Origin of the sequence: Brevibacterium sp. BRM-1 (genome assembly GCF_026802075.1) — a bacterium.
Taxonomy (GTDB): Bacteria; Actinomycetota; Actinomycetes; order Actinomycetales; family Brevibacteriaceae; genus Brevibacterium; species Brevibacterium rongguiense.
In genome coordinates this window covers 627196-857881 of sequence record NZ_CP113788.1, presented here as the reverse complement: position 1 = coordinate 857881, position 230686 = coordinate 627196, and the positions used below count along the sequence as shown (strand labels likewise).

The 230686-nt window shown below is 72.1% G+C and carries 207 protein-coding genes, 6 tRNA genes and 1 pseudogene (2 of these 214 running past the window's edge); 145 read left to right on the top strand and 69 right to left on the bottom strand.

Annotated elements, in window-relative coordinates; genetic code table 11:
- On the top strand, positions 1-968 hold the 3' end of the coding sequence (gene leuS, locus BRM1_RS03810; RefSeq protein WP_160953931.1) for a leucine--tRNA ligase. It extends 1915 nt beyond the left edge of the window; the window shows 968 of its 2883 coding nt (coding positions 1916-2883); its start codon lies beyond the left edge, outside the window; it ends in the stop codon at positions 966-968.
- A gap of 81 nt (positions 969-1049) precedes the next feature.
- Positions 1050-1877 (top strand): ammonia-dependent NAD(+) synthetase, encoded by an 828-nt coding sequence (gene nadE / locus BRM1_RS03805; protein ID WP_160953932.1) that lies wholly within the window; start codon positions 1050-1052, stop codon positions 1875-1877.
- Between the two features lie 40 nt (positions 1878-1917).
- On the opposite strand, the gene BRM1_RS03800 is transcribed toward nadE, so the two are convergent.
- Positions 1918-2604: a hypothetical protein gene (locus BRM1_RS03800; protein WP_160953933.1), complete on the bottom strand. Its 687-nt coding sequence runs from the start codon at positions 2602-2604 to the stop codon at positions 1918-1920.
- A gap of 110 nt (positions 2605-2714) precedes the next feature.
- Here BRM1_RS03800 and BRM1_RS03795 point away from each other — a divergent pair, with 110 nt between their 5' ends.
- The 6 genes from BRM1_RS03795 to BRM1_RS03770 all read left to right on the top strand — a co-directional run bounded on the left by BRM1_RS03795 (position 2715) and on the right by BRM1_RS03770 (position 7592).
- On the top strand, positions 2715-4025 hold the full coding sequence (locus BRM1_RS03795; protein WP_268528394.1) for a UDP-glucose dehydrogenase family protein: 1311 nt from the start codon (positions 2715-2717) through the stop codon (positions 4023-4025).
- Positions 4022-4927, top strand: a complete 906-nt coding sequence (locus BRM1_RS03790) for a DegV family protein (RefSeq protein WP_268528392.1) — start codon at positions 4022-4024, stop codon at positions 4925-4927. The genes BRM1_RS03795 and BRM1_RS03790 overlap by 4 nt, the downstream gene beginning before the upstream one ends.
- Before the next feature lie 118 nt (positions 4928-5045).
- Positions 5046-5849, top strand: coding sequence for a helix-hairpin-helix domain-containing protein (locus tag BRM1_RS03785; RefSeq protein ID WP_160953936.1), 804 nt, complete (start codon positions 5046-5048; stop codon positions 5847-5849).
- A 538-nt stretch (positions 5850-6387) separates the two neighbouring features.
- Positions 6388-6897: a hypothetical protein gene (locus BRM1_RS03780; protein ID WP_268528388.1), complete on the top strand. Its 510-nt coding sequence runs from the start codon at positions 6388-6390 to the stop codon at positions 6895-6897.
- Between the two features lie 131 nt (positions 6898-7028).
- Positions 7029-7196 carry a hypothetical protein gene (locus BRM1_RS03775; RefSeq protein ID WP_268528385.1) on the top strand — a complete coding sequence of 56 codons (168 nt, stop codon included), beginning with the start codon at positions 7029-7031 and terminating at the stop codon, positions 7194-7196.
- A 72-nt stretch (positions 7197-7268) separates the two neighbouring features.
- Positions 7269-7592 carry a hypothetical protein gene (locus BRM1_RS03770; RefSeq protein WP_268528383.1) on the top strand — a complete coding sequence of 108 codons (324 nt, stop codon included), beginning with the start codon at positions 7269-7271 and terminating at the stop codon, positions 7590-7592.
- Between the two features lie 56 nt (positions 7593-7648).
- Here BRM1_RS03770 and BRM1_RS03765 read toward each other — a convergent pair whose 3' ends face one another.
- From BRM1_RS03765 to BRM1_RS03740, 6 genes are all read right to left on the bottom strand, one after another.
- Positions 7649-8158, bottom strand: a complete 510-nt coding sequence (locus tag BRM1_RS03765) for a hypothetical protein (RefSeq protein ID WP_268528380.1) — start codon at positions 8156-8158, stop codon at positions 7649-7651.
- Between the two features lie 4 nt (positions 8159-8162).
- Positions 8163-9092 (bottom strand): hypothetical protein, encoded by a 930-nt coding sequence (locus tag BRM1_RS03760; protein WP_268528377.1) that lies wholly within the window; start codon positions 9090-9092, stop codon positions 8163-8165.
- Positions 9093-9186: 94 nt separating this feature from the next.
- Complete coding sequence (locus tag BRM1_RS03755; protein ID WP_268528374.1) at positions 9187-12333, bottom strand: type I restriction endonuclease subunit R; 3147 nt, start codon at positions 12331-12333, stop codon at positions 9187-9189.
- Positions 12330-13064, bottom strand: a complete 735-nt coding sequence (locus BRM1_RS03750; RefSeq protein ID WP_268528372.1) for an abortive infection family protein — start codon at positions 13062-13064, stop codon at positions 12330-12332. Before BRM1_RS03750 ends, BRM1_RS03755 begins: the two co-directional genes overlap by 4 nt.
- Before the next feature lie 68 nt (positions 13065-13132).
- Complete coding sequence (locus BRM1_RS03745; RefSeq protein ID WP_268528370.1) at positions 13133-14188, bottom strand: restriction endonuclease subunit S; 1056 nt, start codon at positions 14186-14188, stop codon at positions 13133-13135.
- Between the two features lie 56 nt (positions 14189-14244).
- Positions 14245-15813 (bottom strand): class I SAM-dependent DNA methyltransferase, encoded by a 1569-nt coding sequence (locus BRM1_RS03740; protein ID WP_268528362.1) that lies wholly within the window; start codon positions 15811-15813, stop codon positions 14245-14247.
- A 226-nt stretch (positions 15814-16039) separates the two neighbouring features.
- Here BRM1_RS03740 and BRM1_RS03735 point away from each other — a divergent pair, with 226 nt between their 5' ends.
- The 3 genes from BRM1_RS03735 to BRM1_RS03725 are packed head-to-tail and all read left to right on the top strand — an operon-like array spanning position 16040 to position 16995.
- Entirely contained in the window at positions 16040-16588 is a 549-nt protein-coding gene (locus tag BRM1_RS03735; RefSeq protein ID WP_268528359.1) for an antirestriction protein ArdA, read from the top strand.
- A gap of 18 nt (positions 16589-16606) precedes the next feature.
- Positions 16607-16798 (top strand): hypothetical protein, encoded by a 192-nt coding sequence (locus BRM1_RS03730; protein WP_268528357.1) that lies wholly within the window; start codon positions 16607-16609, stop codon positions 16796-16798.
- Complete coding sequence (locus BRM1_RS03725; RefSeq protein WP_268528354.1) at positions 16795-16995, top strand: hypothetical protein; 201 nt, start codon at positions 16795-16797, stop codon at positions 16993-16995. The genes BRM1_RS03730 and BRM1_RS03725 overlap by 4 nt, the downstream gene beginning before the upstream one ends.
- Here the strand turns inward: BRM1_RS03725 and BRM1_RS03720 are convergent.
- A complete protein-coding gene (locus BRM1_RS03720; protein ID WP_268528351.1) occupies positions 16979-17275 on the bottom strand; it encodes a helix-turn-helix domain-containing protein in 297 nt (98 codons plus the stop codon). The two genes, BRM1_RS03725 and BRM1_RS03720, sit on opposite strands and share 17 nt — an antisense overlap.
- Positions 17276-17385: 110 nt before the next feature.
- Here BRM1_RS03720 and BRM1_RS03715 point away from each other — a divergent pair, with 110 nt between their 5' ends.
- On the top strand, positions 17386-18138 hold the full coding sequence (locus BRM1_RS03715) for a hypothetical protein (RefSeq protein WP_268528348.1): 753 nt from the start codon (positions 17386-17388) through the stop codon (positions 18136-18138).
- A 126-nt stretch (positions 18139-18264) separates the two neighbouring features.
- On the opposite strand, the gene BRM1_RS03710 is transcribed toward BRM1_RS03715, so the two are convergent.
- A protein-coding gene (locus BRM1_RS03710; RefSeq protein ID WP_442864339.1) for an IS3 family transposase occupies positions 18265-19529 on the bottom strand; the annotation gives its coding sequence in 2 pieces (ribosomal slippage) (positions 18265-19187 and positions 19187-19529; 1266 coding nt in all).
- Between the two features lie 150 nt (positions 19530-19679).
- On the opposite strand from BRM1_RS03710, the gene BRM1_RS03705 reads away from it, so the two are divergent.
- Positions 19680-19880, top strand: coding sequence for a hypothetical protein (locus tag BRM1_RS03705; protein WP_029212094.1), 201 nt, complete (start codon positions 19680-19682; stop codon positions 19878-19880).
- A gap of 51 nt (positions 19881-19931) precedes the next feature.
- Here the strand turns inward: BRM1_RS03705 and BRM1_RS03700 are convergent, their stop codons facing one another.
- The 15 genes from BRM1_RS03700 to BRM1_RS03630 form a co-directional block, all read right to left on the bottom strand.
- Entirely contained in the window at positions 19932-20564 is a 633-nt protein-coding gene (locus BRM1_RS03700) for a vitamin K epoxide reductase family protein (protein WP_029212093.1), read from the bottom strand.
- Positions 20557-21234, bottom strand: coding sequence for a DsbA family protein (locus tag BRM1_RS03695; protein WP_029212092.1), 678 nt, complete (start codon positions 21232-21234; stop codon positions 20557-20559). Before BRM1_RS03695 ends, BRM1_RS03700 begins: the two co-directional genes overlap by 8 nt.
- Positions 21235-21330: 96 nt before the next feature.
- Positions 21331-21678, bottom strand: a complete 348-nt coding sequence (locus tag BRM1_RS03690) for a DUF3703 domain-containing protein (protein ID WP_240483987.1) — start codon at positions 21676-21678, stop codon at positions 21331-21333.
- Complete coding sequence (locus BRM1_RS03685; RefSeq protein ID WP_311966736.1) at positions 21675-22469, bottom strand: cation diffusion facilitator family transporter; 795 nt, start codon at positions 22467-22469, stop codon at positions 21675-21677. Before BRM1_RS03685 ends, BRM1_RS03690 begins: the two co-directional genes overlap by 4 nt.
- Positions 22466-23365, bottom strand: a complete 900-nt coding sequence (locus BRM1_RS03680; protein ID WP_029212089.1) for a cation diffusion facilitator family transporter — start codon at positions 23363-23365, stop codon at positions 22466-22468. The genes BRM1_RS03685 and BRM1_RS03680 overlap by 4 nt, the downstream gene beginning before the upstream one ends.
- Positions 23362-23760 carry an ArsR/SmtB family transcription factor gene (locus tag BRM1_RS03675; RefSeq protein ID WP_154594515.1) on the bottom strand — a complete coding sequence of 133 codons (399 nt, stop codon included), beginning with the start codon at positions 23758-23760 and terminating at the stop codon, positions 23362-23364. The genes BRM1_RS03680 and BRM1_RS03675 overlap by 4 nt, the downstream gene beginning before the upstream one ends.
- Positions 23761-23857: 97 nt before the next feature.
- Positions 23858-24673 carry an IS21-like element helper ATPase IstB gene (istB, locus tag BRM1_RS03670; protein ID WP_154594513.1) on the bottom strand — a complete coding sequence of 272 codons (816 nt, stop codon included), beginning with the start codon at positions 24671-24673 and terminating at the stop codon, positions 23858-23860.
- A complete protein-coding gene (istA, locus tag BRM1_RS03665) occupies positions 24673-26358 on the bottom strand; it encodes an IS21 family transposase (protein ID WP_268528330.1) in 1686 nt (561 codons plus the stop codon). The genes istB and istA overlap by 1 nt, the downstream gene beginning before the upstream one ends.
- Before the next feature lie 151 nt (positions 26359-26509).
- On the bottom strand, positions 26510-27106 hold the full coding sequence (locus BRM1_RS03660) for a hypothetical protein (protein ID WP_268528328.1): 597 nt from the start codon (positions 27104-27106) through the stop codon (positions 26510-26512).
- Positions 27048-28316: a relaxase/mobilization nuclease domain-containing protein gene (locus BRM1_RS03655; RefSeq protein ID WP_268528327.1), complete on the bottom strand. Its 1269-nt coding sequence runs from the start codon at positions 28314-28316 to the stop codon at positions 27048-27050. The genes BRM1_RS03660 and BRM1_RS03655 overlap by 59 nt, the downstream gene beginning before the upstream one ends.
- Positions 28313-28726, bottom strand: a complete 414-nt coding sequence (locus BRM1_RS03650) for a hypothetical protein (RefSeq protein ID WP_268528326.1) — start codon at positions 28724-28726, stop codon at positions 28313-28315. Before BRM1_RS03650 ends, BRM1_RS03655 begins: the two co-directional genes overlap by 4 nt.
- 169 nt (positions 28727-28895) lie before the next feature.
- Positions 28896-29240: a hypothetical protein gene (locus tag BRM1_RS03645; RefSeq protein WP_268528325.1), complete on the bottom strand. Its 345-nt coding sequence runs from the start codon at positions 29238-29240 to the stop codon at positions 28896-28898.
- Between the two features lie 72 nt (positions 29241-29312).
- Positions 29313-29897, bottom strand: a complete 585-nt coding sequence (locus BRM1_RS03640; protein WP_268528324.1) for a hypothetical protein — start codon at positions 29895-29897, stop codon at positions 29313-29315.
- 2 nt (positions 29898-29899) lie between these two features.
- Entirely contained in the window at positions 29900-30610 is a 711-nt protein-coding gene (locus BRM1_RS03635; RefSeq protein ID WP_268528323.1) for a hypothetical protein, read from the bottom strand.
- The gene (locus BRM1_RS03630) at positions 30603-30803 is read right to left on the bottom strand and encodes a hypothetical protein (protein ID WP_268528322.1); all 201 of its coding nucleotides are present in this window, start codon (positions 30801-30803) and stop codon (positions 30603-30605) included. Before BRM1_RS03630 ends, BRM1_RS03635 begins: the two co-directional genes overlap by 8 nt.
- Before the next feature lie 137 nt (positions 30804-30940).
- On the opposite strand from BRM1_RS03630, the gene BRM1_RS03625 reads away from it, so the two are divergent.
- Both BRM1_RS03625 and BRM1_RS03620 read left to right on the top strand, forming a co-directional pair.
- Complete coding sequence (locus tag BRM1_RS03625; RefSeq protein WP_268528321.1) at positions 30941-31201, top strand: hypothetical protein; 261 nt, start codon at positions 30941-30943, stop codon at positions 31199-31201.
- Positions 31202-31203: 2 nt separating this feature from the next.
- Complete coding sequence (locus BRM1_RS03620) at positions 31204-32565, top strand: type IV secretory system conjugative DNA transfer family protein (RefSeq protein WP_268528318.1); 1362 nt, start codon at positions 31204-31206, stop codon at positions 32563-32565.
- A 55-nt stretch (positions 32566-32620) separates the two neighbouring features.
- Here BRM1_RS03620 and BRM1_RS03615 read toward each other — a convergent pair whose 3' ends face one another.
- From BRM1_RS03615 to BRM1_RS03590, 6 genes are all read right to left on the bottom strand, one after another.
- Positions 32621-32965: a hypothetical protein gene (locus BRM1_RS03615; RefSeq protein ID WP_268528316.1), complete on the bottom strand. Its 345-nt coding sequence runs from the start codon at positions 32963-32965 to the stop codon at positions 32621-32623.
- Positions 32966-32986: 21 nt separating this feature from the next.
- Complete coding sequence (locus tag BRM1_RS03610; protein ID WP_268528313.1) at positions 32987-33148, bottom strand: hypothetical protein; 162 nt, start codon at positions 33146-33148, stop codon at positions 32987-32989.
- Entirely contained in the window at positions 33148-33735 is a 588-nt protein-coding gene (locus tag BRM1_RS03605) for a recombinase family protein (RefSeq protein ID WP_268528310.1), read from the bottom strand. The genes BRM1_RS03610 and BRM1_RS03605 overlap by 1 nt, the downstream gene beginning before the upstream one ends.
- Before the next feature lie 121 nt (positions 33736-33856).
- On the bottom strand, positions 33857-35809 hold the full coding sequence (locus BRM1_RS03600; RefSeq protein WP_268528305.1) for a hypothetical protein: 1953 nt from the start codon (positions 35807-35809) through the stop codon (positions 33857-33859).
- 53 nt (positions 35810-35862) lie between these two features.
- Positions 35863-36180 (bottom strand): hypothetical protein, encoded by a 318-nt coding sequence (locus BRM1_RS03595; RefSeq protein WP_268528302.1) that lies wholly within the window; start codon positions 36178-36180, stop codon positions 35863-35865.
- 215 nt (positions 36181-36395) lie between these two features.
- Positions 36396-37892 carry a recombinase family protein gene (locus BRM1_RS03590; protein ID WP_268528298.1) on the bottom strand — a complete coding sequence of 499 codons (1497 nt, stop codon included), beginning with the start codon at positions 37890-37892 and terminating at the stop codon, positions 36396-36398.
- A gap of 87 nt (positions 37893-37979) precedes the next feature.
- Here BRM1_RS03590 and BRM1_RS03585 point away from each other — a divergent pair, with 87 nt between their 5' ends.
- Both BRM1_RS03585 and holA read left to right on the top strand, forming a co-directional pair.
- Entirely contained in the window at positions 37980-39617 is a 1638-nt protein-coding gene (locus tag BRM1_RS03585; protein ID WP_268528292.1) for a ComEC/Rec2 family competence protein, read from the top strand.
- Positions 39618-39662: 45 nt separating this feature from the next.
- Positions 39663-40652: a DNA polymerase III subunit delta gene (holA, locus tag BRM1_RS03580; RefSeq protein WP_268528289.1), complete on the top strand. Its 990-nt coding sequence runs from the start codon at positions 39663-39665 to the stop codon at positions 40650-40652.
- Positions 40653-40894: 242 nt separating this feature from the next.
- Here holA and rpsT read toward each other — a convergent pair whose 3' ends face one another.
- On the bottom strand, positions 40895-41155 hold the full coding sequence (gene rpsT / locus BRM1_RS03575) for a 30S ribosomal protein S20 (protein WP_268528285.1): 261 nt from the start codon (positions 41153-41155) through the stop codon (positions 40895-40897).
- Between the two features lie 168 nt (positions 41156-41323).
- Positions 41324-42067 (bottom strand): hypothetical protein, encoded by a 744-nt coding sequence (locus tag BRM1_RS03570; protein ID WP_268528282.1) that lies wholly within the window; start codon positions 42065-42067, stop codon positions 41324-41326.
- Between the two features lie 157 nt (positions 42068-42224).
- On the opposite strand from BRM1_RS03570, the gene lepA reads away from it, so the two are divergent.
- Positions 42225-44093 carry a translation elongation factor 4 gene (lepA, locus tag BRM1_RS03565; protein WP_160953973.1) on the top strand — a complete coding sequence of 623 codons (1869 nt, stop codon included), beginning with the start codon at positions 42225-42227 and terminating at the stop codon, positions 44091-44093.
- Between the two features lie 5 nt (positions 44094-44098).
- Here the strand turns inward: lepA and BRM1_RS03560 are convergent, their stop codons facing one another.
- A complete protein-coding gene (locus tag BRM1_RS03560; protein WP_160953972.1) occupies positions 44099-44707 on the bottom strand; it encodes a hypothetical protein in 609 nt (202 codons plus the stop codon).
- 92 nt (positions 44708-44799) lie between these two features.
- On the opposite strand from BRM1_RS03560, the gene hemW reads away from it, so the two are divergent.
- The gene (gene hemW / locus BRM1_RS03555; protein WP_160953971.1) at positions 44800-46023 is read left to right on the top strand and encodes a radical SAM family heme chaperone HemW; all 1224 of its coding nucleotides are present in this window, start codon (positions 44800-44802) and stop codon (positions 46021-46023) included.
- A 6-nt stretch (positions 46024-46029) separates the two neighbouring features.
- Here hemW and BRM1_RS03550 read toward each other — a convergent pair whose 3' ends face one another.
- Both BRM1_RS03550 and BRM1_RS03545 read right to left on the bottom strand, forming a co-directional pair.
- Positions 46030-46950, bottom strand: coding sequence for a DUF4870 domain-containing protein (locus BRM1_RS03550; protein ID WP_268528265.1), 921 nt, complete (start codon positions 46948-46950; stop codon positions 46030-46032).
- 287 nt (positions 46951-47237) lie between these two features.
- The gene (locus tag BRM1_RS03545) at positions 47238-48119 is read right to left on the bottom strand and encodes a DUF3097 family protein (RefSeq protein WP_268528262.1); all 882 of its coding nucleotides are present in this window, start codon (positions 48117-48119) and stop codon (positions 47238-47240) included.
- Between the two features lie 323 nt (positions 48120-48442).
- On the opposite strand from BRM1_RS03545, the gene hrcA reads away from it, so the two are divergent.
- From hrcA to BRM1_RS03500, 9 genes are all read left to right on the top strand, one after another.
- On the top strand, positions 48443-49453 hold the full coding sequence (gene hrcA / locus BRM1_RS03540; protein WP_160953968.1) for a heat-inducible transcriptional repressor HrcA: 1011 nt from the start codon (positions 48443-48445) through the stop codon (positions 49451-49453).
- A gap of 104 nt (positions 49454-49557) precedes the next feature.
- Positions 49558-50688: a molecular chaperone DnaJ gene (gene dnaJ / locus BRM1_RS03535; RefSeq protein ID WP_268528258.1), complete on the top strand. Its 1131-nt coding sequence runs from the start codon at positions 49558-49560 to the stop codon at positions 50686-50688.
- Positions 50685-51518, top strand: a complete 834-nt coding sequence (locus BRM1_RS03530) for a 16S rRNA (uracil(1498)-N(3))-methyltransferase (RefSeq protein WP_268528255.1) — start codon at positions 50685-50687, stop codon at positions 51516-51518. The genes dnaJ and BRM1_RS03530 overlap by 4 nt, the downstream gene beginning before the upstream one ends.
- A gap of 176 nt (positions 51519-51694) precedes the next feature.
- A complete protein-coding gene (locus BRM1_RS03525; RefSeq protein WP_326957925.1) occupies positions 51695-52759 on the top strand; it encodes a PhoH family protein in 1065 nt (354 codons plus the stop codon).
- Positions 52756-53232, top strand: a complete 477-nt coding sequence (gene ybeY, locus BRM1_RS03520; RefSeq protein ID WP_160953964.1) for an rRNA maturation RNase YbeY — start codon at positions 52756-52758, stop codon at positions 53230-53232. Before BRM1_RS03525 ends, ybeY begins: the two co-directional genes overlap by 4 nt.
- 12 nt (positions 53233-53244) lie before the next feature.
- Positions 53245-54540 carry a hemolysin family protein gene (locus tag BRM1_RS03515; protein ID WP_268528248.1) on the top strand — a complete coding sequence of 432 codons (1296 nt, stop codon included), beginning with the start codon at positions 53245-53247 and terminating at the stop codon, positions 54538-54540.
- The gene (era, locus tag BRM1_RS03510; RefSeq protein WP_160953962.1) at positions 54537-55478 is read left to right on the top strand and encodes a GTPase Era; all 942 of its coding nucleotides are present in this window, start codon (positions 54537-54539) and stop codon (positions 55476-55478) included. The genes BRM1_RS03515 and era overlap by 4 nt, the downstream gene beginning before the upstream one ends.
- 101 nt (positions 55479-55579) lie before the next feature.
- Positions 55580-56587, top strand: coding sequence for a cell division protein ZapE (gene zapE, locus BRM1_RS03505; protein WP_268528241.1), 1008 nt, complete (start codon positions 55580-55582; stop codon positions 56585-56587).
- A 169-nt stretch (positions 56588-56756) separates the two neighbouring features.
- Positions 56757-57776, top strand: a complete 1020-nt coding sequence (locus tag BRM1_RS03500) for a 1-aminocyclopropane-1-carboxylate deaminase (RefSeq protein ID WP_160953960.1) — start codon at positions 56757-56759, stop codon at positions 57774-57776.
- Between the two features lie 384 nt (positions 57777-58160).
- On the opposite strand, the gene BRM1_RS03495 is transcribed toward BRM1_RS03500, so the two are convergent.
- Positions 58161-58562: a TIGR02611 family protein gene (locus BRM1_RS03495; RefSeq protein ID WP_268528235.1), complete on the bottom strand. Its 402-nt coding sequence runs from the start codon at positions 58560-58562 to the stop codon at positions 58161-58163.
- Between the two features lie 441 nt (positions 58563-59003).
- On the opposite strand from BRM1_RS03495, the gene BRM1_RS03490 reads away from it, so the two are divergent.
- From BRM1_RS03490 to BRM1_RS03405, 18 genes are all read left to right on the top strand, one after another.
- Positions 59004-59076, top strand: a tRNA-Gly gene (locus BRM1_RS03490).
- 24 nt (positions 59077-59100) lie between these two features.
- Positions 59101-59171 (top strand) — tRNA-Cys (locus BRM1_RS03485).
- Positions 59172-59193: 22 nt separating this feature from the next.
- Positions 59194-59265: transfer RNA gene (locus BRM1_RS03480), tRNA-Val, on the top strand.
- Positions 59266-59313: 48 nt separating this feature from the next.
- Positions 59314-59385 (top strand) — tRNA-Val (locus BRM1_RS03475).
- A gap of 196 nt (positions 59386-59581) precedes the next feature.
- Positions 59582-60958, top strand: a complete 1377-nt coding sequence (locus BRM1_RS03470; RefSeq protein WP_268528233.1) for a DUF4190 domain-containing protein — start codon at positions 59582-59584, stop codon at positions 60956-60958.
- Between the two features lie 324 nt (positions 60959-61282).
- Positions 61283-63238, top strand: coding sequence for a threonine--tRNA ligase (gene thrS / locus BRM1_RS03465; RefSeq protein WP_268529686.1), 1956 nt, complete (start codon positions 61283-61285; stop codon positions 63236-63238).
- A gap of 179 nt (positions 63239-63417) precedes the next feature.
- Entirely contained in the window at positions 63418-64074 is a 657-nt protein-coding gene (locus tag BRM1_RS03460; protein ID WP_268528232.1) for an HIT family protein, read from the top strand.
- The gene (locus tag BRM1_RS03455; RefSeq protein ID WP_268528229.1) at positions 64071-66053 is read left to right on the top strand and encodes an alpha/beta hydrolase family protein; all 1983 of its coding nucleotides are present in this window, start codon (positions 64071-64073) and stop codon (positions 66051-66053) included. The genes BRM1_RS03460 and BRM1_RS03455 overlap by 4 nt, the downstream gene beginning before the upstream one ends.
- A gap of 1 nt (position 66054) precedes the next feature.
- Positions 66055-66675 carry a phosphatidylinositol phosphate synthase gene (gene pgsA, locus BRM1_RS03450; protein WP_268528227.1) on the top strand — a complete coding sequence of 207 codons (621 nt, stop codon included), beginning with the start codon at positions 66055-66057 and terminating at the stop codon, positions 66673-66675.
- Entirely contained in the window at positions 66672-67151 is a 480-nt protein-coding gene (locus tag BRM1_RS03445) for an NUDIX hydrolase (protein WP_160953534.1), read from the top strand. The genes pgsA and BRM1_RS03445 overlap by 4 nt, the downstream gene beginning before the upstream one ends.
- Positions 67152-67280: 129 nt before the next feature.
- Complete coding sequence (locus BRM1_RS03440; RefSeq protein ID WP_160953535.1) at positions 67281-68039, top strand: YebC/PmpR family DNA-binding transcriptional regulator; 759 nt, start codon at positions 67281-67283, stop codon at positions 68037-68039.
- Between the two features lie 8 nt (positions 68040-68047).
- Positions 68048-68647, top strand: a complete 600-nt coding sequence (ruvC, locus tag BRM1_RS03435; RefSeq protein WP_160953536.1) for a crossover junction endodeoxyribonuclease RuvC — start codon at positions 68048-68050, stop codon at positions 68645-68647.
- 142 nt (positions 68648-68789) lie between these two features.
- Entirely contained in the window at positions 68790-69389 is a 600-nt protein-coding gene (ruvA, locus tag BRM1_RS03430) for a Holliday junction branch migration protein RuvA (RefSeq protein WP_160953537.1), read from the top strand.
- A gap of 62 nt (positions 69390-69451) precedes the next feature.
- The gene (gene ruvB, locus BRM1_RS03425) at positions 69452-70447 is read left to right on the top strand and encodes a Holliday junction branch migration DNA helicase RuvB (RefSeq protein WP_268529684.1); all 996 of its coding nucleotides are present in this window, start codon (positions 69452-69454) and stop codon (positions 70445-70447) included.
- A gap of 100 nt (positions 70448-70547) precedes the next feature.
- The gene (yajC, locus tag BRM1_RS03420) at positions 70548-71522 is read left to right on the top strand and encodes a preprotein translocase subunit YajC (protein WP_268528220.1); all 975 of its coding nucleotides are present in this window, start codon (positions 70548-70550) and stop codon (positions 71520-71522) included.
- Between the two features lie 43 nt (positions 71523-71565).
- Complete coding sequence (gene secD, locus BRM1_RS03415) at positions 71566-73665, top strand: protein translocase subunit SecD (RefSeq protein ID WP_268528218.1); 2100 nt, start codon at positions 71566-71568, stop codon at positions 73663-73665.
- A 1-nt stretch (position 73666) separates the two neighbouring features.
- On the top strand, positions 73667-74686 hold the full coding sequence (gene secF, locus BRM1_RS03410; RefSeq protein WP_268528215.1) for a protein translocase subunit SecF: 1020 nt from the start codon (positions 73667-73669) through the stop codon (positions 74684-74686).
- A 240-nt stretch (positions 74687-74926) separates the two neighbouring features.
- Positions 74927-77239 carry a RelA/SpoT family protein gene (locus tag BRM1_RS03405; protein WP_160953540.1) on the top strand — a complete coding sequence of 771 codons (2313 nt, stop codon included), beginning with the start codon at positions 74927-74929 and terminating at the stop codon, positions 77237-77239.
- Here BRM1_RS03405 and BRM1_RS03400 read toward each other — a convergent pair.
- Together BRM1_RS03400 and BRM1_RS03395 are read right to left on the bottom strand one after the other, a co-directional pair.
- Positions 77226-77885, bottom strand: coding sequence for a hypothetical protein (locus tag BRM1_RS03400; RefSeq protein ID WP_268528209.1), 660 nt, complete (start codon positions 77883-77885; stop codon positions 77226-77228). The two genes, BRM1_RS03405 and BRM1_RS03400, sit on opposite strands and share 14 nt — an antisense overlap.
- A gap of 95 nt (positions 77886-77980) precedes the next feature.
- Complete coding sequence (locus tag BRM1_RS03395; RefSeq protein ID WP_268528206.1) at positions 77981-80056, bottom strand: DUF349 domain-containing protein; 2076 nt, start codon at positions 80054-80056, stop codon at positions 77981-77983.
- A 243-nt stretch (positions 80057-80299) separates the two neighbouring features.
- On the opposite strand from BRM1_RS03395, the gene BRM1_RS03390 reads away from it, so the two are divergent.
- Both BRM1_RS03390 and hisS read left to right on the top strand, forming a co-directional pair.
- Positions 80300-80983, top strand: a complete 684-nt coding sequence (locus BRM1_RS03390) for an MBL fold metallo-hydrolase (protein ID WP_268528203.1) — start codon at positions 80300-80302, stop codon at positions 80981-80983.
- A gap of 89 nt (positions 80984-81072) precedes the next feature.
- Positions 81073-82422 carry a histidine--tRNA ligase gene (gene hisS, locus BRM1_RS03385; RefSeq protein WP_268528200.1) on the top strand — a complete coding sequence of 450 codons (1350 nt, stop codon included), beginning with the start codon at positions 81073-81075 and terminating at the stop codon, positions 82420-82422.
- A 137-nt stretch (positions 82423-82559) separates the two neighbouring features.
- On the opposite strand, the gene BRM1_RS03380 is transcribed toward hisS, so the two are convergent.
- On the bottom strand, positions 82560-84896 hold the full coding sequence (locus tag BRM1_RS03380) for a hypothetical protein (RefSeq protein WP_268528198.1): 2337 nt from the start codon (positions 84894-84896) through the stop codon (positions 82560-82562).
- A 449-nt stretch (positions 84897-85345) separates the two neighbouring features.
- Positions 85346-85714 carry an ArsR/SmtB family transcription factor gene (locus tag BRM1_RS03375; protein WP_160953546.1) on the bottom strand — a complete coding sequence of 123 codons (369 nt, stop codon included), beginning with the start codon at positions 85712-85714 and terminating at the stop codon, positions 85346-85348.
- Positions 85715-85855: 141 nt separating this feature from the next.
- Between BRM1_RS03375 and aspS the strand changes: the two genes are divergently transcribed.
- From aspS to BRM1_RS03360, 3 genes and pseudogenes are all read left to right on the top strand, one after another.
- The gene (gene aspS, locus BRM1_RS03370) at positions 85856-87637 is read left to right on the top strand and encodes an aspartate--tRNA ligase (RefSeq protein WP_268528195.1); all 1782 of its coding nucleotides are present in this window, start codon (positions 85856-85858) and stop codon (positions 87635-87637) included.
- A gap of 6 nt (positions 87638-87643) precedes the next feature.
- Positions 87644-89008: pseudogene (locus BRM1_RS03365) on the top strand (replication-associated recombination protein A); the annotation flags it as partial.
- Between the two features lie 562 nt (positions 89009-89570).
- A complete protein-coding gene (locus tag BRM1_RS03360) occupies positions 89571-91163 on the top strand; it encodes an FGGY family carbohydrate kinase (protein WP_268528192.1) in 1593 nt (530 codons plus the stop codon).
- Here the strand turns inward: BRM1_RS03360 and BRM1_RS03355 are convergent.
- The gene (locus tag BRM1_RS03355) at positions 91146-92900 is read right to left on the bottom strand and encodes a DUF2075 domain-containing protein (RefSeq protein WP_160953473.1); all 1755 of its coding nucleotides are present in this window, start codon (positions 92898-92900) and stop codon (positions 91146-91148) included. The two genes, BRM1_RS03360 and BRM1_RS03355, sit on opposite strands and share 18 nt — an antisense overlap.
- Positions 92887-93210 (bottom strand): nucleotide pyrophosphohydrolase, encoded by a 324-nt coding sequence (locus BRM1_RS03350; protein WP_160953474.1) that lies wholly within the window; start codon positions 93208-93210, stop codon positions 92887-92889. The genes BRM1_RS03355 and BRM1_RS03350 overlap by 14 nt, the downstream gene beginning before the upstream one ends.
- Positions 93211-93549: 339 nt before the next feature.
- Here BRM1_RS03350 and rpsD point away from each other — a divergent pair, with 339 nt between their 5' ends.
- From rpsD to rpe, 28 genes are all read left to right on the top strand, one after another.
- Positions 93550-94167 carry a 30S ribosomal protein S4 gene (gene rpsD / locus BRM1_RS03345; protein WP_160953475.1) on the top strand — a complete coding sequence of 206 codons (618 nt, stop codon included), beginning with the start codon at positions 93550-93552 and terminating at the stop codon, positions 94165-94167.
- A 288-nt stretch (positions 94168-94455) separates the two neighbouring features.
- Entirely contained in the window at positions 94456-97116 is a 2661-nt protein-coding gene (gene alaS, locus BRM1_RS03340) for an alanine--tRNA ligase (protein WP_268528187.1), read from the top strand.
- Positions 97113-97595: a Holliday junction resolvase RuvX gene (gene ruvX, locus BRM1_RS03335; RefSeq protein ID WP_160953477.1), complete on the top strand. Its 483-nt coding sequence runs from the start codon at positions 97113-97115 to the stop codon at positions 97593-97595. The genes alaS and ruvX overlap by 4 nt, the downstream gene beginning before the upstream one ends.
- Positions 97592-98758 carry an endolytic transglycosylase MltG gene (mltG, locus tag BRM1_RS03330; protein WP_268528183.1) on the top strand — a complete coding sequence of 389 codons (1167 nt, stop codon included), beginning with the start codon at positions 97592-97594 and terminating at the stop codon, positions 98756-98758. The genes ruvX and mltG overlap by 4 nt, the downstream gene beginning before the upstream one ends.
- Before the next feature lie 6 nt (positions 98759-98764).
- Positions 98765-99640 (top strand): shikimate dehydrogenase, encoded by an 876-nt coding sequence (locus BRM1_RS03325; protein WP_268528179.1) that lies wholly within the window; start codon positions 98765-98767, stop codon positions 99638-99640.
- Positions 99637-102228, top strand: a complete 2592-nt coding sequence (locus tag BRM1_RS03320; RefSeq protein WP_268528176.1) for an excinuclease ABC subunit A — start codon at positions 99637-99639, stop codon at positions 102226-102228. Before BRM1_RS03325 ends, BRM1_RS03320 begins: the two co-directional genes overlap by 4 nt.
- Positions 102229-102268: 40 nt before the next feature.
- Complete coding sequence (locus BRM1_RS03315) at positions 102269-103036, top strand: prepilin peptidase (protein WP_268528174.1); 768 nt, start codon at positions 102269-102271, stop codon at positions 103034-103036.
- Between the two features lie 10 nt (positions 103037-103046).
- A complete protein-coding gene (gene aroC / locus BRM1_RS03310) occupies positions 103047-104240 on the top strand; it encodes a chorismate synthase (RefSeq protein WP_160953480.1) in 1194 nt (397 codons plus the stop codon).
- On the top strand, positions 104237-104941 hold the full coding sequence (locus tag BRM1_RS03305; protein WP_160953481.1) for a shikimate kinase: 705 nt from the start codon (positions 104237-104239) through the stop codon (positions 104939-104941). Before aroC ends, BRM1_RS03305 begins: the two co-directional genes overlap by 4 nt.
- Positions 104935-106038, top strand: coding sequence for a 3-dehydroquinate synthase (aroB, locus tag BRM1_RS03300; protein ID WP_268528170.1), 1104 nt, complete (start codon positions 104935-104937; stop codon positions 106036-106038). Before BRM1_RS03305 ends, aroB begins: the two co-directional genes overlap by 7 nt.
- A gap of 176 nt (positions 106039-106214) precedes the next feature.
- Entirely contained in the window at positions 106215-106778 is a 564-nt protein-coding gene (gene efp, locus BRM1_RS03295) for an elongation factor P (protein ID WP_160953483.1), read from the top strand.
- Positions 106775-107182, top strand: a complete 408-nt coding sequence (gene nusB / locus BRM1_RS03290; protein ID WP_268528165.1) for a transcription antitermination factor NusB — start codon at positions 106775-106777, stop codon at positions 107180-107182. The genes efp and nusB overlap by 4 nt, the downstream gene beginning before the upstream one ends.
- Before the next feature lie 208 nt (positions 107183-107390).
- On the top strand, positions 107391-107963 hold the full coding sequence (pyrR, locus tag BRM1_RS03285) for a bifunctional pyr operon transcriptional regulator/uracil phosphoribosyltransferase PyrR (protein WP_160953485.1): 573 nt from the start codon (positions 107391-107393) through the stop codon (positions 107961-107963).
- Positions 107963-108949: an aspartate carbamoyltransferase catalytic subunit gene (locus BRM1_RS03280; protein WP_160953498.1), complete on the top strand. Its 987-nt coding sequence runs from the start codon at positions 107963-107965 to the stop codon at positions 108947-108949. Before pyrR ends, BRM1_RS03280 begins: the two co-directional genes overlap by 1 nt.
- Positions 108946-110253, top strand: a complete 1308-nt coding sequence (locus BRM1_RS03275; RefSeq protein WP_268528159.1) for a dihydroorotase — start codon at positions 108946-108948, stop codon at positions 110251-110253. Before BRM1_RS03280 ends, BRM1_RS03275 begins: the two co-directional genes overlap by 4 nt.
- Positions 110241-110732 (top strand): PH-like domain-containing protein, encoded by a 492-nt coding sequence (locus tag BRM1_RS03270; protein WP_268528156.1) that lies wholly within the window; start codon positions 110241-110243, stop codon positions 110730-110732. Before BRM1_RS03275 ends, BRM1_RS03270 begins: the two co-directional genes overlap by 13 nt.
- The gene (gene carA / locus BRM1_RS03265; protein WP_268528153.1) at positions 110732-111874 is read left to right on the top strand and encodes a glutamine-hydrolyzing carbamoyl-phosphate synthase small subunit; all 1143 of its coding nucleotides are present in this window, start codon (positions 110732-110734) and stop codon (positions 111872-111874) included. Before BRM1_RS03270 ends, carA begins: the two co-directional genes overlap by 1 nt.
- A gap of 9 nt (positions 111875-111883) precedes the next feature.
- On the top strand, positions 111884-115171 hold the full coding sequence (gene carB, locus BRM1_RS03260) for a carbamoyl-phosphate synthase large subunit (protein ID WP_268528149.1): 3288 nt from the start codon (positions 111884-111886) through the stop codon (positions 115169-115171).
- Entirely contained in the window at positions 115158-116024 is an 867-nt protein-coding gene (pyrF, locus tag BRM1_RS03255) for an orotidine-5'-phosphate decarboxylase (RefSeq protein WP_268528147.1), read from the top strand. The genes carB and pyrF overlap by 14 nt, the downstream gene beginning before the upstream one ends.
- 48 nt (positions 116025-116072) lie before the next feature.
- Positions 116073-116390, top strand: coding sequence for an integration host factor, actinobacterial type (gene mihF / locus BRM1_RS03250; RefSeq protein WP_160953491.1), 318 nt, complete (start codon positions 116073-116075; stop codon positions 116388-116390).
- Complete coding sequence (gene gmk / locus BRM1_RS03245) at positions 116387-116956, top strand: guanylate kinase (RefSeq protein WP_268528143.1); 570 nt, start codon at positions 116387-116389, stop codon at positions 116954-116956. The genes mihF and gmk overlap by 4 nt, the downstream gene beginning before the upstream one ends.
- Before the next feature lie 79 nt (positions 116957-117035).
- Positions 117036-117458 carry a DNA-directed RNA polymerase subunit omega gene (gene rpoZ, locus BRM1_RS03240; protein ID WP_160953493.1) on the top strand — a complete coding sequence of 141 codons (423 nt, stop codon included), beginning with the start codon at positions 117036-117038 and terminating at the stop codon, positions 117456-117458.
- Positions 117459-117465: 7 nt separating this feature from the next.
- A complete protein-coding gene (locus BRM1_RS03235) occupies positions 117466-118785 on the top strand; it encodes a bifunctional phosphopantothenoylcysteine decarboxylase/phosphopantothenate synthase (RefSeq protein WP_268528138.1) in 1320 nt (439 codons plus the stop codon).
- 9 nt (positions 118786-118794) lie between these two features.
- Positions 118795-119988 (top strand): methionine adenosyltransferase, encoded by a 1194-nt coding sequence (gene metK / locus BRM1_RS03230; protein WP_268528135.1) that lies wholly within the window; start codon positions 118795-118797, stop codon positions 119986-119988.
- Between the two features lie 96 nt (positions 119989-120084).
- A complete protein-coding gene (locus BRM1_RS03225; RefSeq protein ID WP_268528132.1) occupies positions 120085-122616 on the top strand; it encodes a primosomal protein N' in 2532 nt (843 codons plus the stop codon).
- Positions 122617-122676: 60 nt separating this feature from the next.
- A complete protein-coding gene (locus tag BRM1_RS03220; RefSeq protein WP_268528130.1) occupies positions 122677-123636 on the top strand; it encodes a methionyl-tRNA formyltransferase in 960 nt (319 codons plus the stop codon).
- Positions 123629-125278, top strand: coding sequence for an RsmB/NOP family class I SAM-dependent RNA methyltransferase (locus BRM1_RS03215; RefSeq protein ID WP_268528128.1), 1650 nt, complete (start codon positions 123629-123631; stop codon positions 125276-125278). Before BRM1_RS03220 ends, BRM1_RS03215 begins: the two co-directional genes overlap by 8 nt.
- On the top strand, positions 125275-125937 hold the full coding sequence (gene rpe, locus BRM1_RS03210; protein ID WP_268528125.1) for a ribulose-phosphate 3-epimerase: 663 nt from the start codon (positions 125275-125277) through the stop codon (positions 125935-125937). The genes BRM1_RS03215 and rpe overlap by 4 nt, the downstream gene beginning before the upstream one ends.
- Positions 125938-126092: 155 nt before the next feature.
- Here the strand turns inward: rpe and BRM1_RS03205 are convergent, their stop codons facing one another.
- Positions 126093-127274: a hypothetical protein gene (locus BRM1_RS03205; protein WP_268528121.1), complete on the bottom strand. Its 1182-nt coding sequence runs from the start codon at positions 127272-127274 to the stop codon at positions 126093-126095.
- A 1881-nt stretch (positions 127275-129155) separates the two neighbouring features.
- Between BRM1_RS03205 and BRM1_RS03200 the strand changes: the two genes are divergently transcribed.
- The 21 genes from BRM1_RS03200 (at position 129156) to BRM1_RS03100 (ending at position 151188) form a co-directional block, all read left to right on the top strand.
- Positions 129156-129830 carry a nicotinamide mononucleotide transporter family protein gene (locus BRM1_RS03200; RefSeq protein ID WP_268528118.1) on the top strand — a complete coding sequence of 225 codons (675 nt, stop codon included), beginning with the start codon at positions 129156-129158 and terminating at the stop codon, positions 129828-129830.
- A gap of 42 nt (positions 129831-129872) precedes the next feature.
- A complete protein-coding gene (locus BRM1_RS03195) occupies positions 129873-130136 on the top strand; it encodes a phosphoribosyl-ATP diphosphatase (RefSeq protein ID WP_268528115.1) in 264 nt (87 codons plus the stop codon).
- Between the two features lie 57 nt (positions 130137-130193).
- A complete protein-coding gene (hisG, locus tag BRM1_RS03190) occupies positions 130194-131051 on the top strand; it encodes an ATP phosphoribosyltransferase (protein ID WP_160953950.1) in 858 nt (285 codons plus the stop codon).
- Positions 131032-131502: a PH domain-containing protein gene (locus BRM1_RS03185; RefSeq protein WP_160953949.1), complete on the top strand. Its 471-nt coding sequence runs from the start codon at positions 131032-131034 to the stop codon at positions 131500-131502. The genes hisG and BRM1_RS03185 overlap by 20 nt, the downstream gene beginning before the upstream one ends.
- Positions 131492-132721: a CaiB/BaiF CoA transferase family protein gene (locus tag BRM1_RS03180; protein WP_160953948.1), complete on the top strand. Its 1230-nt coding sequence runs from the start codon at positions 131492-131494 to the stop codon at positions 132719-132721. The genes BRM1_RS03185 and BRM1_RS03180 overlap by 11 nt, the downstream gene beginning before the upstream one ends.
- Before the next feature lies 1 nt (position 132722).
- Entirely contained in the window at positions 132723-134228 is a 1506-nt protein-coding gene (locus tag BRM1_RS03175) for a carboxyl transferase domain-containing protein (protein WP_160953947.1), read from the top strand.
- A 13-nt stretch (positions 134229-134241) separates the two neighbouring features.
- Complete coding sequence (hisF, locus tag BRM1_RS03170) at positions 134242-135015, top strand: imidazole glycerol phosphate synthase subunit HisF (protein WP_160953946.1); 774 nt, start codon at positions 134242-134244, stop codon at positions 135013-135015.
- Positions 135012-135524, top strand: a complete 513-nt coding sequence (hisI, locus tag BRM1_RS03165) for a phosphoribosyl-AMP cyclohydrolase (RefSeq protein WP_442864338.1) — start codon at positions 135012-135014, stop codon at positions 135522-135524. The genes hisF and hisI overlap by 4 nt, the downstream gene beginning before the upstream one ends.
- Positions 135521-137077: a chorismate-binding protein gene (locus BRM1_RS03160; protein ID WP_268528107.1), complete on the top strand. Its 1557-nt coding sequence runs from the start codon at positions 135521-135523 to the stop codon at positions 137075-137077. Before hisI ends, BRM1_RS03160 begins: the two co-directional genes overlap by 4 nt.
- On the top strand, positions 137074-137601 hold the full coding sequence (locus tag BRM1_RS03155; RefSeq protein ID WP_268528104.1) for a Trp biosynthesis-associated membrane protein: 528 nt from the start codon (positions 137074-137076) through the stop codon (positions 137599-137601). The genes BRM1_RS03160 and BRM1_RS03155 overlap by 4 nt, the downstream gene beginning before the upstream one ends.
- 107 nt (positions 137602-137708) lie before the next feature.
- The gene (locus BRM1_RS03150) at positions 137709-137993 is read left to right on the top strand and encodes an HGxxPAAW family protein (RefSeq protein ID WP_160953943.1); all 285 of its coding nucleotides are present in this window, start codon (positions 137709-137711) and stop codon (positions 137991-137993) included.
- Positions 137990-138826, top strand: coding sequence for an indole-3-glycerol phosphate synthase TrpC (locus tag BRM1_RS03145; RefSeq protein WP_160953942.1), 837 nt, complete (start codon positions 137990-137992; stop codon positions 138824-138826). Before BRM1_RS03150 ends, BRM1_RS03145 begins: the two co-directional genes overlap by 4 nt.
- Positions 138783-140000, top strand: coding sequence for a tryptophan synthase subunit beta (gene trpB / locus BRM1_RS03140; protein WP_160953941.1), 1218 nt, complete (start codon positions 138783-138785; stop codon positions 139998-140000). The genes BRM1_RS03145 and trpB overlap by 44 nt, the downstream gene beginning before the upstream one ends.
- On the top strand, positions 139997-140782 hold the full coding sequence (gene trpA / locus BRM1_RS03135; protein WP_268528097.1) for a tryptophan synthase subunit alpha: 786 nt from the start codon (positions 139997-139999) through the stop codon (positions 140780-140782). Before trpB ends, trpA begins: the two co-directional genes overlap by 4 nt.
- Positions 140779-142041 carry a prolipoprotein diacylglyceryl transferase gene (lgt, locus tag BRM1_RS03130; RefSeq protein WP_326957869.1) on the top strand — a complete coding sequence of 421 codons (1263 nt, stop codon included), beginning with the start codon at positions 140779-140781 and terminating at the stop codon, positions 142039-142041. The genes trpA and lgt overlap by 4 nt, the downstream gene beginning before the upstream one ends.
- A gap of 114 nt (positions 142042-142155) precedes the next feature.
- On the top strand, positions 142156-146784 hold the full coding sequence (gene gltB / locus BRM1_RS03125) for a glutamate synthase large subunit (RefSeq protein WP_268528095.1): 4629 nt from the start codon (positions 142156-142158) through the stop codon (positions 146782-146784).
- Positions 146777-148243, top strand: a complete 1467-nt coding sequence (locus BRM1_RS03120; RefSeq protein ID WP_268528092.1) for a glutamate synthase subunit beta — start codon at positions 146777-146779, stop codon at positions 148241-148243. The genes gltB and BRM1_RS03120 overlap by 8 nt, the downstream gene beginning before the upstream one ends.
- 2 nt (positions 148244-148245) lie before the next feature.
- Positions 148246-149763 (top strand): pyruvate kinase, encoded by a 1518-nt coding sequence (gene pyk / locus BRM1_RS03115; RefSeq protein ID WP_268528089.1) that lies wholly within the window; start codon positions 148246-148248, stop codon positions 149761-149763.
- A gap of 27 nt (positions 149764-149790) precedes the next feature.
- A complete protein-coding gene (locus BRM1_RS03110) occupies positions 149791-150684 on the top strand; it encodes a hypothetical protein (protein WP_268528087.1) in 894 nt (297 codons plus the stop codon).
- Positions 150685-150714: 30 nt separating this feature from the next.
- Positions 150715-150981 carry a hypothetical protein gene (locus BRM1_RS03105; protein WP_268528085.1) on the top strand — a complete coding sequence of 89 codons (267 nt, stop codon included), beginning with the start codon at positions 150715-150717 and terminating at the stop codon, positions 150979-150981.
- A gap of 131 nt (positions 150982-151112) precedes the next feature.
- Positions 151113-151188, top strand: a tRNA-Gly gene (locus BRM1_RS03100).
- 79 nt (positions 151189-151267) lie between these two features.
- Here BRM1_RS03100 and BRM1_RS03095 read toward each other — a convergent pair.
- Positions 151268-151349: transfer RNA gene (locus BRM1_RS03095), tRNA-Leu, on the bottom strand.
- 331 nt (positions 151350-151680) lie between these two features.
- Here BRM1_RS03095 and BRM1_RS03090 point away from each other — a divergent pair.
- On the top strand, positions 151681-152292 hold the full coding sequence (locus BRM1_RS03090; protein WP_160952626.1) for an ANTAR domain-containing response regulator: 612 nt from the start codon (positions 151681-151683) through the stop codon (positions 152290-152292).
- Positions 152293-152304: 12 nt separating this feature from the next.
- On the opposite strand, the gene BRM1_RS03085 is transcribed toward BRM1_RS03090, so the two are convergent.
- On the bottom strand, positions 152305-152805 hold the full coding sequence (locus BRM1_RS03085) for a PaaI family thioesterase (RefSeq protein ID WP_235936275.1): 501 nt from the start codon (positions 152803-152805) through the stop codon (positions 152305-152307).
- A gap of 385 nt (positions 152806-153190) precedes the next feature.
- On the opposite strand from BRM1_RS03085, the gene polA reads away from it, so the two are divergent.
- On the top strand, positions 153191-155845 hold the full coding sequence (polA, locus tag BRM1_RS03080) for a DNA polymerase I (RefSeq protein ID WP_160952625.1): 2655 nt from the start codon (positions 153191-153193) through the stop codon (positions 155843-155845).
- Between the two features lie 90 nt (positions 155846-155935).
- Here the strand turns inward: polA and BRM1_RS03075 are convergent, their stop codons facing one another.
- Positions 155936-156772, bottom strand: a complete 837-nt coding sequence (locus tag BRM1_RS03075; RefSeq protein ID WP_268528079.1) for a class I SAM-dependent methyltransferase — start codon at positions 156770-156772, stop codon at positions 155936-155938.
- Positions 156773-157025: 253 nt separating this feature from the next.
- Here BRM1_RS03075 and rpsA point away from each other — a divergent pair, with 253 nt between their 5' ends.
- From rpsA to coaE, 3 genes are all read left to right on the top strand, one after another.
- The gene (gene rpsA / locus BRM1_RS03070; protein WP_268528076.1) at positions 157026-158534 is read left to right on the top strand and encodes a 30S ribosomal protein S1; all 1509 of its coding nucleotides are present in this window, start codon (positions 157026-157028) and stop codon (positions 158532-158534) included.
- Positions 158535-158627: 93 nt separating this feature from the next.
- A complete protein-coding gene (locus BRM1_RS03065; RefSeq protein WP_268528074.1) occupies positions 158628-160424 on the top strand; it encodes a hypothetical protein in 1797 nt (598 codons plus the stop codon).
- A gap of 28 nt (positions 160425-160452) precedes the next feature.
- A complete protein-coding gene (coaE, locus tag BRM1_RS03060; protein WP_268528071.1) occupies positions 160453-161535 on the top strand; it encodes a dephospho-CoA kinase in 1083 nt (360 codons plus the stop codon).
- Here the strand turns inward: coaE and BRM1_RS03055 are convergent.
- Positions 161510-161944 carry an OsmC family peroxiredoxin gene (locus BRM1_RS03055; protein ID WP_160952620.1) on the bottom strand — a complete coding sequence of 145 codons (435 nt, stop codon included), beginning with the start codon at positions 161942-161944 and terminating at the stop codon, positions 161510-161512. The two genes, coaE and BRM1_RS03055, sit on opposite strands and share 26 nt — an antisense overlap.
- A gap of 238 nt (positions 161945-162182) precedes the next feature.
- Between BRM1_RS03055 and BRM1_RS03050 the strand changes: the two genes are divergently transcribed.
- The 7 genes from BRM1_RS03050 (at position 162183) to BRM1_RS03020 (ending at position 170810) form a co-directional block, all read left to right on the top strand.
- Positions 162183-163385, top strand: a complete 1203-nt coding sequence (locus BRM1_RS03050) for a branched-chain amino acid ABC transporter substrate-binding protein (RefSeq protein ID WP_268528068.1) — start codon at positions 162183-162185, stop codon at positions 163383-163385.
- A gap of 84 nt (positions 163386-163469) precedes the next feature.
- Complete coding sequence (locus BRM1_RS03045) at positions 163470-164447, top strand: branched-chain amino acid ABC transporter permease (RefSeq protein WP_160952618.1); 978 nt, start codon at positions 163470-163472, stop codon at positions 164445-164447.
- 1 nt (position 164448) lies between these two features.
- Complete coding sequence (locus tag BRM1_RS03040; protein ID WP_160952617.1) at positions 164449-165684, top strand: branched-chain amino acid ABC transporter permease; 1236 nt, start codon at positions 164449-164451, stop codon at positions 165682-165684.
- A 1-nt stretch (position 165685) separates the two neighbouring features.
- On the top strand, positions 165686-166552 hold the full coding sequence (locus BRM1_RS03035) for an ABC transporter ATP-binding protein (RefSeq protein ID WP_160952616.1): 867 nt from the start codon (positions 165686-165688) through the stop codon (positions 166550-166552).
- Complete coding sequence (locus tag BRM1_RS03030; RefSeq protein WP_160952615.1) at positions 166539-167249, top strand: ABC transporter ATP-binding protein; 711 nt, start codon at positions 166539-166541, stop codon at positions 167247-167249. The genes BRM1_RS03035 and BRM1_RS03030 overlap by 14 nt, the downstream gene beginning before the upstream one ends.
- 132 nt (positions 167250-167381) lie before the next feature.
- The gene (uvrB, locus tag BRM1_RS03025; RefSeq protein WP_160952614.1) at positions 167382-169565 is read left to right on the top strand and encodes an excinuclease ABC subunit UvrB; all 2184 of its coding nucleotides are present in this window, start codon (positions 167382-167384) and stop codon (positions 169563-169565) included.
- Positions 169566-169781: 216 nt separating this feature from the next.
- Positions 169782-170810, top strand: coding sequence for a TerC family protein (locus tag BRM1_RS03020; protein ID WP_268528060.1), 1029 nt, complete (start codon positions 169782-169784; stop codon positions 170808-170810).
- Between the two features lie 554 nt (positions 170811-171364).
- Here BRM1_RS03020 and BRM1_RS03015 read toward each other — a convergent pair.
- Positions 171365-171658 (bottom strand): YciI family protein, encoded by a 294-nt coding sequence (locus BRM1_RS03015; RefSeq protein ID WP_160952612.1) that lies wholly within the window; start codon positions 171656-171658, stop codon positions 171365-171367.
- Between the two features lie 105 nt (positions 171659-171763).
- Between BRM1_RS03015 and BRM1_RS03010 the strand changes: the two genes are divergently transcribed.
- From BRM1_RS03010 to secG, 10 genes are all read left to right on the top strand, one after another.
- Positions 171764-174274 (top strand): DEAD/DEAH box helicase, encoded by a 2511-nt coding sequence (locus BRM1_RS03010; RefSeq protein ID WP_268528058.1) that lies wholly within the window; start codon positions 171764-171766, stop codon positions 174272-174274.
- A 109-nt stretch (positions 174275-174383) separates the two neighbouring features.
- On the top strand, positions 174384-177266 hold the full coding sequence (gene uvrA, locus BRM1_RS03005; RefSeq protein ID WP_268528055.1) for an excinuclease ABC subunit UvrA: 2883 nt from the start codon (positions 174384-174386) through the stop codon (positions 177264-177266).
- Positions 177253-179169, top strand: a complete 1917-nt coding sequence (uvrC, locus tag BRM1_RS03000; protein WP_268528053.1) for an excinuclease ABC subunit UvrC — start codon at positions 177253-177255, stop codon at positions 179167-179169. Before uvrA ends, uvrC begins: the two co-directional genes overlap by 14 nt.
- 1 nt (position 179170) lies before the next feature.
- Positions 179171-180061 carry an RNase adapter RapZ gene (gene rapZ, locus BRM1_RS02995; protein WP_160952609.1) on the top strand — a complete coding sequence of 297 codons (891 nt, stop codon included), beginning with the start codon at positions 179171-179173 and terminating at the stop codon, positions 180059-180061.
- A 2-nt stretch (positions 180062-180063) separates the two neighbouring features.
- Positions 180064-181098 (top strand): gluconeogenesis factor YvcK family protein, encoded by a 1035-nt coding sequence (locus tag BRM1_RS02990; RefSeq protein ID WP_442864337.1) that lies wholly within the window; start codon positions 180064-180066, stop codon positions 181096-181098.
- A 13-nt stretch (positions 181099-181111) separates the two neighbouring features.
- Entirely contained in the window at positions 181112-182095 is a 984-nt protein-coding gene (whiA, locus tag BRM1_RS02985; RefSeq protein ID WP_268528051.1) for a DNA-binding protein WhiA, read from the top strand.
- Between the two features lie 56 nt (positions 182096-182151).
- Complete coding sequence (gap, locus tag BRM1_RS02980; RefSeq protein ID WP_268528049.1) at positions 182152-183171, top strand: type I glyceraldehyde-3-phosphate dehydrogenase; 1020 nt, start codon at positions 182152-182154, stop codon at positions 183169-183171.
- The gene (locus BRM1_RS02975; RefSeq protein ID WP_268528046.1) at positions 183168-184394 is read left to right on the top strand and encodes a phosphoglycerate kinase; all 1227 of its coding nucleotides are present in this window, start codon (positions 183168-183170) and stop codon (positions 184392-184394) included. The genes gap and BRM1_RS02975 overlap by 4 nt, the downstream gene beginning before the upstream one ends.
- A complete protein-coding gene (gene tpiA / locus BRM1_RS02970) occupies positions 184394-185179 on the top strand; it encodes a triose-phosphate isomerase (protein WP_160952605.1) in 786 nt (261 codons plus the stop codon). The genes BRM1_RS02975 and tpiA overlap by 1 nt, the downstream gene beginning before the upstream one ends.
- Positions 185180-185191: 12 nt before the next feature.
- Entirely contained in the window at positions 185192-185437 is a 246-nt protein-coding gene (secG, locus tag BRM1_RS02965; RefSeq protein ID WP_160952604.1) for a preprotein translocase subunit SecG, read from the top strand.
- A gap of 103 nt (positions 185438-185540) precedes the next feature.
- Here secG and BRM1_RS02960 read toward each other — a convergent pair whose 3' ends face one another.
- Genes BRM1_RS02960 through tkt form a run of 3 tightly spaced genes read right to left on the bottom strand, consistent with a single transcriptional unit; the run spans position 185541 to position 190371 of the window.
- On the bottom strand, positions 185541-187172 hold the full coding sequence (locus BRM1_RS02960; protein ID WP_160952603.1) for a glucose-6-phosphate isomerase: 1632 nt from the start codon (positions 187170-187172) through the stop codon (positions 185541-185543).
- A complete protein-coding gene (gene tal / locus BRM1_RS02955; protein ID WP_268528042.1) occupies positions 187169-188287 on the bottom strand; it encodes a transaldolase in 1119 nt (372 codons plus the stop codon). The genes BRM1_RS02960 and tal overlap by 4 nt, the downstream gene beginning before the upstream one ends.
- Positions 188284-190371 (bottom strand): transketolase, encoded by a 2088-nt coding sequence (gene tkt, locus BRM1_RS02950; RefSeq protein ID WP_268528039.1) that lies wholly within the window; start codon positions 190369-190371, stop codon positions 188284-188286. The genes tal and tkt overlap by 4 nt, the downstream gene beginning before the upstream one ends.
- 185 nt (positions 190372-190556) lie before the next feature.
- On the opposite strand from tkt, the gene BRM1_RS02945 reads away from it, so the two are divergent.
- On the top strand, positions 190557-191510 hold the full coding sequence (locus BRM1_RS02945; RefSeq protein ID WP_160952633.1) for a heme o synthase: 954 nt from the start codon (positions 190557-190559) through the stop codon (positions 191508-191510).
- Positions 191511-191596: 86 nt separating this feature from the next.
- On the opposite strand, the gene BRM1_RS02940 is transcribed toward BRM1_RS02945, so the two are convergent.
- The 7 genes from BRM1_RS02940 to BRM1_RS02910 all read right to left on the bottom strand — a co-directional run bounded on the left by BRM1_RS02940 (position 191597) and on the right by BRM1_RS02910 (position 200315).
- A complete protein-coding gene (locus tag BRM1_RS02940; protein WP_160952600.1) occupies positions 191597-192421 on the bottom strand; it encodes a VOC family protein in 825 nt (274 codons plus the stop codon).
- Between the two features lie 183 nt (positions 192422-192604).
- Positions 192605-193324: a helix-turn-helix transcriptional regulator gene (locus tag BRM1_RS02935; RefSeq protein WP_268528033.1), complete on the bottom strand. Its 720-nt coding sequence runs from the start codon at positions 193322-193324 to the stop codon at positions 192605-192607.
- Positions 193325-193393: 69 nt separating this feature from the next.
- Positions 193394-195427, bottom strand: coding sequence for an ABC transporter ATP-binding protein (locus tag BRM1_RS02930; RefSeq protein WP_268528030.1), 2034 nt, complete (start codon positions 195425-195427; stop codon positions 193394-193396).
- Positions 195424-197295, bottom strand: coding sequence for an ABC transporter ATP-binding protein (locus BRM1_RS02925; protein WP_268528024.1), 1872 nt, complete (start codon positions 197293-197295; stop codon positions 195424-195426). Before BRM1_RS02925 ends, BRM1_RS02930 begins: the two co-directional genes overlap by 4 nt.
- A 6-nt stretch (positions 197296-197301) precedes the next feature.
- Entirely contained in the window at positions 197302-198546 is a 1245-nt protein-coding gene (locus tag BRM1_RS02920) for a COX15/CtaA family protein (protein ID WP_268528021.1), read from the bottom strand.
- 15 nt (positions 198547-198561) lie between these two features.
- Positions 198562-199362 carry an ABC transporter permease gene (locus BRM1_RS02915; protein ID WP_268528018.1) on the bottom strand — a complete coding sequence of 267 codons (801 nt, stop codon included), beginning with the start codon at positions 199360-199362 and terminating at the stop codon, positions 198562-198564.
- Positions 199359-200315, bottom strand: coding sequence for an ABC transporter ATP-binding protein (locus BRM1_RS02910; RefSeq protein ID WP_268528014.1), 957 nt, complete (start codon positions 200313-200315; stop codon positions 199359-199361). Before BRM1_RS02910 ends, BRM1_RS02915 begins: the two co-directional genes overlap by 4 nt.
- Before the next feature lie 177 nt (positions 200316-200492).
- On the opposite strand from BRM1_RS02910, the gene BRM1_RS02905 reads away from it, so the two are divergent.
- From BRM1_RS02905 to BRM1_RS02870, 8 genes are read left to right on the top strand one after another with little or no spacing between them, the layout of a single operon-like run.
- The gene (locus tag BRM1_RS02905; RefSeq protein WP_160952595.1) at positions 200493-201239 is read left to right on the top strand and encodes a helix-turn-helix transcriptional regulator; all 747 of its coding nucleotides are present in this window, start codon (positions 200493-200495) and stop codon (positions 201237-201239) included.
- Positions 201236-202666, top strand: a complete 1431-nt coding sequence (gene sufB / locus BRM1_RS02900) for a Fe-S cluster assembly protein SufB (RefSeq protein WP_160952594.1) — start codon at positions 201236-201238, stop codon at positions 202664-202666. Before BRM1_RS02905 ends, sufB begins: the two co-directional genes overlap by 4 nt.
- A gap of 54 nt (positions 202667-202720) precedes the next feature.
- A complete protein-coding gene (sufD, locus tag BRM1_RS02895; protein ID WP_268528010.1) occupies positions 202721-203875 on the top strand; it encodes a Fe-S cluster assembly protein SufD in 1155 nt (384 codons plus the stop codon).
- A 2-nt stretch (positions 203876-203877) separates the two neighbouring features.
- Positions 203878-204192, top strand: coding sequence for a non-heme iron oxygenase ferredoxin subunit (locus BRM1_RS02890; protein ID WP_160952630.1), 315 nt, complete (start codon positions 203878-203880; stop codon positions 204190-204192).
- Between the two features lie 9 nt (positions 204193-204201).
- Positions 204202-204960: a Fe-S cluster assembly ATPase SufC gene (gene sufC, locus BRM1_RS02885; RefSeq protein ID WP_160952592.1), complete on the top strand. Its 759-nt coding sequence runs from the start codon at positions 204202-204204 to the stop codon at positions 204958-204960.
- On the top strand, positions 204960-206234 hold the full coding sequence (locus BRM1_RS02880) for a SufS family cysteine desulfurase (RefSeq protein WP_268528006.1): 1275 nt from the start codon (positions 204960-204962) through the stop codon (positions 206232-206234). The genes sufC and BRM1_RS02880 overlap by 1 nt, the downstream gene beginning before the upstream one ends.
- The gene (sufU, locus tag BRM1_RS02875) at positions 206231-206695 is read left to right on the top strand and encodes a Fe-S cluster assembly sulfur transfer protein SufU (RefSeq protein ID WP_160952590.1); all 465 of its coding nucleotides are present in this window, start codon (positions 206231-206233) and stop codon (positions 206693-206695) included. The genes BRM1_RS02880 and sufU overlap by 4 nt, the downstream gene beginning before the upstream one ends.
- On the top strand, positions 206688-207023 hold the full coding sequence (locus BRM1_RS02870; protein WP_160952589.1) for a metal-sulfur cluster assembly factor: 336 nt from the start codon (positions 206688-206690) through the stop codon (positions 207021-207023). Before sufU ends, BRM1_RS02870 begins: the two co-directional genes overlap by 8 nt.
- A 62-nt stretch (positions 207024-207085) precedes the next feature.
- On the opposite strand, the gene BRM1_RS02865 is transcribed toward BRM1_RS02870, so the two are convergent.
- Together BRM1_RS02865 and ypfJ are read right to left on the bottom strand one after the other, a co-directional pair.
- The gene (locus tag BRM1_RS02865; protein ID WP_268527999.1) at positions 207086-208228 is read right to left on the bottom strand and encodes a HutD family protein; all 1143 of its coding nucleotides are present in this window, start codon (positions 208226-208228) and stop codon (positions 207086-207088) included.
- 91 nt (positions 208229-208319) lie between these two features.
- Positions 208320-209234 (bottom strand): KPN_02809 family neutral zinc metallopeptidase, encoded by a 915-nt coding sequence (gene ypfJ, locus BRM1_RS02860; RefSeq protein WP_268527996.1) that lies wholly within the window; start codon positions 209232-209234, stop codon positions 208320-208322.
- Positions 209235-209308: 74 nt separating this feature from the next.
- On the opposite strand from ypfJ, the gene BRM1_RS02855 reads away from it, so the two are divergent.
- Positions 209309-210139: a ribonuclease H family protein gene (locus tag BRM1_RS02855; RefSeq protein ID WP_268527992.1), complete on the top strand. Its 831-nt coding sequence runs from the start codon at positions 209309-209311 to the stop codon at positions 210137-210139.
- A gap of 133 nt (positions 210140-210272) precedes the next feature.
- Positions 210273-211871, top strand: coding sequence for an ABC-F family ATP-binding cassette domain-containing protein (locus BRM1_RS02850; RefSeq protein ID WP_160952411.1), 1599 nt, complete (start codon positions 210273-210275; stop codon positions 211869-211871).
- Between the two features lie 40 nt (positions 211872-211911).
- Here the strand turns inward: BRM1_RS02850 and BRM1_RS02845 are convergent, their stop codons facing one another.
- From BRM1_RS02845 to BRM1_RS02835, 3 genes are read right to left on the bottom strand one after another with little or no spacing between them, the layout of a single operon-like run.
- Entirely contained in the window at positions 211912-212862 is a 951-nt protein-coding gene (locus tag BRM1_RS02845) for an SURF1 family cytochrome oxidase biogenesis protein (RefSeq protein WP_268527989.1), read from the bottom strand.
- Positions 212862-213071, bottom strand: a complete 210-nt coding sequence (locus BRM1_RS02840) for a hypothetical protein (protein ID WP_160952409.1) — start codon at positions 213069-213071, stop codon at positions 212862-212864. Before BRM1_RS02840 ends, BRM1_RS02845 begins: the two co-directional genes overlap by 1 nt.
- A complete protein-coding gene (locus BRM1_RS02835; RefSeq protein WP_160952408.1) occupies positions 213064-213441 on the bottom strand; it encodes a DUF3099 domain-containing protein in 378 nt (125 codons plus the stop codon). Before BRM1_RS02835 ends, BRM1_RS02840 begins: the two co-directional genes overlap by 8 nt.
- 128 nt (positions 213442-213569) lie before the next feature.
- Here BRM1_RS02835 and fabG point away from each other — a divergent pair, with 128 nt between their 5' ends.
- The 3 genes from fabG to BRM1_RS02820 all read left to right on the top strand — a co-directional run bounded on the left by fabG (position 213570) and on the right by BRM1_RS02820 (position 215621).
- Positions 213570-214280, top strand: a complete 711-nt coding sequence (fabG, locus tag BRM1_RS02830) for a 3-oxoacyl-ACP reductase FabG (protein ID WP_268527984.1) — start codon at positions 213570-213572, stop codon at positions 214278-214280.
- A gap of 104 nt (positions 214281-214384) precedes the next feature.
- On the top strand, positions 214385-215143 hold the full coding sequence (gene fabI, locus BRM1_RS02825; RefSeq protein ID WP_268527981.1) for an enoyl-ACP reductase FabI: 759 nt from the start codon (positions 214385-214387) through the stop codon (positions 215141-215143).
- A 4-nt stretch (positions 215144-215147) separates the two neighbouring features.
- Positions 215148-215621: a SixA phosphatase family protein gene (locus BRM1_RS02820; protein ID WP_268527978.1), complete on the top strand. Its 474-nt coding sequence runs from the start codon at positions 215148-215150 to the stop codon at positions 215619-215621.
- Between the two features lie 158 nt (positions 215622-215779).
- On the opposite strand, the gene serB is transcribed toward BRM1_RS02820, so the two are convergent.
- Both serB and BRM1_RS02810 read right to left on the bottom strand, forming a co-directional pair.
- Positions 215780-216619 (bottom strand): phosphoserine phosphatase SerB, encoded by an 840-nt coding sequence (gene serB, locus BRM1_RS02815; RefSeq protein ID WP_268527975.1) that lies wholly within the window; start codon positions 216617-216619, stop codon positions 215780-215782.
- 167 nt (positions 216620-216786) lie between these two features.
- Positions 216787-217530: a hypothetical protein gene (locus BRM1_RS02810; protein ID WP_268527972.1), complete on the bottom strand. Its 744-nt coding sequence runs from the start codon at positions 217528-217530 to the stop codon at positions 216787-216789.
- Between the two features lie 36 nt (positions 217531-217566).
- On the opposite strand from BRM1_RS02810, the gene BRM1_RS02805 reads away from it, so the two are divergent.
- From BRM1_RS02805 to BRM1_RS02790, 4 genes are all read left to right on the top strand, one after another.
- Complete coding sequence (locus tag BRM1_RS02805; protein ID WP_268527969.1) at positions 217567-218352, top strand: ABC transporter ATP-binding protein; 786 nt, start codon at positions 217567-217569, stop codon at positions 218350-218352.
- Positions 218352-219164 (top strand): sulfite exporter TauE/SafE family protein, encoded by an 813-nt coding sequence (locus BRM1_RS02800; protein ID WP_268527967.1) that lies wholly within the window; start codon positions 218352-218354, stop codon positions 219162-219164. Before BRM1_RS02805 ends, BRM1_RS02800 begins: the two co-directional genes overlap by 1 nt.
- An 80-nt stretch (positions 219165-219244) precedes the next feature.
- On the top strand, positions 219245-220126 hold the full coding sequence (locus BRM1_RS02795; protein WP_442864350.1) for a TrmH family RNA methyltransferase: 882 nt from the start codon (positions 219245-219247) through the stop codon (positions 220124-220126).
- A gap of 22 nt (positions 220127-220148) precedes the next feature.
- Positions 220149-220925, top strand: a complete 777-nt coding sequence (locus tag BRM1_RS02790; protein ID WP_268527963.1) for a phosphatase — start codon at positions 220149-220151, stop codon at positions 220923-220925.
- Positions 220926-220946: 21 nt separating this feature from the next.
- Here the strand turns inward: BRM1_RS02790 and BRM1_RS02785 are convergent, their stop codons facing one another.
- Positions 220947-221510, bottom strand: a complete 564-nt coding sequence (locus tag BRM1_RS02785; RefSeq protein ID WP_268527960.1) for a YbaK/EbsC family protein — start codon at positions 221508-221510, stop codon at positions 220947-220949.
- Positions 221511-221705: 195 nt separating this feature from the next.
- On the opposite strand from BRM1_RS02785, the gene BRM1_RS02780 reads away from it, so the two are divergent.
- On the top strand, positions 221706-221963 hold the full coding sequence (locus tag BRM1_RS02780) for a type B 50S ribosomal protein L31 (protein ID WP_160952398.1): 258 nt from the start codon (positions 221706-221708) through the stop codon (positions 221961-221963).
- A gap of 227 nt (positions 221964-222190) precedes the next feature.
- Here BRM1_RS02780 and thiD read toward each other — a convergent pair whose 3' ends face one another.
- From thiD to BRM1_RS02765, 3 genes are all read right to left on the bottom strand, one after another.
- Positions 222191-223075: a bifunctional hydroxymethylpyrimidine kinase/phosphomethylpyrimidine kinase gene (gene thiD, locus BRM1_RS02775; RefSeq protein WP_268527957.1), complete on the bottom strand. Its 885-nt coding sequence runs from the start codon at positions 223073-223075 to the stop codon at positions 222191-222193.
- An 84-nt stretch (positions 223076-223159) separates the two neighbouring features.
- Positions 223160-223627, bottom strand: coding sequence for a tRNA (cytidine(34)-2'-O)-methyltransferase (locus tag BRM1_RS02770; protein ID WP_268527954.1), 468 nt, complete (start codon positions 223625-223627; stop codon positions 223160-223162).
- Positions 223628-223695: 68 nt separating this feature from the next.
- The gene (locus BRM1_RS02765; RefSeq protein WP_268527951.1) at positions 223696-224139 is read right to left on the bottom strand and encodes a hypothetical protein; all 444 of its coding nucleotides are present in this window, start codon (positions 224137-224139) and stop codon (positions 223696-223698) included.
- Between the two features lie 253 nt (positions 224140-224392).
- Here BRM1_RS02765 and BRM1_RS02760 point away from each other — a divergent pair, with 253 nt between their 5' ends.
- The 4 genes from BRM1_RS02760 to BRM1_RS02745 form a co-directional block, all read left to right on the top strand.
- On the top strand, positions 224393-225049 hold the full coding sequence (locus BRM1_RS02760) for a porin (protein ID WP_160952394.1): 657 nt from the start codon (positions 224393-224395) through the stop codon (positions 225047-225049).
- Positions 224985-226655 (top strand): Y-family DNA polymerase, encoded by a 1671-nt coding sequence (locus tag BRM1_RS02755; RefSeq protein WP_268527948.1) that lies wholly within the window; start codon positions 224985-224987, stop codon positions 226653-226655. Before BRM1_RS02760 ends, BRM1_RS02755 begins: the two co-directional genes overlap by 65 nt.
- On the top strand, positions 226628-230323 hold the full coding sequence (locus BRM1_RS02750; RefSeq protein ID WP_268527945.1) for an error-prone DNA polymerase: 3696 nt from the start codon (positions 226628-226630) through the stop codon (positions 230321-230323). The genes BRM1_RS02755 and BRM1_RS02750 overlap by 28 nt, the downstream gene beginning before the upstream one ends.
- An 81-nt stretch (positions 230324-230404) precedes the next feature.
- A protein-coding gene (locus BRM1_RS02745) for a GNAT family N-acetyltransferase (protein WP_160952393.1) crosses the window boundary here: on the top strand, positions 230405-230686 show its 5' portion. Its footprint extends 192 nt past the window's final position; 282 of the gene's 474 nt are visible here — the first part of the coding sequence; the start codon lies at positions 230405-230407; its stop codon lies beyond the right edge, outside the window.

The window sequence follows — 230686 nt, the reverse complement described above, 5'->3', positions numbered from 1 at the left end:
ATTCGGGCGGCGCTGACCTCTACGTGGGCGGCGTCGAGCACGCCGTGCTCCACCTCCTCTACGCCCGCTTCTGGCACAAGGTGCTCTTCGACCTGGGCCACATCAGCTCGTGGGAGCCCTTCCGCAAGCTCATCAACCAGGGCTACATCCAGGCCTACGCGTTCACCGACGCCCGCGGCGTCTACGTGCCCGCCGACGAGGTCGAGGAGCACACGGACGAGGCAGGAAACACGACCTACACGCACGGCGGCCAGCCCGTTGCCCGCGAGTACGGCAAGATGGGCAAGTCGCTGAAGAACATGGTGACCCCGGAGGACATGTACGCCGCGTTCGGCGCGGACACCTTCCGGGTCTACGAGATGTCGATGGGGCCCCTCGTCGACTCGCGCCCCTGGGAGACCCGCGCCGTCGTGGGCGCCCAGCGCTTCCTCCAGCGCGTGTGGCGCCTGGCCGTGGACGAGGAGACCGGCGAGACCGCCGTGTCCGACGAGCCCGCGGACGGCGAGACCCGCCGCGTGCTCCACCAGACGATCGCCGGCGTGCGCGAGGACATGGACCACTTCCGCTACAACACGGTCGTGGCCAAGCTCATCGTCCTCGTCAACCACCTGACGAAGGCCGGCAGCGCGCCGCGCGAGGCCATGGAGCCGCTGGCGATCATGCTCGCGCCCCTCGCCCCGCACCTCGCAGAGGAGATCTGGGAGCGCATGGGACACGACCACACGATCACGTACGCCCCGTACCCCGTCGCCGACGAGTCCCAGCTGCGCGCGGAGGCCGTCACGTGCGTCGTGCAGGTCAGGGGCAAGGTGCGCGACCGCCTCGAGGTGGACCCGGAGATCGATCCGGGCGAGCTCGAGGCGCTCGCCATCGCCTCCGACGGCGCGCAGAAGTTCCTCCAGGGCGCCGCGCCGCTCAAGGTCATCGTCCGCGCGCCCAAGCTCGTCAACATCGTCCCGGCGCAGTGACAGTCCCGGCGCAGTAGGCGGGGCCGGCCTCCGCCCGGGCGCCGTTACGCGCGCGAAACGGCGCCCGCATAGGGTTGGGACATGGCAACGATCTCCGATCCCATCCGCCGGGCGCTCCACACGAGCCCCCGGATCGAGCCCGCCGCGGAGGTCGCGCGCCGGGTCCAGTTCCTCGTCGACTACTGCCTGACGAGCGCCGCGCACGGCTTCGTGCTCGGCATCTCCGGTGGGCAGGACTCCTCGCTGGCCGGCCGGCTGTGCCAGCTCGCCGCCGAGGAGCTGCGCCGCCGCGGCGCGGACGCGCGCTTCACCGCCGTGCGCCTGCCCTACCGCGTGCAGGCCGATGAGGCGGACGCGCAGCTCGCGCTCGGCTTCATCGGGGCCGACGAGGTGCTCGACGTCGACATCGCCGCGGGCGCCGACGGCGTCGCGGCGGCCTACGAGGCCGCGGCTGGCGAGCCGCTCAGCGACTTCGTCAAGGGCAACGTCAAGGCGCGCGTGCGGATGACGGCGCAGTACGCGATCGCGGGCCAGCGCGGCCAGCTCGTCGTCGGCACCGACCACGCCGCCGAGGCCGTCACCGGGTTCTTCACGAAGTACGGCGACGGCGGGGCCGACGTCGTCCCGCTCACCGGCCTGAGCAAGCGCCAGGGCGCGGCACTCCTGTCCCACCTCGGCGCCCCCGCCCGGCTGTGGGAGAAGGCGCCGACCGCCGACCTGCTCGACGAGGCGCCCGGCCAGACCGACGAGTCCTCGCTCGGGCTGACCTACGCCCAGATCGACGACTACCTCGAGGGCCGCGAGGTCGCCGAGGACACGGCGCGCCGCATCGAGGAGCGCTACCGGGCCACCGAGCACAAGCGCCGGGTGCCCGTGGGCCCCGACGACGAGTGGTGGATCCGCTGCTGAGCCGGGCCTGATCGACCCGGCGGCGCGCAGGCCGCGGTGCTCAGCGCAGCGCGCCGGACTCCAGGGCCGCGCGCTGGAAGTCCGCGCGGGCGGCGACGAGCCGGCCAGCGGCCTCCTCGCCGGCCGCCTGGGCCTGGCCGAACTCGCGCCAGCCGCCGCGCCGGGCATCGCCCGAGCGCATCGCGCGCGCCCCGGCCTGCGCCTCGTCCGTCTCCGCGCGCACCCACGAGCTCAGCCGCTCCGCGCTGCGGTAGAGGTCCATGAAGGCCCGGTGGCAGGCGCGGTCGTCGAAGCTCTCGCGCTCGAACTCGCGCAGGAACGCGGCGAGGGCCTGGAGGTCGGCCGCCCGCAGCGAGCCGGGGCCGCCGGCCACGCGCAGATCGGCGACGAGCCCCTCACCCTGCGGCAGCAGCTCGCCGATGCGCGCCGCGCGCCGGGCATCGGCGCCGCCGTCGTCGGCCTCGACCGCGGTGAGGGCGACCGGCTCCACGTGGCCCCACGCGGCCGCGAGCTCCTCGTTCAGCCGGTCGATGCGCGCCTGCGCACGGGCCCACTGGCGGGCGAGCAGCACCGCGCACACGGCCGCGGCCAGCGAGCCGAGGAGGCCGATGAGCCACGCCGCTGGGTGCAGCGGCGGGATGAGGAAGAGGATGATCGAGGCGGCGATGACGACGACGAGCACCGAGGCCGCGATCGAGTTGACGAGGAAGTCTGCAAAACGCTTCACGCCCACAAGCCTAGTCAATCGCCGCACGGTCCCGAACATCTATGCTGGTCGTGCCGACCAGTTCGCACCGTGCGGCCGGCCGTCGACTCGTAGGGAGTGAGCGGAACGCCATGACAGTCATCTCCGTCATCGGGTGCGGCTACCTCGGGGCCGTCCACGCCGCGGCCATGGCGTCGATCGGCCACGACGTCATCGGGGTCGATGTCGACGCCGAGCGCATCGCCGCGCTCGCGCAGTACCGCCCGCCGTTCTTCGAGCCGGGCCTGCCGGAGCTGCTGAGCGCCGGCCAGGAGTCCGGTCGGCTGGCCTTCACCACGGACATCGGCGCCGCGCGCGCGGCCTCCGTCCACTTCGTGTGCGTGGGCACCCCGCAGGCGCGGAACGGGCTGGGGGCGGACATGGCGTTCGTCGATGCCGCGGTCGACTCGCTGCTCCCGCAGCTCGACACCGGCGATCTCGTGGTGGGCAAGTCCACCGTGCCCGTGGGCACGGCCGAACGGCTGGCGCCGGCCATCCGCGAGCGCGGGGCCGAACTCGCCTGGAACCCGGAGTTCCTGCGCGAGGGCCACGCGGTCGAGGACACCCTGCGGCCCTCGCGGTTCGTCTACGGCGTTCCCGCGGGCAAGGCGGGCCAGCGCGCGGCCGCCAAGCTCGACGAGGTCTACGCGGACGGCCTGGAGGCGGGCATCTCCCGGCTGACCGCCGACTACGCGACGGCCGAGCTCGTCAAGACCGCCGCGAACTCCTTCCTGGCCACGAAAATCTCCTTCATCAACGCGATGGCCGAGCTGTGCGAGGCCTCCGGTGCCGATGTCACGGTCCTCGCCGAGGCACTCGGGATGGACGAGCGGATCGGCCGCGCCTTCCTCAACGCCGGCCTGGGCTTCGGGGGCGGCTGCCTGCCCAAGGACATCCGCGCGTTCATGGCCCGTGCCGACGAGCTCGGCGCGGACCAGGCCGTGGGCTTCCTCCGCGAGGTCGACGCGATCAACCTGCGCCGGCGCGAGCGCACGGTCGACCTCGCCCGCCAGGAGCTCGACGGCAGCGTCGCCGGGCGCCGGATCGCGGTGCTCGGAGCCTCGTTCAAGCCCAACTCGGACGATGTGCGCGACTCCCCGGCGCTCGATGTCGCCCGGATGCTCGCGCGCGAGGGCGCCCAGGTCCGCGTCGCCGATCCGCAGGCGCTCGACAACGCCCGGCGCGTGGCCCCCGAGCTGGACTACGCGACGACCGCGGCCGAGGCGCTCACCGGAGCCGACCTCGTCCTGCTGCTCACCGAGTGGGCCGAGTACCGCGACCTCGATCCACAGGACGCCGGCGCCGCCGTCGCGCGGCGGGTCGTGGTGGACGGGCGCAACGCCCTCGACCCGCACCGCTGGCGCTCGGCCGGCTGGACCTATCGCGCGCTGGGGCGGCCATGAGGATCGGCCTCGTCACCGACTCCACCGCGCGGCTGGGCCCGGCGGAGGCGCAGCGGCTGCGCGACGAGCTCGCCGGGCACTTCGACATTGTCGAGCTCACGGTCTCCGTCGACGGTGCGGAGCGCCCCGATTCGCAGTGGTCGCCCGCCGATGTCTGCACCGCGATGGCGGCGGGGCTGCCCGTGACGACGTCGATGCCCGCTGCAGGCGACTTCGCGGACGCCTACCGGCGCCTCATCGCCGACGGCGCGGAGGCCCTCATCGTCCTCACGCTGTCCGCGGAGCTCTCCGGCACCTGGCAGGCGGCGCGCGCCGCGGCGGACGAGGTCATGGCCGAGGGCGATGCGACGATCGCCGTCATCGACTCGCGCACGATCTCCGCGGGCCTTGCCGGGGCCGTCGCGATCGCCGCGGCCGGCGCGCAGCTCGAGCCGGACCAGCTCGCGGCCGAGGTCGCCGACTGGTGCTCCGAGGAGACCCGCGCGTTCTTCGTCCCGGCCAGCCTCGAGTACCTGCGCCGCGGCGGGCGGATCGGCGCCGCCTCCTCGCTCATCGGCAGGGCGCTGTCGATCGTGCCCGTCCTCGGCCTGCGGGACGGGGCGGTGGTCCCGCTGGCCCGGGTGCGCACCCGGGCCCGGGCCGAGGAGCGGATGGCCGCGCTGCTGCTGGCCAGCGCGCAGGAGTTCGCCGACCGCTACCCCGGCCGCGGGATCGAGATCGTGCTCCTGCACGCCGAGGAGACCGCGGCCGCCGCCGGTGCCCCGTTCGCCCGCCTGCACGAGCAGGTCAGCGCGCTCCCGCTGCCGGAGGGCACCCGCGTGAGCAGCGCGGCGATCTCCACCGTCGTCACGGCCCACGTGGGGCCGGGCACGGTGGGCGCGTTCGTCCAGACCGCCCCCTAGCCGCGCGGGGTCACAGCCCCCGCCGCGCGTGCGCGCGGGGCCTGGGCGCCGCCGCTCGGCCGTCCCCAGGCCCGGCGCCCCGCCCCAGCCGGTTCCCCGGTTGCCTAGCGTGCGCTCCATGGCGCCCTCACCCGATGACCGCTTCGCAGGCCTCCTCGACCGCAGCGCCGCCCGCGGCTGGAGCCCCGCCGACGACGATGACGTCGACGACCTCGACGACCTCCTGCCGCGCACGCGGCCCGTGCCGCGGCGCACGATCATCGTGGTGGTCAGCGTGCTGGCGGTGGCGGCGGCCCTCGCGTTCTTCCTGCTCACCCGGCCGCGGGCCCCGGCCGCCGAGGACACGGCGGCGCCGCTGGTCAGCGATGCCGCCGGCGGGCAGGCGGGCGGATCCGGCGAGCTGAGCGGGGCGGGGAACGCAGGGACCGCCGCCGCGGAGGCGTCCGTGCACGTCGTGGGCGCGGTGCGCCGGCCCGGTGTCGTCCGGCTGCCCACCGGCTCCCGCGTGGCCGACGCGATCACGGCAGCGGGCGGCGCGCAGCCGGCCGCCGACGAGGCCCGCGTCAACCTCGCCCGCAGGGTCGTCGACGGGGAGCAGATCGTGGTGCCGAAGAAGGGGGAGGCGCTTGCCCAGTCCGCCCCCGCGGCCACGGCTCCCGGGGGCTCCGGTGAGGGCACAGGCGGGAACTCCGGCGGGGGCTCAGGCGGGTCCGGGGGAGGCTCCGCGGGCGCACCGGTGAACATCAACACCGCCGACGAAACCGGGCTCGACGCGCTGCCGGGCGTCGGCCCGGCGACCGCACAGGCGATCATCGGGTACAGGGAGGAGCACGGGGCGTTCGCCTCGGTCGACGCGCTCACGGACGTGCCGGGCATCGGCGATGCCACGCTCGAGAAGCTGCGCCCCCTCGTCACGGTCTGACCCGCCTCGGCGCCGGGGCCGGCGCCGAGGCGGTGGGCGGCGCGATGGCAGCGGGCCAGGCCACGGGCGGCCGGATCGCGGCAGGCCAGACCACAGCCGGACCGGTGGGCCACGGGGTGGGCGCGGCGGGCGGGTCGGCGTTCGAGGTGCGGCGCTGGGCGCGGCCCGGCGGGTGCTCCTCGAGCGCGCCGCGACCGTGCGCCTGGCCGCGGCCACAGCGGCGGCATGGGCGGCCGCCCTTGCACCGGTGCCTGCCGGGTGGGTCATCGCCGGCGCCGGAGCCGCCGCCCTCGCGGCGCTTGCGGTGCTGCTGCGGGCCCGCTCGGCGCCCGGCCGTCCCGCGGTTCCCACCGGTCGAACCGCGGGCCCGGCGGATCGTGCCGGCGGCCAACCTGGGCGAGCCGGCGGCCAACCTGTGCGAGCCGGTGACCAGCCGGCACGAGCGGCCGGCCCGGCGGGACTGACCCGCGGCGCGGGACGAGCCCATGGCCCGGTGGGACGAACCGGACGCCTGCCGGGGCGAGACTCGGCAGGCAGGGTGGCTGCCGCCGCGCTCCTGTTCGCGGCACTGGCCGCCGGAGGGGTGGGCGTCGTCACCGCGCGCGGGCAGGCGGCGGCGGGGGACTTCGACGGCGAGCTGCTCATCGTCTCCGATCCGCACACCGGCCCCAGCGGCCTCGTACGCGCGCAGGCGAGGGGCGGGGCCGGGACTGTGAGCCTGCTCAGCCGCACCGCGCTGCCGCCCGCCGGCAGCCGCGTCCGGGTGCGCGCGCAGCTGCGGCGCAGCGGCCCGGAGCTCGTTGCGTTCCTCAGCGGCGCTCCGGAGGTCCGCGTGCCCCCGGGGCCGGCGTGGCGGCTGCGGGCCGGGCTGCGCGCCTACCTGCGCCAGGCCGCTGGCACCGCGACGGAGGGCGCCGCCCTGCTGCCGGGCCTCGTCGTGGGCGATACGAGCGGCGTCGGCGAGGGCCTCGATGCGGACATGAAGACCGTCTCCCTGGCCCACATCACCGCCGTCTCCGGTGAGACTACTACAAAGAGAGGTGCGTAATCCTAGGCAGTGCCCCGGTGCTTGCGTAGCCTCGGATGAAGAGCCGATCGTGTGAGATGAGAACTGGTTCGTGCGCAACCGCGCGGGCCGAGACACTCCACAGGCGCGAGGTGTGAGAGGAGAGCGCAGGAGTGGATGAAACGTTCGGGCACGAGGACGAGGCGTACCGGACGTGCGCCGAGTGCGGTGGTGACTGCGAGCCGGAACCCGTGCCGACCGATGCAGGCATGCGCATCGCCTTCAGCTGTCCCACCCACGGTGTGCACACCGTCATCGACCCGTTCGAGGACTTGAGGTAGTTGCTGGTCGGTGGCCGCCTGCGGCGACCCGGGAGTCGAGCTGACAGCTCAGAACAACCTGGAGGTACCGCCATGACTTGGAAGACCATCAACGAGAGCGTGACCGTGCACTATCCGCACTTCACGATGACCGGCTCCATCGACCACGATCCTGCTCAGGCGGCACTCGCTCAGGTCGACGCCGAAACGGGCGAGGATGAGGTTCTCTCCGTCGATCTCTCTGGGTACGGCTATGTGCCAGGTCCCCATGAGGTCTTCGTGAAGGACTGGTCGGAGCACCGCGGATTCGCTGCTGCATTGCAGGTGGCAGGCGTCATCGAGATCGTCGGAGAGGTCCTCGTTGGACCCTTCATGTCGAGGGCGTACAGAGTGCGGATTACGCGCGGAGAACTCTAGAAACGGTGTGCGCCTGCCAGCGCAGGAGACGGCCACGCATGGCGGAGCGCGGTGCGTCAGTTTCGACGCATCGCGATGCGTTTGTATGCTCGGCGCAGCCGCTTGAGGCACATACCGATCACGAGGAGGAAGTGCACCGTCGCAGCGACGGCTATACCCGTCAGGACCGGCCCTATTTGGTCGTCCCCAATCCACTTCCCGGCACCACCGACGATGAGGAAGAGCGCCAGGGCGAGACCCCAAAGAATGGCCCACAGCGTGTTCGCCATGCACTCGTCCACGAGCACGTAGTCGTCCTCACCGAGCCTCTTGTCCGTGCCCAAAGTGACGCGCAGCTGGAACAGGAACACGGCCATGGCGAAGAGCAGCCCGGCCACGATCGAGATGCCCGACACGGCAGCACCGACCTCGGACATCTTCGCGCCGAGCTTCCAGACGGCCACGCCAGCGCCTAGAGGGAGGAATGCCTGCCAGGCGATCGCCCACCAGTCGGGACGGCCCGTGCGGTTGTCATAGAGCGTGCGGAAGTGATCGGCGGGCACGCTCCACAGAGACGCTTTGCCCATCTCGTCACGCTCCTTGCTGCGACGGGCTGCTCCATGCTGAGTTCCACTCACCGCCGGCCCGTGCTAGCAGGTCGCGTACCGTCTCGGTGCATCTCTCCACCAGCTTGTCGACGTCGAGGGCCTCCTCGTTGGAGTCGTTGAGCACCTCGCGGATCGCAGGTGCCCCCTCTGAGCCCAATTGGAACTTCTTGGTCCGCCCGTCCCTCACCATCGTCACGAAGACGTCGTGGTCCTCGGGTAACTCGTCGACTGCAACCACCTCGGCCACGACGCTTGCGTGGTGCAGTTCCCCGAGGAGCTTGCCCGGAAAGAACCCGCGCCTCTCTGGCCGCGCGACGTGCGACACCCGGCCTACCTTGACCGTCAAGCCGTCGGCGACGTCCGCGCTTTTGCCAGTAACGCGCACCTCGACCTCTGTGAGCTTGGCTGCCTCTCGCCACGCCTCGCCCTCGGTGACCGGGGCAGTGACCATGGTGATCTGATCGGTGTACTGGCTGAAGTGGGACTTGAACAGGCGGAGTATCCGGCCTCCCGCGGAGCCGCGCGACGACTCTTCGGAGAGGAAATAAGCTCTCTCTCCTTCGGCAGGAACGAACAGCATCGCCCGGTTCTGCCCCGTGGGTGCCTGGTGGTTCTCGATCTCTCCGACAGGGTCGCCGGTATCGGTGTCGACAACTTCCCCAGGCTCTCCATACGCACCAACCCGCAGATCGAGCAGAACCACCCGAGGCGCGTAACGCGTCACCTCCGCAACGCTGACCCAAGTCTGTCGTCTCTCATCGTGCGTGTCGGACGTACTCAAGCCCTTCGTCCAGGTCGCGAAGAGGTCCAGAAGGTCTTCACCACCGAGGTCGGCGGGCGCGAAGCTGGCCGCGTTGTGCTTCCGCTTCTGGTGGAACGTCAGCTCCGATACGGTCAGGACGCGACGGCCCATGGATTCCTCCTCGATGACGTGTGTAAAGGAAGAGCGCGAGGCACGCCCCGAGCGGCATTACGGGTTGAATAGCCCTGCATCGCGTTGATCGACATCAGCGCACCCCCCGCTCTGACACTCCGCCTGCGAACGCTTCTGCTTGTTCCAGCACAAGCTCGATCGCTTTGGCCTCTGCGTCAGGCGGATAGTCGTACTTCGCGAGGATGCGTCGCACCTTCGATCGCATCGCGGCCAGCACGGACTCCTTGAGGTTCCAGTCGATGGTTGCCGACTGACGGACCGACTTCACCAGCTCCTGCGCGATCTGCTTGAGCGTCTCGTCACCGAGCTCCAAGACCGCAGCGTCGTTCTGAACGACGGCGTCATAGAAAGCGACCTCGTCTTCGCGCAGCCCGAGCTCCTCGTGCCGCTTCTGAGCGTCGCGCATCTGCTTCGCGAGCTTCACCAGCTCGGCGATGATTTCAGCGGTCGTCAACGAACGGTTCGTATAGCGGTTCACGGCCTCATCGAGCATCTCCGAGTACTTGCGCCCCTGGACGACGTTCGTTCGCTGCACCGTACGGATCTGGTCGTTCAGGAGACGCCGCAGCAGCCCCATCTGAAGGTTTGGCTTGTCCTTCTCCGCAAGCGAATCGAGGAACTCATCGCTGAGGATCGAGATCTCAGGCGTCTCGATCCCGGCGAGCTTGTACACGTCCACGACCTGATCAGCAGTGACCGCCTCGTTGAGAAGTTGACCGAGCGCGGTGTCGATCTCGACCGCGCCCGAACCGCCTCGGCCGGAGTCGGGGTTCTGGATCTTCAGAATCGCTGCTCGGACGTCCGTGAACAGTCGGACATCGTTCCGGACCGCGGCTGCCTCGTCGCGCGCGCCCGCCAGCGCGAACGCCTTCGCCAGAGCCAGGACCTGGTCATTGAATCGCGAGGTCCGGTCTGGGTCCGCCATGACGAAGTCGAGGACCTTCGCGTACTCGTTCAACCGCTGCGAGGCTGTCAGCTCCGGGGAAGAGTCAAACTGGACGCCGTGAAGGAGCCCGCACACGATGTCGTGCTTCTCCAGCATCACCTGGACCATCTCGTCGATGGGCACGCCAGCCTGATCGCGGTCGGACGGCGAGTACTCGCTCAACGCGTTCTGGAGGTTCGCGAACACTCCGATGTAGTCGACGATCAGCCCGCCAGGCTTGTCGCGGAACGTCCTGTTGACCCGAGCGATGGCCTGCATGAGCCCTGCGCCCTGCATGGTCTTGTCGACGTACATCGTGTGCATCGACGGGGCATCGAAACCCGTCAACCACATATCGCGAACAATGACCAGTTCCAGCGGGTCGTCCGCGTTCTTCGCCCGCAGCTTGAGGTCCTTGCGCACGTCTTTCGAGTGGATGTGCGGTTGGAACTCAGCAGGATCAGACGCGGACCCGGTCATGACGACCTTGATCTTGCCCTGGGCAGGATCATCTGAGTGCCAATCCGGCCGCAGGGCCACGATCTTCTCGTAGAGCCGCACCGCGATGCGGCGGCTCATGGTGACGATCATGCCCTTGCCGAACAGCGACTCGCGCCGCTTCTCCCAGTGCTCCACGATGTCACGAGCTACGAGGTCAAGTCGTGCCTCCGCTCCGACGACCGCCTCCAGCCGCGACCAACGTGACTTCGCAGCTGTTGCTGTGTCTTCCTCGACGGACTCGGTGATCTCGTCGGCGAGGTCGTCGAGGGCTCCCAAGTCAGCTTCCGACAGCTCGATCTTTGCCAGCCTGGACTCGTAGAAGATCCGGACAGTCGCGCCATCCTCCACGGCTCTTGTGAGGTCGTACACATCGACGTAGTCGCCGAACACAGCCCGGGTGGACTTGTCGTTCGACTCGATCGGGGTGCCGGTGAAACCAAGGTAGGTTGCGCCGGGGAGCGCGTCGCGCATGTGCTTGGCCAGCCCGGACTTGAGACGTCCCTGCCTGTCAAGCGTCTCGCTGAAGCCGTACTGGCTCCTGTGCGCCTCGTCGGCGATCACGATGACGTTCCGACGGTCAGTGAGCACGGGGTTCGTGTCCCCGTCCTCGCCCGGCGCGAACTTCTGCAAGGTGGTGAACACGATCCCACCCGACGCGCGCTTCAGTTTCGCTCGCAGATCCGAGCGCGTTGCCGCCTGCACCGGCGTCTCAGGAAGAATGCGGGCCGGGGCGAATGTCTCGCCGAACAGTTGATCGTCGAGATCGTTGCGATCAGTGATGAACACCAGCGTCGGGTTCGCCATGCGCGGGTCGCGCATGATCTTCGCGGCGTAGAACACCATCTCGAAGCTCTTACCGGAGCCCTGGGTGTGCCACACCACGCCGCCGCGACGGTCGCCATCAGGGCTTGACGCTTGCACCGTGGACTCGACGGCAGCGTTGACCGCCCAGTACTGGTGGTACTTGGCCACACGCTTCACGAGCGCCCGCGTCGGCTGCCCCGTCGACTTGTCGGTGACTGTCTCGTCGCTGAACACCACGAAGTTCTTCAGCAGATCCAGGAACCGCTTCGGCTCGAAGACCCCCTTAATGAGCACTTCAAGCGCCGGAAGGCTGCTGACAACCTCGCGCCCCTCGATCGTCTTCCACGGCGCGTAGTGCTCGAATGCGCCCGAGTAACTGCTCATCGCCGCCGACGTGCCGTCAGAGATCACCGTGACTGCGTTGGGCACGAACACCGACGGGATGTCATGGCGGTAGGTCTGCACCTGGTTCCACGCCGACTTCAGCGTCGCGTGCTCAGCGGCCGGGTTCTTTAGCTCCAGCAGCGCGAGCGGGAGCCCGTTGACCATCACGAGCACGTCAGGGCGGCGGTTCTTGCCGTTCTCAACGATCGTGAACTGGTTGACAGCCACCCAGTCGTTGTTCTCCGGCTCGTCGAAGTCCACAAGCCACAAACGCGTCGTTCGCAGCAGACCATCATCCCCGCGATGCTCAACCGGTACGCCCTCCGTGATGAGCTTGTGCAGGCGAGCGTTCTCGTCAATAGGGCTCTGTGACTCGGCACGCTGCACTGTCTTCAAAGCCTCTGCGATCAGCGCGGCGTCCGTATCAGGGTTGATCTGCCGAAGCGCGTCCCGCACACGCCCCCACAGCACGACGTCCTCGTACGACTCCCGCTCAGCGCCAGGCTCTCCCGGCGCGATCTCAGGTCCGTGCACACGTCGGTAGCCCAGCTCGGCGAAGTACTCCAGAGCGGCCTGCTCGATGACGTTCTCGTTGAAGCTGCTCATGGCTCGCTCCTCGTTGCGGCAACCGACGTCGGTGCGCCGCGTTTTGCTAGGTATACCTCGACCAGGAAGCTCGCGACAGTCTTCGCCGAGTTCACCGCCACTCGGGCATGTCGATCCTGTGGCTGCACATGACGCGCATGCCCGTCACTCGCCATGTTCCGGATCGCTGCCAGACCGTTGACGATCTGGACCAGGCCGCGTGCGATCTGCTTGAACCCTTCGTCGACCTGGTCGTCCTTGTCGTCGATCCGAAGAATCTTCGCGACCGCCTTGTACTGTCGCTGGAGGTCACCGGCATAGTTCCCGCTCTGGCCTGTCAAACGAACCTCCAGCTGTTCCAGCACCGCCTCAACCAAGGTGCGCGACACGGTGATCGCCCCTTCGAGGTCTGCGGCTGCGAGACGACGCTCCGCCTTGCCGGACAGTTCTCGGACATACGCCAGCGTAAGAATGTTCGGTGCGACTGGCGCAGCACTCAGCGGAACGGCGACGCCTTCCAGTCGCGACACGATTCCGCGATACTTGTCGATCGAGGCACGTTGGTCGTCTCCGTCTTGCTCGCCTCTATACTCGAGAAGTGCATGGAGAACACGCGCACATTCCGCCGTTGACGCAGAACGGAGGAAAGCGCGTAAGCGCTTGGCTTTCGAGAGACCTGTCTCTTCCGGCTCGATCTCGACATCGAGGTCAGCAAAGAACTCCGCGAAAGTACGATTGCTGAAATCGAGCACGTAGCCACCCCCCATGTCGAGGACTTGTTCAACGATGCGGAGATCAGCCCCGCTAAGGCTCGATGGACTCATTTTGTCCCCACCGGAGCACGTAGACGGCCAGAGAGCAGTTCGGGCAAGAGTGCATCACGGAGAGCGGAAAGTCGGGCTGACTCTGCACGTAGGCTTTCCGAGCGCTTTAGCATTGCGAGCGCCGACTCTTTCAGCACTGTCGGTGCACTCGTAAAGTCGGGGACTTCGATCGCCAACACGTCGTCGGGCTTGACTCTCTGATGACTACCCGACGTGCCGGTCACGCGCTTAGGCATCTCACCGCGGAAGAAGGGATCACGAAGTGCTAGCCATACTGCGGCTAGCCGCAGTTCGTCCTCGGCGGTCAATACGAGGAACTCGGTAGACGCCAGCGCCGGGAGCTCCGAGAGGGCGGAGACCCACCACGTACGATTGAACCTTGGGTTGAGCCGCGAAAGAAGAATTGCCCGCTTCGGCACCTTGAGTTTATTGCTCATAATCGACGATGCTGCGACTCTCTCGGGCCTGGCGTCCCTGTCGAACGCAGGAAGGCTGAGATGGTCGACCTGGGTGTTGCCGAGATTCGAGGGGTTCAGCGACTCCTTGACTGGGGTCGCGATGTGGCCCAATGGGACCGTTGGAAGTGTTTCTCTGCGTTGCTCTGAGTATGAGTCGAGTAAATCGGAGATTAGTGCAGCCAACCGCAGGTTCGAGGCGATCTTGTTGTCAAGCGCTCCGAGCGTCGCAGCGATGGCCTGTTGAGTCCTCAGCGGAGGGGCCGGTACCTCTACGGCGGACAGGGAGGCCTGGCTCAGTTTGGGCTGTGCGGAGCCAGTGATATAGCCCGAAATGTCGGCTGCCTCGAGGGCGTAAGACAAGAACCTCGTGTCATTCTCGCTATTGCCCTGAAGCACATGAGCGTGATTATTTACCCAGAATCTGCCGTCGGCCAGGAAAGAGACAGGAGTCCTGCGGCTCCGGAGATTCTCGCCATCCTCCGCTACGAGTAGGTGAAGGCCCTCAAATAGGTATGAGTCGACGAAATCCACAACCCCACTCGCGCCGTAGTAGGGGTAGGGACCCCGCCGCCTGTCTGAAGCTTTGACGGGCACGCGTTTCCGATCGAGGTTGATTACTAATTGGCCTAACGGGCGGTAAGGAACCTCTATCACGACTTCAACGCCCCTACTCGCTGCCGAACCTCGTCTTCCAGTTCCCGCCCGCGCTCGAACTCCACGAACAGTTCCTTCGTGAGGCGATCGATCTTCTCGTCGATCAGTTCGTCACCGACCTCCGCCTCCGCAGCGCCGACGTAGCGACCTGGCGTGAGTACGAAGTCGTGCTTCGCGATCTCCTCGACTGAGACCGACTTTGCGAAACCGGGGACGTCCTCATAGTCGCCTTCGTGGTTACGCCACTCGTGGTAGGTGTCCGCGATCTGCGCAATGTCGTCGTCCGATAGCACGCGCAGTCGTCGCGACTGCATAGCTCCGAGCTTGCGGGCGTCGATAAACAGCACCTCCCCTTTGCGTGCACGGTGACCATTGCCGTCACGACCCTTGGACACGAACCACAGCGACACGGGGATGCCTGTGTTGAAGAACAGCTTGTCTGACATCGCTACGATGCAGTCGACCAGGCCCGCCTCGACGAGCCGCTGACGGATCTCGCCCTCGCCACTGCTCTTGGAAGACAGTGACCCGTTGGCGAGCACGAAGCCCGCTGTGCCGTTGGGCGCGAGGTGGTGGATGAAGTGCTGAACCCAGGCGAAGTTCGCGTTGCCCTTCGGCGGTGTCCCGTACTTCCACCGAGGGTCGTCGGCGAGCTTCGCATCCCACCAGTCAGAGACGTTGAACGGCGGGTTAGCGATCACGTAGTCAGCGCGGAGATCCTGATGCAAATCCTCGGTGAACGAGTCCGCCGAGTGCGAGCCCATGTCAGCTTCGATGCCCCGCAGCGCGAGGTTCATCTTTGCGAGCTTCCACGTTGTGTCGGTGAACTCCTGGCCATACACCGAGATGTCGGTGCGCTTGCCTCCATGGGCCTTCACGAACTCAGCCGACTGCGCGAACATACCGCCCGAGCCCGCGGCGGGGTCGTAGACGCGACCCTTGTAGGGCTCCAGCATCTCCACGAGCGTCCGGACGACGGAGCGTGGCGTGTAGAACGCTCCGGCGTCCTTGCCAGTCTCTTTGCCCGCGAACTGGCCCAGGAAGTACTCGTACACGCGGCCGAGCACATCGTCTGCGCCGTGATCGTCGGTCTCGGTGAAGCCGATCGACCCGATGAGATCTACCAGCTCACCGAGGCGGCGTTTGTCGAGCCCGTCCCGGCCGTAGTTGCGTGGGAGGACACCACGCAGGGAGGGGTTCTCCTTCTCGATGAGGTCCATCGCCTGGTCGATCTGCTGGCCGATCTCAGGCTGCTTGGCCACCGACTGCACGTAGCCCCACCGAGCGAGGGATGGCACCCAGAAGACGTTCTGACTCGCGTACTCGTCCCGATCCTCCAGGAACGACTCGATCCGCTCGGGCTTGATGCCCTCGGCGGCCAGCTCGTCCTTGAGCTGCTCGCGGCGCTCCTCGAACCGGTCGGAGACGTACTTGAGGAACACCAGGCCCAGCACGACGTGCTTGTACTCGCTGGGCTCCTGGTTGCCCCTGAGCTTGTCAGCGGCATCCCACAGTGTCTGTTCGAGCGTTTTCGCTGGCTTCGCCTTCGCGGCCCGTCTCGCCATAGTTCGTACTCCTTCGCGCGAGAAACGCGCCTTCGTTTGCAATTTTCAGCTCCATCTCAGGATACCGAGCACCACGGGCATCGGAGGGTCTCCAGGCAGCTGGCGCGCCGCGGAGCGGCGCCCGGGGGTCGGTGTGAGAGCGGTTGACGCGGCGTAAGCGCGTCATTTCATCAGAGCCTGACTGCCTGTCGCGTTCGCCGCTCTCCTCGACCTGAGGAGGAGATCCATGGCTACGAACACCTTGGACAGCACGCCCCGAGTGTGGGTCGGCTGCCTGCACTGCTACAACTCCGGACGCCTCGTCGGCGAGTGGTTCGACGCCGTCGAGGCGGCCGAGGTCACCCTGGCCGACGTGCACCGGGGCGCGGGCGGTACCCGCGGCGGTTGCGAGGAGTTGTGGTGCTTCGACCACGAGAATCTGCCCGTACGCGGCGAGATGAGCCCGTACGAAGCCGCCCAGTGGGGCAGCTCGCTGGCATCAGTCCCGGAGCACCAGCGCGAGGCGTTGTGCGCGTGGGTGAGGAGCGGTGACTACGTGGCTGAGGGCACGGGCGACCTGCCGAGCATCCCGGACTTCGAGGACCGCTACTGCGGCGAGTGGGAGTCGTTCCGCGAGTACGCGGAGGAGCTGGCCGACGGTACAGGCCTCCTGTCGGGAGTTCCCGAAGACGTTGCTCGGTACTTCGACTGGGCTGCGTGGACCCGTGACCTCGCGTTCGACTACACGGTCGAGGACGCGCCAGGAGGCGGCGTGTTCGTCTTCCGCAACCTGTGACTGGAAGGAGGTGCCCTGATGACTGATGACCAGTGGGAGCTGCGCGTGTGCGTGCAATGCGACATGCCGAGCATCGCCAAGCGGGTGCTCATCGTGGCAGAAGACATGAGCGTGAGCCGGGTCTACTACTGCCCGGAGCACGGACCGCTGTCGATCGCAGTGGTGGTGGACATGCATGCCATCCGAGACCGACGGAGGGGAGAAGCATGAGTGCCGAGTCAAGCGCGTGCAGTCATGCCCTGGCGTTCAACTGGTGGCGGGGCTGCTCTGAGCTTTCTGACGAGGAGGCGCGCCTGCACGACCTGCTGGCGTTGCACCGGGCGACGGTCGAGCTGATCCGTGATCAGCGGGATCTGCTCGGGTACTACGACAGCGACGAGGAGCTGGGGATCAGCTCTGGTCCGTGACGCCGTCCTCGTCCCAGGGGCCGCCTGTGAGGAACTCCAGCGGGTCGACCTCCAGCGTCCGGGCGATGTGGTCGATCGTCTGGAGCTGGAGGTTCATCTGCCCGGTCTCGATGCGCCTGAGGTAACGGACGTCGAAGCCGAGTAGCTCGGCTGCCGTCTCTTGCGTCATGCCCTTGTGCTTGCGGTAGGCGCGCAGGTTGCGTCCCACGTACTCCTGGAGGGGGCGGGCGAGGACGGGGAGGTCGACTCGCTCCGCATCGAGGCGTTCATCTTTAGGCACTCTTTCAACAGTCAGCCTGATTCCCGCCCTTTACCAGGGTATTCTGATACCCGGTAGACCCGTGCCTGTTCGAGGGGAACACCAGACCAGAGACGAGAAAGAGAGCCCGTATGCCACGCCGCAAGACCCTGCCCACCGCCCTCACCACAGCAGCGGCCGTCACGGCGCTGATGCTGGCCGGCTGCTCGTCCTCGCCCACGGGAGAGGGCGCGAACGGTTCCGGCTCGAACGAGGGCAAGCCCTCGCAGGCGCAGTCGGCCACGGTCTACGACTTCCCGCTCAACGGCATGGAGCCCGTGGGCAAGGGTGAGCAGCTCACCGTGGTCCTTCCTGACGACCTCAAGCAGGCGGCAGGCAAGGAAGCCAGCAGCGTCGTGGTCGAGAGCTTCACCGTCTCGTCCCACACGTTGCAAACGTCCGAATACTGCGCCGTGGACATCAGCGTCGAGTTCGTCTCCGACGACGCGAAGAAAGGGCTCCTGAACTCCTACAACAAGGTGGAGAACCTGAGCGACGGCACCGACGGGCAGAAGATCGCCCACGCCACGCTGTACCGGGGCGAGATCGCCACGCTCGACGAACTCGATGAGACGAACCCAGAGGAAGGGATCTACGCCGCCGACGACGGTTCGCAGATCGTTCAGGTCGCCGACTGCGCGTCCTCACCGCAGGACGACGACGCTGACATCACACTCGGCTTCAGCTACCCCGGGACCCGCAACTCCCTCGGCGACTCGTACGAGGTCTACAAGGACTTCGCGACGGCAAACCTCGCCGTCATGACCGACGGCAGTGTCTCGGTCGCCTCGACGGACACCGGCGACTGGACGCGTGACAGCTCTGGGAAATGGATCAAGGACTGATCCGACCACGCCCCAAGAGAGCAACAACCCCGCAGCCATTCGGCTGCGGGGTTGTTCTTTTCCTCCGAAGGCTGACTATGTCAACTCGAAGGGGGCCTACCCCCGGTTCGTGGACACGGGGGTTGTTTACGCTGCGAGCGCCAGCGTAGCGGTGTAGGCGCGCTCGTAGGCGTTCGGGGAGAGGTAGCGGCACCAGGAATGGCGGCGCTTGGTGTTGTAGCGGGTCAGCCATCGGAACATCTTGCGGCGGCAGGACAGCTCGTCGGTGAAGCACGCGGCGTCCCGGAGAACCTCGCGCTTCAGCGTCGCGTTGAATGACTCTGCCATCGCGTTGTCGGCGCTGGTGCCGACGGCTCCCATCGACTGGGTGACGCCGAGTTGCTGGCAGAGCTCGGCGTAGGCCTTGGAGGTGTAGACCGACCCGTGGTCGCTGTGGAAGATCGCTCCTGCCAGAGATCCACGGGTCGCGGCGGCGGCCTTGAGCGCGTCGGCGACGAGGTCGGTGCGCATGTGATCGGCGATGGCCCATCCCACCAGACGGCGGCTGTAGCAGTCGATCACGGTCGCCAGATATAGGTTCCCGCCGCCACTGGCCTCGGACAGCGGCAGGTAGGTGATGTCGCCGACGTAGCGCTGGTTCGGCGCCTCGGCGGTGAAATCCCGTTTCAGCAGGTCAGGAACGACCTGGTCGGCCGGTTCGGGCACCGTCGTGCGGTGCTTGCGCTTCTTGACGTACCCGCTGAGTCCGGCCTCCCGCATCACGCGGGCGACCCGCTTGTGGTTGACGCGGTCCTCGGGCGCGGCCCCGTCGTTGAGCTCGGCCGTGATCCGCGGGACGCCTTGGGCATCGTCCTCCGCGTGGATGATGCGGATCCGCTCGAGCAGCTCGCCATCGGAAGCGGCCCGCGCGGACCGAGCTGGGGTGCCTGTCTGCCAGGCGTAGTAGGAGGAGCGCTCGATCTCGACGAGCTCGCACAGTCGCTTCACCGGGTAGGTGGTGGAGTTCTCGGCGACGAACTGGAAGCGACTCACCAGCGCGTCTCCCCGGCGAAATACTTCGCGGCCTTCTGGAGGATCTCCCGCTCTGTGGTGAGCTTCGTCGTCTCGGCTCTCAGCTGGGCGTTCTCCGCCTCCAGCCGTGCCACGCGCTGCTCGAGCGGCTCATCAGGATCCGATGTGGAAGCCGTCGGCGCGGACCGCAACGGGCTGTCTGTCAGCGTGCCGTCAGCCGCCGTTTTCTTCCCGGTCCCGTGAGTCTCCAACCACTGCCGCAGCGTTCCCCGGACGATCCCGAGGTCCTCCGCGATACCGCGGAGCGTCGCTCCCGGAGTCGACTCATACAGGTCGACCGCCTGCCGGCGGAACTCCTCGGAGTAGTTCTTTCTGGCCATGGTTCATAATCTCGCTTCCCCAGCCAATGCTGGAATCAGCGTGTCCACGAACAAGGGTCAGGCCCCCAGTGGCCCCATGGTGACGGCTTGATCTGGCCCCGGCCGGTGGTGGTACGGGCGTGATGGCTTGTCACGCCCTCGGACTGGGGGGTGCCGTTCATCCTCGCGGCGGCCGGGATCGAACGCTTCGCACGCGTGTCGGGTTGGGTGCGCGACCGCCATCGCCTCGTCCAGTTCGTCGGGGGCGGGCTGCTCGTCGTCGTGGGCGTGCTGCTACCCACCGGTGTCTGGGAAGACCTCACCCGATGGCTCCAGGCCGAGCTCGTGTCGGGCTTCCAGGTGCCGATCTGAGGCATCTGGCGACCATGGCGGTCGGATCGCGACCAAGGCCGCGAGCAGCGTTCAGCTGCCGAGCGTCACCCAGTAGTCCCAGAACCGGACAGCGATGAGTGCGGCGATGACCACGAGCCATACCGTGATCACGCTGGGACTGTAGGACGCGACCTGCCGAAGGCGCGCCGGGAACGGAATCCGACCGGTTCTGACGTTCTGGGCGGTGGTCGTGACGAACGCGGTGATGGCCGCGACCCAGACGATCATGCAGTAGGGGCACAGGGCGCCGATGCGGTACAGGCTCTGGAGGATCAGCCAGTGCACGAACACGACCCCGAGGGTGGTGCCGGCCTGGATGCCCCACCAGAACCATCCCGGCAGTGCCGCCCGGGTGAGCAGGACCACGCCGATGGTCAGCAGGGCCGTGAACCCGGCGACGCCGAGGATGGGGTTGGGGAACCCGAACGCGGCGGCCTGGTCGGTGTTCATGACCGACCCGCAGGACAGCACCGGGTTGATGCTGCAGGAGGGCACGTAGGCCGGGTCCGTGAGCAGGGCGATCTTCTCGAGGAGCAGGACGAACGCGGCGACCAAGCCGACCACGCTGGCGAGCGTCAGGACCCAAGCCGTGCCCCGACCCACGATTCGGTCCTGCTGGGTCGTTGCTGGTGCGTCTGCTCGGCCTGGTGCCGGTTCAGCCATTGAGGGCGGCGTCGATCTGGTCGCGGAAGTCCTGGACCGAGGACGGCTGCAGCTTCTTGCCGTTGAGGAAGAACGTGGGGGTGCCTTCCACGCCGAGGTCGAGGCCGTCCTGCCGGTCCCGTTCCACCCGCTCCTGGGTGGCCTTGGCGGCGACGGCCTTGTCGTAGGCGGCCATGTCCAAACCGAGTTCTTGGGCGAACCCGCGGAACAGGGACGCCTTGGAGTCCTGCTGCTCACCCCACGTCTCCTGCGTGTCGTACATGCGCTTGTACATGTCCTCGAACTTGCCCTGCTGGGCAGCGGCCTCAACAGCCAGAGCGGAGTTGACTGCGTTGGCGTGGCTGGGGATCGGGAAGTAGCGCACGACGAAGTCGACCTTGCCGGCGTACGTGGTGCGCAGCTCCTCCACGACGGGGTAGGCCGCACGGCAGGACTCGCACTCGAAGTCGAGGAACTCGACCAGCGTCACCTTGCCCGTCCCTGCGGCTCCGAGCCGGTGGCTGTCGTCGCGCACCAGCTTGCCCGTCCCCGCCCCGGCTCCGGTGGCCGCACCGGCGGCGTCGGCGGGGTCGGCCTTCTTGGGTGACAGTGCCAGGGCTCCAGCGATGAAGGCCACGAGCAGGGCGACGACGGCGGCGGAGACGAGGGCGTTGCGTTTCACGGGTGTCACAGGGGTCAGCTCCAGGTAAGTCAGGAAGGGCAGGGGGCTCGTGGGGCGAACGGGTCGGGGGCCCGGTCAGGTTCCCCGGGGTGGGAGGAAGCCGCGTCAGCGGTGGGTGAGGAGTTCGGCGAGATCTTGCGGGACGGGCATCGGCTGGGTCAGCGGGACGGTGGCGCGGCCGGTGTTGCCCTCGGGGTAGCGCCCGAGCGCGGATCCGGGTGCGGCGACTAGCAGCCGCAGGACCTGCCCGGCGGCTTCGCGGCGGTCGTGCTCGCTCCACGCCAGAGCGAACATGACCGCGTGGGCGCGGGTGTGCGGCCAGGCCCAGGGTTGGGACAGGATGTGCGCCCGTTCCAGCGCCGCCCACCGTTGCCCGCTCGTGGTGGCCGTGCGGGCGTGGCGCAGCTCGGCGTCGAACGCCGCACGGATCTGGGCTGGCATGCGGCGGCTCACGAGTGGTCCTCGCGCCGGGCGAGGGTCACGGGGGTGGGTGCCGCCTGTCGGTCCGCTGCCTGGTCGACGCCGCTCGTCGAGGTGGTGCAGCAGTCATCCGCGGCGCATTGCGAGGCTGAGGTCGTGGTGTCGGTGTCAGCACCGGCCCCCATGGCAGAGAGCGCCGCCGGGGCGCAGCAGTCGTCACCCTGCCAGTTCTGCCAGCCCTCGCGGGCCGCGACGGCCGCGATGACCAGGGCAGCGAGCGGGTCGGCCCAGAACCAGCCGAGGGTGGCGTTGAGCACCAGGCCGACCAGCAGCACCGCGGACAGGTAGGTGCACAGCAGGGTCTGGGTGCCGTCGCCCTCGACAGCGGCCGAGCCAAGCTCGCGACCGGTGCGGCGCTGCCACACGCTGAGGAAGGGCATCACCGCCAGGGAGGCGAGGGCCAGGCCGATCCCGACGGGGCTGGAGTCAGGGCGGGCGCCGGTGATCAGGGCGTGCCCGGCCTCGACGGTGAGGTAGGCGGCCAGGGCGAAGAACGAGATGGCGATGAGGCGCTGCGCCGCGCGTTCCCGGCTCTCTGGCAGGCGGTGGCGGAACTGCCACAGGATCACCAGCCCGGAGGACACCTCGACCAGGGAGTCCAGGCCGAACCCGACCAGCGCGGAGGAGCCGGCGATATTCCCGGCGGTGATCGCGATGACGGCCTCGACGGTGTTGTAGGCAACGGAGGCAGCGGCGAGCAGCTGGGCGCGGCGCATCAGGGTCGCGCGCCGTTCGGGGGTGGTCAGGGCGGTCCATGTGGTCACCAGGTGACCTCCTTGCATCCGGTGTGGGTGTTGGGTTCGACCTGGAGGGTGGCGTGCTCGACGCCGAAGCTGGTGAGCATGACCGTTCGGGCGCTGTCCAGGACGGCGTGCGCGTCCGCGCCCTCACTGGTCATCAGGTGGGCGGTGGCCACGTTCATCCCCGAGGTGAGGGTCCACACGTGCAGGTCATGCACGTTGCTCACACCCGGGACGGCTGCCAAGGCGGCTTCGACGTCGTCCGGTGCCATGTCCGCGGGCGCGTGCTGCCCCAGGACCGTGAGGACCTCCCGGCCCAGGATGATCGCGCGGACGGCGACGAAGATGGCGATGGCCAAGGCGATGCCGGTGTCCCACCACGCGTTTCCGGTCGCGGCCACCATGACCCCGGCGACGATGACGCCAACAGAGCCGACGGTGTCGGCGACGACCTCGAGGTAGGCGCCCTTGACGTTCAGGCTGTCGCTGGCCCCGCCGCGCAACAGCAGCAGGGCGATGATGTTGACCACCAGGCCGATGCCGCCGACGATCAGCATCGGCCCCGAGGCGATCTCCGCCGTGGCGCCGATGCGCCCGATGGCCTCCACCGCGATGTAGACCGAGACCCCGAGCATCAACAGGACAGCCAGGCCGGAGGCGAACACCTCGGCACGGTAGGACCCGAACGTGCGACGACCGGTGCTGTCCGGGCGAGAGGCGATCCGGGTGGCCACCAACGCCGCACCGAGCGCGACCACGTCGGCGGCCATGTGCCCGGCATCGGAGAGCAGCGCCAATGACCCTGACAGCAGACCTGCCACCAGCTCGACGACGAAGTAGCCGGCGACGAGGATGAACGCCAACCGCAGCCGCCACCGATGCGCCCCGCCCGCGCTTCCGTGGCCGTGTCCGTCGCTCACCGGATCGCCTGGGCTGACGCGATGCCGGCTGCTTGGTCGTGGGCGATGTGCTCCCTGGTCAGGTCCAGCAGCATCCGCACGTGGGCGTCCGCGAGCCGGTAGAACACCAACCTGCCCTGCCGGCGACCGGTCACCACCGCGGAGGCGCGCAGCATCCGCAACGACTGCGACACCGTCACCTCCTGCACACCGGTCGCGGCGGCCAGGTCGCACACGCACAGCTCACCGGCCTCGAGAAGCGCGAACAGCAACCGCGCCCGGGTCGGGTCGCCGAGGAGCTTGAACATGCTCGCCGCCCGCGCCAGCTCATCTGCCGGGAGCGTGGCATCCAGCACGAGCTGGACCTTCTCCGGGTGAACGCAGTGGACCGAACAGCCATCCAACCCAACAACCATGTCATCTGAGCGCATGATCAGATAATAGGGAATGAGCCGCCTGGGTCAAGTCCGCGAGGAGAAGCATCGAGCGATGCCCGCCCATAGAGCCGCACGGTCATACGACAACGTTGGCCCGGGCGTGGGCGAGCCGGTAGGAGTGGGTGCCGGTTTCGATGATGGTGCCGTTGTAGGTGAGCCGGTCCACGATCGCGGCGCACAGGCGGGGGTCGGTGAAGGTGTCGGTCCACCCGGAGAACGACTGGTTCGAGGCGATCGCGATGGAGTTCTTCTCTTCGCGTTCGGTGAGGACCTGGAAGAGAAGTTCGGCGCCGCGGCGGTCGAGTTCCATGTAGCCGAGCTCGTCGATCATGAGCAGGTCGACCCGGCCATAGCGGGCGATGGTCTTGGCGAGCTGTTTGTCGTCGACGGCTTCGACGAGCTCGTTCACGAGCTTGGTGGCCAGTGTGTACCGAACCCGGTACCCCTGCTCGGCGGCCGCCGTCCCCAGGGCGATGAGCAAGTGGGACTTGCCGGTGCCGGAGTCCCCGATCAGGCACAGCGGGTCGCCTCGGCGGATCCAGTCGCCCTTGCCGAGTTCGTGCACGGTCGCGGGGTTGATCGCGGTGTTGGCGTCGAAGTCGAAGTCCCCGAGCCACTTGTCCCGCGGGAACCCGGCCGCCTTGACCCGGCGCACCGACGAGCGTCGGTCCCGGTCGTCGACCTCGGCCAGCAGCAGCTCGGCCAGGAAGCCTTGGTAGGTCAGCTGCTCCTTCTTCGCCACCGACAGGGCCTCGTCGACCAGGGCCCGGATCGTGGGTAACCGAAGTCGGCGGCAGGCCTGGTCGACCGCGGCGATCGCGGCCTCTTCGGTCATCCCACGCCGGCGGCGCAACGTTGGACTGACCGGGGTGGCCACCGGTGTCGGGCTCATCAGCTGGTGCTCGCTTTCACATCAGGGGTGGGAGGGGTGGTGGTGCGTCGTCGTGGGAGCAGTTCGTCGTAGGCGACCACGGACGGGATCGGCCGGGTATCGGGTGGGAGACCGGCGATCACTGCGGCAGGGTCGGTCAGGCGGCGTTGGGTCAGACTGACAACGCGTTGCTCGCGCGTATCGCCTCGAGCAACGTGATGACGGTCAGAGCTGGCCCCACCCGTCGCCGTGGTGGTGTCGGGGGTGTGTCGGCGGGCTTCGACCGCGACGACGTCCGCGGACACCGCGCCCACGGTCAGGGCGGCGGCGATCCCGGCGGTGACCTGCTCGGCTGTGAGGGAGCGGTGGAGCAGCAGGACGTCGACGAGCTCACGCGTGCCGTCAGCGTCGCCGTTGACCTTCCGGCTGGCCGCCCAGAACGCCTCATGCGCCGAGGTGAACACCCCTGCAGCGCGGGCTTGCGCCAGAGCAGTAGATCCGGGAAGGGCGCCGGGCTTGAACCGCAACACCTCTAGGTAGTGATCCAGGACGACCCGGCTGGTGCCCCGGGCCACGACCCGTGGGTGCATAGCCACCACGGTGCGGCCCTCGAACACGACCACCTCGGTCGCGCGCAGGCTGACGCGCACGCGGCGACCGATCAGGTGCGCCGGGACGGAGTACTTCACCATCCGCACACTGATCATCGAGGACCGGTCCACGCGAGGGTTCAGCACCAGTCCCGGTTCGAACACCTCCATCGGCAGCGGCCTGAGCAGGGGTTGTTCGGCGGTGAAGTCGTGCCCGATCGTGTTCAGGCGACCACTGATCCGCCGGTCCTCGTCGGCGGCCTCCCACGCCTTGATCTGCTCGTTCAGCTGGTCAAGCGAATCGACCTCAGGCATGGGGACCAGGTGGTTGCGGCGGAACCACCCGACCGCGCCCTCGACGCCGCCCTTCTCATGGGCGCCCTCGATGCCGGACTGGCAGTAGAACGCGTCAAAGCCGTAGTGCGACCGGAACAGCACCCACCGGTCGTTCTCGTTGCGGGCACGGCCCGGTCCGTGGATGACGGCCGTGACTGCGGAGGTGAGGTTGTCGTACTTGATGTGCTTCGTGGGGATCCCGCCGATCGCGTCGAACGCCTCAATATGCCCTTGGAGGAACGCTTCCTGCGCCTGGGTGGGGTACACACGGTGGATCGCCTTCCCGGAGTGGGAGAGCCACAGGACGAACATGTAGCACTTGGTCCTCACCCCGCCCAAGACGACCCAGACCTCACCGAAGTCGACCTCGGCCTCCTCACCCGGGCCGTGGTGTTGGGCGATGAACGCCTCAAGGCGGCGTCCGCCCTCGAGGTCGATCTGTGCCCGCCGGACCCGCACGTAGTCCCGCACGGTCGAGTACGACAGACCGGTCGCGGCCTGCTCGTCGACGAGGCGAGCGAGGATCCGGGTCGCGGTATGCCGTTGCTTCCTCGGCGCGTCCAGATCCGCGCGGAGCATGCCGTCGATGGCGTCCTTGAACGGGTCCAACCGCGGTGCCGACCGTGTCGGTGCCTTCCGTGGTGCCGGCTCCGCTGATGCCAGCGCGTGCCTTACGGTGCGCCGGTGCACCCCGTGACGGCGGGCCAGTTCGCGGATCGAGATCTCCTCGACCCGCGCGTCCCGACGTATCGCAGCGAACAACTCCACACGTGATCCCATCCCAACCCCGATCCCTCGAGTGCTCTGATGTGAGCAAGGCTGGGGTGGGGCCAGATCAAACCGTCACAACCACCCCGGCGAGTCGCCAGTGGGGCCAGATCAGGCCGTCACGATGGGGCCAGATCAACCTGTCACAGTCAGAAGGCTCAGATCACCACCCGCGATAGACCTCGGCCAGCTTCTTGCCGAGCCGGTAGACGACCCAGCACACGCCGAGCGCCCCGGAAACCGTGACGACAGCGATGATCAGCTTCAGCCACCACGCCTCCGCCGCTGCGAACGACGCCCAGGCCCAGCCGAAGAGCGGTCCGACGCCGAACAGCTGGCCACCGATGCCCAGGAGCATCGCTACGGCGAGCCCCACGAGTGCCACCGGCAGCAGCGCCACGGCGACCTTGCCGACCCCTGCCCACGTCAGAGCGCCCTTGAGCTGCGCTGCGGTCCTCTCGGCCGTCTCCAGGCCCTTGGTGGCCTCCTGGAGCGACTCCTTCACCTCGGTCACCTTCTTCTCGCCGAGCGCGTCGAGGCGGCGTTCGTGGGCGCTCAGGGCCTCTTCAACGCGCTGCGTGCTGTCGGTGATCTGTGGGCCGAGCTTGGACTCCAACAGGTTCGCGAGCCCCGCAACGAGCCTGTCGTAGTCGATTCGCGGCTGGGCCTTGGAAGCTACCTCGCTCATGAGCCTGGCGTGCTCAGAGCGAAGGTCCGCGATCTGCGCCGCGGTCTTCTCCATCAAGGCGAGGGCTTCCACGTCGGACTTCTTCAAGGAGCTTCCGTCGGCGAGCTGCACGGTCTCGCTGCTCGCCAGACTCGCGCCGAGCGCGGTCACGGCTTCCTCCAGGCTCGTGAGGCGCTTCTTCACCCCGCCCAGCTTCAGAGTCGCGTCGGGCCCGTTCGAGCTTGCGCCGGAGTTCATCGACGTCGAGAGCTCCTCCACCATCGACGTGAGGCTGTTCTGCGACTCGATCAGCTGAGCCAGTACGCGCCTGTCCTCCTGCCGCTCGTTGCGCAGCTGCTCGACCAATGCGGACATCTCCGAGAGCGACTGCTCCCTCTCCTGCTGCTCGATCCTGTCCATGGCGCTCATGGCGCACCGTCCTTTCCTGGTTGTACTTGAAGATCTCCTGTGCACCCTGGTGGGTGAACTCCTCGGAGAGCGACGAGGCCTTCCTGCGCCGCTTCCTCGGCTTCTCGCCGGTGGTGTCGAGTGCCCTGTAGGTCCACCCGACCGACTCGTGGTCCTGGGTCGAGCCGTCGGCGCTGGCCTTGACGACGTGGACCTTCTCGTCCAGCTCGATGCCCTTCTCCGCCAGCACTCGCCGGTAGCTGGCGAGGTCGACTGACCGACGGTCGGCGAGCGATTCCTCGATCTGATCGCCGAGCTGGCGGTCGAACTCCGATACGGCCTCGCCCTCGCGCCGGTGCTCCCACAGCGAACGCTGGTCCACGTTGCGTGAACCGCGCTCGGCCACGCGGAGCCCGTAGTCGCGCATCAGCTCGTCGTTCTGCTTCGCCACGTGCCAGTGCATGTTGTTGCCCTGGAGCGCACGGCCCGTGACGTTGTCGTGGTTGATGACCGTGATGTGGTTGTGCGGGTGGCCGCCCGCACCGTCGACGTGCGTGATCACCAGCACGTCACTGTTGGGGTGCAGCTTCTTCGCGAACTCGTAGCCCAGGTCGTTGACCGTCTGCACGGCCTCGGGGTCGTTCGGGTCGAACTCGCTGCTCTCGAAGCTCTGGATGATCGACCGCGCCTCGATCCGGCGGCCATGGGCCGTCGCGAGTGCCTCGGCGCGATCGACGAACTCCTCGGGGCTCTCGGCGTCCACGCGCAGTGCAGCCACGCGGTCGGTGCCCTCGGTCTTGTTGCGCCGGTACTTCTCGGAGCCCTTCGCCCCGTACAGCTCGTACTCGACCTTGGGCCGGGTCTTGGCGATGCGCTTGGAGTTGGTGACGCTCATGCCGCCCGCCTCGTCCCACCCAGCTCGTCCTCGACGCGGCGCAGCACGTCCGTCAGCTGAGCGAGCACCGCCAACGCCGTCGGACTGCCGAGCGTTGCGGCACCGTCGCTGTGCACCTTGCGCACCAGCTGGTTGAAGTTCACGCCGATGCGGTTCACTTCGACGCGCAGCTCTCGCAGAGCAGGAGAGTGCGCCGTGACCCCTTCGGGGTCCGCGATCGCTGCCGCGATCGCCGTCGGCACGACCCCGCCCTCGATGACATCGAGGACGGAGGCACGCACCAGTGCCGACGGAGCGACCCCCATCGCAAGGGCTCGCCGCCTCACGCGTGCGAGTTCTCCTTCGTCGAACCGCACGGTGAGTCGCTCACCCTTACTCGGCGGCCGCGTGTCTGGGTTGTTGCTTGCCATGTGATTCCCTCCTCCTTCGTCGTCGTGCTTCAAATGCCTGCCCTGCCTGATCACCCAGACACATGAGGTGCAAGCAACCTTTTCGTCAGACATCGCTGGCGCTCGTCTTCCTCAAAGGAGCTTGCGGGGGAGGGCTGCGCCCTCCCCTCGCCCCTCCTAACCACCGGCCTCACGCCCCGGCCGAGAACGCCGACTTCTCGGCAGCCACACCGCTCGGCGGCGTGGACTCGGACGAACGAGTCGCCCGCTTCGCACGCTCCCGACGGCGCTGCGCCTCATCGGCCAGCTGCTCCCGTGCCTTGGCCTGGAGGCGCTCGAAGACCTCCGAGTGCTCTTCCTCCAGGAGGTCGACGACGATCTCGCGGACCTTCGCGTCCTCCTTTCCCTGCCGCTGCCGCAGCCGAGCGATACGAGCAGCGGCGTCCTCCTGCTCGACCTCGATCTCCGCCTCGATGTGCGACAGGCCGCCTGCGACCTTCGCCTCGATCCGCTGCGCCTTCGTCTGCTTCGCCATGCTGGTCTCCTCTCTCCACCCGGCGGTGCCGGTCTCCCGTCGGTAGGTCGCCTTCGCGGCAACTGACCGGGGTTACTCCTGGTCCAGGTCGAAGGTCTTCGTGACGACCTCCTTCTCCTCGTCCTCGACGCTCTGCCCGCGCTTCTTGCCCTCGGTCGCCCTGCTCGCGAGGAACTTCGTTGCGTTTCCGATCAGCGAGGGGAAGATGATCAGCGAGGCGAGGAACGCTGCCGCTGCGCCCGCGATCCACACGTTGGTGAAGACCGTCAGCGCCCAGCTGATGCCCGAGCGGGCGAGCATGAACGCGAGCGTGTAGCCAGTCGCCAGGGCCGCAAGCCGCCAGATCGGTGACCGTGCCTGCCACTCGCGGAAGTCCGCAGCCATCGTGCGCAGCAGACCCTTCGTGCCCTTGAACGCCGAGTCATCCTGCTTCTCGGGGAGCCCGATGATGCCGTTCTTGAACAGCAGCGTGGTCAGCTGCACGAGGAACATCGTGAGCATGGTCGCGGCCAGCTCCAGCCAGCCGTTCTTGGCCAGCGCGTACGCCACCATGCCGATCGCACCGCACAGCAGCAGCGTCGCGATGATCTGGTAGATGCGGTTGTTCTGCTCGATGTTGACGACGACCTGGCCGCCCTTGCTCTTGCCCTTCGCCATGATCAGGCTCCTTCCTTGTGCTCGGGCTCGTGCCCGACCTCGGTCTCCACTTCGATGACGATCGGCGCAATGCCCACCGGCTCGTCGTCGCGCTCCTGGTGCGATGGGTTGTCGACCTCAACGGGCACGGCCGGTGCCTCGGTCTCGACGACGATCGGAGCGATGCGCTGCTTCGACTGCTTCTGCTTGCGTGCCACGGCCGCCCAGCCGTTCGCGCGGACCAGCCATGCCGCCCATGCGACGCCTCCGACCACCTGGAACGCGACGTATCGCGCCGCGAGGAGGGCACCGCCCTCCAATCCCGTCGTCGACAACACGAGCCACGCCACTGCGCCGAGCACGGCAGCGATGAGCAGGTACGGACCGGGCATCATGCGGCCCCACTTGCGGACCATCACCCACCAGGTGCCGTACGCAGCCCGGCTGATGATCAGCGCTGGTCCCGCGAGCACCGCGACGACCATGACGCCGATGAGGGCCAGCAACGCCCAGCCCGCCGTGTTCGCTGCGCCCTCCTCACGGAAGATCGCCCGGTAGAGGAGTGGCCTGGTCGTGACCTCGGCGAATCCGGCGTCACCGGCACCTGCCTCGTAGCGGTCGTTGCGCCGGGCAACGACGGCGAGCTTCTCGCCACGACGACGAGCGCCCGGGCGATGCCCAGCACGGGCGAGAACCCAGGCCGCTCGTTCCCGCTCCCAGCGGTGCTCACTCATCGGTCTGGCTGTCCTCGGGGACGTAGCGCACGCCGTCGACGATGCACACGCTCTTGTCCGTGGCCTGGCCGGTCTGAGGGTCCATCTGACAGACGCGTCCACCGTCGGAGCTGATGCCTGCCGTGTAGCCGAGGAAGAAGGTACCGCCAAGCAGCACCAGGACGGCGATCAGGCCAAGAACGTACTTACCCATGGGGTCCTCCTTCGATCGAAGCTGTGCCTAGCATGATAGCATGTGCTACAGAGCTAGGAAAGAAGCGAGGGGTCGTGGAAGTACGCTTGGGCATAGCACCCGATCTAGTGCTATTGAGCTACCAGGAGGTCCACGACATGACAGCGACGAGGCTCGCCATCTCCCTGACCGACGACCAAGTTCAGCGGCTGCGAGTCGCGGCTGCGGAGGCGAACATCCCGCACGGCGTGCTTGGCAGAGCACTGCTGGTCTACGGCCTAGGCAAGCTCGGCAACGAGGAGCTGGAGGCCGTCATCGAGCGGGAGGCCGCAAGCTTCCGCGAGAGCAGATCCAAGGGCGGCAAGACCGCGACAGCCAACCGGTGGCACAACAAGGACGAACCGCACCAGAAGGAGTAGCCGTGGCTCTGTTCAGCAGCACCGCGTACATCCCGCCGCCGACCCCGTTCGGCGGCTTCATCGACGGCAAGCCCGCCGAGACCGCGCCGCACCTGCTCGTGTCAGGACCTTCCGGTGTCGGCAAGTCGAGGCGCGTCCTCGGCCCGGGCATCCTCATGTGGCAGGGACCGGTCGTCGCCGTCTCCTCGAAGCCCGATCTCATCGACCTCTGCTTGGAGCAGCGGCACGAGTGGGCCGGTGGTCGACACACTTACGTCCTGGACCTCTCGGGTGAGGTGCCCGACGACGCCCTGCCGCCCGGTGTCGAGAAGGTCGTCGTCGACCCGACTGCGCTCATCCGCACGGATGACGACGCCATGGACCTCGCGAGCATCCTCATGCAGTCCGGTGCCGCCGGAGCCGGTGGCGGCAACAAGGGCGGCGGTGGTGGTGATCCGTTCTGGGAGAACGTCTCCCTCGCCCCGCTGGCGGCGTTGCTGCGCGCGACCGGTCAGCGCGGCATCACCTGGACCCGGGCCGCCGTCGGCCGCCTGAGCCCCGACGACGAGGACGACACCGAGCAGCCGAGCTGGATCAACGCCATCGGCATCCTGGAGGAGCTGTCGCCGATGCTCGAATCCGAGCTGAAGAGTGCGGCTCTGCTCGATACGAAGATGCGCGACTCGATCATGGTGACGATGAAGTCCGCCGTCGCCCCGTGGCTGCGCTCCACCGTGGCCGGCGACGGTACGCGGCGGGCCTTCACCCCGGAGATGCTGGCCCACCCGAAGGCCACGCTGTTCATGGTCGCCCCGGCGACCGGCGTCGCGGCCGGTGCCGCCGTCTCGGCGGTCGACTTCATCTCAAAGCGTTGGCGCGCCAACCAGACCGAGAAGACCAGGTTGCCGAGGTTGCTCATGGTCGTCGACGAGCTGTGCAACACGATGCCCTGGCCGAAGTTGCCGACCGTCGTCACCGAGTCCCGCGCGATGGGCATCCACCTGCTCTGCGCCGTGCAGGCCACTTCGCAGTTCGCCAAGCGCTACGGCAAGGAAGGCATGGACGAGCTGCGCGAGGTGTTCCCCGCAGTCCTGTGCCTCGTTGGCGCACCCGAGAAGGACATGCTCGAACGAGCGGCGTGGTGGTACGGGCAGAGCGAACGCCACAAGACCACGACCGACCACCTCGGCCGACAGTCCCAGCAGTCCGAGAAGGCCGACACCCTGCACGCCACCGACCTGCTTCCGAAGTCAATGGACGAGGGACGGCTCCTGCGCGGCAAGCGCCCCGGCACGGCCGCGGGCACCTTCTCCGACGCTGGTTTGCTGGTGAACCTCGTCGACATCTCCCAGCTCAGGTTCAAGGCTCGCCCCAAGGCCGCCTGAGCGCACACGAAGACCCCCGGAGCCGAGGCTTCCGGGGGTCTTCTCTTGCGCGGGATCAGCGACTCAGGGACGCATCGCGCTCGCGCTCCTGCTGCTTACGGGCCTCGATCACCCGCTCGCGCTCGGACTGCCGCTGCTGCTTGCTGCGGGCGTCCTTGTCGGCCTGAGCCTTTGCCTGCTGACCCTGAGCCGGACCGCGCTGCTGCTCCGCCGCCCGCTGGTGCTGCGCCCGGGCACGCGCCTGCGCCTGCCTGCGCTGACGCTGCGCCTCGGCGTACTCGGCGCTGCCCTTCACCTCGGGACCGTAGCGGCGCTCCACCGCCTTGTCCCCGCCCTTCGCCAGCTCCTGGCGCATGGACTTGACCAGCTCCTGGTCGGGCTTCTTCTGATCGTTGCTCATGATCGTTCCTCTCTTCGTCTACTAGCTGCCGACCCGGTCATACGACCGGATCGAGATCCCCTGGGCGATCAGGTTGTGGCTCATCTGCTCCTCGTGCTCGTCGCACACGAACGAGCTGAACCACTGCGTGATCAGCTCCCACGTCGCCCTGGAGCTGCACCACTCGCACTGCTGCACCCGCATCACCCCCTCTCCGCGTATCGACCCGTGCCGCCCAGCGCCGCGTACAGCGTCGACCGGCTCACGCCCAGATCCCGGGCGACGACCGACTTCGCGACCCCGCCCCGGATCCGCTCACGAGCGGAGGCGGTCTGCTCAGCCGACAACTTCGGCCCCCGCGCGTACACGCCCTTGCGCTTGGCGATCGCGATGCCCTCGGCCTGCCGCTCGCGGATAGTGGCCCGCTCCAGCTCGGCGACGGCCGCGAGGATCGTCAGCATGAACTCGCCTTGGGGCGTGTCCGTGTTCAGCGCCGGGTTGTCGACGAACTCGACGGCGACGCCCTTCGCGGCGAGGCCTCGGACGATCGAGAGCAGATCCGTCGTCGAGCGGGCGAGCCGGTCCGGCGACTTCACCCGTACCTTGTCGCCCTCACGCACGTACGCGAGCATCTCCTGGAGCCGCTCGCGGTCGGCGGTGTTCTTGCCCGAGACCTTCTCGGAGAACAGCCGGTCGACCTCACCGACTGCTTCGAGCTGCCGGGCCTCGTTCTGATCGGCGGCGCTCACGCGCACGTAGCCGACCACCTGACCAGTGGTGTTCGATGACATCCAGACCCTCCTACGAATGTGTTCGATGAGTTGCAGATGGACCTCGTTCGACGACGAAGGCGGCGCATTCCGAGTTGTCCGACGGGGTAGACCGTGATCGACGCGCATCCCACTGACTCGCTCAGTCGGTCGACTTGAACTCCGGACTGATCCTTGAAAGGGGCTGCGGAGGTTGGCCGTTGTAGGTTCCGGTACTGGCATCCCAGAGCGACATGTCTGGGTTGCCGTCGCTGTAGATCACCGGTGGGAGCCCCTCCCGCTCGGCAACCCAAGCTCGATTGATCAGCCCAGCCGCGAGAAAGCCAGCCGTTACACCATCCGCCTGTGCTCGGGCACGCGCGAGCGCATCAGCCCGTGACGCGGCACGCTCTTCCTCGGACACGAACTCGCCCAGCCCAGAAAACTCCTCGACCAGGGTGTCGGGGTCCTCGTACTCGGTCGACACGGACGAGACGATTCGCTCGTGCTGGGCCAGAATCGGCTGGACCTGCTTTGCCTCGATCGCGAGCTGCACCTCCACACGCCGGCCGGGGTCCTCGATTCCCTTCACGCGCCGAAGGACCTGGCGGATGTTCTGCCGAACACCCTGATAGCGGTAGTACTCGCGGTACTCGCTGGTGTTGTCCACGAAACCCTTGTTGACCATCAGGTCGAACTCGTCGTCCCGCACCGGGATGATCATCGGGAAGCGTCGGTAGCTCTGGCTCTTATTCTCGGCCGTGAACCGGGTCCCAGACCTGTCCGTGTACTCACCCGCGAGTCCGTCGAGGAACGTCTCGTAATCGTCCGGCCCGGTCATGATCGTGATGATGTTGACAGGCAGAACAGAGGAGTTCTTGATGTTGAGCTTCTGGCGGCCTGGAAATGGATTGAGGAAGGCAAACAGTTCCTTGCGGCCGAACGACTTGATCAGGCTGCCTGCCCTTGCCTCCTCGATAATCACGACAAGCTCGCCGTCATACCCCTCCCAGCCCACGTTGTCCCCGCCGAGGACGAAGAAGGGCTCCTTGGCCCCTGGTACCCAGTCTCCCGGCACCATCTGTCGGGCCATCGCCCGCGCCAGCGCATCTTTTCCCGTACCGCCCTCGCCGAACAGGTAGATGTTCATCCGATACGGAGGCTGCGGCTGTTTCGCGAGGTAAGTCGACCTAGCCCTGACGAGGCGTGTTTCGCCCCGGTTGTATGCCAGCGGGTCCAGGGCCTCGGCCTCCATCAGGGTGAGGCCGTCATTCTGCACCATCATCGCCAGGCGGTCGACGGCCGACAGCCGCGAGTTCTCCTGAGCTTCTCCGTGTCCTGCCCGCTGCGCGCGGTGACGGTCGAGCGCCCCGCGGAAGTCGAAGTTCGCGTGAACGGCCCCGTCGTCGTAGAGGTGCTTGCCGGACGCCTGCTGCTGCGTGTGCTCATGGGTGAGGTACTCGCAGCAATCGAGGAAGGCTCCGCGTCCCTTGGCGACCTCGACCTGCTCCGGAGGCAGTCCGTAGGCGCGGGCGACCGCGGCGACGGAGGTCGAGTTCCGGCGCTCCTCGACCACATGCACATGGGCGGGCTTGAGTTGACCGAGCACCGCGCGAGGATTCGCGGCGACGTCCTCCTGGGAGTAGGCGTCGCGGTCGTGGTCGATCCACGCCGTGCGCAGGTTGCCCTTACGGCGTACTGCCTGCTCAACGCGTTCCTTGGTGATCAGAGTCGCGCCGCTATCCGGGTGAACCCACGCGGATTGGATCTTGAAGATCCGGCCGCACTTCGTCTCCGCGTACGCCCAAGGCCCACCCGGCGCATACGGATCAGTTGAGGCCCGCGGCCCAGGCCCGCCGTCCGGCCCCGCGGCCGATTCCGTGGAAGGGAGGCCCAAATCCACAGTTTCCACAGTTGGGCTCGGGCGATTCTCAAGTCCTTCCCCGGGCGCATGATTGGCCTGGTCTACCAAGGTTCCGGAGGGCGAGCGATCTACCGAAACCACAGCTTCCACAGCATTGTGTGATTCCTGATCGGACCCGACCGCGGAGCCACCCTGGTCCTTGCCGCCGTGGGTGCCGCCCGGAGGCATCGATTCTGCACCGGCCGTGTCCACCGACTGAGGCTCTCCTGATGCGCTTGAGGCCGGGGAAACGAGAGGTGCCATTATCAAGCACCCCGCAGGATCGCAGCGATCAGCTCACGACGTTCGCGGCTGATGGGAGGAGCAAGCTTCGCAGCCCGCTTGGCCGCTGCCTTCAGCTCGGCGTAAGCCCGCTCGTCGGCCTTGGACTTCCGCCACACGTCGAGATCTGAGCGGCCAACGAGATACTTCCCGTCGATCATCCGATGGGGGAGTTCGCCGGACTTGACCTTCCGGCGAAGGGTGTCGATGGAGCCGTAGCGTCGACGACCCTCTGCGTCGCGAATCTCGGACGCCTCGGCGAGGGAGAGCAGATCGGTTCCGGTGGTAGACAAGATGGACATGGCGAAGCAACCTTCGTTAGAAGTGTTGCCTCGTGATCGTCCTTACGAAGCTGCTCCCATCTGAAGGAGCCAGCGGGTGTGTCTACGGACCCTGAGCCTGCACGATCGGCTAGTCGTCACTTCGGTGGTCACCGTCTCATCGAGACGTCCTTGCCCAGCTACGAGTTGCCTAGGCAAAACCGTAGCACGGGTGTCTGTCGTATCGAAAGGGCTACTCAGACGCGCCAACCGGGAAGTACTCGTTCAGGTTGTAGTCCGCGCGCGCCCGGCTTCTCCGCCCGTTTGATCCTTGGCTCCACCATCTGTCGCAGGATTCGTCGCTTGTCGGCAAGCTCCAAGCGCTCCCAAGCGGCGTGGACATCGCTCGACGAAGCCAACTCGACCACGATCGGATCAGCCGCGACTAACTGATTGAGCTTCCGTTGCGCTTCGGCGATCTTGGGCCTGATGAGGTCCTCTTGCGCGAACAAAATGTCTAGATCGTGCCGTGCGGCCGCCTGCTCGCGAACCCCTGCAAGGTATCTCTCGTGCTCGTCGATCTCGTCAACGAGTGCTTTGCGCTCTGCGTCCACCTTGCCATCCTTGCGGCCGTAGGTGCTCAGAAAATCAGGCTGGACCAGACGCGCGAGAACGTACTCCACGACGATCCTGTCGAGATACTCCTCCTTCATTGCCGTATGGAATCCAACCTTTCCCGGTACTCCACGGCAGAGGTAGGAGTAGTAGTGCTCGCGAGGTAGCGGCTCGCCATTCTCGTCGTACTGCTTCTTGCCCTGGTTCTGCTTTCCAACGATCACCCCGGCCCCACAGACATCGCACACGGCGATGCCTGTCAACAGGTGCTTAGCGGGCCAGTCGCTACTTCGTTTACGCGCAGGGTTGTTGAGGATGAGAGCTAGCTTGTCCCACTCCTCGGGTTCGATCAGAGGAGGCCACTGCGCGGTAGAGACAATTTTTCCATTGTGCTGACGTTTGCCCGCGTACGCAGGCATACTGAGCATTTGCTTAACGGCGTGAGGGGTCCATCCCAAGTTCTTGCGGCGTTCCGTGAACGCAGGGCGACGGGGAGGGATGCCACGGACGTTGAAGTCCTTCGCGATCTCGTAGAACGAGTCTCCAGCGAGGACCCGCTCGACTGCCTTCTTCACGACCGGGGCCTGTTCAGGGTGTTCCTCGATCCGGAGCAGTTGGCGCGTACGGGGGTCGTAGATCCGCTGGTAGCCGTAGAGGTTCTTCCCATGAACCCGACCGGCCTCCGCCGCGGCCCGCACGTTACGGCGGATCCGCTCGGAAGTCTTGGCTGACTCGTACTCGCTGTCGACCGCATCTTCAAGCAGCGACCGGCGGTCACGAGCGTTCTTCGGGTCATAGTCGCGACCGTGTGTCGTGACGAAAATGCGAATCGAGTTCTCTTCACACAGCTGAGTGAGAGTCACCCACTCTCCCGTGCGACGAGAGCCGCGCGAGGACTCCCAGACCACGAGGATCTCAGCGTCGAAGTCTCCAGTCGCGAGGTCGTTGATCAATCGACTGAAGCCTTCTCGGGCCCGCCTCGCATACCGCGACGCCGACCGGCCGTCGTCACGGTACGCCTGCGGATGGAGCTTCCATCCCCTCTCTGCGACAGCCCGCGCGTTCTCCTCGTGTTGCTGGCTGGTGCTCTTGCTTCTGCCGTCCCGGTCCTGGGAGACACGAAGGTACTCGCGGGCCACGGTCGTCTGGCCTCTGCTACGTCTCGTCGCCTGCATAGTCAGCACTCACCTCACAAATAAACTATCACTGGTGCCAATATCTCGCTTGTGAGCCTGGGCGCCCTGGCGCTCGTGCGGCTCGCCACCCCCAGGCGCGGGCCCGGGATCTGCGCGGCGCTGGCGGCCACCGGCGCCTATGTCTTCCTCGTGGGCCCCGATGCCTCCGTGCTGCGCGCTGCAGCGATGGGCACGGTGGGCGCGCTCGTGCTGGCCCGCGGCGTGGGCCGCTCCGGGGTGGCCGTGCTGTGCGCAGCGCTCGCCGCCCTGCTCGTCGCGCGCCCCGAGCTGGCGGCCTCGGCCGGCTTCGCGATGTCCGCCGCGGCAACGGCCGCTCTCCTCGTCCTCGGCGAGCCGCTCGTGCGCCTGCTGGCGCGGCTGCGCGTGCCCCGGCTGGCCGCGGCCGCGCTCGCGGTGCCGGTGTGCGCGCAGGCGGGCGTCCTGCCGCTCCTCGCGGCCATGGGCTCGGCGCCGAGTGCGTGGGCGGTCGTCCTCAACGTCCTGGCGGGCCCCGCGGTGGCGCCGGCGACCGTGCTCGGCCTGGCCGGGCTGTGCTGCGGCCTGGGCTCCGGGCTCGTGCTGGGGCTCACGGTGCCCGGCCACGGTGCGCTCGCACAGGTCTTCGTCCGGCCCGCCGCACTCGGCGCGGACTGGATCGCGGGGCTTGCGCACGCCGGGGCCGGCCTGCCGGGCGCCGCCCTGCCCTGGCCGCCCGGTGGGCTCGGCATCGCGCTCGCCGCGGCCGTCTCTCTGGCCACGGCCGTCATCGTCCTGGGCCGCGGTCGCTGGCGGCTGTGGGCCGCCGCGGGTGCGCTCCTGGCACTGGGCTGCGGCCTGGCGCTGCCGCGGCTGGGGGCGGGCGCGGCTCCGCCCGCCGACTGGCGGGTGCTGGCCTGCGATGTGGGCCAGGGCAGCGCGACGCTCGTGCGCCTCGACGCCTCACGCGTTCTGCTCGTCGACGCCGGCAAGGATCCCGCGGCGCTCGACCGCTGCCTCAGCGGGGTGCGGGCGCACCGGGTCTACGCGGTCATCTCCCACTTCGATGCCGACCACTGGGCGGGGATCTCCGGGGCGGTGCGCGGTGGGCGCACCGTTGAGCGGGTGTGGATCGGACCGCGCGCGGCCGCCGATCCGAAGGCTGCCCGCCTGCCGGGCCTCGTGGGCCGGGCGGGTGAGCCCATCGGCGCCGGCGCGCGCATGGCGGTGGGCGCCGTGGCATGGCGCGCACTGTGGCCGGAGGCCCGGCCGGCGTCCGCACCGGGCGCCGGTGCTTCAGGGGCGGCGCAGGGCGCGGCCGGGGGCGGGGAGCGGCCGGCTGCCGACAGCGCGGCGCGCAACGACGAGGCGCTCGTCATCCGCGTCGACGCCGGGCGGCTCAGCCTCCTGCTGCCCGCGGACATCGGCGCGCAGGAGCAGCGCAGGCTCGCCCGCGGCCTCGAGCCCGTCGACGTGCTCGTGGCCCCGCACCACGGCTCGGCCGACCTCAGCGCGGACTTCTTCCGCGCGGCTGGGGCACGCGCGGGAATCGTCTCCGTGGGCCAGAACTCCTATGGCCACCCCACGCTGCAGGCGCTGCGCGCCTTCGGGCCGGTGGCCGTGCTGCGCACCGATGAGTGCGGCAGCGTGTGGATCACGGACGCCGGCCGGCTGGACGGCCAGCGGGGCTGCGCCGCGCAGATCGACCCGTAGCGGCACCCCGCCGGCTGTGTCCGGGGCCCGGGGTAGTGTGTGGCCGTGGCTGCGAAGAAGACCTCCCTGACGAGCTGGCGCAAGGCGGCGCCGGCACCCGTCGTGCTCATCCAGGGCTCCGAGGCCGTGCTCGTGCGCCGGGCGCAGGACCGGATCATCGCCGCCGCCCGCCGGCGCGCGGACCCGGAGACGACGTTCCTCGATGCCGCGGCCTATGCGGCGGGCGAGCTCGACATGGCCTGCGCCCCCTCGCTGTTCTCCGCCCAGAAGCTCGTCGTCGTCGACTCGCTGGCCGGCATGTCCGATGACTTCCTCGCCGATGCGCTGGCCTATGTCGCGGATCCGAACCCCGATGCCATGCTCATCCTCAAGCACGGCGGTGGCAACCGCGGCCAGCGGCTGCTCAAGGCCATCGAGGCGGGCGGCCACCCCCGCATCGACGCGAAGCCGTTGACTTCGGATGCGGACAAGCAGGCCTATGCGCAGCAGGAGTTCGACGAGGCCCAGCGCCGCATCGAGCCGGAGGCGCTCGCGGCCCTGCTCGCGGCGCTCGGCCAGGACCTCTCCGAGCTCGCGGCCGGCGTCGAACAGCTCCTCGCGGACACCCAGGGACCGATCACCACCGCGGTCGTCGACCGCTACTACGGCGGCCGGGTGGAGGCCACCGGGTTCAAGGTCGCGGATGCCGCGGTCGCCGGCCGCGGGGCCGAGGCGCTTGGCCTGCTGCGCCACGCCCTGGCCACGGGCACGGACCCCGTTCCCATCGTCGCGGCGGTGGCGCTCAAGCTGCGCCAGCTCGCGAAGGTCCAGGGCGTCAGCGGCAGCGCCGGCAAGGCAGCCGCGGAGCTGAAGATGGCGCCGTGGCAGGTCGACCGCGCCCGCCGCGAGGCCCGCCAGTGGAACGAGGTGGCGCTGGGGGAGGCGCTCATGCACGCGGCGGCCGCCGACGAGGCGGTCAAGGGCGGCGGGCGCGATCCCGTCTACGCCGTCGAACGGCTCGTGGCCGGTGTCGCCCGGCGCGCGCGAGTGCGCTGAGAAGCCGGGCAAGCACGGTGCCGAGGTCACGGCACGGGGGCGCGCCCTCCTGCCGGCCCGTGCCCCGACGCTGGCCTCGCTTCCGCACACAGGGACGCTGCTTGCGCCCACACGGGCGTTCTCGCTCCCACTCCCGCCCGGCCCCGCCCAGACGCAGCGAAGGGACGGACCGGCGGGTCCGTCCCTTCGTGCGCGCGGCCTGGGCCGCGGAGGTCACGCGCTCACTGCCGTGAGCGTGCGGCTCAGAGGCCGTTGACCTGCTTCGCGAGCTTCGACTTGCGGTTCGCCGCGTTGTTCTTGTGCAGCACGCCCTTCGAGACGGCCTTGTCCAGCTTGCGCGAGGCAACCTGCAGCTTCGCCTGTGCCTCGGCGGCGTTGCCGGCCTGCACCTCTTCGCGCACCGCGCGCACGGCCGAGCGGACCTCGGAGCGCACGGACTTGTTGCGCAGGCGGGCCTTCTCATTCGTGGCGATCCGCTTGATCTGGGACTTGATGTTAGCCAACTTCAAACACTCTTATCTGTCGTCGTCATGATGGTCGTGAGGGCTTCCCGCACCCACCTGCCGGCGCCGCGGGGAAACACGGCGGGCCTGAAATCCGGGAGTATGCCCGCCCGACCTCGGCGAGACACGCGCCGCGGCGAACATACAAGCCTCAAGGATACACGCTTCTCAGCTCGTCCGCACGTTGGAGACGACCTGGGAGAAGAGGCCCATCGGCAGGATCGCGCCCTCGCGGCGCACTGCGCCGGCGGCGATCCGGATGACGCGGTCGAGGCGGATCTCCGAGGCCCGGCCCTGGGCATCCCAGTCCCCTGTGCCCACGTTCATCCACAGCGCGGAGTCGGCCTCGCGCATCTCGCCGATGCCACCGGGGATGTGGTCGCGGCTCGTGAGCATGAGCCCCAGGAGCCACGCCGAGTCGCGCCCGATGATGAGCACCGGCCGGTCCTTGCCGCGGGAGAAGTCCTCCTCGTAGGGCACCCACGCCCATACGACCTCGCCGGGGTCGGCATCGCCGTCCAGATCGGGGGTGTAGACGGGGCGGATGGACCCCGAGAAATCGCCCGGATAGCCGCCGGAGGGCCGGCGCGGCGCGCCCTGCTTGGGCCCGCTGCGCGTCCCCGGCCGCGCGGGCTGATAGTCGCCGCCCGCGCGCACCTGCGCCCCGGTCGCGCGGTCGCCCCGCGCGCGGGTCCCGGCACCCGGGCGCCGGGCGGTGCCGCCGCGTGCATCGAGGTCGCGGTCCCCGGCGCCGCCCCGCCCCGCTCCCGAGGTGCCCGAGCCGTTCGGGCCGCCCCGCGGGCGGCGGGTGCGCGCCTCGGGGCCGGAATCCGACAGCGAGCGGGCGAGGATGTCGGCGCCGCGGCGCAGGCCCACGCGCACGGCCCGGCGGGCCAGGGAGGAGAAGTCCATGGCGCCAGGCTAGCCGCTGCGCGCCGACGCGTCAGGCGCGCGCCCGGTGGGTCGGCGCGGCCGGAGTCGCCGCGGTCGGGCGAGGGCGCCCGGCAGCGGGCTCGCCGGCATGGGACAATGGACCGTCAGTCCACCGCCGCCGGAAGAGGGATGCCGAATGCCACAGGTCAGCGACGCCATGAAGGATTCGATCGCCGTTGCGGCGACCGCCCCGGAGCTGATCCGCAATTTCTGCATCATCGCCCACATCGACCACGGCAAGTCCACGCTGGCCGACCGGATGCTCCAGATCACCGGCGTCGTGGAGCCGCGGGCCATGCGCGCGCAGTACCTCGACCGGATGGACATCGAGCGCGAGCGCGGCATCACCATCAAGTCCCAGGCCGTGCGCATGCCGTGGGAGGTTGACGGCAGGGCCTACGCGCTCAACATGATCGACACCCCCGGTCACGTCGACTTCACCTACGAGGTCTCCCGCTCGCTGGCCGCCTGCGAGGGCACCCTGCTGCTCGTCGATGCCGCCCAGGGGATCGAGGCGCAGACGCTGGCCAACCTCTACCTGGCGCTCGAGAACGACCTCACGATCATCCCCGTGCTCAACAAGATCGACCTGCCCGCCGCCCAGCCGGAGAAGTACGCCGAGGAGCTGGCGGGCCTCATCGGGTGCGAGCCGGAGGACTGCCTGCGCGTGTCCGGCAAGACAGGCGAGGGAGTCGAGGCGGTGCTCGACCGGATCGTGGCGGAGACCCCGCACCCGGTGGGCGACGCGGACGCACCGGCGCGCGCGATGATCTTCGACTCCGTCTACGACACCTACCGCGGCGTCGTCACCTATGTCCGCGTCGTCGACGGCAAGCTGGCCCCGCGCGAGAAGATCGAGATGCTCTCCACCGGGGCCACCCACGAGCTGCTCGAGATCGGCGTCTCCTCGCCCGAGCCCACCCCCTCGAAGGGCCTGGGCGTGGGCGAGGTGGGCTACCTCATCACGGGCGTCAAGGACGTCCGCCAGTCCCGCGTGGGCGACACCGTGACGAATGCGAAGAAGCCGGCCACCCAGGCGCTGGGCGGCTATCGCGATCCCAAGCCGATGGTCTTCTCCGGGCTCTTCCCCATCGACGGCTCCGACTACCCCGCGCTGCGCGATGCGCTGGACAAGCTCAAGCTCAACGACGCCGCCCTCGTCTACGAGCCGGAGACCTCCGCGGCCCTGGGCTTCGGCTTCCGCTGCGGGTTCCTGGGCCTGCTCCACCTCGAGATCGTCCGCGAGCGCCTCGAGCGCGAGTTCGGCCTCGACCTCATCTCCACCGCGCCCTCGGTGGTCTACCAGGTGACGATGGAGGACCGCTCGGAGTTCGAGGTGACGAACCCCAGCGAGTACCCCGCGGGCAAGATCCGCGAGGTCCGCGAGCCCATCGTGCGCACCACGGTCCTCACCCCCAGCGAGTACGTGGGCGCCGTCATGGAGCTCTGCCAGTCCAAGCGCGGGCAGATGAAGGGCATGGACTACCTGTCCGAGGACCGCGTCGAGCTGCGCTACACGATGCCGCTGGCGGAGATCGTCTTCGACTTCTTCGACCAGCTGAAGTCGAAGACGAAGGGCTATGCGTCCCTGGACTACGAGAACGACGGCGAGCAGGCCGCGGACCTCGTCAAGGTCGACATCCTCCTCCACGGCGACCCGGTGGACGCGTTCTCCGCGATCGTCCACCGCGACAAGGCCTACGCATACGGCGTCATGATGGCCGGCAAGCTCAAGGACCTCATCCCGCGCCAGCAGTTCGAGGTGCCCATCCAGGCCGCGATCGGCTCGCGCATCATCGCCCGCGAGACGATCCGCGCGATGCGCAAGGACGTCCTGTCCAAGTGCTACGGCGGCGACATCAGCCGCAAGCGCAAGCTGCTGGAGAAGCAGAAGGAGGGCAAGAAGCGCATGAAGATGGTGGGCAGCGTGGAGGTGCCCCAGGAGGCCTTCATCGCGGCGCTGTCCTCCGACGATGCCAAGGCCGACAAGAAGGGCGACCGCTAGGCGGCTCAGTGCCCGATGAGGCCCTGCGCCTGCGCCACCTGCATGCGCAGCCCGGCAAGGGCCGCCTGGCTGCCCACTGGCACGCTCGTGGCGAAGTGCATGCCGGGTCCTCGCACGACGAGGTCCACCGACCCCGTGACCCGCTGCTCCTTGGCCAGCAGGAACAGCAGGCTGAAGATCGTGAGGACGAAGAACCCCACGATCGCCAGCACGATCGCCCAGGTGGGCGTCGCCCGGGTGATGGACACCCGCTCGCCGGCGCTCAGCGAGCACTGCGCGCGCGGCGCCGCGCCGGAGGGGGTGATGACCCAGTGCTGCGTGATCGTCACCCCGGGCAGGGAGACGAGGGCGGGCTCGGAACCGGGCGGCCCGGCCTGAGCGGGCTGCGGGGAAGCGTAGGTCTGCGGCCCGGGTACGCCGCCGGGCGTCGAGTAGCCGCCGGGTGCTGAGTAACCACCGGACTGCGGGTAACTACCGGGCGCTGAGTAACCGCCGGACTGCGGGACGCCGCCGGGCCCGGGGGAGGCCTGCTGACCCGGCTGCGGACCCGAGCCGTAGACTTGCGGGCCGGACCCGTACTGCGGTGCGGGCGGACGATCGTAGGGACTGGACATGGCGCCTCCTTGCGGGTGTGATTCGCATCCTATGCGAGGCCCTCGGCCCTCGCCGGTGCCGGAGCCGCCCGCGGCGGTGCGGAGGAGGCAAGATGCCGGCACAGCCGGAGGGCGAGGCGCCCCCGCGCGACGGTGCGCTGCCCGCCGGCGCCACCGCGGACGCCGCCGGCCGCCCGCTGAGCCTCTACGTCCACGTGCCCTACTGCCGCGTGCGCTGCGGCTACTGCGACTTCAACACGTACACCGCCGAGGAGCTCGGGCCGGGCGCCTCGCGTGCGGACTACCGGCCCACCCTCGCCCGCGAGGCGGACCTGGCACTGCGGGTGCTGGGGGCCCACGGTGCGCCTCCGCGGCCGGCCGCCACCGTGTTCTTCGGCGGCGGCACGCCCACGCTGCTGCCCGCCGAGGTGCTGGCCGGGGTGCTGGGGGACCTGCGGGCGCGCTTCGGGCTGGCCCCGGACGCGGAGGTCACGACGGAGGCGAACCCGGACACGCTGACCCCCGAGGGGCTGGAGGTCCTCGCCGCCGCCGGGTTCACCCGCATCTCGATGGGCATGCAGTCGGCCGTCCCGCACGTGCTCGCGACCCTGGACCGGACGCACGACCCCGCGCGCATCCCGCAGGTGGTCCGGTGGGTCAAGGAGGCTGGCATGCAGGTCAGCGTCGACCTCATCTACGGCACGCCCGGGGAGTCGCTCGAGGACTGGCGGCGCAGCCTCGAGGTGGCCTGCGCGGTCGCCCCGGACCACGTCTCCGCATACTCGCTCATCGTGGAGCCGGGCACGCGGCTGGGCGCCCAGGTGCGCCGCGGGCAGCTGCCCATGCCGGACGAGGACGACCTCGCGGACAAGTACGAACTCGCCGACGCGGCATTCCGCGCGGCGGGGCTGCACTGGTACGAGGTGAGCAACTGGGCGACCGGAGCGGACACGCGCTGCCGGCACAACCTCGCGTACTGGGCGGACGCCGACTGGTGGGGCTTCGGGCCCGGGGCGCACTCGCACATCGGCGGGGTGCGGTTCTGGAACGCCAAGCACCCGCTGGCCTGGACGCAGCGCCTGGCCGAGGGGCTCTCGCCGGCGGTGGGTCGCGAAGTGCTCGACCCGCAGACCAGGGAGATCGAGCGCATCATGCTCGCCGCCCGGGTGCGCCGCGGCCTGGCCCTCGACTCCCTGCCCCCAGGAGCCCAGGACCTCGTGGCCGGCTTCGGGGCCGCCGGGCTCCTCGAACCCGATGGCCCCTGGTTCGCGCCGACGCTGCGCGGCCGGCTGCTGGCGGACTACATGGTCCGCGAACTCACCGGGCTCATCGCCTGAGCGGCCTCACTTGACCATGTCGAAGGCCATGGGCGGCTTATAGCCCTGGCCGGCATTGGCCTTCATCGCGCCCATGATCGCGATGACGATCTCGAAGACCCACAGCAGCGGGGTGGTGAGCAGACCGATGAGGACGTAGATGAGCACCGCGCTGAGGGTCATGGCGATCACCATGACGATCGAGAAGTTCAGGCACTGCCGGGCCTGCTCGCGCACGTAGGGCGAATCGCCCTTCGTGAGGAACATGATGAGCGGCATCACCCACCCGATGAGCAGCGTGCCGAGCCACGTCCACATCGCCAGCTGGCGCTCGTCCTGCGAGGCGTTCCAGAAGCGCTCGGAGCCGTCGCCGTAGGCCTGCGGGGGATAGGGGCCCCGGGGCACCGGCCGGCCGCCGGGCCCGGGCGGCGGGCCCGGGTAGGTGTGCGGCTGGCCGGGATTGCCCGACGGCGGGCCATACCCCTGCGAACCGGGCGGCACCTGCTGCGCGCCGTAGCCCTGCGATGCGGAGGGCTGCGAGGCGCCCTGCGAACCATAGGGCTGCGCGCCGTAGCCCTGGGACCCGTAACCGTGAGACGCATAGCCCTGCGAACCGGGGGGCTGCGAGCCGTAGCCCTGCGGGCCGGAGGCCTGGGGGCCGGCGCCCGGCTGGGGGGCGGCGGAAGCGGGGTAGCCCGAACCGGGGTGTGGTGCGCTCGGGGGGCGGTTGTAGTCCGGGGGCATGGGCCGACCGCTGGGCGCGGTATCCGGTGCCCCCTGGGACGCAGGCTGACCGGGCGCGGGCTGGCTGGGCGCCGGCTGCTGGGCCTGGTTCTGCGCGTTGAGCTGGGAGTGGGGCCCGAACTGGGGCACCTGGGAGCCGGTGGTCGGCGGCGGCTGGGAGCCCTGGTACGGCTGGTCCGGCTGCTGATCGTCCTGCTGCGTCATGGTGCCTCATCTCCTCGAGTCCGAGTGGGGTCCTGCCGGGCACGACATTACCGAACGTGGCCGGGCGCGCCAGGGCGCCGCGGTGCAGATCCGCCACATCGGGATCGCGGGACGGCGCAGGCAGGCGGCGCAGGCGGGCGGCGCCACCGGGAGGCTTGGGCTCCCGCCCACTGCGGCAGTGGGCGCGCCGGCGGCAGCGGAGCGCACCCCGAGCCTCGGGGCAGCCCGCCGGTTCCCCCGGAGTCCCGTTGGGTCCCGCAGCGGCGCCGCCCCGGCAGTGCCCGGGCTCAGCCCTGCGGGCCGCCGTCGACCGTGACGAAGTCGATGAGCTCCTCGACCCGGCCGGCCAGCGCCGGCTCGACGTCGGCCATCCGCCTCACGCGGCCGAGGATCGTGGCCCAGGCCCGCGCGGCATCGCGGTGGTCCGCGTGGGGCCAGCCGATGCGCTTGAGCACCCCGAGCTTCCAGTCCTCGCCGCGCGGGACGTCCGGCCAGGCCGCGATGCCCACGACGGCGGGCCTCACGGCCTGCCAGATGTCGATGTAGGGGTGGCCGATGATGTGCACGACGCCGCGGTATTCGCGGCGGGCGAGGATGTCGCGGGCGATGCGCGTCTCCTTCGACCCGGCCACGATGTGATCGGCGAGCACCCCTACCCGGTGGGCCGGGTCCGGCCGGAACTCGGCGAGCTTCTCGCCCAGCAGGTCGAGGCCGCCCAGCGGCTCGACGACGACGCCCTCGATGCGCAGGTCATCGCCCCAGATCCGCTCGACGAGCTCCGCGTCGTGCTTGCCCTCCACCCAGATCCGCGAGCCGATCGCGGTGCGCGCGCGGGCCTCGGGCACCGCGATGGAGCCCGAGGCGGTGCGGCCGGGCGCGCGCGGCCCCGGTGTGGCCGCGCGTTCCGGGCGCGTGAGCTCGACGGGTCGGCCGTCGAGGAGGAAGCCGTGGCCGAGCGGGAACGGGCGCACCCGGCCCGCCCGGTCCTCGAGCCAGACGGAGAAGCCGGCCGAGGTCTTCTCCACCTTCGTCACGGCACCCACGTACCCGCCCTCCACGACCTCGACGACGAGGCCGGGGGCCGCGGGGCGCTTGGGCACGGGCGCGCGGCGCAGCGTGCGCGGTCCGGAGGAGAGGACATCGGAGCCATAGGGATCGCGGAAGACCATGGTCCCACCGTACGCACGGTGCGCCCCGGTGCCCGGCAGCGACGCGGGGTGCGGCAGGCACCGGTGCAGGGTTGCGGTCGGCAGCGACGCGGGGTGCGGCCCAGTCCGGGCAGCGGCGCGCACGGGCACCGGTCGTTGAGCCGGCCCGGGGTCAGGCGTAAGGTTGGCACTCGTTGCCGGTGAGTGCCAGCGAGGGCCGATCGACCCGGGGCCGCGTGAGCAGAACCCCTGAGCGGGGCCCGTCCCCGCGGGGCCGCCCTGCACCTCCGGCGCACATCCGCACATCAGAGACGCGAAGCGAGCACGGCGAGGAGGGCACTGCGATGAGCGACGAGCGCCGGACCCGCGTGCTGCGGGCCATCGTCGAGGACTACGTGGCCACGAACGAGCCGGTCGGCTCGAAGGCCCTCGTGGACAAGCACGAGCTGGGCGTGTCATCGGCGACGATCCGCAACGACATGGCCGCGCTCGAGGCGCAGGGCCTCATCGCCCAGCCGCACACCTCGGCGGGGCGGATCCCCACCCACATGGGCTACCGGGTGTTCGTCGACCGGCTCGACGAGATCAAGCCGCTGACCGCGGCCGAGCGCCGCGCGATCGCTCGGGTGCTGTCCGGTCCCCTCGACGTCGACGAGATGCTCGAGCGCACCGTGCGCCTGCTCTCCGGCCTCACCCACCAGGTGGCGCTCGTCCAGTACCCCACCGCGACGAAGGCCGCGCTGCGCCACATCGAACTCGTCGACCTGGCCCCCGGGCGGGTCCTCGCGGTCCTCATCACCGACTCCGGCCAGGTCGAGCAGCGCCTCGTCGACCTCGGCCAGACGGTGGGCGAGGACGACCTCGCGGGGCTGCGCGACGCCTTCAACCGCGAGCTGCGCGGGGTGCGGGTCACCGCGGTGGCCGCGGCGCTCGCCGCGGTCACGGCGGCCCCCGAGCTGGCCGCGGCCCGCGCGGCGATCGCCCAGGCGATCGCCGAGCTCGCCGCGCTCGTGCGCCAGGAGCGCCTCGTCATGGCGGGGGCGGCTAACCTCGCGCGCGCCGGCCGGGAGCTCGGCGAGCACATCGGCCCGCTGCTCGAGGCGTTCGAGGAGCAGGTCGTCATGCTGCGCCTGCTCGCATCGATGGCCGATGAGCCGGACCGGGTGAGCGTGAGCATCGGCTCCGAGAACGCCCTCGAGTCCTTCGCCACGACCTCCGTCGTCGCCAGCAGCTACGGCGTGGACGGAACAGAAGCCCGCCTCGCGGTGTTGGGCCCCACGAGGATGGACTACCCCACGACCATGTCCGCGGTGCGCGCCGTGGCCCGCTACATCTCCGTCATCCTGGCGGAATAGCCCACAGGCAACCGGCGCGCGGGCCGTCGGCCGGAGGGCCGTGCCCGCCGCCCGGGCCCCGCGGGGCCCGCCGAGCGAATGAGCGAACGAGCAGAAGGAATCACGTGAGCGATCACTATCAGACCCTGGGCGTGTCCAAGGACGCCTCGGCGGAGGAGATCAAGCGCGCCTACCGCAAGATGGCGCGGAAATACCATCCGGACGTCAACCCGGGCCACGGCGACGAGTTCAAGGCCGTGGCCGTGGCCTACGAGGTCCTCTCCGATCCCGCCAAGCGCCGCAACTACGACATGGGCGGCGGCCAGTACGGACAGGGCTTCGGCGGCGGGGCCGGCGCGGACTTCGGCTTCTCCGACCTGTTCGAGACGTTCTTCGGCGGCGGCGGAGGGGCAGGCGGCCGGCGCAGCGCCGGGCCCGCCTCGCGCAAGCGCCGCGGCAAGGACGCGCTCATCGGCATGACGATCGACCTCAAGACCTCCGTGTTCGGCGGCACCGAGGACCTCGACATCACCACCGCGGAGGTGTGCGAGACCTGCGGTGGCGAGGGCACCCGGCCCGGCACCCACCCGGAGACCTGCGGGCTGTGCCACGGCCAGGGCTCCGTCCAGCAGATGACGCGCACCCTGCTCGGGCAGATGGTGACGAACCAGACCTGCACGAACTGCGGCGGCTACGGCACCGTCATCAAAGACCCGTGCAACAGCTGCAGCGGCGAGGGCCGCGTGCGCGCCCGCCGCACCCTCAGCGTCAAGGTGCCCGCCGGTGTCAAGGACGGCACGCGCATCCTGCTCGCCGGCAAGGGCGAGGTGGGCCCCGGCGGCGGCCCGGCCGGCGACCTGCACCTCGAGGTCACCGTCAAGGAGGACCCCGTGTTCCGCCGCGACGGCGACGACCTGCGCGCCACGCTCACCCTGCCCATGACAGCCGCCGCGCTCGGCACCACGATGACGCTCGACACGTTCGACGGCCAGCAGAGCCTCGAGATCCCCGCCGGCACCCAGTCCGGCTCCGTCGAGCGGCTGCCCGGCCTGGGCGCGACCCGCCTGCGCCACGGTTCGCGCGGCGACCTCCTCGTCACGATCGCGGTCTCGACCCCCGCCAAGCTCGACGACCGCCAGCGCGAGCTGCTCGAGCAGCTCGCCGAGGCGCGCGGGGAGCAGTCGCCCGAGCCCGTGCTCGGCGAGCCCAGCGCCAAGAGCCGCTTCTCCCGCTTCAAGGAGAGGTTCGGGCGGTGAGCCTCCCCGTCTTCCGGGCCGCCCGCGAGGAGATCGCGGCGGCCCGGCCGGGCGGGAGCGCCGACTTCGGGCCCGAGGTCGCCGGCCACGCGGTGCGGGTGCGCCGGATGCGCGCCGGCGAGCGCCTCGAGCTCGTCGACGGTGCCGGCACACGGGTGCGCGGCGCCCTCGCCCGCGCCGAGCCCGAGGCGATCACGGTCGACGTCGAGGCGGTTGAGCACGAGCCCGCGCAGGAGCCGGCACTCGTGCTCGTCCAGGCGCTCGCGAAGGGCGACCGGGACCTCGCGGCGATCGAGGCCGCCACCGAGGTGGGCATCGACGCCGTCATCCCGTGGGCCGCGCAGCGCTCGATCGCGGACTGGCCGACCAAGAAGGCGCAGCGCATGGCCCGCCAGTGGGACAACCTGCTCACGGCGGCCTCCCTGCAGGCCCGGCGCAGCCGCTTCCCGCAGCTCCTGCCCCTTGTGCGCGGCACGGCCGCCGCCGGTGCCGTGCGGCCCGGCGATCGCGCCATCGTGCTCCACGAAGCCGCCGTGGAGCCCTTCGCCCACGCGCTCGCCCGCCCCGTCGCCGACGGGGACGGCGCAGCGCCCGGAGCCGCGGCGGCCTCGACCGCGCATCCTGGGCGCATCCTCGTGTTCGTGGGACCGGAGGGCGGGATCGCCGAGGCGGAGCTCGCCGCGCTGCAGGCGGCCGGGGCGCGGCCCGCCGTGCTCGGCCCCACGGTGCTGCGCGCCTCGACGGCAGGCCCCGTCGCCGCCGCACTCGCCCAGCAGCTGCTGGGCCGCTGGGACCTCGGGGCCGGCCCCGCGCCCGCCGGCGCCCGGTAGACTGGCGCCAGCCCGCCCGTGCGGCGGGCACCCACGTTCGCCCCGCCGCGCGGGGCAGGAGAGGACACGCCCTGCTCAACCCCGACAGCCAGGCCGACGCCCCGGGCACCGCCGCCCCGGTCCGCGAGGAAGCAGCCGCCGCCGGCGCGCCCGCGGACGGCGGGCAGGAGGCGCGCGTGCGCATCGCGCTCCCCGAGGACCTCGACCTCACGGGCCTCTACGGGCCCGCCGACGTCAACCTGCGCACCCTCGAGGAGCTTGCACCCGGCACGCGCATCCACGTGCGCCAGCGCGACATCGCCGTGAGCGGCCCGCGCGCCGAGGTGGACGCGCTCGTCGAGACGCTCGGCCAGCTGCGCGCGATGGCCGTGGGCGGGGCCCGGATCGACCCGGAGACCGTGCGCCGCATCCACCGGATGGACGCGCGCGGGGCCCGGCCGGCCGATGTGCTGGGGGCGAACATCCTCTCCCACCGCGGCACCTCGATCCGGCCCAAGACCTTCGGCCAGCACGAATACGTCCGCGCCATCCGCGAGCACACGATCACCTTCGGGCTGGGGCCCGCGGGCACGGGCAAGACCTACCTCGCGATGGCGATGGCGGTGAGCGCGCTGCAGCGCCGCGAGGTCTCGCGCATCATCCTCACCCGCCCCGCGGTGGAGGCAGGCGAGCGGCTGGGCTTCCTGCCCGGCACGCTGGGGGAGAAGATCGACCCCTACGTGCGGCCCCTCTACGACGCGCTCCACGACATGATCGAGCCGGAGAAGATCAAGCTGCTGCTGGACTCCGGGGTCATCGAGGTCGCGCCGCTGGCGTACATGCGCGGGCGCACGCTCAACGACGCGTTCATCATCCTCGACGAGGCGCAGAACACGACGGCCGAGCAGATGAAGATGTTCCTCACCCGGCTGGGCTTCGGCTCGCGCATGGTCGTGACCGGCGACACGAGTCAGGTGGACCTGCCCGGCGGCACACGCAGCGGGCTCATGGTCGTCCAGTCCATCCTCGCCGGCGTGGAGGAAATCGCGTTCGAGGAGCTCACGAGCAAGGACGTCGTGCGCCACAGCCTCGTCACGGCCATCGTCGACGCCTACGACCTCTACGGCGCCCGCGCGCAGCGGCCCGCCGGCGGTGCGGACCGCGGCCCCGAGGGCCACCGTGGCCACCGCGGCCAGGGCCGGCGCGGTGCGGCCCGCGGCGCGGACAGCCGCGGGGGCGACGGCCAGGGCGGGCGCGCGTGAGCATCGAGATCGGCAACGAGACCGCCGCCCCGCTCGACCTCGAGGAGGTCCGGGAGCTTGCGGCCCACGTGCTCGCCCAGATGCGCATCCACCCGCTGGCGGAGGTCGCGATCCGCTTCGTCGACGAGCCCACCATGAGCGAGCTGCACGTCCAGTGGATGGACCTCGAGGGCCCCACCGACGTCATGTCGTTTCCCATGGACGAGCTGCGCCCCGACGGCGAGGAGGGCATGCTCGGCGACATCGTCGTGTGCCCCGCGGTCGCCGCGGCCCAGGCCAAGGCCGCGGGCCACTCGACGATGGACGAGGTGCTGCTGCTCGTCGCGCACGGCCTGCTGCACCTCATGGGCTACGACCACGCCGAGCCCGAGGAGCGCGCGGAGATGTTCGACCTCCAGCGCCACCTCCTGCTGACCTGGTTCGCCGAGCGCGAGCCGGGCCGCACCTCGGTGCCCGAGCCCACCGAGGACTGAGCGGACAGCGCCATGGAGCTCTTCGGTTTCCTCATCGCCGCACTGGCCTGCCTCGTGCTCGCCGCCGTGCTCGCGGCCGCCGACGCCGCCGCCTTCGTCGTCTCCCACCACGAGGTCTCCGAGGCCGCCGAGGAGGGCCGGCGCGGCGCCGCCGCCGCGCAGGGAGTGCTCGCGGACCTGCCCACCCACATCAACGTCATCGCGTTCGTCCGGCAGCTCTTCGAGGCGCTGGCCACCGTATGCGTCGTCATCGGATTCTCCATCGTCTGGCCGCTGGGCTGGCAGCTCATCGTCGTGAGCGTGCTCGTCTCCGCGATCGCGGTGTTCACGATCGCGGGCATCTCGCCGCGCACGATCGGCCGTCGCCGCCCGCTGGCCGTCATGCTCCTGCTCGCGCCGCTCGTGGCGCTGCTGCGCCGAGCACTCGGCCCGGTCGCCCGCGTGCTCGTGTGGCTGGGCAACATGCTCACCCCGGCCCGGGTGTACCGCGATGGCCCGCTCGTGACCGAGGAGCAGCTGCGCGACCTCGTCGAGCGCGCCTCGGCGGGCAACATCATCGAGGACGAAGAGCGGGACATGATCGAGAGCGTCTTCAAGCTCTCGGACACCCGCGTCAACCGCGTCATGGTTCCCCGCACGGACCTCGTCGCCGTCCACGCCGGCACGAGCCTGCACAAGGCCGCGAACCTCTTCTTCCGCTCCGGGTTCTCCCGCGTGCCGCTCATCGACGGCGACCTCGACGAGGTGACCGGCGTGGTCTACCTCAAGGACGTCGCCCGCCGGCTCCACCAGCACCCGGAGGCCGCGGACGACCCCGTGGACGAGATCGCCCGGGGCGTGGTCTTCGTGCCGGACACGAAGCCCGTCGACGAGCTGCTGCGCCAGATGCAGCTGGAGAGCACGCACGTGGCCGTCGTCGTCGACGAGTACGGCGGCACGGCGGGCATCATCACGATCGAGGACATCGTCGAGGAGATCGTCGGCGAGATCGACGACGAATACGACACGGCCGAACCGGAGATCGCGGAGCTCGACGGCGGGGTCTACCGCGTCGACGCGCGCATGCAGATCGAGGACCTCGCCGACTTCTTCGACGTCCGCATCGAGGCCGACGACGTCTCGACGGTCGGCGGCCTGCTCACGACTCTCATCGGCCGCGTGCCGATCGCGGGCTCGCGGGCCGAGATCGAGGGCCTCGAACTCGTCGCGGAGCCCGGCCGCGGGCGCCGCCACAGGATCGAGCACGTCGATGTCGCCCGGCTCGAGGCGCCCACTGACCCGCCCGCAGAACAAGGAGACCCCACATGAGCCAGCCGCACTTTCCCGAGGTCCCCGGCGACTTCCGCGCGGGCTTCGCCTGCTTCGTCGGCCGGCCGAACACGGGCAAGTCCACGCTGACGAACGCGCTGGTGGGGCAGAAGATCGCCATCACCTCGGCGAAGCCGCAGACCACCCGACACACGATCCGCGGGATCGTCCACCGCCCGGACCACCAGCTCATCCTCGTCGACACCCCCGGGCTGCACCGGCCGCGCACGCTGCTGGGCGCCCGGCTCAACGACCTGGTGGCGGCCACCCTGGCGGAGGTCGACGTCATCGGCTTCTGCCTGCCGGCCAACGAGAGGATCGGGCCGGGCGACCGCTACATCGCCGAGCAGCTGGCCGACATCGCCGGGCGCACGCCGGTCATCGCGCTCGTGACGAAGGCCGACACCGTCGACCGCGAGCGCCTCGCCCAGGCGCTGCTCGCGGTGGGACAGCTGGGCGATTTCGCGGACATCGTGCCGGTCTCCGCGCCCGACGACTACAACGTGGCCACCGTCGACGAGGTGCTCGCCTCCCACCTGCCGCTCAGCTCGCCGCTCTACCCGGACGGCGACATCACCGATGAGCCCGAGGAGGTCCTCGTCGCCGAGCTCGTGCGCGAGGCCGCGCTCGAGGGCGTGCGCGACGAGCTGCCCCACTCCCTGGCCGTGCAGGTCGAGGAGATGGCCCCGCGCGAGGACCGGCCCGCCGAACGGCCACTGTGGGACGTCCACGTGAACCTCTACGTCGAGCGCGACAGCCAGAAGGCCATCATCATCGGCAAGAAGGGAGCGCGCCTCAAGGAGATCGGCTCGCAGGCCCGCCGCGGGATCGAGGCGATCCTCGGCACCCCTGTCTACCTCGATCTGCACGTCAAGGTGGCCAAGGACTGGCAGCGCGATCCCAAGCAGCTCGGCCGGCTCGGATTCGACTTCTCCTGACCCGCGCCTCGGCGGGCGCTGGCGCACGACGGCCGATCCGCGCCCCGGCGGGCGCGGGACGGCGCGCGCAGTGAGCCTGGCCTTGGGTAGAGTGGGCGCCCGTGAGCGAAACCGTGCATCTGACTGACCGCAATCCCCGCGTGAGCCCCGACGAGCTCGTCGACGACCTCGTCCCGCCGCCCCACTTCTCCACCGTCTCGTTCGACTCCTATCGCCCCGATCCCGCGCAGCCCACCCAGGCGCAGGCGTGCGATGCGCTGGCCGCGTTCGCCGAGCAGCCCGCCAAGCGCGGCTTCCTCTCCAAGCTCATGGGCAAGGAGGACCGGTCGAAGGGCATCTACCTGGACGGCGGCTACGGCGTGGGCAAGACCCACCTCCTGGCCTCCGCGTGGCACCGGGCGGAGAAGCCGGCGGCGTTCGGCACGTTCGTCGAGTACACGAACCTCATCGGCGCCCTCGGCTTCCCGCGGGCCCGCGACGTCCTCACCCAGATGAAGCTCGTGTGCATCGACGAGTTCGAGCTCGACGACCCGGGCGACACCGTCATGATGTCGCGCCTCATGCGCGAGCTCACCGACGCCGGCGTGCGGATCGTCGCGACCTCGAACACCCTGCCCGGCGCACTGGGGGAGGGGCGGTTCGCCGCGCAGGACTTCCTGCGCGAGATCCAGGCGCTGTCCGACCAGTTCGACGTCCTCCACATCGACGGCGACGACTACCGCCACCGCGACCTCGACACCCCGCCGGAGCCCGTGTCCCGCGAGGAACTCGACCGCCTGGAGTCCGAGGCGCAGGGCGTCGTGGCCCGGGACGACTTCGCCGGCCTGCTCGACCACCTCCAGAGCGTCCACCCGTCGAAGTACCGCCGGATGATGGACGATGTCTCCGAGGTGCTCTGGGACTACGTCGTGACGATCGACAACGAGGGCGTGGCACTGCGCTTCGTCGCGCTCGTCGACCGGCTCTACGACCGCGGCGCCGCCATGCACAACTCGGGGGTGCGCACGGACGCGATCTTCACCGACGAGATGCTCCACGGCGGCTACCGGAAGAAGTACATGCGCTGCCTCTCGCGGCTGACGGCGATGGCCAGCGGCGCGGAGCGCTGAGCGCCGCGGCGCCGAGCGCGGCGCGCTCAGCGCAGCGGGCCGGAGGCCGAGCACCGCACGATCGCCGCGGCGGTGCTGAGACGCGGTTGACACGGGGCCCTGCCGCGGCTGTGATGGAGGCCACCCTCCCGCACGCAGACGCCGCGGAGGCACACGAGAGGACACCGCCGTGTCGATCCGCGACTTCGAGCGCTACCCGCTGACCTTCGGACCCAGCCCCGTCCACGAGCTGCGCCGGCTGTCCGCGCACCTGGGCGGGCCGCGCATCTTCGCCAAGCGCGAGGATGTCAGCTCCGGCCTGGCCTACGGCGGCAACAAGACCCGCAAGCTCGAGTACATCGTCCCCGACATCCTGGCCTCCGGTGCGGACACGCTCGTGTCGATCGGCGGCTACCAGTCCAACCACACCCGCCAGGTCGCGGCGGTCGCGGCCCACCTGGGGCTGAGCGCCCGCCTCGTGCAGGAGCGGTGGGTGGACTGGGACGATCCGGTCAACGACAAGGTCGGCAACATCGAGCTCTCCCGCATCATGGGCGCCGACGTCCGGCTCGACGACCACGGCTTCGACATCGGCATCCGCTCGAGCTGGGAGGAGGCGCTGGCCGAGGTCGAGGAGGCCGGCGGCAAGCCCTATCCCATCCCCGCCGGTGCCTCCGAGCACCCCCTGGGCGGCCTCGGGTTCGCGAACTGGGCCTACGAGGTCGCCGAGCAGGAGGAGGCCACCGGTGCCTTCTTCGACACGATCGTCGTGTGCACCGTCACCGGCTCCACCCACGCGGGCATGATCGCGGGCTTCGCCGCCCTCGAGGACGCCGGCGGCCGGCCGCGCCGCATCATCGGCATCGATGCCTCCGCCACGCTGGACAAGACGATCGCGCAGGTCACGCGCATCGCCAACCACACGGCCGAGCTCATCGGACTCGGCCGCGCGCTGCGCGACGACGAGATCACCGTGCTGCCCGGCTGGGAGGGCCCCGCCTACGGGATCCCCGACGAGCGCACGGTCGCAGCGATCCGCGACTGCGCCCGCCTCGAGGGCGTCATCACCGACCCGGTCTACGAGGGCAAGTCGATGGCGGGGCTCATGGACCTCGTGACCCGCGGCGACATTCCCGCCGATGCCACCGTGCTCTACGCGCACCTGGGCGGCCAGCCCGCGCTCAACGCCTACGCAGGCATCTTCGACTGATTTCGGCGCCCGCGGTTCGTGCGGGCTGCGGAGCGAGGTGCTCGTGGGGTTCGGCGCGGCTGGGGGCGACGTGCCCCGCCGCACGGGCTGGATACGGGCCGGGCTTGCCGACTGCGCTCTCAGCCGATGGGCGGGGGAGGCGTGCGTGTCCCCTGGATCCGTGGGCGGATCCGTCGGCGCGGCGCCGAGGCACCGAGTCCGCGGGCCCACGGTCCGTGTGTGAGCGCCAGAAGCACGCGGGCGATGGGCAAGACCCCAGGGCTTGGCGCTGGGGTGAGGGTCGGGGCAGCAGGAGGGACTCGGTGCACTTGGAGGGGCAGCGCAGTTGGAGCGCCAGCGCAGTTGGAGGGGCAGGGCAGCAGGAGGGTCAGCGCAGCAGGAGGGTCAGGGCAGCAGGAGGAGCTGCCGTGCCCACCCGGGCGTCCAGCCGGGCACTCCCGTCAGGTGCAGGCTCAGCCACACCGCCCCGCACACGCACGCACACGTCGCAAGTCCCAGCAGCGCCCCGATCGACCAGTGCGAGCGGCGCACCCACCGGCTCCACGCCTCGAGCCTGAGGCGGCCCCAGTGCAGGAGCCGCGAGGCGAAGTGGAATTCGCTGGCGATGATCGCCACCCCGCAGAACACGATGAGCCAGCCGGGACCGGGCAGGGGCACGAGCACGAGGCCCAGCAGCACGACCGCAGTGCCGAGGCCGCCCACGAGCGTGCGGTAGATCGCCGAGGTGTGGGGGTTGCGGTGCACGAGGCGCCGCCAGCGCAGGAAGCCCAGCCGCGTGCGGCGCACGGAGCGCCTGCGGTGGGCGTGGGGACGCACCCGCCGCGCGGGCTCGGCAGAACGCTGCCCGGTGCCGGCCGCAGGGTGCTGCGCGCTGGACTCCGCGGACCGCCCCCTGGCAGGCTCCGCGGCGGTGTCCGCGTCCGACCCCGGGGCGGGCATGGGCGCCGGGCGCGCTGCGGCGGGGGAGGGTGCTGTGGCGGATGCGGGGGGCACCGGGCCAGCCGGGCGCGGTGCGGAGCCCTCGGCCCGGGCGCCGAGGCGCCGGGTCCGGTGCGAAGCGGGCGAGCGCGGCATGGCCCAAGTATAGGAAGCGCGCCTGCCCGCGGGCTGACCGCGGGCGTGCCGGCGGTACGCGCGGCTGTGAGCAGGGTCACCGCGGCTCCGATTTGGCGCAGCCGGGGTGAGCGTATAGAGTTAGTTCCCGTTGCACGGGGAACCGGGCAGCGTGCGGATGTGGCTCAGTTGGTAGAGCATCACCTTGCCAAGGTGAGGGTCGCGGGTTCGAGTCCCGTCATCCGCTCGGAGACAGGCAAGGCCGTCTTACGGTGGAGTGGCCGAGAGGCGAGGCAGCGGCCTGCAAAGCCGTATACGAGGGTTCGAATCCCTTCTCCACCTCGACCGGGTAGCACCGGATCGAGCGCGATTGGCGCAGCGGTAGCGCGCTTCCTTCACACGGAAGAGGTCACTGGTTCGATCCCAGTATCGCGCACGCAGCCTCCGGGCTCGCAGCACAACCGAATAGCTCGCATAGAAATATGCGCGATTGGCGCAGCGGTAGCGCGCTTCCCTGACACGGAAGAGGTCACTGGTTCGATCCCAGTATCGCGCACAGCAGGCGGCGGCGCCGGGTTCGATCCCGGCGCCGCCGCCTTTTGCGCGTGGCCGTCCTTCGCGGTCTGCCGCACGATCCGGTTGAACGAGTCGGTGCGCCGATTCGCGGTGTTTCTGCCGCCGTTTCGGGGCGTGGGGAGCCGGGAGCCTAGTACGGTTGCAGGACAGGTTTTCCCGCGACGATAGGCGAGAGCATGTCCACCCCCCACGATCCGAACGATCTGAACCGGCCCGACGGCTCCCAGGGAGCCTCCGACGGCCAGGCCAGCCCCGGCTCCCAGCCGAACTTCGATCCGCCGCGCGATCCGTACGCCCAGGGATCGTACGGCGGTTCCCAGGGCGCCTACGGCGGTGGCGCCTACGGCGCCTCCGGCGGCGAGCGCGGGGGACAGGGCATGGAGGGCCCCGGGTCCGCCGGGGGCACCTCGGGCTACCCCGGCGGTGAGGGCTACCCCGGCTCGCAGCCGGGTGCGCAGGCCGGGCAGGGCGCGGGCGAGTCGAACCGCTACGCCGCGGGCAACGATCCGCTGGGCTCGCAGGGCGGTGGGGCCCACGGGGACGACCCGTACGCTCCCGCCGCGGGCGGCGACCGGTCCGCCCAGGGCGATCCCTCCGCGCAGGACGGGCAGTACGCCCAGGGTGACAACCCCTACGCCCAGGGCGACCCGTACGCCCAGGAGGGCCAGTACGCGCAGCAGGGGCAGTACGCCCACGACGGCCAGTACGCGCAGTCCGATCTCTACGCGGGTGCCGCCGCCGATCAGGCCGATCCGTATGCGGCCGGCTACGCGGGCGGGCCGGGGGCCGGACCCAGCGGCACGGACAAGAACTGGATGGGCCTGACCGCGCTCATCACCGGCATCGCCGGGTTCTTCACGAGCGGGCTGGGCAGCATCGCCGCCATCATCTTCGGCTTCATGGGCCTGAGTGCGGCGAAGAAGGGCCAGGCGAACAACCGCGGCATGTCGCTCACGGGCGTCATCCTGGGCTTCGTCTTCATCGCCCTGTGGGTCATCGCGTGGATCCTCATCATCGTCCTCGTCATCGCCGCGGGCTCGCAGGCCGGTTCCTCGGCCATCCCCAACGACCAGCCGCAGTCGTCCTCGACGGCGGGTGCCAGCCCGGGCTCGGGCAGCACCGCCGGCGGCAGCGGCTCCGGTTCCTCCGACGGTGCCGCGGGCGGTTCGACGCTCACCCTCGCAGACGGCTTGACGATGACCTCGTCGGTGCGCACCGCGACCGTGTCGCAGACCGCCTCGCCGGCCAACGTGCAGGGCAAGTCGATGGCCGTCGTGACGATGCGGCTGAAGAACGCCTCGTCGTCGTCCATCACACCGGGCTCCCCGATCGCGAACGCCACCGTCAACGGGGCGAACGCCGCCCAGGTGTTCGACTCGAGCCTCGACGGGACGCTGGGCTTCGGCCGCGCCATCCCGGCGGGGTCGACGAAGACGATCAAGGTGGGGTTCGCGCCGGTCACGGCCGCGCAGCTCAACGACCTCAAGGTCAGCTTGAAGTTCGTGGGCAGCTCCGGCGGCGTCAAGGGCGACTTCACCCTCTCGGCGCACTGACCGGCATGCCCGCCCGGCCGCGGGCCGGCGCCAGGCGTGTGCGCCGTGCCGGCGCCGCTGCGGGGCAGGCCGCCGCACCCGCGAAACCGCGGGTGCGGCGGCTGCGCGTCCGGACCAGGCGATAGACTGCCACCCGCGGGCACCCAGGGCGCCCGCGCCGCACCGGCCGGGCCACGGCGCCCCGGCGGCCGGACTGCCCGATCCGCGCCGTGGACCGCTGCACACCGTCCCGTGGACCCGATCCACACCACGAGCCACCCCAAGGAGAACTCCGTGTCCGACCCCGTATACCTCGACGGCGCACCCATCCCGTTCGAGGAGGGCATGACGGGCACGACGCTGCTGGCCGAGCGCCCGGACGCCATCGCCATCGAGCTCAACGGCGCGCCGGCGGACCTGGCGCGCGAGCTGGCGCCCGGCGACCGCGTGGCGCCCATCACCCTGCAGGACCAGGCGGGCCTGGACATCCTGCGCCACTCCACCGGGCACGTCGTCGCCCAGGCCGTCCAGGACCTGTTCCCCGGCACGAAGCTCGGCATCGGCCCCTACATCGCGGACGGCTTCTACTTCGACTTCCAGACCGCGGAGCCCTTCACGCCCGAGGACCTCAAGAGCATCGAGAAGCGCGCGCAGCGCATCGTGAAGGAGGGCCAGACGTTCCACCGCGTCGTCGTGAGCGAGGACGAGGCGCGCACGCGGATGGCCGACGAGCCGTTCAAGCTCGAGCTGGTCGCGGACAAGGGCTCAGCCGGCGACTCCGATGCCGCGGTCGAGGTGGGCGGCGGTGAGCTGACCGTCTACGAGAACCGCAATCGCAAGGGCGAAGTCGTCTGGCAGGACCTGTGCCGCGGACCCCACCTGCCCTCGACGAAGGCGATCGGCAACGGCTTCGCCGTGACGAAGAACTCCGCGGCCTACTGGCGCGGCGACCAGGCGAACGCGAGCCTCCAGCGCATCTACGGCACCGCGTGGGCGAGCAAGGACGATCTCAAGGCCTACCAGGAGCGCCTCGCGGAGGCCGAACGGCGCGACCACCGCCGCCTGGGCGCGGAGCTCGACCTCTTCTCGTTCCCCGAGGAGCTGGGGTCCGGGCTGCCCGTCTTCCACCCCAAGGGCGGCATCATCAAGCGCGAGATGGAGGACTACGTCCGCCGCCGGCACATCGAGGAGGGCTTCGAGTACGTCGGCACGCCCCACATCTCGAAGGAGTCCCTCTTCTACACCTCGGGCCACCTGCCCTACTACGGCGAGGGCATGTTCCCCGCCCTGCAGGTCGACGAGGAGCGCGACGAGTCCGGGGCCGTCGTCAAGCAGGGCACCCCGTACCGGCTCAAGGCCATGAACTGCCCTATGCACAATCTCATCTACCGCTCCCGGGGCCGGTCGTACCGGGACCTGCCGCTGCGCCTGTTCGAGTTCGGCACCGTCTACCGCAACGAGCCCTCCGGCGTGGTCCACGGCCTCACCCGCGTGCGCGGCTTCGCGCAGGACGACTCCCACTCCTACGTCGCCGAGGAGGACGCGGGCGCGGAGATCCGCCACCTGCTCGACTTCGTGCTGGGGCTGCTGCGCGACTTCGGCCTCGACGACTTCTACCTCGAACTGTCCACGCGCGACGAGGACGGGAAGAAGAAGGACAAGTTCATCGGGTCCGACGAGGAGTGGGAGCAGGCGACGCGGACCCTCGAGGAGGTGGCGCGCGCGACCGGCCTCGAACTGGTGCCCGATCCGGGCGGCGCCGCGTTCTATGGGCCCAAGATCTCCGTCCAGGCCCGCGATGCGATCGGCCGCACGTGGCAGATGTCGACGGTTCAGCTGGACTTCAACCAGCCCGAGCGCTTCGACCTCGAATACCAGGCCGCCGACGGCACCCGCAAGCGGCCCGTCATGATCCACTCGGCGAAGTTCGGCTCGATCGAGCGCTTCCTGGGCGTCCTCACCGAGCACTACGCGGGCGCATTCCCCGTCTGGCTGGCGCCCGTCCAGGTGGTGTGCGTGCCGGTCGCGGATGCGTTTGCGCCCTACCTCGAGCGGGTCGCGGCCCAGCTACGCGCCGCCGGGGTCAGGGTCGAGGTCGACGACTCCGATGACCGGATGCCCAAGAAGATCCGCAACGCCACGAAGCAGAAGGTCCCCTACATCCTCATCGCCGGTGGTGAGGATGAGGAGGCCGGCGCGGTCTCGTTCCGCTTCCGCGACGGCAGCCAGGACAACGGGGTGCCGGTGGCCGAGGCGGTCGAGCGGATCGTGCGCGCCATCGCCGAGCGCGCCCAGGTCTGAGCCGCGCAGGCGCGGGTCCGCCGTCGTCCGAGCCCGTGCAAGCCCGGCCCGCGACTCGGCGGCCCGGCCCTCCCGGGAGCCCCATCGTCGGGGCCGAACCGCGGGGGCCGGCCGACCCGCCCGAGCACATCCCGCCCCCGTACCCTGGCATCCTGCCCGCCCAGCCGAAGGAGACGCCCATGGCAGACACCGACGCAGCCCCGAGTCCCGCCGCCTCGGGCACCACAGCCGACCCAGGCACCGCAGTCGACCCGGGCACCACAGCCGACCCAGGCGCCCCGGCAGGCATCCCCGAGCCCGAGGCCGCGGCCGGCTTCCCCGGCGAGCCCGACGGCCTGCAGCGCCTGTGGACCCCGCACCGCATGGTCTACATCGGTGGCGAGGACAAGCCCGCGGACGCGAGCACCGGGCAGTGCCCGTTCTGCGCGGCGCCGGCGCAGGGCGACGACGCCGCGGCCCTCATCGTGGCCCGCGGCACCAGCGTCTACGCGATTCTCAACCTCTACCCGTACAACCCGGGCCACCTGCTCGTGTGCCCCTACCGCCACGTTGCGGACTACACGGAGCTCACCGAGGAGGAGACGGTCGAGCTGGCCCACTTCACGCAGCGGGCCATGCGCGTCATCCGCAGCGTGTCCCATCCGCACGGGTTCAACCTGGGCATGAACCAGGGCGGGGTCGCCGGCGCCGGCATCGCCGCCCACCTCCACCAGCACGTCGTGCCGCGCTGGGGCGGGGACGCGAACTTCCTGCCGATCATCGCCCAGACCAAGGCGCTGCCCCAGGTGCACGCGGACGTCCAGCGCCTCTTCTCCGAAGCCTGGGACGCCGCATGAGGCCCGCGGACGTGCCGCTCATCGCCACCGCCTCTGACCCGGTGGACACGGCCGACGGCCCCCTCTTCGTGCTCCGCCGCCCCGACCTCGAGACCGATTCCTACGCCTCCCAGGTCTTCCGGGCCGGCCCGGAGCCCGTGCGCGTGAGCCACGGCTGGGCCGACTCCGGGCTGCAGCGCGCCGCGGATGTGCCGGTGTGGGGCCTGCTGCGGGCCGAGGCTCCCGGGCAGGCGCCCCAGCTGCACGTGGGCGAGCACCCCGGCGCGGTGCGCCGCGTCAGCGACTTCCACCTGGGCGTCTCCGCATTCGCCCTGAGTGCCGATGGCCGCACGGCGCTCGCGGTCGCCCGCATCCCGGAGGCCGGCCGGTACGGCACGGACCCGGACGTGGGCCCCGCCGCCGAGGCGCCCCGCCGGATCGTCCACTCCGACTACCTGGCCAACGGGCTGGGCTACCTGCGCGACCGCCCGGCCCAGGCGTTCCGCATCGACCTGTCCGAGCCGGGGGAGGAGCTCACCGGCCTGCTCGGCGGCACGGACACCGCCCCCGCCGTCGCGCTCGCGTGGCCGGGTGCGGACGTCGCCGATCCCCAGCTGCGCCCCGACGGCACCGCCAGTGCCATCGCTGCGGTGAACCACGGCGCGCAGACGCCGGACCTGCGCTCGACGGTGTGGCTGCTTAACGAGCAGACCGCCCGCCCGCTCGACCTGGGCGACCTCGCCGTGAGCGCGCACCGCTGGATCGACGACACCCGCCTCGCCTTCCTCGCGTCCGACCGCTCCGCGCGCCCCACGGACTTCGTCGCCCAGCTGGGCGGCCTCTTCCTCCACGACACGGCCACGGGCGCCACCGTGCGCCTGACGGACCCGGACGACATCGACCTGGGCGGGCCGCTGCGCATCCACGACGGCCGCGCGTGGGCGCTGCTCACCGAGGACGGTGGGGTGCGGGCCGTCGCGCTCGACCTGCCTGCGGCGCTCGACGGCGCGCCGTGCCTGGGCCGCGGGGACCTCGAGCCGCTCACCCCGGCCGACCAGGTGGTCACGGGCTTCGACCCCACGGGCGGGCGCCTCGTGTGGACCGCGGAGACCCCGGAGCACACCGCTGCGGTCTTCGCCGCAGCGGCCGCAGGCCCCGCGGGCGCAGGCCCCGCAGACACCACGCCCGCGGCCCGGCAGCTCTGGGCGGCCACGGCCCCAGCCGACATCGCGGTGCCCCGGCGGCTCGTGGCCCAGGGCGCGGGCGGGGACGTGCACGGATGGCTCGCGGTGCCCGCGGGCGAGGGGCCCTTCCCCGTCATCCTCAACATCCACGGCGGGCCCTTCGCCCAGTACACCCACGCGCTGTTCGACGAGACGCAGGTGCTCACGGGCGCCGGCTACGCCGTGGTCTACGCCAACCCCCGCGGCTCGGCCGGGCGCGGCCGCGCATGGGGCAAGGCCGTCCAGGGCGACTTCGCGGACCCCGCAGCCGCGGACGTGCTGGCGGTCCTCGACGCGGCGCTCGATGCCGACGAGCGGCTGGACGGCGCGCGCCTGGGCGTGCAGGGCGGTTCGTACGGCGGCTATCTCACCGCCATGATCATCGGCTCCGACCACCGCTTCCGCGCCGCGATCATCGAGCGCGGCTACCTAATGCCGCACTCGTTCACCGGCACCTCGGACATCGGCACGTACTTCAGCGAGGAGTACACGGGCGCGGAGCCCGCGCGCATCCGCGCGCAGTCGCCGCTGCGCGCGATCAAGGGCACGCGCACCCCCGCGCTCGTCATGCACTCGGAGCAGGATCTGCGCTGCCCGCTCGAACAGGGCCAGCAGATGTACCTCGCGCTGCAGCGGGCCGGCGTGGAGACGGAGATGCTCGTCTTCCCGGGTGAGAACCACGAGCTCTCCCGCTCGGGCCGCCCCCGCCACCGCGTCCAGCGGTTCGAGGCGATCCTCCAGTGGTGGCGGCGCTTCCTGCCGGCCGATCGCGGCTGAGATGCTCAACGGGCTGGCGCGCGCCGCGTTCACGCGGCTCTTCTCGCCCCTGGCCGCGCTGCTCCTGCGGCTGGGGCTGGGGCCCGATGCGGTCACGGTGATCGGCACCGTGGGCGTGTGCGCCGGCGCGCTCGTGTGCTATCCGCTCGGCCAGCTGTTCTGGGGCACCGTCGTCATCACGTTCTTCGTCTTCTGCGACATGCTCGACGGGATCATGGCCCGGCAGCTCGGCCGGACCACCGTGTGGGGCGCGTTCCTCGACTCCACGCTCGACCGCCTGGCCGATTCGGCGGTCTTCGTGGGCCTGGCGCTCTGGTACTTCCTGGGGGCGCGGGACCCGCTGACCGCGCTGCTCGCGCTGGGCTGCCTCGTCATGGGCTCGCTCGTGTCCTACGTCCGGGCCCGCGGCGAGGCGCTGGGAGTGCGCGCCTCCGGCGGCATCGCCGAGCGCGCCGACCGCCTGCTCGTCACCCTCGTCGTCACGGGCCTCGTGGGCCTGGGACTGCCTGCTATCGTACTGACAATCGCCCTGGCGGTCCTGGTCGTGCTGTGCGCGGTCACCGTCGCCCAGCGCATGGCGGCGGTCCATTCGCAACTGCACGCTCAGGAGGAATCCGCATGAAGTTCCGCGAGGCCGCGCGCGTCGTGCTGCTCAACGCCCGGAACGAGGTCTTCCTCCTCCAGTCCAAGGACCTCGACGATCCCGCGAGCCGCTTCTGGCAGCCGTGCGGGGGCGGGGCGGAGCTGGGGGAGAGCCCGCGCCAGACCGCGGCCCGTGAGCTGGCCGAGGAGGCCGGCGTCGAATGCGAGCCGGTCGAGCTGCTCGGGCCCCTGGCCACCCGGCACGCGGTGCTAGATTTCGCGCGCAAGCGCCACGAGCAGGACGAGGTGTTCTTCGGGATCCGCATCGACGAGGAGCTCGACTTGAGCGATGCCGTCTGGACGGAGATGGAGAAGCGGGTCATCGTCGATGCCCGCTGGTGGTCGCGCGAGGAGCTGCTCGCCACCGAGGAGACCGTCTACCCCAGCCGCCTGCCCGAGCTCATGGACCTCGTCGCCCAGGGGCGAACGCCCGCGCAGCCCCTCGAGATCGGCTGAGCAGCACCGCTGCGCAGCGTCGGGGCCGCGACGCCCCCGGCGGCCCAGGGGTGAGGCGCCGGGCCCGCCCCGCTAGACTGGTGTGCCTAAGACTCCCCGTCCCTCACCGCCAACGCTAAGGAGACATGCGTGTCCGGTCACTCCAAGTGGGCAACGACGAAGCACAAGAAGGCCGCGATCGACGCCAAGCGCGGCAAGCTCTTCGCCAAGCTCATCAAGAACATCGAGGTCGCCGCGCGCAACGGCGGCGCCGACCTGGCCGGCAACCCCACGCTCTTCGACGCGGTGCAGAAGGCGAAGAAGTCCTCCGTGCCCAACGACAACATCGAGCGCGCCGTCAAGCGCGGCGGCGGGCTCGACGGCGGGGCCGTGGACTACCAGACGATCATGTACGAGGGCTACGCCCAGGGCGGCGTCGCGCTGCTCATCGAGTGCCTGACGGACAACCGCAACCGCGCGGCCTCCGAGGTGCGCGTCGCGGTGACCCGCAACGGCGGTTCGATGGCCGACCCCGGCTCCGTGGCGTTCAACTTCAGCCGCCGCGGCGTCGTCGAGGTCCTCGCCTCCGAGGCCGATGAGGACGCGATCCTCGAGGCCACGCTCGACGCGGGAGCCGAGGAGGTGCGCCTGAGCGGCGAGACCTACGAGGTGCTCTCCGAGGCCACGGACCTCGTCGCGGTGCGCACCGCGCTGCAGGAGGCGGGCATCGACTACGAGTCCGCCGAGTCCTCGTTCGTGCCCAACCTCGAGGTGCCCCTCGACGCGGACACCGCCCGCAAGGTCTTCAACCTCATCGATGCGCTCGAGGACTGCGACGACGTGCAGAACGTCTACTCCAACGCCGACGTCTCCGACGAGGTGCTCGCGGCCCTCGAAGCCGAGGACTGAGCCGCGCCGTGCGCATCCTGGGCGTCGATCCCGGCCTCACGCGCTGCGGTCTGGGAGTCATCGACGCCGCGCACGTGAGCCGGCCCGGGCTCGTGGCCGTCGACGTGGTGCGCACGCCGGCCGACGCCTCCGTCGACGTGCGGCTGGGCGAACTGGCCGACCGCTTCGAGGTCTGGCTCGACGACCACCGGCCGGACGTCGTGGCGATCGAGCGCGTCTTCGCCCGCAGCGACGTCTCGACGATCATGGGTACCGCCCAGGCCTCCGGCCTCACGATGGGCCTGGCGGCCCGCCGCGGGATCCCCGTGAGCATGCACACCCCATCGGAGGTCAAGAAGGCGATCTCCGGCAACGGGCGCGCGGACAAGAAGCAGATGACCCACATGGTCACCCGGATCCTGCGCCTCGAGACCGCCCCCAGGCCCGCCGATGCCGCCGATGCGCTGGCGCTGGCGATCTGCCACCTGTGGCGCGGGGCCGGGGGCGGCGCCTCCACTCCCGGGGCCGCGAAGGACGTCCTGGCCCGCCGCGCCGCCGGCCGCCAGGGCGCGGGGCTGACCCGCGCGCAGGAGCAGTGGGCCCAGGCGCTGCGCACCGGGCGGCGCTGAGGCAGCGGGCCGAGGCGCCGAGCTGCGGCGCTGCGCCGCCGGGCCCGCGGGCGCGCCCATCCCGCGCGATGTCACCGGGGCGCGCTACGATGGCCGTATTCGTACATTCGTTCGCCTGTGCCCGCAGGCCTGAGGAGACCGCGTGATCACCTATCTCGAGGGCGTCGTGCGCGCCATCGGCCCGGACTCGCTCACCATCGTGACCGCCGGCGTCGGCCGGGAGGCCTTCGTCGTGCCCGCCCTGGCCGCGCGGGCCCGGCTGGGCGCCGAGCTGTCGATCCACACCTTCCTCGTCGTCCGCGAGGACTCGCTGACCCTGTTCGGCTTCGACAGCGCGGACGAGCGCAGCGTCTTCGCCACCCTGCAGACGATCTCCGGGGTGGGCCCCAAGCTCGCACTGGCCGTGCTGTCCGTGCTCGGCCCGGACGACCTGCGCCGCGCGGTCGCCGATGCCGACGAGGCGGCGCTCACCCGCGTGCCCGGGATCGGCAAGAAGGTCGCGGCCCGGCTCATGCTCGAACTCGGCTCGCGGCTCGACCGCCTGCCGGCCCCCGGCTCCGGCACAGCATCCGCGCCCGGTGCCGCGCCCGCGGTCGATGAGGTCGTCGGGGCGCTCGTCGGCCTGGGCTGGAAGGAGGCGGCGGCCCGCGAGGCCGTCGAGGCCACGCGCAGCGCTGAGCCCAGCGCCGGCGTGCCGCAGCTGCTCAAGGCCACCCTGCGCGCGCTGGGCGGCCAGCGGTGACCGACGGCTACGAGGTGGACTTCGGCGGCGAGGACCCGACGGGAGCCGAGCTCGAGCGGCTCATGCGCGGCGATGCCGGCGATGCCGAGCGCCAGGCGGAGGCGGCGCTGCGGCCCCGCGGCCTCGGCGACTTCGTCGGCCAGCCGCAGGTGCGCGACCAGCTCTCGCTCGTGCTCGACGCCGCGCGCGCCCGCGGCCGCGCGCCGGACCACGTGCTGCTCTCCGGCCCGCCCGGGCTGGGCAAGACCACGCTCGCGATGATCGTCGCGCACGAGATGCGCGCGCAGATCCGCATCACGGCGGGCCCCGCAGTCCAGCACGCGGGGGACCTGGCCGCGATCCTGTCCTCCCTGGAGGAGGGCGAGGTGCTCTTCATCGACGAGATCCACCGGATGGCCCGCGCGGCGGAGGAGATGCTCTACGTCGCGATGGAGGACTTCCGGGTCGACGTCATCGTCGGCAAGGGCCCGGGCGCCACGGCGATCCCGCTCGACCTGCCCGCATTCACGCTCGTGGGCGCCACCACCCGCTCGGGCCTGCTGCCCGCCCCGCTGCGCGACCGCTTCGGCTTCACGGGCCACCTCGACTTCTACACGGCCGACGACCTCACGACCGTGCTGCGGCGCTCGGCCGCGATGCTCGGCATCGATGCCGAGCCCGCCGGGCTCGTCGAGATCGCCGGGCGCTCGCGCGGCACCCCGCGGATCGCCAACCGCCTGCTGCGCCGCGTACGGGACTGGGCGCAGGTGCGCGGCTCCGGCCGCGTGGACCGCGCCGCGGCCCGCGCGGCGCTGACGGTCTACGAGGTCGACGAGCGCGGCCTCGACAGACTCGACCGCGCGGTGCTCGGCGCGCTGTGCCGGCGCTTCGACGGCGGCCCGGTGGGCCTGTCGACGCTGGCGGTCTCCGTGGGGGAGGAGCCCGAGACCGTCGAGGAGGTCGCCGAGCCCTTCCTCGTGCGCGAAGGGCTCATCTCCCGCACGCCGCGGGGGCGCGTCGCCAGCCGCGAGGGCTGGGCGCACCTGGGCCTCACGCCCCCGGGCGAGCCCACGGCCTGATCCGCCCGGCGATTGCGCAAAGAAGGTGTACCGCAACTAGACTGGGGTACCGGCTCGCAATGCCCTGGCCCATCCGCCGTCTGGAAAGGCATCTGATCCCGTGGATCCCACGCTCATCTTCATCGTCGCCATCGGCGCCATGCTCATCTTCTTCATGTTCAACTCGCGCAAGAAGCAGAAGGCGCGCGCGGAGCAGATCTCCAACAACATGGTGCCCGGAGCGCGCGTGATGACGAGCTTCGGCCTCTTCGGCACCGTCACCGAGGTCTCCGACGACGGCCTCAAGGTCACCATCGAGTCGGGCCCGGGCACGACCCTCGTCGTCCACCGCCAGGCCATCGGCCAGATCGAGCCGCCCGAGTCCGACGCCGTCGCCGGCGGCGTGGACCTGGGCAAGGACGACGCCGCGGTGCAGGAGGCCCCCGCCGGCTCGTCTGCCGCCGGGGCGAGTGCCGCAGGCGAGCGCGAGCCCGTCTCCGCCGACGCCGAGGACGACGCCAACGAGTCGGGGCGCATCACGGATGCCGAACTCGACGCGATGAACGCCGAGCGCGCCCGCCGCGGCGCGGCCGGCGATGACGAGCCCGACGACCACGGTCGGGCCGCTGGGGCCGGCAAGGGCGCCGACGCCGCCGACGGAGAGACGGAGCCCGCGACCACCGCCGGCGAGCACACCGCCGACGAGCACGCCGAGTCCCAGGTGACCGGCACCGAGGGCGCGCAGGCCGGCGAGGCCGCCACCGCCGACAGCGAGGACGTGGACGAAGCGCCGGGCACCGAGCTGCCCGAGAACCGCACCGACCACCTCACACCCGCCGACCGCAGCCTCTCCACGGACGCCTCCGAGCCGAAGCCTGCGCTGCAGACCGACGATGAGAGCGACGCGGAGACCCCGGCGCGCGTCGACGCCGACGGCGAGCACGGCGCCCGGACGCCCGCTGCCGATGCGGAGCAGGAGGCTCCCGAGGCCGCGGCCGAGGCGGCGGAGAAGACGACGGATGCCGACAACGCCTCGGACCGCGACGCCGAGCCCGGTGTGGGCGATGACCCGGAGGCGGGCCCCGCCAAGCGCTGAGCGCCCCCGCCCGTCCCTCCTCGACTCAACCGAAAGTACACACGTGGCAGCAACCGACAGCAGACCGCGCCCCGGCCTGCGCTTCATCTGGCTCACCATCATCACCGCGCTGCTGACGGCCGCGATCGCCGCCGGGGCCCTGTGGTCGAACGCGACGTGGGCGCCCAAGCTCGCGCTCGACCTCGAGGGCGGCACGTCGATCATCCTCGAGCCGCAGGTCAAGGACCAGCAGGTGACGAAGGAGCAGCTGCAGCAGGCGGTGGCGATCATCCGCCAGCGCGTGGACTCCACCGGCGTGAGCGAGGCGGAGATCAACACGCAGGGCGACCGCAACATCATCGTCAACCTGCCCGGCAACCCGGACGAGCAGACCCGCGAGCTCGTGCGCTCCTCGGCCCAGCTGGCCTTCCGCCGCGTGGCGGCCGTCGGTGCCCCGGGCGTCGAGGGCCAGGACGGGGCGAGCTCGCCGGCGAGCACCGGCCCCTCGCTGTCGAAGGAAGACCAGAAGAAGCTCGACGAGCTCACCAAGCAGGACGGGCAGACCCCGAATGCCGGCGGCTCCGTGACGCCCCGGGCGCAGGCGGCTGCCGCGAGCACGGGACAGGCGAGCCCGTCCGCCAGCGCCTCGGCGCCCCAGCAGGGCCAGCAGGGCACCGGCGACGACGCCAAGCGGCCGGTCTTCGATCCGGAGAAGGACCAGTCCTGGGCCACCGCGGAGATCCTCAAGCAGTACCAGTCGCTGGACTGCACGAACCCGAAGAACCGCACCGGCGGCGCAGCGGGACCGGCGGACAAGCCCATCGTCGCGTGCTCCTCGGACGGGGACGCGAAGTACGTGCTCGGCCCGGTGGAGATCTCCGGCGACCACGTCTCGGATGCCTCGTTCGGCTACCAGACCTCGTCCACCGGCAACCAGACGAACGAGCCGGCCGTGAACATGGAGTTCGACCCCACGGGCACCGAGCAGTTCAAGCAGATCACGACGGAGATCACGAACAAGCAGCAGCCGTACAACCAGTTCGCGATCGTGCTCGACGGCCTCGTGCTCTCCGCCCCGGTCTCGCAGGCCCAGATCAACGACGGCCACGCGCAGATCACCGGCAACTTCACCGAGCAGTCCGCCCAGACGCTGGCCAGCCAGCTGAAGAACGGCGCGCTGCCCATCAGCTTCCAGGTCCAGAGCGAGGAGCAGATCTCGCCGACCCTGGGCTCGGACTACCTGCAGAAGGGCCTGCTCGCCGGCGCGATCGGCCTGGGCCTCGTCGTCCTCTACTCGCTCCTGCAGTACCGCGTGCTGGGGCTCGTGACCGTCTCCAGCCTCGTGGTGGCGGGCGTGCTGACCTACCTGCTGCTGCTGTTCGTGTCCTGGCGCTACGGATACCGGCTCTCGCTGGCCGGCGTCGCGGGCATCATCGTGGGCATCGGCATGACCGCGGACTCGTTCATCGTCTACTTCGAGCGCGTCCGCGATGAGCTGCGCGAGGGCAGGCGCCTCCTGTCCGCGGTGGAGGTCGGCTGGGACCGCGCGAAGAAGACGATCTACGCCTCGAAGGCCGTCAACATGCTCGCCGCCGTCATCCTCTACGTCCTGGCGGTGGGCAGCGTGCGCGGCTTCGCGTTCACCCTGGGGCTCACGGTCATCGTCGACGTCCTCGTCGTCGTGCTGTTCACCCACCCCATGCTCCAGGCTTTGGCGCGCACGCGGTTCTTCGGCGAGGGCCACCCGATGTCCGGCATGGACCCGCGCCAGCTGGGTGTCAGCCAGGCCGCCTACCGGGGTGCGCTCAACCTCGACCTCGATGCCGCGCGCGCCTCGTCGAAGTCCGGCGGATCGTACCGGGAGGCCAAGAAGCGCCAGGCCGCCGCCGATCGCCGTTCGGGCGAGTCCGCGGGCTCGACCACCGCGCTCAAGGACCGCGGGGCCACGTCGGCGCCGGCCGAGCCCGCGGAGCGCACCGCGGCGCCTGCCGAACGGGCCAGCGCGCAGCAGCCGCGGCAGAAGGAGCGCGGCAAGCCGAAGAAGCGCGACCGGGCGGGCGGCGCCTCGGGCGCGGGCCTGAGCCTGGCCGAGCGCAAGGCGCAGCGGCAGGCGGGGGCCGACGACGACGGCCTGCTCGCCGACGACGAGGGGAAGGACTCCTGAGATGAAGCGGTTCTTCGCATGGGGCAATGACCTGCACTCCGGTGCCCGCTCGATCCCCTACGTCGGCAAGGCCAAGCTCTGGCTGTCCATCGCGCTCCTGCTCGCCATCCTCTCCGCCCTCGTGCCGGTGCTGGGCGGCGGCTTCAACCTGGGCATCGCGTTCCGCGGCGGCTCGGAGTTCCAGCTGGCCAACGTCCCGGCCGCCTCGATGACGGCCGATGCGGCCACCACGGTCAACAAGGCGGTCCCGGATGCCGACCCCACGGTCGTGCCCACCTCGGACTCCTCGCTCAAGATCGACACCCGCCAGCTCACCGATGACCAGATGCAGCAGGTCCGCGAGTCGCTCATCAGCACGTTCAAGGTGCAGAACTCCGATGTGACCTCCACGTTCATCGGCCCGCAGTGGGGCCACGACGTGACGAACAAGATGATCCGGGCGCTCGTCATCTTCGTGGCGATCGCGATGGTCGTCATGGCGCTGTACTTCCGGACGTGGAAGATGTCCGTGGCCGCGATCGTGGGCCTCGTCTTCGTCATGCTCCTCACGATGGGCATCTACGCGATCACGGGCTTCGAGGTCACCCCGGAGGCCATCATCGGTTTCCTCACCGTGCTCAGCTTCTCCCTCTACGACACGGTCGTGGTCTTCGACAAGATCCGCGAGAACACCGCGAACTTCAAGGACAACCGCACCGCGACGTTCGCCGAGCTCGTCAACCTGGGCATCAACCAGACGACGGTGCGCTCGATCAACACGACCGCGATCGCCGCCCTGCCGATCGGCGCGATCCTCTTCATCGGCGTATTCCTGCTGGGCGCCGGCACGCTCACGGACATCTCGCTGTCGCTGTTCGTCGGCACGATCGTCGCCGCCGCCTCGACGCTGTTCGTCGCCTCGCCGCTCTACGCGGTGCTGCGCAGCCGCGAGAAGGCGGTGCGCGAGCAGGAGGCCCGCGTGCTCGAGTACCGTCGCGAGCACGGGCTGCCCGACCGCGCCCCGGAGCACGCGAAGGCCTGAGCCCGGGCTCCCGCCGCCCACCGCGCCGACCGGTGCGGTGGGCGCGCGCATTCATCCGCCCCGCTGGCCCTGGCGGGCCCATTGGCCCCGCAGGCCCCAGTTGGCCCAGCGGCCCCTTTGGCCCCGCCGTCCGCGCTGGCCCCGCCGGTTCCACCGGGTGCGGTCAGTTCCCGCCGGTGCGGCCGTGCAGCGGCCCACCAGGTCCCTTGTACGATGGGACAACCGAACGAAGGGGGCACGATGGCCGAGCAGACCGAGGGCATCGCGGGCCGGCGCCCGCGCGGAATCTCCCGCCTGGCCTTCTGGACCGCCCGCAGCCAGCACAGCCCCCAGTACCCGCAGGCGCTGGGCCCCCTGCTCCAGGCCGTCGAGTACAACCACCCGCGCGCGGACGTCGACATCATCCTGCGCGCCTACCGGGTGGCGGAGAAGCACCACCGCGGCCAGATGCGCAAGAGCGGGGACCCCTACATCACGCATCCCGTCGCCGTGGCGACGATTCTCGCGGAGATCGGCATGACGCCGGTGACCCTGGCCGCCGCACTGCTCCACGACACGGTGGAGGACACCGACTACAGCCTCGCCCAGCTCACCGACGAGTTCGGCGAGGAGGTCGCCGTCATGGTCGACGGCGTGACGAAGCTCGACAAGATCGAGTACGGCCAGGCGGCGCAGTCGGAGACCGTGCGCAAGATGATCGTCGCGATGTCGCGCGACATCCGCGTGCTCGTCATCAAGCTCGCCGACCGCCTCCACAACGCGCGGACCTGGAAGTACGTGCCGGCCGCCTCGTCGGAGCGCAAGGCCCGCGAGACGCTGGACATCTTCGCCCCGCTCGCGCACCGGCTGGGCATGAATACGATCAAGTGGGAGCTCGAGGACCTCTCGTTCCAGGTCCTCCACCCCAAGGTGTACTCGGAGATCGTGCGGCTCGTTGCCGAGCGCACGCCCGAGCGGGAGAAGTACCTGGGCATCGTGTCCAAGGAGCTCAACGAGGAGCTCGCGGAGTCCTCGATCACCGCCCACATCTCCGGGCGGCCCAAGCACTACTACTCGATCTACCAGAAGATGGTGGTCCGCGGCCACGAGTTCGCCGACATCTACGACCTCGTGGGCGTGCGCGTGCTCGTCGAGTCGGTGCGCGAGTGCTACGCGGTCCTCGGGCTCGTCCACGCCCGCTGGTCCCCGGTGGCCGGGCGGTTCAAGGACTACATCGCGATGCCCAAGTACAACATGTACCAGAGCCTGCACACGACCGTGATCGGCCCGTACGGCAAGCCCGTGGAGATCCAGATCCGGACGCTCGAGATGCACCGGCGCGCCGAGTTCGGCGTCGCGGCGCACTGGAAATACAAGGACCGGGGGAGCGCGAACCCGCAGGCGCTCAACGCCGCGGGCAAGCGCACGGCCAAGGTGGGCGATTCCGGCGAGGTCGACCAGGTCGCATGGCTGCGCCAGCTGCTCGACTGGCAGCGCGAGGTCTCCGACCCCGACGAGTTCCTCGACAACCTGCGCTACGAGGTCAACTCGCAGGACGTCTACGCCTTCACGCCCAAGGGCGACATCATCACCCTGCCGGCGGATTCGACACCCGTGGACTTCGCCTACGCCGTGCACACCGAGGTGGGCCACAAGACGATGGGCGCACGGGTCAACGGCCGCCTGCTCACGCTCGACACGAAGCTCAAGAACGGCGATGTCGTCGAGGTCTTCACCTCCAAGGACGAGAACGCGGGCCCCAGCCGCGACTGGCTGTCCTTCGTCGCCTCGCCCCGGGCGCGCAACAAGATCCGCCAGTGGTTCTCCAAGGAGCGCCGCGAGGAGGCGATCGAGAACGGCCGCGAGCAGCTCGCCCGCGCCATGCGCCGCCACCACCTGTCCGCCGAGCGGCTCATGAGCCAGGAGGCGCTCCAGCTCGTCGCCTCCCACCAGCACCAGCCGGACGTCTCCTCGCTCTACGCCCAGATCGGCAACGGGACGGTCTCCGCCGCGCACATCGTGGACCTGCTCGCCAAGGAGGTGGCGGGGGAGGACGAGGCCGATGCCGTCACGGAGCTGCCGCCGACCAACCGCGCCGGCAAGTCGCGCGGCCACCACTCGTCGACGGACGGGGTGCGCGTCAAGGGCGCCGATGACATCCTCGTCAAGCTCGCCCGCTGCTGCACCCCGGTGCCGGGCGACGAGATCATCGGCTTCGTCACCCGGGGCGCCGGGGTGTCCGTCCACCGCACCGACTGCACGAACGTCGCGAGCCTCGAGCGCGAGCCCGAGCGCATCGTCGACGTCGAGTGGGTCCAGAAGGCCAGCGGCGTCTACCTCGTCCAGATCCAGGTTGAGGCGCTCGACCGCGCGGGCCTGCTCTCCGACATCACGAAGGTGCTGAGCGAGACCCACGTGAACATCCTCTCCGCCTCCGTCGCCACCTCCCGTGCGCGCGTGGCCCAGTCGAAGTTCGTCTTCGAGATCGGCGATGCCAGCCACCTCGACACCGTGCTCAGCGCGGTGCGCAAGGTCGACGGCGTCTTCGACGTCTACCGCATCACGGGTGGCTGAGCTCGGCCGGCGGCCGCCCGCGCGCCCCGCTGAGCGCCGCGCGCACGCGCCCCAGGTGCGGGCGGCCGCGCTGGGCGCCGACGAGCGCGGCGAACGCCTCCACCTGGCCCGCCGGCACATCCCGGAGCAGCTCCCGCAGGGCATGGGCCCAAGCCGCCCGCAAGGCCGCGGCCCCGGTGTCGGCGCTCCCGGTACCACTGCCCGCGTCGCTGGCCCCGCCGGCGTCTCCTCCGGCCGGGGGCGCGGGCGGCTCGGCCACGATCCGCACGGCCTCGTCGTAGAGGGTGCGCAGCCCGGCGGTGAGCGGCAGCCCCGCGAGCTCCGCCGTGTCCTCCGGGCCCACCGTGCGCTCGAAGACGCTGCAGCCGGGCGGCTGGGTGCGCAGCCGGCGGCGGGTGCGCGTCGTGAGCTCGTCCACGGCGGGGCCCGTCCCGGCACCCCACCACACCCAGTGCGCGCTCGCGTGGGAGTAGACGAGGCCGCGGCGGGGCGGCGGGCCCAGGGCGCGGATGCGCAGCTCCGGGTCGACCACCGCGCCCGCGGGCACCCAGCACCGCGGGGTCAGCCGCACCAGCACCCCGTCGAGCGTGAGCCCCATGAGCTCGGAGTACGGCAGGGGTTCGCCGGGGCGCAGCAGCTGGGTCATCCGACCAGCGTGGCGAGCCGGCGCCGAAAGCGGAAGGCCCCGCCGTCACCTGTGGATGACGGCGGGGCCCGGCGGCGGTGCTGCAGCGGCTGGCCTCAGCCCATTTCCTGGGCGGTCTTCGCCAGCTGCTCGTACCAGGCCTGCTTCGTATCGAGCGCCTCCTGGGCGCGGGCGAGCGCGGCGCCGTCGCCCGAGGCGCGGGCCTGCTCGACCAGCGCGCGCAGCTGCGCGAGCTGCTCCTCGAGCTGGGAGAGCATGCCGGAGGTGCGGGCCTTCGTCTCCGGGTTGGTCTTGCGCCACTGCTCGTTCTCCGCGGCCGCCAGGGCCTTCTCGACCTCGCGCAGGCCGCCCTCCATGCGCCCCATGGCCGCGCGGGGCACCTTGCCCGCGTCCTCCCACTCGTCCTGGATGGTCCGCAGCCGGGCCTTGGCCTGGGTGGGGTCCGTGATGGGCAGCAGGGCCCTGGCCTGGGCGAGCAGCTCCTCCTTGCGCACAAGGTTCTGTGCGTACTCGGCGTCGACCTCCTCGTCCTTCTTCGAGCGGGCGGCGAAGAACACGTCCTGGGCGGCGCGGAACTTCGCCCACAGCGCGTCGTCGTCCTTGCGCCCGGCGCGCGGCGCGGCCTTCCAGCGGTCCATGAGGTCGCGGTACTTCGCGGAGGTTTCCCGCCAGTCGGTCGAGGCGGAGAGCGCCTCGGCCTCGGCGACGAGCTTCTGCTTGGCCTTCTTGCCCTCGGCGTTGCGCTTGTCGAGGTCGGCGAAGAACTCGCGGCGGTGCTTGTCGAACGTGTTGCGGGCCTTCGAGAAGCGGCCCCACAGCTCCTGGTCCTGGCTGCGCGGCAGCTTGGGGGTGGATGACTGCAGGCGCTTCCACTCCTCGAAGAGCTCGCGCATGCGCGCACCCGAGTTCTTCCACTGCACGCGCGCCGGGTCCGTGCCGGCAATCTGCTCGGCCTCGTCCGCGATCGCGCTGCGGGCGGCGAGGCCCTCCTCGCGGGCGGCGTTCTGGGCGGCGGTCTGCTCGGTGCGCACCGCGGCGGCCTGCGCCTCGATCTCCCGCAGGCGGGCCTCGAGGGCCGCGAAATCGCCGACGGCCTTGGCCTCGGCCAGCGCCTCGCGCTGCTTCTGGGCCGTCTGCCGCACGGACTCGCCGTTCGCCCCGGCCGCCAGTCGCTCGGCCAGCAGCTCGGCGGCATCGGTGAGGTCGAGGAACTTGCGCGCGAAGTACGCCAGCGCACCGTCCGCACCGGCATCCGGGTACTGTCCGACCTCGCGCTCCGCACCGTCGACGGTGACGAAGACGGTCTGCGACTCGTCCACGCGTCCGTGTGCCTTCGCCGCCTCGATCTCCGCGCTGCGGTCTCGAGCGGGCGCTGCGGGGGCCGCGTTGGCCGGCCGGCCCGCCGGGGGAGCACCCACCGCGCCCGAGGGGCGGGGGGCCGGGCGCGGCACCGCGCCGGGCCTCGGAACGGGCTTGGGCGCGGGCTTGGCCGCCGCGGGCTTCGCGGGTGCGGGGTTCGTGGGCGCGGTCGACTCGCTGGTGCCACTCGACTCGGCGGTCCCACTCGACTCGGCGGTGCTGGCGGAGCCGGTGGAGCTGGCGGAACCGGTGGTGGGTGCCGGTTCGGCGGTGGGAGCCGGCGCCGGCTGCGCCTCGGCAGCGGGCGCGCCCTCGGCGCCGTTCGCCACCGCACCGGTGTCGCTCGCCGTCTCACCGGCGCCGTTCACCACTGCGCTGGCAGCGGGCGCGGCTGCAGGCCCCTGTGCCTCGGGGGCCGCGGCCTCCTGCGCCGATTCCGAGGTCGCCGATTCCCCTGCCGTCGATGCACCGGCCGCACCCTGCTTGGGCGCAGCCTGCTCGGGCGCCGCCGAGTCCGCTCCGTCAACGGCCACCGGGGCCGTGGGGTCGGTGCTCGCGCCGGCCGGGGCCAGCTGCTCGGAGGCCGCAGCCGAGTGCTCCTGCACCGGAGCCGCGGGCGTCGCGGCCGGGGCCGGCTGCTCCCCAGCGGGCACCGGAGCCGCGGGCGTCGCCTGGGCCGCGCCCTGCTGTGCGGGGCCTTCCTGCGCGGCGGCGGATGCCTCGGGTGCCGCGGCGCTGCCGGGGGCCTCGGCGGCGGCGTCGTGGCCGTCCGCCGAGCTTGCGTGCGTGGGGGATGCGGGCGAGTCAGTCATGGTTGCCTTCTCATGTGCCGGTCGAATCCGGCGCGGGCGCGGCGGATCACTCGGTCGTCGGGTTGTGACCCCTCCAGCATATCGACAATCCGGCTGGCCGGCCCGCGTGCTCGCGGATGCGGGCGGGCGGCTCCGCCACCCCGGTTCGGCAGCCCGTCGTCGCGGTTCGGCAGCCCCGCCACCCAAGGGCCGGCCGCCCCACCACCGGGCGGCCGCCGCCCGCCCCCGATTAGACTGGCGGGCATGGAGATCATCTCGGCCACCGCGGAGCTGCTGGGCGTCAACTGCTACGCCGTGGCGTCGGAGGCGAATGCCGGTGACGGCCCGCGCCCGTGCGTCCTCATCGATGCGGGCCTGGACGCCGGACCGGACCTCGAGGCCGCGCTGGCGGACCTGCGCTGGCGGCCCGTCGCAGTCCTCCTCACCCACGGACACCCGGATCACATCCTGGGCCTGCCGTCCTACGCCGGGCGCTGGCGGGTGCCCGTCTACATCGGCGCCGCGGACCACTACCGCCTCGTCGATCCCGCGGCCACCCTGTCCGAGCAGCTGGCCCCGCTGCTGGGCGAGTTCGTGCGCGGCTGGGAGGCGCCCGAGGCGCAGACGGTGGCGGACGCCGCGCGCCTGGAGCTGGCCGGGCTGGAGATCTCGGCGACGACCGCACCGGGGCACACCGAGGGCTCGACGCTCTACGACGTCCACGATCCCGCCGCGGCCGAGGGCCCAGCGGACGTCCTCTTCACCGGCGACGTCCTCTTCGCAGGCTCGATCGGGCGCACGGACCTGCCCGGCTCGGACCAGTCGGCCATGCAGGCCACGCTTGCCGCCATCCGAGCGCGCCAGCAGCCGGGCAGCCTGCCCGTGCTCCCCGGCCACGGGCCCGCCAGCACCCTCGGCCACGAGCTGCAGGCCAACCCCTTCTTCTGACCCCGCCGTTCTGGCCCCACGTTCTGACCGCGGGCCCGCCAGGGCGCCGCCCGACGCCGTCTCACCCCCGCTACCACCTGAGGAGCACCATGGCCCCCGCAGCGAAGCTGTCCGGCTTCCCCGAATGGCTGCCCGCCGATCGCATCGTCGAGGAGCGGGTCATCGACCTGCTCAAGCACACGTTCGAGCTCAACGGCTTCGCGGCGATCCACACCCGCGCCGTCGAGCCGCTGAGCGCCCTCGCCAAGGACGGGGAAATCGACAAGGAGATCTTCGCCGTGCGCCGCCTGCACGCCGAGGGCGACGAGAAGAACCCCCTGGGCCTGCACTTCGATCTCACGGTGCCCACCGCGCGCTACGTCACGGAGAACGCCGGCCGGCTGGACTTCCCGTTCAAGCGCTACCAGATCCAGCCCGTCTGGCGGGGGGAGCGCCCCCAGGACGGGCGCTATCGCGAGTTCATCCAGGCCGATATCGATGTGATCGGCGAGGACTCGCTCGCCGAGCACTTCGAGGTGGAGATCCCGCTGGTCATCGTGCAGGCGTTCGAGGCGCTGCGCTCCCTGGGCGTCCCGCCGGTGCGCATCCTCGCCAACAACCGCAAGCTGCTCGAGGGCTTCGCCCGCGGCATCGGGCTGGACGACATCGCGGCGGTGCTGCGCTGCATCGACAAGTACGACAAGGTCGGCCCCGCCCGCGTGGCCGAGCTCCTGGCCGAGGAGGCGGGTGCGGACGCACAGCAGCAGCGGCTGTGCCTGGCGCTGGCCGCCATCGAGGCCGACACCTCGGCCTTCGCCGACGAGGTGCGCGCGCTGGGCGTCAGCGACCCGCTGCTCGACGAGGGCCTCGACGCGCTGGCACGGCTGCTCGACTCGGCCAACCGGATCAGCCCGGGCAGCGTCGTGGCCCAGCTGAAGATCGCCCGGGGACTCGACTACTACACGGGCACCGTCTACGAGACCCAGCTCGTGGGCCACGAGTCGATCGGCTCGGTCGCATCCGGCGGGCGCTACGACGCGCTGGCGAAGACCGACAAGCGCGTCTACCCCGGCGTCGGCATGTCCGTGGGGGTCTCGCGGCTCATGTCCCGCCTTGCGGGCTCGGAGCACCGGCTGCTGGCCGCCACGCGGTCCGTTCCCACCGCGGTCCTCATCGCGGTCACCGACGAGGCCCACCGCGCGCGGGCCGACGACGTCGCCTACGCCCTGCGCACCCGGGGCATTCCCGCCGATGTCGCACCGCAGGCCGCGAAGTTCGGCAAGCAGATCAAGTACGCCGACCGGCGCGGCATCCCGTTCGTGTGGTTCACCGACGGCGAGACGGGCCACGAGGTCAAGGACATCCGCTCCGGTGAGCAGGTGGGCGCGGACCCGGAGCTCTGGGCACCGCCGGCCGCCGACCTGTGGCCGCGCGTCGTGGGAACCGCAGAGGGCGCCTGACACCCGACCGGCCACCATGGCGAGGTATACCGGGCCGCGACAGCCGCAGGGCCCCGCAGCGCATGCGCTGCGGGGCCCTGCCGTCGGTTCCCCGGGTGCGACCGCCCCCTCCGGTCCATGCCGGAGGGGGCGCGGCCTCACTTCCGGGAGCCCGTGCGCCGGCGCGTGATGGTCACCGCGGCCCCGCCCACGAGGATGAGCGCGGCACCCGCGGAGACGGCCGCGCCGACGGCGGCGCCGGTGCGCGGCAGGCTGCCGCCGGAGCCGTTGTCCCCGCTGCCGTTGTCATCGGAGCCGTTGTCACCGCTCCCATTGTCGCCGTCGTCCCCGGAGCCGGTGTCACCGCTGCCGTCGTCCTTGCCGTCGTCGGACGGGCTGTCCGAGGGCTGCTGCGAGGACCCGTCCGTCGGCTCGCCGGTCGGATCCGCGGTGGGCTCGGCCGTCGGATCCGTGGTCGGCTGATCCGTCGGATCCGACGTGGGCGCCTCCGTCGGCTCGGTCGGATCCGGCGTGGGCACGGCCGGACCGGTGAACTTCTGCACGTAGTCGCGCAGGTCCGGCTCCGCGGCCCGCGCGGCGGTGCCATCGGTGGCCGTGGTGCGCGCGCCGCCCTTGTTGACGGCGTAGACATTGCCCCGGCCGTCGGCCTGGACGTGGTTGGCGAACTTGCCGCTGTCGAGTGTCTGGACGAGGTTGCCGTCCGTGTCGTACACGGTGATGGAGTTCGCGGTCCGGTTGGCCACGTAGAACCACTTGTTGACCGCATCGAATGCGACGCTCAGCGAACCGCCGGCCGTTGCGTCGCCCTCCTCGTTCGCCGGGCCTGCGACGGCGATCTCTTTGAGAAGCTTGCCGTCCTTGTCGAGGAGGACGACGTTCGCGCTGCCGGCCTGGCCGGCCACCGCGATGGTCCCGCTGGCAGGGTCCACGTCGATGCCCGAGGCGCTCTCCAGCTTGGCCGGGATGTCGAGGTAGGTGACCTTGTGCGTCTTCGTGTCGATCTTCGTGATCGTGGGCGAGCCGATGTCCGTCGTGTAGAGGGTCGAGCCCACGACCTTGAGCGACATGGGCTTGAAGCCGTCGCGCAGGGCGATATCGTCCTGCTGCTCGAGCGTCTTGCCGTCGAAGACGGAGATCGACTGACCGGAGTTGTTCGACACGAAGGCCTTGCCGCTCGCGGCATCGGCCAGGACGTCGCGCGAATGCGGCGTCGCGCCCTTCGGGAACTGCTTGACGAGGGCCAGGGTGTCGGCATCGTAGACGGCAACGGTGTTCTGGCGCGTGTTGGTCACCCACACGCGGTTGTTCGCATCGTCGGCGCTCACGCCGTAGGCGGCGTAGCGGGCGCCCGCCTTCTCACCCTCCTCCGTCGGGTCGACGGGCGGTGCGATGGCCTTCTCCACCTCGAGCGTGTCCGCGTTGAGCTTGACGAGGGCGGAGTCCTTGACCGGCGGGCGCCCCACGGCGGCGGCGTAGATCGAGCCGTGCTTCTTCGAGTAGGCCGTCTGGTACAGGCCGCGGACCACGGACGTCTCCTTGCCGGCCACCTTGGCCGTCGCCGGGTCCGTGCCCTGCGTGAGCGGGACGTCGGTGACGGCGGACTGGCTGACGGTCAGCTCATCGGTGTGGAGTGCGGGTGAGGGCGCGACCTCGGTCTCCGCCGCCAGCGAGCGCACCGGGTCGCCGGCCTGCATGGAGCCCGACAGGAAGGTGAAGGACGGCTTGTCGCCCACCTTGTAGGCTGTGTCGCTGTTCTTGAGGGTGGGGTAGGGGATCGTGATGGAGAAGGAGCCGTCGTCCTTCGCCTTCGCGACGCCCATGATCGTCTTGTTGCCCAGCGACGTGCCCTTGATGGGGTCCTTGAGGTCGTACTTCCGGTTCAGGCCGCCCATGTCGAGCTTGACGGCCACGACGGAGCCCGTGGCGCCGTCGCCGTTCTTCCAGTTCTTGCCGGTGACCGTGATCGGCTGTCCCTCGTACCAGGTGGCGGGTGCATTGACCGTTGCCTCCGCGGCGGGCGCCGGAGAATCGGCGGCGGTCACGGTGAACGCCACGTGGTGGCTGCCGTTGCCGGACAGGGCGCGGATCCAGTGATCGCCGACGCTCACGTCACCGGGCACCGTGAACTCGAGACTGAAGGCCCCCTGATCGTCGGTGGTGGCCGACGCGACGATGTCGGTGCCGTTGGCGGTGTAGGCACCGTCGTCGAGCTTGAAGGACAGCTCGTCCTTCGCCACGAATCCGGTGCCCTTGACGGTGAGCTTGCCACCGGCCTTGACGGCGGACGAGCCGTCGATGCTCAGCGTGCCCTGTCCGGAGTCGGGCTTGGGTGTGGCGGCGGCGGCCTGGGCGGCGAGGCCGCCCGGTGCCGCGAAGGCGGGAGCTGAGGCCAGCGGCAGGCCGGCGCCCAGGGCCACGGCGAGGCTGAGGGCGCCGAGGCGGCGACCGGTCGCGGGAGAGGGTATGCGATGCACGGAATGTCCTCCGAGTGCTGAGAGTGGCGGATGCGGGTCAGCAGCTCGGGTGGCCCGCGCAGCTGCGCGACCCGGGCGGAGGAAGTACTGCTGAGGGCAGACTAGCAACAACTCAGCAAACATACAAAGGGTTGTCTAACTTTACTAAGGGTGCACTGACGACCTGAACGGGCAGGTGGGCCGGCGCGGTGGGCACGATGCGCGCCCGAGGCCCGTCGGCATCACCGCTGCGGCGGAGGGCGGTCGCGGTCGCCGAGGGCCGCCGCTGGCAGGGCATGGAGGGACAGCGCGAACAGGGAGCGACGGCGCAGGCGAGCGCGACGGCTCCCCACAGCAGCGGGGTGCGGCCCCGCGGCCGCACTGACACCGCGCCCTGGGGCGCCCTGCACCAGGGGGCGATCGGCAAGGGCCGCCGAGCTCGGGAAGGGTCGTGCCGGGCTCGGCAGGGCTCAGGCGGGATCGGGGGCCAGCGAGCCGTCGGGGGCGATGTGGTCGAAGATCTGGTCGACGAGCGCCACGACGTGGGGATCGTCGACGACGTAGAACACCCGCCGGCCCTCCTTGCGCGAGGATACGAGGCCAGCCAACCGCATCTTGGCGAGGTGCTGGGAGACGGTCTGCACGCTCTGGCCGGAGGCCGCCGCGAGGCCGGTGACATCGGCCTCCGCGTGCACGAGCAGCCACACGATGCGCAGGCGCGTCGAGGAGGAGAGCATCCGGAAGGTCTCCGCCGCGACCTCGACCTGGGCGTCGGTCGGCACTTCGGCGGGCAGGCCAGCGGGCACGTCCGGCCGGCCCGTGCGCTCGGAGTCGCTCATGGCCCCAGCCTACTGCTCGGGCTCCCACCTCCTGGTCGCGCAGCGCCCCTGCGGGCCCGCGGGGGATCGCGCCACCGACTAGTATGGATCCCTGCGCGTATCCGCATCCGTTCGCGTCGCCGATCAGAAGGAGATTTCCCAGTGCTTCGCACTCATGAGGCGGGCTCGCTCCGCCGCTCGGACGTCGGCACCGCCGTCACGCTGGCCGGCTGGGTGGACCGCCGCCGCGATCACGGCGGCGTCGCCTTCATCGACCTGCGCGACGCCTCGGGCATCGCCCAGGTCGTCGTGCGCGAACAGGACGCGGACCGCCTGCGCAACGAGACGATCGTGCAGGTGACCGGCACGGTGCGCGAGCGCCCGGAGGGCAACGCGAACCCGTCCCTGCCCACCGGCGACATCGAGGTCGTCGACACGGACGTGCGGATCCTCGCCGACTCCTCGCCGCTGCCCTTCCAGGTGTCCGACCACGCGGAGGACTCCGGCCAGGTGGGCGAGGAGACGCGCCTGAAGTACCGCTACCTGGACCTGCGCCGCTCGCAGCAGGCGCGCAACATGCGGCTGCGCTCGGACGCCAACCGTGCAGCGCGCACGGTGCTCGACGAGCACGGCTTCACCGAGGTCGAGACGCCCACGCTCACCCGCTCCACGCCCGAGGGCGCCCGCGACTTCGTCGTGCCCGCACGCCTGCGCCCGGGCTCCTGGTACGCCCTGCCGCAGTCGCCCCAGCTGTTCAAGCAGCTGCTGCAGGTGGCCGGCATCGAGCGCTACTACCAGATCGCGCGCTGCTACCGCGACGAGGACTTCCGCGCGGACCGCCAGCCGGAATTCACCCAGCTCGACATCGAGGCCTCGTTCGTCGAGCAGGACGACGTCATCGCCCTGGCCGAAGACGTCCTCAAGGCGCTGTGGAAGCTCGTGGGCTACGACATCACCACGCCCATCGACCGGATCACCTACGCCGAGGCGATGGCCCGCTACGGCTCGGACAAGCCCGACCTGCGCTTCGGCGTCGAGCTCACGGAGCTCACCGAGTACTTCGCCGACACGCCCTTCCGCGTATTCCAGGCCCCGTATGTGGGCTGTGTCGTCTACCCCGGCGGCGGCTCGCTGCCGCGGCGCAAGCTCGACGCGTGGCAGGACTGGGCCCGCCAGCGCGGTGCGAAGGGCCTGGCCTACGTGCTCGTCGGCGACGACGGGGAGCTCGGCGGCCCGGTCGCCAAGAACATCTCCGAGGCGGAGAAGGCGGGCCTCGCCCCGGCCGCGGGCGCCAAGCCCGGCGACGCGATCTTCTTCGCCGCGGACACCCGCAACGCCGCCCGCGCCCTGCTGGGGGCGGCCCGCCGCGAGATCGCCGAGCAGTGCGAGCTCATCGAGGAGGGCACCTGGTCGTTCGTGTGGGTGGTCGACGCCCCGCTCTTCGAACCGGCCGAGGACGCCGTGGCCGCCGGCGATGTGGCCGTGGGCGCCGGGAAGTGGACGGCCGTCCACCACGCGTTCACGAGCCCCAAGCCCGAGTTCATGGACGCGTTCGACACCGATCCCGGCAGCGCGCTCGCGTATGCGTACGACATCGTGTGCAACGGCAATGAGATCGGCGGCGGCAGCATCCGCATCCACCGGCCGGACGTGCAGAAGCGCGTGTTCGACGTCATGGGCATCAGCGAGGAGGACGCGCAGGAGAAGTTCGGCTTCCTCCTCGACGCGTTCGGATTCGGCGCGCCCCCGCACGGCGGCATCGCGTTCGGCTGGGACCGGATCGTGGCCCTGCTCGCGGGCACCGAGTCCATCCGCGACGTCATCGCCTTCCCCAAGTCCGGCGGCGGTGTCGATCCGCTCACGGACGCCCCGGCGCCCATCACCGACCAGCAGCGCAAGGAGGCCGGGGTCGACTTCGACCCGGAGGCCGACGAGCAGGACTGAGCAGCGGTGGCCGATCTCTTCTCGCAGGACGAGGGCGACCCGGGCTTCGGCCAGGCCAATGCCCTCGATCCGCTGGCCGTGCGCATGCGCCCGCGGACCATGGACGAGATCGTCGGCCAGTCGCACCTGACATACCCGGGCTCGCCCCTCCAGCAGCTCGCGCAGGCCAGCGCGGGCGAGCGCGCCGGGGCGAGCTCGGTCATCCTGTGGGGCCCTCCCGGGGTGGGCAAGACGACGATCGCCCACGTGGTCTCCCACGCTCCCGACCGCCGGTTCGTCGAGCTGTCCGCGATCACGGCGGGGGTGAAGGACGTGCGCCAGGTCGTGGAGAACGCGCGCTCCGAGCGCGAGCTCTACGGCCGCACCACCGTGCTCTTCCTCGACGAGATCCACCGGTTCTCCAAGGCCCAGCAGGATGCCCTCCTGCCCGCCGTGGAGAACCGGCTCATCGTCCTCATCGCCGCGACGACGGAGAACCCCTCGTTCTCCGTCATCGCCCCGCTCGTCTCGCGTTCGCTCGTGCTCACCCTCCAGCCCCTCGAGGACGCCGATGTCGCCGCGCTCATCGACCGGGCGATGGCCGACCCACGGGGCCTGGCGGGCTCCTTCGAGCTCGAGCCAGCCGCGCGCGACTACCTCGTCCAGATCGCCTCCGGCGATGCCCGCCGCTCGCTCACGGTGCTCGAGGCCGCGGCGGGCATCGCCGAGGCGCGGGCCGAGCCGGGCGGCGCAGGGGTGCCGCTCATCACCGAGGCGTTCGCCTCGCAGGCCGCGGACCAGGCGGTGCTGCGCTACGACCGGGCCGGCGACCAGCACTACGACGTCGTCTCCGCCTTCATCAAGTCCATCCGCGGCTCCGATCCGGACGCGGCCCTGCACTACCTGGCCCGGATGATCGCGGCGGGGGAGGACCCCCGGTTCATCTGCCGGCGCGTGGTCATCTCCGCCGCCGAGGACATCGGCATGGCCGATCCGCAGGCGCTGCCGCTCGCGGTGGCCGCCCAGACCGCGGTCGAGCGCATCGGCATGCCCGAGGGCCGGATCCCCCTGGCCGAGGCGGTGGTCTACCTCGCCTGCGCGCCCAAGTCGAACGCCTCGTACATGGCGCTGGAGGCCGCCCTGTCCGATGTGCGGGCCGGCAAGTCCGGCGAGGTGCCCGCACACCTGCGCGATGCCCACTACCCGGGCGCGAAGGCCCTGGGGCACGGCGAGGGCTACCGCTACGCGCACAGCTACCCGCACTCGATCGCCGAGCAGGAGTACCTGCCGGAGTCGCTGCGGGGCACGGAGTACTACCGCCCCGGCTCGAACGGGGCGGAGCGCCCCATGGGCGAACGCCTCACCGCGATCAAGAGGATCCGCACGGGCCAGGCGCCGCCGGCGCCCCCTGCGGTCGCGGCGGAGCGCCCCGCCGTGACAGGGGCTGCTGGGGGCAGGGCCGCTGGGGGACAGTCGTCAGCGTCGCAGCCGGAGGCGCAGTCGCCGCCGAAGCCGCCGGGGGCCGCGGAGGCGCCGGGCGCCGCAGGGGCAACGGTCGCCGAGGAAGCACGGGGCACCGAGGAAGCACGGGGCACCGCAACGGCACAGGCCGGTGCGGAGTCCCAGGGCACGGCGGAGGCACGGGCCGGATCGGAGGTCCCGGACACCGCGGGGGCAGGTGGGATCCCAGAAGCGGAAACCGCCTCGCGGCACGCTGGTGCCGAGCCGGGCGCCCCCGCGAACGGGTCCGCACCTGCGAAGGCAACCGCACGTGCGGAGGAATCTGCCACGGCGAAGGCACCCGCGCCCACGCGCGCCGCCCGTGCCCAGCGGACGGCAGCGAAGAAGAGCCCCGCAGGGGCGAAGGCCGCGTCCGCGGACAAGGGGACGGCCCGGAAGTCCCCGGGCAAGGCGCCGAAGGACGGCGCGGACGCGCCAGACGAGGCGTAGAACGGTGGCGGTCCGCCGGCTGGTGCTGGCACTCGACCTCGGCACCTCCGCGGTCAAGGCCGCGCTCGTCGATGCCGACCGTGGCACCGCCTGCGGTTCCGGGCGCGTGGCCTACCCCACCCGCACGCTGCCCGGCGGCGGAGCGGAGCAGGATCCTGCTGCGTGGCTGGCGGCCGCGCGCACCGCCTGCGAGCAGTGCTTCGCCTCGGCGGGCATCACGGCCCGGCGGACGGGGGACGCGGAGATCATCGCGCTCGGGCTGACGGGACAGATGCAGGATGTCGTGCTGCTGGGCGCGCACCCGGTGCCCGCCCTCGCACCGGCGATCCTCTATTCCGACGTCCGCGCGGCCGGCGATGCGCAAGCGCTGGGAGAGCTGCTGCCGCGCTGGGAGGCGATCGCGGGCAACGAGCAGGATGCCACGTCGTGCGCCGCGACCCTGCGCAGGCTCGCGCGCGAGGAGCCGGACCTGCTCGCCCGCACGGAGCGCGTGGTCTTCGGCCCCGCGGGCTACCTCGCGGCCGCGCTGGGCTGCGGTGCCTGGTGCGATCTCACAACAGCGTCCACCACCGGCCTTCTCGACCTCTCCGCCCGCGCATGGTCCGCTGACGTCGCGGGCGCTCTCGGCCTGTCCCTCGATCTCCTGCCCGATCTCGCCCAAGCGGCTCCGCCGACGCGCCCCGAAGGCCGCGTCGGGCGCCGAGGAGCGCCGGCCGGTTCGGGAGCGCCCGAACAGACCGGCTCCTCGGGCGCGCTGGTGGGCCGCACGGACGAGCGCGCCGCGGGACTGCTGGGGCTGCCGCGCGGCATTCCCGTCGTCCTGGCTCCCGGCGACGCCGCGGCCACGACGCTGGGCGCCGTGGGCCTGCAGCCCGGTGCAGGGTATGCGTATCTGGGCACGAGCGGCTGGGTCGCCGAGGTGACGCCGGCGGGCGCGGCTCGGCGCGAGGGTGCCTCGCACCGCTTAGCTCTGCCGGACACGCGGGCGAGGCTGGAGATCAGCGCCGTGCTGGCCGCCGGGGGCGCCGCCGACTGGGCGCGCGCGGCATTCCTGGACGGCGCTTCGCCCGCGCGCGCCGACGCTCTGCTCGCCGAGCGGGAGTCCTCCCGCGGGCGCGGGCCCTCGGGCCTGCTCGCGCTGCCGTCGATTCGCGGCGAGCGCTTCCCGGTGCGCGACGCGGCGGCCCGCGGCGCCGTCATCGGCATGGACGCCGCCACGCGCGGCATCGACCTGTACGCGGCGGTCCTCGAGGGCGTGGCGCTCGCGCTGTCGCATGCGCTGGAGCCGGGAACGGGAGGCACTCTCCCGGTGGCCGGCGGCGGAGCGGCCTCCGGGCCGTGGCTGCGCGTCCTCGCTGACGTCACGGGCCGGCCGGTGCGGCGCATCGGCACGGAGGACGCGGCCGTGCGCGGCGCGGCGCTCGCCGCCGCCGGCGCGGTGGGTGCCGATGGGGCACTGGCGGCACCGCCGGCGCCCGGGGGCGGCGGGCGCGCGCTCATCGCGCCCGCCGAGCGCGCGCACGCCGCCTACGCTGAGCACCGCCGCGCCCACCGCGCGCTCTACGGCGCGCTGGCTGGCCTAGGGGCAGGGGCCTGATCGACCGGGGCTATTCGGGGCCGGCGGGAAATAGGCGCGCAGGCGCTCGCGCAGCGGCTCATCGCAGACGTAGACGTAGGTGCCGAGGATCCCGCGGCTCATGAGCACCGCGTAGATGTTGATGACGTAGCGCAGCAGATCCTCATCGGAGTACGTGATGCCGAGCTGGCGGTTGTTCTCCTTGCCCTTCTTGTCGAAGTAGTCGCGGCGGGAGAAGTAGACGCGCCCGCTGGCCGGGTCCAGGCGGATGTCGCGGCCGATGATGACCCCGGCGTAGTTGAGGTCGTACCCCTGCACGGTGTGGATGGATCCCACCTCGCCACTCGACGTCGGCGAGCCGATCCAGTCCACCGGTGTCTGGTTCCACTGCCGGCGGAAGCCCGGTTCTTCGATGTCGATCGCCGTGCGCTGGGTCTTGCTGCGCCACGGCCAGGCGAAGCCGGCCACGAGCCGGGCCAGGGAGTGCTCGCGCTCGCGGGCGTCGATCGCGGCGGCCATGGCGGGCAGGCTGTCGAAGAACCGCAGGTCGTACCGGCCGAAGTCGCGGGGAGCGCAGTCCTCCCCGCTGAGCACCGACCGGACGTAGTCGACGTATTCGCCGGCCGCCTCGAGTCGCATCTGCGTGCGCAGGCGCAGCAGCCGCCCGCTGTCCCGTGCGGTCCTGAGCAGCTTCGCGACATCCGCGGGGCTGAGGTCGGCGGGCTTGACGCTCTGGTGCTCATCGAGCAGGAGGAGCCGGTGCCGGCTGCGCGCGCGGATCCAGTCGAGCTGAGTCTTGGAGCGGTCATCGGCGCCGAACAGGCGCGCCGTGATGTCGGCGAAGCGCTTGTTGGCCGGCCCCGACGCCTGATTCGCGCGCTGCCCCAGGCGATGGGTCTCGTCGACCACGAGAAGGTCGTAGACCCGGTCGGCCTCGCCCACATCGAAAGGCGAGAGGACCATCTCCGCGGCGAGCCCCGGGGTCTTGCGGAACACCGAGCGCACCGAGGAGCGCAGCGACTGCTGCGGGATGACGAACCCCACGGTGAGGCCGGTGAGGGCCGCGCGCGCCGCCGCGGTGAAGAACTCCGCGTGCACGGCGTCGGCCTCGACCTCCTCACCGGGTGCCCAGGCCGCGATATCGCTCAGCAGCTTGAGCAAGTACACGGCGACGACCGTCTTCCCGGTGCCGGGCTCCCCGCGGACGACGAATTCGCTCTCGGCGCCCTGTGCGAGCGATGCCAGCAGCGTCTCGACGATGTCGTTGACGGCGGCTGCCTGATCCGCGTTGAGGGACTTGAACGGCGAGAGCTTGTACATCTCGCTGTTGACGATCTCCGGGCGGCTGCGCTCGAACGCACCGCGGGCGCGCAGCGCCTCGAACACCTCGTCGAACTTCGGCTGGTAGTCCGCGCGGCGGTAGTAGTCCGAGTCCACGACGCCGATGTTGCGGTTGAGCACCTCGTACTTCTGGTCCCCGGCGAACATCTGGATGAGGAACGATTCGAGATCGAGGCACACGGACTTGTTGAACGTGTCGTCGAGGATGATCCGCATGCCCGTGAGGGCGGCGCGCGCATCGTTCCTCAGATGCTGCTGCATGCGCGCGGCAGCCTGCAGCGTCTCCCCGACGTACACCCGCCGCTCGTCCCCGAGCGTGTAGACAACGGGCCAGTTCGCGAACCGGCCGCCCTCCTGGGCGAGGAGCAGCACCTCGCGCTCGCCGAACGCGCGCTGCTCGATCTCAAAGCCGGTCATAGCGCGTGCTCCTCCCGCGCGAGAGCTCCACGGGGTACTTCTCCGCTGTCACCTCGAGCTTGCGGGCGATGAGGTCCTGGGGGTCCTCGCCGATCCGGTCGGCGAGGAGGTAGGCGTAGGTGAGCACATCGGCCAGCTCCTCGCGCACGCGGCCGGCGTCGGGCTCCTCGTCCCACTGGAAGCACTCGAGCAATTCACCGGCCTCGATGCTCACCGACTTCGCGAGATTGGCCGGGGTGTGGAACTGCTGCCACTCCCGCGCGGCCATGAAGGCGCGCAGGGCAGCGCGGATGTCCTCGCCATCGTCCATTCGGCCATGCTACTGGCAGCGCGCGAAGCCCCGGCCCGGCGCGCAGCGGCTCGCGCAGAAACCCGCATGACCGTCCGCCGTGCACGCATACTGCGCGCGCCCGTGCCCGTTTGCCGCCGCACACCTCGGAGGGTAGAGTTGTCTGCTGTTGTGCCTGCACCCTAAAGGCGGTCGACGGCGGCGAACTCGCGCCGCCGCTCCTCTTTCCCATCCGGGGAAACAACGGCTCCGGACCCGGTCGAGCCAGACCGCGCCCCACCTCCGCTCGCGGCCGCGCCGCGGCGGCAGTGCGGGCGCAGATCCCGCCCGGAGCACTGAGAACACACCGAAAGGTTCCGCATGTCCGCATCACGCAGCCAGGTCCGGCTGTCGCGCGCGCTCGGCATCCCGCTGACGCCCAAGGCAGAGAAGTACTTCGAGCGCCGTCCGTACCCGCCCGGCGAGCACGGCCGCGCCCGCCGTCGCAACGACAGCGACTACTCCGTCCGCCTCAAGGAGAAGCAGCGCCTGCGCGCGCAGTACGGCATCCGCGAGGCCCAGATGCTCAACACGTTCAAGGAGGCCAAGCGCCTCCCCGGCATGACCGGTGAGAACATCGTGGCGCTCCTCGAGAGCCGCCTCGACGCGATCGTGCTGCGCTCCGGCATCGCCCGCACCATCCAGCAGGCCCGCCAGTTCGTCGTGCACCGCCACATCACCGTGGACGGCAAGCGCGTCGACCGCCCCTCGTTCCGCGTGAAGCCGGGCCAGGTCGTGTCCGTGCACGAGAAGTCCGTGCAGATGGACCCGTTCCAGGTCGCGGCCGCCGGTGGCAACGCCGAGGTCCTGCCCGCCGCGCCGGGCTACCTCAAGGTCGACCTGGACGCCCTCCAGGTCACCTACCTGCGCACCCCCAAGCGCGAAGAGGTCCCCGTGACCGCAGACGTGCAGCTCGTCGTCGAGTACTACTCGCGCTGAGCGCCGCGAGCTCCACGCTCACACACTGCCCGGGCCGCTGCGGCCCGGGCAGTGTGCGTTTCCCGCGCCCGAGGCGCGGGCCCAGCAGCGCCCGGCCCGCACCTCGGGCGCGGGGGAGCGGCGGGCAGACCGGGCCCGTGCGGCAGGGCGCGATCCACTAGACTTGCCGCGGGCCGGGCCCGGCCCAGCCAGCCGTCTCGCGGCGGCCGGCCGCACCCGCGTCCACGGCAGCCACGCCCACAGCACCATCGCCCACACAGCACGCACGCTCACAAGGAGACCCGCGGAATGAAGACGGCAGAGATCCGACGTCGGTGGCTCGAGTTCTTCGAGGCCCGTGGCCACGCGGTGGTCCCTTCCGCGTCGGTGATCAGCAGCGATCCCTCGATCCTGTTCAACATCGCGGGCATGGTGCAGTTCATCCCCTACCTCACCGGTCGGGAGCCCGCGCCCTTCAACCGCGCGACGAGCGTGCAGAAGTGCGTGCGCACCGCGGACATCGAAGAGGTGGGCAAGACCACCCGCCACGGCACGTTCTTCCAGATGAACGGCAACTTCTCGTTCGGCGACTACTTCAAGCGCGAGGCGATCCGCTACGCCTGGCAGCTGCTGACCGCCCCGGAGTCCGAGGGCGGACTGGGCTTCGACCCGCAGCTGCTGTGGGTCACCGTCCACCGCGACGACGAGGACGCGATCGGGCTGTGGCGCGAGGAGAGCTCCGTGCCGCTCGAGCGGATCCAGAAGCGCGGCAACGAGGACAACTTCTGGCACACCGGTCAGCCCGGCCCCGGCGGCTACTGCTCGGAGATCTACTTCGACCGCGGGCCCGACTACGGCCTCGAGGGCGGCCCCGAGGCCGACGAGGACCGCTACATCGAGATCTGGAACCTGGTGTTCATGGAGTTCGAGCTCGGCGAGGTCCGCTCGAAGACGGACTTCGACATCAAGGGCGAGCTGCCCGCCAAGAACATCGACACCGGCATGGGCCTCGAGCGCGTCGCCTTCCTCAAGCAGGGCGTGGCGAACATGTACGAGATCGACGAGGTCTACCCCGTCATCGCCGCGGCCAGCGACCTCTCCGGCAAGGCCTACGGCGCGAACGAGGCCGACGATGTGCGCATGCGCGTCGTCGCGGACCACGTGCGCTCGGCGCTCATCATCATCGGCGACGGGGTGCGGCCGGCCAACGAGGGCCGCGGCTACATCCTGCGCCGGCTGCTGCGCCGGGCGGTGCGCGCCATGCGGCTGCTGGGGGTCACCGAGCCCGTGCTGCCCGCGCTGCTGCCCGTCTCGCGCGACGCGATGCAGGCCTCCTATCCCGAGCTCGCAAGCGACTTCGACCGCATCTCGCGGATCGCCCACGCGGAGGAGACCGCCTTCCTGCGCACGCTCGAGTCCGGCACCCAGCTGCTGGCCCGCAGCGTCGACGAGGTGGGCCGCGGCGGCACGCTCGGCGGCGACGTGGCCTTCGCCCTGCACGACACGCACGGCTTCCCCATCGACCTCACGCTCGAGATGGCGGCCGAATCCGGCGTCACCGTCGACGAGGGCGTCTTCCGCTCGCTCATGGACGAGCAGCGCCAGCGCGCCAAGCGCGATGCGAAGTCGAAGAAGGGCGGGCAGCACGCGGACCTCTCCGCGTTCACCGCGCTCCTGGACGAGGGGCGCACCGAGTTCGTCGGCTACGACAACCTCACCTCCGGCGCCCGGATCCGCGGGCTCGTCAGCGACGGCGCCGCCGCCGAGGTCGCGGGCCCCGGCGACACGCTCGACGTCGTCCTCGACACCACCCCATTCTACGCCGAGGCCGGCGGCCAGCGCGCCGACGTCGGCATCATCCGCGGCGATGGGTTCACCGCCCGCGTCACGGACGTCCAGAGCCCGCTCAAGGGACTGCCCGCCCACCGCGTGGAGATCCTCGACGGGGAGCTGCGCGTCGGGGCCGACGTCAGCGCCGAGGTGGACCCCGCGCACCGGCGCGGCTCCGAGCAGGCGCACTCGGCGACCCACCTCGTCCACGCCGCGCTGCGCGAGATCCTCGGCCCGAACGCCGTGCAGGCGGGCTCGCTCAACCAGCCCGGCTACCTGCGGTTCGACTACTCGTTCCCGGAGGCGCTGAGCGCCCAGACCCGCGCGGAGATCGAGGAGGCGGCCAACGCCGCCGTGAGCGACGACCTCGACGTCAGCTACGAGTTCATGCCCTTCGAACGGGCCCGCGAGTCCGGCGCCATGGCGCTGTTCGGCGAGAAGTACCCGGAGATCGTGCGCGTCGTCGACATCGGCGGACCGTTCTCCCGCGAGCTGTGCGGCGGCACGCACGTGAGCCGCACCGCCGAGGTGGGCCCCATCTCCATCGTCTCCGAGTCCTCCGTGGGCTCGGGCACCCGCCGCATCGAGGCGGGGGTGGGCATGGACGCCTTCCGCTCGCTCACGCGCGACCGCACGATCGTCCAGGCGCTGTCCGACCTCCTCAAGGTGCCGGGCGCCGACGTCCCCGAGCGCGTCTCGGGCCTGCTCGAGCGCATCCGCGAGGCCGAGCGCTCCATCGCGAAACTCAACCAGGAGAAGGTGCTCTCGGCCGCGGCCGACGCCGCGGCCGCCGCGCAGGACATCGGCGGCGTGCGCACCTCGGCGACCGCCCTGGGCCCGGTGGCCGGCGGCGGGGACGTGCGGGCCTTCGTGCTCGACGTGCGCGGGCGCCTGGGCACGGACCCGGCGGTCATCGCCGCCGTCGGCGAGGCCGACGGCAAGCCCAGCGTCGTCGTCGCGGTCAACGACGCGGCCCAGGCCAGGGGCCTGCGCGCCGGCGACCTCGTGCGGGCTGCCAGCACCGCGATGGGCGGTGGCGGCGGGGGCAAGGCCGACGTCGCCCAGGGCGGTGGCAAGGACGCGTCGAAGGCCCGCGAGGCCCTCGACGCCGTGGTCGCCGCGGTCCGGGAGGCCGTGTGACGTTCCGCCGCGGGCGGCGCTTCGGCGTCGACGTGGGCAGCGTGCGCGTCGGGGTCGCCGCGTGCGATCCCGACGGGATCCTCGCGACCCCGATCGCCACGGTCTACCGGCGCGACGGGGACGGCCCGGCACTCGGGCAGCTCGCGGAGCTGGCCGCGGAGTACGAGCCCATTGAGATCGTCTGCGGCCAGCCGCGGTCGCTCGACGGGAACCTCCGGGCCTCGGCCGCGAGCGCCGCGCAGTTCACGGAGCTCATCGCGAAACGGCGCCTGGCGCCGGTCCGGCTGGTCGACGAGCGGTTCACCACGACCCAGGCGCACGGCATGCTACAGTCGGCTGGCAAGAATGGCCGGAACAGGCGCGAGAGCGTCGACGCGGCGGCCGCCGTGCTCATCCTCCAGAGCGCGCTAGATTACGAAAAGCGTACCGGCTCACCTGCGGGAACGCCCTTCGAACCGAATCGGGGAAACGATACGTGAACCTGCACGAGGAACTCACCTCCGACGACGGGCTCACCCGCGTCGAGCGGCGCGCCCAGCAGCGCCGGATCGTCGTGCGCAGGCGCCGCACAGTGGCCATCGTCGCCCTGGCCGTCGTGGTCCTCCTCGTTGCCTGCGGCGCGGCATTCGCCGGCGCCAGGGGCGCGTTCGGCGACCTGTTCGCCGGCGGCGGCGACTACGAGGGCGGCGGCGAGGGCGAGGTCGTCGTCGAGGTGCTGCCGTCCATGTCGGCCAAGCAGATCGCCAACAAGCTCGTGGACGAGGACGTCATCAAGTCCGCGGACCCGTTCCTCAAGATCGTCAAGGACGAGGACCTCGTGCTGCAGGCCGGCAACTTCGCCATGAAGAAGCACATGAGCGCGCAGGCGGCCATCGACACGCTCAAGGAGGCCAGCGCGGCGAACCGGGTGCAGATCCCGGAGGGCTCGACGCTCGTCAAGATCAAGCAGGCGATGGTCAAGGCCGGGCTCAAGGAGGCCGAGGTCGACGCGGCGATCGACAAGAAGAAGCCGCGCGACTACGGCCTCAAGGTCTCAGCCCCCAGCCTCGAGGGCTACCTGTTCCCCGCCACCTACGACGTCGATCCCAAGACGACCCCCAAGGACCTCGTCCAGTCGATGGTGAACAAGACCCGCGACGAGCTCAACAGCCTCGCCATCGACAACGACGACGCCAACCGCTACCTCACCCTGGCGAGCATCATCCAGGTCGAGGCCAGCGGCGACGAGGAGACCCGCGCGAAGGTCGCGCGCGTTCTGCTCAACCGGCTCGGGTCGAAGTCGCAGACGAACGGCATGCTCCAGCTCGACTCGACGGTCGCCTACATCCACGGCGCCCGCGAGGACCTCACCACCACCGCCGAACAGCGCAAGAGCAAGAGCCCCTACAACACGTACAAGGTCAAGGGGCTGCCACCCGGGCCCATCAACTCGCCCGGCGAGGACACCGTGCGCGCCGCCCAGCACCCCGCCACAGGCGACTGGCAGTACTTCGTGGCGACGAACCCGGACACGGGGGAGACGAAGTTCGCCGCGAACTACAAGGACCACCAGAAGAACGTCGAGGAGTACCGGGCGTGGCTGCGCGAGCACCGCTCGGCCGCGACGAAGAGCGCGGACGCAAACTCCGGCCAGGACGCCTGAGCCGCCGTGCCCGCCCCCGGAGTGCTCGGCAGCCCGATCGCCCACTCCCTCTCACCGCGCCTGCACGCGGCGGCCTATGCCGCGCTGGGCTGGGAGCACTGGAGCTATGACCGCCGCGAGGTCGGCGAGGCCGCCCTGCCCGAGGTGCTGGGCGCCGATACCGCGCACGTGGGCTTCTCGCTCACGATGCCGCTGAAGTCCGCCCTCGTGCGCCTCGCGGCCGCCCGCGGATGGGAGCTCGCCGAATCGGCGGCGCAGACCGGTGTGGGCAACACGTGGGTGCGCACCGGCCCGCCGGCGGGCGCGCCCGCCGGGGACGGCGGTGCGCGCGTGCTCAACACGGACGTCGAGGGCATAGCCGCAGCACTCCGCGCAGCCGGCGCCGGCCGCCCCCGCTCCGCCGCCGTCGTGGGCAGCGGCGCCACGGCCCGCTCCGCGGTGCTCGCGCTTGTGGGGCTGGGCACCCCGCGATTGCGCATCATCGCCCGCAATGCCCGCGCCCGCGGCGAGCTCGCGCTGTGGGCCCGCGGACTCGGGGCGGAGACCGCTGAGTCGGGCCTCACCGACGCTGCCCTTGGTCGCGAGGCCGTCACGGTCTCCACCCTGCCCGCCGGCGCTCTGGCGCCCAGTGCGCCCGCCCCGGGACGGCCCGGTGCCGTGCCGCCGGTCCTCCTCGATGCCGCCTACGCGCCGGAGTCAGCCGCCGCGGCCGCCGCCTGGACCGCCGGCGGGGGAGCGCTGGTGCCCGGCACCCGCATGCTCGTGGGCCAGGCGGTCGCCCAGTTCCTCGCCTTCGCCGCCGCCGCCGGGGAGCCCGCCCCGGACCCCGCCGTCGTCGAGGCCGCCATGACCGCGACGCTCGACGCCGCGCGGGGGGCGTGAGCTCGGTGGCGGAGTCCACGGAGTCTGAGTCCACGGAGTCTGAGTTCACAGCGCCGGAGTCCACGGCGCCGGAGTCCACGGTGACGGTGCGCGGGGCGCGGCTGCACAACCTGCGCGACGTCGGCGTCGCATTCCCCCGCGGCGCGATCGTCGCGTTCACCGGCGTCTCCGGCTCCGGCAAGTCCACCCTGGCCTTCGGCACCATCCACGGGGAGGCACAGCGGCGCTACCTGGAATCGGTGGCCCCGTTCGCCCGCCGCCTCATCGGCTCGACCGTCGATCCCCGCGTCGAGGAGGTGCGCGGGATGCCCCCCACGGTGGCGCTGCAGCAGCGCACCTCGGCCGGCGGGGCGCGCTCGACGGCCGGGACCATGACGAACCTGTCCAACGGCCTGCGCCTGCTCTTCTCCCGGGTGGGCGAGCACCCGGCCGATGTGCTCGAGCGCGGCTCGGCACTGGCCAGCGGCCGCCTCACCTCGGACATGTTCTCGCCGAACACCGCCGAGGGCATGTGCCCCGCCTGCAGCGGCACCGGCGTGCTGCTCGAGCCCACCGAGTCCTCGATGGTCCCGGACGGCTCGCTGTCGATCGCGCAGGGCGCGGTCGCCGCCTGGCCGGGCGCGTGGCTGGGCAAGAACTTCCGGGACATCCTCGCGGCCCTCGGCGTCGACGTCGACGCGCCGTGGGACAGCCTGCCCGCCCAGACCCGCGAGTGGATCCTCCTCACCGACGAGACGCCCGTCGTCACTGTGAGCCCCCAGCGCGAGCCGCACAAGATCCAGCGCGACTACCGCGGCCAGTGGCGCTCCGTCGCGGGCTACCTGCGCAAGACGGTGGCGGACACCAAGGCGGAGTCGACGCGCCGGCGCGCCCTGCGCTTCTTCGCCCAGCGCACCTGCCCGGCCTGCGACGGCCACCGGCTGGGCGCCGATGCCCTGCGCGTGCGCTACCTGGACCGGGCGATCTGGGAGCTGGCCGAGCTGCCCTCGGCGGAGCTGTCCACCGTCCTCGCTGCGCGCGCGGCGCGGCTGCAGGAGGCGCTCGGCGGCAGCGCCGCGGATCCCGAGCAGGAGGCCGAGCGCCTGCTGCTCGCCTCCATGCGCCCCGTGCTCGACGCCGTCGTGCGCCTGGGACTCGGCCACGTCGCCCTGGCCCGGCCCGCGCGCACCCTGTCGACCGGTGAGCTCCAGCGGCTGCGCATGGCGGCGCTGCTGCGCTCGGGCCTCTACGGCGTCGCCTACGTCCTCGACGAGCCCTCCGCCGGGCTGCACGCCGCCGAGCGCGCGGTGCTCGGCGAGATGTTCGCCTCCTTCGTCGCCGACGGCAACTCGGTGCTCCTCGTCGAGCACGACATGGGCCTCGTCGCCCAGGCCGACTGGATCGTCGACGTGGGCCCCGGGGCCGGCGGCGAGGGCGGAACCGTCGTCTTCTCCGGGCCCGCCGCGCGGCTGCCCGGCACCCCCGGCTCCGCCACCGCCAGCCACCTGGCCGCCGAGCCGCTCGCCCTCACCCAGGACGCCGGGGCCACCGGGGCGCCCGGCGCGCCCACCGCGCGGAGGCCGAGCGGCTGGCTCGAGCTCGCCGACGTCCGGTGCCGCACCCTGGACGTCGAGGTGCTGCGGATCCCGCGGGGCAGCCTCACCGCCGTGACCGGCCTGTCCGGCGCCGGGAAGACCACGCTCGTGCAGTACGCGCTGGCCGCCGCGCTCGGCGCCGCACCCGAGGACGCGCCGCCCGTCGAGCGGGGCTCCGTCTCCGGCGCCGCGGATATCGCGCGGGTCGTCCACATCTCCCAGCAGCCCATCGGGCGCACGCCCCGCTCGTGTCTGGCCACCTACACGGGCCTGTTCGACCGGGTCCGGCGCCTGTTCGCCGCCACCCCACAGGCACGGGCGCGCGGCTGGGGCGTGGGGCGCTTCTCCTTCAACGTGGCGCAGGGACGCTGCCCCGAATGCGAGGGCGCGGGCGAGATCGAGGTCGAGCTCGTCTTCCTGCCCGGCAGCTCCGCCCTGTGCCCCGCCTGCCGCGGCTCGCGCTACGCCCCGCAGACGCTCGAGGTGCGCTGGCAGGGGCTCACGATCGCCGACGTGCTGGCGCTGAGCGTGAGCGAGGCGCTCGAGGTCTTCGCGGCCGAGCCGGCGATCCTGCGCAGCCTGCGGGCCCTCGACGCCATCGGGCTGGGCTACCTGGGACTGGGCCGCAGCGCCGCCGAGCTCTCCGGCGGCGAGGCGCAGCGGGTGCGGCTGGCCTCCGAGCTGCAGCGCACCGGCGCTCGGGGCACCGTGTGCCTGCTCGACGAGCCCTCCGCCGGCCTGCACCCGGCCGACGTCCAGCGCCTGCGCGGCGAACTCGACAGGCTGGCCGACCGCGGTGCCACGGTCGTGCTGGCCGAGCACGACCTCAGCCTCATCGCCGGCTGCGACTGGGTGGTCGACCTCGGCCCGGGAGCCGGCGCCCAGGGCGGGCGGCTCGTCGATGCGGGCACGCCCGCCCAGGTCGCGAAGCGCGCCCGCGGGGCCACCGGACGCGAGCTGGCCCGCGCCGCCCGCGCAGCACGCGCCGTTCCGCCGGACGGTCTCGCCCGGTAGCCTGGTCCCGACGCCGCCGGACGCTCGGAGGGGGTGCTGCATGACCACGGCCGTGCCGCTTGCGGCGAGCCTCGCGCTCACCACGGTGCCCGCCCTGCTCGTGAGCGCCTGGATCTGGCGGCGCCTGCCGGCCCTGCTCGCCTCGGAGGCCGCCCTGCGCCTGCTGCGTGGCCTGGGCCCGGGGCAGCGCCCGGGCGGCCTTGTGACATTCACCCTGGGCGCGGTGGGACTCGTCGTGGCCTGGCTCGCGGGCTTCATCGCCCCCGCCGCGCTGAGCGGAACCTGGGCCGATGCGCCGATCCTCGCGGCGCTGGGCCTGCTCGCAGGGGCCACCGGGTGGCTGTGCTGGATCGACTCGTCCACCCGCCGGCTGCCCAACCGCATCGTGCTGCCGCTCGCCGGCGCCTGCCTGCTCCTCTTCGCCGTCTCGCTGGTGTGCGGCGCACTCGTGCCCGCGCCCCCGGGCGCCGGGTGGGCCGGGGCCGCGGCACCGGCGGTGGACGGGCTGCTCGGCGCGCTGCTCCTGCTCGTCTTCTTCGCGGCCGTCAACATCGCCGGCGCGCTCGCGGGGCGCACGGGAATCGGAATGGGAGACGTCAAACTCGCCCTCCCGGTGGGCCTCGCCGCGTGCACCGCGGGGCTCGGCGGCCTGCTCATCGCGCTCATCGCGATGAACCTCAGCGCGTGCTGCCAGCTGCTCACCGCGCGGCTGCGCCGGGGCCCGCGGCGCGGCGCCGCGATCGCGTACGGTCCGCACATGCTCGTCGGCGCCTGGGCCGCGGTGATCCTCGGCCCGGCCGTCTTATAGAGTTGATGGAATGTTGAGATGGCTGACTGCGGGCGAGTCGCACGGTGAGGCGCTCGTCGGAATCGTCGAGGGCATGCCCTCCCACGTGCCAGTCACGAGCGCGGACGTCTCCGCCGCCCTCGCCCGGCGCCGGCTGGGCTACGGGCGCGGCGCGCGCATGAAGTTCGAGGCCGATGCGGTGCGCCTGCTCGGCGGGATCCGCCACGGCCAGACGCTCGGCTCCCCGGTCGCCATCGAGGTCGCGAACTCCGAGTGGCCCAAGTGGGAGACCGTCATGAGCGCGGACCCCGTCGCGGCAGACGAGCTCGCGGGCCAGGCCCGCAGCGCCCCCCTCACCCGTCCGCGCCCCGGCCACGCCGACCTCGTGGGCATGCTCAAGTACGACTGGGACGAGGCGCGGCCCATCCTCGAGCGCGCCTCGGCCCGCGAAACCGCGATGCGGGTGGCACTGGGCGCAGTCGCCGCCAAGTTCCTGGGCGAGCTGGGCATCACCGTGCTCTCGCACACCGTGGCGGTGGGGTCCGTCGACGCGGGCCGCGACCGCCCGCGTCCGGGGATCGGCGATGTCGCTGCCCTCGACGCCGACCCCATGCGCTGCTTCGATGCCGAGGTCTCCGCCGCGATGGTCGCCGAGGTCGACGCGGCCCGCAAGGACGGCGACACGCTGGGGGGCGTGGTCGAGATCATCGCCGACGGCGTGCCCGTGGGACTCGGCTCCCACGTGCACTGGGACCGCCGCCTCGACGCGCGCCTGGCCGCAGCGCTCATGGGCATCCAGGCCATCAAGGGCGTCGAGGTGGGCGACGGGTTCGCCACCGCCGCCCGCCGCGGCTCCGCCGCCCACGACGAGATCGAGCCGGCCGCCGCCGGAGTCGGCCGCCGCTCCAACCGGGCCGGCGGCACCGAGGGCGGCATGTCCACCGGCGAGCGCCTCGCGGTGCGCGCCGCGATGAAGCCGATCGCCACCGTTCCGCGTGCGCTCGACACGATCGACGTCTCCACCGGCGAGCCCGCCCGCGCCCACCACCAGCGCTCGGACGTGTGCGCGGTGCCCGCCGCCGGGGTCGTCGCCGAGGCGATGGTCGCCCTCGTGCTCGCCGAGGCCGTGCTCGAGAAGTTCGGCGGCGACAGCGTCGGCGAGGTCCGCCGCAACCTCGAGTCCTACCTCGCCGCCGCCGACCCGTCGCTGCTGCCGCCGCGATGAGCTCCGCGGACTCGCCGGTGCCGCGGCCGGCGCCGCCGCTCAAACCCGTTCCGGCCGCCGAATCGCGCATCGCGCTCGTCGGCCCGCCCGCCGCGGGGAAGTCGACGATCGGCCGGCTGCTCGCCGACCGGCTCGGCCTGCGCCTCGTCGACACGGACGCCGTCGTCGCGGCGGCCCACGGGCCCATCCCGGAGATCTTCGCCCAGCGCGGCGAGGCCCGGTTCCGCGAACTCGAGCGCGCCGCGGTGCGCCGCGCCCTCTCCGGCCTGCTCGAGCGCCCCGGCGTCGTCTCGCTGGGCGGCGGTGCGATCCTCAACCCGGGCACCCGCGCCCAGCTGCGCCACCCCGCCATCCGGGTGGTTAACATCCACATCGACGCGGCGACCGCGGCCGCGCGGCTGGGCGGCTCGAAGCGCCCGCTGCTGGCGGGAGACGCGGACCCCGTCGAGCGCTGGAAGTCCATCGCCGATGAGCGCGCCGAGCTCTACGACGCGGTCGCGACGCTCACCGTGCCCGCCAGCAGCGCGCCGCCGGCGACGATCGTCAACCGCATCGTCGACGTGCTCACGGGCCTGCAGCGGGCGGAGGACTACGCGCGCTTCGGCGCATACCGCAGGGACGAGGCCGCGGCCGCGGCCCCGCACGGCGATCCCGGCCCGGGCAGCGCGCCCGGGCCCGGCAGCGAGGAGGAACGATGGTGACCACGACGATCGACGTGAGCGCCGGGGGCGACTACCCGGTGAAGGTGGGCTCGGGCCTCATGAGGGAGCTGCCGGGCCTGCTGGGCCCGCGGGTCCACCGGATCCTCGTCGTCCACCCGCGCGCGCTGCGCTCGACCGGCGAGGTCGTGCGCGAGGACCTCGCCGCCGCCGGCTACGAGGCGCTGGCCGCGGAGATCCCGGACGCCGAGGAGGCCAAGCACATCCAGGTGGCGGGCTTCTGCTGGCAGATCCTGGGCCAGAGCGACTTCACCCGCAGCGACGCGATCGTGTGCGTGGGCGGGGGAGCCGTGACGGACCTCGGCGGCTTCGTGGCCGCGACCTGGCTGCGCGGCATCCGCTACGTCAACATCCCCACGACCGTGCTCGGGATGGTCGATGCGGCCGTGGGCGGCAAGACCGGCATCAACACCGCCGAGGGCAAGAACCTCGTGGGCGCGTTCCACGCCCCCGCGGGGGTCCTCGTCGACACCGACGTGCTGGCGACCCTGCCGGAGCACGAGCTCTTCACCGGGCTCGCCGAGGCGGTCAAGTGCGGCTTCATCGCCGACCCCGCGATCCTCGAGCTCATCGAGGGCGCGGACCGCGCGGAGCTCGCGCGCCACGACTCGCCCGTGCTGCGCGAGATCATCGAGCGCACGATCGCGGTGAAGGCCGCGGTCGTCTCCGAGGACTTCGGCGAGTCCGGCCGCCGGGAGATCCTCAACTACGGCCACACGCTGGGCCACGCGATCGAGCGCGCCGAGCGCTACCAGTGGCGCCACGGGGCGGCGGTGGCGGCCGGGATGATGTTCGCCGGCGAGCTCTCGACGATGGTGAAGAACCTCGATCCCGCGGTCGTCGACCGGCAGCGGGCCATCCTCACCAAGCTCGGCCTGCCCACCGGCTACCGCGCGGACAAGTGGCCCCAGCTGCTCGACACGATGCGCCGGGACAAGAAGGCCCGGGGCAGCCTCCTGCGCTTCGTCGTCCTCGAGGACCTCGCCAGGCCCACCGTCGTCGAGGTGCCCGATACCTCCCTGCTCTTCACGGCCTACCAGGCGATCGGGACCGAGGCGCCGGTCACCCGCCTGGGCTGAGCGGGACCGGGCCGAGGGGACCCGGCCGATCAGGGCCCGGCCGAGCGGGGCCGGGCGCCCCGCGCCCGCTGATAGGATTCACCCGATGCGCGCGGGCCCCGCCCCGCGCGCGACAGCGCGGCCCCGCCGGCACCTCGGCGGCGCCGCTTCGACGATGGAAGCAAGGGAAGCGATTCGTGGCAACGACCAATGACCTCAAGAACGGCGTCGTGCTCAACATCGAGGGCCAGCTGTGGCAGGTGCTCGAGTTCCAGCACGTGAAACCGGGCAAGGGCCCCGCCTTCGTGCGCACGAAGCTGAAGAACGTGCTGTCGGGCAAGATCATCGACAAGACGTTCAACGCGGGCACCAAGGTCGAGACCGCCAACGTGGACCGCCGCGACATGCAGTACCTCTACAACGACGGCACCGACTACGTCTTCATGGACGCGAAGGACTACGACCAGGTGAGCATCTCGCCGGAGCTCGTCGGCGATGCCGCGAACTTCATGCTCGAGAACCAGCTCGTCCAGCTCGCCTTCCACGACGGCACGCCGCTCTACATCGAGCTGCCGCCCAGCGTCGAGCTCACCATCGCCACGACCGAGCCCGGCCTGCAGGGCGACCGCTCGACCGGCGGCTCGAAGCCGGCCACCCTCGAGACCGGCTACGAGATCCAGGTGCCGCTCTTCCTCGAGGAGGGCACCAAGGTCAAGGTCGACACGCGGTCCGGCGACTACCTCGGCCGCGTCAAGGAGTGAGCTCCCGCAGCCGGGCGCGCCGCCGCGCGCTTGAGATCCTCTTCGAGTCCGAGCAGCGGGCGATGCCGGAGGCGGAGCTGCTGCGCGAGCGCTCCGGGGATCCCGACTACCCCATGAAGCCCTACGCGGTGGAGATCGTCGACGGCGTCGTGGCCCGCCGCGCGGAGATCGACGAGCTCATCGAGACCTACTCCTACGACTGGCCGCTCGATCGCCTGCCGGCCGTCGACCGCGCGCTGCTGCGGATCGCCCTGTGGGAGATGCTCTACAACGACGAGGTCGACGATGTCGTCGCGATCGACGAGGCGGTCTCGCTGGGCCGCCAGTACTCGACGGACGACACGCCCAAGTTCCTCAACGGGCTGCTCGACCGGGTCCGCCAGATCAAGCCCACCCTGGGCTGAGCCGGCGCGCCCGCCCTGCCCGCGGGCCGAGCCGGGGCGCCCCGCCCCCGGCTCGGCCGGCGGGACCAACGGCCACGATCCGCGCGGCCGGGACGCCCCCGGGGCGGGTGCGGAGCCCCGGCGCTGCCTGCCGCGGGGCCGGGTATAGGGTGAGCAGTGACCGACACTCCTTTAAGCACCGTCCCGTGAGGCGGAGAAGGGGGCACACATGCGCGTTCGGACCGTGCTCGACGAGGCCGAGGTCTCACGAGCTGTCTCACGCATCGCCCACGAGATCGTGGAAGCCAACAAGGGCGCTGAGGGCCTGCGCATCCTCGGCATCCCCACCCGCGGCGTGCCGCTGGCCCGCCGCCTGGCCGAGCGGATCGCCGACATCGAGCCCGGAGTCGCCGCCGACGACATCGCGGGCTCGCTCGACATCACGATGTACCGCGACGACCTGCGCCGCGGCCGACTGCGCGCCCCCGAGCCCACGAGGATCCCCGCCGCGGGGGTCGACGGCACCACCGTCGTGCTCGTCGACGACGTGCTCTTCTCCGGGCGCACGGTGCGCGCGGCGCTCGACTCGCTGGCCGACATCGGCCGCCCCGACACCGTGCGGCTCGCCGTGCTCGTCGACCGCGGCCACCGCGCGCTGCCCATCCGCGCCGACCACGTGGGCAAGAACCTGCCCACCGCGATCGACGAGCGGGTCTCGGTGGCCCTGCGCGAGGTCGACGGCAGCGACACGGTGACGATTGCCTCGGCCGACACCGACGACGAGGGGGAGGCGCGCGCATGATCCGCCACCTGCTCTCCACCGCCGACCTCGGCCGCGAGGATGCCGTGCGCATCCTCGACACCGCCGAGGAGATGTCCCAGGTCTCCGCCCGCGAGGTCAAGAAGCTGCCCGTGCTGCGCGGGCGCACCGTCGTCAACCTCTTCTTCGAGGACTCCACGCGGACTCGGATCTCCTTCGAGGCCGCCGCCAAGCGGCTGTCCGCCGACGTCATCAACTTCTCCGCCAAGGGCTCGTCCGTGTCGAAGGGCGAGAGCCTGCAGGACACGGCCCAGACGCTCGCGGCGATGGGCGCCGACGCCGTCGTCGTCCGCCACCCCGGCTCCGGGGCGCCCGCCAGGCTGGCCGCCGCCGGCTGGATCGGCGCGCCCATCCTCAACGCCGGCGACGGCACCCACGAGCACCCCACCCAGGCGCTGCTCGACGCGTTCACGCTGCGCCGCGCCCTGGCCGGACTGCCCGCCTCGGGCCCCGCGGAGGGCGACCGGGCGCGAGGAGCCGGCCTGGACGGCGCGCAGGTCGCGATCGTCGGCGACGTGCTCCACTCCCGGGTGGCGCGCTCGAACGTCCACCTGCTGCGCGCGCTCGGGGCCCACGTCAGCCTCATCGCCCCGCCCACGCTGCTGCCGTGGGGCGTGCACACCTGGCCCGCAGAGGTCTTCTACGACTTCGACGAGGCCCTCGCGGCCCACGACTTCGATGCGGTCATGATGCTGCGCGTCCAGTTCGAGCGGATGCACCAGTCCTTCTTCCCCAACACCCGCGAGTACACCCGGCTGTGGGGCCTCACCGAGCAGCGCTACAGGCGGCTGCCCGCCCACACGGCGATCATGCACCCCGGGCCCATGAACCGCGGCTTCGAGATCTGCGCCTCGGCCGCAGACGCGGAGCGCGCGCTCATCCTCGACCAGGTGGAGAACGGCGTGTCCGTGCGCATGGCCGCCCTCTACGAACTGCTCACCGGCGACGGAACGGAGGCTCAGCAGTGAGCTCCACACTCATTCGACACGCTCGCGTGCTCGGCGGCGAGGAGCGCGACATCGCGATCGTCGACGGCCGCTTCGCCGAGTCCGTCGAGCGCCCCGACGAGACGATCGACGCGACCGGCCTCGTGGCGCTGCCCGGCCTCGTCGACCTCCACACCCACCTGCGCGAGCCCGGCCGGGAGGACGCGGAGACGGTGCTCACCGGCTCCCAGTCCGCGGCCCGCGGCGGCTACACCGCCGTGCACGCCATGGCCAACACCCAGCCCGTGGCCGACACCGCGGGCGTGGTCGAGCAGGTCGCCCACCTCGGCCGCGCCGCCGGCTACGCGCAGGTCGTGCCGATCGGCGCGGTCACCACCGGCCAGGCCGGCCAGCAGCTCGCCGAGCTCGGCGCGATGGCCGCCAGCGCCGCGCGCGTGCGCATCTTCTCCGACGACGGGCAGTGCGTGGCCGATCCCATGCTCATGCGCCGCGCGCTCGAATACGTCAAGACCTTCGACGGCGTCATCGCCCAGCACGCCCAGGACCCGCGGCTGACGGAGGGCGCCCAGATGAACGAGGGGCTCGTCTCCGCGGAGCTCGGGCTGCCGGGCTGGCCCGCGGTCGCCGAGGAGTCGATCATCGCCCGCGATGTGCTGCTGGCCGAGCACGTGGGCTCGCGCCTGCACGTGTGCCACCTGTCCACGGCCGGCTCCGTGGAGATCGTGCGCTGGGCCAAGGAGCGCGGCGTGCGCGTCACCGCCGAGGTCACCCCGCACCACCTCATGCTCACCGATGAGCTGGTGCGCAGCTACGACCCCGTCTACAAGGTCAACCCGCCGCTGCGCACGCAGGCCGACGTGGACGCCGTGCGCCGGGGCCTGGCCGACGGGACCATCGACATCGTCGGCACGGATCACGCCCCCCACACCGCCGAGCACAAGTGCTCCGAGTGGACGGCCGCCGCCATGGGCATGGTGGGCCTCGAATCCGCCCTGCCCATCGTCATGGAGGCCATGGCGGACTACGGGTTCGGCTGGGCGGACGCCGCGCGCACCATGAGCGCCCGCCCCGCGCAGATCTCCGGGCTGGCCGAGCACGGCAGCCTGGAGCCCGGCACCGGCGCCAACCTCGTGCTCGTCGACCCCGCCGCGCACGAGGTCATCCGCCCCGCGGAGCACGCGACGCTCGGGCGCAACAACCCGTTCGCCGGCATCCCGGTCTCGACGCGCATCGTCGACACCTTCCTCTTCGGCACCCGCGTCGTGGCCGACGGGGAGCTGCGCGGGCCGCACGCGACGGCGCGAGGAGGACAGTGGATCGAGTAGTCCCGACCCTCATCGTGGCCGCGGTCATCGTGGGCGTCTTCGCGCTCATGTGGCGCGGCTGGAGCGCGCGCCAGCGCGCGCAGGCGGGCATCGCCGAGCCGCTGCGCCCCGCCCCCGAGGCGACGAACGGCATGGCGGGCGAGCCCGGCATGTACGTCGTCACCACCTACGCCGACCAGCCGCTCGAGCGGGTCAGCGTCCACAGCCTGGGCCTGCGCACCACGGCGGAGCTCTTCGCCATGGACGACGGCGCCCTCTTCCGGCTGTCCGGCGTGCCCGATCTCTTCATCCCCGCCGCCGACATCGTCTCCGTGCACACGGCGGCCGGGATGATCGGCAAGTTCGTCGAGCCGGAGGGCCTCATCGTCATCCGGTGGCGGCTGGGCGACCAGCTGCTCGACACCGGCTTCCGGCCCCGCTCCGCGGCCGCCGGCCCCGCCCTCATCGCCGCCCTCAACCACCTCATCGAGGAGGACTGATGTCCACTCACCGCGATCCCGCCGTGCTCGTCCTGGAGGACGGCACCTGCCTGCGCGGGCGCGCCTTCGCCGCCCGCGGCACAGCGCTGGGCGAGGCCGTCTTCGTCACCGCCATGACCGGCTACCAGGAGACCCTCACCGACCCCTCCTACCACCGCCAGATCGTCATCCAGACCGCCCCGCACATCGGCAACACCGGCGTCAACGACGCCGACGACGAGTCGCTGCGCTACTGGGTGGCCGGCTACGTCGTGCGCGACGCGGCCCGCCGCGCGTCGAGCTGGCGCGCCACCGAGGGCCTCGAGGAGCGCCTCGAGCGGCTGGGGATCGTCGGGATCAGCGACGTCGACACCCGCCAGCTCACCCTGCACCTGCGCGAGCGCGGGGCGATGCGGATGGGCATCTTCTCCGGCCCCGATGCGCGGATGGGCACCGAGCAGATGGCGCGCATCGTGCGCGAGGCCCCCGCGATGACCGGCGCCCAGCTCGCCGAGGACGTCAGCGCCGATGAGCCCTACGTCGTGCCGGCCGTGGGGGAGAAGCGCTTCACGGTGGCCGCCTACGACCTGGGCATCAAGGCCATGACGCCCCGGCAGCTTGCCGAGCGGGGCATGGAGGTCCACGTCGTGCCCGCGGACTACCCCTTCGAGAAGCTCGCGGAGCTGCGCCCCGACGGGGTGTTCTTCTCCAACGGCCCCGGGGACCCCCAGACCGCCTGGACGCAGATCGAGGTGCTGCGCCAGGTGCTCGCCGCGCGCATCCCGTTCTTCGGCATCTGCTTCGGCAACCAGCTGCTGGGCCGCGCCCTGGGCTTCGGGACGTACAAGCTGCCCTTCGGCCACCGCGGCACCAACCAGCCGGTGCTCGACACGCAGACGGGCCGGGTGGAGATCACCTCGCAGAACCACGGGTTCGCCGTCGACGCCCCCCTGCGCGAGGTCGTCCAGGCGCCAGCCGATCCCGACTTCGGACGCGTCGAGGTCAGCCACATCGGCCTCAACGACGACGTCGTCGAGGGCCTGCGCTGCCTCGACATCCCCGCGTTCTCCGTGCAGTTCCACCCCGAGTCGGCGGCCGGCCCGCACGACTCGCGCCACCTGTTCGACCGCTTCGCCGATCTCATGGCCGCCGCGGCCCGCTAAGGAGAACCCGTGCCCATCAGGAAAGACCTGTCCTCCGTCCTCGTCATCGGCTCGGGGCCCATCGTCATCGGCCAGGCGTGCGAGTTCGACTACTCCGGCACCCAGGCCTGCCGCGTGCTGCGCGAGGAGGGCCTGCGCGTCATCCTCGTGAACTCGAACCCCGCGACGATCATGACGGACCCCGACGTCGCCGACGCCACCTACGTCGAGCCCATCGACCCGGCCGTCATCGAGAAGATCATCGCGGCGGAGCGGCCCGATGCCCTCCTGCCGACGCTCGGCGGCCAGACCGCGCTGAATGCCGCGATCAACCTCTACGAGGCCGGGGTCCTCGACGCCTACGGCGTGGAGCTCATCGGCGCCGACGTCGATGCGATCCAGCGCGGCGAGGACCGCCAGAAGTTCAAGGAGATCGTCGAGGAGTGCGGCGCGGGCGTGGCGAAGTCCACGATCTGCCACACCATGGACGAGTGCCTGGCCGCGGCCGGCGAGCTCGGCTACCCCATGGTGGTGCGCCCCTCGTTCACGATGGGCGGCCTGGGCTCCGGCATGGCGTTCGACGAGTCGGACCTGCGCCGGATCGCCTGCGACGGGCTGCACGACTCGCTGACGACCGAGGTGCTGCTCGAGGAGTCGATCCTCGGGTGGAAGGAGTATGAGCTCGAGCTCATGCGCGACCGCAACGACAACGTCGTGGTGGTCTGCGCGATCGAGAACGTCGACCCCGTGGGCGTGCACACCGGCGACTCGATCACGGTCGCCCCCTCGCTCACGCTCACCGACCGGGAGTACCAGGAGCTGCGCAACGTCGGCATCGACGTCATCCGCGCGGTGGGCGTCGACACGGGCGGGTGCAACATCCAGTTCGCGATCGACCCCGACACCGGCCGGATCGTCGTCATCGAGATGAACCCCCGCGTCTCGCGCTCCTCCGCGCTGGCCTCGAAGGCCACCGGCTTCCCCATCGCCAAGATCGCCGCGAAGCTCGCGGTCGGCTACACGCTCGACGAGATCCCCAACGACATCACGCGCGTGACGCCCGCGTCCTTCGAGCCCGCGCTCGACTACGTCGTCGTGAAGATCCCGCGGTTCAACTTCGAGAAGTTCCCGGCCGCCGACCCGACCCTGACGACGACCATGAAGTCCGTCGGCGAGGCGATGGCCCTGGGCCGGAACTTCACGACTGCGCTGCAGAAGGCCCAGCGCTCGCTCGAGCAGAAGGGCGCCGCGTTCCGGTTCGACGTGCGCTACGACCTGGACGACCCGCAGGTGCGCGCCGACGTGCTCGCCTCGCTCGGGCACGCGACGACGGAGCGCATCCACGTCGTGCAGCGCGCCCTGCTGTCCGGGATGAGCATCGAGGACGTCCACGAGGCCTGCGACATCGATCCGTGGTTCCTCGACCAGATCGCGCTCATCAACGAGACCGCCGAGGAGGTCGCCGCCGCCCCCGAGCTCACCGGCGAGCTCATCGAGCACGCGAAGCGCCACGGCTTCTCCGACGCCCAGCTGGGCGCCCTGCGGGGACTCGACGAGGCCGTCGTGACCGGGGTGCGCCACGCGCTCGGGCTGCGCCCGGTGTTCAAGACCGTCGACACGTGCGCCGGCGAGTTCGCCGCCCACACGCCCTACCACTACTCGAGCTACGACTCCCAGACGGAGGTCGAGCCGCGCGAGCGGGAGGCCGTCATCATCCTGGGCTCCGGCCCGAACCGGATCGGGCAGGGCATCGAGTTCGACTACTCGTGCGTCCACGCGACGATGGCGCTCTCCGACGCCGGCTACGAGACCGTCATGGTCAACTGCAACCCGGAGACGGTCTCCACGGACTACGACACCGCCGATCGGCTCTACTTCGAGCCGCTGACGTTCGAGGACGTCATGGAGGTCTACGTGGCCGAGTGCGCCGCGGGGCCCGTCGCCGGCGTCGTGTGCACCCTGGGCGGGCAGACGCCGCTGGGCCTGGCCGACCGGCTCAAGGCCGCCGGCGTGCCCGTGCTCGGCACGGATCCGCAGGCCATCGACCTGGCGGAGGACCGCGGCGAGTTCGGCCGGGTGCTGCGCGAGGCCGGGTTGCTCGCCCCCAAGCACGGCACCGCCACCACCCCCGAGGAGGCGCAGGAGATCGCGCTCGAGATCGGCTACCCCGTGCTCGTGCGACCCTCGTACGTGCTCGGCGGGCGCGGCATGCAGATCGTCTACGACACCGAGCAGCTCCTGTCCTACATGGCCTCGGCCACCGAGGTCTCGGCCGACCGCCCCGTGCTCGTCGACCGGTTCCTCGAGGATGCCGTGGAGATCGACGTCGACGCGCTCTTCGACGGCGAGGAGATCTACCTGGGCGGCATCATGGAGCACATCGAGGAGGCCGGCATCCACTCCGGCGACTCCGCCTGCGTGCTGCCGGCGATCACCCTGGGCGAGGACGTGCTCGAGCGCGTGCGCGCGGCCACGGAGCGGATCGCGCGGGGGATCGGGGTGCGCGGGCTGCTCAACATCCAGTTCGCCATCGCCGCCGATGTCCTCTACGTCATCGAGGCCAATCCGCGCGCCTCGCGCACGGTGCCGTTCGTGTCCAAGGCCACCGGCCGCCAGCTGGCCAAGGCGGCCGCGCACATCGCCGTGGGCACGCCCATCTCCGAGCTGCGCGGCACGCTCCTGGCGGCCGAGTCCGACGGCTCCCACCTGGGGCCCGAGCACCCGGTCGCGGTGAAGGAGGCGGTCCTGCCGTTCCGGCGCTTCCGCACCGCAGACGGGCGCGTCGTCGACTCGATCCTGGGCCCGGAGATGCGCTCGACCGGCGAGGTCATGGGCATCTCCGCGGTCTTCCCGGAGGCGTTCGCCAAGGCCGAGCTGGGCGCCGGGGTCACCCTGCCCACCTCGGGGCGGGTCTTCGTCTCCGTGGCCGACCGGGAGAAGCGCTCGGCCGTCCTGCCCACGAAGCAGCTCGTCGACATGGGCTTCGAGGTGCTCGCCACGCGCGGCACGGCGGCGATGCTGGCCCGCTACGGGATCGCGGCCACGGCGCTGGCCAAGCAGCACGAGCTGGCCGAGGGCGAGCGCTCGATCGTCGACGAGATCACCGACGGCACGATCGGGCTCGTCATCAACGTCCCGGCCGGGCGCGCGGAGCGGGCCGACGGCTACGGCATCCGCGCGGCCGCGACGGCCGCCCCCATCCCGCTCATGACGACGGTGGCCGAGTACACGGCGGCGGTCACCGCGATCGAGGCGGCCCGCGCCGGCGGGTTCGGGGTGCGCTCGCTGCAGGACTGGCAGGCCCATGAGCGCGGCTGAGCCGCGCCGGGACTTCGCCGCCGCCTGGCAGGCGGCGGCGGCCGTGAGCCCCCTGTGCGTGGGCGTCGACCCGCACGCCGCGCAGCTTGCCGCGTGGGGGCTGCCGGACACCGCCGCCGGGGCGCGCGAGTTCGGGCTGCGGCTGCTCGACGCCTGCGCGCGCAGCGGCGCGGCGCGCCTCGTCAAGCCGCAGTCGGCGTTCTTCGAGCGCTTCGGCTCGGCGGGCATCGCGGTGCTCGAGGAGCTGCTCGCCGCGGCGCGCGAGGCCGGCCTCGTCACGATCCTCGACGTCAAGCGCGGCGACATCGGGTCGACGATGGCGGGCTACGCGGACGCGTACATGGACCCCGCCTCGCCCCTGTGCGCCGACGCCCTCACCCTCTCGCCGTACCTCGGCGTGGGCGCCCTCGAGCCGGCCTTCGCCGCGGCCCGCGCCCACGGCACGGGCATCTTCGTCCTCGCGCTGACCTCGAATCCCGACGGCGCCCGCGTCCAGCACGCCCGCACCCCGGACGGGCAGGCGGTGGCCGCCGAGGTGGCCCGGCTCGTGGCCGCGTTCGACGCGCAGGCGGGCGCCCCGCAGGCGGGGCTCGTCGTCGGTGCGACGATCGGCGGCGCGGCCCGCGAGCTCGGCATCGACCTCGGCGGCTTCCCAGGGCCCCTGCTGGCGCCGGGCTACGGTGCGCAGGGCGCCGGCCCGGCGGAGCTCGCCGATGTCTTCGGCGCGGCGTTCGAGCGGGGGCAGGTGCTGGTGAGCGCCTCGCGGTCCGTCTCGGGGGCCGGTCCGGATGCGGAGGCCCTGGAACGCCGAATTGTGGGCCTTGCGCGTGCCGTACGTCACGATCGCGGCTAGACTGCACTTAGGCTTCCCGGTCAAGGCAGATGTCCTCAAGGAGATGACGTGGCACTTCAACCACTGACACCGGAACAGCGCTCGGCCGCCCTCGACAAGGCGTTCCAGGCGCGGCAGGCGCGAGCGGAGGTCAAGACGGCGCTCAAGAGCGGTGAGCAGAGCCTGCGCTCCGTGCTCGAGCGGGCGCAGGGCGATGAGGCCCTCAGCAAGATGAAGGTCCACGACCTGCTGCGCTCGATGCCCGGCGTGGGCGATCGGCGCGCCAGCACGCTCATGGAGGAGATCGGCATCGCTCAATCGCGGCGCCTCAAGGGGCTCGGCGTGCACCAGCGGGCGGCGCTGCTGGAGAAGTTCGGAGCTCAGTGACCACCAGCACCCTGACGGTCCTCGCCGGCCCCACGGCCGTCGGCAAGGGCACCGTGAGCGCCTACGTGCGCGAGAACTTCCCCCAGGTGTGGTTCTCCGTGTCCGCCACGACCCGCAGCCCCCGGCCCGGCGAGGTCGACGGCACCCACTACTGGTTCGTCTCCGACGCGGAGTTCGATCGGATGGTCGCGGCGGGCGAGATGCTCGAATACGCGGTGGTCCACGGCCGCAATCGCTACGGCACGCCGCGCGGCCCGGTCGAGCGCGCGCTTTCCCAGGGCCGCGCGCCCCTGCTCGAGATCGACCTGCAGGGCGCCCGCCAGGTCAAGGCGCGGATGCCCGAGGCGCGCTTCGTCTTCCTCGCCCCGCCCAGCTGGGACGAGCTCGTCCGCCGGCTGGTGGGCCGCGGCACCGAGGACGCGGAGGAGCGCGAGCGCCGGCTCGCCACCGCGCGGGTGGAGCTCGCGGCCGAGGGCGAGTTCGACTTCACGGTCGTCAACAGGGACGTTCGTGCCGCGGCGCGGGAGCTAGTAGAATTGATGGGGCTGTCGCCGGACGACGTCTGAGCGGCCGCCCGCAGCCGGCCCGCCGGCCCGCCGGCCCACCGGCGCTGAAGCCTTATCCGCACCTACGTTTGGAGTCTGCGTGTCCTCGGAGCCCGAAGGCATCACCAACCCGCCGATCGACGACCTGCTGGCCGTCACGGATTCGAAGTACGAGCTCGTCGTGGAGTCCTCCCGCCGCGCCCGCCAGATCAACGCGTACTACGCGCAGCTGCAGGAGGGCCTGCTGGAGAACGTCGGGCCGCTCGTGACGCCCGAGCCCAATGAGAAGCCGCTGTCGATCGCGCTGCGCGAGATCAACGAGGGCAAGATCCTCATCCGCGAGGCCACGGAGGCGGACTTCGCCGCCCCCGCCGCCGAGGCGCAGGCCGCCGCCGACTTCGACTTCGACTTCGGCACGGACGCGGCCTTCTCCGACGCCGCGCAGGCCGACCCCTTCGCCGTGCCCGCGCAGGAGGCGGACGCCTCCGGGACCCCCGAGACGCCCGAGGCCCCGGAGTCCTGAGCCCGCTGTGAACATCGTCCTGGGCGTCGGCGGCGGCATCGCCGCCTACAAGGCGTGCCACGTGCTGCGCGCGCTCCGGGAGGCCGGGCACGCGGTGCGCGTCGTGCCCACGGCCAACGCGCTCGCGTTCGTCGGCACCGCGACCTGGGAGGCCCTGAGCGGCCAGCCCGTCGCCACCGACGTCTTCACCCGGGTCGACGAGGTGGAGCACGTCATGATCGGCCAGCGCGCCGATCTCGTGCTCATCGCCCCGGCGACCGCGGACCTGCTGGCCCGCCTGCGCGCCGGGCGCGCCGATGACCTGCTCACCGCCACCGTCCTCGCCACCCGGGCCCCGGTCGCCCTGGCCCCCGCGATGCACACGGAGATGTGGGCCAACGCCGCCACCGCGGACAACGTCGCTGTGCTGCGCGCGCGCGGCCTGCACGTCATGGAGCCGGTCAGCGGCCGGCTCACCGGCGCCGACTCCGGCCCCGGCCGGCTGCCCGAGCCCGAGGACATCGTCGCGTTCGCACTCGCCGCCGCGGCCGCTCCCGCGGGCGCCCCGGAAGCGCGGGGCGCCTCGGGTGCGGCAGGCTTCGGTTCCGGGGCTGCGGACGAGGAACGGCCCGCCGCCGCGCCGGCCCGGCTGCCCGACCTGCGCGGACAGCGCTACCTCATCAGCGCCGGCGGCACGCGCGAGCCCCTCGACCCCGTGCGCTTCCTCGGCAACCGGTCGTCGGGCAAGCAGGGCGCGCAGCTCGCCCGGGCCGCCGCGCAGGCCGGCGCCGCCGTCGACCTCGTCGCGGCGAACATCGACGTCGCGGTGCTCGCGGACCTGCCCCCGGGCGTGCGCGTGCGGGCGGTCGAGACGACCGCGCAGCTGCAGACCGCCTGCGCCGAGCTCGCCCCCGGCGCCGACGCGGTCATCATGGCTGCGGCGGTGGCCGACTACCGGCCCGCGCACACCGCCGAGCACAAGATGAAGAAGGACGGGGATGCCGGCCTGACCCTGGAGCTCGCCCAGAACCCGGACGTGCTGCGCGGCCTCGTCGCCCAGCGCGCCGCGGAGGGCTGGGGGGCCGCCCTCGTGGGCTTCGCCGCGGAGACCGGCTCGCCGGGCCGCCCCGCCCTCGAACTGGCCGAGGAGAAGCTGCTGCGCAAGGGCTGCGACCTCCTCGTGTTCAACGACGTCTCCGCCGGACGCGCATTCGGCAGCGAGGACAACGAGGTCGCGATCCTCGCCGTGCGCGATGGCCGGGCGCACGTCGCGGCCCGCGCCCACGGCTCGAAGGCCCAGGTGTCACACGCGGTCATCGGGGCGGTGGCCGCGCTGCCGCGCCGCTAGGATGGCCGGGTGACTTCAACGACGCTGCGCCAGTTCACCTCCGAATCCGTGACGGAGGGCCATCCGGACAAGATCTCCGACCAGATCAGCGACGCGATCCTCGACGCGATGCTCACCCTCGACAGCCGCGCCCGCGTGGCCGTCGAGACGATGGTGACGACCGGCATGGTGCACGTGGCCGGCGAGGTCACCACCTCCGGCTACGTCGACATCGCCGACATCGTGCGCAAGACGATCACGGAGATCGGCTACGACTCCTCGGAGAAGGGCTTCGACGGCCACACGTGCGGAGTCTCCGTCTCGATCGGAGCGCAGTCGCTCAACATCAGCGAGGGCGTCACCCAGTCGCTCGAGGCCCGCGGCGGCGATCACGGCGACGAGCTGGGCCAGCTGGGCGCCGGCGATCAGGGCCTCATGTTCGGCTACGCGGACAGCGCCACCGACGTCCTCATGCCGCTGCCCATCCACCTGGCCCACCGGCTGGCCGAGCGCCTGAGCGAGGTGCGCAAGGACGGCACCCTGGACTACCTGCGGCCCGACGGCAAGACGCAGGTGACGCTCGGCTACGACGGCGACACGGCCCGCACCGTGGAGGCCGTGGTCCTGTCCACGCAGCACGATCGGGGGATCGTGCGCGAACAGCTGACAGCGGACCTGCGCGAGCACGTCATCGACCCGATCCTGGGCGCGGCCGGCCTCGACACCGGCGCAGCCCGCTACCTCATCAACCCGGCGGGCGACTTCATCATCGGCGGGCCGATGGGCGACGCGGGCCTCACGGGGCGCAAGATCATCGTCGACACCTACGGCGGCTTCGCCCGCCACGGGGGCGGCGCCTTCTCCGGCAAGGACCCCTCGAAGGTCGACCGCTCCGCGGCCTACGCGATGCGCTGGGTGGCGAAGAACGTCGTCGCCGCCGGCCTGGCCGAGCGCGCGGAGGTCCAGGTCGCCTACGCGATCGGGTCCTCCCAGCCCGTGGGCCTCTACGTCGAGACGTTCGGCACGGAGCGGGTCGATCCCGCGGCGATCGCCGCCGCTATCCGCGAGGTCTTCGACCTGCGCCCGGCCGCGATCATCTCGCAGCTGCGCCTCAACCGGCCGATCTACCGGCCCACCGCCGCGTACGGCCACTTCGGGCGGACCGCGGAGTCCTTCACGTGGGAGCGCACGGACCGCGCGGACGAGCTGCGCCGACTCGTGTGAACCGCGGCGGGCCCGCGTCGGCGCCGCGTGCTTGACTGGGCGCAGCGCCCGACCGGGCGCCGCTGGTGACCCGCCGCAGCCGGGAGGGGGAGTGCGATGACCGACGGTGCCGATGGTGCCCTGTTCGCCCCGCTCGCCGCCGACCTCGCCGAACCGCAGGCCCTGCGGGTGCGCGGAGGCATCGAGCCCGCGCAGGCGCACCCCGTGGCGCGCGTGCTCGTCGAGACGCAGCTGCCGCACCTGGCGCGGCCCTTCGACTATGCGGTCCCCGCCACCATGGACGCCCGGGCACAGCCCGGGGTGCGGGTGCGGGTGCGGTTCGCCGGCCGTCTCACCTCGGGCTTCATCCTCGAGCGAGTGGAATCAACCGACCACGTGGGCGAACTGGCTCCGCTCGAGCGCGTGAGCTCCCCGCTGCCCGTGCTGCGGCCCGAGCTGCTCGAGCTGTGCACGGCGGTCGCCCGGCGCTACGCCGGGACGCTGCCCGATGTGCTGCGCCTGGCCATCCCGCCGCGCCATGCCACCGCCGAGGCGGCCGTGCTCGCCCAGCCCGCGGAGGTCGACGCGCAGGCCCTGGGCGCGGCCGCGGCTCACGTGCGCGCGGCCATAGCAGACGCTGCCGAGCACGCTCCCGCCGGCGAGTCCGAGTATCTGATGGCGCTCGACGAGTGGCTGGACCCGCAGGCACCGGGCGCGGCGGGCGCCCGCGAGCGGGATGAGACCGCCGGATCGGCCGCCGCCCCGGCCGCTGGCGCGGGGGACGCCGCGCAGCCCGCGGCCGCGCAGCCAGGCCCCGCCGCGGAGCAGGCAGCCCCCGCGGAGCAGGCAGCCCCCGCAGTGGAGACAGCGCCCGCAGTGGAGGCTGTGCCCGCGGAGGAGGCCGTGCGCGCAGTGGAGGCCGTGCGCGCAGTGGAGGCCGTGCGCGCAGTGGAGGCTGTGCCCGCGGAGGAGGCTGTGCCCGCGGAGGAGTCCGTGCCCACCCATGGCCCGCGTGCCGCGTACGCCATGCTGCCGGGGGACCGGCCCGGCATCGGGTGGATCCGCTTCGGCCTCGCCGCCGCGGCCCGCGTGCTCGCGGCCGGCCGCAGCGTCGTGTGGCTCGTGCCGGACAGACGGGAGCTGGCGGCCCTCGAGGCGGAGCTCGGCGCGCTGGCACCGTGGACCGTGCGGCTGTCGGCCGATCAGGGGCAGTCGGCCCGCTGGAGCGCCTGGACCAAGGCCCTGACGGGCCGTGCCCGCCTGGTGATCGGGACCCGGACGGCCGTCTTCGCCCCGGTCGCGAACCCGGGCCTCTTCCTCTGCTTCGACGATGAGGACGACTCCTACCTCGAGCAGCGCGCCCCCTATCCGCACGCGCGGCAGGTCATGCTCGAGCGCGTGCGCCAGACGGGCGCGGCAGGGCTCTTCCTGGGCTATGCGCGCTCCGTCGATGTGCAGCGCCTCGTCGCCAACGGGTGGCTCGGGGAGATCGCGGTGCCTCGCGAGGTGCGCCGCGCGGAGGCGCCCCTCATGCTGGAGCCGCCCCCGGCCCGGGACATCGCCGATCTCTCCCGGCTGCCGGGACGGGCATTCGACCTGGTCAGGGGCGCACTCGGGCGCACCAAGCAGGACACCGCGCTGGGGCCGGTGCTCGTGCAGGTGCCGCGTGCCGGCTTCATCCCGGTGCTCGCCTGCGCGCGGTGCCGCGAGGTGCTGCGCTGCCCCCGATGCGGCAACCGCCTGCACGCCCGCGCGGTGAGCGGTCCGTTCGCCTGCCGGGTCTGCGGCTGGCACTCCGATGGCGTGCAGTGCCGCAACTGCGGGGGCACGCAGGCCAGGGCCGTGACGACCGGGGCGGAGGGCGTGCACCAGGAGCTGGGCCGGGCGTTCCCCGGTGTGAAGGTCGTGCGCTCGGGCGGCGACCACATCCTCGAGCGGGTCGACGGGGAGCCCCAGATCGTCGTCGCCACCACCGGGGCGGAGCCCTACGCCGAGGGCGGCTATGCGGCCGGGATCCTGCTCGACACGCTGTGGCCGGGCCCGGGCCTGCGCTCGACCGACCGGTCGATTGCCCGGCGCCTGCGGGCGGCGTCCCTGGTCCGCGCCGCGCGGCTGGGCGGCAGGGCGCTGCTCATGGACGAGGACCCCGCCGTGCGCAGGACGGTGGCCCGCTTCGAGCCGGTCGAATGGGCGGTCGGGCAGCTGGCCGAGCGCGCGCAGGTGGGGCTGCCGCCGAGCATCCGCATCGCCGAGCTCACGGGACCCCGCCCGGCCGTCGCTGCCCTCGTCGCAGCGGCGCGCCGCGAGGTCGAGGTGCGCGTCCTCGAGGAGCGGGCCGCCGACGACCCGGAGCCCGCGGCGCGCCCCGGGGCCCGGCCGGGTGCGCCCACAACGCCCGCCGCCCCGGGCGCCGGGCCCGCCCGGGGCGCACTGGCCGACCCACCGGATGAAGGCGGGCGGTTCGAGCAGCGGGCCGCGCACCGGCGCCCGGGCCGGGTCGCGGGCGGGGGCGAGGTGACCGTCGTGCTCGGGTGCCGGATCGGGGCGGGCCCGGCCCTCACCTTCCTCCTCGCCGCAGAGGTGGCGGCGGCATCGATGCGTGGCGATCCCCTCGTGAGCGTGCGGATGGACGACCCCGACGCGCTCTGAGCCCGCCGCGGCGGGGCGGGCGGGTAACCGCCGGAACGGGGCGGCCCGTAGACTGTGCGGGTGAGAATCCTCTTCGCGGGAACCCCCGAGCCGGCCGTGCCGTCGCTGCGCGCCCTGAGCGCCTCGGGCCACGAGATCGCCGCCGTGCTCACCCGCCCCGATGCCCCCGTGGGCCGCAGGCGCACGCTGACCCCCAGTCCCGTCAAGGCGGCCGCGCGCGAGCTGGGCCTCCCGGTGCTCGAGGCCGCGCGGCTGCGCGGTGAGATCCTCGCCGAGATCGAGGCCCTCCGGGTCGACGCCGCGGCCGTGGTCGCCTACGGCGCGCTCGCGGGCCCGCGCGCCCTGTCCGCCGCGCGCCTGGGCTGGTTCAACCTGCACTTCTCCCTGCTGCCCGACTACCGCGGCGCCGCCCCCGTCCAGCGGGCGCTCATCGACGGCCGCACCGTCTCCGGACTCACCGTCTTCCGGCTGGACGAGGGCATGGACACCGGCGACATCGTCGCCCAGCGGCAGCTGCCGCTGCCGCCGCTGCCTGCCGGCGACGTCCTCGCGGACTACGCCCGGCAGGGCGCCCCCCTCCTCGTCGAGGCGCTCGACGCGGTGGCCGCCGGAACCACCCGCTACGCGCCCCAGCCGTCCGCGGGCACCCCGGCGCCCAAGATCGAGCCCGCCGAGGCGCGGCTCGACTTCTCCCGCCCCGCCGCGCGCCTCGCCGCGCTTGCGCGCGGCACCTCGCCCGCACCGGGCCCCTGGGCGCTGCTGGACGGACAGCGCACGAAGGTGCGCGGCGTGGCGGAGCTGCCGGACGCGCCCGGTGGGCCCGACCTCGAGCCCGGGGAGCTCATCGACGTCGACGGCACCGTGTGCGCCGGCACCGGAGCGGGAATCCTCACGCTCGAATCGATCCAGCCGTTCGGCAAGCCGATGATGTCCGCGCAGGCGTTCCTCCGGGGCCGCCCCGGCGCGCGCTTCGACGCGGTGCCCGCAGACGTACCGGAGGACAGGACCGCCCATGAGTGAACCGAATCGCCACCGCGGCGCCCACGGCGGGCCAGACGATGCCGGGCGCCCCCACCGCGGGCGCGGTGCGCCGCGCGATGGCAGCGGTTGCGGCGATCGCCGGCCCCGCGACCGCGGTGAGCGGAGCGGCAGCCGCGGCGGGCGCCGCGCCGAGGGCCGCGAATCGGCCCCCCGCGCCCCCCGGCCCAACCTGCCGCGCCAGGTGGCCTGGGAGGTCCTCTGCGATGTCGCCGAGCGCGACGCCTACGCCAACCTCGTGCTGCCCGGCCGCATCGCCCGCGCGCACATGCAGGGCCCGGACGCGGGCATGACCACCGAGCTGACCTACGGCACGCTGCGCGCCCAGGGCTTCTACGACGCGATCATCTCCGTGGCCGCGGACCGCCCGGCCGAGTCGATCGACCTGCCCGTCCTCGCCGCCATGCGGATGGGCGCCCACCAGCTGCTCAGCACACGGATCGCCCCCCACGCCGCAGTGAAGGAGACCGTCGGCGTCATCCGCGCCTCGGCGAGCTCCCGCGCGGCGGGCTTCGTCAACGCGGTGCTGCGCCGGATCGGCGAGCGCGACCGCGCGGAGTGGGCCGCGCTCGTCACCGAGGGCCTCGACGAGCGCGACGCCCTGGCGCTCACCGCCTCGCACCCCCAGTGGATCGCCCGCGCGCTGCGCCAGGCGCTCAGCGCCCACGGGCGCGATCCTGAGGAGCTGGGCGACCTGCTCGCCGCCGACAACACCCCGGCCGCGGTGTGCCTGACCGCACTGCCGGGCGCCGTGGACCGCGACGCGCTGGCCCGGGCCGTGGGCGAGCCCACCCCGCTCTCGCCGATCGGCGTCGCGCTCTCCGGCGGCAGCCCTGCCGCCGTTCCCGAGGTGGCGCAGGGCCGCGCCCGCGTCCAGGACGAGGGCTCGCAGCTCGTCGCCCTGGCCCTCCTGGGCGCCGCCGCCCCCGCCGACAGACCCGGGTCCGCGTGGCTCGACATGTGCGCCGGCCCGGGCGGCAAGACCGCCATCCTCGCAGCCGCCGCGCAGCGCGACGACCGCGCGGTCGAGGCGCTCGACAGCTCCGAGCACCGGGCGGACCTCGTGCGCGACTCCACCCGCGCGTTCGCGGACCGGGTCCGCGTGGACACCGCCGATGCCCGCGAATTCGGCGCCGCGCACCCCGGTGAGTACGCCCGGGTGCTCGTCGACGTCCCCTGCTCCGGCCTGGGCGCCCTGCGCCGCCGGCCCGAGGCCCGCTGGCGGCGCAGCGCCGCCGACCTCGGCGGGCTCGGTCCCATCCAGCGCGACCTCCTCGCGGCCGGGTTCGACGCCGTCGCGCCCGGGGGAGTCCTCGCCTACACCACGTGCTCGCCGCACCTGGCCGAGACCCTGCTGGTCGTGGGCGACTTCGCGAGGAAGCGGGGGGCCGACGTCGAGGTCCTCGACGCGCCCGAGGTGCTGGCCGAGGTGACCGGCGAGCCCGCCGCGAGCTTCGCCTCGGGCTCCGTGGGCACCCCCGAGCAGGGCGCCCGCGCCGCCGACGGCACCCGGGCCCAGGGGCGCGCCGCCCAGCTGTGGCCGCACGTGCACGGCACGGACGGCATGTTCCTCACCCTGCTGCGCAAGCCCGCAGCCGCACCCGACGCCCAGGAGGCCCCATGAGCATCCGCATCAACCCGAGCATCCTGTCCTGCGACTTCGCCGACCTGCGCGGCCAGCTCGCGCTCATCGCCGACGCCGACATGGCCCACGTGGACGTCATGGACAACCACTTCGTGCCGAACCTCACGTTCGGGCCCCCGGTCGTCGAGCGGATCCGGGCCGTGTCCCCGGTGCCCATCGACGCCCACCTCATGATCGACGACGCGGACGCCAACGCCCCGGTCTACGCCGAGCTGGGCTGCGAGTCGGTCACCTTCCACGCCGAGGCGGCGAAGGCGCCCGTGCGCCTGGCTCGGGAGCTGCGCCGGCTCGGGGCGAAGGCCTCGATCGCGCTCAAGCCGTCGACCCCCGTCGAGCCCTACCTCGACATGCTCGGGGAGCTCGACCAGGTGCTCATCATGACCGTCGAGCCGGGCTTCGGCGGTCAGTCCTTCCTGGACGTCTGCCTGCCCAAGATCCGCCGCGCTCGGCAGGCGATCAGCGCCTCGGGCCTCGACATCCTCCTGCAGGTGGACGGCGGCATCTCGCTGCAGACGATCGACCGCGCGGTCGACGCCGGGGCGAATTCGCTCGTGGCCGGCTCGGCGGTCTACGGCGCCGAGAGCCCGGCGGCCGCCATCGGCGCACTCCGGGAGCGCGCCGCCGCGCACGCCCACTGACGGCCGCGCCTGCTGCCGGCCGTCTCGGCCGGTCGCCGCGCCCGCTGCCGGCCCTGCCGAGCCGATGACCGCCCACCGGAGCAGCGCGAGTCGGCGCCGGGTCGAACGGGCACCGCGCTGAACCGGCCCGGGGCTGCGACGTCGCCGGGGCGAGCTCAGCCGGCCGCGCCGCGCGCCAGCCAGTCGAAGTGGAACTTCTCCGGCCCGTCCACGGTGACCCGCACGGTGAACGCGATGTCCACCTCCTCCTTCTTCGTCTCCCAGGTGCCGAACGAGTCGTACTGGTACTGCAGCGTGGCCTTGCCCGGCGTCTTGGAGGAGATCGTCCCGACCCCGTCGCCCTCGTATTCCGGCTCCTCGAGCGTGGGCCGGCTCGTGAGCGTCCAGTGGGGGTCGCGGTAGGACGAGCTGCCGTCGGAGGCCATGAGCGACTGGTTCGGGCACCGCGGCGCCGCGAACGCCTTGCGCTTGATGCACAGGTCCACGTGCTTCTGGATCTCGTTGTCCGCATCCGCGATGAGCGCCTGGGAGAAGTTGTCGCTGAACGTCAGCGCGGCATTCCCGCCGTCCTCGGCGCCGGCGCCCTGGTCCTCGGCATCCGCACCGGGGGCGTAGTCGAACGTCTGAGCGGAGCCGTAGCCCAGGAACTTCGACTTGGGCGGCACCTCGACCGCATAGCGGCCGGGGAGCACCACAAGATCGGCTGCGATCCGCTTGGCATCCCCCTCGTCCGGCTTGAACTCGGGGCTCACCCCCACCCCGTTGACCGTGACCTTCGACACGCCCGTGGGCACCACCACGTGCACGGTGGAGGTCAGGGGCTCGTCGAGTTCCCAGTTGTGGAGCACGAGCGCGCTGTTGGCCACCCGGTGTGCCCCGAGCTCGACGGTCGACGTCTTCTCGTCCTGGGTGATCTCCACCCGCACCGTCGCGCTGCTGCCCGAGCTGTGCGCGTCGACGACGCGGTAGCCCGTGATCCTGTGCTCGGCCCGGTCGTAGACCTCCTTCGTCAGCGCGCTGCGCTCACTCGAGTTCGCCCGGGGATCGGCGAGCTCGTTCGCCCGGTCCACATCGCCGCCGCGCAGCGCGTCGAGGTAGGCCTCCACCGCGCGCTGCGGTGAGTGCGCGGTCGCGTTGGCGACTCCCACGGCGAGGGCGCCGCCCGCGATGAGCAGCACGAGCACCGCGAGGCTCGCTATGGGCGTGCGCGTGCGGCGCCGCTTGGGCCGCGGCGCCGCCTGGCCCGCCCCGTCCGGAGCGCCCCAGGACTGACCGGTGCCGCCGCCGGGCGGTGGGCCCGCGGCGGCGCCGTGCCCGGCCGCTCCGGCGGCGTACATCGGTACCCCGCCTGGCCGGCCGGAACCGGGCGCGCCGGAATGCTGGCCCTGCGGCGCACCGGTCTGCTGTCCCTGGGACGCGCCGGGTGCAGCAGCGGCACCGCCGGGCTGGCCGCGCCCCTGTGAACTCGGGAACTGCGAACCGGGGAACTGAGCCCCCGGGAACTGCGAACCGGAGGGCTGGGAACCGGAGGGCTGGGAACCGGGGGGCTGGGAAGCGCCGAACTTCGAGGCCGAGAGCTGCGCGCCGGCACCCGGCTCACCGGTCCGCTGTGCGCCGGGGCCCTGTGAACCGGGGAATCGCGGATTGGCCCCCTGTGGTCCGGTCGCCTGCGCACCGGGGAACTGCGAACCGGGTTCCCGCGGGTGCGGTTCGGGGCCGGCCGGCCCGTGCGCTCCGGGCCGGGGATTCCCACCCGGCTGCGGCCGTCCGCCCGGAGCCCCGGAGACCGGAGGCCCGGAGGCCGGCGTCCCGGAGACCGGAGGCCCGGAGGCCGGCGTCCCTGCGGTCGGTGACCCGAACGCCGGCGAGCCGGTGGGCGCGGAGCCCTGCCGGTCGATATCCGCACCCGGGGGAGGGGCGGCGGCACCGGTCGCACCGAAGGGCGAGAAGTCCGGGGCCGGGGACTCCCCGCGCACCGGTGGGAATGCCGCGGTCGGCTCCTCCTCGTGCGCCCCGCCCGGTGACGAGCCGAGCGGCTCGAAGGCGGCGGTGGGCTCATCGACGGCACCGGAGGGGCGCGGGGCGCCGTCGGGGCCGTGCGCCTGAGGCTTCCCGTCGGCGGGCTCTGAACGAACGGACGGGTCCGCGGTGCGAGTGCCCCCGGCACCGCCATCGCCGCGCGCACCGCCATCGCCGCGGGCCCCGTCGCCTTCCCCGGTGCCTGCGGCCTCCGCGGTGCCCGCGGTGCCTGCGCGAGCCCTGTCATCAGCCCCTGCATCGTCGTTTTCCCCGGCATCGCCCGCGGTATCTCCACGAGTCTCGGCATCGGCGGCGGCGTCAGCGCTCGCCTCGTCCGCTGCCTCCGTGTGGGGCTCACCCGCTCCGGATTCCTCCCTGCGGGAGGCGCCTGCGCGATCCGGGGCGCCAGTGTCGCCGGCGGTAGGCGCAGCGGCGGCGCCCGTGTGGTCGGAGGTGCCTGCTTGCTCGGAGGTGCCAGTGCACTCGGAGGTGTCTGCGTCATGCGAGGCGCGGTCGTCATGCGAGGCAGCAGGCTGAGCGGAGGCCGCAGTGTGATCGGCTGGGTCGGTGTGCTCGGCGCTGCCGGTGTCAGCTGGGGTGGCAGTGCCACCCGAGATGACGGTGCCGTCCGAGGTGCTGTTGCCGTCCGCGGTGACAGTGCCGTCCGAGGTGTTGGCCCCTCGCGTGCCTTCCGTCGCGTCGTCCCCCTCGGCAGCGCCCGCGCTGCCAGGGGCGCGGGGGTCGTCCGCGGTGGCCGGGCGCTCCGCATCATCGGCGCCGGTCGGCGCAGCCGTCGAGCTCGCGGGGCCCCCCGGTGATCCGCCCTCGGCGGCGGTGCCACCGTGCGGTTCCTCCGGGTGCGCCGCCCGCGCACTCGTCCGCTGGTTCGGGTCGGCTGCTGATTCGGGGCCGGCCTCACCGGTCTCGCTGGGCTCCTGCGGGTTCGACATGTGGGGCTCCTCACGTTGTGCTTTCCGTAGTATCACGAACTGCGGGCCCGCGGAGCCCGCATTCCCGCATGCGGGCGGCCGGCCCCGGCAGCCGAGGACCGGCCCGCCGGGCGCGAGGTGCGCGCAGCGCGCGCTGTGCAACGGGCCCCGGTCCAGACCGGGGTGCCCCACCGCCGCGGGGCGCTAGCATGGAGTCCCGCCCCACAGGCCCCCGAACACCCGCCGTCGCGGCGCGGAGAAGGCAGCGCGTTGGAATTCTTCACCTGGCTCAACACCCCGGTCTTCGAGCTGCTCGGCAAGCCCGTGCCCTGGTCGGACTTCCTCGGCAACATCTGCGCGCTGGCAACCGTCTACCTGGCCCTGCGCCGGCTCATCTGGTCCTGGCCCGTGCAGATCCTCGGGTCCGTGCTCCTCTTCAGCGCGAGCGTCTCCGCCCACCTGGGCGGCAACGCCTCCCGGCAGGTCGTCATCATCGCCGCGGCGATCTGGGGCTGGACGACGTGGCGGCGCTCGCAGCAGGAGAAGGGCGAGATCCGCGTCCGCTGGGCCACCTGGCCCGAGCGGATCGGGCTCATCGCCGCGCTGGTGCTCGGCACCCTCGGGTTCGGCTATGTCCTCGCCGTGGGCGGCTGGTCGTGGAACCCCTACCCGGACGCCTACATCTTCATCGGCTCGCTCGTGGCCATGTACGCCCAGGGCCGCGCCATCGTCGAATTCTGGTTCGTCTGGCTGGCCGTCGACCTCGTCGGCATCCCGCTCGCGGTCATGGGCGGCCTCGTCTTCTCCGGCGCCGTCTACTTCGTCTTCCTCGTCATGGTCATCGTCGGCATGGTCGACTGGGCCCGGCGCTCCCGCCAGACGATCTCGAGCCCCACCTCGGGCGCGGCCACGCTCGACGGGCGGGAGGACCCGCCGGGCGCCTGAGCCGGGGCCGGGCGCTGCAGCGCCGTGTACTACCCTGATCGGGTGAAGACCTTCGACGAGCTGTTCGCTGAACTTGAGCACAAGGCGCGCACGCGCCCCGATGGTTCGAAGACCGTCGCCGAACTCGACGCCGGGGTCCACGCCATCGGCAAGAAGGTCGTCGAGGAGGCCGCCGAGGTGTGGATGGCCGCCGAGTACGAGTCAGACGACGAGCTCGCCGGTGAGGTCTCCCAGGCCCTCTACCACCTGCAGGTCATCCTCCTCGCCCGCGGGCTCACGCTCGACGACGTCTACCGCAGGCTCTGAGCCGCGCGGCCCGCCGCCGCCCGATCCATTCGCCGCCCCGCCAAGGAGGCCCCCGCCATGCTCCGCGTTGCCGTGCCCAACAAGGGCTCCCTGTCCGAAGCCGCGACCACGATGCTGCGCGAGGCCGGCTACGCGCTGCGCACCTCGGCGAAGTCGCTCGTCCACCAGGACACGGCCAACGGGGTCGAGTTCTTCTTCCTGCGCCCCCGCGACATCGCCGTCTACATCGGCCGCGGCATCCTCGACCTCGGCATCACGGGCCGCGACCTGCTGCTCGAATCCGAATCGGAGGCCGTCGAGGTGCTGCCGCTGGGCTTCGGCCGCTCGAGCTTCCACTACGCGGGCCCGGCCGGCCGCTTCACCGACCCGGCCGAACTCGACGGCGCCACGATCGCGACCTCCTATCCGACCCTCGTGCGGGCAGACCTCGCCGCCCGCGGCCTGAGCGCCGCCACCGTCAAGCTCGACGGCGCGGTGGAGGTCTCCATCCAGCTGGGCGTCGCCGATGCCATCGCCGACGTCGTCGAGACGGGATCGACGCTGCGCGCCGCGGGCCTCGAGACGTTCGGCGAGGCGCTCCTCGAGTCCGAGGGTGTGCTCATCGCCCCGGCCGCGGCCCAGCCCAGCCGCGAGACCGCCGCCGCGGCGGACATCCTCATCCGCCGGCTCGACTCCGTCATGGTCGCCCGCAACTACGTGCTCATCGACTACGACGTCCACGAAAGCGCCCTCGAGGCGGCCTCGGCGGTCACGCCGGGCCTCGAGAGCCCCACCGTCTCCCCGCTCCAGGACCCCGAGTGGTTCGCGGTGCGCTCCATGGTGGAGGCCAAGGCCGTGCACGAGGCGATGGACCGCCTCTACGCGGCCGGCGCCCGCGCGATCCTGGTGACGAACATTGGCGCCTGCCGCATCTGAGGTCATCCGGCCGCGCTGGACGCGCCTCATCACCCGGATCCTCGCTCCCGTCATCGTGGCGTCGTTCGCGCTGCTGTCCTTCGGGCTGTCTCAGCTCCACTGGGAGACGTGGCACCTCTACGACGCCATCTGGATGAACCTCCTGGGTCTCGCCATCGCCGGCGTGCTGTGGCGGCTGGGCTCCGTGCGCGCCATCGTCCGGCCCGAGCGGCTGGTCGTGCGCAACCTCGTGCGCACCCACCGCATCGAGTGGGCGCAGATCGTGGGCGTGTCCTTCAATCCGCGCATGGGCGAGCAGTACGCCTCGCTCGACCTCAGCGATGGGCAGACGCTCCACGTCCAGGCGGTGCAGGCCGCCGACGGTCCACGCGCCGCAGCCGCCTGCACGCGATTGCGTAGACTCGCAGACGAATACTCCCGCCCTGCAGAAAGGCCCGACGATGGCATCTGACACCGCCGCACCCACCAGCCCGGAGGGCGCCGCCGCCGCGCCGGCAGCCGGGCCGCTGGCCGGCTACACGGTCGTCGACCTCTCCCGCGCACTCGCCGGCCCGCACGCCGGGCAGATCTTCGGAGACCTGGGGGCGCGCGTCATCAAGGTGGAGAACCCCGCCGCCGGGGACGACACCCGGTCCTGGGGCCCGCCGTTCGTGGGGCCCGAGGACGACCGCCAGGCCACCTACTTCCTCTCCTGCAACCGCAACAAGGAGTCGATCGCCCTCGACCTCAAGTCCCCGGACGGCCGCGAGACCCTCGAGGCCCTCATCGCCCGCGCCGATGTGCTCGTCGAGAACTTCCGCGGCGGCGTGCTCGACCGCCTGGGGTTCTCCACCCAGCGCTGCCTCGAGCTCAACCCCCGCCTCGTCATCCTCTCGATCACGGGCTTCGGCCACGACGGCCCGGACGCCCAGCGCGCCGGCTACGACCAGATCGCCCAGGGGGAGGGCGGGCTCATGTCGCTGACCGGCTCCGGGCCGGATGACATGCAGCGCGTGGGCGTGCCGATCGCGGACCTGCTCGGCGGCATCCACGGGGTCCTCGGCGTGCTCGCGGCCCTGCTCGAGCGCGAGCGCACCGGCCGCGGCAAGGTCGTGCGCACCTCGCTGCTGGCCGGGATGATCGGCATCCACGCCTTCCAGGGCACCCGGGCGACCGTCGCGGGGGAGACGCCCGCCCCCGGCGGCAACCACCACCCGTCGATCAGCCCGTACGGGCTCTTCGCCTGCCGCGGCGGCGCCGTCCAGATCTCCGTGGGCAATGAGCGGCTGTGGCAGAAGCTGTGCGCCGCGTTCGGCCTGGACCCGGCCGCCGAGGGCATGGCCGACAACGCCGCCCGCGTGGCCAACCGGGCGGCCGTCACCCGCGCCGTGGAGGACGCGTTCTCCGCCTACACGGCCGATGAGCTCATCGCCAAGCTCGCCGAGGCCGGCATCCCCTCGGGCGTCGTCGCGAACCTCCAGGAGGTCTACGCCTCCGAGCAGGTGGCCTCGCAGGGGCTCAAGATCACCGTCGACCACCCCGTGCTCGGCGCGATCGACCTGCCCGGGCCGCCGCTGCGCTTCTTCGACGTGGGCGCCGACGGCGAGGTCGAGACGACCCTCACCGAGCACTCGGCCCCGCCCCTGCTCAACGCGGACGCGGACACGGTCCGCGCCTGGCTGGAGGCCTGAGATGGCGCAGCGCCTGGACTCCCGCGGCCTCATCGACATGGTCGTCGACGACTCCACGTTCGTCAGCTGGGACGAGGAGCCGATCGTGCCCGGCGCCGGGATCTCCGAGTCCTACGCCGCGGACCTCGCGGCCGCCCGCGAGAAGTCCGGCGTCGACGAGGCCGTCATCACGGGAGAGGGCCTCATCCACGGCCGTCGCGTCGCGGTCGTCGCCTGCGAGTTCAAGTTCCTCGCCGGCTCGATCGGCGTCGCCGCGGCCGAGCGCCTCGTGCGCGCCGTCGAGCGGGCGACCGCGGAGGGCCTGCCGCTGCTGGCGGGTCCCGCCTCCGGCGGCACCCGGATGCAGGAGGGCACCGTCGCGTTCCTGTCGATGGTGAAGATCACCGCGGCCGTCAAGGCCCACCGCGATGCGGGACTGCCCTTCCTCGTCTACCTGCGCCACCCCACCACCGGCGGGGTGTTCGCGTCGTGGGGCTCGCTCGGCCACTTCACCGTCGCGGAGCCCGGCGCCCTCATCGGCTTCCTCGGGCCGCGGGTCTACGAGCAGCTCTACGACCGGCCGTTCCCGGAGAACGTGCAGACGGCAGAGAACCTCCAGCGGCAGGGCATCATCGACGCGGTCATCGGGCCCGAGCGGATCCCGCACGTCGTCTCGAAGGCCCTCGACATCCTCATGGGCGCCCGCGAGGTGCCCGCCCCCGTGCCGGACCCGGCCACGCGGCCGGACCCGGAGCCCCGGGGCACGGATGCGTGGGAGGTCATCACCGCCTCGCGCCAGCCCAAGCGCCCGGGCGTGCGCGAGCTGCTGCGCTACGGGGCCACGAAGGTGCTGCCGCTCAACGGCACCGGCGAGGGCGAGAAGGACCGCGGCCTCATCCTCGCGCTCGCGACGTTCGGCACAGCGCCGTGCATCGTGCTCGGCCAGGACCGCTACCGGCAGCGCTCGCACGAGCCCATGGGCCCCGCCGCGCTGCGCGAGGCCCGCCGCGGGATGCGCCTGGCCCGCGAGCTCAACCTGCCGCTCGTCACGGTCATCGACACCCCCGGCGCCGCCCTGTCGAAGGCCGCGGAGGAGGGCGGGCTCGCCGGCGAGATCGCCCGTTCGCTCGGCGACCTCGTCACGCTCGAGGCGCCGACCGTCTCGCTCATCATGGGCGAGGGCAGCGGCGGCGGCGCGCTCGCGATGATCCCCGCCGACCGCGTGCTCACCGCCGCCAACGGCTGGCTCTCCCCGCTGCCGCCCGAGGGCGCCTCGGCGATCGTCTACCGCGATGTCGACCACGCCCCGCAGATGGCCCAGCAGCAGGAGGTCCACGCGGAGAAGCTCCTGGCCAACGGCGTCGTCGACCGCATCATCGCCGAGCGCCCGGACGCGTCCGCCGAGCCGGAGGAGTTCGCGCGGCGCGTGGGCGCCACGCTCGAGCACGAGATCATCGACCTCATGCGCCAGCCGGGCTCGCGCCGCTGGCACGCGCGCATCGAGCGCTACCGCAGGCTGGGCCTGTGAGACGGGGGACTCCATGACGCTGGCAGTGCGGGTCATCCCGTGCCTCGATGTGGCCGAGGGCCGCGTCGTCAAGGGGGTGAACTTCACCGGGCTGCGCGATGCCGGCGATCCCGTCGAACTCGCGCGCGCCTACGGCGCCGCCGGGGCCGACGAGCTCACGTTCCTCGACATCACCGCCTCGAGCGGGAACCGCGCCCCCACGTTCGACATCGTCGCCCGCTCCGCGGAGGAGGTCTTCATCCCCCTGACCGTGGGCGGCGGGGTGCGCAGCTGCGCCGACGTCGACGCGCTGCTGCGCGCCGGGGCGGACAAGGTGGGCGTCAACACCGCGGCCATCGCCCGCCCCGCGCTCATCGGCGAGATCGCCCAGCGCTACGGCAGCCAGGTCCTCGTGCTCTCCGCCGACGTCCGCCGCGTGCCGGCGGGAGACCCGGCCACCGCCTCGGGCTTCGAGGTCACCACCCACGGCGGGCGGCGCGGCACGGGCCTCGACGCGCTCGAATGGCTGGTCCGCGCCCGCGATCTGGGCGCCGGCGAGGTGCTGCTCAACAGCATGGACGCCGACGGCACGAAGGCGGGCTTCGACCTCGAGCTCATCGCCGCGGCCCGCGCCGTCATGGACCTGCCGCTCATCGCCTCCGGCGGGGCCGGCGCGGTCGAGCACTTCCTGCCCGCCGTGCGCGCCGGCGCCGATGCGCTGCTGGCCGCGAGCGTCTTCCACTTCGGCGACTTCACGGTCGCCGACGTCAAGGCCGCGCTGCGCGCCGCCGGCATCGAGGTCCGGTGAGCGCCACCGAGGCCGGTGACGCCGCGGCGGCCCTCCTGACAGGCGGGGGCGCGCCCACGGCCGAGGAGCTGTCCGGCATGCTCGCGTTCGGCGTCGGCGGGCTGCTGCCCGCGGTCGTCCAGGAGGCGCGCACCGGCGAAGTGCTCATGCTCGCCTGGATGGACGCCGAGGCGCTGGCGCGCACGCTGCGCACCCGCCGGGCGACCTACTGGTCGCGCTCGCGCGGCGAGTACTGGGTGAAGGGGGAGACCTCGGGGCACACCCAGCGCGTCGAGGCCGTGCGCATCGACTGCGACGCCGACACCGTCCTCCTCTCCGTCGCCCAGACGGGGCCCGCGTGCCACACCGGCACCGCCACCTGCTTCACTGGCCGGGAGCTGCCGCTGGCCCCGCCCGACGCCGACGAGGCGCCCAGCGCCGACAGGGCGCCCGCCTCTCACGCCGCCGCCTCTGACGATGCCGCGCCGGAAGCCGCCGCCGAACCCGCCGCCCCCGAGGAGCCCGCATGACCATCAGCCCCGACTTCGAGGCCTTCGCCGCGACCGCGGCCGCCGGCACGCGCCTCATCCCCGTGCACACCCGCGTGCTCGCCGACGGCGAGACGCCCCTGGGCGTCTACCGCCGGATCGCACAGGGCCGCCCGGGGGGCTTCCTCCTCGAATCGGCCCACCAGGGCACCTGGAACCGCTACAGCTTCATCGGCCGCGATCCGATCGCCACCCTCACGGCGGACGCCGACGGCCGCGCCGTGTGGCTGGGCACCCCGATCGCGGGCACCGAGGGCATCGCGGATCCCATCGCGGGGGTCTCCGCGCTGCTCGAGCTGCTCGCGGCCCCGCGCCACCCCGAGCTGCCGCCCATGATCTCCTCGCTCGTGGGCTACCTCGGCTGGGACGTCGTGCGCCGCTTCGAGCGACTCGGCCAGGGCCCGCTGCCGGAGGGCGAGCTGCCCGAGCTCAGCCTCTCCGTGCCCGGCGATGTCGTCATCGTCGACCACCAGACCTCGGAGCTCACGCTCGTCGCGAACGCGATCAACGCCGACGGGCGCCCCACCGGCCTCGAGGCCGCCTACGCCGACGCGCGCGCCCGCATCTGCACGCTGCTGGAAGACCTGCGCGCCCCGCTGGCGCCCGTGCTCGAGGTCGCGGACTTCCCCGACCCCGAGGTCAAGACCCGCACCGAGCCGGGCGACTACCTCGCCGCCGTCGCCGAGGCGCAGCGCCGCATCGTCGACGGCGACATCTTCCAGGTGGTGCTCGGCCAGCGCTTCGACGCGGCCACGGACGCGCGGCCGCTCGACGTCTACCGGATGCTCCGCAGGCTCAACCCGAGCCCGTACATGTACCTCTTCGACGTCCCGACCTCCGGTGGCGCCCCCCTGGCGGTAGTGGGCTCCTCGCCCGAGGCGCTCGTCACGGTCGACCGCGGCACCGTCATCGCCCACCCCATCGCGGGCTCCCGGCCGCGCGGCGCGGGCGAGGAGGAGGACGCCGCGCTCGCGCGCGAGCTCGCGGCCGATGCGAAGGAGCGCGCCGAGCACCTCATGCTCGTCGATTTGGCGCGCAACGACCTCGCCAAGGTCTGCGAGCCGGGCACCGTCGACGTCGTCGAGTTCATGGAGATCGAGCGCTTCAGCCACATCATGCACCTCGTCTCCACCGTCACCGGGACGCTCGCGCCCGGGTGCACCGGCGTCGACGTGCTGCGCGCGACCTTCCCGGCCGGCACCCTGTCCGGCGCGCCCAAGCCCATGGCGCTGCAGATCATCGACGAGCTCGAGCCGGTGGCCCGCGGCCTCTACGGCGGCGTCGTGGGCTACCTGTCGTTCAGCGGGGACCTCGACATGGCGATCGCGATCCGCACCGGCGTCATGCGCCCGGGCGTCCTCAGCGTCTATGCCGGGGGCGGCATCGTCGCCGATTCCGATCCGCACTCCGAGTACGCCGAGTCGCAGCACAAGGCCGCCGCCGTGCTGCGCGCCGCGGCCGCCGCGGCCACCCTGCGCGCGGCGGCGCCCGCGCGGGATGCCGCCGGCGCCGAATCCGGGCAGGAGCGCGCATGAGGGAGCGGCTCGCGGGGCTCACGCGCGGCCGCTGCGTCATGGCCCTGCTCGTGCTGGCGGGCATCATGTGGCTCATCGCCTCCCGCCAGTGGGCCCACGTCGACGCCGCGGCCTCGGCGGTTCCCGGCGTCGCGGGCACGGGCGGGGAACGCGGCGAGGGCAATCCGCTGGCCACCGCCTGCGCGGCGATCGCGGCGGTCGGCGCGCTGCTGCTCGCCATGCTCGGCCGCGTGGGCCGGTGGGCGGTCAGCGCCATCGTCGCGCTGGCGGGGCTGGGCTGCGCGGCCGCGGCGGTCCAGGGCCTCGCGGCCCCGGCGGGCACGCCCACCGCCTGGCCGTGGGCGGCGCTCGCGGTGGGCGCGCTCACCGCCGCAGGCGGAGCCGCCGCGGGCATCGCCAGCGGTGCGTGGCAGCGCTCGAACCGCTACGACCGCCCCGCGGAGCAGGGGCCCGTGCGGGAGGACCCCGCCGATGACCCCACCACCGCCTGGGACGCGCTCACCCGGGGCGAGGACCCCAGCTGAGGCGGCGCCTCCGGCGGCCGCCCGCGCGCCCCGCGGCGGCGGCGAGCCGCGTGACCGGCGCCCCCGCGGCCGTGCGACAATGGGGCCACAGCAAGTAAAGGAGCGAAATGTCCGCACTCGTCGCCCGCAACGGCGCCCCCGACCTCGACAAGTCCACGATCGACTACGAGGCGATCCAGGATCCCGGCCACGGCCATTCGATTGCCGGCTGGACCGGGTCCGGCCTCGTGTTCCTCGGCGTGATCATCGGCACGATCGGCAATGTGTTGTTCTCGTGGCCCATGTTCTTCGTGGGCGCCGGCATCGTCGTGCTCGGACCCATCGCGTTCCTCATCCTCAACGCCTGCGGGCTCGGGGCCAAGCCGCACCACAATCACCTGCCGCCGCGGTGACCGTCCTCGCCTCGATCGTCGAGGGCGTGCGCGCGGATCTGGCCGAGCGGCGCCGCGCGCGCCCGCTGGCCGAGGTCCGGCGCGCGGCGGCGCAGGCGCCAGCGGCCCTGGCGGCCCCGGCCCCCGAGGACTTCGGCCTCATCTGCGAGGTCAAGCGCGCCTCGCCGTCGGCCGGCGCGCTCGCGGAGATCGCCGACCCCGCCGCTCAGGCCGCGGCCTACGCGGCCGGCGGGGCCGCGGCGATCAGCGTCCTCACGGAGGCCCGCCGGTTCTCCGGCACCCTGGCCGACCTCGACGCCGTCCGGGCCGCCGTGGACATCCCCGTCCTGCGCAAGGACTTCATGGTCGAGGAGTACCAGTTCTACGAGGCGCGCGCCCACGGCGCGGACCTCGTTCTCCTCATCGCCGCAGCGCTCGACGACGCCCAGCTCGCGGCGTTCGCGGCGCTGGCCCGTGACCTCGGCATGGCCGTGCTCGCCGAGGCGCACACCCCCGCGGAGGTGGAGCGCGCGCTGGCGATCGCGCCGGACCTCATGGGCATCAACACCCGCAATCTCAAGGACCTCAGCGTCGACCCCGCGCGGTTCGGCCCGCTCGCGGCGCTCTGCCCGCCGGGCGCACCGCTCGTCGCCGAGTCCGGTGTCGCCCGCGCGGCGGACGTCGCCGGCTACGCCCGCGCCGGCGCCCGGCTGGCGCTCGTGGGCGAGGCGCTCGTGCGCAGCGGCGAGCCCGCCCGGGCCGTCGAAGAATTCACCGCGGCCGGCCGCGCCGCCCGAAGCGAAGGAAGCCATGACGCACCTGACGACCGAGGAGACCGGACCGTACTTCGGTGAGTTCGGGGGCCGCTTCATCCCCGAGGCGCTCGTCCCCGCGCTCGACGAGATCGACGAGACGTGGCGCAAGTCCCTCGTCGACGAGGAGTTCGCGCGCGAGCTCTCCGGGCTCCAGGCCGACTACATCAACCGCCCGAGCCTGCTGACGGAGGCGACCCGCTTCGCCCAGCACTGCGGCGGCGCCCGCGTCTTCCTCAAGAGGGAGGACCTCAACCACACCGGCTCGCACAAGGTCAACAACGCGATCGGGCAGGCGCTGCTCGCCCGCCGGATGGGCAAGACGCGGCTGATCGCGGAGACCGGCGCCGGCCAGCACGGCGTGGCCACCGCCACCGCCGCTGCGCTCTTCGGCTTCGAGTGCACCGTGTACATGGGCGCGGAGGACACCCAGCGCCAGGCGCTCAATGTGGCCCGCATGCGCCTGCTCGGGGCGACCGTCGTGCCGGTCACCACCGGCACGCGCACCCTCAAGGACGCGATGAACGAGGCGATGCGCGACTGGGTGGCGCGAGTGGACGACACCCACTACGTCATCGGCACGGTCGCCGGCCCGCATCCGTTCCCCGCCATGGTGCGCAGCTTCCAGCGCGTCATCGGCGACGAGGCCCGCGAGCAGGTCCTCGCCCGCACCGGCCGGCTGCCGGACGCCGTGTGCGCGTGCGTGGGCGGCGGCTCGAACGCCATGGGCATCTTCGCGGCGTTCCTCGGCGATGAGTCGGTGAGCCTGCGCGGCTTCGAGGCCGGGGGAGAGGGCGTCGAGTCCGGGCGCCACGCGGCGCGGTTCTCGGGCGGCCGCCCCGGCGTGCTCCACGGCTCGGCCACCTACATCCTCCAGGACGAGGACGGCCAGACCCGCCCCTCGCACTCGATCTCCGCCGGCCTCGACTACCCCTCCGTGGGCCCCGAGCACTCCCACCTCCACGATACCCGCAGGGCGGTCTACGAGCCGGTCGGCGACGCCGAGGCGATGGAGGCGATGCGCCTGCTCTCCCGCACCGAGGGGATCATCCCCGCGATCGAGTCGTCCCATGCGCTGGCCGGCGCCATGCGAGTGGGGCAGGAGCTGGGGGAGGACGGCATCGTGCTCGTCAACCTCTCCGGGCGCGGGGACAAGGACATGACGACCGCCGCGAAGTGGTTCGACTACATCGACGAAGGAGCGACCCAGGAATGACCGCCAGCACCGCCGCCGCCCTCGACGCCGCTGCCGCCGGCGGGCGCTCGGCCGCCCTCATCGGCTATCTGCCCGTGGGCTTCCCCGACGTGCCGGGCTCGCTCGCCGCCATGGAGGCGATGGTGGCCGCCGGCTGCGACATCGTCGAGGTCGGCCTGCCCTACTCGGACCCCGGCATGGACGGCCCCGTCATCCAGCGCGCCGTCGAGACCGCCCTGGACGGCGGGGTGCGCACGCGCGATGCGCTGCGGGCCGTCGAGGCCGTCGCCGCCGCCGGCGGCACTCCCGTCATCATGAGCTACTGGAACCTCGTGCTGCAGTACGGCGTCGACGACTTCGCCCGCGACCTCGCCGCCGCAGGCGGGGCCGGCATCATCACCCCCGACCTCATCCCGGACGAGGCGGCGCGCTGGCTGGCCGCCTCCGACGAGCACGGCCTCGACCGGATCTTCCTCGCGGCCCCCTCGTCCACGCCCGAGCGGCTCGACCGCATCGCCAGCGCCTCCCGCGGCTTCGTCTACGCCGCCTCGACGATGGGCGTCACCGGAGCCCGCGCGAGCGTCGACGACCACGCCCGCGAGCTCGTCGACCGGGTGCGCGGCGCCGGCGCGGAGCGCGTCTGCGTCGGCCTGGGCGTCTCGAACGGCGCGCAGGCCGCCCAGGTCGCGCAGTTCGCCGATGGCGTCATCGTGGGCTCGGCCCTCGTGCGCGCGCTGTCGGCCGATGGCGTCGACGGCGTCGCCGCGCTCACGGCCGACCTGGCCGCCGGAGTGGGGGCGTGAGCGCGCCCGCGCAGCTGCACGCGGCCGGCATCCCATCGCCCACCTGGAGCGGATTCAGCCTGGGGCCGCTGACGATCCACGCGTACGCGCTGTGCATCCTCGCGGGCATCCTGCTCGCCCTGTGGGTGACGAACCGCCGCTGGACCGCGCGCGGCGGGACCTCGGACGACCTGTGGAGCATCGCCGTCTGGGCGATCCCGGCCGGCATCATCGGCGGCCGGCTCTACCACGTGCTCTCCACGCCGGAGCCGTACTTCGGCCGCGGCGGCAACCCCGTGGCTGCCCTCTACATCTGGAACGGCGGCCTGGGCATCTGGGGCGCCGTCGCCCTCGGCGTGCTCGCCGCCTGGTGGGCCGCGCGGCGCCACGGCGTGCGCTTCGGCGCCTTCCTCGATGCCGCCGCCCCGGGCCTCATCCTCGCCCAGGCGTGCGGCCGGTGGGGCAACTGGTTCAACCAGGAGCTGTTCGGGGCCCCCACCACACTGCCGTGGGGCCTGCACATCGACAAGGTGCTCGCCGGGCGCCCCAATCCCAACTGGCCGGACCCCGCCCTGCCGGCCGGCACCCTCTTCCAGCCGACGTTCCTCTACGAATCGCTGTGGAACCTCGGCGTCTTCTTCGTGCTCATCTGGGCCGGCCGGCGCCTGCGGATGGGCCACGGCCAGGTGTTCTTCTCCTATATCTGCCTCTACACGCTCGGCAGGGTCTGGATCGAGGCGCTGCGCATCGACGACGCCGAGCACATCCTGGGCCTGCGGCTCAACGTGTGGACCTCGATCCTCGTCTTCGCGCTCGGCGCGGTGCTCTTCGCTGTCTCCCGGATGCGCCACGAGCGCCCGGAGCCCCACGTCCACACCCGTGAGCGGCTCGCCTACGACGCCGCCGCGGAGCGCCTCCTCGAGGCCACCGGCGAGCAGGCGCCGCCCTACGTGCGCGGGGCCGCGCCGCCGGCCGTGCCTGCCCCCGCGGCGCCTCCCGGCCCACGGCGGCCGCGGAGCCCGGCCGACGCCCCCGCCCGGCCCACGGCCCCCGGGCACGGGGGCGCGCCGGCGGCGGGCGCCGCGCCCGCCCGCGAGGTGGGCTTCGGCCCGGAGACCTCCCAGCTGCCCATCGTCGCCGATCCCGCCGACGAGGACCCGGGCAGCGAGTTCTCCCAGCGCTCGTTCGGCTTCTTCGGTGCTGTGACCTCGGCCATCTCGATCGTGCCCCAGGTCGATCGTCCGGAGGGTGAAACAGGTCACGGTCCCCCCGCGCGCTGATGTATAGTCGTCCCTCCGCCCCGTGGGACCCATGGGGCGGGCGGGCCGCAGCCTAGGCCCGCAGCGCGGACAGCGCCGTCTGCGCCTTCAGCTCGATTCGGAGGGGACGGTGCCATGCCATCGACGACACCCAGCGGTCTGCCGCACTCTGCGCTGCCCGGCGCCCGCGGACTCTACGACCCCGCCGAGGAGCACGATGCGTGCGGCCTCGCGCTCATCGTGCGCTACCGCGGCGCTGCCGACCACCTCGTCATCGAGCAGGCGCTCACGGCGCTGCGCAACATGGAGCACCGCGGCGGCGTGGGGGGCGACGAGGGCACCGGCGATGGCGCCGGGATCACCCTGCAGCTCCCGCACGCGTTCTTCGCCGAGGCCACGGACTTCGAGCTGCCCGAGCCGGGCGCCTACGCCGCAGGCACGGCCTTCCTCGACGCCGGGGATCCGCAGGCCGGGCGCGCCACGGTCGAGGCGCTGGCAGCCGAGGAGGGCCTGCGGGTGCTCGGCTGGCGCGAGGTCCCCGTCGCCCCCGAGGTGCTCGGCGCCGCCGCGCGCGCCATCATGCCCGCCTTCTGGCAGGTCTTCGTCGCGATCGACCCCGCCGTGCCCGTGCCCACGGACGAGTCCGGGCGCCCGGGCGAGCGGGAGCTGACCCGGCGGGCCTTCATGGCCCGCAAGCGCAGCGAGCGCGCGGGCGTGTACTTCCCCTCGCTCTCACCCGCGACGATCACGTACAAGGGCATGGTCTCCACCGGCCAGCTCGCGCCCTTCTACCCGGACCTCGAGGACCCGCGGCTCGTCAGCCGGATCGGCCTCGTCCACTCCCGGTTCTCCACGAACACGTTCCCCTCGTGGCCGCTGGCCCAGCCGTTCCGGATGATCGCGCACAACGGCGAGATCAACACGGTGCGCGGCAACCGCAACTGGATGCGGGCCCGCGAGTCCCACCTCGCCTCGGAGGCTCTGGCCTCGCCCTACTCCGACGGCTCGAATGCCGACCTCGACCGGCTCTTCCCCATCGTGACGCCGGGCGGCTCGGACTCGATGTCGTTCGACGAGGTCCTCGAGCTCCTCGTCATGGGAGGCCGGTCCCTGCCGCACGCGGTCATGATGATGATCCCGGAGGCGTGGCAGAACGACCCGCTCATGAGCGCCCAGCGGCGCGCCTTCTACGAGTTCCACTCGCTCATGATGGAGCCGTGGGACGGCCCCGCCTGCGTGGCGTTCACCGACGGCACGCTCGCCGGCGCGGTCCTCGACCGCAACGGGCTGCGGCCCGCCCGCTACGTCATGACCGATGACACGGTCGTGCTCGCGAGCGAGGTGGGGGTCGTCGAGCTGCCGCCGGAGCGCATCGTCAAGCGCGGGCGGCTCAAGCCGGGCCGGATGTTCCTCATCGACACAGCCGCCGAGCGGATCATCTCCGATACGGAGATCAAGTCCCGCCTGGCCTCGGCCGAGCCGTACGCCGGCTGGCTCGAGGCCGGCACGGTGGCGATGGGCAACCTGCCCGACCGCGAGCACATCGTCCACCCGCAGTCCTCCGTCGCCCGCCGGCAGCGCACGTTCGGCTACACCGACGAGGACCTGCGCCTGCTCATCGGCCCCATGGCCCAGACGGCCGCGGAGCCGCTCGGCGCCATGGGCTCGGACACGCCGATCGCCGCGCTGGCCGACCGCCCGCGCCTGCTCTTCGACTACTTCGCCCAGAGCTTCGCGCAGGTGACGAACCCGCCGCTCGACGCGATCCGCGAGCAGCTCGTCACGAGCCTGTCCTCCGCGGCCGGCGGGGAGGCGAACCTGCTCGCGCCCGGACCCGACAGCGCGCGGCAGGTGCTGCTGCCCTATCCCGTCATCAACAACGACGAGCTCGCGAAGTTCGCGCACATGACCGGCCAGCGCATCGGGCAGGCCGGCCGGCGGCCCGCGCGGGTGCTGCGGGGCCTCTACCGGCCGGGCGAGTCCATCGCCGCGCGCCTGGCGGAGCTGTGCGCGCAGGCGGACGAGGCGATCGCCGCCGGCGCCCAGTTCCTCATCCTCTCCGACCGCGACTCGAACGCCGAGTTCGCGCCGATCCCGTCGCTGCTGCTGACCTCCGCCATCCACCACCACCTCATCCGCCGCAAGACCCGCACGCAGGTCTCACTGCTCGCGGAGGCGGGCGATGTCCGCGAGGTCCACCACATCGCGCTGCTCGTGGCCTACGGCGCCTCGGCCGTCAACCCCTACCTCGCCATGGAGACCGCCGAGCTCATGGTGCGCGAGGGCCGGCTGCCCGGGGTCAGCGAGTCCGCGGCCGTGCAGAACCTGCTGCGCGCGCTCGGCAAGGGCCTGCTGAAGATCATGTCGAAGATGGGCATCTCGACCGTGCAGTCCTACCACGGCGCGCAGACCTTCGAGGCGGTCGGGCTGGACGCCCAGCTGCTCGAGGCCTACTTCACCGGCACGCGCACGAAGCTCCAGGGCACCGGCATGGCCGGCATCGCCCGCGAGGTGGAGGCGCGCCACGCCACCGCCTACCCCGCGGACCGTCCCGCGCTCGCGCACCGCCGCCTCGAGGTGGGAGGCGAGTACCAGTGGCGCCGGGAGGGCCCGCCCCACCTGTTCAACCCGGAGACCGTCTTCAAGCTCCAGCACTCCACCCGGGAGCGCCGCTACGACGTGTTCCGCGAGTACACGCGGGCCGTGGACGAGCAGTCCCGCGAGCTCATGACCCTGCGCGGACTCTTCGACCTCGTGCCGCTGGACTCCGGGGCCGTCCCGCTCGAGGAGGTCGAGCCCGTCGAGTCCATCGTCCGGCGCTTCTCCACCGGCGCCATGAGCTACGGCTCCCTGTCGCAGGAGGCCCACGAGACGCTGGCGATCGCGATGAACCGCCTGGGCGGGAAGTCCAACACCGGCGAGGGCGGCGAGGACCCCGAGCGCCTGCTCGATCCGGAGCGCCGCTCGGCGATCAAGCAGGTCGCCAGCGGCCGGTTCGGCGTCACCAGCCTCTACCTCACCCACGCGGACGACATCCAGATCAAGATGGCCCAGGGCGCCAAGCCCGGGGAGGGCGGCCAGCTGCCCCCGGGCAAGGTCTACCCCTGGGTCGCCCGGACGCGCCACGCAACGCCCGGTGTGGGGCTCATCTCACCGCCGCCCCACCACGACATCTACTCCATCGAGGACCTCGCGCAGCTCATCCACGACCTCAAGCGCGCCAACCCGGCCGCCCGGGTGCACGTCAAGCTCGTGTCCTCGGCCGGGATCGGCACCGTGGCATCCGGGGTGGCCAAGGCCAACGCCGACGTCGTCCTCGTCTCCGGCCACGACGGCGGCACGGGCGCCAGCCCGCTCAACTCGCTCAAGCACGCGGGCACCCCGTGGGAGCTGGGCCTCGCCGAGGCGCAGCAGACCCTCGTGCTCTCCGGCCTGCGCGAGCGCATCAGCCTGCAGGTCGACGGGCAGCTCAAGACCGGCCGCGACGTGCTCATCGCGGCCCTCATGGGCGCCGAGGAGTTCGGCTTCGCCACCGCGCCCCTCGTGGTCTCCGGGTGCATCATGATGCGCGTGTGCCACAAGGACACGTGCCCCGTGGGGGTCGCGACCCAGAACCCCGAGCTTCGCCGCCGCTTCTCCGGCAAGCCGGAGTTCGTCGTGAACTTCTTCGAGTTCATCGCCCAGGAGGTCCGCGAGCTGCTCGCCCAGCTGGGCTTCCGCAGCCTCGACGAGGCGATCGGGCGCGTCGAGCAGATCAACGCGGACGCGGCGATCGGCCACTGGAAGGCCGATGGGCTCGATCTGGCCCCGGTGCTCGCCGCGCCCACCCTCACGGACGGCACGGTCGCCGACTCGCGCCGCTCCGGGGGCGGCCAGCGCCACGGGATCGACGACCACTTCGACCAGCAGCTCATCCGGGCCGCGGCCCCGGCCCTCGAGCGCCGGGAGCCCGTCGTCATCGACGCCCGGGCGACCAACGTCGACCGCTCGATCGGCACGCTGCTCGGCAACGCGGTCACCCGCGCCTGCGGCCTCGACGAGCTGCCGGAGGGCACGATCCGCGTGCGCCTGAGCGGCTGCGCCGGGCAGTCGCTCGGCGCCTTCCTGCCCGCCGGGGTGAGCCTCGAGATGTGCGGCGACGCCAACGACTACGTCGGCAAGGGGCTCTCCGGGGGCACCGTCAGCGTCTTCCCGGCACCGGGCGGGCGCGGGCGGCCCGAGGACAGCGTCATCGCGGGCAACGTCATCGGCTACGGCGCCACGGGCGGCACGATGTTCCTCAACGGCCAGGTGGGGGAGCGGTTCCTCGTGCGCAACTCCGGGGCGACCGCGGTCGTCGAGGGCATCGGCGACCACGGCCTCGAGTACATGACCGGCGGCACGGCCCTGGTCCTGGGAGCCGTCGGCCGCAACTTCGCCGCGGGCATGTCCGGCGGCACCGCCTACATGCTCGACTTCAACCCCGCCCGGATCAACCCCGCCGACCGCGCGGCCGGGGCGTTCTCGCTCAGCTCGCTGGCCGCCGAGGACGCGCTGGCCGTGCGCGACCTGCTCATCGAGCACGCGGCGCGCACGGATTCGCCGCTGGCCGCCTCGCTCCTCGAGCAGATGGAGCAGGGCGAGGACGTGTTCAGCCGGTTCACCAAGCTCGTGCCCGTCGAATACGCGAGCGTGCTGGAGATCCAGCAGATGTGCGAGCAGACCGGCCTCGACCCGGAGGGCGACGAGGCATGGGAGAGGATTCTGGAGGTCAACCATGGCTGATCCGCGCGGCTTTCTCAAGGTCCGCGAGCGCGAGCTGCCGGCCAAGCGGCCGGTGGCGCTGCGGCTGCTCGACCATCGTGAGATCGGCACGCAGCTGGGCCGCGAGGCATTCATCGGCCAGGCCGGCCGGTGCATGGACTGCGGTGTGCCGTTCTGCCACCAGGCCTGCCCGCTGGGCAATCTCATCCCGGAGTGGAACGAGGCGATGTGGGTCGACGACCTGCCGCGCGCCGTGGACCTGCTGCACTCGACGAACAACTTCCCCGAGTTCACCGGCCGCGCGTGCCCCGCGCCGTGCGAGGACTCCTGCGTGCTGGGGATCAACCAGCCGCCGGTGACCATTAAGAACATCGAGGTCACGATCGTCGACCGCGGCTTCGAGGAGGGCCTCATCCGGCCCTTCGTCCCGGAGCGCATCACGGGGCGCACGGTTGCCGTCGTGGGCTCGGGCCCCGCGGGGCTCGCGGCCGCCCAGCAGCTCACCCGGGCCGGGCACACCGTCGTCGTCTACGAGCGCGAGGACCGCGTGGGCGGCCTGCTGCGCTACGGCATCCCGGAGTTCAAGCTCGAGCACGCCCAGATCGACCGGCGCGTCGCCCAGCTGGAGGCGGAAGGCACGCGCTTCCGCACGAACTGCGAGGTGGGCCGGGACATGAGCTGGTCGGATCTGGACGAGCGCTTCGACGCGGTCATCATCGCCACCGGTGCCGAGGTGCCGCGCGAGCTGCCGCTGCCCGGGCGCGAGCTGTCCGGCATCGAGTACGCGATGGACTACCTCGTGCCGGTCAACCGGCAGCAGCACGGCGACCCCGAGCCGGTCATCGACGCGCGCGGCAAGCACGTCGTCATCATCGGCGGCGGCGATACGGGCTCGGACTGCCTGGGCACGGCGCTGCGCCAGCAGGCGGCCTCCGTCACGACGCTCGCGATCGGTGAGGAGCCGCCCCGGGAGCGCCCCGCGCACCAGCCGTGGCCGACCACCCCCCGGCTGTTCGAGGTCTCCACCTCGCACGAGGAGGGCGGCGAGCGGCGTTTCCTCGCCTCGACCGTGCGCTTCCTCGGCGACGAGGACGGCGCCGTGCGCGCCCTCGAGGTGGCCCGGACCGCATTCACGGAGACCGGGCGGGCGCCCGAGGAGGGCACGGAGGAGGAGCTGCCGGCCGACCTCGTGCTCATCGCGATGGGCTTCACGGGACCGCACGCGCAGGCACTCGAGTCCTTCGGGATCGAGTTCTCCGGCCCCACGATCGGCCGCGACGAGGGCTATGCGACGAACCAGCCGGGGGTCTTCGCGGCCGGCGATGCGGGGCGCGGCCAGTCGCTCATCGTGTGGGCGATCGCGGAGGGCCGCGCGGCTGCCGCCGCCGTGGACGCCCACCTCACCGGGCAGACCCTGCTGCCCAGCCCGGTCCGCCCCTCCGATGTCGCACTGGCGGCGCCCCGCCCGGTATCGTTGTGAGCATGAGGCACGCAAAGATCGTCGCGACGCTGGGCCCGGCCCAATCCGACTACGAGGACATGCGGGCCCTCATCGAGGAGGGGGTGGATGTCACCCGCTTCAACTTCAGCCACGGCACCCACGCCCAGCATCGGGAGAAGTACGACTGGGTGCGCCGCGCCGCCCTCAACACGGGGCGCGCGATCGCGGTCCTCATCGATCTGCAGGGCCCCAAGATCCGGCTCGAGACGTTCGCCGCTGGCCCGGTGCGCCTCGAGGCCGGCGCTCGCTTCACGATCACGACCCGTGACGTGCCCGGCGACGCGCAGGCGGTCGGCACGACGTACAAGGGGCTGCCCGGCGACGTCCAGGTGGGCGATCCGCTCCTCATCGACGACGGCCGCGTGCGGCTGCGGGCGGTCGGCGTGACGGACACCGATGTCGAATGCGAGGTCGAGGTGCCGGGGGCGGTCTCCGACCACAAGGGCATCAACCTGCCGGGCGTGGCCGTGTCCGTGCCCGCCCTGTCGGACAAGGACATCGACGACCTGCGCTTCGGCCTGCGGATGGGCGCCGACTGGGTCGCGCTGTCGTTCGTGCGCTCGGCGGAGGACGCGGAGCTCGTGCGCGCGATCATGGACGAGGAGGGCATCCGCATCCCCGTCATCGCGAAGCTGGAGAAGCCCCAGGCGGTCGAGGCGCTGCCGGAGATCGTCGACGCGTTCGACGGCGTCATGGTGGCCCGCGGCGACCTGGGCGTCGAACTGCCGCTCGAACAGGTGCCCATCGTGCAGAAGCGGGCGGTCGAGCTGTGCCGGCAGGCCGCGAAGCCCGTCATCGTCGCGACCCAGATGCTCGAATCGATGATCGAGGAGCCGCGGCCCACCCGCGCGGAGGCCAGCGACTGCGCGAACGCCGTCCTCGACGGCGCCGATGCGCTCATGCTCTCCGGCGAGACCTCGGTGGGCAAGCACTGGCTCGAAGCGGTGCGCACGATGGGGCGCATCATCGAGTCCACCGAGGAGCACGGGCTCGAGCGCGTGCCCGGGCTGGGCACCCGCCCGCACACGCGCGGCGGGGCGATCACCGCGGCCGCCGTGGAGATCGCCGACCTGCTGGGCATCGAGCTGCTGTGCACGTTCACGCAGACCGGCGATTCCGTGCGGCGCATGTCCCGGCTGCGCAGCCCCAAGCCGGTCCTCGCGTTCACCCCGGACATCCGCGTGCGCCACCAGCTGGCGCTCACGTGGGGGGTGCGGACGTTCCTCGTGAACTCCGTGCGCCACACGGACCAGATGGCGCGCCAGGTCGACGAGGTGCTGCTCGGCTCCGGAGTCGCCGAGGACGGCCAGCTGTGCGTGCTCGTCGCGGGCTCGCCGCCCGGCATCGCCGGCTCGACGAACGCCCTGCGCATCCACCGCATCGGCGACGCCTCGAAGGGCCTGGCCGCGGCCTACCGCGAGGACGACGTCGACTTCGAGGACCCCCTGGCCGGCTACGGCGAGGTCCCCGAGCCGCGCGCCCAGGGCCGCGCCCGCTGAGCCGCGCGCGGCAGCCGGGCCGGGCCGATGGGACGCCGAGCGCTCGTGCCCGCACTGGGCGGCGCACTTGCCGGTGCGCTGCTCCTGGCCGGCTGTTCGACTGCACGGCCCGGCGTGGAGGTCGACGCCGATGCGCTCGTGACGGACCAGACCGTCGCCGCGCTGTTCATCAGCCCCCAGGCCCCTTACCTCGACGATGACAGCGCGCGCGCCCGGAGCTTCGTGGCGGCGATCGACCGGGACGGCTCGCTGCGCGCCTACCGGAGTGCCCCCATGCAGGGCGGGACGCCCGTCTGGTCCGATGGGCAGGTGCTCGTCGCCGACCGGCAGTTCGACCACCGCTTCTTCGGCGGCGGGTCGGCGCACGTGGAGCACCGCAAGCCCGACGCCCAGATCGCCGCGTACCCGCTGCGCGGGCGGGGCGCATTCGGCGCGGTCTACAACGACGGGCAGGCCGATGACGCCTATCGGGTGGTCGTGAGCTCGACCCAGCGCGGGCGCTTCTCCGACACCGCGGTCGACGGCTCCTATCTGGGCATCGGCGTGTGCGCGTCCGGGCTGATCGGGGTGGCCGTGGACGATGAGGCGGACGGGGAGGCAGACTCCGAGCCGCGGATGGCGGAGACGATCTCGCGCATCGATCCGCTCACCCACCGGCTGAGCGTGCTGGCGCACGCGCGCGTGGCACCCGAGGCGCCGCCCCTCTACACGCAGCGCCCTGCGCCGTGCCGGGACGGCGTGGTGTGGGCGATCGTGGACAGCGAGCGCCCGGGTGAGAAGACCGCCCGGCTGCGCCGGATAGACGCCGCCTCGGGACGGAGTACGGTGCGCACGCTCACCGACGAGCGCGGAGTCGCGCGGCGGTTCGACTTCGGCGACTACGGCATCGACCCGGTCTTCTCCGCCCTCTCGCTCAGCTGAGGCGCCCTCGACTGGGTCAGCAGCAACGGGGTGGTCTGGCGCACGGAGCTCGCGACCGCGAAGACCCGGCGCCTGTTCGACACGGGCGCGGACTGGGTGGCCGAGCAGTCCGCGGTCGTCGACTTCAGCCGGGACTGCGTGGCAGTGCTCGACATCGCAGACGATGACGCGGGGCGGCTGCGCATCTTCGACAGGTCGGACGGCGCGCTGGTCCACAGCGCCGCGGTGCCCGGCCTGCGCGACGTCCTCGGCGAGCGCGCGCGCATCGAGGGGTTCGCCGCCGACCCGGCGCTGTGACCTCGGAGCGAACACCGCCGCGGCTGCCGGCCGGGCGCCGCCGCGGCCGCGCCCCTGCGGCCGGCGCCAAGTTGCTCCGTCGCGCGGTGGGGTAGTATGTTTCCAGTGTTCGCCGCAGCGGTGCGGCGCGCGCGGACGTAGCTCAGTTGGTAGAGCGTCAGCTTCCCAAGCTGGATGTCGCGGGTTCGAACCCCGTCGTCCGCTCCACTCGGCCGGCCTCCCGGTACGGGCAAGGGCCCCGGATTGCTCCGGGGCCCTTTTCCGTGCCGCTCGCGGGCGGCGCCCGTGCCGGATGCGGGACTCGAACCCGCACGCCGTGAGGCAACGCATTTTGAGTGCGCCGCGTCTACCGATTCCGCCAATCCGGCAACGCCGCCCAGTCTAGGCCATCGCGCTCGCGGCTCGCGGTCTCGGGCAGCGCGGTCTAGGCCATCGTGGTCGCCGGGAGCGCGCTCTCAGGCAGTGCGGTCGCGGCCGGTGGGGTCTTCGCCAGCACGGTCTCGAGAACAGCGCCCCGCGGTCCGGGTGGGGCTGCACCGCCCGCTGCAGGCGGTTCCCCGTCCGGGCCCCGTCCGCCGGTCGCGCACTCGACCGCCCGCGCGCTCCGCTGCCCGCGCACAGGCGCGGGTTTCGCCGAGGGCGGACAGGCAGCCGCTCGACTGCGCGCGGGCGCGCCCGCGTTGGGTTTAGGATTGCTCCGTGGCTCAATCAGACAGCAGCGCCCAGCCCATCCGACGCGTCGTCGTCGCCGAGGACGAATCGGTCATCCGGCTCGACATCGTCGAAATGCTCCGGGAGGTCGGCTACGACGTCGTCGGCGAGGCCGCCGACGGCGAATCCGCCGTCCGCCTCGCCGAGGAGCTCCGCCCCGACCTCGTCGTCATGGACATCAAGATGCCCAAGCTCGACGGCATCTCCGCGGCCGAGCGCATCGCCCGCGCCCGCATCGCCCCAGTTGTCCTGCTCACCGCGTTCTCCCAGAAGGAGCTCGTCGAGCGGGCCCGCGACGCCGGTGCGATGGCCTATGTCGTCAAGCCCTTCACCGAAGCCGACCTCGTGCCGGCCCTCGAGATCGCGCTGTCGCGCCACGCGGAGATCGCGGCGCTCGAATCGGAGATCGCGGACATGAGCGACCGCTTCGAGACCCGCAAGCTCGTCGAGCGCGCCAAGAGCCTGCTCACGGCCAACATGGGCCTGAGCGAGCCGGAGGCGTTCCGCTGGATCCAGAAGACCTCGATGGACCGCCGCCTGACGATGCGCGAGGTCGCCGAGACCGTCCTCGACCAGATCGGCAGCAAGCAGAAGGGCTGACCCGGCCCGCGCTCAGCCGCGCTCGAGGACCATGTTCGTGATCCGCACGATCGAGAGCAGCCGGCCCTCGTCATCGCGCATCTTCACCTCGTGGCTCATGAGCGTGCGCCCGCGGTGGAGCACCTCCGCCCGGCCGTGGACGTAGCCGCAGCGCGCGCCGCGGATGTGGGTGGCATTGAGGTCGACCCCCACCACCGGCCCGCCCGCCAGCGCGAACGCGTGCGTCGAGCCCAACGACTCGGCCAGCACAACGTGCGCGCCGCCGTGGAACAGGCCCGCGGGCTGCGTGTTGCCCGCCACCGGCATGCGCCCCTCGGCGAAGTCGTAGCCGGCATCGGTGATCTCCAAGTGCAGGGCATCGGCGATCGTGCCGCGCGCCTGGGCATTGGCCGCCGCGACGAGCGCGGCGCGCTCCCGCTCGTCCATGTCCGGTCGCAGGGTCGGCAGGCCGTGCCCGCCCTGGGCGCCGTGCGCCCCCTGCGCGTCGTCGCCTGCGCTGTGAGCTGCGGCCATGGGTGCCTCCCTCTGTCGGTGTCATGGCTGGGATGAGTCCCAGCCCGGGGACGACGGCCGCGCGGGTCCGCACCCGCGCGGCCGCGCGTCCGCCCCAATCTAACCTGCCGGGTGCGTGGACGAGGGTGGGACCCGCCCGCCGGCTGCCCTCCGCCCGCCCTCCTGCTGCCCCCTGACTGCTGCCCGGTTGCTCTCTGACTGCGCTCCGGCTGCCGCCCGACTGCGCTCCGGCTGCCGCCCGACTGCGCTCCGGCTGCGTGCCGGCCGGGGTCCGCCGCCGGCCCGGGAACCGCGGGGCCCTCCCTTCGTCCAGGGCTCGGCCGGGGCACGGCGCCCGCCCTCCGCGCGGGGTGGGCCGCCGCTCTGTGCGCGATAGGCTGGGCGGGTGAGTGAGAACAGGCTGCTGCTGATCGACGGACATTCCCTGGCCTACCGCGCCTTCTACGCCCTGCCAGTGGAGAACTTCTCGACGTCGACGGGCCAGGCGACCAACGCGGTCTACGGCTTCGTCTCCATGCTCCTCAAGGCATGCGAGACCGAGCAGCCCACGCACCTGGCGGTCGCGTTCGACCTGGGCCGCCAGACGTTCCGGCTCGAGGAGTACGGCGAATACAAGGCCGGCCGCGCGAAGACGCCCGAGGAGTTCCGCGGGCAGGTGGAGCTCATCCAGGACGTGCTCGGCGCCATGGGGGTCCCCGTGCTCACCGCGGAGGGCTTCGAGGCCGACGACGTGCTGGCGACCCTCGCGCGCCGCGGCGCGGAGGCCGGGGCCCAGGTGCTGCTCGCCACGGGGGACAAGGACTCCTTCCAGCTGTCCACGGACCGGGTGACGATCCTCTACCCCAAGCGCGGCCTGTCCGATCTCTCCCGCATGACGCCCGCGGCCATCGAGGAGAAGTACGCGGTGAGCCCCGCCAACTACCGGGGGCTGGCCGCGCTCGTCGGGGAGAAGGCGGACAACCTGCCCGGCGTGCCCGGGGTGGGTGACAAGACCGCCGCGAAGTGGCTGGCCTCCTACGGCGACCTGCCGGGCGTGCTCGACCACGCGGACGAGATCAAGGGCAAGGCGGGCGAGAGCCTGCGCTCGCACCGTGCGGACGTCGAGCGCAACTACCGCCTCAACCGGCTCCTCGACGACCTCGACCTCGACTTCGAGCTCGATTCGGCCCGCCTGGGCGGGGTGGACGCCGAGCGGGTGAGCGAGCTGTTCGACCAGCTCGAGTTCCGCGCCTTCGGCTCGCGGGTCCAGGAGGTCTTCGGCTCGGCCGCGTCCCAGGAGCCCGTCGCCGCTGCCGCGCAGGCACCGCAGCCGCGCGTGCTCGAATCCGCCGAGTTCGCGGCGTGGCTGGGCGCCCTCGACACCGCCGCGCCCGTGGGCGTCGAGAGCGACGCGGACGCAACGGGCTCCGAACCGGAGTGGATTGCGCTCGCGCAGGGCGAGGAAGCGGTCGCGGCGCGGCTGCGCGACCTCGACGAGGCCGGGGTGGACGCCCTCGACGCCGTGCTCGCAGGCCATGGGCGCCTCGTGTTCAACGATGCGAAGCCGCAGCTCAAGGGCCTCGTGCGGGCGGGCTACGGGCAGCCGCGCGTGTGGCTCGACACGGAGCTCGCGGAGTACCTGCTCGTGCCCGACCAGCGCAGCTACGACCTGACTGAGGCCGCCGAGCGCAGCCTCGGCATCGACATCGCCGCGCCGGTGCCCGAGGGCGAGCTCGACCTGGGCGGCGCCGGCGAGGCGGTGGGCCGGCGGGCGGGGGTCCTGCCGCGGCTGGCGGCGGCGCTGCGCGAGCGCCTCGACGCCGCACACCTCACCGGGGTCCTCGAGGACATCGAGCTGCCCACCCAGGCTGTGCTCGCCCGGATGGAGCTGGCCGGCATCGCCGTCGAGGGCACCCGGCTGACCGAGCTCGTCGGGCTGTTCGGGGCGCAGGCCGACGCGAGCGCCCAGGAGGCGTACCGGGAGCTGGGGCGCGAGGTCAACCTGGGCTCGCCCAAGCAGCTCCAGGGCGTGCTCTTCGACGAGCTCGGCATGCCCAAGACCAAGCGCACGAAGACCGGCTACACGACCGACGCCGACGCGCTGGCCGACCTGTTCGCCAAGACGGAGCACCCGTTCCTCGCCCACCTGCTGGCCTATCGGGACTCCATCAAGCTCAAGCAGACCGTCGTGGGCCTGGAGAAGGTCGTGGCCGACGACGGCCGCATCCACACGACCTACCTCCAGACGGTCGCCGCGACCGGCCGGCTGTCGTCGAAGGACCCCAACCTGCAGAACATCCCCGTGCGCACCGATGCCGGGCGCCGGATCCGGTCGGTGTTCGTGCCGGAGGAAGCGGCCGGCTACGACGCGCTCATGAGCGCGGACTACTCGCAGATCGAGATGCGCATCCTCGCCCACCTCGCCGGGGACGAGGCGCTCGTCGCCGCGTTCAACGCGGGGGAGGACCTCCACACGTTCGTCGCGGGCCAGGTCTTCCACGCGCAGCCCGCGGAGGTCACCGGTGAGATGCGCTCGAAGGTCAAGGCGATGTCCTACGGGCTGGTGTACGGCCTGAGCGCGTTCGGCCTGTCCAAGCAGCTGCGCATCGGCGTGGACGAGGCCAAGGGGCTCATGGACACATACTTCGAGCGCTTCGGGGCGGTGCGCGACTACCTCTACGGGGTCGTCGAGGAGGCGCGCGGGCGCGGCTACACGGAGACGATGTACGGCCGCAGGCGCTACCTGCCGCAGCTGACGTCGGACCGCCGGCAGCTGCGCGAGATGGCCGAGCGGGCCGCCCTCAACGCCCCCATCCAGGGCAGCGCCGCGGACATCATGAAGCTCGCGATGTGCCGGGTGGACGACGGGCTGCGCGCGGCGGAGCTGAGCAGCCGCCTGCTCCTCCAGGTCCACGACGAGGTCATCGTCGAGGTGGCGCGCGGTGAGGCCGACCGGGTCGAAGCGATCCTCAAGGACCAGATGGGCGCCGCAGCGCAGCTGAGCGTCCCGCTCGACGTCAACGTGGGCACGGGCCCGGACTGGCAGGCCGCCGCGCACTGAGCCGGGCGCCTGCGGGGGCCCTGTGCCCGCGGGGACCCGCGCGGATCCGCCGCCGAGGCGCGGGCCGGCCCGGGCCTCGGCGGCGGGGACTCAGCCCGGCAGGCGGGCGGAGAAGATCGCGGTCCCCGGCATGAGCGCGCCCCGCAGCGGCGACCAGCCGCCCCACGCGGTCTCGTTGTCCGCGGGCCACTCGGGCTCGGTCAGCCCGGTGACCGCGAACCCCGCGGAGACGAGCAGCGCCATCCAGTCGCCCATCGTCCGGTGGTGCTCGGCGTAGACAGGGGAGCCGTGCGCGTCGAGCTCGACGTAGGGGGTGCGGTCGAAGTACGAGTACTCGACGGTGAGCCCCGCCTCGCCCGGCACATCCGGGAACATCCAGCGCAGGGGGTGGGTGACGGAGAAGACCCACTGGCCGCCGGGCCGCAGCACGCGGGCGACCTCGGCGAGCACCACATCGGCGTCCTTGACGAACGGCAGCGCCCCGTAGGAGGAGAACGCGGCGTCGAAGCTCGCGGACGGGAACGGCAGCGAGCGCGCGTCGGCCTGGAGGAACGTGGGCGGGACCGCGGCGGCGCTGAGCGGGTGCTCGCGCTGCAGCCGCGAAGCCTGCTCGAGCATCCCGCTCGACAGGTCCACCCCGGTGGCCAGCGCACCCTGCTCGGCCAACCAGCGCGAGCACTGCCCTGCGCCGCAGCCGACCTCGAGGATCTGGCGGCGCTCGACGTCGCCGAGCAGGGCCACATCGGACTCGCGCACGCCCTCCGGGCACCAGATGAAGTCGCTCGCGCCCAGGAAGCTGCCGTGCTCGGCGAGGTAGTCGACGGCGGAGGAGTCCCAGTAGCTGCGGTTGGCCCGCACGGAGGCCTCTTCGTCGATGGACAGGTAGCCGCCGGAGATGATCTCCGCTTCGTCGGGGCGCTCGCTCACAGGATCCCTTCGCCGCGCGTGGGACCGGGTGCCGCGCGGGCTCATCGGTGTTACGATTGATGCCGTATGCGCCGATTCTCCGGCGCCTGCCCCGATGCTACCGCATGCGCGCGGCCCACCACTCCGGGCTGCCGTGGACCGCAGCGGCCGGCCGCGGGAGAGCGCGCATACACGTCCATAACGCCAACCCCCCTCGGGAGCCGGCTGCAGCCGGGGCCTGCGGGAACCAGTCCATTACGGAGTCTCTACCTCTATGACCACCACCACGCCGGGCACGGCGCAGACCGAGCAGATCGCCGTCAACGACATCGGCACTGCAGAAGATTTCCTCGCGGCAGTCGACGAGACGATCAAGTACTTCAACGATGGCGACATCGTGGAGGGCACCGTCGTCAAGGTCGACCGCGACGAAGTTCTGGTCGACATCGGATACAAGACGGAAGGCGTCATCCTTTCGCGCGAGCTGTCGATCAAGCACGACGTTGACCCCGCAGAGGTCGTCGAGGTCGGAGACCCCATCGAAGCCCTCGTCCTCACCAAGGAGGACAAGGACGGGCGCCTGATGCTGTCCAAGAAGCGCGCGCAGTACGAGCGCGCCTGGGGCGACATCGAGCAGATCAAGGAGAACGAGGGCGTCGTCACCGGCACGGTCATCGAGGTCGTCAAGGGCGGCCTCATCGTCGACATCGGCCTGCGCGGCTTCCTGCCGGCGTCGCTGGTGGAGATGCGCCGCGTGCGCGACCTCGCCCCGTACATCGGCCAGCAGGTCGAGGCGAAGATCATCGAGCTCGACAAGAACCGCAACAACGTCGTCCTCTCCCGCCGCGCCTGGCTCGAGGAGACGCAGTCCGCGGTCCGCCACGACTTCCTCCAGACCCTCCAGAAGGGCCAGGTCCGTCCCGGCGTCGTGTCCTCGATCGTCAACTTCGGCGCCTTCGTCGACCTGGGCGGCGTGGACGGCCTCGTGCACGTCTCGGAGCTGTCCTGGAAGCACATCGACCACCCCAGCGAGGTCGTCTCCGTGGGCGACGAGGTCACCGTCGAGGTCCTCGACGTCGACATGGACCGCGAGCGCGTGTCCCTGTCGCTCAAGGCCACGCAGGAAGACCCGTGGCAGCACTTCGCCCGCACGCACGTCATCGGCCAGATCGTGCCCGGCAAGGTCACGAAGCTCGTGCCGTTCGGCGCGTTCGTGCGCGTCGAGGACGGCATCGAGGGCCTCGTGCACATCTCGGAGCTCGCGGTGCGCCACATCGACCTGCCCGAGCAGGTCGTGTCCGTCGACGAGACGATCTACGTCAAGGTCATCGACATCGACCTGGACCGCCGCCGCATCTCGCTGTCGCTCAAGCAGGCCAACGAGGGCGTGGACCCGGAGGCCGAGGAGTTCCTCGACCCCGCGCTCTACGGCATGGTCCAGGAGTACGACGAGGACGGGAACTACAAGTACCCGGAGGGCTTCGACCCGGAGACCCAGGAGTGGATGGAGGGCTACGACGCCCAGCGCGAGGCGTGGGAGCGCGAGTACTCCGCCGCCCAGGCCCGCTGGGAGGAGCACAAGAAGCAGGTGGCCAAGGCGATCGCCGCAGACGCGGACGCCAGCAGCCAGTCCTCTTCCTCCTCGTCCTCCTCTTCCTCGTCCTCCAGCTCGTCCGAGGCATCCACGGCCTCGAACTACAGCTCCGAGGACAGTGCGGATGCGGGCACCCTCGCCAGCGACGAGGCTCTCGCCGCGCTGCGCGAGAAGCTCGCCGGCAACTGACCGGCGGCTGACCTGAGCACCCAGGCTCCAGCACACGAACCCAAGGGCTCCCGGACGCGCGTCCGGGGGCCCTTGGGGCGTCTGCGTGCTCCGGTGCTCCCGCGCCGCCTGCGCCCCGGCCGCGTGCCCCGCGGCCCGCTGCGGGCATGGCTGGGCTACGCCGCGGCCCTCTTAGCGCTCACGCTGCTCATCAACGGCGAGCTCGTCTCCGCGCCCGGCTCGCGCGTCTTCGCGGAGAACGACGATTCCTCGCTCTTCGTCTGGTGGTTCGCGCACGCGGCCGATGTGGCCGCCGGCTGGTTCGGCGCCGGCTCCGGCCAGCACGGCCTGCTCTACGCCACGGCGATGAACGCCCCCACGGGCGCCAACGGGGCGTGGAACACCTCCGTGCTGGGCCTCGCCCTCCCGGCCGTTCCGCTCACCCTGGCGTTCGGGCCCATCGTGGCCTACAACGTCTGCCTCATCGCCGCGCCGGTGGTCTCCGCACTGGCCGCCGCCTGGCTGCTCTCGCGCTTCACGCTGCGGCTGCCGGCGTTCGTCGGCGGTCTCGCCTACGGCTTCTCCACCTACGTCATCGCGCAGAGCGCCGGGCACCTCAACCTCGCATTCGCACCGTTCCCCCCGCTCGTCGCCCTCGCCCTCGTCGAGCTCTCCCGCAGCCGCGGCGCGCGCCGCCCGCTTGCGATCGGGGCGGCGCTGGGCGCGCTCGTGGGCTGGCAGTTCTACGTCTCCACCGAGCTGCTCGCAGGCTCGTTCATCGCGGCGTGTGCCCTGGCCCTCGCCTGGCTGGTCTGCGCCCCGCGCTCCCTCGTGCGCGGCCTGCGCAGCCTCACGGCGGGCTGCCTCGTCGCCGTGGGCATCGCGGCCCTCGGCGGGCTGCCGCTCGTCCTCGAGATGACGCACGGGCCGGGGGCTCCGCGCGGCGTCATCCGGCCCCACGGCATCTGGAACCAGGACCTGCTCGACATGATCGCGCCGGGCCGCTTCACGCTCTTCGGCGGCGGCACCGTCGACGTCGGCCGCGTCACCGGGATCGACCCCTCGGAGATCGGCGGCTACGTGGGCCTTGCCTGGCTCGTGTTCGCGGCTGTCGCGCTCATCGCCGCCCAGCGCACCCGGTGGGCTGGGCCGACCCGCGTCGCCGCGCTGGCGGGGGTGCTCGTCTGGTTGATGTCGCTGGGCTCCCCGTGGCTGCTCGACGGCGAGCCCGTCCTGAGGACCGGCCCGTTCCGGCTTATCGAACTCCTGCCCGTGCTCGGCAACATCCTCCCGATGCGCCTGGCCGTCCACGTCACGCTCGCGCTGGCATTCCTCCTGGCCATCGGCCTGCAATTGGGCCTGCGGGCGCGCTCCCGGCGCCGCAGGGCGCTCGTCGCCGCTGCCGCCGCCGTGGCCCTCGTGGCGGTGGCACCGGCAACCGTGCACCCGCGCGACCTCGTCATCCCGGAGTTCTACCGTGACGGTGCCGCCGAAATTCCGCTGGGCGCTCAGGTCAAGACGCTCCCGCACCCGATGGCGATGGCGGTGCCCCGGGCCGCGGAGCCGATGCTGTGGCAGGCCGTGGCGGGCATGCGCTACCGCGAGCGCGGCGGCTACTTCGTCGGCTCGACCGCCGAGCGCCCGGTGACCTACGAGAGCCCGCCGGACGCGCTCGACGATCTGTTCGAGGCGCACAGGGGCGGCCAGCTGCCGGCCGGGGACAGCGCTGAGGCGCGCGCGGCGATCGAGGAGGTGCGGCGCGGGGGCACCGACTTCGTCGTCATCGCCCGCGACGCCGCGTACCCGCCGGCCGAGCCGCAGGCGGCCGCCGACCTCGTCGCCGCCGCCGCGGGCACCGCGTACCGTGAGACGGGCGGGGTCTACCTCATCGACCTGCGCGCATCGAGCTGAGCGGCGCCGCCGCCGGAAAGGGGAGAGCATGCTGCGCATCGGCCTGACCGGGGGGATCGGCGCCGGCAAGTCCACCGTCGCCCGCGAATTCGCCGACCGCGGCGTGCCCGTCATCGACGCGGACGCCGTGGCACGCGAGGTCGTCGAGCCGGGCCGGCCCACCCTGGCGCGGCTCGCACAGCGGTTCGGTCCCGAGGTCCTCACCGCCGACGGCGCCCTCGACCGGGCCGCGCTGGCGCGCCTGGCCTTCGCCGACGACACGGGCACGCGCGACCTCGGCGCCATCATGCACCCCGCGATCGGGGCGCGCACCCGCGAGCTCATGGCCCGCCACGCCGACGCCCCGATGCTCGTGCACGACGTGCCCCTCCTCGTCGAGAACGGGCTGAGCGCCGACTACCACCTGTGCCTGCTCGTCGACGTGCCCGCCCCCATGAGGCTGGAGAGGCTGACGGCGCAGCGGGGAATGGACTCGGCCGATGCCCGCGCGCGTATCGAGCGCCAGGCCGCGGACGAGGAGCGCTACGCGGCCTGCGATGCCCTCCTGAGCAACACGGGCACACCGGCGGAGCTGACGGCGGCCTTCGGCGCTCTCTGGGACCGGCGGCTCGCACCGTTCGCCGCGGCGCTGGCCGCCCAGCGGCCCGCCTCGAGCGCCGCTGCGAACCACTCCGCACCGTCAGACTACGGTGGGCCCACGGGCGCCCCGGCCGAATCCGCGCCCGCGGCCATGCGCGCGCACACGGCGCAGCGCCTCGCCGCTCGGCTGGAGCGGGCATGGGCGGCAGACGGGGCGAGCGCGGAGCTCACCAGCGCCAGCGCTCCCGGCGGTATGACACCCGGCGAGGCTGCTCCCAGCGGCAGCGCTCCCGGCGGCGGGACCCCTGGTGATGCCACTGCGGCGCCTGCGCCCGATGCCCCCGATGCGACGGTGCGCCTGCGCGTGCGCGCCCGGCCCGAACAGGCCGCTGCGGTGCGGGCCGGCCTGCGCGCCGCCGGGCTCTTCCCTGCCGCACAGCGACCGGGGCCGGCGGAGGCCTTCGCCCCCGCCGACCCCGGCCTGTGCGCTGCGGTCGAGCTCGAGCTCAGCCCAGATCCGCGCTCAGCGTGATGTTCGTGCCCTTGAGGGCACGGGAGACCGGGCACTCGCGCTTCGCGCGCTCGGCGGCGGCGACGAAATCGGCCGCGGTGAGGCCCTCCACGCGGGCCACGGTGACGAGGTGGACCTCGGTGATGCCCTTGTCGACGTCGAACGTGACATCGGCCCCGGTGGAGATGTCGCTGGCCGGCGTCCCGTTCTCCGCGAGCACGTTCGACAGCGCCATCGAGTAGCAGGCGGCGTGGGCGGCGCCGAGCAGCTCCTCGGGGCTGGTGACGCCGGACTGGTGCTCCTCGGCGCGGGCCTTCCAGTTGACCTGCAGATTCGCGGCACCCGAGGTGTCGAGCGCAACGGTGCCGGAACCGTCGAGCAGCGAACCGCGCCAGACGGCGCTGGCCTTCGAGACGAGTGGAGTGGGCATGGCGGCTCCTTCTGCGGCAGACAAATCGGCTTGCTATCCGGATGATTCCAGGACGGGTGGCGCGCCTGCGAATCGGCTGGGCAAACCGTTACCGTTTCGTGTCCTGCAATGGTGAGGTGCATCACGTGATTGCTGTATCTTCGATCCATGCCTGATACCTCAGGCGCAGGTATCACGTGATGATCATCACACCGACGAAAGCGATCACACTATGCAGAGGAAATCTCGTCTCGTTTCCTTGGCGGCCGCGGCTGGCGTCGCTGCCCTCATGCTCTCCGGCTGTGCCAATTCCGGCGGCAGCTCCGGCGGCGGCGAGGAGAGCGGCGGCGCGAAGAACCAGCTGCCGGCCCAGGACTCCATCGAGGTCCCCCAGGACGCGGCGAAGGCCGCCGGCGACGGCAAGGGCAAGTGCGAATCCGGCACCTCGATCGCCTACGTGGGCGCTCTTACCGGCCCGAACGCCCAGCTCGGCATCAACATCGTCAACGGCGTGCAGACCGCGCTCAACGAGCACAACGATGCGAACCCGGACTGCAAGATCGAGCTGAAGAAGTTCGACACCGAGGGCGACCCGGCCAAGGCCACCGGCCCGTCGGCGCAGGCGGTCAAGGAGGACAAGATCATCGGCGTCGTCGGCCTGCCGTTCTCCGGCGAGTCGAAGGCCACCGGCAAGATCTTCGAGGACGCGGGCCTCGTGCACATCACCCCGGCCGCGACCAACCCGGAGCTGACCCAGAACGGCTGGAAGACGTTCTTCCGCGGCCTGGGCAACGACACCGTGCAGGGCCCGGCGCTCGCCAAGCTCGCGGAGAAGGTGGGCTCCTCCAAGGTCTGCCTCGTCCAGGACGACTCGGACTACGGCATGGGCCTGGCCAAGCAGGTCAAGTCGGCGCTCGGCGACAAGCTCGCCTGCGAGGACAAGGTCACCACCGGCCAGAAGGACTTCGGCCCCACGGCGCAGAAGGTCACCGACGCCAAGGCCGATGCGGTCATCTACTCCGGCTACTACGCGGAGGGCGCGCCGTTCGACAACCAGCTGTCCAACCAGGGCTTCGAGGGCGTCTTCATCGGTCCCGACGGCGTGAAGGACACCGAGTTCGTCAAGCAGGCCGGCTCCGCCGCCTCGAACGCGTACTACACCTGCGCGTGCGTGCCCGGCGACCTCATCAAGGACTTCTCCGACGCCTACGAGAAGGTCTCGAACGGCACCGCCCCCGGCACCTACTCGGTCGAGGGCTATGACACGGCCACCGTCCTCATGGCCGGCATCGACTCGGGCATCAAGGACCGCAAGAAGCTCGAGGAGTGGGTGAAGGACTACGACAAACCGGGCTACGGCAAGACCTACAAGTGGGACGACAAGGGCGAGCTGACGGACAAGACCGTCTACGGCTACAAGACCGACGGCGACAAGATCGTCTCCGTCGGCAAGATCGACTGACCCACCTCCCACCACCGATGACGGGGCCTGCCGGCAGTGCCGGCGGGCCCCGTCGCCCGGACACCCTCCAGAAAGCGAACCCCCATGTCAGGTGACTGGATCACGTTCGACCTCGGCAGGCTCGTCGACAGCTTCTGGTCGACGACCCTCGACGGTCTCACGCTCGGCGCCATCTACGCGCTCGTGGCGCTGGGCTACACCCTCGTCTACGGTGTGCTCAACCTCATCAACTTCGCCCACTCCGAGGTCTTCATCGCCGGCGCCTTCGCCGTCGTCTTCGTCCTCTCCGGGCTGGGCTTCGGGCCCTCGGCCCCGCACATGTCGCTCGGGCTGCTCATTCTCGACATCGCCCTGGCGATGATCGCGGCCATGCTCGTCTCCGCGGGCACCGCGCTCGTCGTCGAACGGGTGGCGTACAAGCCGCTGCGCGACAAGGGCGCCCCGCGCCTCGCCTTCCTCATCTCCGCGATCGGCATGTCGTTCGTGATCCAGTACCTCTTCTTCGTGTGGCGCGGCCCCTCTGCGGAGCCCAACCGCACGATGTACCGGCCCAAGCCGATCTTCGACGTCTTCGGGGTCATCATCAACTCCCAGCAGCTGACGATCATCATCGCCGCGGTGGTCATGATGGTCTGCGTCGACCAGCTCGTGCGCCGCACCAAGCTGGGCCGCGGCATCCGCGCCGTCGCCCAGGACCCGGACACCGCCACGCTCATGGGCGTGAACAAGGAGCGCATCATCATGGCGACGTTCATGATCGGCGGCGCGCTGGCCGGCGCGGCGGCGGTCTTCTACGTCATGCGCGTGCCCGCCGGCGTGTTCTACATGGGAGGCTTCATCCTCGGCATCAAGGCGTTCGCCGCCGCCGTGCTCGGCGGCATCGGCAACATCCGCGGGGCCCTCCTCGGCGGCCTGCTCATCGGCCTCATCGGCAACTACGGCGCAACCGTGCTGGGTGACTCCCAGTGGACGGACGTCGTCATCTTCGTCGTCCTCGTCGTCGTCCTCATGGTGCGCCCCAACGGCATCCTGGGCTCCAACCTCGGAAAAGTGAGGGCCTGAGATGTCCAACCACTCGCCCCTGGGCTCCGTCGGAGCCACCCAGACCGCGATCGGCGAGGAGCTCGCCGACGTCACGAAGAAGCACAAGCGCACCGCGGCGCTGCGGCAGTGGTGGAACGACCGCTCCCGCCTCCAGCAGTGGCTCATGCTGCTCGTCGTCGTGGCGCTGGCCTATCTGCTGCCCGTCATCAACCCGCCCCTCATCACGACCGAGCCCGCGAACGACTTCGCGATCTCGTGCTTCAACATGGCGCTCTACGCGCTCGTGGCGCTGGGCCTCAACGTCGTGGTCGGCCAGGCCGGCCTGCTCGACCTCGGCTACATCGGCTTCTTCGCGGTGGGCGCCTACGTGGCCGCCCTGTGGACGTCGTCGGACAGCACGTTCGTGCACATCCCGTACCTCGCCACCCTGCCGCTCGCGATGATCGTCACCGTCGTATTCGGCATCGCGCTCGGCCTGCCGACGCTGAGGCTGCGCGGGGACTACCTCGCGATCGTCACGCTGGGCTTCGGCGAGATCATCCGGCTGCTCGCCACGATCATCCCGGGCCTCAAGGGCAACACCGGGTTCCAGAACCTCGGCCGGCCGCCGGGCACCAACGCCGACGGTGAGGCCCTGTTCACCGCCTCGAACGGGCTGCCCTGGTACTGGCTCGTCGTGACGATCATCATCATCGTCGCGGTCCTGCTCGGCAACCTCGAGCGCTCCCGGGTGGGCCGTGCGTGGATCGCCATCCGCGAGGACGAGGACGCGGCGGAGATCATGGGCGTGCCGACGTTCAACTTCAAGCTCGCCGCCTTTGGCACGGGCGCCGCGATCGGCGGCCTCGCGGGCGCGCTCATGGGCGGCCAGGTGGGCTTCGTCAACAACCAGAAGTTCGACGTCCCGACCTCCATCCTGTTCCTCGCCGCCGTGGTGCTCGGCGGGCGCGGCAACAAGGTCGGCGTCATCCTGGGCGGGGCCATCGTGGCCTACATCCCCCTGCGCTTCACGGAGCTCGCCGCCTACAAGTACCTCATCTTCGGCATCGTGCTCGTGCTCCTCATGATCTTCCGCCCGCAGGGGCTCTTCCCGGCGAAGGCGCACCTGCTGACCTACGGCTCGCGCATCCGCCGCTGGGTGAAGAAGGAGCAGGCCCCCGCGCAGCCGGAGGGCGGACCGCCCCCGGGCTCCGCCCCGCCCGCCCCCGGCGGCTCGACCGCCCAGTCCACGCGCCGCGCGCGGAAGGAGACCTGACATGCCGGAGGCACAGGCACCGGAGCAGGAGTTCGCCATCAACGAGGAGGCCGCGGTCGCGCCCGAGCGCGAGATCGCGGTGAGCGAGGGCGAGCCCCTCGTCGAAGTCACCGACCTCACCGTCACGTTCGGCGGGCTCACCGCGCTCGACCACGTCTCGTTCGATATCCGCCGCGGTGAGATCCTCGGCCTCATCGGGCCGAACGGCGCCGGCAAGACGACGTGCTTCAACGCGATGACGGGCGTCTACCGGGCATCGTCCGGCGACGTCCGGCTCGAGGGCCAGACGCTGCTGGGCAAGAAGAAGCACCAGATCACCCGGGCCGGCCTGGCGCGCACGTTCCAGAACATCCGCCTGTTCGGCGAGATGAGCGCGCTGGAGAACGTCGCGGTGGGGCTCGATGCGCGCCACCGGACCGGGATGATCGGGGCGATGCTGCGCCTGCCCCGGCACTACCGGGAGGAGAAGCAGATCATCGAGCGCGGCATGGAGCTGCTCGACTTCGTCGGCATCGCCGACCGCGCGCTGCACCCCGCGCGCGACCTGCCCTACGGCTACCAGCGCCGCCTCGAGATCGCCCGCGCGCTCGCGACGGATCCGAAGCTGCTCTGCCTCGACGAGCCGGCGGCCGGCTTCAACCCGGCGGAGAAGGAAGAGCTCATGGCGCTCATCCGCACCGTGCGCGACGAGGGCTACACCGTCCTGCTCATCGAGCACGACATGAAGCTCGTCATGGGCGTGACGGACAGGATTGTCGTGCTCGAATTCGGCAAGAAGATCGCCGACGACGTCCCGTCGGCCATCCAGCAGGACCCCGCGGTCATCGCCGCATACCTGGGAGAGGAGGCCGACGATGTCGATGCTTGAGGTCAACAACTTAGAGGTGCGCTACGGCCGCATCCGCGCCATCGAGAAGCTCGACCTCACGGTGGAGCGCGGCGAGATCGTCACGCTCATCGGCGCCAACGGCGCCGGCAAGACCACGACGATGCGCGCCATCGCGGGGCTGCTGGCCGCCAGCCGCGGCTCCATCCGGTTCGAGGACCGCGACATCACGAAGCTCAAGGCGTACAAGCGGGTGCCGCTGGGCATCTCGCTGGTGCCCGAGGGCCGCGGGATCTTCGGCTCCATGACGGTCATGGAGAACCTCGACATGGGCACGTACTCGCGCTCCGGCAAGAAGGCCGACTCGGAGCTCGACCGCGTGTTCGAGCTCTTCCCGCGCCTGGCCGAGCGCCGCACCCAGGCCGGCGGCACGATGTCCGGCGGCGAGCAGCAGATGCTCGCCATCGCCCGCGCCCTCATGGCCCGGCCGGACATGCTCCTGCTCGACGAGCCCTCGATGGGCCTCGCCCCGCAGTTCATCCGACAGATCTTCCGCATCATCAAGGAGATCAACGCGCAGGGCACGACGGTCCTGCTCGTCGAGCAGAACGCGAACCAGGCGCTGGCCATCGCCAACCACGCGCTCGTGCTCGAGTCCGGCCGCATCACGAAGACGGGCACCGGCCGCGAGCTGCTGGCCGATCCGTCCATCAAGGAGGCCTACCTGGGCGTCGCGTAGCGCCCACGGCCCTCCGCCGCTGTCACCCGCGCCCAGCGCGGCCGGCGGCCTGCCGGTGGGCCCGGTCGGCCGGGGGGAGCGCGGTCGGCCCGTCCCCCGTCCCGTGTCAGGGGCGGGGGATAGGCTCGTCCCATGGCAAAGAATGAGCAGCTGCCGGCGCCGCCGGCGGACACGCGCGCGCAGCCGGCCCCGCAGCGCCCGGTCCCCAAGATCGGCCACCGCCCCAAGGTCACCCGCTCGGTGGCGCCGTTCGAGGTCGTCAGCGAGTACTCGCCGTCGGGCGACCAGCCGGCCGCCATCGCGGACATCGCCGGCCGGCTCGAGCGCGGCGAGCGCGACATCGTGCTGCTCGGCGCCACCGGCACCGGCAAGTCCGCGACGACCGCCTGGCTCATCGAGCAGGTCCAGCGCCCCACGCTCGTCATGGCCCCGAACAAGACGCTCGCCGCGCAGCTGGCCAACGAGTTCCGCCAGCTGCTCCCCAACAACGCCGTCGAGTACTTCGTCTCCTACTACGACTACTACCAGCCGGAGGCCTACGTCCCGCAGACGGACACGTTCATCGAGAAGGACTCCTCGATCAACGACGAGGTCGAGCGGCTGCGGCACTCCGCGACGAACGCGCTGCTCACCCGCCGCGACGTCGTCGTCGTCTCGACCGTCTCGTGCATCTACGGCCTCGGCACCCCCGAGGAGTACGTCGGGCGGATGGCGACGCTGCGCAAGGGCCAGCAGTGCGACCGCGACGAGCTGCTCAAGCGGTTCGTCTCGATGCAGTATGCGCGCAACGACATGGCCTTCACCCGCGGCACGTTCCGGGTGCGGGGCGACACCGTGGAGATCATCCCGCAGTACGAGGAGCTGGCGCTGCGCATCGAGTTCTTCGGCGACGAGATCGAGGCGCTCTACACCCTTCACCCGCTCACGGGCGAGATCGTGCGCGATGAGGACGTCATCCACATCTTCCCGGCCAGCCACTACGTGGCCGGTGAGTCGCGCATGGCCGGAGCGATCTCCTCGATCGAGGACGAGCTGGCGGAGCGGCTCCAGCAGCTCGAGTCGGAGAACAAGCTGCTCGAGGCCCAGCGGCTGAAGATGCGCACCACCTACGACCTCGAGATGATGCAGTCGATGGGGTTCACCTCGGGGATCGAGAACTACTCCCGCCACATCGACGGCCGCGCCCCGGGCACGGCCCCCAACTGCCTCCTCGACTACTTCCCGGAGGACTTCCTCCTCGTCGTGGACGAGAGCCACGTGACCGTGCCCCAGATCGGCGGGATGTACGAGGGCGACATGTCGCGCAAGCGCACCCTCGTCGACCACGGCTTCCGGCTGCCCAGCGCGATGGACAACCGGCCGCTGAAGTTCGACGAGTTCCTCGACCGGATCGGGCAGGCGGTCTACCTGTCCGCCACGCCCGGCAACTTCGAGCTCGAGCGCTCCGACGGCTATGTCGAGCAGATCATCCGCCCGACCGGCCTCGTCGACCCGCAGGTGGTCGTCAAGCCGACCCGGGGCCAGATCGACGACCTGCTCGGCGAGATCCACACCCGCGTCGAGCGCGACGAGCGCGTGCTCGTGACGACGCTGACGAAGAAGATGGCCGAGGACCTCACGGACTACCTCCTCGAGCACGACGTGCGGGTGGAGTACCTCCACTCCGACGTGGACACCCTGCGCCGCGTCGAGCTGCTCAGCGAGCTGCGCGCCGGCCGGTTCGACGTCCTCGTCGGCATCAACCTCCTGCGCGAGGGCCTGGACCTGCCGGAGGTCTCGCTCGTGTCGATCCTCGACGCGGACAAGGAGGGCTTCCTGCGCTCGGGCACCTCGCTCATCCAGACGATCGGGCGCGCGGCGCGCAACGTCAACGGCGAGGTCCACATGTACGCGGACACCATCACCCCGTCGATGCGCTACGCGATCGATGAGACGAACCGCCGCCGCGACGTCCAGATCGCCTACAACAAGGAGCACGGGATCGACCCCAAGCCCCTCGTCAAGCGCATCGCCGACATCACCGAACGGCTGCAGCGCGAGGACGAGGACACGCGGGAGCTGCTCACCCAGTTCGACTACGGGCAGGGCAAGCGCGGCTACAGCGCGGCGCGCACGGCGGAGCAGCGGGCCAACGCGGGGGAGCAGACGACCGTGCGGCCGCCCACGGCGGACCTCGCAGAGCTCATCGCCCAGCTCACGGAGCAGATGCACAACGCGGCCGCGGAGCTGCAGTTCGAACTCGCGGCGCGCCTGCGCGACGAACTCGGCGATCTCAAGAAGGAGCTGCGCGCCATGCACAACGACGGCGGCGCCTGAGCGGCGGCGGCACCCGAACGACGGGTGCCTGCGGCCTCGGCCGTGTAGACTGGCCGCTCCAGCAGAAGGGGAGTATCCCACCCTCGCAGGGTTCGTCATCACGGCGCCGTTGCGCTGCGCTCTGGGCGCGGCGCAGGCGCCCGGACCCGCGGCGCCCACGGCGCGGGAGAGACTTTCGCACACCGTGCAGCGCGCCGCGCGCGCAGAAAGGCAGCGATGTCCACCGCCCTTCCGCTGTGGTTCGAAATCGGCTCGCTGAGCATCCTCGTGCTCATCCTCATCGCCGATCTCCTCCTCATCCTCAAGCGCCCCCACGTGCCCGGCATGAAGGAGGCGAGCCTGTGGGTGGGCTTCTACGTCGCCCTCGCGCTCGTCTTCGCCGCGCTCATGTTCATCATCGGCGACGCCGAGCACGGCGGGCAGTTCCTCGCCGGCTGGCTCACCGAGTACTCGCTGAGCATCGACAACCTCTTCGTCTTCGTGCTCATCATGGGCCGCTTCAAGGTGCCCAAGCTCTACCAGCAGGAAATCCTCATGGTGGGCATCATCATCGCGCTGATCTGCCGGGGGGCCTTCATCCTCGCCGGCTCGTACATCATCGAGATGTTCGTGGGCGTGTTCTACCTGTTCGGCGCGTTCCTGCTCTACACCGCGTTCAAGCAGGCGTTCGGCAAGGAGGACGAGGACGACGAGGACTCCGCCCTCGTGCGGTTCATCAAGCGCCGCGCGCACATGGTCGACGAGTACGACGGCAACCGGCTGCGCACGACGATCGACGGCAAGCGCTACTTCACGCCCATGCTGCTCGTCTTCATCGCCATCGGCACCACCGACGTCATGTTCGCGCTCGACTCGATCCCGGCGATCTTCGGCATCACGAGCAGCCCCTTCATCGTGTTCGCGGCCAACCTCTTCGCCCTCATGGGCCTGCGCCAGCTGTACTTCCTGCTGGGCGGCCTGCTCGACCACCTCGCGTACCTCAAATACGGCATCGCGGCGATCCTCGCGTTCATCGGCGTCAAGCTCATCCTCCACGCGATGCACGAGACGTGGTTCCCCGGCGTGCCGGAGATCGGCACGTGGATGTCGCTGGGCTTCATCGTCGCCGCGATGGCCGTTGCCACGGTTGCGAGCCTCGTGGCCATGCGGCGGCGGGGCGAGCACGTGCACTTCGGCCAGGTGGAGCACGAGGCGCACGGCCCGGCCCCGCACGAGCCCGGTGCGGAGCCCGGCGAGCGCCCCTGAGCACGTGCGCAACGCGGGGCGGGCACACCTGCACGTCCGGCGCCGCCCGACCCGCCGAGACCGCGGCATCCGGGCAGCCGCACCATCCGGGCAGACACGGCATCCGAGCGACCGCACCATCCGGGTTGGGCGGCGGCCCACCCGGGTTGGGCGGCCGGGGGCGGGCGCCCGGGAACGGGCATCTGGGGGCCGGCATCCGGGGGCGGGCGCCCGGGAGTGGGCGGGCCTGCCCGCGCGGCCCCTGCCCTGCCCTGCACGGCCCGAACCCGCACGGCCCCGACCTACTCAGTCCGAACGTGCCCAGTCGGAACGTGTCCGAACCTCCTCAGCCCGGGCCGTTCGATGCCCGAGGCGCAGTGAAATCTGGAGCCGATCCAGGCCTCGGTCCCGCGCAGTCCTCCGAGCCGCGCGGGCCATGGCCCGGCACCGGTCCGGGCTCCTCAGACTGGGGCCGGCCCCAGGCCAGGCTTCTCAGGCCTCGGACCCGCTCAGGCCTCGGGCGTTCTCAGTCCTCGCAGCCGCTCAGGCCGAGCCCGGCCCCGGGGCGGCCTCCCTCAGGCCTCGGGCGCGAAGGGGCCGAACACGGGATTCCAGCCCCGGATCGTCGTCGACGAGATGACCTCGGCGGCGGCGTAGGGGTCCTGGGTGAGGGTGTCCTCGATGTTGTGGCGCGTATCGGCCTGCATGATGAGCAGGCCGCCGGGCACGAAATCGTCCTCGAGCGGCCCGGAGGCCAGCAGCACGCCGGCGTCGAACAGCTTGGCCTGCCACGTGCGGTGCGCGGGTCGGGCCGCCATGCGGGTGTCGATGTCGGGACCGTATTCGTAGGTGACGGCGAAGATCGCCATGGTGACTCCTTCGTGCGCGAGGCGGCGGGGAATAATGGGCCGCGGCCCGCGGTTGCCCACGTGGCCGCGCTGTCAGTCTAGGTCCGGGAAGGGGGAGCGCGACACGTGCCACGCCTGCCGCACATCCCCGAGGAATTCGCGGACCCGGACACCCTCCTCGAGGCCTTCGAGGACTACTGCGCCGAACTCGGCATCGAGCTCTACCCCGCCCAGCAGGAGGCCATCTACGCCCTGCTGGCCGGGGACAACACGATCGTCGCGACGCCCACCGGGTCCGGGAAGTCGATGGTGGCACTCGCGGCCCTCTTCGCCGCCCTCTCCCAGGGCCGGCGCGCCTTCTACACGGCGCCCATCAAGGCGCTCGTGAGCGAGAAGTTCTTCCAGCTCGTCGACGCCTTCGGCCCCGAGTCCGTCGGGATGGTCACCGGCGACACCGCCGTCAACCCCGGCGCCCCGGTCGTGTGCGCCACCGCCGAGGTGCTGGCCAACCAGGCGCTGCGCGAGGGCCCGCTGCTCGACGTCGGCCTCGTCGTCATGGACGAGTTCCACTACTTCGGCGATCCACAGCGCGGCTGGGCCTGGCAGACACCTCTCCTGACGCTGCCGCAGGCGCAGTTCGCCCTCATGTCGGCCACGCTGGGCGACACCTCGCGCATCGAGGCGGAGCTCACCGCCCTCACCGGCCGGGACACGAGCGTGGTGGCCGGTGCCGAGCGGCCCGTCCCGCTCGAGTACGACTACTCGGAGGACCCGCTCCAGGAGACCCTCCAGCGCCTCGTGCGGGCGGGGCAGGCGCCCATCTACGTCGTCTCCTTCTCGCAGCGGGCCGCGGTCGAGCTGGCCGGCTCGCTCACGAGCGCCGAGCTCGCCGACCGCGCCCAGCGCGACGCGGTCGCCGAGGCGATCCGCGGCTTCGGCTTCGCCAAGGGCTTCGGCCAGATCCTGCGCCGGCTGCTGCTGCACGGGATCGGCGTCCACCACGCGGGCATGCTGCCCAAGTACCGCCGGCTCGTCGAGCACCTCGCCGCGGATGGGCTGCTCAGCGTCATCTCCGGCACCGACACGCTGGGGGTGGGCATCAACGTCCCCATCCGCACCGTGCTCTTCACCGCCCTGACGAAGTACGACGGGCGCCGGGTGCGCAAGCTGCGCGTGCGCGAGTTCCAGCAGATCGCCGGCCGCGCGGGCCGCGCCGGCTTCGACACGCGCGGCTACGTCGTCGCGCAGGCCCCCGAGCACGTCATCGACAACGCGAAGGCGCTCGCGAAGGCCGGCGAGGACCCGAAGAAGCGGCGCAAGGTCAAGCGCAAGCAGCCGCCGGCGGGCTTCGTGTCCTGGTCGCGGGAGACCTTCGACAACCTTGCCTCCGGTACCCCGGAGGAGCTCACCTCGCACATGCGGATCTCCCACTCGACGATCGTCAATCTGCTCTCGCGCCCCAACGCCACCTACCGCACGGTCGACGCGTTCATCGCGGCGACCCACGAGACGGCCAACGCCAAGCTCGACATGCGGCTGCGCGCCCTGGGCATCGGCCGCTCGCTGCTCGCGGCCGGCGTCATCGAGCCCACCACGACGAGCGCCGGCGAGCCCGGCCTGCGCCCGGTGGGCGACCTCGGGCCCCAGTTCGCGCTCAACCAGCCGCTGTCGCCCTTCGCCCTCGCCGCGCTCGAGCTGTTCGATCCCGCGGACGAGAGCTGGGCGCTCGACGTGCTCTCCGTCATCGAGGCGACGGTCCCCGCGCCGCCGGCCGTGCTCATGGGCCAGCTCGACCGCATCAAGCGCGAGGAGCTCGGCGCGCTCAAGGCGGAGGGGGTGGAGTACGAGGAGCGCATGGAGGTCCTCGACTCGCTGCAGCGCCCGCAGCCCAACGGCGAGGCCCTCGAGGTGGCGTTCGAGGCCTACGTCGCCCACGCTCCGTGGCTGCGCGAGATCGGCCTCGAGCCCAAGGCCGTGGTCCGGGACATGATCGACCAGTCGATGGGCTTCTCCCAGTTCGTCTCCTACTACGGGCTGGCGCGGGTCGAGGGCGGCCTGCTGCGCTACCTCTCGGACGTCTACCGCGCGCTCGTGCAGACCGTTCCCGCCGACCTCGTCACGCAGCCGCTGCGCGACATCGTCGACTGGCTGGGCGAGGTGATCGTGCGCATCGACTCCTCGCTCGTCCAGGAGTGGGAGGCGCTGCGGGCCGCGGGCGCGGAGGCCGAGGCGCTGCCCATGGGGGCGGCCGACACCCGGCTGTCCGCGGATCCGGCGCGCTTCGCCCGGCTGGTGCGCAACGAGATGTTCCACCGCGTGCTCCTGGCCGAGCGCGCCGCCTATGACGCGCTGGGCGCGCTCGACTCCGACTCCGGCTGGAACCAGAAGCGCTGGGAGGCTACGGTCGAGGACTACTACGCCGAGTACGGCGAGCTGGGCATCGGGCCCGAGGCGCGCAGCTCGGCCCTGTTCCAGCTGGGCCCGGAGGAAGACGGTCGGATGCGGGTGCGCCAGGTGCTCGACGACCCCCGCGGCGACCGGGATTGGGCGATCAGCGCCGTGGTCGACGTCGCCGCCTCCGACGCCGCGGACGAGCTCGTCCTCGAGATCGTCGACGTCGGCCCCGTGCGCCCCTGAGCCGCGGGCCCGCTCCCGCACCGGGCCGCCCCGGCCGGGCGCCGCGCGCCCGCCCCCGCCAGCACCCTCGATGACCGGCCGTGTCAGCGCCGGAGAATAGAGTGTCCACGTGACTGCAGCCAAGCAACCCGTCTCCCACCTCGATACGCTCGTGGTCCAGGGGGCCCGCGCCCACAACCTCCGCAGCGTCGACGTCTCGCTGCCGCGCGACTCGATGGTCGTCTTCACCGGCCTCTCCGGCTCGGGCAAGTCCTCGCTCGCGTTCGACACGATCTTCGCCGAGGGCCAGCGCCGCTACGTCGAATCGCTGTCGTCCTATGCCCGGATGTTCCTGGGCCAGATGGACAAGCCCGACGTCGACCTCATCGAGGGCCTCTCGCCCGCCGTGTCCATCGACCAGAAGTCCACGTCGCGCAATCCCCGCTCCACGGTCGGCACCATCACGGAGGTCTACGACTTCCTGCGGCTGCTGTGGGCGCGCATCGGCCAGCCCCACTGCCCCGTCTGCGGGGAGGAGATCACCAGCCAGACGCCCCAGCAGATCGTCGACCAGCTGCTGCAGCTGACCGAGCGCACGAAGTTCATCGTCCTCGCCCCCCTCGTGCGGGGCCGCAAGGGCGAATTCGTCGACGAATTCGCCCGCCTGCAGGCCGAGGGGTTCTCCCGCGCCGTCGTGGACGGCGAGCAGATCATGCTCTCCGATCCGCCCAAGCTGGCCAAGCAGGTCAAGCACCACATCTCCGTGGTCGTCGACCGCCTCGTGGCCAAGGACAACATCCGCCAGCGCCTGACGGACTCGGTCGAGACGGCCCTGCGGACCGCGGACGGGCGGATGGACGTGGAGTTCCCCGACGACGGGAGCACCCGCACCTTCTCCGAGCACATGTCCTGCCCGAACGACCACCCGCTGGCGCTCGACCAGATCGAGCCGCGCACATTCTCGTTCAACTCGCCGTTCGGCGCGTGCCCGGAGTGCGATGGGATCGGCACGAAGCTGCAGGTCGACGAGTCGCTGGTCGTCCCGGACGAGGACCTGAGCCTTGCGGAGGGCGCGGTCGCGCCCTGGTCGCTGGGCAAGACCACCGCGCAGTACTTCAACCGGCTGCTCGCGGCCCTCGGCGGCGAGCTCGGCTTCTCCATGGACACGCCGTGGCACGCCCTGCGCGACTCGGACCGCCAGGCGATCCTGTTCGGCAAGGACTACAAGGTCAAGGTCAAGTACCGCAACCGGTTCGGCCGCGAGCGGACGTATTCGACCGGCTTCGAGGGCGTCCACCAGTTCATCCTGCGCAAGCACGAGGAGACGGAGTCCGACCACGCCCGCGAGCGCTACGAGTCCTACATGCGCGAGGTGCCGTGCCAGGCGTGCGGCGGCACCCGGCTGCGCCCGGAGGCGCTGTCCGTGCTCGTGGGCGGGGCCTCGATCGCCGACGTCAGCCGGCTCTCGATCGACCAGGCCGCGGACTTCCTCGCCACCCTCGACCTCGACGCGCGCCAGGCCGCCATCGCGGCGCAGGTGATGAAGGAGATCAGCGCCCGGCTCGGGTTCCTCCTCGATGTGGGCCTCGACTACCTCAGCCTCGACCGCACCGCCGGGACGCTCTCCGGCGGTGAGGCCCAGCGGATCCGGCTGGCCACGCAGATCGGCTCCGGCCTCGTCGGCGTCCTCTACGTCCTCGACGAGCCCTCGATCGGCCTGCATCAGCGCGACAACCGCCGTCTCATCGACACCCTGCTCAAGCTGCGCGACCTCGGCAACACGCTCATCGTCGTCGAGCACGACGAGGAGACGATCGAGGCCTCCGACTGGATCGTCGACATCGGCCCCGGCGCCGGCGAGCACGGGGGAGAGGTCATCTACTCCGGCGAGGTGCCCGGCCTTGAGGCCGCCGAGGACTCCGTCACCGGGGCCTACCTGTTCGGCCGCCGGCGGATCGAGCTGCCGGCCGAGCGCCGGCCGATCGACCGCAAGCGCATGGTGACCGTCGAGCGGGCGCGGGAGAACAACCTCAAGGACATCACGGTGAAGTTCCCGCTGGGCGTGTTCACCGCGGTCACCGGTGTCTCCGGATCCGGCAAGTCGACCCTCGTCAACGACATCCTCTACACGGAGCTGGCCAACAGGCTCAACAACGCCCGTCAGGTGCCCGGCCGCCACAAGCGCATCACGGGCCTCGAGGAGCTCGACAAGGTCATCCACGTCGACCAGTCGCCGATCGGGCGCACCCCGCGGTCGAACCCCGCGACCTACACGGGCGTGTTCGACCACGTCCGCCGGCTGTTCTCGGAGACCGAGGTGGCGCGCGTGCGCGGCTACCAGCCCGGCCGCTTCTCCTTCAACGTCAAGGGCGGGCGCTGCGAGAACTGCCACGGCGACGGCACCATCAAAATCGAGATGAACTTCCTGCCCGACGTCTACGTGCCCTGCGAGGTCTGCGGGGGCGCGCGCTACAACCGGGAGACCCTCGAGGCGAAGTTCAAGGGCAAGAGCATCGCCGACGTCCTCGACATGCCCATCGAGGAGGCCGCGGAGTTCTTCGCCGCCGTCCCGGCGATTGCCCGCCACCTCAACACCCTCGTCGAGGTGGGGCTGGGCTACGTGCGGCTCGGCCAGCCCGCCACCACCCTCTCCGGCGGGGAGGCCCAGCGCGTCAAGCTCGCAGCCGAGCTGCAGAAGCGCTCGCGCGGGCGCACCGTCTACGTGCTCGACGAGCCCACGACCGGGCTGCACTTCGAGGACATCCGCAAGCTGCTCCTCGTCCTCCAGGGGCTCGTGGACAAGGGCAACAGCGTCATCGTCATCGAGCACAACCTCGACGTCATCGGCTCGGCGGACTACGTCATCGACATGGGCCCCGAGGGCGGCCGCGGCGGCGGTACCGTCGTCGCCACGGGCACGCCGGAGGAGGTGGCGCGCGCCGAGGGCTCGCACACCGGCGAGTACCTCGCCCGGATGCCGCAGATCGCGGAGCGGATCGGTGCACCCCAGTGAGTACCGCCCCGCGCCGGGAGAGATTCCGACCCGGCCCGGGGTCTACAAGTTCCGCGACCCGGACCGCCGGGTCATCTACGTGGGCAAGGCCAAGAATCTCCGCGCGCGCCTGAACTCGTACTTCGCCAAGCCGGAGGGGCTGCACCGGCGCACCCGCGCGATGGTGCACAGCGCCGCCTCCGTCGAGTGGACCGTCGTGGACACGGAGGTCGAGGCCCTCCAGCTCGAGTGGACGTGGATCAACGAGTACAACCCGCGGTTCAACGTCATGTTCCGCGACGACAAGTCCTACCCCTACCTCGCCATCACCATGAAGGACGAGTTCCCGCGGGTCTACGTCACCCGCGGCAAGCGCCGCAAGGGCGTGAAGTACTTCGGGCCCTTCGCCCAGGTGTGGGCGATCAAGGAGACGCTCGACCTGCTGCTGCGCGCGTTCCCCATGCGCACGTGCACGAACGGCGTGTTCGACCGGGCCCGGCGCAGCGGCCGGCCGTGCCTGCTCGGCTACATCGACAAGTGCTCCGCGCCGTGCGTGGGCCGCATCTCGCCCGAGGCGCACCGAGACCTGGCCCGCAGCATCGCGGACTTCATGTCCGGCTCCGGCGGCGGCTTCATCTCCGCGCGCAAGCGGGAGATGGCGCAGGCGGCACAGGAGCTCGACTACGAGCGGGCGGCGCGTCTGCGCGATGAGCTCGCGGCCCTCCAGAAGGTGCTCGACAAGAGCGCCGTCGTGCTGTCGATGAATGCCGACGCGGACATCTTCGGCATGGTCGTCGAGGAGCTCGAGGCCTCCGTGCAGGTCTTCCACGTGCGGGGCGGGCGCATCCGCGGCCAGCGCGGCTGGATCGTCGAGCGGCTCGAGGAGCATACCCCCGCCGACCTCACCGCCGACTACCTGCGCCAGGCGTACACGGAGGCCGACGCGGATGCGGTCCCGCGCGAGATCCTCGTCGACACGCTGCCCAGCGAGCTCGAGGCGCTCACCGAGTGGCTCACCGCCAAGCGCGGCTCGCGGGTGAGCATCCGCGTGCCCCAGCGCGGCGAGAAGGCCGCCGTCGCGCAGACCGTCGAGCAGAACGCCCGGGAGTCGCTGGCGCTGCACAAGACGCGCCGGGCCGCCGACCTCACCACCCGCAGCACGGCGCTCAACGAGATCCAGCAGGCGCTCAAGCTCTCCGAGCCGCCGCTGCGCATCGAGTGCATCGACAACTCCCACATGCAGGGCAGCGACGTCGTCGGCTCACTCGTCGTCTTCGAGGACGGCCTGCCCAAGAAGCGCGACTACCGCCGCTTCTCCGTGACCGGGGACGCGGCGCGCGATGACACCTCGGCGATGTACGACGTCGTCTCCCGGCGCTTCTCGCGCTACCTCGAGGCGCTGACGAAGGACGAGCCGGACGAGCGCTTCGGCTACCGCCCCTCGCTCCTCGTCGTGGACGGAGCGCTGCCCCAGGTGGGCGCCGCGGTCAGGGCCCTCGAGGACCTCGGGATCCTCGACATCGCCGTGGTGGGCCTGGCGAAGCGCCTCGAGGAGGTCTGGGTGCCCTGGGACGAGTTCCCGGTCGTCCTGCCGCGCAACTCCGAGGGGCTGTTCCTCCTCCAGCGGATCCGCGACGAGGCCCACCGCTTCGCCATCGCCTACCACCGCCAGAAGCGCGGGAAGTCGATGCGCGCCTCCCAGCTCGACGATGTCGCGGGCCTCGGCGAGGCCAAGCGCAAGGCGCTCATCCGGGAGTTCGGCTCCGTCAAGAAGATCGCCGCGGCCAGCGCGGAGGACCTGACGACGGTGAGCGGGATCGGACCCGCGCTGGCCGACCGGATCCTCGCGGCCCTGGGCGCCTCCGGGGCGGAGCCCGCCGCCGATTCGGCTACCGTAGACCCAGACCGCCAGCGAAGAGGATGAGATGACCGATCACCCCGCCACCCCCGATGCCGGCGTCGAGGTGCTCGTGCTCACGGGCATGTCCGGTGCGGGCCGCTCGACCGCCGCCAACGCGCTCGAGGACATGGACTGGTACGTCGTGGACAATCTGCCCCCGCAGATGATCGCGCCGCTCGTCGAGCTGGTCGCGCGCGCCGACGGCAAGCTGCCGAAGGTCGCGGTCGTCGCCGATGTGCGCGGCCGCGGGATGTTCTCCGCGCTCGAGGAGGCGATCGCCGACTACCAGGACCAGGGCATCGGCGTCCGGGTGCTGTTCCTCGACGCCTCCGACGAGGTCCTCGTGCGCCGCTTCGAATCCGTCCGGCGCCCGCACCCGCTGCAGGCCGACGGCACGCTCATCGAGGGCATCGAGGCCGAGCGCAGCGCGCTGGCCGGGATCCGCAGCCGAGCCGACATCACGATCGACACCTCCGACCTCAACGTCCACCAGCTGGGGGCCGAGGTGCGCCGCGCCTTCGGCCACGAGGGCTCGGACGCGCTGCGCATCACGGTCATGAGCTTCGGCTTCAAGTACGGCATCCCCAAGGACGCGGACAACGTGGCCGATGTGCGCTTCCTGCCCAATCCGTACTGGATCCCGCACCTGCGCGAATTCACGGGCCAGGACGCCCCCGTGGCCGACTACGTGCTCGCCCAGCCCGGGGCGCTGGCCTTCGTCGACCGCTACTGCAGCGCCCTCGACGTCGTCATCGAGGGCTACCTGCGCGAGAACCGGACGTATGCGACCGTCGCGATCGGCTGCACGGGCGGCAAACACCGGTCGGTCGCGCTCACCGAGCAGCTCGCGCGCCGGCTGGCCGACCGCACGCCCGCGGCCGTCACCGTGCGCCACCGCGACCTGGGGCGGGAGTAGCCGTGGCGCCCGACTCCGCGTCCCTCGACACCCAGTCGCTCGAGCTGCCCCTCTACCTGCGCCGACCGGGATCCGCGCCCGGCGGCAACCCCCGCATCGTGTCCTTCGGCGGGGGCCACGGCCTCTACGCGGCGCTGCGCGCCTTCCGGCTGCTCACGGAGAACCTCACCGCCGTCGTCACGGTCGCAGACGACGGCGGCTCCTCCGGCCGGCTGCGCGAGGAGTTCGGGGGCCTGCCGCCGGGCGATCTGCGCATGGCGCTCGCGGCGCTGTGCGACGACGGCGAATGGGGCCGCAACTGGCGCGACGTCATCCAGCACCGGTTCTCCTCCGAGGGCTCGCTCAACGAGCACGCGGTGGGCAACCTCCTCATCGCCGCGCTCTGGCAGATCCTCGGCGACCACGTCGAAGGGCTCGACTGGATGGCTCGGCTGCTGCGCACCCACGGGCGCGTCCTGCCCATGTCCTCCGTCCCGCTGGCGATCGAGGCGGACGTGGAGCTGCCCGGGGGGCGCCGCGAGGTCATCCGCGGCCAGTCCCGGCTGGCCGCCACGGACGGCCAGGTGGCGCAGGTGCGGCTGAGCCCGCCGCGGCCGCCGGCCCGGCAGGAGACCCTCGACGCCGTCGCCCAGGCCGAGGTCGTGAACCTGGGGCCCGGCTCCTGGTACACCTCCGTCATGCCCCACCTGCTCGTGCCCGCCCTGGCGGACACGCTGTACCGCTCCCAGGCGCTGAAGATCCTCACGCTCAACCTGCCGGGAGCGGAGCTCGAGACCCGCGGCCTGACCTTGGCCGCCCACCTCGACTCGCTCCACGCCCACGCGCCCCGCCTGTCCTTCGACGCGATCGTCGTGGACGCTGCGGCCGCCGCGGAGGAGCCGGGGCTCGAGGCCAGCGCGGCGCGGCTGTTCGGCGCCCAGCTGTGGGCGCGGCCGCTGGCCGGGCGCAGGCCCCAGCAGCACGACAGCCTCAAGCTCGCGGCGTGTTACCGTGATTTGCTGCTCGACGCGGGCCTCAGCGTCGACGAGCAGTGGTGAGAAAGGACCCCGAATGGCACTGACCGCGCAGGTCAAGGACGAGTTGGCCCGGTACCGCGAGACGCGGGCCTCCGCCCGCAAGGCCGAGGTCTCGGCCACGCTGCGCTTCGCGGGGGCCCTGCACATCGTGGCCGGCTCGATCGTCGTCGAGGCGGAGGTCGACACCGGCGCCGCCGCCCGCCGCCTGCGCGCGGAGATCAAGGCCCTCTACGGCCACACCGCCGAGGTCACCGTCATCGGCGCCGCCGGGATCCGGCGCAGCAGCCGCTACCTCGTGCGCGTGGCCCAAGACGGCCCGGCACTGGCCCGCCAGACCGGGCTCGTCGATGGGCGGGGGCGGCCCGTGCGCGGCCTGCCCGCCGCCGTCGTCAACGGCTCGATCACCGATTCGAAGGCCGCGTGGCGCGGGGCGTTCCTCGCGCACGGCTCCCTCACCGAGCCCGGCAGGTCGGCGGCGCTCGAGGTCACGTGCCCCGGGCCGGAGGCCGCCCTCGCGCTCGTGGGGGCTGCCCGCCGCCTCGAGATCGCGGCGAAGTCCCGCGAGGTCCGCGGGGTCGACCGCGTGGTGCTGCGCGACGGCGAGGCGATCGGGGACCTGCTCACCGCGATGGGCGCGGAGAACACCCGCCTCGTGTGGGAGGAGCGGCGCCTGCGCCGCGAGGTGCGCGCCACCGCCAACCGGCTGGCGAACTTCGACGACGCGAACCTGCGCCGCTCGGCGCGGGCCGCCGTGGCCGCGGGCGCACGCGTCGAGCGGGCGCTCGACATCCTCGGCGAGGACGTGCCTGACCACCTGCGCTACGCCGGGCGCCTGCGGCTGCAGCACAAGCAGGCCTCCCTCGAGGAGCTCGGCCAGCTGGCCAGCCCGCCCATGACGAAGGACGCCATCGCGGGCCGGATCCGGCGCCTGCTGGCCACCGCGGACAAGAGGGCCGAGGACACCGGGATCCCCGGCACGGATGCGAACCTCACCCCGGACATGCTCGACGACGCGTAAGCGCCACTAGACTGGGAGCGACCCACCGAGCACGCCCCGGACGACCAGGAGGTCTCATGCCCATTCGCGTCGGCATCAACGGATTCGGCCGCATCGGCCGCTCATTCCTGCGGCACGCACACGACGAGGGACGCGGGATCGAGGTCGTTGCCATCAACGACCTCACCGACAACGCCCACCTCGCCCACCTGCTCAAGTACGACTCCGTGTGGCGCCGCTTCGAGGCGGAGATCGAGCACGACGACGAGTCGATCACGGTCGACGGCAAGCGGATCCGGGCCACCTCGATCGCCGATCCCGCCCAGATCCCGTGGGCCGAGGCCGGGGCGGACATCGTCATCGAGTCCACCGGCAAGTTCGCCAGCCGCGACAAGGCCGCCAAGCACCTCGACGGCGGCGCGAAGACCGTCATCCTCTCCGCCCCGGGCAAGGGCACCGACGGCATGTTCGTCCTGGGCGTCAACGCCGAGGACTTCGACCCGGCCCAGCACACCGTGATCTCGAACGCCTCGTGCACGACGAACTGCCTGGCACCCGTGGCCAAGGTGCTCAACGACACCGTCGGAATCGAATCCGGCGTCATGACGACCGTGCACGCCTACACCGGGGACCAGAACCTGCTCGACGCCCCGCACAAGGACTTCCGGCGGGCCCGCGCCGCCGCGCTCAACATCGTGCCGACCACGACCGGCGCCGCCAGCGCCGTCGCCAAGGTCATCCCCGAGCTCGAGGGCCGGCTGGACGGCTTCGCGATCCGCGTCCCCGTGCCCACCGGCTCGCTCGTCGACCTCACGTTCGTCCCGGCCCGCGAGACCTCCGTCGAGGAGATCAACGCGGCCATGCTCGCCGCCTCCCAGGGCGAGCTGGCGGGCATCCTCGGCTACACGGACGAGCCGCTCGTGTCCTCCGACATCGTCATGGACCCCCGCTCGGCGATCTTCGACTCGCAGCTGACGATGAAGGTCGGGGACCAGTACAAGGTCATCGCCTGGTACGACAACGAATGGGGCTACTCCGACCGCCTCTTCGAGCTCACCTCCCTGGTGGGCGGCAAGCTGCAGGAGGCCGGCAAGTGAGGACCCTGACCGACCCGGCCCAGCTCGCGGGCAAGCGCGTCCTCGTCCGCAGCGACCTCAACGTGCCGATGGACGGCACGACGATCACGGACACCGGGCGGATCACGGCCTCGGCGCCGACGATCCGCGCGCTGGCCGAGGCCGGCGCGAAGGTCATCGTCGCCGCCCACCTCGGCCGGCCGCAGGGCGCCCCTGACCCCGTCTACTCGCTGGCCCCCGTCGCACCGGAGCTGTCGAAGGCGATCGGCAGGCAGGTGACGTTCGCCTGGGACACCGTCGGAGACGACGCCCAGGCCAAGGTCGCCGGGATGGATGACGGCGACGTCGTGCTGCTGGAGAACCTGCGCTTCGATCCGGGCGAGACGGCGAAGAAGGACGCCGACCGGCTGCCCTTCGCCCGGCGCCTGGCCGGCCTCGCGGACGCCTTCGTCTCCGACGGCTTCGGCGTCGTCCACCGCAAGCAGGCGAGCGTCGTCGACGTCGCCGGCCTGCTGCCCTCCTTTGCCGGCGGGCTCGTCGCGGCGGAGGTGGAGGTCTCCGACCGGCTGCTGCACGACCCCGCGCGCCCCTACGTCGTGGTCCTCGGCGGCTCGAAGGTCTCGGACAAGCTGGGCGTCATCGCCTCCCTGCTCGAGCGGGCGGACACGCTCATCATCGGCGGCGGCATGGTCTTCACCTTCCTCGCGGCGCAGGGCCATGCGGTGGGCCAGAGCCTGCTCGAGGACGATCAGCTCGACACCGTGCGCGGCTACCTGTCCAAGGCGCAGCAGGCCGGCGTCGACATCGTGCTGCCCACCGACATCGTCATGGCCGCGTCGTTCGACCGCGACGCCGAGCACTGGACGGTGCCGGTCGACGCGCTCGAATCGACGCCGGCGGGGGCGTCCGCCATCGGGCTCGACATCGGCCCGGAGACTGCGGCGCACTACGCCGAGCTCATCGCCGGGGCGCGCACGGTGTTCTGGAACGGGCCCATGGGCGTCTTCGAGTTCCCGACGTTCGCGGCGGGCACGAAGGCCGTGGCCGAGGCGCTCACCGACGTCCACGGCGGCGCGGACCAGGGGCGCCTGACGGTCGTGGGCGGCGGCGACTCCGCCGCGGCCGTGCGCGCGCTCGGCTTCTCCGACGACAGCTTCGGCCACATCTCCACCGGGGGCGGGGCCAGCCTCGAGTACCTCGAGGGCAAGGAACTGCCCGGTCTCGCGGCGCTGGAGGACGAGTGATGGCCCAGCGCACCCTGCTGCTGGCGGGCAACTGGAAGATGCACCACGACCACCTTGAGGCGATCTCGACCGTGCAGAAGCTCGCGTGGGCGCTGCGCGATGCCCGCCTGCCGGCGGGGTCCTGCGAGGTGGCGGTCATCCCGCCGTTCACGGACCTGCGCTCGGTGCAGACGCTCGTCCAGGGCGACAAGCTCGACCTGGCCTACGGGGCGCAGGACCTCTCCGCCCATGACGAGGGCGCCTACACGGGCGAGGTCAGCGGCCGGTTCCTCGCACGGCTCGGCTGCGCATACGCGCTCGTGGGCCACAGCGAGCGCCGCGCCCACCACGGCGAGGACGACGCGCAGGTCCGTGCGAAGCTCGAGGCCGCACTGCGCCACGAGCTCGTGCCCATCCTCTGCGTGGGCGAGTCTGCCGAGGTCCGCGAGGCCGGCGGCCACCTCGACTACGTCACCGGGCAGCTGCGCGCGGCCCTCGAGGGCATCGCGGCGGAGGCGCTGGGCGGGCTCGTCGTCGCCTATGAGCCCGTCTGGGCGATCGGCACCGGAGCGACCGCGACGGCGCAGGACGCTGCGGAGATGGCCACCGCGTTGCGCGCCGCGCTGCGGGAGACGGCGGGGGATGCCGTCGCGGATGCCGCGCGGATCCTCTACGGCGGCAGCGTGAAGGCGGAGAACGTGGCGGAGATCGTCGCCGCCGAGGACATCGACGGCGCGCTGGTGGGCGGTGCGAGCCTCGAGGCCGACGGCTTCGCGGCGCTGTGCGCCGCCGCGGTGCGCGGCTGATAGGGTGAGCGCGTGGAAATTCTGACTTGGGTCCTCACCGGCTTGCTCATCCTCACGAGCGTCATCCTCACGCTGTTCATCCTGCTCCACAAGGGCAAGGGCGGCGGCATGTCGGACATGTTCGGCGGCGGCATGAGCTCGAACCTCGGCGCCTCCGGCGTCGCGGAGCGCAACCTCAACCGGATCACGGCCTTCATCGCGATCGTGTGGGGCGCCTCGATCATCCTGCTCGGACTCATCGTCCGCTTCCAGGCGTAGCCCGCCCTTCACGCACCGCGGCCCGGCAGTCATCGACTGCCGGGCCGCGGTGCGTCTGCGCCTCGTCCCCGCCCCCGCCAGCGAGGACGGGGACGGGGTGCGCTCACCCGTCGAGCGCCTCGAGCGCCGCGCGCACCTGGGCGAGGCCGGCCTCGACCTCCCGCAGGCGGATCGTGATGAGCGGTCGGCCGTGCAGGGCCTCGGCGTCCCCGGCCGCCTGCGCCTCCTGCAGCCGGCCGAGCGTGAACCCCGTGCCCGGCACCTCGACATCGGCCTCCGGAGCCGCGATGAGCTGGATGAAGCTGCCGTTGGGGTGGCCGCCCTTGTGGTACTGCCCGGTCGAGTGCAGGTAGCGCGGACCCCAGCCGAACGTCGTCTGGAAGCCGGTCGCCCGGGCGGCGGTATCGCGCAGCGCCTGCGCGTCGGCCGCGGCACCGCGGTCCAGGTAGGCCTGGATCGCGATGTAGCCGTACTCGTCGGTGCGGTCGATGAGCTCGTCGAGGGCGCCGCGCAGGCTCTCGACGTCCGCGAGGATACGGTGGGAGTCGACGACGTCGACCGCGCCGTCGGTGATGACCGGCCGGTCATCGCCCTCGGCTGCGCCCTCGAGCAGCGCGCGTGCGTTGGCCTTGGCCGCCTCGACATCGGGCTGGTCGAACGGGTTGATGCCGATGCTGTACCCGGCGATGGCGACCGCGGTCTCCCACAGCAGGAACTGGGCGCCCAGCGGCCCGGCCACGGCGGCCGCGAACTCCGAGAGCGGCTGGTGGTCGCCCACCGCGGAGCCGATGAACAGCAGCGCCGCATCGGGCCTGGCATCGTCGAAGCCGGGGGAGTGGATGGACTCGACGGCCACCGGGAGGATCCCCAGGCCCTCCTTGCCGGTCGACTCGGCGATGAGCTGCTCGAGCCACGCGCCGAGCCCAACGATCGGAGCATCGGTGGTGGCGATGACGAGCTTCTCCGTGCCGAGGCCGTGGGCCGTGCCGAGGAAGGCGCCGAGGCGCACGGCCGGGTTGTCCGCGGAGTCCGCGGCCAGCGCGGGCGCGAGCTCCTGCGCCTGGGCGAGCAGCGAGGCGACCTCGGCGCCTGCGAGCCCGGCGGGCACGAGCCCGAATGCGCTGAGCGCGGCGAAGCGCCCGCCCACGGTGGGATCTGCCTCGAACGCGGCCCGCCATCCCTCGGCCTCGGCGAGCTGGGCGAGCGCGGTGTCCGGGTCCGTGATGGCGATGAGCCGGGCCGCGGGGTCGAGCCCGGCCTCGGCGCACAGGGCGGTGAAGATGCGCCGGTGGGAATCGGTCTCGACCGTCGTCCCGGACTTCGAGGCGACGATGAGGACGGTGGCCGCGAGGTCCTCGGTGAGCGCGCGGCGCACCTCGTCCGGCGCAGTCGTGTCGAGCACCGTGAGCGGCACCCCGGCGGTTGCGGCGATGACCTCCGCCCCCAGGGAGGACCCGCCCATGCCGGCGAGCACGATGCGGGTGAGGCCCTCGGACTCCAGCTCGGAGCGCAGCTCTCCGATCCGCTCGACGAGTCCGACGGACTCGAGCGGCAGCCCGGTCCAGCCCAGGCGGCGCTGCGCCTCGGCGCTCGCGGCATCGCCCCACACCCCGCCGTCGCCCGCGGCGATGCGCGAGGCGGCGCGGGCGTCGAGGATCGCCGCGAGCTGCTCGTCGAACTCCGCCTCCGAGCGCACCCCCAGGCTCACGGTCGTGTGCTGGTCATCCGCGCTCATGCGCGCTCCTCTCGTGCCGCCGCGAGCTGCTCGCCCACGGAGCCTGCGAGCTCATCCCAGCTCGCCTCGAACTTCTCCAGGCCCTCGGCCTCGAGCCGGTCCATGGCCTGCGCGTAGTCGATGCCGAGCCGGCTGAGCGCGTCGAGGTCCTCATCGGCCTGCGCGTAGCCGTCGACCACCGTGTCGCCGTGGACCTCGCCGTGGTCGGCGAACGCGCGCAGCGTGGCCTCCGGCATCGTGTTCACGCAGCCCTCGGTGACGAGCCCGGTGACGTACATCGTGTCCGGGTAGGCCGGGTTCTTCGTCCCGGTGGAGGCCCACAGCGGGCGCTGGCGGCGGGCCCCGGCGGCGGCGAGCACGCGGAAGCGCTCGGAGTCGAACTGCTCGCCGGCGATGCGGTGGGCCAGGCGGCAGTTGGCCAGCCCGGCCCGGCCGCGCAGCGCGAGCGCCTCCGGGGTGCCGATCTCCTCGAGCCGACGGTCGAACTCCGTGTCGACGCGGGAGACGAAGATCGAGGCCACCGAGTGGATCTGCGAGATGTCGTGGCCGGCCTCGCGGGCGCGCTCGAGGCCGTTGATGTACGCCTCGACGACCCGCCGGTAGCGGCCCAGCGCGAAGATGAGGGTGACGTTGACGCTGATGCCCTCCGCCACGACCCGGGTGATGGCGTCGAGGCCCTCCTCCGTGGCGGGAATCTTGATCATGGTGCCGGGCCGGTCGATGGCCCGCACGAGCCGGCAGGCGTATTCGACGGTGCCCTCGGCATCGCGGGCCAGGTGCGGGGGCACCTCGATGGACACGCGGCCGTCGGCGCCGTCGGTGCGGTCGTAGACGGGGCGCAGGACATCGCAGGCCTGTGCGACATCGGCGCACGTGACGGCGTCGATGGCGGCGTCGACGGAGCCGCCCTCGGCGGCCAGCTGCGCGACCTGCTCCGCATACGCCCCACCGTCGCGCAGGGCGGCGGCGAAGATCGTCGGGTTCGTCGTCACGCCCACGACCGAGGTGTCGGCGATCGCCTGCGCGAGGCCCCCGGATGCCAGGCGCGAGCGCGAGAGGTCGTCGAGCCACACGGACACGCCGGCGGCGCTGAGCTGCTCCAGCGGGGCGCTCATGCGCGCGCCCCCGCCGCGGCGATCGATTCCCGGGCGGCGGTGGCCACCGCGTCCGGGGTGATGCCGAACTCCACGTAGAGGCGCTGGTAGTCGGCCGAGGCGCCGAAGTGCTCGAGGGAGACCGCGCGGCCCTCGGTGCCGAGGTAGCGGTGCCAGCTCATGGCCGAGCCGGCCTCGACGCTGACCCGCGCGCGGATGTGCGGGGGGAGCACCTCATCGCGGTAGTCCTGGTCCTGGGCGTCAAACCACTCGTGGCTGGGCAGCGACACCACGCGCACGCGGGTGCCCTCGGCGCGCAGGGCGCGGGCGCCCTCGAGCGCGATGTGGACCTCCGAGCCGGAGGCCATGATGATGACCTCGGGCTCGCCCTCGTCGTCGGAGAGGACATAGCCGCCGCGCGCCGCGCCGGCGGCCGGCGCCAGGTCGGCACGGTCGAGGACCGGCACTGCCTGGCGCGTGAGCACGAGGCCCGTGGGCCGGTCGCGGTGGCCGAGCAGGGTCTGCCAGGCGACGGAGACCTCGTTGGCGTCGGCGGGCCGGACGACGTCGAGGCCCGGGATCGCCCGCAGCGCGGAGAGGTGCTCGACGGGCTGGTGGGTGGGCCCGTCCTCGCCCAGGCCGATCGAGTCGTGCGTCCACACGAAGATCGTGGGCAGCTGCTGGAGGGCCGCCAGGCGCACGGCGGCGCGCTGGTAGTCGGAGAAGACGAGGAACGTGCCCGCGTACGGCCGCGTGGGCCCGTGCAGTGCGATGCCGTTGCAGACCAGGCCGGCCGCGAACTCGCGCACGCCGAAGTGCAGGTTGCGGCCGTACGCGCTGCCGGCGAACTGCGAGGTGGCGCGGTCCGGGGGCAGGAACGACTCGTCGGCCTTGATGAGCGTGTTGTTCGACCCGGCGAGGTCCGCCGAACCGCCCCACAGCTCCGGCAGCAGCTCGCCGATCGCGTTGAGCACCGTGCCGGAGGCGGCGCGGGTCGCGATCCCCTTCTGGGCATCCGGCTCGAACGTGGGGAAGGCCTCGGCGAGCCCCGCGGGATCGCCGTGGTTGGTGAGGCGCTGGAGCAGGGCGGCCCGCTCCGGGTTCTCAGACTCCCACGCCTCGAAGCGCTCGTCCCAGGCCCGGTGAGCCTCCCGGCCGCGGTCGACCGCGCGCCGGGTGTGGGCGAGGACGGCCTCCCCGACCGCGAAGTCGGCCTCCGGGTCGAAGCCCAGGACCTTCTTCGTGGCGGCGACCTCGTCCGCGCCCAGCGCGGCGCCGTGCGAGGTCCCCGTGCCCTGGGCGGTGGGGGCGGGCCAGGCGATGATCGTCGACAGCCGAATGAACGAGGGGCGGGGATCCTCGTGGGCCGCGCGCACCGCGGCGTCGAGCGCGCCGATGTCCTCCCGGTACTCGGACCCGCCCTGTGTGAAGTCCACGTGCTGGGTGTGCCAGCCGTAGGCGGCGTAGCGCGCCTCGACGTCCTCGGTGAACGCAATCGAGGTGTCGTCCTCGATCGAGATGCGGTTGTCGTCCCAGATGACGACGAGGTTGTCCAGGCGCTGGGTTCCGGCGAGCGAGGAGGCCTCGCCGGACACGCCCTCCTCGAGGTCGCCGTCGCTGGCGATGACGTAGATCGTGTGGTCGAACGGCGACTGCCCGGCCGGCGCCTCGGGATCGAACAGCCCGCGCTCGCGGCGGGCGGCCATCGCCATGCCGACGGCCGAGGCCAGTCCCGAGCCGAGCGGGCCCGTGGTGATCTCGACGCCCGCCGTGTGGCCCACCTCGGGGTGGCCCGGGGTGAGCGATCCCCAGGTGCGCAGCGCCTGGAGATCGGACAGCTCGAGGCCGTAGCCGGCCAGGTAGAGCTGGATGTACTGGGTGAGGCTCGAGTGCCCGGCGGAGAGGACGAAGCGGTCGCGGCCCAGCCAGTCCGGATCGGCGGGATCGTGGACCATCGCGGTCTGGTAGAGGTAGTAGGCGGCGGGGGCCAGGCTCATCGCGGTGCCCGGGTGGCCGTGGCCGGCCTTCTGCACCGCGTCGGCGGCCAGCACGCGCGCGGTGTCCACGGCGCGGAAGTCGGTGTCGGACCAGGAGCAGAATGTCATGAGGAGGCGAATCCTTTGTTGTGGCCGGTAGTCGACGGCTCGAGTCTACCGGTGCCGGTGCGGACGGCGGGGCGGGTGGCGCCGACGACTACGGCGAGTAGAATGCGAAGAGCTTGTGCGGCGGCCGTGCCCGGCCGCCCAATCGTGAGGAAGAGACTGTCTGCGTGAGTGCCGATCCGACCCGCATGAAGCACCGTGAGGAGAAGCCCCTCCGGCGCACCGTCGACGAGGCGCGCCGGGGGCCCAAGCCCCGCAGTACGTTCATGGCCTACGTCGCGCTGACGAAGCCGCGCGTCATCGAGCTGCTGCTCGTCACGACCGCACCGGTGATGTTCCTCGCCGAGCGCGGCCTGCCGAACCTGTGGCTCGTCCTCGCCACCCTCGTGGGCGGAGCGGCCGCAGCGGCATCGGCCTCCGTGTTCAACTGCTTCATCGACCGCGACATGGACGCGAAGATGCACCGCACGGAGAACCGCCCTCTTGTCACGGGCGAGGTCAAGCCGTCGCACGCACTCGTGTTCGCCTTCGCGCTGGGCATCGGCTCGGTGTTCTGGATGGGCGGCTTCACGAACTGGATGGCCGCCGGGCTCACGGCGATCGCGATCCTCATCTACGTGGTCGTCTACACGATCCTGCTCAAGCGCCACACCTCGCAGAACATCGTCTGGGGCGGCTCCGCCGGGTGCATGCCCGTGCTCATCGGCTGGTCGGCCGTGACCGGCGGGCTGGCCTGGGAGCCGGTCATCCTCTTCCTCGTCGTGTTCTTCTGGACGCCGCCGCACTACTGGCCGCTGGCCATGAAGTACAAGGACGACTACGACGCCGCCGGCGTGCCCATGCTGCCGTCCAAGGTGCCGCCCATGACGGTGGGCCGCCAGATCATCCTCTACGCCTGGGCCATGGTGCTCACCAGCCTCGCGCTCATCCCGGTCGCGCCCATGGGCGCCGTCTACACCGTGACCGCCGTGGCCGGTGGCGCCTGGTTCCTCTGGGAGTGCTACGCGCTGGTGGGACGAGCGAAGAAGGGCCTGACGGGCACGCAGCTGCGCGCCATGAAGGTCTTCCACGGGTCGATCACGTACCTGTCCGTGCTCTTCCTCGCCGTCGCGATCGACCCGTTCGTCCCCGCGCTGTTCTGAGCGGGCCGCTGCTCCGATCCCAGTGCCCGGCCTGACGGCCCGTCCCGAGGCGCCTGGATGGCGCGCGCCGGCGCCGCACCGCGCGATCAGGCCCCCTGGTCCGGCAGCGGCTGGTTGATCTGGAAGCCCGCGCCCTTGGGGTCGGCCACGGTGGCGATGCGCCCGAACGGCGAGTCCATGGGCCCGTCGAGGAGCGAGCCGCCCAGTGTGCGGATCCGCTCGATCGCCGCATCCGCGTCCGCGACGCCGAAGTAGAGGCGCCAGAACGATACAGTGCCCGCCGGGAACCACGCGGACGCCGCGCAGATGCCCGCCGAGGCGCGCTCCGCGGGCGCGTTGGTGGCGTACGCCGGAGCCGCGCACTGCTGCCGCGCGGAGTCGTCCTGAGTGCCGGGCTGAGCGCCCTCAGGGGTGACCTCGAAGTCGAAGACGTCGGCGTAGAAGCGCGCGGAGGCGTCGAAGTCCATGCTCATGAGCTCGAACCAGACTGGGGTGCCGGGCGCGCCGCTGAACGCATAGCCGTCGAAACCGTCGGCCTCCCACAGGCCGATGCGGGCACCGGTGGGATCCGCGAGGAGGGCGAACGTGCCGGTGCCCGCCATGTGCCCCGGCTCCATGAGCACGCGGGCGCCCGCTTCCTGTGCCTTCGCCAGCCGAGCGCCGATGTCGTCCACCGCGAGGAACACATTCCACGCGGCGGGCAGCGGGGCACCGTCCGGGCCCGTCACGCCGGTTGTGTCCATGAGGCCGCACACGGGCGCACCGTCCTTGTGCGCCATCGTGTAGTGGTTGAGCTGGGGGCCGGAGTCCTCGAAGTCCCAGCCGAAGAGCGCGCCGTAGAAGTCGAGCGACTCGCTGAGTTGGGGTGCACCGTAGTCGAGCCAGGTGGGTGTGCCGGTGGGTCGGGGCATGGCGATTCCTCTCGTGGGTGTGAGGCGGGGCCCGCGCGTGCGAAGCGGGCGACCGCTGGACACCGTCCAATCTAGGGGCGGGGTGCGCCCGGCGCTTATCCGTTCCTGCGCTGCTGCGCCCCGACTGTGCGAGGCGGCGGCGAGGACGGTGCGATGGCGGGGCGCTGGCGCGTTTCCCGGTCATCAGGGCGCAAGGCTCGGCAGCGCGGAGAGCAGCGGCACGGCGGGCCGAGGCGGTGCGGCGAACGTCAGGGTGACGGCCGCAGGGGCTCTCAGCGGGCGCGGCCAGCCGCTGACCAGCGGCGCGTCGGGCGCCAACTGCGCGAGCGCCTCGGCGGTGGGATCCACGGCGAAGCCCAGCAGGTGCGGCGCCCCCGGGCACAGCGGCAGTTCGACATCGTCGTCGCCCTCGACGAGCACGCCCGCCGTGGGCAGGCCGATCGGCACCGGTTCCGGGTACCAGCCCAGCCACACATGCCACGGGCGCCTGAGACCGCGCTCCGGCAGCCGGAGGCTGACCCGGACCGCGGGCCCCGTGCTCGCGCCGATCGCGAAGGGCTGCGTGCTGCGCTCGGCCAGCGCGTCGGCCAGGCGGCGGAACCGCGCCGGCGGGGTTCCCACGACCGCGGCGAACCTGCGCGTGAAGGTGGCGTGCGACGCGAAGCCCACGGCGGTGCAGACGTCGACGACGTCGTCATCGGCGGCCAGCAGCAGGCGCTTGGCGGCGTGGAAGCGCAGCACCGCCAGGTAGCGGCCGGGGGACATGGCGGTCCGGCGGGCGAACATCCGCGAGAAGTGAAACGGGCTGTAGCCCACGTGCGCGGCGGCGTCCTCCCAGCCGATGGGCTCGCCCAGCCGCGCCTGGAGGAAGGCTGCGGCCGCGGCGACCGCCTGCGCGCTCATGCGCTCAGTGTGGCACGTCCGCCCTGCAGGCGGGCGCTGCAGGACGATGGCGCGCCGAGCCCGGGACGGTCAGGGCGCCTCGGCCGAGTCCTGACCGGCGGTGCCCAGACCAGCGCTCGGACCTGCGCTCGGAGCCGCACCCGGAGCGGTGTCCAGGCCAGCGCCCGGACTTGCACCCGGACCGGCGGAATCCGCGTCGGCGTCAGCGCCCTCGGCCGGCTGGGCGTACTGCGATTCGTAGAGCTGCGCATAGCGGCCGTCGGCGGCCAGGAGCTCGTCGTGGCTGCCCTGTTCGACGATGTGGCCGGACTCCATGACGACGATGAGGTCCGCGTTGCGGATCGTCGACAGCCGGTGGGCGATGACGAAGCTCGTGCGTCCCGCCCGCAGCCGGTTCATCGCCTCCTGGACGAGCACCTCGGTGCGCGTGTCCACGGACGAGGTCGCCTCGTCGAGCACGAGCACGCGCGGCTGCGAGACGAAGGCGCGGGCGATCGTGATGAGCTGGCGCTCTCCCTGCGAAATGTTGTCCGCGGCCTCCGTGATCACGGTGTCGTAGCCATCCGGCAGGTGGTGGACGAAGCGGTCGACGTACGCGTCGCGGGCGGCGGCCAGCACCTCCTCGCGGGTGGCGCCGGCCCGGCCGTAGGCGATGTTGTCGTAGATCGTTCCCTCGAACAGCCACGCGTCCTGGAGGACCATGCCGATGGGTGAGCGCAGCTGGGTGCGGCTGAGCTCGCGGATGTCGATGCCGTCGAACGTGATCGAACCGTCATCCACGTCGTAGAACCGCAGCAGGAGGTTGACGAGCGTCGTCTTGCCCGCCCCGGTGCTGCCCACGATCGCGATCGTGGAGCCGGGCTCGGCCACGAGGCTCAGGTGCTCGATGAGCGGCGTGCCCGGCGCGTAGGCAAACGACACGTCGGCGAACTCGATCCGCCCGGCACCCGGGGCGAAGTCCGGGTGGGTCCCGGTCTCACCCGCTTCGTCCGGCGCGTCGAGGAGGTCGAAGACGCGCTCGGCGCTGGCGGCGGCGGACTGCAGCTGGGCGGCCATCCCGCCCAGCTGCGACAGCGGCTGGGAGAACTGGCGCGCGTACTGGATGAAGGCCTGCACGCTGCCGAGCGTCATGCCGCCGGTGGCCACCCGCCACGCGCCGAGCACGGCGATGCCGACGAACACGAGGTTCGACACGAACGACATCGCCGGCATCATGGAGCCCGCCAGCGCCTGGGCGCGCAGGGAGGAGCGGTAGACGCGCTCGTTGACCGCCCCGAAGCCCTCGAGCGTGCGCTCGGTGGCCCCGTAGACCTGGATGAGCTGCTGACCGCCGATCGACTCCTCGACGTAGGCGTTGAGCTCGCCGGTGGCCTTCCACTGCTCCGCGTATTCGCGCTGCGAGCGCCGGCCGATGAGCGCGACCACGAGCACGGTCAGCGGCAGGGTGGCCAGCGCCACGAGCGCCAGCTGCCAGGACAGCGCGAACATCATCGCGAGCACGCCGACCACCATGACGACGCTGTTGATGATCTGCTGGAGGGACTGGTTGAGCACCTGGGAGAGGTTGTCGAGATCGTTGCTCAGGCGCGAGAGGATGTCCCCGCGCTGCTTGCCGTCGAGGTAGGACAGCGGCACGCGATGGATGCGGTCCTCCACCCGCTCGCGCAGGCGCAGGAGCACGCGCTGGATGAGGCGGTTGCCGATCCAGCCGGCAGCCCACATGAGCGCCTCGGCGGCCACGTAGACCGCCAGTGTCACCAGCAGCAGCCGGCCGATGAGCGCGAAGTCCATGCCGGCGCCCGGCACGACGTCCATCGCCCGCAGCATGGCGGCGCGATCGCCCTGGCCCTGCGCCTCGAGCTCGGCGATTGCCTGGTCCTTCGTCTGCCCGCCGCGCATCTGCAGGGACATGAACCCGGCGAACACCGCGTCGGTGGCCTTGCCGAGGACCCAGGGCGCGATGATCGTGAGCACCGTGGAGGTCACGATGGCGACGACGGTGAGCGCGAACGGCGTCCGCTCGGGGCCGAACTCGCGGGCGAGGCGCCGCAGCGTGGGCCACAGCCGGGAGGCGCGCTGATTGGGTGCGAGGTCCTCGCTCATGCGCCCGCCTCCCCGACTGCGGGGCCCTTGGGTGTGGGGCCCCCGGCTGCGGGGCCCCCGGCCGCGGGGCCCGGGGCCGTACCGTCCGCGCCGCCGAGGCGCGCCTGGGCGGCATCGGCCAGGCCGCCCTGCGCACCGCTCGGGTCTGCGGGCGGGCCCACCTGGGAGGAGACGATGTCGCGGTAGATGGGGGAGTCCTCGAGCAGATGGGTGTGGGTGCCCTGGGCGACGACGCGCCCGGCCTCGAAGACGACGATGAGGTCCGCGGCCATGGCGGAGGCCACCCGCTGCGTGACGATGAATGTGGTGGCGGCGGTGTCCGCGGCGAGCGCGGAGCGCACCGCGCGGTCGGTGGCCGTGTCGAGGGCCGAGAAGGAGTCGTCGAAGACGAGGATGGGGGCCTCGCGGCACACGGCCATGGCGATGGCGAGGCGCTGGCGCTGGCCGCCGGACAGGTCCGTGCCGCCCTCGTTGATGACGTGGTCGAGGCCGTCGGCGTAGGCGCGGACGAATTCGGCGGCCTGCGCGGTCTCGAGGGCGGACCACATGAGCGCGTCCGAGGCCGTGGGGTTGCCCAGCGCGAGGTTCGCCCGGACGGTGCCGCCGAAGACGTAGGCGCGCTGGGGGACGTAGCCGAACTGGCCCGCGAGCACCTCGGGGGCCAGCGCGGCCAGGTCCGCCCCGCCCACGCTCACGCGCCCGGCGGTGGGCTCGAGCAGGCGCACGAGCAGCTGCACGAGCGTCGACTTGCCCGCGCCGGTCGATCCGATGACGGCGCAGGTGGCGCCGGCGGGGACCGCGAACGTGACATCCTCGACGACGCAGCGCCGCGCACCGGGGTAGCGGAACGCGACGCCGTCGAACGCGATCGTGCCCGGGCTCGGCAGCCGCTCGACGGTGCCGTGCCCCCGGTCCATCTCCGGGCGGGTGTCGATGACCTCGAGCACGCGGCCGGCGGCCACCTGGGCGCGCGGGACCATCATGGACATGAAGGCGAACATGACGACGCCCATGAGGATGAGCATGAGGTACTGGATGAACGCCATGACGGTGCCGATCTGGCTGGCCCCGGCCTGGATCTGCTGGGCGCCGAACCACACGACGGCCACCGTGCCGGCGTTCACCAGGGTCATGACGGCGGGGAAGAGGGCGACGAAGTACGTCCCGACGCGCAGCTGGGCGTCGGTGAGCTCCGTGTTCGCCCGGGCGAACCGCGCCCGCTCCTCGTCCTCCTTCGTGAACGCCCGGATCACGCGCAGGCCCGCCAGCTGCTGGGCGAGCACGGAGCTGATCGCGTCGATGCGGTCCTGCATGACCCGGAACGAGGGCACCATGCGCATGACGAGCACCGCCATGACCGCGACGAGGACGGCCACCGTGGCGAGGATGACCCACGACAGCGCGAGGTCCTGGGCCAGGGCGAGGGCGAGGCCGCCCAGCGCCATGATGGGCGCCATGATCATGATCGACAGCGCCATCGTGAGGAACTGCTGGACCTGGCGGATGTCGTTCGTCGAGCGGGTCACGAGGGTGGAGGCGCCGAACCGCGCCGTCTCCGCCCGGCCGAAGCCCTGCACGGCCGCGAAGAAGTCCGCGCGGACGTCGCGCGCGGCGGCCATCGACACGAAGGCCCCGGCGATGATCGCGATGACATTGGCGATGACCTGCCCGAACGCGATGCCGAGCATGAGGCCGCCCAGCCGGGCGACGGTGCCGGTGTCCCCGGCGGCGACGCCCTCGTCGACGATGCGGCCGTTGATGTTGGGCAGCAGCAGGGTCCCGAGGATCTGCAGGATCTGGAACGCCAGCAGCACCGCGAGCATGGGCAGGTGCGGGCGCAGGTAGCGGCGCAGCAGGGCGAGCAGCACGGCGGCTCAGCCCCCCGCGCCGGGTGCGGTGCCGCGTCCCGCCCCGGTCCCGTGCGCGGCTCCGGTGTCCGCGCCCGGCTGGGCGGCGCCGGCGGGGCCTGGCTCCGCGGTCGGGCCGCTCTCCGCAGTCGGGTCTGACTCCGCACCCGCGGCGGCGCTCCCACCCGCGTCCGCCTCCGCCGCTGCCTCCGGGGGCAGGTCGGTGCGGCCGCGCGGGGCCAGCAGCGTGTCGGCGGGGGGCAGGGGAGCCCGGCGGTAGACGCTGTCGAGCACAGCGGTCGAGGCGGCGATGACGACGCACAGGCCGGCCATGTGCAGGGCGACGAGCCAGACGGGCAGGCCGGTGAAGTACTGGATGTAGCCGACGACGCCCTGGGCGAGCTCGACGATCAGCAGGACGACGAGGGGGCGGCGGACCTCGGGCAGCCGCTGGCGGTGCGCGGCCACGATGCCTGCGACCGTCGCGATGACGAGCAGCCAGACGGGAGCGGCGTGCAGGCGGGCCATGAGGACGATCGGCAGCCCGTTGCGAGCGCTGACTTCGTCCCCGGCGTGCGGGCCGGCTCCGGTGGTGAGCACGCCCATGATGACGATGATGACCGTGAGCACCGCGATCGTCCACGCGAGGCCGCGCAGCGCCGGTGTGCCGATGGGCGTGCGCGGGCCGCCGGCGTCGTACGTGCGGCGCACGAAGTACGCCGACAGCGCCACGCAGACGGCCGAGGGGACGAAGTGGGCCGCGACGATCCAGGGGTTGAGCTCCATGTGGACGCTGATGCCGCCGATCACCGCCTGCACCGGCACGACGAGGGTGAGGGCGAGGGAGATGAGGAACAGGTCCCACCGCGCCGCGATGAGCCGCAGCAGCATGATGACCGTGGCCAGGCAGATGAGGCCGAGGACGACGCCGAGCAGGCGGTTGCCGAACTCGATGAACCCGTGGAGGCCCATGTCCGGCGTGTTCGTGATCGACACCCCGTCGCACGTCGGCCAGTCCGGGCAGCCCAGGCCAGAGCCCGTCAGGCGCACGAGCGCGCCGGTCACGACGATGAGCGCCTGGGCGATGAGCATCGCCCAGGCGAGCGCGCGCACGACGGGGGTGACGGTGCTGGGCTGCCACCGGCGCTCGGTGCGCGCCTGCTGCGCGGCCTTCGCCGGGCGCCGTCTGCCGCGCGCGCCGCGCTGCGGGCGGGCGCCGCGATCGTTCTGGTCGTCGTGGTCGTGGGGGGCGGTGGGCTGCTGCGTCGACATGATGCCCTCAGTGTCTCATCGACCGTCGAAGCTGAACCACGCGCGGCACCCCGCCACGCCGAGGACGGCCCAGATCGCCATGACGGCCAGGGCCGGCCAGTCGATCGTCCCCGCGAGCACGGCGGCGCGCATCGCATCGCCCAGGGCCCCGAACGGCAGGATGGCCGTGATCTGCCCCCACAGCCCGGGCGGGGCGATGAGGATCCCGCCGGCGCCGGCCATGAGCACCCAGACGATGTTCGCCCCGGCCAGTGTCGCCTCGGCGCGCAGGGTGCCCGCCATGAGCAGCGCGAGGCTCACGAGCGAGGCGGTGCCGAGCACCCCCGCGAGCAGGACGCCCGGGACACTCACAAGGGCAGAGAAGCCCAGAGCCGCTGCGATGGCGAAGATGAGCGCGAACTGCGAGGCCACGACCGCGCACACCGCGATGAGCTTGCCGAGCACCAGGCCGCCGGCGCCGAGCGGCGTGGTCGCGAGCTGGCGGAGCACCCCGTAGCGGCGCTCGAACGCGGTGGCGATCGCCTGGCCCGCGAACGCCGTCGAGGCGATGGCGAGTCCCAGCACACCCGCGGTCGCGACGTCCACCCGGGGGCCCGCCTGCGGATCGGCGCCCACGGCGTCGAGGATGCGGGTGGTCGACAGGGCGATGAGGACGCCCACGGGCACGAGGACGCTGAGGAGGAGCTGCTCGCCGTTGCGCACGATCGAGCGGACCTCGAACGCCGCCTGGGCGGCGATCCGGCGGGCTGGCGGCGCCTCGTTCGAGGCGGGCGGCGCGGCCGCGGTGGCCGCCTTGGGTGCGGGCCGGCCGCTCATCGCAGGCTCCTTCCGGTCAGGTCGAGGAACACATCGCCCAGGCTGCGCTCGGCCAGCGAGAACACGGCCGGCCGGACCCCCGCGTCCGCGAGGGCGCGCGCCGCCGCCGCGAGCCGGGCGGCGTCGAAGTCGGCCCGGATGCGCACCTCGCGCCCGTCGGCGTCGAGGGGGCCGAGCTGTGCCAGGGCATCGAGCAGTACGGAGTCCGGGCCCGGACTGCCCGGCTCGGCGCGCATGACGATGCGCAGCTCGGAGGTGACCGCACCGCCCGGGGCATGGGCGGCGATGAGCTCGGCGACCGTGCCGTGCGCGATCACCCGGCCGTGGTCGATGACGGTGACCTCGTCGGCGAGCGTCTGGGCGTCGGCCATGTCGTGGGTGGTGAGGACGACCGCGACGCCGTCGGCGCGCAGCTCGCCGATCACCTCGGCGACCGCGAGTGCGGCCTGGGGGTCGAGCCCGGCCGTGGGCTCGTCGAGGAAGACGAGGCGCGGGCGGCCGATGAGCGCGGCGGCGAGCGCGACGCGCTGGCGCTGCCCGCCGGAGAGGCGGCGGATCGACCGGCCGGCGAACGCGGTGATGCCCAGCCGCTCGGCGAGCGGGCCCACCGGCAGGGGGTCGGCGTAGAGGCGCGAAAGATGGGTGAGGGCGGCGAGCGGCCGTGAGGCCATGGGCAGGCCCCCGTCCTGGAGCATGACGCCGGTGAGCCCGGCGGTGCGCGGGTGGGCCGTGCGCGGGTCAAGGCCGAAGATGCGCACGCTGCCGCCCGCGGGGCGCAGCATGCCGACGGCGGCCGCGATCGTCGTGGACTTTCCGGCCCCGTTGGGGCCCAGCAGCGCGAGGACGCGGCCGGGCTCGGCGCTCAGGCTGACTCCGTCCACGGCGCGGATGCGGCCGAAGTCGACGCGCAGATCGCGGATGTCGAGCGGCTGCGGTGGGGGGACGGGACTCACGGTCGGCCATTCTACGTGCTGGGGCGCCGCGCCGGGCCTCCGCAGGCCCCCGGGGCCCTTAGGCGACCCTGCATTTACAGGGAATAATTTACGTAACAGAATCCTTATAGAAGTCCGAGCGAAGGCCCGGACGCGCCGGTCAGCGGCGCGCAGAACGCGAAGCGGAGGGGGAGAGCGATGACGGCAGCGCAGCGGCCCCAGCAGCGCACTCCGGAGGACGCGCGCACCCGCCAGAAGGTGCTCCGCTACGTCCTCGACCACGGGCCCATCAGCGCCTCGGGCGTGGCCCGGGCCCTCGACCTCACCGCCGCGGCGATCCGCCGCCACCTCGATGCCCTGAGTGAGGACGGCTACATCGAGGTGCGCGAGCTCGCCGGGGTCAAGGCCGGCCGCGGCCGGCCGGCCCGCCACTACGTCGTCACCTCGATGGGCCACAGCTCGATCTCCAACGCCTACGACGACCTGGCCGTGCGCGCCCTCGAGTACCTCGAGGACGCCGCCGGCGACGAGGCCGTCGAGGCCTTCGCCCGCTCCCGGGTGGAGGAGCTCAAGGCCGCGCTGCGCGCCCGCGTGGGCGAGGCCCGCGCCGATCGCCGCGGCTCGGTGGCCCAGCGCTCGCGCGACCTGGCCGCCGGCCTCACCGCCGAGGGCTACGCCTCGACCGCCTCGCCGGTGGCCGTGGGCACCCCGCTCGAGGCCATGCAGCTGTGCCAGGGGCACTGCCCCATCCAGCACGTCGCCGAGCGCTTCCCGCAGTTCTGCGAGGCAGAGCTCGAGATGTTCGCAGAGGTGCTCGGCGTCGACGTCCGGCGGCTGTCGACCCTGGCCTCCGGCGCCCACGTCTGCACGACCCACATTCCGACGTCGGTCCTCAACCGACCGCTCATCGACCAGACAGACCACACACAAGGAGGTCCGCGATGACCGACACCAGCAACCCGATCCTCGAGGCGAACCCGGAGCTCAAGGACATCGGCGCCTACCAGTACGGCTGGCACGACGAGCACGACGCCGGCGCCGAGGCCCAGCGCGGCCTGAGCGAGGACGTCGTGCGCCGCATCTCGGCGCTCAAGGACGAGCCGGAGTGGATGCTCCAGCGCCGCCTGCGGGCCCTCAAGATGTTCGGCAAGAAGCCCATGCCCAACTGGGGCGCCGACCTCACCGGCATCGACTTCGACGACATCAAGTACTTCGTGCGCTCCACCGAGGGCCAGGCGCAGTCCTGGGAGGACCTCCCCGAGGACATCAAGGCGACCTACGACCGCCTGGGCATCCCGGAGGCGGAGAAGCAGCGCCTGGTCGCGGGCGTCGCCGCGCAGTACGAATCCGAGGTCGTCTACCACAAGATCAACGAGGAGCTCGAGCGCCAGGGCGTCATCTTCCTCGACACGGACACCGGCCTCAAGGAGCACCCGGAGATCTTCGAGGAGTACTTCGGCTCCGTCATCCCGGCCGGCGACAACAAGTTCTCCGCGCTCAACACCGCGGTGTGGTCCGGCGGCTCGTTCATCTACGTGCCCAAGGGCGTCCACGTCGAGATCCCCCTGCAGGCCTACTTCCGCATTAACACGGAGAACATGGGCCAGTTCGAGCGCACGCTCATCATCGCCGACGAGGGCTCCTACGTGCACTACGTCGAGGGCTGCACCGCGCCCATCTACAAGTCCGACTCGCTGCACTCCGCCGTCGTGGAGATCATCGCGAAGAAGGACGCCCGGGTGCGCTACACGACGATCCAGAACTGGTCGAACAACGTGTACAACCTCGTGACCAAGCGCGCCATCGCCGAGGCCGGCGCCACCATGGAGTGGGTCGACGGCAACATCGGCTCGAAGGTGACGATGAAGTACCCGGCGATCTGGATGACCGGCGAGCACGCGCGCGGCGAGACGCTGTCCGTGGCCTTCGCCGGCGCCGACCAGCACCAGGACACCGGCGCGAAGATGGTCCACGCGGCGCCCAACACCCACTCGTCGATCGTGTCGAAGTCCGTGGCGCGGGCGGGCGGCCGGGCCGGCTACCGCGGCCTCGTCCACGTCCACCCGGGCGCCAAGGGCTCGTCGAACAACGTGCTGTGCGATGCGCTGCTCGTCGACAACGTCTCCCGCTCCGACACGTACCCCTACATCGACATCCGCGAGGACGACGTGTCCCTGGGCCACGAGGCCACGGTGTCGAAGGTGAGTGAGGACCAGCTCTTCTACCTCATGAGCCGCGGACTCGAGGAGACGGAGGCGATGGCGATGATCGTGCGCGGCTTCGTCGAGCCGATCGCCCGCGAGCTGCCCATGGAGTACGCCCTCGAGCTCAACCGGCTCATCGAACTGCAGATGGAGGGCGCGGTCGGCTGAGCCCCGCTCGCCCCGCCCGCCATCGCGCCAGCCCACTGAGGAGAAACAGGACACATGACTGAAACCCTGGCCAGCGCTGCCGAGGTGCAGGTTCCCGCGTCATCGCGCAGCGACCGCACCCGCAGCTTCGACGTCGCGGACTTCCCGGCCATCACCGGCCGCGAGGAGGAGTGGCGCTTCACGCCGGTCAAGCGGCTCGCCCCGCTCTTCGCCGACCGCGCCACCGGCGCGCAGCTCGCGGTCGACGAGCAGCTGCCCGCCGGCGCGACCGTGGAGACGGTCGACCTCGCCCACGCCACGGGCATGGGCATCCTCGAGCCCGAGGACCTGCCGGCCGCGATCGCCGCGGCGAACGCGCCCGGCGTGCGCCACTACGACGTGCCCGCCGACACCGAGCTCGACGGCCCGCTCATCATCCACGCCGACGGCCAAGGCGGGGATGAGCCGGTCCACGGCCACGTGCTGGTCACGGTGGGCGCGAATGCGAAGGCCACCGTCATCGTCGAGCACGAGGGTCGCGCGGACTACTCCGAGCTCGTCTCGCTCGTCGTGGGCGACGGGGCCGCCGTGACGTTCGTGTCCCTGCAGCTGTGGGCCGACGGCGCGGCGCACCTGGGCCAGCACGACGCGATCGTGGGCAAGGACGCGCAGCTCAAGCACATCGTCATCACACTCGGCGGGGAGGTCGTGCGGCTGAACTCCAACGTCCGCTACGCCGGGCCCGGCGGGCAGGCGGAGCTGCTGGGCCTCTACTTCGCGGACGCGGCCCAGCACCTCGAGCACCGCACGTACATCGACCACAACACCCCGCGCGCCACCTCGAACGTCATGTACAAGGGTGCTCTGCAGGGCGTGGACGCGCGCAGCGTGTGGATCGGCGATGTGCTCATCCGCCCCGAGGCGATCGGGATCGACACGTACGAGCTCAACCGCAACCTCGTCCTCACCGAGGGCGCTCGCGCCGACTCCGTGCCCAACCTCGAGATCGAGACCGGCGACATCGAGGGCGCCGGGCACGCCTCGTCGACCGGCCGGTTCGACGAGGAGCACATGTTCTACCTGCTCAGCCGCGGCATCCCTGAGGTCGTCGCGCGCCGGCTCGTGGTCCGCGGCTTCTTCAACGAGGTCGTGCAGAAGATCCGCGTGCCCGCGATCGAGGACGTCATCACCGAGAAAATCGAAGAAGAGCTGGCGCGGAGCGTCCTGTGACCATGCTCGCCGCGTGCGCCTCGGCGGACGTGCCCGCGGGCAGCGCCCTGCGGGTCGTCCTCGAGGGCGTCGAGGTGTGCGTGGCGCGCGCCGACGACGGCACCGTCCACGCGGTCAACGACCTGTGCACGCACGGCGAGGTCTCGCTCGCCGAGGGCGAGGTGCTCGGCTGCGCGATCGAGTGCTGGCTCCACGGCTCCGCGTTCAGCCTGGAGACGGGCGTCCCGGAGAGCCCGCCGGCGTTCGAGCCCGTCGCCGTGTACGCCTGCGATGAGCGCGACGGCACCGTGTTCGTCGACCCGACCACTACGAAGTAAAGGAATCCCATGTCCACTCTCTCCATCCGCGATCTGCACGTCAGCGTCGTCACCGAGGCCGGGTCCAAGGAGATCCTGCGCGGCATCGACCTCGACATCGACTCGAACTCGACCCACGCGATCATGGGCCCCAACGGCTCGGGCAAGTCGACGCTGGCCTACGCCCTGGCCGGCCACCCCAAGTACGAGATCACCCAGGGCAGCGTGACGATCGACGAGGAGAACCTCGTCGACATGTCCGCCGACGAGCGCGCCCGCGCCGGCCTCTTCCTCGCCATGCAGTACCCGGTCGAGGTCCCCGGTGTGACGGTGACGAACTTCCTGCGCTCGGCCAAGACCGCCATCGACGGGGAGGCGCCCAAGCTGCGCACCTGGACGAAGGAGCTGTCCGAGGCGATGAAGCAGCTGCGCGTGGACCCCGAATTCGCCTCGCGCAACGTCAACGAGGGCTTCTCCGGCGGTGAGAAGAAGCGCCACGAGATCCTCCAGATGGAGCTGCTCAAGCCGCGCTTCGCGATCCTCGACGAGACCGACTCGGGCCTCGACGTCGATGCGCTGCGCATCGTCTCCGAGGGCGTCAACCGCGCGCGGGAGAACACGGACGTGGGCGTCCTGCTCATCACCCACTACACGCGCATCCTGCGCTACATCAAGCCCGACCACGTCCACGTGCTCGTCAAGGGCAAGGTCGCCGAGGAGGGCGGCCCCGAGCTCGCCCAGCGGCTCGAGGACGAGGGCTACGACCGCTTCCTGACCCAGACGGCCTGATGCTCTCGGCCGCCCAGGTCGCCCGAATCCGCAACGACTTCCCGGTCTTCGACCGGGAGGTCGCGGGCACCCCGCTCGCCTACCTGGATTCCGGGGCGACGGCGCAGAAGCCCGCGACCGTCATCGACGCCGAGCAGGACTTCTACGCCCAGCGCAACGCCGCCGTGCACCGCGGCGCGCACACGCTGGCCGTGGAGGCTACCGAGGCGTTCGAGGGCGCGCGCGCGGCCGTCGCCGCATTCGTGGGGGCGGACCCGGACGAGCTGTGCTGGACGAAGAACGCGACCGAGGCGCTCAACGTCGTCGCCTACGGGCTGGCCAACGCCTCCGCGGGCCTGGGCGGTGCTGAGGCCGCGCGCTTCGCCCTGGGCCCCGGCGACACGATCGTCGTCACGGAGATGGAGCACCACGCGAACCTCGTGCCGTGGCAGCAGCTGGCCGCGCGCACAGGCGCCGGGCTGCGCTGGATCCCCCTGGCCGAGGACGGGCGCCTCGACCTCACGGAGCTCGACGACATCGTCGACGAGCACGCGAAGGTCCTCGCGTTCTCCCACGTGTCGAACGTGCTCGGGACGATCAACCCGGTCGAGGCGCTGGTGGAGCGGGCCCGCCGGGTGGGCGCGCTCACCGTGCTCGACGCCTGCCAGTCCGCCCCGCACCTGCCCCTGGACCTGCACGGGCTGGGCGTCGACTTCGCGGCGTTCTCCGGCCACAAGATGCTCGCGCCCACCGGCATCGGCGCGCTCTACGGCCGCGCGGAGCTGCTGGCCGCCCTGCCGCCGGTCCTCACCGGCGGCTCGATGATCACGACCGTGACGATGGAGGGCGCGCAGTTCATGGCGCCCCCGCAGCGGTTCGAGGCGGGCACGCAGCCCGTCGCACAGGCCGTGGGCTTCGGCGCCGCCGTGGACTACCTCCGGCACATCGGGATGGCGGCGATCGCGGACCGCGAGGAAGCCCTCGCCCAGCGCCTCGTCGAGGGCGTGGCGCGCATCCCCGGCGTGCGGCTGCTGGGGCCCGCCGATGCGGCCGGCCGGATCGCGTCGGTGGCCGTCGACGTGCAGGGCGTCCACGCCCACGACGTCGGGCAGTACCTCGACGCGCAGGGCGTCGCGGTCCGGGTGGGCCACCACTGCGCCCAGCCCCTGCACCGGCGCTACGGCGTCACCGCCTCCACCCGTGCGAGCGCCTACCTCTACACGACCGACGAGGAGTGCGAGCGCTTCCTCGCCGCGCTGGCCGAGGTGCGCGGCTTCTTCGGGGCGGACTCGTGAGCGGCCTCGACCAGCTCTACCAGCAGCTCATCCTCGACCACGCCAAGCGCCGGACGGGCAACATGCCCCTGCTCGGCGCGGCCGAGCCCCCCGTGGGCGCGTCCCACCAGATCAACCCCACGTGCGGGGACGAGATCACCGTGGAGGCCCGCCGCGATCCCGCCACGGGCCGGCTGCTCGTGCGGTGGGACGGCGAGGGCTGCTCGATCTCCATGGCGTCGGCCTCCGCGATGACGGAGCTGGCCGAGGAGTGCGACCCCGAGGGCTTCAACGCCCTCGAGGCCCGATTCCACGAGCTCATGCACTCCCGCGGCCAGGCCCAGCCCGATGAAGAGGCACTGGGCGACGCGGCCGCGTTCGCCGGCGTCTCGAAGTTCCCCGCCCGCGTCAAGTGCGCCCTGCTGGCCTGGATGGCCCTCAAGGACGCTGTCTACCAGATCGAAGGAGCCGATCGTGCCTGAAGTCATCGACGCCCCGCAGAATGCCACCCCGGAGGAGGTCCTCGAGGCCCTCATGGACGTCATCGACCCCGAGCTCGGCGTCAACGTCGTCGACCTGGGCCTCGTCTACGGCGCCGCCGTGGAGGAGGACGGGACCGCGGTCGTCGAGATGACGCTGACTTCCGCCGCATGCCCCCTTACCGACGTGCTCGAGGACCAGGTGGCCATGAGCCTCGAGGGCATCGTGCCGGCGGTGCGCATCAACTGGGTGTGGATGCCGCCGTGGGGCCCGGAGAAGATCACCGAGGACGGCCGCGAGCAGATGCGCGCCCTCGGGTTCAACATCTGAGGCTCACGAGACACTGAGTCCCACGAACCTCGCGGGCTTGCGACGCTCCGAGAATCCGAGGCTCACGCCGGGAACCGGATCGTCACCACCGCGACCAGCGGCTGAGCCGACTGGGGGTGGTTGACGACCGGCGCCGTGTGGCGCGCCTGTGGGACCTCGCGCGGGCTCGTGTGCGGATACGCGCGGTTGGGCTGCTCCGCCGCGGCCTGCTCCGGGCCGGGCTGGCCCGGGCCGGTCTGGTCTGGATGCGTCTGCGCTGCCCCGGTGGGCACGATCACGACCGGGGCATCGGCCCGCTCGCCCGCTGGACCGCCGCCCGCTGGACCGCCGCTCGCGGTACCGCCGTCCGTACCGTCGGCCACGGCACCGAGGGCGGCGGTGCCGAGGGCCACGGTGTCGAGGCGTCCGAGTGCCCGCGCGGCGGACCCGGCGAGCGCGGTCGCGAGCCGCTTGCGCGCCTCCTGCGCGGTGTGTCGCGCCCGGTGCTCCGCGCGCAGCTCCGCGACGCGGTCGAGCGCCGCCTCGCCGGCGCGGACGGGATGGCCCTCGGCCAGTGCGTGCGCGGCCGGGGCGATGTCGTTCAGCCCCGGGGGCTCGTGCCCTGCGGGGGCGTGGGCGAGCGCGGCGCGCAGCTCGGCCGGCACCTGTGCGGCGGGCAGGAGCGCGCAGTCGCCCTCGAGCACCGTGGCGAGCACCGCCTCGCCGGGCTCGGCGGCCAGCGGCAGCGGCGCGCTCAGGCGCTCGAGCCGGACCTCCGCCTGCGCCGCGGCCCGCCGGACCATGACATTGAAGTCCAGCGTGGGCTCGGCGACGAGCAGCGATTCGACCGTGTCCTCGCCGCGGAAGCGGATCGTCTCCGTGGGCGCGAGCTCCCAGGCCTTGCCGTCGATGCGCAGCGTCAGGTGCGCGGGGCCCAGGCACACGAGCGTGCGGTCGATGCCCGGCAGGGGGCTGAACGGCGAGGGCGAGTCGACCGTGGCGATGCTCACGCGCCAGTCCCAGCCGGTCCCGTCCTCGGCGCCGGCGCGGGGTGCGGCGGGCCCGCCCTCCGGGGTCGGGGCGCCGGGCCGGCCGGGCACCGGGGGCGCGCTGCCGCGCAGCACCTCGGCGGTGGTGCCCTGGCCATTGGCCCACGGCTGCTCCCGGCAGTCGGCGCGGCGGACGATGAGGGGCGGCCAGCCGCCCGGCTCGCTGGGCTCGCTCATGGGCTCCTCCTGGACTGCTCGGCCGCCGGTCGGGCGGGGCTGGATCGCACGGCGCGGGTTTTCAGCTGGTGCGGGATCAGATGGTGCCGGTTCAGACGGTGCTGGGGGAGAACGTGTCGCAGGTCTGGGGCTCGGCTGCGCTGTAGCCGCGCATGAACCACGTCTCGCGCTGCTGGGCCGTGCCGTGGGTGAAGCTCTCCGGCGTTACCCGCCCGCGCGCCTTGCGCTGGATCCGGTCATCGCCCACGGCCTGGGCCGCGGAGACCGCCGACTTCACATCGTCGCCGGTGAGCGGCTCCAGATACGGCTCGCCGGTGACGGGGTCGGAGGTCTGCGCCGCGTTGGCCGCCCACACCCCGGCGTAGCAGTCGGCCTGCAGCTCGAGGCGCACCGAGGACGACTGCGGCCCGGTGTCGCCCTGGCGCGCGCGCTGCGAATCGCCGGTCAGCGCCTGGATGTGGTGGCCGAATTCGTGGGCGACGACGTACTCCTCCGCCAGCGGCCCGCGATCGGCGCCGTACTGCGAGCGCAGCTCGTCGAAGAAGCCCACGTCGAAGTAGGCCGTCCGGTCCGCGGGACAGTAGAACGGGCCCATGGCCGAGCTCGCGGACCCGCACCCCGTCGACCAGCTGCCGGAGGTGAGCACGGCGTCCGGCCGCGCGTACTTCACGCCCAGCGCAGAGGCGCCGGAGGGCCAGTACTGGTTGAGCGAGTTCACGGTCCCCACGACGCGGCAGCGCGCATCGCGGTTCGCGTCCTCCCCGGTCCTGCACGTCTCCGCGAGGGAATCCGAGCCGCTCGAGCTGACCTGGGCGTCGTCGTAGGCCGCGGAGCCGTGCGAGGCCTGGTTGAGGAAGTCCGGCCCGAACAGGAACAGGCCGATGACGAGCACCGCCACCCCGCCCAGGCCACCGCCCACCTTGATGGGCAGACCCAGGCCGCCCCCGCCTCCGGAGCGCTGGGAGACCTGCGAGGTATCGAGCCCGCTGCCCGGTGAGAATGTCATGGCAGTAGCATAGTGGGGGCCTTCGCGCGCCCCTGTGCGAGAGCCCCTGCGCCAGAGCCCGAGGAGGGACGCCCGTGACGATCATCGCCGCAGCCGACGGCTCCGCCCTCGGCAACCCCGGCCCGGCCGGCTGGGCCTGGTACATCGACGACGCCTCGTGGGCCGCCGGCGGCTGGGACAACGCGACGAACAACCGCGGCGAGCTCCAGGCCGTCCTCGAGCTCCTGTGCGCGGTGCACGCCGCGGCGCAGGCGGGCACGATCCCGGGCGACGAAGGCCTGCGGATCCTCTGCGACTCCCAGTACGTCATCAACGCGGTGACGAAGTGGATGGCCGGCTGGAAGCGCAAGGGCTGGAAGAAGGCCGACGGCAAGGCGGTGCTCAACCGCGACCTGCTCGAGCAGCTGGACGCGGCGCTGGCCGAGGTGCGCGCCGAGGGTCGCGCGGTCGACTTCGAATGGGTCAAGGGCCACAACAACCACCCGCTCAACGAGGCCGCCGACGCCCGCGCGCGCGGCGCCGCCGAGGCGTTCCGGCGCGGGGAGCCGCCCCAGACCGGCCCGGGACTCGCCGGGGCGCCCTCCGCCGCGCGCGAGGCGCGCTCCGGCGCCGCCCCGACCCGCGCCTCGGGCGCGGAGAAGGGGGAGGGGCGCCCGGCTCCCGCGGCCGCCGCCGAGCCCACCGGGGCACCGGGAGTCAACGGTGCGGCGGGCGCCAGCGGCGCCCCGAGTGGCGCCGGTGCCGTGACCACCGTGGCCTGCAGCCTGCCCGGGGATGTCGCCGCGCAGATCGTGCGCCGGGCGAAGGCGGCGGGCAGGCGCCCCCAGGAGGAGCTCGCCGAGCTCATCATGCTCGGCCTCGCCCAGCGCTACGGCGGCGCGGCCGCCGCGGACAGCCCGCAGTGAGCGCGTCCCGCGCCACCCCGGCGGCGATCCGCACGGCCCGAGCATCGTCCGGCACAGCGCCACCCCGTACAGCACCGTCCCACACACAGCCCCAGGAACGCACGCACCCGATGGAACCGGAGAACCGAACGCCATGATCGCAGCACACGACCTGGAGGTCGTCGTCGGCTCCCGCACCCTCATGAGCGGGGTGTCCTTCCGCGTCGACACCGGTGACCGCGTGGGCCTCGTGGGGCGCAACGGGGCCGGCAAGACGACGCTGACGAAGGTCCTCATGGACGAATTCGCCCCGGAGGGCGGCACCGTCACCCGCTCCGGCAGCACCGGCTACCTGCCGCAGGATCCCCGCTCCGGCGATCCGAAGGCCACCGGCAAGGAGCGCATCCTCTCCGCCCGCAGCCTCGACGTGCTCGCCCGGCGCATGCGCCGCACGGAGGAGCAGATGTCCAGCCCCGACGAGAAGACGATGGTCAAGGCGATCGAGAAGTACCCGCGCGTCGAGGCCGAGTTCGTGGCGGCGGGCGGTTACGCGGCCGAATCGGAGGCGCTCACGATCGCGGCGAACCTGGGCCTGGGCGCGGACCTGCTCGAGCAGGAGATCCAGACGCTCTCCGGCGGCCAGCGCCGCCGCGTGGAGCTCGCGCGCATCCTCTTCGAGGGCCCGGACATCATGATCCTCGACGAGCCCACCAACCACCTGGACGCGGAGTCCGTGCTGTGGCTGCGCGACTACCTCAAGGTGTACTCCGGCGGGCTCATCATCATCTCCCACGACCTGGACCTCATCGAGGAGGTCGTGAACAAGGTCTTCTTCCTCGACGGCAACCGCCAGGTCATCGACATCTACGCGATGGGCTACCGGCAGTACCTCAAGCAGCGCGAGGCGGACGAGCGCCGCCGCCGCCGCGAGCGCACGAACGTGGAGAAGAAGGCCGCGGCGCTCAACGCGCAGGCGGACAAGATGCGGGCGAAGGCGACGAAGACGGTGGCCGCCCAGAACATGGCCAAGCGGGCCGAGCGGATGCTCTCCGGCCTCGAGGCGGAGCGCGCCGCGGACAAGGTCGCCCACCTGCGCTTCCCCGCGCCCGCGGCCTGCGGTCGCGTGCCGCTCACGGCGGACGGGCTGTCGAAGTCCTACGGGTCGACCGAGGTGTTCACCGGCGTGGACCTCGCGATCGACCGCGGCACCCGCGTCGTCGTGCTCGGCTTCAACGGCGCGGGCAAGACAACGCTGCTCAAGCTGCTCGCGGGGATCGAGGCGCCCGACTCCGGGGCCGTCGTGCCCGGCCACGGCCTCAAGCTCGGCTACTACGCCCAGGAGCACGAGACCCTCGACACGGACCGCACGGTGCTGGAGAACATGCGCTCGGCGGCCCCGGACCTCGATGACACCGGGGTGCGGACCGTGCTGGGCTCGTTCCTGTTCTCCGGCGACGATGTGCACAAGCCGGCGGGCGTCCTCTCCGGCGGCGAGAAGACGCGCCTGGCGCTGGCCACCCTCGTCGTCTCGAGTGCGAACGTGCTGCTGCTCGACGAGCCGACGAACAACCTCGACCCCGCCAGCCGGGAGGAGATCCTCTCCGCCATCCGGCGCTATGAGGGCGCGATCGTGCTCGTCACCCACGACGAGGGCGCGGTGAGCGCCCTCGATCCGGACCGCGTGCTCCTGCTGCCGGATGCGGACGAGGACCTGTGGAACGACGGGTACCTCGACCTCGTGACCCTGGCCTGAGCGGCGCGGGCCCAGTGCCGCGGGCTTGGATGCCCCGGGCTCAGACGCCCTGGTCGTCGAGGCCCTCGTCCTCCTCGTCCTCCCAGTGGGGCCGCTTGATGCCGCGCCGCGGACGGTAGGCGGTCTCCGCCCCGCCCCCGTAGCGCGACTCGTCGCCCAGTCGGGCGCCGCTGGCCAGCGCGTCCTTGTCCACGAGCACGAAGCCCTCGTCGGCCTCCGCGGATTCGCGGGCATCGGCCCGGGCGCGGTCCTCGGCGCGGGCGCTGCGCTCGCGCCGGGCGCCGATGAGCACGGCGACGAGGATCATGATGCCGAACGCGATCCACTGCATCGTGTACGACAGGTGCGAGCCCGGGTCCGTGTTCGGCTTGGGCAGCGGCTGCAGGCCGTCCTGCCCGGCCGGCTCCTCCGCGGCCATCTCGCCGTAGACGTGAGCGTAGGGCTCGTCCATGCCGGGGATGCGCGCCGGGTCGATCGCCTTGATCGACCCGGGCGGATTGTCGTCCTTCGCCCCGTCCTGGGCCGGGCGCAGCCACATCGTCACCGTCGTCTGGCCCTGGGGCGGCTGCGGCAGCGAGTCGAGCTCCGGCTGCGGGCTGTCGCTGGGCACCGGCACCCAGCCGCGCACCACCGCGATCTGCCCGCCGCGCTCGAGGTCGAAGGGCACGACGACGTAGAAGCCCACCTGGCCGCCCAGGCTGCGGTTGCGGGCGAGCACCGTGTGCGCGGTGTCGTAGCGCCCGTGCCCGCTGACCTTGGTCCACTCCTGGTCCGCCCGCAGCGTGTCGTCCCTGGTCGCCAGGGCCTGGTTCAGCGGCACGGGGCTGCCCTCGTAGTGGGTCTCGATCGTGGCGATCTGGGCGTCGCGCTCCTCGCGGCGGTGGTTCTGCCAGTTGGCCAGCAGCCCGCACGCGCAGGCCGCGAGGACGGCGAGCGCGATGTAGCGCAGCCAGCGGGAGGAGAGGATGAAGCTGTAGTCGCCGCGGGCCATCAGCCGGCTCCTTCCGGGATCTCCTCGACGTCTACGATCGCGCTGAGCATGCCGCGCACCTGCAGGTACTGGCCCAGGTAGGCGCGGTGCTCCTCGCACGCCAGCCACACCTTGCGCCGCTCGGGCGCATGGATCTTCGGATTGTTCCACAGTACCGCGTACGCGGCCTCTCGCGCGCAGTCGCGTGCGGAGCAGAGGAGCTCAGCCACGGCCGTCCTCCGTGCCCCGGGGCAGCTGACGGCCGGGCTCGATGACCTCGCCCACCACCACCTCGGGCTCGGAATCGGCCCGCGCGGGCCTGGCCGGCAGCGGCTGGTCCACCCGGGTGGGGGCCGGCACGCGGCGCTCGCGGTCGAAGCGGTTGGAGCGCGCATTGGCGATGAGCACGGCGATCCACGGCAGGACGATCGCGCCCGCGGCGAAGACCCACCGCAGCGGACCGGTGCACACGAAGGCCAGGAAGAAGCAGACGATGCGGATCGACATCGACAGCAGATAGCGCGAGGTGCGCGAGCGGATATCCGCCTCGTGCGAGTCCTCCGCATCGGTGACCTGGGTGCTTCCGGGGCTCTTCGGCATGGCCTACAAAAGCATACTCTCCGATTGTGGGCCCGCCACGGGTGCGCGGCCGCCCGGGCGGCGGTGGGATAGGTTGGGTGCGGCGGGCCGACCCGCCGCCCACGCACACCCCACGCAAGGAGCGCCCCGTGCCCGAACCGCGCGTCGTGCTGGTCACCGGTGGAAACCGGGGGATCGGCCGCACCATCGCAGAGGAATTCATCGCCGCCGGCGACCGCGTCGCCGTCACCTCCCGCAACGGGGACGCCCCGGAGGGCGCGCTGGCCGTCGCGGCCGACGTTACCGACGCCGCCTCGCTCGACGCCGCGTACACCCGGGTCGAGGAGGAGCTGGGCGACGTGGAGGTCATCGTCGCCAACGCCGGCATCACCCGCGACAACCTGCTCATGCGCATGGGGGAGGACGAGTTCTCCGCCGTCGTCGACACGAATCTCACCGGCGTCTTCCGCACGGTCAAGCGGGGGATCACGAACCTCATCCGGCACAGGTACGGCCGGATCGTCCTCATCTCCTCCGTCTCCGGGCTCTACGGGGTTGCCGGCCAGGCCAACTACTCCGCCGCGAAGGCCGGCCTCGTGGGCCTGGCGCGCTCGATCACCCGCGAGGTGGGCGCGCGCGGCATCACCGCGAACGTCGTGGCGCCCGGATTCGTGCGCACGGACATGACCGAGGAGCTGCCGGAGAAGCAGCAGCAGGAGTACCTCTCCGCCATCCCCGCCAAGCGCTTCGCCGAGCCGTCCGAGGTGGCGAAGGTCGTCCGCTGGGTCGCCTCCGACGAGGCCGCCTACATCTCCGGGGCCGTCATCCCCGTGGACGGCGGCCTGGGCATGGGACACTGAGGCCCGCGCCCCCCCATCGGCCGGCGGGCAGGCATGCCGGCCGGGCGCGCAGACGTCGCCCCGCGCGGGGCACAGCACCAGCAACCGAACAGGAAGGCAGTTCAGTGGGAATTCTCGAAGGCAAGCGGATCCTCGTCACCGGCGTGCTCACGGAGGCGTCGATCGCATTCGCCGCCGCCCGGCTCGCCCAGGAGCAGGGCGCGGAGGTCATCCTCTCCTCGTTCGGCCGGCAGATGAAGATCACCTCCGTCATCGCCGAGCGCCTGCCCCAGCCCGCCCGGGTCATCGAGCTCGATGCGACGAACGAGGACGACCTCGCCGCCCTGCCCGAGCGCCTGGAGGGCAACATCGACGGCATCGTCCACGCGATCGCGTTCGCGCCGAAGGACGCCCTGGGCGGCGTGTTCCTCGACACGCCGTGGGAGTCCGTGGCCAACGCCCTGCAGGTCTCCGCGTACTCGCTCAAGGCGATCTCCGTGGCCGCGCAGCCCGCGCTCAACACCGGGGCCTCGATCGTCGGCCTCACGTTCGACGCCCGCGTCGCCTGGCCCGCCTACGACTGGATGGGCGTGGCCAAGGCCGCCCTCGAGTCCGCCTCGCGCTACCTGGCCAAGTACATGGGCCCCAAGGGCGTGCGCGTCAACCTCATCTCCGCCGGGCCCCTCAAGACGACCGCGGCGAAGTCCATCCCGGGCTTCGAGGCGTTTGAGGACGTGTGGGGCACCCGGGCGCCGCTGGGCTGGGACCAGACGGACACGGAGCCCGCGGGCAAGGGCATCGTCGCGCTGCTCTCCGACTGGTTCCCCGCCACAACCGGCGAGATGATCCACGTCGACGGCGGCCTCCACTCGACGGGGTCCTGAGCCGATGCCGGTGCTCGTCATCGCCCGCCACGCCCACGCCGAGGACGGCGCGGGCTCCGATTTCGATCGCCGGCTCACCGCGGCGGGGGAGGCCGAGGCGGCCCGCGCCGCGGACTTCCTCGCGCCCCTGCCGCTGACCCACCTCGTCGCCTCCCCGGCCGCGCGCACGCGCGCCACCGGCGAGGCGCTCGTGCGCGCCCTGCGCGAGCGGGGCGGCGCCGAGGCGGTGCTCGAGTCCGATCCCGCGCTCTACAACGGCCCGGTGCAGGCCTGGCTCGACGCGATCGCCGCGATCCCGGGCGACGCCGCCGGGGCCTACATCGTGGGCCATCAGCCCAGTGCCGCCGCCACCGTCGAAACGCTCACCGGCACGGCACCCGAGTCCTTCCGGCCGTCGTCCGTCGCTGTCTTCGAGCTCGACTCGTGGGATGTGGAGCCGGGCCAGTACCCGGCCCCGCAGCTCCGGGACTTCGTGTGATGGACGGGGGCGCGATGGGCTGGTGCGCGATCCAGCCGTGCCGGTCGGGCACTTCGGCGCAGACGTTCTGGTCTCGTTGGAGCGCGCGGGCGGCCTAGCGGCACAGGTGCGCCACGTTCAACGCGGGGCGGGGCACACCGATGCGGAGGAAGCGGAGCTCAGGGCCGCTCTCCCGTGACCGCGGCCAGCACCGCGTCGAGGCGGCGCACCGAGATCGCGGCGTCGGCGGCCGCGACGAGCGCGGGCTTCGCGCAGAAGGCGAAGCCCATCCCGGCCGCCTCCACCATGTCGATGTCGTTGGCGCCATCGCCCACCGCGATCGTCTGCGAGCGGTCCACACCCCAGCGTTGCGCGAATTCGGCCAGGGCATCAGCCTTGGCCGCGCGGTCGATGACCGCGCCCACGACCTCGCCGGTGAGGCGGCCCGCGTCCACGCCCAGTCGGTTGGCCCGCGCGGCATCGGCACCGGCGTCGGCGGCGATGGCCTCGACGATGACGTCGAATCCGCCGGACACGAGCGCCACGCGCCCGCCTCCTGCTTGGACGCCGCGGACGAACTCCCGTGCCCCGGGTGTCATGCTCACCTGCTGCGCGACCTCGGCCAGCACCTCGACGGGCAGGCCCGCCAGCGTCCTCACCCGCGCGCGCAGCGAGGCCTCGAAGTCGAGCTCCCCGCGCATGGCGGACTCGGTGATCTCGGCGACCTGGGCGCGCACGCCGGCGTGGTCGGCGATGAGCTCGATGACCTCCTGCTCGATGAAGGTGGAGTCCACATCGCACACGGCCAGGCCCACGCCGTGCTCGGTGAGCGCTTCGGGCACGACGACGACGTCGGGGGCCGGAGACTCCGGCGCCTCCTGCGCGGCGCCCGCCGCGGTTCCCTCCGAGCGGGCCGCGCGCAGGCGCGCGCTGGCCGCGGGCACCTCGGCGGCGGGGACGAGCTCGCTGCTCAGGCCGTACGGGGCGGGGTTCGGGGCGATGGCGGAGATGCGCTGCATGGGCCCAGCTTAGGCGGGCCGTGCGGGCGGGCGCGGGCCGGGCGGCCTGCACGGCGCCCGTTGATGGCGGGCGGCCGCGACGGCTTGACCGCGGCTGGCCGCGGCGGCGCGCCGCCGGCTGAGCCGGGCGGCCCGCCGCGCCCAGGACTGGCCCGGCCGAACCCGGCTCAGGGCCCCCGGGTGATCGTGGCGACGACGTCGGCGGCCGCCGGGTGCAGGCGGGCGAGCAAGTGCCCCAACTCGGGCGGCTCGAGAGTGGCCGGCGCGAGGATGGGGGAGAGGGCGTCGTGGATGTCGAGCGCAGCGTGCAGCGGCATGGCCTGCGCGGGGTCCGGCAGCAGCGCGGAGAGCTCATCGCGCAGGCCGGGGCCGCCCATGTCCGCCTGCCAATCGCGCCAGGCCAACCCGCGCACCGCCTCGGGGGCGCGGCGGCCCAGCCGCTCGACGGTGCCCAGGCCCTCCATGACGGTCTGGCGCAGCTCGCGCACCGCCTCGGCGGCGCTCGCGGAGAAGAGCGGGGCGTAGGGGACCGGCGCGCAGTCGGCGGCGGTGAAGCCGCCCTCGTCGTCGAGGACGAGCACGGCGCGGGCCGTGCCCGCCGCCTCGGCGACGATGACGGCGCCTGCACGGGCGATCGGGCGGGCGAGCGCGCGGTCCACCCGCGGCACCGCATAGGGCAGCGAGGGGTGGACGAGTTGGCAGCGGAAGCCGTCGATGCCGGCGGCGCGCGCATCGGCGGCCCACAGCAGCAGCCCGCGGGGCTGCCCGCCCAGGGCCGGATCGGCCAGCGCGAACGGCACCGGCTCCTCGGAATCGGCGAACAGGGACACCGCGTGATCAGGGGCGATGCGGTGCTCGACGAGGGCCGCGAGGGCAAGCGAGGTGAGCAGCGTGGGCAGGGCGGACGGCACGCTGGCCAGGGTAGCCCATACGTTAGAGTTCGATGTATGAGCGATGTGCTGAAGCTTGAGGGCGTGAGCGTCCGGCGCGGAGACAATCGGCTGCTCGACGGCCTGTCGGTGAAGATCGAGGAGGGCCAGCACTGGGCCGTGCTGGGCCCCAACGGCGCGGGCAAGACGACGTTCCTCGAGATCGCGGCCGGCCGGCTCTTCCCCACCCAGGGCGAGGTCGAGATCCTCGGCGAGCGGCTGGGCCGCGTCGACGTGTTCGAGCTGCGCCCGCGCATCGGCTACGCCTCCGCTTCGCTGGCCCGCCACATCCCCACGGGTGAGACCGTCGCCGATGCCGTCGTCACGGCCGCCTACGGCGTGCTCGGGCGCTGGACGGAGGAGTACGACGAGCTCGACGTCGAGCGCGCCCACGACCTGCTCTCCGCCTTCGGCGTCGACGAGCTGGCCGAGCGCCGCTTCGGCTCCCTGTCCGAGGGCGAGAAGAAGCGCGTCCAGATCGCCCGCTCGCTCATGACCGATCCGGAGCTGCTGCTCCTCGACGAGCCGGCCTCCGGCCTGGACCTGGGCGGTCGCGAGGAGCTCCTCGCCGCGCTCACGGAGATCCTCAGCGACCGCCACGCGCCGGCCACGATCATGGTCACCCACCACGTCGAGGAGATCCCGGCGGGCACTACCCACCTGCTGCTCATCAAGCGCGGCCGGGCCGTGGCCGCGGGCCCGCTCGAGGAGGCCCTCACGCAGGAGAACCTCTCCGAGGCCTTCGGCATGCCCATCTCCCTGGCGCAGAGCGACGGCCGCTACCACGCGCAGGCCACCGCTTGATGGACACGTTGCAGATCGTCCTCATCCTGCTCGCAGGGGTGGGCGCGGGGGCGATCAACGCGGTCGTGGGCTCCGGCACCCTCATCACGTTCCCCGCGCTCGTGGCGTTCGGGGTGCCGCCCCAGACCGCCACGATGAGCAATGCGATCGGCCTCATCCCGGGCAACATCGCCTCCTCGCTGGGCTACCGCGAGGAGATTCGCGGGCAGGGCCGGCGCCTGCTGGGATGGGTCCCGGCCTCCGTGCTGGGTGCGCTGACCGGCGCCTATCTGCTCGTCCACCTGCCGGAGACTTCGTTCGAGGCGATCGTGCCGGCGCTCATCGTCGTGGCGCTCATCATGGTGATCGGCCAGCCCGCACTCCAGTCGTACCTGAAGAAGCGCAAGGCCGCCGCGGCCGCCGCCGGCAAGGAGGTCGCGGAGGCCGCCGAGCCCGGCCACGAGTCCGTGGGCCGCAAGATCGCCGTCTTCCTCGCGATCTACGCCACCGCCGTCTACGGCGGTTACTTCGCCGCCGCGCAGGGCATCATCCTCATCGGCCTGCTCGGCATGCTGCTCACGGATCCGCTGCAGCGCATCAACGGGATCAAGAACGTCCTCGTCCTCGTCGTCAATGCCGTGGCCGCGGCCAGCTACATCATCGTGGGCTTCGAGAAGATCAACTGGCTGGCCGCGCTGCTCGTGGCGATCGGCTCGCTGTTCGGCGGCTACATCGGCGCGCGGGTGGGCCGCCGGCTCAACCCGGTCGTGCTGCGCTGCATCATCGTCGTGCTGGGCCTCGTCGCGCTCTGGCGCATCCTCCAGATCCACTGAGCCGGGCATGGGACTGAGGCGGTCATGGGACTGAGGCGGGCGTGAGCACGCAGAAGAAGCCGGAGCCTGCCGCCGCCGAGGTGCGGGCCCAGGCCGCCGCCCACGGCGTCGACCCCGCGCGGCTCGTCTTCGTCGACGACGCCGCCGATGCCCGCCTGGCCGACTACACCCAGCTCACCGACGTCGCCCTGCGCCGCGTGCGCGAGCCGGCCGAGGGCATGTTCATCGCCGAGTCGGAGAAGATCATCCGCCGGGCGCTGGCGGCGGGCATCGCCCCGCGCTCGTTCCTCATGACGCCCCGCTGGTTCGCCGGCATCGCCGATGTGCTGGGCGGAAGCTCTGCGGCGGCGGGGGAGGGGCAAGCGGGGGCGCTGGGGGAGGAGGCTCCCATCTTCATCGGCTCGGCCGAGGTGCTCGAGTCGCTCACCGGCTTCCACCTGCACCGCGGTGCGCTGGCGGCGATGGCCCGCCCGGTGCTGCCGACGGTCGAGGCGGTGGTCGCGGGCGCCCGGCGCGTCGTCATCGTCGAAGACGTCGTCGACCACACGAACCTCGGCGCGATCTTCCGCTCGGCCGCCGGGTTGGGCGTCGACGCCGTGCTCATCACCCCGCGCAGCGCCGATCCGCTCTACCGGCGCTCCATCCGGGTGTCGATGGGCACCGTGTTCCAGGTGCCGTGGACGCGCATCGACCCGTGGCCCGGTGGCCTGGCCGCCCTGCGCGCGGCGGGCTTCCACACGGCCGCGCTCGCGCTCGACGAGCGCGCGGTGAGTCTGCGCGAGTTCGCGCGCAGTGCTCCGGAGCGCGTGGCGCTCATCATGGGCACCGAGGGCGACGGGCTGCGCCGCTCCACACTCGAGGCGGCCGACTCGACCGTCCTCATCCCCATGGCAGGGGGCGTCGACTCCCTGAACGTCGCGGCCGCGACGGCGGTGGCCTGCTACGCACTGCAGCAAGACTGACGGACGACACAAAGGAGCAACGATGACGATCACCCGCGAGGACCTGGGCGCCGCCCTCGAAGCCGGCGCCATCACCGGCGAGGTCGCAACGCCCCGGGAGAACAACCTCGACCACATCCGGCGCTTCCTCGCCGGGGAGCGGCAGTTCGACTTCGGGGTGGAGCTCACCCGCGACTGGGACTTCGACTCCGTCTTCGATCTCATGGTGAACCGCTGCGGGCTGCGGCCGGAGCGGGACTTCACCGAGGGCGTCGACACGATCTCCACGCAGCGCTGCATCGAGGGACTCGGTGCCCTGGGCACAGCGGTCGAGGAGGTGGCTGCGGCCGGCGGCCGGATCCTCTTCGCCACGGGCCACCCCGCGGGCCTCATGCCCGTGCACATGGCGGTGGCGGACTGGGCGCGCTCGCTGGGCGCCCAGCTCGTCGAGCCCGACGGCATGATCGAGGTGCCCGCCCTGGGCGGCGACCTCCGCCGCATCCGCGGGGTGTGGTTCTGGCAGCTGCACGGCGGCATCCCGCACACGCACCTCACCGAGCCCATGGAGCGCCTGCTCGCCGAGCTCGTGGCGCGCGGCGAGCCGGCTCCGGACCTCGTCGTCGCCGACCACGGCTGGGCCGGGCGCGCCGGCTCCGCGGGGCTGCGGACCATCGGCTACGCCGACTGCAACGACCCCGGCCTCTTCGTCGCCGAGGCGCAGGGCCAGCTCGAGGCGACGATCCCGCTCGACGACGATGTGGTCCCCACCCTCTACGAGCCGCTCATCGACTACGTGGTGGGCGGCGGCTGGAAGGCCTGAGGCCCCCAGCCCGAACGGGGCTCAGACCTCGACTGCCAGGTCCTCGACCACCTCGGCGGCGGGGAAGGCGGCCAGCGCGGCACCGGAGAGCACGATCTTCGACCCGCGGATGCCCGAGCCGATGATGATCGCATCGGACTGGGCCACGCGGGCATCGACGAGCACCCGGTAGTGCGCGGGCAGCCCCAGCGGCGTGATCCCGCCGTACTCCATGCCCGACTCGCCCACCGCGCGGTCCATCGGCAGGAACGAGGCCTTGCGCACGTCGAGCAGCTTGCGCACGCGCTTGTTCACGTCCGCGCGAGTGTGGGCGAGGACGACGCAGGCGGCGATCCGCTCGTCCTCACCGCGCGTGCCGGCCACGAGCACGCAGTTGGCGGAGTAGCGCGGATCCAGGCCGAGCGCCTCGTTGAGGGCTGCGGTGTCGGCGAGGTCCGGGTCGATGGCGAAGACATCGATGGCGGCATCGGCAGACTGGGCTGACTGGGCTGCGGCGATGGCCTCCGCGGTGGGGGCGGCGAGCAGCTCGAGGTGCTCGGCGGCGGGCAGGGGCGTCACTGTGTCGGGCAGGAAGTTCCACGTCATGCACGCCACACTAGCGGCGGCGCGGCGCGCGGTGGGATCGGCGCGTCACATGCGGTAGAGTTGAGCGTCGGCCCGCGGGATGCGGCTTGCTGCGCCTGCGCGGCGAGCGACATCGCTGGGCCCGCCTAAATTCGGACACTGGCCGGCGGCGCGAGCCGCACCAGGGGTCCTGACGAATTCAAGCAAAGGATACGCATGCGCAAGGACATCCACCCGGATTACCAGCCGGTCGTCTTCAACGACCTGGCCTCCGGCACCAAGTTCCTCACCCGCTCCACCGTCAAGGCGGAGAAGACGATCGAGTGGGAGGACGGCAACACCTACCCCCTCATCGACGTCGAGATCTCGTCCGCCTCGCACCCGTTCTACACGGGCAAGCAGCGCATCCTCGACTCCGCCGGCCGCGTGGAGAAGTTCAAGGACCGCTACAAGAGCTTCGGCAAGCGCGGCTGACCCTCAGCCTCACAGGGCGCCGCGACTGCAGCCGCCCACTGTGCTCCGCGAGGGCACACAGCCAAACGGCCCCGGGATCGCCCGGGGCCGTTTCGCTTTGCTGGGCCTTTTCGCTGTGCGAGGGCGCTTTGCTGTGCAAGTGCGCCTTGCGTGCGGATCGGGGGCAGAGCGAGAGGCGGCAGGCCCCGTCCTTCGCGCAGAAGCGGCGAGCGGGGAGCAGGCGCCGCTCAGGCGACCCGCACCTCGACGGCGGGGGTGGGGGCCACGCGCCACGCGGCGTGGTTGAGCGAGTTGACGCCCGTGGCGTTCGGCACGGAGGCCGCGATCCCATGGGCCACCCGCTCCTTGGCGGAGACCACCGCGTCGAGCACGCTGCGGCCCGTGGCCAGGCCCGCCGCGATCGAGGAGGCGAACGAGCAGCCCGCCCCGTTGACGAGCTCGTCGTTGACCTTCTGCGAGCTCAGCGTGGTCAGCGTCGTGCCGTCCCACACGACGTCCACGGCCTGGGCGCCTCCCAACCGCGCGCCCCCCTTGACGACGACCGTGCCTGCGCCCTGCGCATGGATGGCCTTGGCCGCCTCGACCATCTCCTCGACGCTCGTGAGGGACTCGGCACCGGCCAGCAGCGCGGCCTCGGCGAGGTTGGGCGTGATGACGGTGGCCTGCGGCACGAGGTGCTCGACGAAGAGGTCCTTGAGGTCGACCATCGTGCCCGCGCCCTTGCACACGAGTACGGGGTCGAAGACATAGGGCAGGCGGTTGTCGCGCAGGCGGCGGCTGAGCATGAGCGCCGTGTCCACGGACCCCAGCATGCCGGACTTGATGGCGTCGAAGCGGTGGATGGCCAGCGCGGACTCGAGCTGCTTGGCCACGAGGCCCGTGTCGAGGAACGCGATGTCGTGGGCGAAGCCGCCCGCGCTGTCACCGCTCCCATCCTCGCCCTCACCGTCGGTGCCCGCCGCCTCGCCCGTGCCGAACGTCACGATGCACGTGATCGCAGCGGCGCCGAACACGCCGTACTCCTCGAACATGGCGAGGTCGGCCTCGAGGCCGGCGCCGCCGGAGACATCGGAGCCGGCGATCGTGAGGGCACGCGGGGTGGACGAGGTCATGGGCGGAACTCCTTGGAGCAGAGGGTGCGGATCAGGGCAGAGCAGGGGCGGTGCCGTGCGGGGCGCTCCCGTCTCGCGGCCGCCTCATGCGCCGCCCGGATAGCCCAGCTGGCGCCAGGCCTCGTAGACGGCGATCGAGGCGGAGTTCGCCAGGTTGAGCGAGCGCCGCGAGGGCAGCATGGGGATGCGCACCCGCAGGTCGATGTGCTCATCGGCCACGACCTCGGCGGGCAGCCCCGTCGATTCCTGCCCGAACATGAGCACGTCGTCGGCATCATAGGACACGTGCTCGAACCGCTCGGACGTGTGGGTGGTGAAGGCGATGACGCGCCGGCCGCCCAGCTCGTCCCACAGGTGGGCGAGGTCCGGGTGGACGCTCACGTGCGCGAGGTCGTGGTAGTCGAGGCCCGCCCGCCGCAGCTTCGCGTCGCTCAGGTCGAAGCCCAGCGGCTCCACGAGGTGCAGGTGGGCCCCCGTGACCGCTGCCAGGCGGATGGCGTTGCCGGTGTTGCCGGGGATCTCCGGGGTGTGGAAGACGATGCTCAGGCTCATGGTGGCACCAGCTTACGGGGCCGCCCGCCTGCGGCTGCGGGGTGCATGCGCCGCGGGATCGGCCCGGCCTAGAAGACGATCTGCGCAGGCGGCGGGAACTCGTCGAACACCCCGCCCTGCACGGGGGCGAACTCGAGCATGCGGGGCGTGCGCTCGTCTGCGAAGAGGAGGAGGATGCCGCCTTCCGACGAGGCCATGAGGGGGCTCCCACCGCCACCGCCATCGACACCGGGCATCCCGGTTCCCGCCGCCGAGGCGCCGCTCGCCTCGTCCTCCGGGGTCAGGGTGATCGTGGGGCAGGTGCCGCAGCCGCACGTGTCGGTGACGACGAGGCCGCCGACGGCCGCCCTCCAGCGCTCGCGTTGGGCCGGTGTCACACCGGAGGTGGCAGCGGAGGCCAAGCCCGGCTTGGCCTCCGACGCGTGCTCGATCATGGCGAGCAGGACCGCGGTCTCCCGCTCGGTGAGGGGGCGAGGCTGCCCGGGCGGTCGCTCTGCTGTGCGGCGGGGCATGGGGCTACGGTACTGCGACCCGCGCGGGCGCCCACCGCTTTCGAATCGCGTCCCGGCCTTGCCGCGGGCTGTGCCCGCAGGGCCGGCGGTCTCGCCCCGGCAGCTTCAAAGTCACTGCCCCCGCTGCCTCGGTCGCGCCACCGCGTCGCCACATCCACAGGTCACCCTGCCCGCCAGGGCCCCTGAACTGGGGATTCGAAGAGGATTCGAATCGGGCTTGCCTCATTCGAACTGGCGTTCGATACTGGATGCCATGTCCGCACGCCCCGCAGCCGATCTCCAGGCGCTCACCGCACAGCTGAGCAGCCTGCCGGGCGTGCGCACCGGCCGCGAGCTGTTCGCCCAGCGGCCCGCCTTCCCCGTCAGCGAGGTGCTGGGCCCTCTGTTCGCCAGGGGCGGGCTGCCCCAGGGCGAGATCGTCCAGTTCACGGGCCCCCACGCGCTCTCGCTGGCGCTGGCGAGCGTCGCACGGGCCACGCGGGAGCAGCACTGGGCCGCGGCCGTGGGCGTGGGGGAGCCAGCCGTGGCCTCGGTGGCGGACTTCGGCGTGGACCTCGAGCGCTTCATCAGCCTGCGCACCCCGGGGGAGGACTGGCTGCGCGTCGTGTCCATCCTCGTCGAGACGTTCGACATCGTCATCGCCCGCCCCGCCTTCGCACCCTCGGCCGCGCAGCGCGCGCGGCTGGCCGCCAAGGTCCGCGAGCGGCGCATGACACTCATCAGCCTGGGCCCCTTCGCCGGAGCCGCGGAGCAGATCGCAACGGAGCCCGGCCAGTGGACGGGCACCTCGGCGGGGTGGGGGCGCCTGCGGCGCTGCGCCGTCACGGCCACCCACCCCCGCACGGGTGCCCACCGCCTCCTGCTGCCCGCGGACACGGGAGCCGCCGAGGCGGTGGTCCGGGCTGTCTGAGACCCCACCGGCGCTCACCGCACCCCCGCCCGCCGCCGCGGCGGCCCAGCGCACGCTCATCCTCACCGTCCCGGACTGGCCCGCGGCGGCCCTGGCCATGTCCCTGGGCCTGGGGCCCGCCGAGCCCGTCATCGCGCTCTCGGCCAACCGGGTGGTCGCCTGCACGGCCGCCGCCCGCGCGGCCGGCGTGGAGGTGGGGCTGAACAAGCGCGCCGCGCGCACCCGCTGCCCGGCCGCCCGCGCCCTGCCCCGCGACACCGAGGCCGAGCACCGCGAGTTTGCGGCGGGGATCGGAGTCCTCGAGGGGCTCATCGCCCGCTTCACGCTCATGGCCCCCGGCACGGTGGCCCTGCCGGCGGCCGCCCTGGCGCGCACGTGCCCGGACGAGGAGGCCGCGGTCGAAGCTGTCCTCACCGCCCTGACCGATGCGACCGGCTGGGAGGTCTTCGCAGGCCTCGCCGACTCCGCGTTCGCCGCGCTCCTGGCCGCCCGCACGGCCACGCGCGTGCCCCCGGGGCAGACGCCCGACTACCTTGCGGGCCAGCCGATCGCCGCGCTGACGGAGGCCGATGCGGACTTCGCCGAGTTCGCCTCCCTGTGCCGCAGGCTGGGCCTCGACCGGCTGGGCGATCTCGCCGCCCTGCCCGGCGGGGACGTCTACGCCCGCTTCGGGGCCGTGGGCGCCCGCGCCCACCGGCTGGCCTCGGGACTGAGCGACCGGCTGCCCGTCGACCACGTGCGCGCCCGCGACTTCTCCGCTCGCACCGTAGTCGAACCCGCCTCCACCCGCTCCGATGTGCTCTCCTTCAGCGCCCGCCAGGCGGCCGCCGCGCTCTTCGCCCAGGTCCGCGCGGCCGGGCTCGTGTGCGCACAGGCGACGATCGCGCTCACCGCCGCGACGGGGGACGTGAGCGCGCGCACCTGGCGCCTGGAGGCCATGGAGGAGACCCAGCTCGCGGACCGGGCGCGCTGGCAGGCGGAGGGCTGGCTCGCCTCGGGCGCGGTGGGGGCGGCCCAGCCGGACCCCGGGGATGCTCCCGCGGAGCTCGCCGAGGACGGCATCGCCGCGATCGAGATCACCGCCGCCGAGCTGCTCGAACCGCTGGCGGCCCAGCACAACCTCTTCGATGCCCAGACCGGCGAGGTGGGGCGCACGCTCGAGCGGCTCCAGGGCCTCTTCGGCGCCGATGCCGTGCTGGTGCCCGGCCTGCAGGGCGGGCGCGAGCCCGCGGAGACGAACCTGTGGACCCCGTGGCGGCAGGCCCCGCACCCCGAGCGCGACCCCGATGCACCCTGGCCCGGTGAGCTGCCCAGCCCGCGGCCCACGCTCGTCGAGCACACGCCGGTCGACCTCCTCGATGCGCGCGGGCACACGGTCATCGCCCGCCCTTCGGGCCTCGACAGCGAGCCCGCGCTCCTGGCGATCCCCGAGGCCGGCTCGGTGCCCGTCATCGACTACTCGTCGAGCTGGCCGGTCGAGGCGATGTGGTGGGAGCCGGAGTACCGCCAGTATCGGGTGCGCCTCCAGGTGGTCACCGCCGCCGGTGAAGCGCTGCTGCTGGCCAAGGAACAGGGCCAGTGGGCGATCACGGGGCGCTGGGCATGAGCCGCTTCTTCAACCCGCGCACCACGTGGTCGGAGCTCGAGCGGCGGCTCTCGTCCAAGCCCGCGCCCGCGGGCAAGCAGGACAGCGGCGCCCGGCCCAGGACCGAGCCCGGGGCAGGGTCCGAGGCCGATTCCACCGGGGGAGAGGCCGATCCCACCGGGGGACAGGCGCATCCCGGGGCCGAGGTGCGCGCCGGCGGGCAGGCCAATGCCCCGGCCGCTCGGCCCAGCCCGCCCTCGCAGCAGTCCGACTCCCGGCAGCAGCCCAATTCCCGGCAGCAGTCCAACACCGGGCAGCCCGCACCCATCGCCGACCGCAAGAGCGCGCCCCGGCGCTACGAGGACGAGCCGACCACCGCCGCCCGCACGGCCCCCGCGCGCCGCACGGCCCCCGCGCACCGCGCCGCTCCTGCCGCGGTGCCCCCGCCGGTCTCCGTGGGGCCGAGGGGCTCCGATGGGCCCGGGCGCTCTGTCGGCCCCGGTGCGCGGCCGGCCCCGGCGGCCCCCGAGAGCACGGGCGCCTGCAGTGCCCCGGTGCCCACTCTGCGGCACGCGGCCCCCGCGATCGCCTACGCGGAGCTGCACGCGCACTCGGACTTCAGCTTCCTCGACGGCGCCTCGGAACCGGAGGACCTCGTCGATGCGGCGGCCGATGCGGGGCTGTCCGGGCTCGCGCTCACAGACCACAACGGCCTCTACGGCGCCGTCCGCTTCGCCCAGCGCGCGGCCGCGCGCGGCCTGCCCACCGTCTACGGGGCGGAGCTCTCCCTGGGGCTGGCCGAGCGGATCCCCGGCCAGGTGGACCCGGCCGCCGAGCACCTCCTCGTGCTCGCCCGCAGCGTGGAGGGCTACCGCGCCCTGTCCGCCGCGATCACCGCGGGCAATCAGCGCGGGGAGAAGAACCGCCCGGTCTTCGACCTCGAATCCCTCGCTGCCCAGCGCGCCGACTGGCTCATCCTCACCGGCTGCCGCAAGGGACCCCTCCTGCCCCGCCTGGGCGATCCGGACGGCGGGCTGGGCGCGCTGCGGCGGCTCACGGACCTCTTCGGGACAGACCGGGTCGCCGTCGAGCTCACCCGCACCGGCGACCCGCGCGATGACGAGCGCATCGCCCACCTGCGCGAGCTCGCGGCCCGCTGCGACCTGCCCGCCGTGGCGACGAATGCCGTCCACTACGCCGGGCACGCCCAGTTCCGCGGCGCCCAACTGCGCGCGGCGATCCGCTCCCACCGCTCGCTCGAACAGCTCGCGGGCTGGCTGCCGCCCGCCGCGGCCGGGCGCATCCACACGCCGGAGGAGATGGTCCAGCGCTTCGGCCCGGAGCCCGTCGCCGCGGCCGCCCGCCTCGCCGCCGAGTGCGCGTTCGAGCTCACGGCCGCCCGCGCGGGCCTGCCCCGGGCACCCGTGCCGGAGGGGGCGGATGAGATGGAGCGGCTGCGCGAGCTCGTCGCCGCCGGGGCCCTGCGCCGCTACGGCGACCGCGCCGGACGCCCGGACGCCTGGGCGCTGCTCGACCGGGAGCTCGCCACGATCGAGGCGATGGGCTTCGCCGGCTACTTCCTCATCGTCTGGGACATCGCCCGCTTCTGCCACGACAACGACATCTTCTGCCAGGGCCGCGGCTCGGCCGCGAACTCCGCCGTCTGCTACGTCCTGGGGATCACCGCGGTCGACGCCGTGCGCTTCGGGCTGCTCTTCGACCGCTTCCTCTCCCCGGAGCGGGAGGGCTATCCGGACATCGACATCGACATCGAGTCCGCCCGCCGCGAGGAGGTCATCCAGTACACCTACGCCCACTACGGCCGCGACCGCGCCGCCCAGGTGGCCAACGTCATCACCTACCGCGCCAAGTCCTCCGTGCGCGACGCCGCGGGCGCCCTCGGCTACGACCCCGGCCAGCAGGACGCGTTCTCCAAGGGCCTCGCGCGCTGGTCGAGCCTGCCGGAGCCCGCGGAGACCCAGGTCCCCGCCCCCGTCCTCGACCTCGCCGGGGAGCTCCTGGGCACCCCGCGCCACCTGGGCATCCACTCCGGCGGGATGATCCTCGCGGACCGGCCCATCGGCGAGGTGGTGCCCATCGAGCCCGCCACGATGGAGGACCGCACGGTCGTCCAGTGGGACAAGGACGACTGCGCGGCCATGAACCTCGTGAAGTTCGACCTGCTGGGCCTGGGGATGCTGGGCGCGCTGCACGAGATGGTCGACCTCGTCGCCGCGCACACCGGAGAGCGCATCGAGCGGCCCGCCATCCCGCAGGAGGACCCGGAGGTCTACGACATGCTGTGCGCGGCCGATGCGGTGGGCGTCTTCCAGGTGGAGTCCCGCGCCCAGCTGGCCACACTGCCGCGCCTGCGCCCGCGCACCTTCTACGACCTCGCGGTGCAGGTGGCGCTCATCCGCCCCGGCCCCATCCAGGGCGGCTCCGTCCACCCCTACATCCGCCGGCGCCAGGGCGAGGAGCCCGTGGACTTCCTCCACCCCGCGCTCGAGTCCTCGCTCGGCAAGACGCTGGGCGTGCCGCTGTTCCAGGAGCAGCTCATGCAGATGGCGATCGACGTGGCGGGATTCTCCGGGGCGGACGCCGACGAGCTGCGCCGGGCCATGGGCTCGCGGCGCTCCCAGGCGCGCATGAAGGCGCTGCGCGAGCGCTTCGACGCGGGCTGCGCCCAGCGGGGGATCGGACCCGAGCTCGCCGAGGTCATCTTCGACAAGATCGCGGCGTTCGCCAACTACGGCTTCCCGGAGAGCCACGCGATCAGCTTCGCCAACCTCGTCTACGACTCCGCCTGGTTCAAGCGCCACCACCCCGCGGCGTTCACGGCCGGCCTGCTGCGCAGCCAGCCCATGGGCTTCTACTCGCCGCAGTCCCTCATCGCGGACGCCCGCCGCCACGGCGTGGGCATCCGGCCCGTCGACATCGCCCGCTCCCAGGAGGAGGCGGACCTCGAACCGGACCCGGACTCCACGGGCGGGTTCGCCATCCGGATCGGCCTGCGCGCGGTCAAGGGCGTGGGCGATGCCGCCGAGGCGCTCGTCGCCGAGCGCGCCCACGGCGCCTACGGAAGCGTCGAGGACGTGGCCCAGCGCACCGGGGTCGAGGTGCGCGTGCTCGAGGCCCTGGCCACGGCGGGCGCATTCGACTGCTTCGGGCTCGACCGCCGGCAGGCCCTGTGGCTCGCCGGCTCGCTCTCCGGGGCCGGGCCGGCGACCCTGCCGGGCACCTCGCCCGTCCACACGGCGCCCGCCCTGCCGCTCATGGGCGCCTTCGACGTCACACTCGCGGAGCTCTTCGCCACGGGCCTCACGGTCGACGGGTACCCCACACAGCAGCTGCGCGGGGCGCTGCGGGCCCGGGGGTACGCCTCGACCGCGGACGCCCGCGCGGCGTCCGACGGCCAACGGATCACCGTGGCCGGCATCATCACGCACCGTCAGCGGCCCGGGACCGCCTCGGGGATCACGTTCATGAACATCGAAGACGAGTTCGGGATGCTCAACGTCGTGTGCAGCCCGGGGCTCATGAAGCGCTTCGCTCCCATCTCGCTCACCCGCGCCACGCTCGTCGTCACGGGCCTGCTCCAGCGCGCCGGCGAGGTCGTGAGCCTCTACGCGCACAAGCTCGTGCCGCTCGACGTCGAACTGCCCGTGGCCTCGCGCAACTTCCGGTAGGCGCCGGGCCGCGCACCCGAGCCCGCGCGGTGGGGCCGAACGCCTCCGCGGCTGCGATCAGGAGCCTGCGATCATGGGGCCATGGAGCAGCTGACGGCCGATGGGCGGGCATTCGCCCTTGCCCGTGCCCGGCGCGACGATGTGGGGGCCATCGTGGCCCTGCTGGCCGACGACCCGCTCGGCCGCGAGCGCGAGACCGCGGACCGGGAGCAGTATCTCGCCGCGTTCGATCGGATCGACGCGGACCCCCAGCAGCTGCTCCTCGTGATCGCCGACGAGGGCGGGGACGTCTGCGGCACCCTGCAGCTCACGCTCATCCCGGGTCTGGCGCGCGGCGGCGCCACGCGGCTGCAGATCGAGGCG

Bases quoted from the DNA above. Each gene is read 5' to 3' on its own strand.
- nadE (WP_160953932.1), top strand. From the start codon at position 1,050: ATGGCAACGATCTCCGATCCCATCCGCCGGGCGCTCCACACGAGCCCC.
- BRM1_RS03795 (WP_268528394.1), top strand. From the start codon at position 2,715: ATGACAGTCATCTCCGTCATCGGGTGCGGCTACCTCGGGGCCGTCCAC.
- BRM1_RS03790 (WP_268528392.1), top strand. From the start codon at position 4,022: ATGAGGATCGGCCTCGTCACCGACTCCACCGCGCGGCTGGGCCCGGCG.
- BRM1_RS03785 (WP_160953936.1), top strand. From the start codon at position 5,046: ATGGCGCCCTCACCCGATGACCGCTTCGCAGGCCTCCTCGACCGCAGC.
- BRM1_RS03770 (WP_268528383.1), top strand. From the start codon at position 7,269: ATGACTTGGAAGACCATCAACGAGAGCGTGACCGTGCACTATCCGCAC.
- BRM1_RS03765 (WP_268528380.1), bottom strand. From the start codon at position 8,158: ATGGGCAAAGCGTCTCTGTGGAGCGTGCCCGCCGATCACTTCCGCACG.
- BRM1_RS03760 (WP_268528377.1), bottom strand. From the start codon at position 9,092: ATGGGCCGTCGCGTCCTGACCGTATCGGAGCTGACGTTCCACCAGAAG.
- BRM1_RS03755 (WP_268528374.1), bottom strand. From the start codon at position 12,333: ATGAGCAGCTTCAACGAGAACGTCATCGAGCAGGCCGCTCTGGAGTAC.
- BRM1_RS03740 (WP_268528362.1), bottom strand. From the start codon at position 15,813: ATGGCGAGACGGGCCGCGAAGGCGAAGCCAGCGAAAACGCTCGAACAG.
- BRM1_RS03735 (WP_268528359.1), top strand. From the start codon at position 16,040: ATGGCTACGAACACCTTGGACAGCACGCCCCGAGTGTGGGTCGGCTGC.
- BRM1_RS03730 (WP_268528357.1), top strand. From the start codon at position 16,607: ATGACTGATGACCAGTGGGAGCTGCGCGTGTGCGTGCAATGCGACATG.
- BRM1_RS03725 (WP_268528354.1), top strand. From the start codon at position 16,795: ATGAGTGCCGAGTCAAGCGCGTGCAGTCATGCCCTGGCGTTCAACTGG.
- BRM1_RS03715 (WP_268528348.1), top strand. From the start codon at position 17,386: ATGCCACGCCGCAAGACCCTGCCCACCGCCCTCACCACAGCAGCGGCC.
- BRM1_RS03700 (WP_029212093.1), bottom strand. From the start codon at position 20,564: ATGGCTGAACCGGCACCAGGCCGAGCAGACGCACCAGCAACGACCCAG.
- BRM1_RS03675 (WP_154594515.1), bottom strand. From the start codon at position 23,760: ATGGTTGTTGGGTTGGATGGCTGTTCGGTCCACTGCGTTCACCCGGAG.
- istB (WP_154594513.1), bottom strand. From the start codon at position 24,673: ATGAGCCCGACACCGGTGGCCACCCCGGTCAGTCCAACGTTGCGCCGC.
- istA (WP_268528330.1), bottom strand. From the start codon at position 26,358: ATGGGATCACGTGTGGAGTTGTTCGCTGCGATACGTCGGGACGCGCGG.
- BRM1_RS03655 (WP_268528327.1), bottom strand. From the start codon at position 28,316: ATGAGCGTCACCAACTCCAAGCGCATCGCCAAGACCCGGCCCAAGGTC.
- BRM1_RS03650 (WP_268528326.1), bottom strand. From the start codon at position 28,726: ATGGCAAGCAACAACCCAGACACGCGGCCGCCGAGTAAGGGTGAGCGA.
- BRM1_RS03645 (WP_268528325.1), bottom strand. From the start codon at position 29,240: ATGGCGAAGCAGACGAAGGCGCAGCGGATCGAGGCGAAGGTCGCAGGC.
- BRM1_RS03640 (WP_268528324.1), bottom strand. From the start codon at position 29,897: ATGGCGAAGGGCAAGAGCAAGGGCGGCCAGGTCGTCGTCAACATCGAG.
- BRM1_RS03635 (WP_268528323.1), bottom strand. From the start codon at position 30,610: ATGAGTGAGCACCGCTGGGAGCGGGAACGAGCGGCCTGGGTTCTCGCC.
- BRM1_RS03630 (WP_268528322.1), bottom strand. From the start codon at position 30,803: ATGGGTAAGTACGTTCTTGGCCTGATCGCCGTCCTGGTGCTGCTTGGC.
- BRM1_RS03625 (WP_268528321.1), top strand. From the start codon at position 30,941: ATGACAGCGACGAGGCTCGCCATCTCCCTGACCGACGACCAAGTTCAG.
- BRM1_RS03615 (WP_268528316.1), bottom strand. From the start codon at position 32,965: ATGAGCAACGATCAGAAGAAGCCCGACCAGGAGCTGGTCAAGTCCATG.
- BRM1_RS03610 (WP_268528313.1), bottom strand. From the start codon at position 33,148: ATGCGGGTGCAGCAGTGCGAGTGGTGCAGCTCCAGGGCGACGTGGGAG.
- BRM1_RS03605 (WP_268528310.1), bottom strand. From the start codon at position 33,735: ATGTCATCGAACACCACTGGTCAGGTGGTCGGCTACGTGCGCGTGAGC.
- BRM1_RS03595 (WP_268528302.1), bottom strand. From the start codon at position 36,180: ATGTCCATCTTGTCTACCACCGGAACCGATCTGCTCTCCCTCGCCGAG.
- BRM1_RS03570 (WP_268528282.1), bottom strand. From the start codon at position 42,067: ATGGACTTCTCCTCCCTGGCCCGCCGGGCCGTGCGCGTGGGCCTGCGC.
- lepA (WP_160953973.1), top strand. From the start codon at position 42,225: ATGCCACAGGTCAGCGACGCCATGAAGGATTCGATCGCCGTTGCGGCG.
- BRM1_RS03560 (WP_160953972.1), bottom strand. From the start codon at position 44,707: ATGTCCAGTCCCTACGATCGTCCGCCCGCACCGCAGTACGGGTCCGGC.
- hemW (WP_160953971.1), top strand. From the start codon at position 44,800: ATGCCGGCACAGCCGGAGGGCGAGGCGCCCCCGCGCGACGGTGCGCTG.
- BRM1_RS03550 (WP_268528265.1), bottom strand. From the start codon at position 46,950: ATGACGCAGCAGGACGATCAGCAGCCGGACCAGCCGTACCAGGGCTCC.
- BRM1_RS03545 (WP_268528262.1), bottom strand. From the start codon at position 48,119: ATGGTCTTCCGCGATCCCTATGGCTCCGATGTCCTCTCCTCCGGACCG.
- hrcA (WP_160953968.1), top strand. From the start codon at position 48,443: ATGAGCGACGAGCGCCGGACCCGCGTGCTGCGGGCCATCGTCGAGGAC.
- BRM1_RS03515 (WP_268528248.1), top strand. From the start codon at position 53,245: ATGGAGCTCTTCGGTTTCCTCATCGCCGCACTGGCCTGCCTCGTGCTC.
- era (WP_160953962.1), top strand. From the start codon at position 54,537: ATGAGCCAGCCGCACTTTCCCGAGGTCCCCGGCGACTTCCGCGCGGGC.
- BRM1_RS03470 (WP_268528233.1), top strand. From the start codon at position 59,582: ATGTCCACCCCCCACGATCCGAACGATCTGAACCGGCCCGACGGCTCC.
- thrS (WP_268529686.1), top strand. From the start codon at position 61,283: ATGACGGGCACGACGCTGCTGGCCGAGCGCCCGGACGCCATCGCCATC.
- BRM1_RS03460 (WP_268528232.1), top strand. From the start codon at position 63,418: ATGGCAGACACCGACGCAGCCCCGAGTCCCGCCGCCTCGGGCACCACA.
- BRM1_RS03455 (WP_268528229.1), top strand. From the start codon at position 64,071: ATGAGGCCCGCGGACGTGCCGCTCATCGCCACCGCCTCTGACCCGGTG.
- pgsA (WP_268528227.1), top strand. From the start codon at position 66,055: ATGCTCAACGGGCTGGCGCGCGCCGCGTTCACGCGGCTCTTCTCGCCC.
- BRM1_RS03445 (WP_160953534.1), top strand. From the start codon at position 66,672: ATGAAGTTCCGCGAGGCCGCGCGCGTCGTGCTGCTCAACGCCCGGAAC.
- ruvB (WP_268529684.1), top strand. From the start codon at position 69,452: ATGCGCGGCGATGCCGGCGATGCCGAGCGCCAGGCGGAGGCGGCGCTG.
- secF (WP_268528215.1), top strand. From the start codon at position 73,667: ATGAAGCGGTTCTTCGCATGGGGCAATGACCTGCACTCCGGTGCCCGC.
- BRM1_RS03405 (WP_160953540.1), top strand. From the start codon at position 74,927: ATGGCCGAGCAGACCGAGGGCATCGCGGGCCGGCGCCCGCGCGGAATC.
- BRM1_RS03400 (WP_268528209.1), bottom strand. From the start codon at position 77,885: ATGACCCAGCTGCTGCGCCCCGGCGAACCCCTGCCGTACTCCGAGCTC.
- BRM1_RS03395 (WP_268528206.1), bottom strand. From the start codon at position 80,056: ATGACTGACTCGCCCGCATCCCCCACGCACGCAAGCTCGGCGGACGGC.
- BRM1_RS03390 (WP_268528203.1), top strand. From the start codon at position 80,300: ATGGAGATCATCTCGGCCACCGCGGAGCTGCTGGGCGTCAACTGCTAC.
- hisS (WP_268528200.1), top strand. From the start codon at position 81,073: ATGGCCCCCGCAGCGAAGCTGTCCGGCTTCCCCGAATGGCTGCCCGCC.
- BRM1_RS03375 (WP_160953546.1), bottom strand. From the start codon at position 85,714: ATGAGCGACTCCGAGCGCACGGGCCGGCCGGACGTGCCCGCTGGCCTG.
- BRM1_RS03355 (WP_160953473.1), bottom strand. From the start codon at position 92,900: ATGACCGGCTTTGAGATCGAGCAGCGCGCGTTCGGCGAGCGCGAGGTG.
- BRM1_RS03350 (WP_160953474.1), bottom strand. From the start codon at position 93,210: ATGGACGATGGCGAGGACATCCGCGCTGCCCTGCGCGCCTTCATGGCC.
- rpsD (WP_160953475.1), top strand. From the start codon at position 93,550: ATGTCCGCATCACGCAGCCAGGTCCGGCTGTCGCGCGCGCTCGGCATC.
- alaS (WP_268528187.1), top strand. From the start codon at position 94,456: ATGAAGACGGCAGAGATCCGACGTCGGTGGCTCGAGTTCTTCGAGGCC.
- BRM1_RS03315 (WP_268528174.1), top strand. From the start codon at position 102,269: ATGACCACGGCCGTGCCGCTTGCGGCGAGCCTCGCGCTCACCACGGTG.
- aroC (WP_160953480.1), top strand. From the start codon at position 103,047: ATGTTGAGATGGCTGACTGCGGGCGAGTCGCACGGTGAGGCGCTCGTC.
- BRM1_RS03305 (WP_160953481.1), top strand. From the start codon at position 104,237: ATGAGCTCCGCGGACTCGCCGGTGCCGCGGCCGGCGCCGCCGCTCAAA.
- aroB (WP_268528170.1), top strand. From the start codon at position 104,935: ATGGTGACCACGACGATCGACGTGAGCGCCGGGGGCGACTACCCGGTG.
- pyrR (WP_160953485.1), top strand. From the start codon at position 107,391: ATGCGCGTTCGGACCGTGCTCGACGAGGCCGAGGTCTCACGAGCTGTC.
- carA (WP_268528153.1), top strand. From the start codon at position 110,732: ATGTCCACTCACCGCGATCCCGCCGTGCTCGTCCTGGAGGACGGCACC.
- pyrF (WP_268528147.1), top strand. From the start codon at position 115,158: ATGAGCGCGGCTGAGCCGCGCCGGGACTTCGCCGCCGCCTGGCAGGCG.
- BRM1_RS03225 (WP_268528132.1), top strand. From the start codon at position 120,085: ATGACCGACGGTGCCGATGGTGCCCTGTTCGCCCCGCTCGCCGCCGAC.
- BRM1_RS03215 (WP_268528128.1), top strand. From the start codon at position 123,629: ATGAGTGAACCGAATCGCCACCGCGGCGCCCACGGCGGGCCAGACGAT.
- rpe (WP_268528125.1), top strand. From the start codon at position 125,275: ATGAGCATCCGCATCAACCCGAGCATCCTGTCCTGCGACTTCGCCGAC.
- BRM1_RS03205 (WP_268528121.1), bottom strand. From the start codon at position 127,274: ATGTACGCCGCCGGAGCGGCCGGGCACGGCGCCGCCGCGGGCCCACCG.
- hisG (WP_160953950.1), top strand. From the start codon at position 130,194: ATGCTCCGCGTTGCCGTGCCCAACAAGGGCTCCCTGTCCGAAGCCGCG.
- BRM1_RS03180 (WP_160953948.1), top strand. From the start codon at position 131,492: ATGGCATCTGACACCGCCGCACCCACCAGCCCGGAGGGCGCCGCCGCC.
- BRM1_RS03175 (WP_160953947.1), top strand. From the start codon at position 132,723: ATGGCGCAGCGCCTGGACTCCCGCGGCCTCATCGACATGGTCGTCGAC.
- hisF (WP_160953946.1), top strand. From the start codon at position 134,242: ATGACGCTGGCAGTGCGGGTCATCCCGTGCCTCGATGTGGCCGAGGGC.
- BRM1_RS03160 (WP_268528107.1), top strand. From the start codon at position 135,521: ATGACCATCAGCCCCGACTTCGAGGCCTTCGCCGCGACCGCGGCCGCC.
- BRM1_RS03155 (WP_268528104.1), top strand. From the start codon at position 137,074: ATGAGGGAGCGGCTCGCGGGGCTCACGCGCGGCCGCTGCGTCATGGCC.
- BRM1_RS03150 (WP_160953943.1), top strand. From the start codon at position 137,709: ATGTCCGCACTCGTCGCCCGCAACGGCGCCCCCGACCTCGACAAGTCC.
- trpB (WP_160953941.1), top strand. From the start codon at position 138,783: ATGACGCACCTGACGACCGAGGAGACCGGACCGTACTTCGGTGAGTTC.
- trpA (WP_268528097.1), top strand. From the start codon at position 139,997: ATGACCGCCAGCACCGCCGCCGCCCTCGACGCCGCTGCCGCCGGCGGG.
- gltB (WP_268528095.1), top strand. From the start codon at position 142,156: ATGCCATCGACGACACCCAGCGGTCTGCCGCACTCTGCGCTGCCCGGC.
- BRM1_RS03120 (WP_268528092.1), top strand. From the start codon at position 146,777: ATGGCTGATCCGCGCGGCTTTCTCAAGGTCCGCGAGCGCGAGCTGCCG.
- pyk (WP_268528089.1), top strand. From the start codon at position 148,246: ATGAGGCACGCAAAGATCGTCGCGACGCTGGGCCCGGCCCAATCCGAC.
- BRM1_RS03110 (WP_268528087.1), top strand. From the start codon at position 149,791: ATGGGACGCCGAGCGCTCGTGCCCGCACTGGGCGGCGCACTTGCCGGT.
- BRM1_RS03085 (WP_235936275.1), bottom strand. From the start codon at position 152,805: ATGGCCGCAGCTCACAGCGCAGGCGACGACGCGCAGGGGGCGCACGGC.
- rpsA (WP_268528076.1), top strand. From the start codon at position 157,026: ATGACCACCACCACGCCGGGCACGGCGCAGACCGAGCAGATCGCCGTC.
- coaE (WP_268528071.1), top strand. From the start codon at position 160,453: ATGCTGCGCATCGGCCTGACCGGGGGGATCGGCGCCGGCAAGTCCACC.
- BRM1_RS03055 (WP_160952620.1), bottom strand. From the start codon at position 161,944: ATGCCCACTCCACTCGTCTCGAAGGCCAGCGCCGTCTGGCGCGGTTCG.
- BRM1_RS03045 (WP_160952618.1), top strand. From the start codon at position 163,470: ATGTCAGGTGACTGGATCACGTTCGACCTCGGCAGGCTCGTCGACAGC.
- BRM1_RS03040 (WP_160952617.1), top strand. From the start codon at position 164,449: ATGTCCAACCACTCGCCCCTGGGCTCCGTCGGAGCCACCCAGACCGCG.
- BRM1_RS03035 (WP_160952616.1), top strand. From the start codon at position 165,686: ATGCCGGAGGCACAGGCACCGGAGCAGGAGTTCGCCATCAACGAGGAG.
- BRM1_RS03030 (WP_160952615.1), top strand. From the start codon at position 166,539: ATGTCGATGCTTGAGGTCAACAACTTAGAGGTGCGCTACGGCCGCATC.
- uvrB (WP_160952614.1), top strand. From the start codon at position 167,382: ATGGCAAAGAATGAGCAGCTGCCGGCGCCGCCGGCGGACACGCGCGCG.
- BRM1_RS03020 (WP_268528060.1), top strand. From the start codon at position 169,782: ATGTCCACCGCCCTTCCGCTGTGGTTCGAAATCGGCTCGCTGAGCATC.
- BRM1_RS03015 (WP_160952612.1), bottom strand. From the start codon at position 171,658: ATGGCGATCTTCGCCGTCACCTACGAATACGGTCCCGACATCGACACC.
- rapZ (WP_160952609.1), top strand. From the start codon at position 179,171: ATGACCGATCACCCCGCCACCCCCGATGCCGGCGTCGAGGTGCTCGTG.
- whiA (WP_268528051.1), top strand. From the start codon at position 181,112: ATGGCACTGACCGCGCAGGTCAAGGACGAGTTGGCCCGGTACCGCGAG.
- gap (WP_268528049.1), top strand. From the start codon at position 182,152: ATGCCCATTCGCGTCGGCATCAACGGATTCGGCCGCATCGGCCGCTCA.
- tpiA (WP_160952605.1), top strand. From the start codon at position 184,394: ATGGCCCAGCGCACCCTGCTGCTGGCGGGCAACTGGAAGATGCACCAC.
- BRM1_RS02960 (WP_160952603.1), bottom strand. From the start codon at position 187,172: ATGAGCGCGGATGACCAGCACACGACCGTGAGCCTGGGGGTGCGCTCG.
- tal (WP_268528042.1), bottom strand. From the start codon at position 188,287: ATGAGCGCCCCGCTGGAGCAGCTCAGCGCCGCCGGCGTGTCCGTGTGG.
- tkt (WP_268528039.1), bottom strand. From the start codon at position 190,371: ATGACATTCTGCTCCTGGTCCGACACCGACTTCCGCGCCGTGGACACC.
- BRM1_RS02945 (WP_160952633.1), top strand. From the start codon at position 190,557: ATGAAGCACCGTGAGGAGAAGCCCCTCCGGCGCACCGTCGACGAGGCG.
- BRM1_RS02940 (WP_160952600.1), bottom strand. From the start codon at position 192,421: ATGCCCCGACCCACCGGCACACCCACCTGGCTCGACTACGGTGCACCC.
- BRM1_RS02935 (WP_268528033.1), bottom strand. From the start codon at position 193,324: ATGAGCGCGCAGGCGGTCGCCGCGGCCGCAGCCTTCCTCCAGGCGCGG.
- BRM1_RS02930 (WP_268528030.1), bottom strand. From the start codon at position 195,427: ATGAGCGAGGACCTCGCACCCAATCAGCGCGCCTCCCGGCTGTGGCCC.
- BRM1_RS02920 (WP_268528021.1), bottom strand. From the start codon at position 198,546: ATGTCGACGCAGCAGCCCACCGCCCCCCACGACCACGACGACCAGAAC.
- BRM1_RS02915 (WP_268528018.1), bottom strand. From the start codon at position 199,362: ATGAGCGGCCGGCCCGCACCCAAGGCGGCCACCGCGGCCGCGCCGCCC.
- BRM1_RS02905 (WP_160952595.1), top strand. From the start codon at position 200,493: ATGACGGCAGCGCAGCGGCCCCAGCAGCGCACTCCGGAGGACGCGCGC.
- sufB (WP_160952594.1), top strand. From the start codon at position 201,236: ATGACCGACACCAGCAACCCGATCCTCGAGGCGAACCCGGAGCTCAAG.
- sufD (WP_268528010.1), top strand. From the start codon at position 202,721: ATGACTGAAACCCTGGCCAGCGCTGCCGAGGTGCAGGTTCCCGCGTCA.
- BRM1_RS02890 (WP_160952630.1), top strand. From the start codon at position 203,878: ATGCTCGCCGCGTGCGCCTCGGCGGACGTGCCCGCGGGCAGCGCCCTG.
- sufC (WP_160952592.1), top strand. From the start codon at position 204,202: ATGTCCACTCTCTCCATCCGCGATCTGCACGTCAGCGTCGTCACCGAG.
- BRM1_RS02880 (WP_268528006.1), top strand. From the start codon at position 204,960: ATGCTCTCGGCCGCCCAGGTCGCCCGAATCCGCAACGACTTCCCGGTC.
- BRM1_RS02865 (WP_268527999.1), bottom strand. From the start codon at position 208,228: ATGAGCGAGCCCAGCGAGCCGGGCGGCTGGCCGCCCCTCATCGTCCGC.
- ypfJ (WP_268527996.1), bottom strand. From the start codon at position 209,234: ATGACATTCTCACCGGGCAGCGGGCTCGATACCTCGCAGGTCTCCCAG.
- BRM1_RS02850 (WP_160952411.1), top strand. From the start codon at position 210,273: ATGATCGCAGCACACGACCTGGAGGTCGTCGTCGGCTCCCGCACCCTC.
- BRM1_RS02845 (WP_268527989.1), bottom strand. From the start codon at position 212,862: ATGGCCCGCGGCGACTACAGCTTCATCCTCTCCTCCCGCTGGCTGCGC.
- BRM1_RS02835 (WP_160952408.1), bottom strand. From the start codon at position 213,441: ATGCCGAAGAGCCCCGGAAGCACCCAGGTCACCGATGCGGAGGACTCG.
- BRM1_RS02820 (WP_268527978.1), top strand. From the start codon at position 215,148: ATGCCGGTGCTCGTCATCGCCCGCCACGCCCACGCCGAGGACGGCGCG.
- serB (WP_268527975.1), bottom strand. From the start codon at position 216,619: ATGCAGCGCATCTCCGCCATCGCCCCGAACCCCGCCCCGTACGGCCTG.
- BRM1_RS02805 (WP_268527969.1), top strand. From the start codon at position 217,567: ATGAGCGATGTGCTGAAGCTTGAGGGCGTGAGCGTCCGGCGCGGAGAC.
- BRM1_RS02800 (WP_268527967.1), top strand. From the start codon at position 218,352: ATGGACACGTTGCAGATCGTCCTCATCCTGCTCGCAGGGGTGGGCGCG.
- BRM1_RS02790 (WP_268527963.1), top strand. From the start codon at position 220,149: ATGACGATCACCCGCGAGGACCTGGGCGCCGCCCTCGAAGCCGGCGCC.
- BRM1_RS02785 (WP_268527960.1), bottom strand. From the start codon at position 221,510: ATGACGTGGAACTTCCTGCCCGACACAGTGACGCCCCTGCCCGCCGCC.
- BRM1_RS02780 (WP_160952398.1), top strand. From the start codon at position 221,706: ATGCGCAAGGACATCCACCCGGATTACCAGCCGGTCGTCTTCAACGAC.
- thiD (WP_268527957.1), bottom strand. From the start codon at position 223,075: ATGACCTCGTCCACCCCGCGTGCCCTCACGATCGCCGGCTCCGATGTC.
- BRM1_RS02770 (WP_268527954.1), bottom strand. From the start codon at position 223,627: ATGAGCCTGAGCATCGTCTTCCACACCCCGGAGATCCCCGGCAACACC.
- BRM1_RS02765 (WP_268527951.1), bottom strand. From the start codon at position 224,139: ATGCCCCGCCGCACAGCAGAGCGACCGCCCGGGCAGCCTCGCCCCCTC.
- BRM1_RS02760 (WP_160952394.1), top strand. From the start codon at position 224,393: ATGTCCGCACGCCCCGCAGCCGATCTCCAGGCGCTCACCGCACAGCTG.